The organism is Enterococcus sp. DIV2449a (assembly GCF_051711225.1).
GTDB classification, from domain to species: Bacteria; Bacillota; Bacilli; order Lactobacillales; family Enterococcaceae; genus Enterococcus_D; species Enterococcus_D casseliflavus.
In genome coordinates this window covers 287,623-518,308 of record NZ_JBIOME010000001.1, presented here as the reverse complement: position 1 = coordinate 518,308, position 230,686 = coordinate 287,623, and the positions used below count along the sequence as shown (strand labels likewise).

220 protein-coding genes, 1 riboswitch and 2 other annotated features (2 of these 223 running past the window's edge) are annotated in these 230,686 nt (G+C 42.8%); of the genes, 47 read left to right on the top strand and 173 right to left on the bottom strand.

Translation table 11 applies throughout. From position 1 onward, the window contains the following. The 7 genes from IGI76_RS02510 to IGI76_RS02480 form a co-directional block, all read left to right on the top strand. Positions 1–40 carry the final stretch of a hypothetical protein gene (locus tag IGI76_RS02510; protein WP_333718939.1) on the top strand. Its footprint begins 152 nt before the window's first position, so only the last 40 of its 192 coding nucleotides appear in the window; its start codon lies off the left edge, out of view; it ends in the stop codon at positions 38–40. Between the two features lie 266 nt (positions 41–306). Continuing rightward, positions 307–615: a hypothetical protein gene (locus IGI76_RS02505; RefSeq protein WP_128432470.1), complete on the top strand. Its 309-nt coding sequence runs from the start codon at positions 307–309 to the stop codon at positions 613–615. A gap of 702 nt (positions 616–1,317) precedes the next feature. Then, entirely contained in the window at positions 1,318–1,896 is a 579-nt protein-coding gene (locus IGI76_RS02500) for a hypothetical protein (protein ID WP_333718715.1), read from the top strand. A gap of 809 nt (positions 1,897–2,705) precedes the next feature. Continuing rightward, positions 2,706–2,951, top strand: coding sequence for a hypothetical protein (locus IGI76_RS02495; protein WP_016609659.1), 246 nt, complete (start codon positions 2,706–2,708; stop codon positions 2,949–2,951). A 123-nt stretch (positions 2,952–3,074) separates the two neighbouring features. After that, the gene (locus IGI76_RS02490) at positions 3,075–3,323 is read left to right on the top strand and encodes a hypothetical protein (protein WP_333718716.1); all 249 of its coding nucleotides are present in this window, start codon (positions 3,075–3,077) and stop codon (positions 3,321–3,323) included. Continuing rightward, the gene (locus tag IGI76_RS02485) at positions 3,320–3,475 is read left to right on the top strand and encodes a hypothetical protein (RefSeq protein ID WP_333718717.1); all 156 of its coding nucleotides are present in this window, start codon (positions 3,320–3,322) and stop codon (positions 3,473–3,475) included. Before IGI76_RS02490 ends, IGI76_RS02485 begins: the two co-directional genes overlap by 4 nt. Positions 3,476–3,769: 294 nt before the next feature. Further along, positions 3,770–4,066 (top strand): YciI family protein, encoded by a 297-nt coding sequence (locus tag IGI76_RS02480; RefSeq protein WP_081117388.1) that lies wholly within the window; start codon positions 3,770–3,772, stop codon positions 4,064–4,066. 1,651 nt (positions 4,067–5,717) lie between these two features. Here IGI76_RS02480 and IGI76_RS02475 read toward each other — a convergent pair. The 22 genes from IGI76_RS02475 to IGI76_RS02370 all read right to left on the bottom strand — a co-directional run bounded on the left by IGI76_RS02475 (position 5,718) and on the right by IGI76_RS02370 (position 18,052). Then, complete coding sequence (locus tag IGI76_RS02475) at positions 5,718–6,152, bottom strand: protein-export chaperone SecB (protein WP_005470252.1); 435 nt, start codon at positions 6,150–6,152, stop codon at positions 5,718–5,720. Then, positions 6,152–6,451 carry a hypothetical protein gene (locus IGI76_RS02470; RefSeq protein WP_005470250.1) on the bottom strand — a complete coding sequence of 100 codons (300 nt, stop codon included), beginning with the start codon at positions 6,449–6,451 and terminating at the stop codon, positions 6,152–6,154. Before IGI76_RS02470 ends, IGI76_RS02475 begins: the two co-directional genes overlap by 1 nt. 16 nt (positions 6,452–6,467) lie before the next feature. Next, a complete protein-coding gene (locus IGI76_RS02465) occupies positions 6,468–7,040 on the bottom strand; it encodes a hypothetical protein (protein WP_438780989.1) in 573 nt (190 codons plus the stop codon). A 184-nt stretch (positions 7,041–7,224) separates the two neighbouring features. Beyond that, complete coding sequence (locus IGI76_RS02460; protein ID WP_005470246.1) at positions 7,225–7,473, bottom strand: hypothetical protein; 249 nt, start codon at positions 7,471–7,473, stop codon at positions 7,225–7,227. Positions 7,474–7,548: 75 nt separating this feature from the next. Beyond that, positions 7,549–9,852 carry a phage tail tape measure protein gene (locus IGI76_RS02455; protein ID WP_333718936.1) on the bottom strand — a complete coding sequence of 768 codons (2,304 nt, stop codon included), beginning with the start codon at positions 9,850–9,852 and terminating at the stop codon, positions 7,549–7,551. A gap of 9 nt (positions 9,853–9,861) precedes the next feature. Then, entirely contained in the window at positions 9,862–10,221 is a 360-nt protein-coding gene (locus IGI76_RS02450) for a hypothetical protein (protein WP_010749670.1), read from the bottom strand. Between the two features lie 13 nt (positions 10,222–10,234). Beyond that, a complete protein-coding gene (locus IGI76_RS02445) occupies positions 10,235–10,600 on the bottom strand; it encodes a hypothetical protein (RefSeq protein WP_010749671.1) in 366 nt (121 codons plus the stop codon). A gap of 126 nt (positions 10,601–10,726) precedes the next feature. Then, entirely contained in the window at positions 10,727–11,356 is a 630-nt protein-coding gene (locus IGI76_RS02440) for a hypothetical protein (RefSeq protein WP_333718935.1), read from the bottom strand. Next, on the bottom strand, positions 11,353–11,637 hold the full coding sequence (locus tag IGI76_RS02435) for a hypothetical protein (protein WP_333718934.1): 285 nt from the start codon (positions 11,635–11,637) through the stop codon (positions 11,353–11,355). The genes IGI76_RS02440 and IGI76_RS02435 overlap by 4 nt, the downstream gene beginning before the upstream one ends. Continuing rightward, the gene (locus tag IGI76_RS02430) at positions 11,621–11,893 is read right to left on the bottom strand and encodes a hypothetical protein (RefSeq protein ID WP_333718933.1); all 273 of its coding nucleotides are present in this window, start codon (positions 11,891–11,893) and stop codon (positions 11,621–11,623) included. The genes IGI76_RS02435 and IGI76_RS02430 overlap by 17 nt, the downstream gene beginning before the upstream one ends. Positions 11,894–11,915: 22 nt before the next feature. Next, on the bottom strand, positions 11,916–12,515 hold the full coding sequence (locus tag IGI76_RS02425; RefSeq protein ID WP_333718932.1) for a hypothetical protein: 600 nt from the start codon (positions 12,513–12,515) through the stop codon (positions 11,916–11,918). After that, entirely contained in the window at positions 12,515–12,973 is a 459-nt protein-coding gene (locus IGI76_RS02420) for a hypothetical protein (RefSeq protein WP_333718931.1), read from the bottom strand. The genes IGI76_RS02425 and IGI76_RS02420 overlap by 1 nt, the downstream gene beginning before the upstream one ends. Positions 12,974–13,263: 290 nt before the next feature. Continuing rightward, entirely contained in the window at positions 13,264–13,404 is a 141-nt protein-coding gene (locus tag IGI76_RS02415; protein ID WP_169818172.1) for a hypothetical protein, read from the bottom strand. A 12-nt stretch (positions 13,405–13,416) separates the two neighbouring features. Continuing rightward, positions 13,417–13,746 (bottom strand): hypothetical protein, encoded by a 330-nt coding sequence (locus IGI76_RS02410; RefSeq protein WP_071856505.1) that lies wholly within the window; start codon positions 13,744–13,746, stop codon positions 13,417–13,419. A 21-nt stretch (positions 13,747–13,767) separates the two neighbouring features. After that, positions 13,768–14,112, bottom strand: a complete 345-nt coding sequence (locus IGI76_RS02405; RefSeq protein ID WP_249686454.1) for a hypothetical protein — start codon at positions 14,110–14,112, stop codon at positions 13,768–13,770. Between the two features lie 233 nt (positions 14,113–14,345). Then, positions 14,346–15,743 carry a DNA primase family protein gene (locus IGI76_RS02400; protein WP_438780985.1) on the bottom strand — a complete coding sequence of 466 codons (1,398 nt, stop codon included), beginning with the start codon at positions 15,741–15,743 and terminating at the stop codon, positions 14,346–14,348. Then, positions 15,740–16,645 carry a primase alpha helix C-terminal domain-containing protein gene (locus IGI76_RS02395; protein WP_270287047.1) on the bottom strand — a complete coding sequence of 302 codons (906 nt, stop codon included), beginning with the start codon at positions 16,643–16,645 and terminating at the stop codon, positions 15,740–15,742. The genes IGI76_RS02400 and IGI76_RS02395 overlap by 4 nt, the downstream gene beginning before the upstream one ends. A gap of 15 nt (positions 16,646–16,660) precedes the next feature. Beyond that, the gene (locus tag IGI76_RS02390) at positions 16,661–16,849 is read right to left on the bottom strand and encodes a hypothetical protein (protein WP_029487057.1); all 189 of its coding nucleotides are present in this window, start codon (positions 16,847–16,849) and stop codon (positions 16,661–16,663) included. An 11-nt stretch (positions 16,850–16,860) separates the two neighbouring features. Then, positions 16,861–17,088 carry a hypothetical protein gene (locus tag IGI76_RS02385; RefSeq protein WP_029487058.1) on the bottom strand — a complete coding sequence of 76 codons (228 nt, stop codon included), beginning with the start codon at positions 17,086–17,088 and terminating at the stop codon, positions 16,861–16,863. Continuing rightward, positions 17,081–17,320 carry a hypothetical protein gene (locus tag IGI76_RS02380; protein ID WP_142971715.1) on the bottom strand — a complete coding sequence of 80 codons (240 nt, stop codon included), beginning with the start codon at positions 17,318–17,320 and terminating at the stop codon, positions 17,081–17,083. Before IGI76_RS02380 ends, IGI76_RS02385 begins: the two co-directional genes overlap by 8 nt. Before the next feature lie 138 nt (positions 17,321–17,458). Next, positions 17,459–17,704: a hypothetical protein gene (locus IGI76_RS02375; RefSeq protein WP_333718927.1), complete on the bottom strand. Its 246-nt coding sequence runs from the start codon at positions 17,702–17,704 to the stop codon at positions 17,459–17,461. Positions 17,705–17,779: 75 nt separating this feature from the next. After that, positions 17,780–18,052 carry a helix-turn-helix domain-containing protein gene (locus IGI76_RS02370; protein WP_148366202.1) on the bottom strand — a complete coding sequence of 91 codons (273 nt, stop codon included), beginning with the start codon at positions 18,050–18,052 and terminating at the stop codon, positions 17,780–17,782. Between the two features lie 179 nt (positions 18,053–18,231). On the opposite strand from IGI76_RS02370, the gene IGI76_RS02365 reads away from it, so the two are divergent. Both IGI76_RS02365 and IGI76_RS02360 read left to right on the top strand, forming a co-directional pair. Then, entirely contained in the window at positions 18,232–18,954 is a 723-nt protein-coding gene (locus IGI76_RS02365) for a helix-turn-helix domain-containing protein (RefSeq protein ID WP_148366200.1), read from the top strand. Positions 18,955–18,999: 45 nt separating this feature from the next. Further along, the gene (locus IGI76_RS02360; protein ID WP_071856513.1) at positions 19,000–20,151 is read left to right on the top strand and encodes a tyrosine-type recombinase/integrase; all 1,152 of its coding nucleotides are present in this window, start codon (positions 19,000–19,002) and stop codon (positions 20,149–20,151) included. 305 nt (positions 20,152–20,456) lie between these two features. Here the strand turns inward: IGI76_RS02360 and IGI76_RS02355 are convergent, their stop codons facing one another. The 5 genes from IGI76_RS02355 to IGI76_RS02335 all read right to left on the bottom strand — a co-directional run bounded on the left by IGI76_RS02355 (position 20,457) and on the right by IGI76_RS02335 (position 24,441). Beyond that, complete coding sequence (locus tag IGI76_RS02355) at positions 20,457–21,629, bottom strand: hypothetical protein (RefSeq protein WP_421758072.1); 1,173 nt, start codon at positions 21,627–21,629, stop codon at positions 20,457–20,459. 761 nt (positions 21,630–22,390) lie between these two features. Next, the gene (locus IGI76_RS02350; RefSeq protein WP_438780981.1) at positions 22,391–23,338 is read right to left on the bottom strand and encodes a DUF4767 domain-containing protein; all 948 of its coding nucleotides are present in this window, start codon (positions 23,336–23,338) and stop codon (positions 22,391–22,393) included. Between the two features lie 4 nt (positions 23,339–23,342). Then, entirely contained in the window at positions 23,343–23,843 is a 501-nt protein-coding gene (locus IGI76_RS02345) for a hypothetical protein (protein WP_421758070.1), read from the bottom strand. A 12-nt stretch (positions 23,844–23,855) separates the two neighbouring features. Further along, the gene (locus IGI76_RS02340; protein WP_087664859.1) at positions 23,856–24,218 is read right to left on the bottom strand and encodes a zinc-ribbon domain-containing protein; all 363 of its coding nucleotides are present in this window, start codon (positions 24,216–24,218) and stop codon (positions 23,856–23,858) included. Further along, a complete protein-coding gene (locus tag IGI76_RS02335; protein ID WP_438780980.1) occupies positions 24,208–24,441 on the bottom strand; it encodes a helix-turn-helix transcriptional regulator in 234 nt (77 codons plus the stop codon). Before IGI76_RS02335 ends, IGI76_RS02340 begins: the two co-directional genes overlap by 11 nt. A 134-nt stretch (positions 24,442–24,575) precedes the next feature. Between IGI76_RS02335 and IGI76_RS02330 the strand changes: the two genes are divergently transcribed. Further along, positions 24,576–24,899 carry a helix-turn-helix domain-containing protein gene (locus IGI76_RS02330; RefSeq protein WP_270267032.1) on the top strand — a complete coding sequence of 108 codons (324 nt, stop codon included), beginning with the start codon at positions 24,576–24,578 and terminating at the stop codon, positions 24,897–24,899. A gap of 14 nt (positions 24,900–24,913) precedes the next feature. Here the strand turns inward: IGI76_RS02330 and IGI76_RS02325 are convergent, their stop codons facing one another. Beyond that, complete coding sequence (locus tag IGI76_RS02325) at positions 24,914–26,386, bottom strand: TOTE conflict system archaeo-eukaryotic primase domain-containing protein (RefSeq protein ID WP_075492170.1); 1,473 nt, start codon at positions 26,384–26,386, stop codon at positions 24,914–24,916. Between the two features lie 79 nt (positions 26,387–26,465). Continuing rightward, the gene (locus IGI76_RS02320; RefSeq protein ID WP_438792251.1) at positions 26,466–26,717 is read right to left on the bottom strand and encodes a helix-turn-helix domain-containing protein; all 252 of its coding nucleotides are present in this window, start codon (positions 26,715–26,717) and stop codon (positions 26,466–26,468) included. Positions 26,718–26,942: 225 nt separating this feature from the next. On the opposite strand from IGI76_RS02320, the gene IGI76_RS02315 reads away from it, so the two are divergent. Together IGI76_RS02315 and IGI76_RS02310 are read left to right on the top strand one after the other, a co-directional pair. Continuing rightward, positions 26,943–27,542, top strand: a complete 600-nt coding sequence (locus IGI76_RS02315) for a helix-turn-helix domain-containing protein (protein WP_438780977.1) — start codon at positions 26,943–26,945, stop codon at positions 27,540–27,542. A gap of 116 nt (positions 27,543–27,658) precedes the next feature. After that, positions 27,659–28,801 (top strand): site-specific integrase, encoded by a 1,143-nt coding sequence (locus IGI76_RS02310; protein ID WP_087664857.1) that lies wholly within the window; start codon positions 27,659–27,661, stop codon positions 28,799–28,801. Between the two features lie 94 nt (positions 28,802–28,895). Here IGI76_RS02310 and sufB read toward each other — a convergent pair whose 3' ends face one another. From sufB to IGI76_RS02260, 10 genes are all read right to left on the bottom strand, one after another. Then, on the bottom strand, positions 28,896–30,287 hold the full coding sequence (gene sufB, locus IGI76_RS02305) for a Fe-S cluster assembly protein SufB (RefSeq protein WP_005232103.1): 1,392 nt from the start codon (positions 30,285–30,287) through the stop codon (positions 28,896–28,898). A 29-nt stretch (positions 30,288–30,316) separates the two neighbouring features. Further along, the gene (sufU, locus tag IGI76_RS02300; protein ID WP_005232105.1) at positions 30,317–30,811 is read right to left on the bottom strand and encodes a Fe-S cluster assembly sulfur transfer protein SufU; all 495 of its coding nucleotides are present in this window, start codon (positions 30,809–30,811) and stop codon (positions 30,317–30,319) included. Next, complete coding sequence (locus IGI76_RS02295; RefSeq protein ID WP_333718926.1) at positions 30,789–32,033, bottom strand: cysteine desulfurase; 1,245 nt, start codon at positions 32,031–32,033, stop codon at positions 30,789–30,791. Before IGI76_RS02295 ends, sufU begins: the two co-directional genes overlap by 23 nt. Continuing rightward, positions 32,030–33,370, bottom strand: coding sequence for a Fe-S cluster assembly protein SufD (gene sufD, locus IGI76_RS02290; RefSeq protein ID WP_015508910.1), 1,341 nt, complete (start codon positions 33,368–33,370; stop codon positions 32,030–32,032). Before sufD ends, IGI76_RS02295 begins: the two co-directional genes overlap by 4 nt. Positions 33,371–33,383: 13 nt before the next feature. Further along, positions 33,384–34,157, bottom strand: coding sequence for a Fe-S cluster assembly ATPase SufC (sufC, locus tag IGI76_RS02285; protein WP_005232112.1), 774 nt, complete (start codon positions 34,155–34,157; stop codon positions 33,384–33,386). Between the two features lie 305 nt (positions 34,158–34,462). After that, positions 34,463–34,813, bottom strand: a complete 351-nt coding sequence (locus IGI76_RS02280; RefSeq protein ID WP_333718924.1) for a type II toxin-antitoxin system PemK/MazF family toxin — start codon at positions 34,811–34,813, stop codon at positions 34,463–34,465. Continuing rightward, positions 34,806–35,030, bottom strand: a complete 225-nt coding sequence (gene mazE, locus IGI76_RS02275; RefSeq protein ID WP_371860490.1) for a type II toxin-antitoxin system PemI/MazE family antitoxin — start codon at positions 35,028–35,030, stop codon at positions 34,806–34,808. The genes IGI76_RS02280 and mazE overlap by 8 nt, the downstream gene beginning before the upstream one ends. A gap of 186 nt (positions 35,031–35,216) precedes the next feature. Beyond that, positions 35,217–35,759: a GNAT family N-acetyltransferase gene (locus IGI76_RS02270; RefSeq protein ID WP_325843424.1), complete on the bottom strand. Its 543-nt coding sequence runs from the start codon at positions 35,757–35,759 to the stop codon at positions 35,217–35,219. A gap of 109 nt (positions 35,760–35,868) precedes the next feature. Continuing rightward, positions 35,869–36,354, bottom strand: a complete 486-nt coding sequence (locus IGI76_RS02265; RefSeq protein WP_156237076.1) for a hypothetical protein — start codon at positions 36,352–36,354, stop codon at positions 35,869–35,871. Positions 36,355–36,445: 91 nt separating this feature from the next. Beyond that, a complete protein-coding gene (locus IGI76_RS02260; protein WP_086293929.1) occupies positions 36,446–37,213 on the bottom strand; it encodes a helix-turn-helix domain-containing protein in 768 nt (255 codons plus the stop codon). A gap of 101 nt (positions 37,214–37,314) precedes the next feature. Here IGI76_RS02260 and arfA point away from each other — a divergent pair, with 101 nt between their 5' ends. After that, entirely contained in the window at positions 37,315–38,847 is a 1,533-nt protein-coding gene (gene arfA, locus IGI76_RS02255) for an arabinosylfuranosidase ArfA (protein ID WP_333718923.1), read from the top strand. Between the two features lie 245 nt (positions 38,848–39,092). On the opposite strand, the gene adhE is transcribed toward arfA, so the two are convergent. From adhE to IGI76_RS02215, 8 genes are all read right to left on the bottom strand, one after another. Continuing rightward, complete coding sequence (gene adhE, locus IGI76_RS02250; protein WP_010748754.1) at positions 39,093–41,684, bottom strand: bifunctional acetaldehyde-CoA/alcohol dehydrogenase; 2,592 nt, start codon at positions 41,682–41,684, stop codon at positions 39,093–39,095. A 340-nt stretch (positions 41,685–42,024) separates the two neighbouring features. Further along, complete coding sequence (locus IGI76_RS02245; RefSeq protein WP_005232156.1) at positions 42,025–42,543, bottom strand: GrdB-related putative oxidoreductase; 519 nt, start codon at positions 42,541–42,543, stop codon at positions 42,025–42,027. Between the two features lie 17 nt (positions 42,544–42,560). Continuing rightward, the gene (gene celB / locus IGI76_RS02240; RefSeq protein ID WP_086339082.1) at positions 42,561–43,916 is read right to left on the bottom strand and encodes a PTS cellobiose transporter subunit IIC; all 1,356 of its coding nucleotides are present in this window, start codon (positions 43,914–43,916) and stop codon (positions 42,561–42,563) included. A 68-nt stretch (positions 43,917–43,984) separates the two neighbouring features. Further along, complete coding sequence (locus tag IGI76_RS02235; RefSeq protein ID WP_005227348.1) at positions 43,985–44,317, bottom strand: PTS sugar transporter subunit IIB; 333 nt, start codon at positions 44,315–44,317, stop codon at positions 43,985–43,987. Between the two features lie 39 nt (positions 44,318–44,356). Continuing rightward, positions 44,357–45,304, bottom strand: a complete 948-nt coding sequence (locus IGI76_RS02230) for a N(4)-(beta-N-acetylglucosaminyl)-L-asparaginase (RefSeq protein WP_333718922.1) — start codon at positions 45,302–45,304, stop codon at positions 44,357–44,359. Positions 45,305–45,427: 123 nt separating this feature from the next. Next, positions 45,428–46,729 carry a Sapep family Mn(2+)-dependent dipeptidase gene (locus IGI76_RS02225; RefSeq protein WP_333718921.1) on the bottom strand — a complete coding sequence of 434 codons (1,302 nt, stop codon included), beginning with the start codon at positions 46,727–46,729 and terminating at the stop codon, positions 45,428–45,430. Positions 46,730–46,754: 25 nt separating this feature from the next. Then, complete coding sequence (locus IGI76_RS02220) at positions 46,755–47,483, bottom strand: GntR family transcriptional regulator, LSA1692 subfamily (RefSeq protein ID WP_016609636.1); 729 nt, start codon at positions 47,481–47,483, stop codon at positions 46,755–46,757. Positions 47,484–47,509: 26 nt separating this feature from the next. Beyond that, complete coding sequence (locus IGI76_RS02215) at positions 47,510–48,295, bottom strand: YitT family protein (RefSeq protein WP_333718938.1); 786 nt, start codon at positions 48,293–48,295, stop codon at positions 47,510–47,512. A gap of 304 nt (positions 48,296–48,599) precedes the next feature. Between IGI76_RS02215 and IGI76_RS02210 the strand changes: the two genes are divergently transcribed. Further along, positions 48,600–49,031 (top strand): Hsp20/alpha crystallin family protein, encoded by a 432-nt coding sequence (locus IGI76_RS02210; protein WP_060792622.1) that lies wholly within the window; start codon positions 48,600–48,602, stop codon positions 49,029–49,031. 131 nt (positions 49,032–49,162) lie between these two features. On the opposite strand, the gene yajC is transcribed toward IGI76_RS02210, so the two are convergent. Further along, positions 49,163–49,504, bottom strand: coding sequence for a preprotein translocase subunit YajC (gene yajC, locus IGI76_RS02205; RefSeq protein ID WP_005232170.1), 342 nt, complete (start codon positions 49,502–49,504; stop codon positions 49,163–49,165). 83 nt (positions 49,505–49,587) lie between these two features. After that, a complete protein-coding gene (gene tgt / locus IGI76_RS02200; protein ID WP_005227333.1) occupies positions 49,588–50,733 on the bottom strand; it encodes a tRNA guanosine(34) transglycosylase Tgt in 1,146 nt (381 codons plus the stop codon). A gap of 198 nt (positions 50,734–50,931) precedes the next feature. On the opposite strand from tgt, the gene IGI76_RS02195 reads away from it, so the two are divergent. Beyond that, entirely contained in the window at positions 50,932–51,642 is a 711-nt protein-coding gene (locus IGI76_RS02195; protein WP_034857863.1) for a DUF975 family protein, read from the top strand. 449 nt (positions 51,643–52,091) lie between these two features. On the opposite strand, the gene queA is transcribed toward IGI76_RS02195, so the two are convergent. Then, on the bottom strand, positions 52,092–53,123 hold the full coding sequence (queA, locus tag IGI76_RS02190; RefSeq protein WP_010748742.1) for a tRNA preQ1(34) S-adenosylmethionine ribosyltransferase-isomerase QueA: 1,032 nt from the start codon (positions 53,121–53,123) through the stop codon (positions 52,092–52,094). Positions 53,124–53,475: 352 nt separating this feature from the next. On the opposite strand from queA, the gene IGI76_RS02185 reads away from it, so the two are divergent. The 4 genes from IGI76_RS02185 to IGI76_RS02170 are packed head-to-tail and all read left to right on the top strand — an operon-like array spanning position 53,476 to position 56,877. After that, positions 53,476–54,651 carry a betaine/proline/choline family ABC transporter ATP-binding protein gene (locus IGI76_RS02185; protein ID WP_005227327.1) on the top strand — a complete coding sequence of 392 codons (1,176 nt, stop codon included), beginning with the start codon at positions 53,476–53,478 and terminating at the stop codon, positions 54,649–54,651. Between the two features lie 3 nt (positions 54,652–54,654). After that, positions 54,655–55,290: an ABC transporter permease gene (locus tag IGI76_RS02180; protein ID WP_016609633.1), complete on the top strand. Its 636-nt coding sequence runs from the start codon at positions 54,655–54,657 to the stop codon at positions 55,288–55,290. After that, entirely contained in the window at positions 55,290–56,210 is a 921-nt protein-coding gene (locus IGI76_RS02175; RefSeq protein WP_005227318.1) for an osmoprotectant ABC transporter substrate-binding protein, read from the top strand. Before IGI76_RS02180 ends, IGI76_RS02175 begins: the two co-directional genes overlap by 1 nt. Before the next feature lie 4 nt (positions 56,211–56,214). Further along, positions 56,215–56,877, top strand: coding sequence for an ABC transporter permease (locus tag IGI76_RS02170; RefSeq protein ID WP_005227316.1), 663 nt, complete (start codon positions 56,215–56,217; stop codon positions 56,875–56,877). A gap of 131 nt (positions 56,878–57,008) precedes the next feature. Here the strand turns inward: IGI76_RS02170 and IGI76_RS02165 are convergent, their stop codons facing one another. From IGI76_RS02165 to IGI76_RS02140, 6 genes are all read right to left on the bottom strand, one after another. Beyond that, entirely contained in the window at positions 57,009–59,840 is a 2,832-nt protein-coding gene (locus IGI76_RS02165; RefSeq protein ID WP_333718920.1) for an endo-beta-N-acetylglucosaminidase, read from the bottom strand. Between the two features lie 275 nt (positions 59,841–60,115). Then, a complete protein-coding gene (locus tag IGI76_RS02160) occupies positions 60,116–61,894 on the bottom strand; it encodes a DUF2357 domain-containing protein (protein WP_333718919.1) in 1,779 nt (592 codons plus the stop codon). Further along, positions 61,878–63,956: an McrB family protein gene (locus tag IGI76_RS02155; protein ID WP_333718918.1), complete on the bottom strand. Its 2,079-nt coding sequence runs from the start codon at positions 63,954–63,956 to the stop codon at positions 61,878–61,880. The genes IGI76_RS02160 and IGI76_RS02155 overlap by 17 nt, the downstream gene beginning before the upstream one ends. 5 nt (positions 63,957–63,961) lie before the next feature. Further along, complete coding sequence (locus IGI76_RS02150; RefSeq protein WP_438792250.1) at positions 63,962–65,086, bottom strand: coiled-coil domain-containing protein; 1,125 nt, start codon at positions 65,084–65,086, stop codon at positions 63,962–63,964. A 461-nt stretch (positions 65,087–65,547) separates the two neighbouring features. Further along, positions 65,548–67,479 carry a glycoside hydrolase family 127 protein gene (locus IGI76_RS02145; protein ID WP_438780969.1) on the bottom strand — a complete coding sequence of 644 codons (1,932 nt, stop codon included), beginning with the start codon at positions 67,477–67,479 and terminating at the stop codon, positions 65,548–65,550. A 50-nt stretch (positions 67,480–67,529) separates the two neighbouring features. Further along, complete coding sequence (locus tag IGI76_RS02140; RefSeq protein WP_333718915.1) at positions 67,530–68,429, bottom strand: helix-turn-helix domain-containing protein; 900 nt, start codon at positions 68,427–68,429, stop codon at positions 67,530–67,532. Between the two features lie 120 nt (positions 68,430–68,549). Between IGI76_RS02140 and IGI76_RS02135 the strand changes: the two genes are divergently transcribed. Then, positions 68,550–69,812: a glycoside hydrolase family 27 protein gene (locus IGI76_RS02135; protein WP_333718914.1), complete on the top strand. Its 1,263-nt coding sequence runs from the start codon at positions 68,550–68,552 to the stop codon at positions 69,810–69,812. A gap of 66 nt (positions 69,813–69,878) precedes the next feature. Here IGI76_RS02135 and IGI76_RS02130 read toward each other — a convergent pair whose 3' ends face one another. The 9 genes from IGI76_RS02130 to IGI76_RS02090 are packed head-to-tail and all read right to left on the bottom strand — an operon-like array spanning position 69,879 to position 79,018. Next, entirely contained in the window at positions 69,879–71,069 is a 1,191-nt protein-coding gene (locus IGI76_RS02130; RefSeq protein ID WP_164890356.1) for an arabinan endo-1,5-alpha-L-arabinosidase, read from the bottom strand. A 51-nt stretch (positions 71,070–71,120) separates the two neighbouring features. Beyond that, on the bottom strand, positions 71,121–71,387 hold the full coding sequence (locus IGI76_RS02125; RefSeq protein ID WP_218212363.1) for a DUF6171 family protein: 267 nt from the start codon (positions 71,385–71,387) through the stop codon (positions 71,121–71,123). Between the two features lie 4 nt (positions 71,388–71,391). After that, a complete protein-coding gene (locus IGI76_RS02120) occupies positions 71,392–72,837 on the bottom strand; it encodes an alpha-N-arabinofuranosidase (protein WP_010748730.1) in 1,446 nt (481 codons plus the stop codon). Next, entirely contained in the window at positions 72,838–73,821 is a 984-nt protein-coding gene (locus IGI76_RS02115) for a glycoside hydrolase family 43 protein (RefSeq protein ID WP_015508891.1), read from the bottom strand. Between the two features lie 3 nt (positions 73,822–73,824). Next, the gene (locus IGI76_RS02110; protein ID WP_015508890.1) at positions 73,825–75,252 is read right to left on the bottom strand and encodes a glycoside hydrolase family 43 protein; all 1,428 of its coding nucleotides are present in this window, start codon (positions 75,250–75,252) and stop codon (positions 73,825–73,827) included. Further along, positions 75,249–75,857: a DUF624 domain-containing protein gene (locus IGI76_RS02105; RefSeq protein ID WP_142973988.1), complete on the bottom strand. Its 609-nt coding sequence runs from the start codon at positions 75,855–75,857 to the stop codon at positions 75,249–75,251. The genes IGI76_RS02110 and IGI76_RS02105 overlap by 4 nt, the downstream gene beginning before the upstream one ends. Before the next feature lie 4 nt (positions 75,858–75,861). Further along, positions 75,862–76,695, bottom strand: a complete 834-nt coding sequence (locus tag IGI76_RS02100; protein WP_005232200.1) for a carbohydrate ABC transporter permease — start codon at positions 76,693–76,695, stop codon at positions 75,862–75,864. 11 nt (positions 76,696–76,706) lie between these two features. Then, entirely contained in the window at positions 76,707–77,621 is a 915-nt protein-coding gene (locus IGI76_RS02095; protein WP_015508888.1) for a carbohydrate ABC transporter permease, read from the bottom strand. A gap of 56 nt (positions 77,622–77,677) precedes the next feature. After that, a complete protein-coding gene (locus IGI76_RS02090; RefSeq protein ID WP_015508887.1) occupies positions 77,678–79,018 on the bottom strand; it encodes an ABC transporter substrate-binding protein in 1,341 nt (446 codons plus the stop codon). Between the two features lie 375 nt (positions 79,019–79,393). Between IGI76_RS02090 and IGI76_RS02085 the strand changes: the two genes are divergently transcribed. Continuing rightward, a complete protein-coding gene (locus tag IGI76_RS02085) occupies positions 79,394–80,284 on the top strand; it encodes an ArsR/SmtB family transcription factor (RefSeq protein ID WP_005227282.1) in 891 nt (296 codons plus the stop codon). A gap of 73 nt (positions 80,285–80,357) precedes the next feature. Here IGI76_RS02085 and IGI76_RS02080 read toward each other — a convergent pair whose 3' ends face one another. The 12 genes from IGI76_RS02080 to IGI76_RS02025 all read right to left on the bottom strand — a co-directional run bounded on the left by IGI76_RS02080 (position 80,358) and on the right by IGI76_RS02025 (position 95,155). Then, positions 80,358–82,181: an APC family permease gene (locus tag IGI76_RS02080; RefSeq protein WP_005227281.1), complete on the bottom strand. Its 1,824-nt coding sequence runs from the start codon at positions 82,179–82,181 to the stop codon at positions 80,358–80,360. A gap of 217 nt (positions 82,182–82,398) precedes the next feature. After that, positions 82,399–85,104 carry a YhgE/Pip domain-containing protein gene (locus IGI76_RS02075; RefSeq protein ID WP_074934422.1) on the bottom strand — a complete coding sequence of 902 codons (2,706 nt, stop codon included), beginning with the start codon at positions 85,102–85,104 and terminating at the stop codon, positions 82,399–82,401. Between the two features lie 288 nt (positions 85,105–85,392). After that, a complete protein-coding gene (locus IGI76_RS02070) occupies positions 85,393–86,067 on the bottom strand; it encodes an HAD family hydrolase (protein ID WP_074934395.1) in 675 nt (224 codons plus the stop codon). Between the two features lie 46 nt (positions 86,068–86,113). Beyond that, on the bottom strand, positions 86,114–86,914 hold the full coding sequence (gene proC / locus IGI76_RS02065; protein WP_086294492.1) for a pyrroline-5-carboxylate reductase: 801 nt from the start codon (positions 86,912–86,914) through the stop codon (positions 86,114–86,116). A 61-nt stretch (positions 86,915–86,975) separates the two neighbouring features. Then, the gene (locus IGI76_RS02060; RefSeq protein ID WP_005232219.1) at positions 86,976–87,677 is read right to left on the bottom strand and encodes a GntR family transcriptional regulator; all 702 of its coding nucleotides are present in this window, start codon (positions 87,675–87,677) and stop codon (positions 86,976–86,978) included. Between the two features lie 41 nt (positions 87,678–87,718). Beyond that, a complete protein-coding gene (locus IGI76_RS02055) occupies positions 87,719–90,157 on the bottom strand; it encodes an FtsK/SpoIIIE family DNA translocase (RefSeq protein WP_333718912.1) in 2,439 nt (812 codons plus the stop codon). A 130-nt stretch (positions 90,158–90,287) separates the two neighbouring features. Beyond that, entirely contained in the window at positions 90,288–90,725 is a 438-nt protein-coding gene (locus tag IGI76_RS02050) for a type II toxin-antitoxin system VapC family toxin (RefSeq protein WP_333718911.1), read from the bottom strand. A 7-nt stretch (positions 90,726–90,732) separates the two neighbouring features. Next, the gene (locus tag IGI76_RS02045) at positions 90,733–91,050 is read right to left on the bottom strand and encodes an AbrB/MazE/SpoVT family DNA-binding domain-containing protein (RefSeq protein ID WP_015508880.1); all 318 of its coding nucleotides are present in this window, start codon (positions 91,048–91,050) and stop codon (positions 90,733–90,735) included. A gap of 175 nt (positions 91,051–91,225) precedes the next feature. Further along, positions 91,226–92,029 (bottom strand): amino acid ABC transporter substrate-binding protein, encoded by an 804-nt coding sequence (locus IGI76_RS02040; protein ID WP_010748719.1) that lies wholly within the window; start codon positions 92,027–92,029, stop codon positions 91,226–91,228. Positions 92,030–92,042: 13 nt separating this feature from the next. Beyond that, positions 92,043–92,675, bottom strand: coding sequence for an amino acid ABC transporter ATP-binding protein (locus IGI76_RS02035; RefSeq protein ID WP_333718910.1), 633 nt, complete (start codon positions 92,673–92,675; stop codon positions 92,043–92,045). Between the two features lie 12 nt (positions 92,676–92,687). Then, complete coding sequence (locus IGI76_RS02030) at positions 92,688–93,332, bottom strand: amino acid ABC transporter permease (protein ID WP_010748717.1); 645 nt, start codon at positions 93,330–93,332, stop codon at positions 92,688–92,690. Positions 93,333–93,639: 307 nt separating this feature from the next. Next, positions 93,640–93,874 (bottom strand) — a binding site (T-box leader). A 126-nt stretch (positions 93,875–94,000) separates the two neighbouring features. Next, positions 94,001–95,155, bottom strand: coding sequence for a cobalamin-independent methionine synthase II family protein (locus IGI76_RS02025; protein ID WP_005227269.1), 1,155 nt, complete (start codon positions 95,153–95,155; stop codon positions 94,001–94,003). Positions 95,156–95,281: 126 nt separating this feature from the next. Here IGI76_RS02025 and IGI76_RS02020 point away from each other — a divergent pair, with 126 nt between their 5' ends. After that, positions 95,282–96,202, top strand: coding sequence for a LysR family transcriptional regulator (locus tag IGI76_RS02020; protein ID WP_438780961.1), 921 nt, complete (start codon positions 95,282–95,284; stop codon positions 96,200–96,202). A 120-nt stretch (positions 96,203–96,322) separates the two neighbouring features. Here IGI76_RS02020 and IGI76_RS02015 read toward each other — a convergent pair whose 3' ends face one another. From IGI76_RS02015 to IGI76_RS01995, 5 genes are all read right to left on the bottom strand, one after another. After that, positions 96,323–98,689, bottom strand: a complete 2,367-nt coding sequence (locus IGI76_RS02015) for a phosphoketolase family protein (protein ID WP_333718909.1) — start codon at positions 98,687–98,689, stop codon at positions 96,323–96,325. Between the two features lie 197 nt (positions 98,690–98,886). Further along, positions 98,887–100,311, bottom strand: a complete 1,425-nt coding sequence (gene araA / locus IGI76_RS02010) for an L-arabinose isomerase (protein ID WP_142424148.1) — start codon at positions 100,309–100,311, stop codon at positions 98,887–98,889. A gap of 19 nt (positions 100,312–100,330) precedes the next feature. Beyond that, the gene (locus IGI76_RS02005; RefSeq protein WP_008376133.1) at positions 100,331–101,026 is read right to left on the bottom strand and encodes an L-ribulose-5-phosphate 4-epimerase; all 696 of its coding nucleotides are present in this window, start codon (positions 101,024–101,026) and stop codon (positions 100,331–100,333) included. 19 nt (positions 101,027–101,045) lie between these two features. Then, complete coding sequence (locus IGI76_RS02000; protein WP_333718908.1) at positions 101,046–102,641, bottom strand: xylulokinase; 1,596 nt, start codon at positions 102,639–102,641, stop codon at positions 101,046–101,048. Between the two features lie 4 nt (positions 102,642–102,645). Beyond that, positions 102,646–103,752 (bottom strand): GntR family transcriptional regulator, encoded by a 1,107-nt coding sequence (locus IGI76_RS01995; RefSeq protein ID WP_016609602.1) that lies wholly within the window; start codon positions 103,750–103,752, stop codon positions 102,646–102,648. A 149-nt stretch (positions 103,753–103,901) separates the two neighbouring features. On the opposite strand from IGI76_RS01995, the gene IGI76_RS01990 reads away from it, so the two are divergent. The 3 genes from IGI76_RS01990 to IGI76_RS01980 all read left to right on the top strand — a co-directional run bounded on the left by IGI76_RS01990 (position 103,902) and on the right by IGI76_RS01980 (position 107,021). After that, positions 103,902–104,768: an SHOCT domain-containing protein gene (locus tag IGI76_RS01990; protein ID WP_016609601.1), complete on the top strand. Its 867-nt coding sequence runs from the start codon at positions 103,902–103,904 to the stop codon at positions 104,766–104,768. Positions 104,769–104,973: 205 nt separating this feature from the next. Beyond that, positions 104,974–105,804 carry a helix-turn-helix domain-containing protein gene (locus tag IGI76_RS01985; RefSeq protein ID WP_010748709.1) on the top strand — a complete coding sequence of 277 codons (831 nt, stop codon included), beginning with the start codon at positions 104,974–104,976 and terminating at the stop codon, positions 105,802–105,804. A 107-nt stretch (positions 105,805–105,911) separates the two neighbouring features. Then, entirely contained in the window at positions 105,912–107,021 is a 1,110-nt protein-coding gene (locus IGI76_RS01980; RefSeq protein ID WP_005227260.1) for an ABC transporter ATP-binding protein, read from the top strand. 209 nt (positions 107,022–107,230) lie between these two features. On the opposite strand, the gene IGI76_RS01975 is transcribed toward IGI76_RS01980, so the two are convergent. The 5 genes from IGI76_RS01975 to chvE all read right to left on the bottom strand — a co-directional run bounded on the left by IGI76_RS01975 (position 107,231) and on the right by chvE (position 113,365). Further along, the gene (locus IGI76_RS01975; protein ID WP_201705159.1) at positions 107,231–108,532 is read right to left on the bottom strand and encodes an ISL3 family transposase; all 1,302 of its coding nucleotides are present in this window, start codon (positions 108,530–108,532) and stop codon (positions 107,231–107,233) included. Positions 108,533–109,041: 509 nt separating this feature from the next. Further along, complete coding sequence (locus IGI76_RS01970) at positions 109,042–109,377, bottom strand: PTS sugar transporter subunit IIB (RefSeq protein WP_142968010.1); 336 nt, start codon at positions 109,375–109,377, stop codon at positions 109,042–109,044. A 12-nt stretch (positions 109,378–109,389) separates the two neighbouring features. Further along, positions 109,390–110,586: a multiple monosaccharide ABC transporter permease gene (mmsB, locus tag IGI76_RS01965; protein WP_005227258.1), complete on the bottom strand. Its 1,197-nt coding sequence runs from the start codon at positions 110,584–110,586 to the stop codon at positions 109,390–109,392. A 1-nt stretch (position 110,587) separates the two neighbouring features. Continuing rightward, positions 110,588–112,117, bottom strand: coding sequence for a multiple monosaccharide ABC transporter ATP-binding protein (gene mmsA / locus IGI76_RS01960; protein ID WP_005231476.1), 1,530 nt, complete (start codon positions 112,115–112,117; stop codon positions 110,588–110,590). A 147-nt stretch (positions 112,118–112,264) separates the two neighbouring features. Further along, positions 112,265–113,365: a multiple monosaccharide ABC transporter substrate-binding protein gene (gene chvE / locus IGI76_RS01955; RefSeq protein ID WP_005231478.1), complete on the bottom strand. Its 1,101-nt coding sequence runs from the start codon at positions 113,363–113,365 to the stop codon at positions 112,265–112,267. A 232-nt stretch (positions 113,366–113,597) separates the two neighbouring features. Here chvE and IGI76_RS01950 point away from each other — a divergent pair, with 232 nt between their 5' ends. Genes IGI76_RS01950 through IGI76_RS01940 form a run of 3 tightly spaced genes read left to right on the top strand, consistent with a single transcriptional unit; the run spans position 113,598 to position 117,592 of the window. Continuing rightward, positions 113,598–114,602 (top strand): ABC transporter substrate-binding protein, encoded by a 1,005-nt coding sequence (locus IGI76_RS01950; protein WP_008376147.1) that lies wholly within the window; start codon positions 113,598–113,600, stop codon positions 114,600–114,602. A 10-nt stretch (positions 114,603–114,612) separates the two neighbouring features. Next, positions 114,613–116,061 (top strand): sensor histidine kinase, encoded by a 1,449-nt coding sequence (locus tag IGI76_RS01945; protein WP_208788472.1) that lies wholly within the window; start codon positions 114,613–114,615, stop codon positions 116,059–116,061. Then, positions 116,039–117,592, top strand: coding sequence for a response regulator (locus IGI76_RS01940; RefSeq protein ID WP_015508871.1), 1,554 nt, complete (start codon positions 116,039–116,041; stop codon positions 117,590–117,592). Before IGI76_RS01945 ends, IGI76_RS01940 begins: the two co-directional genes overlap by 23 nt. Before the next feature lie 77 nt (positions 117,593–117,669). Here IGI76_RS01940 and IGI76_RS01935 read toward each other — a convergent pair whose 3' ends face one another. Further along, positions 117,670–119,742: a DNA topoisomerase III gene (locus IGI76_RS01935; protein WP_333718907.1), complete on the bottom strand. Its 2,073-nt coding sequence runs from the start codon at positions 119,740–119,742 to the stop codon at positions 117,670–117,672. Then, positions 119,675–120,052 (bottom strand): DUF1033 family protein, encoded by a 378-nt coding sequence (locus IGI76_RS01930; RefSeq protein ID WP_005227251.1) that lies wholly within the window; start codon positions 120,050–120,052, stop codon positions 119,675–119,677. The genes IGI76_RS01935 and IGI76_RS01930 overlap by 68 nt, the downstream gene beginning before the upstream one ends. Before the next feature lie 312 nt (positions 120,053–120,364). Between IGI76_RS01930 and IGI76_RS01925 the strand changes: the two genes are divergently transcribed. Further along, positions 120,365–121,225 carry an AAA family ATPase gene (locus IGI76_RS01925; protein ID WP_333718906.1) on the top strand — a complete coding sequence of 287 codons (861 nt, stop codon included), beginning with the start codon at positions 120,365–120,367 and terminating at the stop codon, positions 121,223–121,225. A gap of 57 nt (positions 121,226–121,282) precedes the next feature. On the opposite strand, the gene IGI76_RS01920 is transcribed toward IGI76_RS01925, so the two are convergent. The 3 genes from IGI76_RS01920 to IGI76_RS01910 all read right to left on the bottom strand — a co-directional run bounded on the left by IGI76_RS01920 (position 121,283) and on the right by IGI76_RS01910 (position 123,278). After that, positions 121,283–121,573 carry a hypothetical protein gene (locus IGI76_RS01920; protein ID WP_225582108.1) on the bottom strand — a complete coding sequence of 97 codons (291 nt, stop codon included), beginning with the start codon at positions 121,571–121,573 and terminating at the stop codon, positions 121,283–121,285. A gap of 197 nt (positions 121,574–121,770) precedes the next feature. Continuing rightward, positions 121,771–122,889 (bottom strand): tRNA 2-thiouridine(34) synthase MnmA, encoded by a 1,119-nt coding sequence (mnmA, locus tag IGI76_RS01915; protein WP_026008140.1) that lies wholly within the window; start codon positions 122,887–122,889, stop codon positions 121,771–121,773. Between the two features lie 182 nt (positions 122,890–123,071). Then, complete coding sequence (locus IGI76_RS01910; RefSeq protein ID WP_270287904.1) at positions 123,072–123,278, bottom strand: hypothetical protein; 207 nt, start codon at positions 123,276–123,278, stop codon at positions 123,072–123,074. Between the two features lie 114 nt (positions 123,279–123,392). Here IGI76_RS01910 and IGI76_RS01905 point away from each other — a divergent pair, with 114 nt between their 5' ends. Beyond that, on the top strand, positions 123,393–124,106 hold the full coding sequence (locus tag IGI76_RS01905; protein ID WP_333718905.1) for a C39 family peptidase: 714 nt from the start codon (positions 123,393–123,395) through the stop codon (positions 124,104–124,106). A 64-nt stretch (positions 124,107–124,170) separates the two neighbouring features. Here the strand turns inward: IGI76_RS01905 and IGI76_RS01900 are convergent, their stop codons facing one another. The 25 genes from IGI76_RS01900 to IGI76_RS01780 form a co-directional block, all read right to left on the bottom strand. Beyond that, on the bottom strand, positions 124,171–124,689 hold the full coding sequence (locus IGI76_RS01900; protein ID WP_005232258.1) for an Asp23/Gls24 family envelope stress response protein: 519 nt from the start codon (positions 124,687–124,689) through the stop codon (positions 124,171–124,173). Between the two features lie 56 nt (positions 124,690–124,745). Then, on the bottom strand, positions 124,746–124,940 hold the full coding sequence (locus IGI76_RS01895) for a DUF2273 domain-containing protein (RefSeq protein ID WP_005232259.1): 195 nt from the start codon (positions 124,938–124,940) through the stop codon (positions 124,746–124,748). Between the two features lie 11 nt (positions 124,941–124,951). Then, positions 124,952–125,515: an alkaline shock response membrane anchor protein AmaP gene (gene amaP, locus IGI76_RS01890; protein WP_005232260.1), complete on the bottom strand. Its 564-nt coding sequence runs from the start codon at positions 125,513–125,515 to the stop codon at positions 124,952–124,954. A 205-nt stretch (positions 125,516–125,720) separates the two neighbouring features. Beyond that, complete coding sequence (locus IGI76_RS01885; RefSeq protein WP_005232261.1) at positions 125,721–126,326, bottom strand: metallophosphoesterase; 606 nt, start codon at positions 126,324–126,326, stop codon at positions 125,721–125,723. 42 nt (positions 126,327–126,368) lie between these two features. Further along, positions 126,369–127,214 carry an aldo/keto reductase gene (locus tag IGI76_RS01880; RefSeq protein ID WP_333718904.1) on the bottom strand — a complete coding sequence of 282 codons (846 nt, stop codon included), beginning with the start codon at positions 127,212–127,214 and terminating at the stop codon, positions 126,369–126,371. A gap of 177 nt (positions 127,215–127,391) precedes the next feature. Then, positions 127,392–127,733 (bottom strand): DUF1831 domain-containing protein, encoded by a 342-nt coding sequence (locus IGI76_RS01875; protein WP_005232263.1) that lies wholly within the window; start codon positions 127,731–127,733, stop codon positions 127,392–127,394. A gap of 68 nt (positions 127,734–127,801) precedes the next feature. Next, entirely contained in the window at positions 127,802–128,941 is a 1,140-nt protein-coding gene (locus tag IGI76_RS01870) for a cysteine desulfurase family protein (RefSeq protein WP_128432280.1), read from the bottom strand. Between the two features lie 199 nt (positions 128,942–129,140). Beyond that, entirely contained in the window at positions 129,141–130,094 is a 954-nt protein-coding gene (gene manA / locus IGI76_RS01865; RefSeq protein WP_176257035.1) for a mannose-6-phosphate isomerase, class I, read from the bottom strand. A 45-nt stretch (positions 130,095–130,139) separates the two neighbouring features. Then, on the bottom strand, positions 130,140–131,156 hold the full coding sequence (locus tag IGI76_RS01860) for a serine hydrolase domain-containing protein (protein WP_333718903.1): 1,017 nt from the start codon (positions 131,154–131,156) through the stop codon (positions 130,140–130,142). A gap of 119 nt (positions 131,157–131,275) precedes the next feature. Beyond that, positions 131,276–131,977, bottom strand: coding sequence for a DUF624 domain-containing protein (locus IGI76_RS01855; RefSeq protein WP_438780951.1), 702 nt, complete (start codon positions 131,975–131,977; stop codon positions 131,276–131,278). Between the two features lie 37 nt (positions 131,978–132,014). After that, positions 132,015–133,646, bottom strand: coding sequence for an extracellular solute-binding protein (locus tag IGI76_RS01850; protein WP_333718901.1), 1,632 nt, complete (start codon positions 133,644–133,646; stop codon positions 132,015–132,017). A 65-nt stretch (positions 133,647–133,711) separates the two neighbouring features. Continuing rightward, entirely contained in the window at positions 133,712–134,605 is an 894-nt protein-coding gene (locus IGI76_RS01845; RefSeq protein ID WP_005227226.1) for a carbohydrate ABC transporter permease, read from the bottom strand. 22 nt (positions 134,606–134,627) lie between these two features. After that, complete coding sequence (locus tag IGI76_RS01840; RefSeq protein ID WP_050759610.1) at positions 134,628–135,542, bottom strand: ABC transporter permease; 915 nt, start codon at positions 135,540–135,542, stop codon at positions 134,628–134,630. A 416-nt stretch (positions 135,543–135,958) separates the two neighbouring features. Then, entirely contained in the window at positions 135,959–136,780 is an 822-nt protein-coding gene (locus IGI76_RS01835; RefSeq protein WP_015508862.1) for a VOC family protein, read from the bottom strand. A 175-nt stretch (positions 136,781–136,955) separates the two neighbouring features. After that, on the bottom strand, positions 136,956–137,717 hold the full coding sequence (argB, locus tag IGI76_RS01830) for an acetylglutamate kinase (protein WP_086294469.1): 762 nt from the start codon (positions 137,715–137,717) through the stop codon (positions 136,956–136,958). Positions 137,718–137,752: 35 nt separating this feature from the next. Continuing rightward, the gene (argJ, locus tag IGI76_RS01825; RefSeq protein ID WP_086294468.1) at positions 137,753–138,943 is read right to left on the bottom strand and encodes a bifunctional glutamate N-acetyltransferase/amino-acid acetyltransferase ArgJ; all 1,191 of its coding nucleotides are present in this window, start codon (positions 138,941–138,943) and stop codon (positions 137,753–137,755) included. A 78-nt stretch (positions 138,944–139,021) separates the two neighbouring features. Further along, positions 139,022–140,044, bottom strand: a complete 1,023-nt coding sequence (gene argC / locus IGI76_RS01820; RefSeq protein WP_015508859.1) for an N-acetyl-gamma-glutamyl-phosphate reductase — start codon at positions 140,042–140,044, stop codon at positions 139,022–139,024. Positions 140,045–140,189: 145 nt separating this feature from the next. Further along, entirely contained in the window at positions 140,190–141,335 is a 1,146-nt protein-coding gene (locus tag IGI76_RS01815; RefSeq protein ID WP_201691167.1) for an acetylornithine transaminase, read from the bottom strand. Between the two features lie 204 nt (positions 141,336–141,539). After that, on the bottom strand, positions 141,540–143,420 hold the full coding sequence (locus IGI76_RS01810; protein WP_005227219.1) for an ABC transporter ATP-binding protein: 1,881 nt from the start codon (positions 143,418–143,420) through the stop codon (positions 141,540–141,542). Beyond that, positions 143,417–145,144 (bottom strand): ABC transporter ATP-binding protein, encoded by a 1,728-nt coding sequence (locus IGI76_RS01805; protein ID WP_333718900.1) that lies wholly within the window; start codon positions 145,142–145,144, stop codon positions 143,417–143,419. The genes IGI76_RS01810 and IGI76_RS01805 overlap by 4 nt, the downstream gene beginning before the upstream one ends. Then, complete coding sequence (locus tag IGI76_RS01800; protein WP_333718899.1) at positions 145,137–145,805, bottom strand: TetR/AcrR family transcriptional regulator; 669 nt, start codon at positions 145,803–145,805, stop codon at positions 145,137–145,139. The genes IGI76_RS01805 and IGI76_RS01800 overlap by 8 nt, the downstream gene beginning before the upstream one ends. Before the next feature lie 266 nt (positions 145,806–146,071). Continuing rightward, complete coding sequence (locus IGI76_RS01795; RefSeq protein WP_333718898.1) at positions 146,072–147,103, bottom strand: LPXTG cell wall anchor domain-containing protein; 1,032 nt, start codon at positions 147,101–147,103, stop codon at positions 146,072–146,074. Positions 147,104–147,231: 128 nt separating this feature from the next. After that, positions 147,232–149,244, bottom strand: coding sequence for a glucose PTS transporter subunit IIA (locus IGI76_RS01790; RefSeq protein ID WP_333718897.1), 2,013 nt, complete (start codon positions 149,242–149,244; stop codon positions 147,232–147,234). Continuing rightward, complete coding sequence (gene murQ, locus IGI76_RS01785) at positions 149,244–150,152, bottom strand: N-acetylmuramic acid 6-phosphate etherase (RefSeq protein WP_010748684.1); 909 nt, start codon at positions 150,150–150,152, stop codon at positions 149,244–149,246. Before murQ ends, IGI76_RS01790 begins: the two co-directional genes overlap by 1 nt. After that, on the bottom strand, positions 150,145–151,209 hold the full coding sequence (locus tag IGI76_RS01780) for a DUF871 domain-containing protein (protein ID WP_153882984.1): 1,065 nt from the start codon (positions 151,207–151,209) through the stop codon (positions 150,145–150,147). The genes murQ and IGI76_RS01780 overlap by 8 nt, the downstream gene beginning before the upstream one ends. Positions 151,210–151,455: 246 nt before the next feature. Here IGI76_RS01780 and def point away from each other — a divergent pair, with 246 nt between their 5' ends. After that, the gene (gene def / locus IGI76_RS01775) at positions 151,456–152,019 is read left to right on the top strand and encodes a peptide deformylase (protein WP_438780943.1); all 564 of its coding nucleotides are present in this window, start codon (positions 151,456–151,458) and stop codon (positions 152,017–152,019) included. A gap of 78 nt (positions 152,020–152,097) precedes the next feature. On the opposite strand, the gene IGI76_RS01770 is transcribed toward def, so the two are convergent. From IGI76_RS01770 to IGI76_RS01740, 7 genes are all read right to left on the bottom strand, one after another. After that, entirely contained in the window at positions 152,098–153,306 is a 1,209-nt protein-coding gene (locus IGI76_RS01770) for a M20 family metallopeptidase (RefSeq protein WP_015508853.1), read from the bottom strand. Between the two features lie 59 nt (positions 153,307–153,365). Then, positions 153,366–154,205, bottom strand: a complete 840-nt coding sequence (locus tag IGI76_RS01765; protein ID WP_333718896.1) for a MetQ/NlpA family ABC transporter substrate-binding protein — start codon at positions 154,203–154,205, stop codon at positions 153,366–153,368. Positions 154,206–154,257: 52 nt separating this feature from the next. Next, entirely contained in the window at positions 154,258–154,938 is a 681-nt protein-coding gene (locus tag IGI76_RS01760; RefSeq protein ID WP_010748680.1) for a methionine ABC transporter permease, read from the bottom strand. Beyond that, positions 154,939–156,015, bottom strand: coding sequence for a methionine ABC transporter ATP-binding protein (locus tag IGI76_RS01755; protein ID WP_010748679.1), 1,077 nt, complete (start codon positions 156,013–156,015; stop codon positions 154,939–154,941). Between the two features lie 359 nt (positions 156,016–156,374). Further along, positions 156,375–156,613: a binding site (T-box leader), on the bottom strand. A 121-nt stretch (positions 156,614–156,734) separates the two neighbouring features. Beyond that, complete coding sequence (locus tag IGI76_RS01750; protein WP_005227206.1) at positions 156,735–157,259, bottom strand: transcription repressor NadR; 525 nt, start codon at positions 157,257–157,259, stop codon at positions 156,735–156,737. Next, positions 157,256–158,104, bottom strand: coding sequence for a chorismate mutase (locus tag IGI76_RS01745; RefSeq protein ID WP_005227205.1), 849 nt, complete (start codon positions 158,102–158,104; stop codon positions 157,256–157,258). Before IGI76_RS01745 ends, IGI76_RS01750 begins: the two co-directional genes overlap by 4 nt. 13 nt (positions 158,105–158,117) lie before the next feature. Then, positions 158,118–158,810 carry an NAD-dependent protein deacylase gene (locus tag IGI76_RS01740; protein ID WP_015508851.1) on the bottom strand — a complete coding sequence of 231 codons (693 nt, stop codon included), beginning with the start codon at positions 158,808–158,810 and terminating at the stop codon, positions 158,118–158,120. Between the two features lie 157 nt (positions 158,811–158,967). Between IGI76_RS01740 and IGI76_RS01735 the strand changes: the two genes are divergently transcribed. Next, positions 158,968–159,636 (top strand): response regulator transcription factor, encoded by a 669-nt coding sequence (locus IGI76_RS01735; protein WP_015508850.1) that lies wholly within the window; start codon positions 158,968–158,970, stop codon positions 159,634–159,636. Positions 159,637–159,650: 14 nt separating this feature from the next. Beyond that, complete coding sequence (locus IGI76_RS01730; protein ID WP_438780940.1) at positions 159,651–160,556, top strand: sensor histidine kinase; 906 nt, start codon at positions 159,651–159,653, stop codon at positions 160,554–160,556. A gap of 75 nt (positions 160,557–160,631) precedes the next feature. On the opposite strand, the gene IGI76_RS01725 is transcribed toward IGI76_RS01730, so the two are convergent. Both IGI76_RS01725 and IGI76_RS01720 read right to left on the bottom strand, forming a co-directional pair. Beyond that, positions 160,632–161,393: an ABC transporter permease gene (locus tag IGI76_RS01725; RefSeq protein WP_010748673.1), complete on the bottom strand. Its 762-nt coding sequence runs from the start codon at positions 161,391–161,393 to the stop codon at positions 160,632–160,634. Position 161,394: 1 nt separating this feature from the next. Continuing rightward, on the bottom strand, positions 161,395–162,312 hold the full coding sequence (locus tag IGI76_RS01720) for an ABC transporter ATP-binding protein (protein ID WP_010748672.1): 918 nt from the start codon (positions 162,310–162,312) through the stop codon (positions 161,395–161,397). 316 nt (positions 162,313–162,628) lie between these two features. On the opposite strand from IGI76_RS01720, the gene IGI76_RS01715 reads away from it, so the two are divergent. From IGI76_RS01715 to IGI76_RS01690, 6 genes are all read left to right on the top strand, one after another. Next, complete coding sequence (locus IGI76_RS01715; protein WP_005227198.1) at positions 162,629–162,931, top strand: hypothetical protein; 303 nt, start codon at positions 162,629–162,631, stop codon at positions 162,929–162,931. A gap of 147 nt (positions 162,932–163,078) precedes the next feature. After that, positions 163,079–163,252: riboswitch (Lysine riboswitch) on the top strand. A 115-nt stretch (positions 163,253–163,367) separates the two neighbouring features. Continuing rightward, positions 163,368–164,957 carry an ABC transporter permease subunit gene (locus IGI76_RS01710; RefSeq protein WP_016609561.1) on the top strand — a complete coding sequence of 530 codons (1,590 nt, stop codon included), beginning with the start codon at positions 163,368–163,370 and terminating at the stop codon, positions 164,955–164,957. A gap of 11 nt (positions 164,958–164,968) precedes the next feature. Further along, positions 164,969–165,703, top strand: coding sequence for an amino acid ABC transporter ATP-binding protein (locus tag IGI76_RS01705; RefSeq protein ID WP_005227196.1), 735 nt, complete (start codon positions 164,969–164,971; stop codon positions 165,701–165,703). Between the two features lie 203 nt (positions 165,704–165,906). Next, the gene (gene brnQ / locus IGI76_RS01700) at positions 165,907–167,259 is read left to right on the top strand and encodes a branched-chain amino acid transport system II carrier protein (protein ID WP_333718895.1); all 1,353 of its coding nucleotides are present in this window, start codon (positions 165,907–165,909) and stop codon (positions 167,257–167,259) included. A 118-nt stretch (positions 167,260–167,377) separates the two neighbouring features. Then, positions 167,378–168,883: a helix-turn-helix domain-containing protein gene (locus IGI76_RS01695; protein WP_005227194.1), complete on the top strand. Its 1,506-nt coding sequence runs from the start codon at positions 167,378–167,380 to the stop codon at positions 168,881–168,883. A 360-nt stretch (positions 168,884–169,243) separates the two neighbouring features. Next, the gene (locus tag IGI76_RS01690; protein WP_333718894.1) at positions 169,244–169,603 is read left to right on the top strand and encodes an iron chaperone; all 360 of its coding nucleotides are present in this window, start codon (positions 169,244–169,246) and stop codon (positions 169,601–169,603) included. A gap of 63 nt (positions 169,604–169,666) precedes the next feature. Here the strand turns inward: IGI76_RS01690 and IGI76_RS01685 are convergent, their stop codons facing one another. The 34 genes from IGI76_RS01685 to IGI76_RS01520 form a co-directional block, all read right to left on the bottom strand. Continuing rightward, complete coding sequence (locus IGI76_RS01685; RefSeq protein ID WP_005227192.1) at positions 169,667–170,020, bottom strand: hypothetical protein; 354 nt, start codon at positions 170,018–170,020, stop codon at positions 169,667–169,669. A 108-nt stretch (positions 170,021–170,128) separates the two neighbouring features. After that, positions 170,129–170,587: a low molecular weight protein-tyrosine-phosphatase gene (locus IGI76_RS01680; RefSeq protein ID WP_010748668.1), complete on the bottom strand. Its 459-nt coding sequence runs from the start codon at positions 170,585–170,587 to the stop codon at positions 170,129–170,131. Between the two features lie 3 nt (positions 170,588–170,590). Next, positions 170,591–171,160 (bottom strand): TetR/AcrR family transcriptional regulator, encoded by a 570-nt coding sequence (locus tag IGI76_RS01675; RefSeq protein WP_005227190.1) that lies wholly within the window; start codon positions 171,158–171,160, stop codon positions 170,591–170,593. Positions 171,161–171,368: 208 nt separating this feature from the next. Then, entirely contained in the window at positions 171,369–172,829 is a 1,461-nt protein-coding gene (locus IGI76_RS01670; protein ID WP_333718893.1) for a helix-turn-helix domain-containing protein, read from the bottom strand. Continuing rightward, entirely contained in the window at positions 172,807–173,298 is a 492-nt protein-coding gene (locus IGI76_RS01665; protein WP_015508844.1) for a hypothetical protein, read from the bottom strand. The genes IGI76_RS01670 and IGI76_RS01665 overlap by 23 nt, the downstream gene beginning before the upstream one ends. Before the next feature lie 44 nt (positions 173,299–173,342). Then, positions 173,343–174,140, bottom strand: coding sequence for a class A sortase (locus IGI76_RS01660; protein ID WP_034695660.1), 798 nt, complete (start codon positions 174,138–174,140; stop codon positions 173,343–173,345). Beyond that, on the bottom strand, positions 174,130–175,212 hold the full coding sequence (locus IGI76_RS01655) for a DUF916 and DUF3324 domain-containing protein (RefSeq protein WP_015508842.1): 1,083 nt from the start codon (positions 175,210–175,212) through the stop codon (positions 174,130–174,132). The genes IGI76_RS01660 and IGI76_RS01655 overlap by 11 nt, the downstream gene beginning before the upstream one ends. Before the next feature lie 67 nt (positions 175,213–175,279). Continuing rightward, positions 175,280–176,020: a WxL domain-containing protein gene (locus IGI76_RS01650; protein ID WP_010748661.1), complete on the bottom strand. Its 741-nt coding sequence runs from the start codon at positions 176,018–176,020 to the stop codon at positions 175,280–175,282. 11 nt (positions 176,021–176,031) lie between these two features. Further along, positions 176,032–176,832: a WxL domain-containing protein gene (locus IGI76_RS01645; RefSeq protein ID WP_333718892.1), complete on the bottom strand. Its 801-nt coding sequence runs from the start codon at positions 176,830–176,832 to the stop codon at positions 176,032–176,034. 45 nt (positions 176,833–176,877) lie between these two features. Then, complete coding sequence (locus IGI76_RS01640) at positions 176,878–177,591, bottom strand: WxL domain-containing protein (RefSeq protein ID WP_016609549.1); 714 nt, start codon at positions 177,589–177,591, stop codon at positions 176,878–176,880. Continuing rightward, the gene (locus IGI76_RS01635; RefSeq protein ID WP_010748658.1) at positions 177,524–177,892 is read right to left on the bottom strand and encodes an LPXTG cell wall anchor domain-containing protein; all 369 of its coding nucleotides are present in this window, start codon (positions 177,890–177,892) and stop codon (positions 177,524–177,526) included. The genes IGI76_RS01640 and IGI76_RS01635 overlap by 68 nt, the downstream gene beginning before the upstream one ends. Before the next feature lie 14 nt (positions 177,893–177,906). Continuing rightward, entirely contained in the window at positions 177,907–182,775 is a 4,869-nt protein-coding gene (locus tag IGI76_RS01630) for a hypothetical protein (RefSeq protein ID WP_249850442.1), read from the bottom strand. A gap of 633 nt (positions 182,776–183,408) precedes the next feature. After that, entirely contained in the window at positions 183,409–184,368 is a 960-nt protein-coding gene (locus IGI76_RS01625) for a LacI family DNA-binding transcriptional regulator (RefSeq protein WP_010748656.1), read from the bottom strand. A 13-nt stretch (positions 184,369–184,381) separates the two neighbouring features. Further along, positions 184,382–187,672, bottom strand: a complete 3,291-nt coding sequence (locus IGI76_RS01620) for a GH36-type glycosyl hydrolase domain-containing protein (protein WP_010748655.1) — start codon at positions 187,670–187,672, stop codon at positions 184,382–184,384. A 15-nt stretch (positions 187,673–187,687) separates the two neighbouring features. After that, positions 187,688–189,838: a glycoside hydrolase family 3 N-terminal domain-containing protein gene (locus tag IGI76_RS01615; protein WP_010748654.1), complete on the bottom strand. Its 2,151-nt coding sequence runs from the start codon at positions 189,836–189,838 to the stop codon at positions 187,688–187,690. 6 nt (positions 189,839–189,844) lie between these two features. Then, positions 189,845–190,624: an endonuclease/exonuclease/phosphatase family protein gene (locus tag IGI76_RS01610; RefSeq protein WP_194185198.1), complete on the bottom strand. Its 780-nt coding sequence runs from the start codon at positions 190,622–190,624 to the stop codon at positions 189,845–189,847. Continuing rightward, entirely contained in the window at positions 190,615–191,535 is a 921-nt protein-coding gene (locus IGI76_RS01605) for an acetylxylan esterase (RefSeq protein ID WP_010748652.1), read from the bottom strand. Before IGI76_RS01605 ends, IGI76_RS01610 begins: the two co-directional genes overlap by 10 nt. Further along, positions 191,528–192,130, bottom strand: coding sequence for a DUF624 domain-containing protein (locus IGI76_RS01600; protein WP_010748651.1), 603 nt, complete (start codon positions 192,128–192,130; stop codon positions 191,528–191,530). Before IGI76_RS01600 ends, IGI76_RS01605 begins: the two co-directional genes overlap by 8 nt. Positions 192,131–192,513: 383 nt before the next feature. Continuing rightward, a complete protein-coding gene (locus IGI76_RS01595; RefSeq protein WP_010748650.1) occupies positions 192,514–194,115 on the bottom strand; it encodes a sugar ABC transporter substrate-binding protein in 1,602 nt (533 codons plus the stop codon). A gap of 14 nt (positions 194,116–194,129) precedes the next feature. Continuing rightward, entirely contained in the window at positions 194,130–195,011 is an 882-nt protein-coding gene (locus tag IGI76_RS01590; protein ID WP_005227173.1) for a carbohydrate ABC transporter permease, read from the bottom strand. 11 nt (positions 195,012–195,022) lie between these two features. Continuing rightward, entirely contained in the window at positions 195,023–195,934 is a 912-nt protein-coding gene (locus tag IGI76_RS01585) for an ABC transporter permease (RefSeq protein ID WP_005232388.1), read from the bottom strand. Between the two features lie 351 nt (positions 195,935–196,285). Beyond that, positions 196,286–197,287 (bottom strand): Holliday junction branch migration DNA helicase RuvB, encoded by a 1,002-nt coding sequence (gene ruvB / locus IGI76_RS01580; RefSeq protein WP_010748648.1) that lies wholly within the window; start codon positions 197,285–197,287, stop codon positions 196,286–196,288. A gap of 14 nt (positions 197,288–197,301) precedes the next feature. Further along, entirely contained in the window at positions 197,302–197,892 is a 591-nt protein-coding gene (gene ruvA, locus IGI76_RS01575; protein ID WP_005232405.1) for a Holliday junction branch migration protein RuvA, read from the bottom strand. A 181-nt stretch (positions 197,893–198,073) separates the two neighbouring features. Next, positions 198,074–198,505, bottom strand: a complete 432-nt coding sequence (gene msrB / locus IGI76_RS01570; protein WP_008376288.1) for a peptide-methionine (R)-S-oxide reductase MsrB — start codon at positions 198,503–198,505, stop codon at positions 198,074–198,076. Positions 198,506–198,593: 88 nt separating this feature from the next. After that, entirely contained in the window at positions 198,594–198,992 is a 399-nt protein-coding gene (locus IGI76_RS01565) for a GFA family protein (RefSeq protein ID WP_010748647.1), read from the bottom strand. A 2-nt stretch (positions 198,993–198,994) separates the two neighbouring features. Further along, the gene (locus IGI76_RS01560) at positions 198,995–199,555 is read right to left on the bottom strand and encodes a Maf family protein (RefSeq protein WP_081116165.1); all 561 of its coding nucleotides are present in this window, start codon (positions 199,553–199,555) and stop codon (positions 198,995–198,997) included. Then, on the bottom strand, positions 199,552–201,660 hold the full coding sequence (gene mutL / locus IGI76_RS01555) for a DNA mismatch repair endonuclease MutL (protein ID WP_438780933.1): 2,109 nt from the start codon (positions 201,658–201,660) through the stop codon (positions 199,552–199,554). The genes IGI76_RS01560 and mutL overlap by 4 nt, the downstream gene beginning before the upstream one ends. Positions 201,661–201,675: 15 nt before the next feature. Then, positions 201,676–204,228: a DNA mismatch repair protein MutS gene (gene mutS, locus IGI76_RS01550; protein WP_010748644.1), complete on the bottom strand. Its 2,553-nt coding sequence runs from the start codon at positions 204,226–204,228 to the stop codon at positions 201,676–201,678. Further along, positions 204,212–204,601: a YlbF family regulator gene (locus IGI76_RS01545; protein WP_010748643.1), complete on the bottom strand. Its 390-nt coding sequence runs from the start codon at positions 204,599–204,601 to the stop codon at positions 204,212–204,214. Before IGI76_RS01545 ends, mutS begins: the two co-directional genes overlap by 17 nt. Positions 204,602–204,608: 7 nt before the next feature. After that, positions 204,609–205,406, bottom strand: a complete 798-nt coding sequence (locus IGI76_RS01540) for a TIGR00282 family metallophosphoesterase (protein WP_010748642.1) — start codon at positions 205,404–205,406, stop codon at positions 204,609–204,611. Positions 205,407–205,556: 150 nt separating this feature from the next. Next, entirely contained in the window at positions 205,557–206,792 is a 1,236-nt protein-coding gene (gene pepT / locus IGI76_RS01535) for a peptidase T (protein WP_005227162.1), read from the bottom strand. A gap of 37 nt (positions 206,793–206,829) precedes the next feature. Continuing rightward, the gene (locus IGI76_RS01530) at positions 206,830–207,252 is read right to left on the bottom strand and encodes a methylglyoxal synthase (RefSeq protein ID WP_008376307.1); all 423 of its coding nucleotides are present in this window, start codon (positions 207,250–207,252) and stop codon (positions 206,830–206,832) included. 118 nt (positions 207,253–207,370) lie between these two features. Then, a complete protein-coding gene (locus IGI76_RS01525; protein ID WP_005227160.1) occupies positions 207,371–208,147 on the bottom strand; it encodes a Cof-type HAD-IIB family hydrolase in 777 nt (258 codons plus the stop codon). Between the two features lie 217 nt (positions 208,148–208,364). Then, positions 208,365–209,162, bottom strand: a complete 798-nt coding sequence (locus IGI76_RS01520) for a formate/nitrite transporter family protein (protein WP_438780931.1) — start codon at positions 209,160–209,162, stop codon at positions 208,365–208,367. Positions 209,163–209,529: 367 nt separating this feature from the next. Here IGI76_RS01520 and rpsD point away from each other — a divergent pair, with 367 nt between their 5' ends. Further along, positions 209,530–210,141, top strand: coding sequence for a 30S ribosomal protein S4 (gene rpsD / locus IGI76_RS01515; RefSeq protein WP_005227158.1), 612 nt, complete (start codon positions 209,530–209,532; stop codon positions 210,139–210,141). A gap of 147 nt (positions 210,142–210,288) precedes the next feature. Here the strand turns inward: rpsD and spx are convergent, their stop codons facing one another. The 4 genes from spx to IGI76_RS01495 form a co-directional block, all read right to left on the bottom strand. Then, complete coding sequence (gene spx / locus IGI76_RS01510) at positions 210,289–210,738, bottom strand: transcriptional regulator Spx (RefSeq protein WP_010748641.1); 450 nt, start codon at positions 210,736–210,738, stop codon at positions 210,289–210,291. 50 nt (positions 210,739–210,788) lie between these two features. Beyond that, entirely contained in the window at positions 210,789–211,190 is a 402-nt protein-coding gene (locus IGI76_RS01505; protein WP_005227156.1) for an Asp23/Gls24 family envelope stress response protein, read from the bottom strand. A 286-nt stretch (positions 211,191–211,476) separates the two neighbouring features. Further along, on the bottom strand, positions 211,477–212,910 hold the full coding sequence (locus IGI76_RS01500; protein ID WP_311955371.1) for a peptidoglycan DD-metalloendopeptidase family protein: 1,434 nt from the start codon (positions 212,908–212,910) through the stop codon (positions 211,477–211,479). 234 nt (positions 212,911–213,144) lie between these two features. Further along, on the bottom strand, positions 213,145–214,506 hold the full coding sequence (locus IGI76_RS01495) for a citrate/2-methylcitrate synthase (protein ID WP_010748638.1): 1,362 nt from the start codon (positions 214,504–214,506) through the stop codon (positions 213,145–213,147). A 235-nt stretch (positions 214,507–214,741) separates the two neighbouring features. Here IGI76_RS01495 and acnA point away from each other — a divergent pair, with 235 nt between their 5' ends. The 4 genes from acnA to IGI76_RS01475 all read left to right on the top strand — a co-directional run bounded on the left by acnA (position 214,742) and on the right by IGI76_RS01475 (position 220,285). Continuing rightward, positions 214,742–217,438, top strand: coding sequence for an aconitate hydratase AcnA (acnA, locus tag IGI76_RS01490; protein WP_333718890.1), 2,697 nt, complete (start codon positions 214,742–214,744; stop codon positions 217,436–217,438). Then, on the top strand, positions 217,431–218,681 hold the full coding sequence (gene icd, locus IGI76_RS01485; RefSeq protein WP_010748636.1) for an NADP-dependent isocitrate dehydrogenase: 1,251 nt from the start codon (positions 217,431–217,433) through the stop codon (positions 218,679–218,681). Before acnA ends, icd begins: the two co-directional genes overlap by 8 nt. A gap of 104 nt (positions 218,682–218,785) precedes the next feature. Beyond that, positions 218,786–219,640, top strand: a complete 855-nt coding sequence (locus tag IGI76_RS01480; RefSeq protein ID WP_010748635.1) for a helix-turn-helix domain-containing protein — start codon at positions 218,786–218,788, stop codon at positions 219,638–219,640. Positions 219,641–219,745: 105 nt separating this feature from the next. Further along, positions 219,746–220,285 (top strand): biotin transporter BioY, encoded by a 540-nt coding sequence (locus IGI76_RS01475; protein WP_005227150.1) that lies wholly within the window; start codon positions 219,746–219,748, stop codon positions 220,283–220,285. Positions 220,286–220,376: 91 nt separating this feature from the next. On the opposite strand, the gene IGI76_RS01470 is transcribed toward IGI76_RS01475, so the two are convergent. The 6 genes from IGI76_RS01470 to IGI76_RS01445 all read right to left on the bottom strand — a co-directional run bounded on the left by IGI76_RS01470 (position 220,377) and on the right by IGI76_RS01445 (position 223,884). Continuing rightward, entirely contained in the window at positions 220,377–220,943 is a 567-nt protein-coding gene (locus IGI76_RS01470; protein ID WP_010748634.1) for a nucleotidyltransferase family protein, read from the bottom strand. A gap of 30 nt (positions 220,944–220,973) precedes the next feature. After that, positions 220,974–221,723, bottom strand: a complete 750-nt coding sequence (locus tag IGI76_RS01465) for a 3-oxoacyl-ACP reductase (protein WP_010748633.1) — start codon at positions 221,721–221,723, stop codon at positions 220,974–220,976. Further along, on the bottom strand, positions 221,720–221,941 hold the full coding sequence (locus IGI76_RS01460; protein ID WP_005227147.1) for a DUF2829 domain-containing protein: 222 nt from the start codon (positions 221,939–221,941) through the stop codon (positions 221,720–221,722). The genes IGI76_RS01465 and IGI76_RS01460 overlap by 4 nt, the downstream gene beginning before the upstream one ends. 85 nt (positions 221,942–222,026) lie before the next feature. Next, complete coding sequence (locus IGI76_RS01455; protein WP_010748632.1) at positions 222,027–222,920, bottom strand: metallophosphoesterase; 894 nt, start codon at positions 222,918–222,920, stop codon at positions 222,027–222,029. Between the two features lies 1 nt (position 222,921). After that, positions 222,922–223,299 carry an iron-sulfur cluster biosynthesis family protein gene (locus IGI76_RS01450; RefSeq protein WP_005227145.1) on the bottom strand — a complete coding sequence of 126 codons (378 nt, stop codon included), beginning with the start codon at positions 223,297–223,299 and terminating at the stop codon, positions 222,922–222,924. Between the two features lie 15 nt (positions 223,300–223,314). Further along, a complete protein-coding gene (locus IGI76_RS01445; RefSeq protein WP_010748631.1) occupies positions 223,315–223,884 on the bottom strand; it encodes a GNAT family N-acetyltransferase in 570 nt (189 codons plus the stop codon). A gap of 107 nt (positions 223,885–223,991) precedes the next feature. On the opposite strand from IGI76_RS01445, the gene IGI76_RS01440 reads away from it, so the two are divergent. Further along, positions 223,992–224,444 carry a YueI family protein gene (locus IGI76_RS01440; protein ID WP_010748630.1) on the top strand — a complete coding sequence of 151 codons (453 nt, stop codon included), beginning with the start codon at positions 223,992–223,994 and terminating at the stop codon, positions 224,442–224,444. A gap of 14 nt (positions 224,445–224,458) precedes the next feature. Then, a complete protein-coding gene (locus IGI76_RS01435) occupies positions 224,459–224,878 on the top strand; it encodes a hypothetical protein (RefSeq protein WP_010748629.1) in 420 nt (139 codons plus the stop codon). A gap of 203 nt (positions 224,879–225,081) precedes the next feature. Here the strand turns inward: IGI76_RS01435 and IGI76_RS01430 are convergent, their stop codons facing one another. Both IGI76_RS01430 and gshAB read right to left on the bottom strand, forming a co-directional pair. Then, positions 225,082–226,458 (bottom strand): LysM peptidoglycan-binding domain-containing protein, encoded by a 1,377-nt coding sequence (locus IGI76_RS01430; RefSeq protein WP_438780927.1) that lies wholly within the window; start codon positions 226,456–226,458, stop codon positions 225,082–225,084. A 903-nt stretch (positions 226,459–227,361) separates the two neighbouring features. Continuing rightward, the gene (gene gshAB, locus IGI76_RS01425) at positions 227,362–229,626 is read right to left on the bottom strand and encodes a bifunctional glutamate--cysteine ligase GshA/glutathione synthetase GshB (protein WP_159161096.1); all 2,265 of its coding nucleotides are present in this window, start codon (positions 229,624–229,626) and stop codon (positions 227,362–227,364) included. Between the two features lie 246 nt (positions 229,627–229,872). Between gshAB and IGI76_RS01420 the strand changes: the two genes are divergently transcribed. Then, complete coding sequence (locus IGI76_RS01420) at positions 229,873–230,241, top strand: BlaI/MecI/CopY family transcriptional regulator (protein WP_005227140.1); 369 nt, start codon at positions 229,873–229,875, stop codon at positions 230,239–230,241. A 281-nt stretch (positions 230,242–230,522) separates the two neighbouring features. Here the strand turns inward: IGI76_RS01420 and ftsY are convergent, their stop codons facing one another. Next, positions 230,523–230,686 carry the 3' portion of a signal recognition particle-docking protein FtsY gene (gene ftsY / locus IGI76_RS01415; protein WP_194185205.1) on the bottom strand. Its footprint extends 1,129 nt past the window's final position, so only the last 164 of its 1,293 coding nucleotides appear in the window; its start codon lies off the right edge, out of view — the gene reads right to left on this strand; the stop codon is at positions 230,523–230,525.

Here is a 230,686-nt window from a genome sequence, read left to right as displayed (position 1 = left end):
CTACGCAAACCAGTCATTTTGGTTCCCTTATAAAAAGTAAACAATATTTTTAAAAAGCAACAATTTGTTTCTGGAAAGAGCTCTAGAAATCTTAACCACAATTGTTCTTGGTATTTTCCTATCTCTTGTTTTTTAAAGAAACAACTTGTGATTGTTGGTTCCCTTCTACCCAACAACTGAATTATTTTTCTATTGCTCACTACTTTTTTATCCATGTGTCTATTAAAATGGATTTACCAAATGAATAACGAATCCTTGACTGTTGAGATGACGCTAGTATTTAATCGAAAGGAAAGGTGATTTTTTATGAAAAGAATTTGTTTTGTCTTAGTTTTGAGCAATGGATTATCTTACACACCATTAACTCCAGGTGTTCTTTATCAAAGAGACACAAGCCTCAAAGACTATTTTTCACCGTTTTACGATGTTTCAATCAATTATCTGAGAGATAAAGATACTGTTGATTACTTGGTCCTTCCTGAGCCATTCGCTCCTTTTGATAATGAAAATAACCTCCCTATCATAAAAGTTCCTTCAAAATTTTTTCTGACTAAGGACTTTGAAAAAATTAAGGATTACATTGATGACTACTTTAAAGAAAATGCGGAGAAGTAATACTGATTCAAGAATATTAAATTGATACTAATGAAATTCATCCTAAAAAAAGCCGTAGTATTTGAACCATTCCCTGTCCACTTGATGGTGATGGCTAATCAAATACTGCGGCTTTGTCCTTTCTCTTAGTTATATTAACTTTTTTTCCACAAAAATATTTATACTAATCGGGACTCAATAGAAGATCATTAATCCAAGTTAGATAGAGAAAAGTATCTACCCAATTTCAAAATGAGTATTTTTTCATACCTTCCATCATTATGCACGATATCTAACGTTTAACTATATAAGTTGAAGCATTCCGTGGATTATCTATTAAAAATAAGAGAGGAAATCGACCCTTTACCAGTAAATTTCGCTTATATGAAAATTTTAGATTATGAATAAATTTATAAAAAATACAATAAAATCAGGTTCATATATAAACAAAATATAACGGCAGACTTCCTGATATGAAGCGTATCTTCATCAAGCAATTAAATAAAAACACCCGCCATACAGCTTATTTTCCTACTGTCAGTTGGTTACACTTTCGACTTGTAAAAGTTTTAGATGTAATCAATATTTTTGTGTCCTCTTCATCGTTAAAGCAATCAGATAATTTAATACCATTAATATAAATTATTATTGTTATATTTTAATTTATGTATTACTATTTTTTTGTTGTTTAACTAACAAAAAAAACAAGAAAGAAGGTTCAATATGTCGTTTCTGAAAAAATCAAAGATCGCTTGTTTTATCGCTTCACTTTTCATAGTAATTTCGCCCTTTTTTGGAACATTACAAATTGTAGCTGCAAACGAGATCAATACTTCTGTGGAAACAGAAGCAATCGAACAAGAACTTATTAATCAATACGCAGAGGATTTAGAATTTATATATGAACACGCTGCTGTGACGGAGCGTGAAGGAAATATTGTTCAGATCAACTTGACTGTTATGAGAGAAAAATATGGTAATAATGAATTCTATGATATGTTAGAAAGAGATTTTGGTCAGCAACAACCTCAATTAAGAAAAGCAAACTTTGTTGATTGTATGAAAAAAGAATTTGAAAAAATTGTAGGTTTAGATATTGCAAAACAAATTTTCACGCCTCAGGTAAAAAATTTAATAGCTAGTAAAGCATGGAAGAAAGCGTCTGAAGTAATCATTAAGACCTTAGGAAAAAAATTAGGAACAGCTGCTTTGAAAAAAATATTAGGAAAATTAGTCCCTGGTGGAATTCCAGCTCAAATTATTTTCAGTGCTGGAAAATGTGGGATAAAAGCGGTAATATAGATTTATGAAAAAAATAATTGGTTTTATACTTATATGTGTTGTTATAGCGGCAATTCTTCCAATCGGATATTTTTTAATCTCAACTATATTCTTGAGAACACCACTAAACGAAGCGTTCAGGGACTTCTTGCTTACCTTCGGACTTATGTTCATAGTGACTGTAGTAGGAATGTTTTTCAAAAAAGACTGAGTCTTTAGAATTGCTATCCAAAAAATTCAAAGCCTTAACATTTTGATTTTCTAGGTATTCCTTGATAGATGAAAAAGGCGAAATATAAATATTTCGATCATGCACAGCAAAAAAAGTAGCCCTTTTTCACCATAGGCTTATAAATTGTGCAAAAACAAATCTGAGATAGAATGAACTTTATTCTATCTCAGATTTTTTGTTGTTCTCCCTCATTCAATGATTGATGAAAAGATTAATTCTAACTATAGTACTTATTTCACTGTTTTATTTTCACATCTTTGTTTTCTATAATCTAGATCACTTCATATTATATTTTTATTTGAGGTGATTAACTTGTAGTTATTTACCTCTATCGATGAAAAATTTACTTTAGCCAGCGATGCTATGACAACAGTAAAAACTAATTTGTACATATTCTGCTACCATTTATCAGACAAATTCAGAAAATACTCATTTGACTAGACAAAATCAAGTTAATCATCATATTTACATACTTATCTAATGATTAAACAGTTTATTTGAACTTAAATTAAGAATTATTGACATTGATGTCACCTAACGCACACTCCTGCATGTTATAATTGTCACTATAAAAATTATAGTAGGAGCGTGATTAGCTATGGGTAAAATTGAAAAAAAGGAAGTCGTGGGAAATATTGTCGCATTCACTACTGTTCTTCCCGACCTGATGGATTTTCGCAATTCAAAACTTGCAACTTTTAGCTACTTCATTGATGGAAAATATTATATCTCAGAAAATAGTATTCCTGTTCCAATGAGATATGGTGTGGGCAATACAATGACCATCAAATATAACGTAGAAAAACCTACTGAGATTTTTCCAAGACATTATTTTGTCATTTAATTGCAGCGACGTATTCTGCTCCTTTTTTGGATAACCAATTCAAAATTTTCCGATTCCTACGAAAAAACTGAAAGAAGCGAGTAACTTCTTTGTGATACTATCAGTAAAAAGGAGAATTTTTGTATGCTTATCCCAGCTATAAGTTTTCAAGGAAATTGTGAAAATGCAATAAAATTTTATCAAGAGGCGTTAGATGCTCAAATTAAGTCAATCGTTTATGCGAGTGAAGCACCTGTAGATTCAGGATTAGATCCTGAGATGTCTGATGATTTCATTATGGACTCAGAAATCATCATCGACGGTCAGAGGATCATGATGACAGACGGCAGACTAAAAGACCAGCAAATGATTTTTTCTCCTTTTGTCTTGTGAAAGAATCTGCTGATGAAGTTACTACTATTTTCAATAGCCTCTCGATAGACGGAAAAGTGATTGACCCTCTTGCACCAGTGTTCTGGGCCTCGCTCTATGGTATGGTCGAAGATAAATATGGTATCACATGGATGATCATGACCTCGCATTAGTAAACTGCCTTTTACTTACTACTCGTTTAGCTATTTTTTGTTGCAACAAATTGGGTGAATAGCTGATCGAACCCTTCTGTACATTATTCAAAATATCGATAACTGGTTTAAAATTCTTTTGGTATAATCTTCTTGTTAGGCCCGATATGTAAAAAAACATGTCATTTGTTGATCGTATACTTAAAGAGCAGGGTAATTAACTCAACATCTTTGAATATAAGTGATAGCATTCAGTAAAAACTATTGTCTGAAAAGCAAAACAGGCATAAGGTAAAATATGGAGGATTCCCCAACATGAAGAATTTATTTATTTTAGAATTGACCTATCAAAAAGATTTAAGCCAAGTAGAAAAATTTCTTCCCCCACATAATCAATATCTACAAAAAAACTATGATTCAGGTCATTTTATCTGCTCTGGACGTAAAAATCCTAGAACAGGAGGAATCATATTAGCACGTTTGTCCTCCAAAGATGAGGCACAATCTATTATCAAAGAAGATCCATTTTTAATTCATGGTATTGCTACTTACTCTATTATCGAATTTGTTCCTACTAAATTCAGAAGTGATTTTACATTTAATAGTTTGTAATGAGGGTGACTGATCCATATTGGTCACTTTTTATTTCAATCAATTCCACTATTTCTTCTATTAACAAAATGATTAACCCAATTCATTCATCTGAATTACCAGCAAGTGATGAGGAATGTTTTTCCGTTTATACACATAAATTAGACAACCGTATTTTGACTCGTTTGTGTTTTAAATTAATCACGAAGCTTTTTTGTAAGAAAATTGATAGTAGAATAACGAATAAACAAGTTGAATGAAATGACCGTATATGCTGAAGAATTAGTATAAGTGTCGAAGTCGTAGTAACCAAAAAATATTGTAATCTTCCTGTGAGCTGCGAAAGATAGTCATGGTGCGGTTTTTCTATGCAGATTTCCCCTATGCTCACACTTTTTTACCAATAAAAAACGACAAAAAGGAGCACTCCTAAGAGTACTCCTTTTTGTCATATTATTTTGTGGAAAACAGTAACATACTAATCAAGTCAATGAAGCTTTGAATGTAATGGTGTATCCCTATTACCCCACAGACCCTTCCATTTAACGATTTTCTATCTTAATACGCACAAATGCTGTTATATCAACAAAAAATCTCTAAAAGTTATCTTCTAAAATCCATATATTCACAACTATTTTTACAAATAGATAGTTTTTAGATAGCTTTTTTAGCTGGGGGCAATCAATTGTTCTATAATTTTTTTCTTCTTATCTTCATCAAATTTCCTTGGTAAACAAATGACTTGCTAAGGCGAGCTTGTACATAAATATAATCATATTACTTGCAGTAATTTAGTTTATGCTATAAATTAGTAATTGCGTGCAATACTTTAAGAAGAGTAGTTAGGCGGTGAAAACTTGGGGAAGTGCGCCTAACTACTCTTCTTGTTTATTTTATCACTATTTCAACGTAATAGAAATTATTAATTAGAAATCTCTTATATATGTTCTTAACTTTAAAATTTTACCCATTTATATTATTTATAGGATTAAAATCTGCATTTTATTAATTAAACATATTGATAGAAAGTTAAGAATGATGTAAATTTGTATTAGAGGTGATTCTATGAAAGTTGATAAACTACATTATAGAAAAGTCATTAACAGCGCAAGACACCTAGAATACTATTCGATACGATACTTTCAATCTTCGTCTGATCAAAGCAACCTCGAGAAAATTAATGAAGAATTAGACTATTTAATTGAAAATGATGTTTATCACAAGATAGCACGTACATCTCGAAAATCGTTTTTGGGAGATCAGATAATCATTAGAAAAAATTTGGAACAGGATTTTAAACTTTTAGAGAAGTATATAACTTTTTTTGACCAGCATGAAATTTGAAAAACTTTTTTATCTAATTGTGCCACTCCTCCCCGGGAGTGGTTCTTTTTACTTTTTACCTTCCATATAAAATAATGATTTTTAGTAGTCGTGATTAAGTACAATTAACAGCGGTTTAACAGGTTTTATAAGATATGAGATATCAGTAGCATAGTATAAATGTAAGTACATACACTTACATTAGCACTTACAATTTTATTCATCAACGCCAATTAGATTAAATATGAAGAAGGACAAATTATTATTACCCAGTATCGAAAATAGCTACCTTTGAAGATTATCTTTAACAATTAATAAAAACCCCTTCGTAAAAAGAGGTTTTATCTTATTATTCATAAGTTATCGGAACATCATTATCTTTAACAAGTTTCGCAACATTGATAACAGGTAAGATATAGTTTGGAAATTTGTTCCCTCTTAAAATTAAATCAGAAACAAAAGGACGAATGAAAGACCATAAAATAGAAATTGTACTTTCTTTAATGAAAGTTTCAAAGCCAATATCATAACTTTCAATTTCTTCAGAATCATAAGAAAATATACCGAAAATATTTACCGTTAACATAAACCCGGCATCTTCTTCAGTAAGACTTCCTAGAGTCACATTTAACTTCGTAGCAATTTTAGAGTTTTCTTTGGATATATTAATTCCAAAATCTAAATCAGGCGTAACATCAATTTCTTTTAAATCATTATTATAGTTGGGATTTACTTTGTAACTAAGTTCGCTCAGCACATAACTATCAAAACTAATACTCGCCATTATGCAGCCAATCCTTTAACAGATGTATAGGTGCCTACAGATTTAAAATCCGTTTTATATTTTGTATTTTTAGGATTAATTGCAAAATTCTCCATAAGATTATTTTTTCCTTTTAAAAATAAATTCTTAGTTTTTATTTTTTTATCTAAAGTTAATTCGAGCGAATCGGTAACCAAAGGAACATTATTCCAATCAGTTATTGAATTCCCAACAACTAATCCTGGCGTGTCCGAATCGAATTCAACGTCATACCCCATTTTATCCAAGACATCTTTTAATCGTTCTCTGTCTAAAACCATAATTATCGCTCCTTCCTTATATACATTGTACTATTAAATCATCAAAATTAATAATAGATTGATCAACTATATTTAATTGGGTTCCTGTATTTTGAATCCTATCATAATCTGTTAAGTTTGCGTTTAAATCTTTGTATTTAACTTTATCATCTGTAAAAGTATACTTCACAGCTTGAATTTTCTTATAACCTATATACAAATCAATAATAAAACATCTCAATTCAGCGTTATCTTTATAATTAACATTGTCTTCAGCCTTATCTCTTTTTTTGGCTCTTACTCTTTCTTTTGATAGTTGCTTTTTAAATTCATTCAAACTCGCTCTATCACTCTCGGTATCTAAATTTAGAAGACAACTTTTCTCAATTTGAATACTTGCTGTAATAACACATTTCTTTTTCCCAATTAATTCTTTACTTGAACTCGCTCTTACAAACCAGCTTGCTTTATCGAAATCTTCAACGAAAAAATATGTTCCTTGGCCTAGCCAGTGATTACTTCTATATTTATTTTGAAATTTCCTCGATGAGATAATACTTAAATAGTTTTCGTAAGAAGTCCCGTGATGACACTCATTATAAACAAGCAACTAAAACTCCCCTTAAGCTTCTTTTCTTTATTATATACATTAAGGATTCAATAATACAATAGCAACTTTAAGTTAATAAGCTCTTGTTTATAATAATTTAAAAAAATTAACATCAAATAATGGTACTTTATAGGTTGTAGAATCATACGTTATATTGTTGATACAGAAGGTTGAGTATAACTTCTCACTTATTAATCTTATATTTATTTTTTTCTCGCCAAATCAGAAACTTATCAAATAATTGAATATTGATAATTGGCAGATTAGAAGTGACTAATCTGTATCCATCTTTGTAATCTTTGTGTTCTTTAAACTCTTTTAGTAGTTTCTGAAACAACGGCTTATGAAGACGGTAACCGAAATAAACTATTGCTTCGTCTTTAGCCATCCAAGCTTGCGGCAATTCAATTGTTCTTGCTAATATGACTTTCATTTTCACCCTCCTAGTATAAGATATTCCAAGCATAACACAAAAAGACACCCAGCCGATAAGCTAGGTGCCTTATATTTATCCTCCTACGCCTTCAAGTGCTTGTTTGCTTGCACGGTAAAATTTACGGTTCATTTTATTTAATTCGCTTGGGTTATTCGCATCGACATTGCCAATGTGGATATGTTGTTCCACTTTAGAAGGCTGTACTTTACCACCAATGCCTTTGCGTTTTTCTTCGTCTGATAACGGAGTAACAGTTGTCTTACCGTTCTTATTAGTAAGCAATTCTGGTCCAGCTTCACCAACGATCGCTTGCCCATTCAGTACATGACCGCCATCTGCCAAATAAGGCAAAGTGGAAATGCTAAAGCTTTTGCCGCCTACGCCAGGAACCCATTTCGGAATTTTAATGCTATTAAGACCACCCAGAAAAGCATTGATTAATCCAATCATTCCATTAAAAGGTGCTTTTGCCATGGCTGCAATTCCATCAAAGATACCACCGAAAATGTTTACAACACCGTTCCAAGCGCGTTCCCAATCACCTGTAAATATTCCAGTTATAAAATCTATAAATCCGGTGAAAATTCTCTTACCTGCATCGAAAAAGTTTTGGAAATTTTGTATGATTCCTCCAAAAATATTGCTAATGTATCCGCCCATAAAATTAAATACTTCTACCGCTATATCAGAAACACCTTGGAAAAATGCATTCACACCGTTCCTAAACCATTCAACATTGTTATAAGCCCAAACTAGCCCAGCGACTAATGCGGCTATTGCTATTACAGCTACGGCAAACCATCCACCAGATAATCCGAATAATTTGCCTAGCCCACTCCACACAGTGGCCAGATCTTTTACCCCAGTGGTAATCTTAGTAACGGAACTCATAAGCGTTCCTATGACAACCAAAGCTGGTCCGATTACTGCAGCTATACCAGCGAGTGTAATAATCCAGTTCTTAGTACCTTGATCCAGAGAATCCCACCAGCCTTTGAAACTCTTCAAAGCATCAATCGCCATTTCAAAGAAAGGCAATAAGCTTATTTGGACGGATTCGCCGACATCTGCTAAAGCAAACTTCGCATTATTCATCGCACGATTAGCAGCGTCAATAGGATCTTCCGTTTCTGCAAATGTATCAGCCACTGCACCGCCACTTTCTTTTGCTACTTTTGCTAAATCATCCAAGGTGAACGTTCCTCGTTTGATTGCATCAACCATTTTATCTGAACCTTTCCCAAATACTTCATTAGCAATTCTCAAAGCTTCTGTTTCGTCTTTTGCATTCAGTATTGAATCGATTGTTCCCTTTAATCCGTCTTGTAACGATAGATTGTCTTTGGCGTAAACAACTGAAGCTTTAGACATCTTGCTTAACATTGTGCTTGAGTCAACCCCAGCTTGCTCAAATTTACCAATTAAGGTCACCCCTTCATCGAAACTCAATCCTAATTGTTTGATTTGAGGTGCACCATCAATCGCCTTCTTCATAAGGTCATCAACTGATTGCCCTGTGTTCTGGGAAGTTTTGGTAGTAACATCCAATACATCGTTTAAATCATCGTAGGATAGTTCATAAGCTTCGATTGATTGTCTAGCATAAATTGCTGCTTGCGAGACATCAGTATTATTGATATCGGCATATTTCAATAGGTAGTCTGTTGAATCTTCAAGTTTTTTGTCCATGAATCCAAATTGAGTATTGACTTCACCAATTGCTTCTCCGACTGTTTGTAGTTCTAAGTGAGTATTTGAGCCAACGTTTTCAAACGAGGTAGACAAACGATCAGCAACATCGCCTGTTGCGCCTGTCTTTTGTATAATAGTGTCCATAGCTTCATCAACTTCTGAGAATGCAGCTAAACCAGCAGCCCCAGCAGCCATAATCGGCGCTGTTACCCCTACTGACATCTTCTTGCCGACATTTGAAACCTTTTCGCCAGCTTCTTCGATTTTTTGTAACTTTTTGGCTGTATCAATAGATACATCGCCTTGTTTTTTTAGTGCTTCATTCGTTTCATCCAAAGCGGCCTTTAATTTATTTTGTCCCGTTTCGGATTCAAGCATCTTCTTATAAAGTTTTTCAGATTCTGCTGAGTACTTACCAGTTTCTTCTACTGATTTTTCATATTGTTCTCGCAAAAGTTGAGTTCGCTTTTCAGCAAGCGTCAACTGGGTTTCTAATTTCTTTTTGGTAACTGTCAACTTCTCAGTTGCAGTCGCATTTTTATCCATAGCAGACATCTGATTGTTGAATTCAGTTACTGCTAAGTTCATTTCACGATTGATCCCCTTGATTGTTTTAGAATAATTGACTTCTCCATTCGTCTTGAAATTCAAGACAACATCGGTTTCTCTTACACTTCCTGCCATATTCTACTCTCATCTCCTTTGCATTTTCTGTCTTCTGATCGCAAGAAATTCGTCTTGCCTATTCTTCATTTCTTGTATTAATTTATCGTATTTCACACCATCTACTTCATCTCTATCTTGAAATTCATTTATTAGGAACGCACAAATTTCCATTCTTTTAGAAAGCAAAGAAAAATAGCTTTTAATATACTCTCGATTAGAACTGTTCTTCTTCTGGATCAGCCTTAAATCTCGCTCGATCGCTTTTAACTTTCGAAGTAATTCTTTGTAATTTAAAATTGAATCAAGAGAGTTTCCCAAGTCTGTTTTTAATGTGTGTTGATACCAAATGTTATCTGCCTTATCCCTCAAATATTCTAATCTATCCATTTTCATCCCCCGATCATTCTCTGGTTGTTAGAAAGTTCATAAATTCGTCTACTTCTGGACTTCCTATTTTTGTTTTATCATTCTCGACTACCAATCTAAGCAATTCTTTAACAGCGGCAGTATATCTATTGATCATCGTGTTATATGTCTTGACTGAAGCTGATTCTTTATAAAATTCTTGGCTGCCATTCTTGAAAAGTTCAATTGATCCATTTTTATTGATGTCTTCTTCGAGTTCTGACAAAGTAACATTCATAAATGAAACTCGCTCAATCAAACCTTTGACTACTTCAGCGCTACTACTGGGTACTCCGTCCATCAATGTTGTTAGTCTTTCTTTCTCAGCCGCTATTCGTGCTTCTTTTGCTTTCTTTTTCAATGTTTGCCCCCCCTCCCGTGTATGGTCCTGTGTGTTTTTCGGAGTTCCATCCCCGATTCCTAACCGATTTATTTTTTATAAAAATAACGGGGGGATAAATCAATCCCACACCGTTACTCATTTAATTTATTTTTTAATTTCAAATTTATTATCTGGCATGCCATTCAGTCTAATGATTTCATCTAAGTAGTTACTCACTGATCGTTTAACATCATGGAAATAAGAACCCAACACTGAGGCGTAGCCCCATCCTCCTTTGTAGTATTCTCGTTTAACATTATCCAATATGTTTTTGTTCTTAATGCCCAATACATCTACAAGTTGTTTCATTGAGCTGTTATGCGATTTGATTAACTGATCATTTAATTGTAACAGTCTAGTAGTTTCTGTTCCCAATAAAGCAGTTACTTCAGCGAATCCTTTGTTGTCAAATAGTTCTTTTGCTTCAGACAATAGCGCTGCTTCTTTCCGGTTGGTTTCATTTTTCAACTGATTGATATAATTAAGATAGATACTATTGGTGATCTCTGCACGTTCTTGGTACGCCTCGGCAATCACCTTCTCAAGATCTTCAATATCCTTATTTGCTTCTTTGTTAGCCTTGAATGTCTCTAAGCTATACTTTCCTTTTGCTGAAGCTTTCTTGTCTCTCTTTTCAACCAGACTATCTAACTCTTTCTCCAACTCATTGATATTGATATCGATCTCTTTTAATTCTTTTACCTCTGGTGTGGTTACTGTGTACTCTACTGTCATTCTTGATTCGCTCCCTTGATTTTTTCTTTGAGTTTACTTACTACTGTTTTCTTAGGTTCTTTGATCTGTGTTACTCGTTCTTTCTTATATTGAGCCAACAAATCTCTGCGGCGCTCGATGGCAATTTCATTTGTACTGTCTTCCTCGATCAGCTTATTTAATTCAGCCAGCGATAGCTTTTTAATAGCATCTGGATTTCCTTCCAGCTCTTGCTTCATTTGTTGTTCTTCAAGGTATTTCTCCCATTCTCTATAGCTAAAGAAATCATCTTCTGTTTTCATTTGCCAACTCCTCTACTTTCTTACGAGTATCAGGATCTAACCCATTTGTGTTCTTTGCTACCAAGGTGAGCGTTGCTTTGCGTTTAAACTCAGCGGTACAAATGCCTTTAAGCAAAACCAACTTCTTCTTATCAGATAACAGTCCATCCCGATCCTCATTTAGAGCATTCTCCACTTGTTCAGGACTTAGACCTGTGACTTCGCACAAATGTTTCTGTTTGATTTTGCGTGTCTTCATAATCTCTACAATAGTCATTTACACTTTCCTTTCTGCTTAATCAGTCAAACCATATATCAATAAACTTTATATACTCGTCTCGAGGTTCCATTTTCTTTAATCGAAGGTACATCTTTAGCTGGTTCCCCTGTGTAGAGTCCTGTTTGAATCTTTTCGCTTTGGATCTATCTTGCGTAAAGATATAAGAATCTGGATCCGCACGATTGCCGCTAATGATTTTGTAATCCTTTAAATAAATAGTCCCAACGCCTAGAATGTATTCCTCTAGTTCGTCAGCATCAATTTCGATAAACTCTTTTCTCAGCCGATTGATAATAGCCTGTAATTTCGCCTCTGACTTGCTCCTGATTTTTCGATATTCAAGAACAGATATTCCTCTTCGGTCAGCCAATACTTTATCTGTTATAGGTATATAAGTTCGATAACCGTTATGCATATAACTAAAGTTGGCACCTTGTTCAGTTTCGTAATACTTCTCAGAAAGAATTAAAACATCTTCTTTTGGCAGCTCTTTTAAAGCAGTAAATAGCAAACGAGCATATCCTGCTGTATTCCCCTCTTTTAAATGATTTCTATTTACCACAAAGGCCTTCCATTGAGTGAGTATCCATTTTGGGCGAATGTCATAATCATAAACCACTATCCAAACACCTCCGCCATTAGTGCAATATTCGAAAATAAATCGTCCGTTAGTTCAACCCTTTCTTGCGGCACTTCCCATTCATATCTGAACGCCATAGCTGTTTCTATCTCGTATATTTCATCGAGTGCTTTCTGTTTCAAAGATGGGCTTTCAACCCCTTTTAAAAGGCTCTCACGTTCAGTTATAGGCAATTCATTTAAGAAGTACATAAAATGCTTATGCCTAAACTTCCAACGCTCTATCCGCTTGTCAATGAGCATACACGCTTCGACGTTATCTGCTACTAAATAATCAATCTTGGGAGCTTTTGCATGGATAGCAATTTCATCATAGGCAATTCCTGTGCATAGGCTTTGGCAATAAAGCTCTTGCCTGATTAATCGTTTTTCTTGTTCCAGCTTTCTGATATAAGCCTCTATGTTCAAGTAGCGGTTTAAATTGTATTCACTATCCATGCTTCCCTCCTAAAAAACAGTATTCTATTATGTTGCGGCTTTGATCGTTGGTCTAGCTTGGGATTGTCATCATCTAGGACGGCTTTTTCAGCAACCGCAGTATACAGTTTTCAAAGGACAACTAATAATAAAAAACGGACACGAGACGTCTGCCATATTACTGGCTTTTTTCGTCTCATATCCGTTGGTTCTTCCTAATCAGATATTATTATTAAGTTGTCTTTATTATACCATATTTGAGCGATAAAATCTTTATAAAACGTTGATATATCAGCTTTTAAAACACTTTTTCACTCTAATTTATTTGTTGTTTTCGTCTCATATCTGACTACTTGACCATCTTTTACAATCAGGATAATTTCCCCATATTCTGGTAGTGTAAGTTCTACCGTTTTCGTTGGTTTGTCAATGTATACTTTATCTGTGTTCATCGTTCCATCTCCTTAGTTAGCAATTTTTATTGTTTCTTGCCAGTTTTTTAGATCTGCTTGTTCAATATTCGTGATTGTTTGCTCCATGCTCTTAAATTGGTTTCTAAACGCTTGAAGGCCAATAGTCCGTTCGTCTTCATTAGTAGCAATGAACATGCCACCTTCGTATCCTCTGACAGAAACAATAGGCACTCCTTTGGCTCGCAGCATTTGAATAACTGCTTTTACGTCTCGTTCGTCCAGATCAATAATAGAGCATATATCTGGTACTTTGATTTTCCTTTCAAACCCTCTTGGGATTAATTCAAGTACCGATTGTTCAATAATCGTAAGTTCTTCCATTACATGCCTCCGCTCATTTTTTTAATTTTCTTCAAACATTGGATAGTCATTTGGATAGAGATTATGACTTTTGAAATCCAAATCGTTTCTTGTGGCCAGCTTGATAATATAACCAGTTTTTTTAAACGGTGAGTGTGGGTTAATGCAATGCGCCACCCTCATTCCATCTTTCTTTCCGTGAAAATGCCATTTCGAACAATACGGACACCAAACTGCATATTGTGATCCTGTATCATAAGCGATTAAAATTGGGTATTTTCTTTCATTTTTATTGGTTTTCAGTGTTTTCACTCCTGCCTTCTTCAGTTGCACTCTCGATTGCAACAACAGTGTACCCTCAATAGAAATTAAAAATACTTGTGACATCTGGGGCACCTACTAAAAGCGTTGATATATCAATGTTTCATACTTTAGTTTGGTATTCTAAAAAACTTTTTATCTGGGACATAGGTCGGGACATTGAATTTGCCCCAAGCATTGCCCCAACTATATTTAAGGAAAATATTTCTTTAAGTCATTACCAACCCTTGTAATAACAATGTTTATAGTAGGTGTCCCCACTGTCCCGTAATAATTCAACTTCTTGCAAGGGTACACTCTTATTCTTCACATACACTTTTTAAAAACAAATGAATGTACCTTCTTGCTTTGATACTTTTAACTCGTGTCTGCTTCTTATAAATCCCCATCTTCTCAAGTTGCTTGCTAAACTTAGGTTGTGACAATTCATGTAAACTTTCTTGATAACAGAATTTTTGATATTCTTCGTAAATTGTTTTAGAAGAATCACCTTCGCTGGATTCCATATCAATGCTGCATTTTTCTTCAATGAACCTCATAATATGGTTGGATTCTTTCAACCATTTATCTTTTGCTTGATTCATCTTGTCTGATACAGTCAGTTCTTTGCGGTCTAGCGCTTCTTTAAACATACTTATGCAATAGGTGGCGAATAGTGGAATCTCTTTCTCGATGGCATTTAAGTCGTGCTTAGTTTTAAAGCTTTCGTCTATCACGCAATCAAAAGGAACTACATATAAGCGCCTCTCAAAACCGTGTGTGAAGTCATTGAACGCTGGCAACTCATTCGCTGAAAATATCAACTTCGCAAAATTCACAAACATAAAGTGATCTTTTCCTTTAAACTCAGCAGATAAACGATCCCCACCAGTTAGGGCTTTGAGTAATCCTGTTGACTTGAGAAACTCGGAATCAACATCCGCAAACAGATTGGCTTCTTTCTGAAATAGGTTGGCACCAGCAAAACGATTCTGTTTGTTCCCTAATTCTTGCAGCGTCATATTGCTGGTATTGTCCTTTCCGATGACTTTTGTTAGAAAATCTAAGAAAGTGGATTTACCATTCTCGCCGCTCCCTTGCAAAATCGTTATCGTTTGAAAAGGTGCATAACTCCGATAGAAACAGTATCCTATGATTTCCATTAAATGCTGTGCGCTTTTTTCATCACCAGTCAAATCTCGCAGCCATTCGATTGCCTTCTCTGGCTTCAAATTTGATTTCGGATCTACAACATAATCATGACTTTGGAGAATATAGTCTTTAGTATCGTGCGGTTTCAGTTCACCAGTTTTAATGTTGTAAGTTCCATTTTTAAAATTGGCCAGATACGGCTTGCTATTGTTAAAGGGATTTTCTTTCATAGTCGGGTCAAAAATCTTAATCATGATAAACTTTTTTGTTTCGCCTAGTTTTTGCTGACTCCACTTATTGAAAGATTCCAATTTGTCAGTGATATAACCGTCTAAAAAATCGCTTAAACTATCAATTCGCCATGATCCTGTTTTTTTATCAAACCTCGCACCGTAGAGCAAACCATTTGTTCGGATCATTGGAATCTCGTTCATAATTTCATAACCTAACTTAGAAGCATTTACTTTAGTGTTTCCTTTTTCATCTGTGTAAATCCAAGAAGGCAGTTTCTTTTCTTCGCCAATGCTCTTTTTTTGTAATTCTTGTAACTCAATAATTTCACTCAATTGGCTCCCAACTCCTTCTTTGCTATCGAATAAAATGTTTCCTCCACTTCTTTTTCAGATAGCGGTTCTGAAAAGTATCGATTGGCGACTTTAACTAATTCGAATACCGCCTTTACGTCTACCGCTCTTGCTAGCAAACCTCCTGTGATTTGAGCAATGCGATTGTTGCGGTTTCCTTCTTCACATCCGCATACAATGCTTTCGAAAAGTTCAGTAGTTGTATTCCTATATCTTGACCCGCCTTTTTTGAATTGGCTTGTGTTTTTGTACAATTTTCTTGAAGTTACGCCTCCTGTGTCTTGTTTGTAGTCTTTCAGCCAACGTTTTGCGGCATCTAAGCCATCAGATATGGGAAATAATTTTTCTCCGCCATGGACAATAATTTGTTCTTGCTTAGTATATTGTGTCAACACTGGTAGTAACTGTATTTGCGACCAAGTGAGGTTTGATTGATCCGCAGTGTGAATAATGCCATCCAGTATCTTATTTGAAAAGAAGTAAATCAGTAGCTTGTATTCTTGTTCATTCACTGGTTTATCCAGTGGAATAACTAACCGATAGCGTACGCCTTTTAACCCATGACTAACACTTGGATAAAGAACATAAGCAAACTTGGCTAGTTTTTGTTTGATGGCAGCTATCAAATCAATTTCAGATACGGTCACATCATCTAAATCTAAAATTAGGCAATCTCGATTGATTAAATTTTCATTTTTTCGTATCAAGGCCTTCATTTCACCAGCTATGAACCCATCAATTACAATCGTTTTTAATTTCTTCTGTTCTTCAGGATCATCAGAAACATTGACTTTAATCGGTGTATATTCTGAAAAGAATTGAATAATGCTTTTATCAATTGGTGGTTCCATAATGGATGGCCGCACTTTTCCTATATAAATCATTCGAAGCACCTCCGCTTACTGATTTTTTGGTTCTACTTCAGCAAGCCATTTGTGAAGTGCAGAATCGTCATCAAGCTTTCCACCAATTTGGACGAAAACTTTCTTTATATGAGGAAGAACGAATCCCATTTCTAAGTCAAACTCTCCAGGCGTGTATCTAACTACATTCATGTTCCCAATATATTTATTAGTTATTTCCATCATTTATACCCCTCCTATACTGGATAAATTTCATCGGAGACAGCTTGTATTTGCCCTCGGATATTTTCTAAAGCTTCACCTATTTCATCGAGCACTCCCGTTCCCAATTGTTTGTTTAAAGAAAATGTATCTTCAGTTACTCGTGAATATTCGATATTCTCTATAAGACGTTCGATGATTTTTAAGTCATTTACTCGTGCTGCAAGGTTCTTGGAACTGGATAGCAATTTCTTTTCATTCATGGTTAGATCCTCCTTGTTCCAATTTGATTGCGTACGCCTCGGTATCAGATGCATGTCTTCCTGATAACTCCAAAATAGATACTAGCAATGCATTTGCCATGTTTAAATCTTCTGTAGTAATAGTTCCTTGCATCGACATTTGATTGTCAAAAAAAGCTTTAAACCCCTTCAAAGCAAAGTCAACATTAAATGCATCAGTAACTAAATTTTCAATTCCTAAAATATTTTCCATATTTAGTGCGCTCCATTCTCTAATTGTGATATACTAGAGAAAAGAATATAGGTATATTACCTACTTGTTTGCCTTTTGCTGATTCCGTCAAGAATCTTTACAGCAAAGGCTTTTTTCTTTTCTCCATCCATAGTTTTTTTACTCCACTTCTTTTAAACTTGGAAACTGACTTTCTAGCCATGGGATCATGACCGCTAAATTTTTTCTTGCTTGTTCTTCGGTTAAATTAGCTATTTGATTTTGAAGAACAATTAGATCAGCGTAAAGTTGTGCATTCTCTTTTTCGGCTTCTTTACACTCTTTCAAAATACTTTCTGCTTCTTCTACAATTTCACGTACAGAAAAATTCTTGTACTTCTTAGGTATCCAAACTAATTTCAGCATTTCTATCCTCCTCTAAAAATCCTATTGAGACTACCATTTGACTAACTTACTTTCCAATTTGCCCCCAGCGATTAATTAAATTTCAAATTGCGCCATCCACTCATCAACCTTTTTCCGATTACAACGTTTTGTTTGATTGATAACGGATACTGGAAAATCTAGCTCTTTAATGAATTTAGATAGATTGGATCGTGATACTTGTAAATAATCACAAGTCGTTTCTAAGTCCATCCATTCTGGGAAAATCCGTTTCTCCGCTTCACGCTGCTTTATTTCCTTCTCTACGCGATTAGCAACTTCTTCAAAACGCTCTTCGAATACGGGAGTCAAATCTACTTCTAACTTCATCTTTCGGCCTCCTTTCATACGTATATTTGCGTATTACTAAAATAAAAAATTAAACGTATATTCACGTCTATGTTTGTATATTAAACTATTACCCAAAAAAATCAAGTATATTCACGTATATTTTTTTCGCTGGATATGATATACTGCAAACAAAGGAGGGGGAAAAACTGAAAAAAAGAGTGTTTAATCCAGAAGAAAAAGAAAAAATAGGTACTAGAATTAGAAACATCAGGATAACTCTAAATAAGACTATGGTTGAGTTTGGTGAAATGCTTTCTCCAGATGAACCTGTCGCTCAAAGTATAATTTCTAGATGGGAAAGAGGAATAAGCGTTCCAAACAATGACAGACTAAAAAAAATAGCTGAAATAGGCAACGTTTCTACTTATTACCTTCTAACAGGAGAAAAGATTGATTACCTTTATGGCGGAAAGAAAGAAGTAATTGATTTTAGCAGATTTAAAAGCCCATCAAAACTATTAAAATATATTATCTCTGTGAACAGCATATCAAGCGACACAATTCCAGAAGTTTTCAAAAATGGGAAAGTTCTCGAAGATTTTGAGATCTACAATTTAGTTAATAATTACACAGACAGGGAAATTAAATCGTTATCTTACAGACTTTCGGGCGACGTACTAGAGCAGCTTTTGATACATTATCGTTTGTGCGAATTATTCTCGATTAAAAGTGATATTTCCAAACTATCAAGTGACGATAAATACTTTTACTTATCTTCTTTACGCCAAGAATATTATTACAACAAAGTCACCGAAAAAACTATTCATATTGATACCCGAGAAGAACTTTTTGACGGCGAAACAATCGTGATTAATGGAAAGACATTAGACGAAGAAGATAAAGCTTTGTTTCTAAACACTATAAATAGATTAGCCGACTAACTAACCTCCACCACTTGCCCCCAGCAGTACCAGGAGGGAATAATATTGGCAAAATTTGAACAATATAAAGATAAAAACAATAAAAGAAAATGGTTATTCAGTGGATATGTTGCTACTGATCCTATTACAGAAAAAAAGATTGTCACCACTCGTAAGGGTTTTGACACCAAGGCAGAAGCAAGTCTTGAGTTTGATAAATTGAAAGCAAGCATTCTAAAAGGTTCTAAAAAGAAGCGTACAATCACATTCCAAGAGCTGTATGACGATTGGTTGGAACAACACCGCAAAAGTGTTAAATCTTCTACAGTAGCCACCAATAGACGGTTTATTGAAGGTCATGTATTGCCAAAATTCGGCAAGTTAAAACTAGACCAAATAACCGTTTCTTTTTGTCAAAAATGTGTGAACGAATGGCACGACAAATACAAGCAATACCACTATATAAGACGTGCTACTGCTCAGGTCATGAATTATGGCGTATCTATGGAATTAATGGAAAGTAACCCTATGAAAAAGACGATTCTACCACGCAAAAAGGAAGAGGAAAAGAAACCTAACTTTTATAGTAAAGATGAATTACACGAGTTTATGACATTCGTTAAAACACTTGACAACTATAAATACTATGCCTTCTTCCGTTTACTTGCTATTACTGGCATGCGTAAATCAGAAGCGTTGGGGCTTTATATTAAAGACTTGAACATATTCAACAAGACACTAACAATAGGTAAAACGATAGCCATTGATGAATACGATCAAGTTGTTTTACAGACACCAAAAACAAAAAATTCATACCGCACCATCAGCTTAGATGATGAAACGATACGAATTTTACAAAAATGGTTCAGTATTCAAAAAGAAGATTATTTCAAACTTGGGTTTAATACTTCAAAGGCAAAGCAGCTCATGTTTAGTAATATGAGTAATGATTTATATTATCCGCAAGTAGTAAACGATTGGCTTGATTGGATTTATGACAAAGCAGAAAAAGAAGGCTTAACTCTAAAAAGAATAAGTCCTCATGGTTTTCGACATACTGCTTGTTCGCTTATGTTTGAAGCTGGCGCAACGATTAATGAGGTTCAGAAGCGCTTAGGTCATAAAGACGTAAAAACAACCATGAACATTTATAGCCACGTTACACCACAACAAGCAGAAAACACCAGTCAGAAGTTAGCAAACTATTTAGGTTTCTGACAAATAGATAGTTTTTCGGATAGTATTTATGAGATTGAAGGCAAATAAAAAGCCAAGAACGCTATAATATCAACGTTCTTAGCCTATAGTTAGGTTTTAACCTACACTGCCTTCCATATTGGAATCGACTTCTTAACCAGTGTCATTGAGTGTCAAACTAAACAATTAAGTTGATTCACAGTAGTTCAATGAGTCAATAATTATCATTGATTGTCAAATTAGGAGGGTCAAAATCTGGTCAATTTAGATATGTTATTGGGAGCATTAAAAAACGAGTTAATTCACTTGATTAACTCGTTTTCTTATTAAAACCCCTTATGCAGAAATTCACCTAATTTTTTTTGAATGAAAATTCTATCATCTATTGTAGTTTCTAACTGTTCTAATTTTCCAAATAGTTCTATTATAGTTAAAGTGTTATTTACAATTTCATCTCTTTGTAAATTTGACAGTTTTGTTTTAGCTCCAGCACTTAAGGTTTTTGACTTAGAAAATTTTTCAAAAATCACATACAACTCATCTTCATTTAACTTTTTAGCTAATTTGGTTGCATTTATTCCTTCTAAAACATTTTCTGAATGTTTATCCAGCTCATTAAGATGGGCTAACCGTTCCTTAACTGTTTTTGAAACATTATTATGTTGAATTTTAACAACACTATCACCTATCGCTGTAGAACTATTACCATTCTTATCAAATATAGTATAAATAAACTCAAAGAGAACTGCCCCTTCTTTTATCTCACTATTTGATACATTCACTCCAATTTCCACTGAATAATCTTTACCAATTGGTATTCGATTTTCCACCTTCATAGTCATATCTAAGCTAGAATCAGTTATTATCGCATTCTCAATATAAACCTTATTTGCTGTTTTTTTTGAATATCTGTGCATTGCATTTAAAGCTAAATATAATACCTCATTGTTGTCATAATTTTTGTAAGATTTAGAAGTTACTGCTCTTAAAAAAAGCTTATCTTTATGAACTCCACTGCCATCTATAAATCTATATTGTTTTATTTTATTTGATGTATTTTCTAAAAGGTACTCAATTGTTTCCCTTATTAAATCCTTTTCGTTATTTTTAAAACAATAGCTTGCAAATTTATCCAAACTAAACAGTTGGTCTAAAAAATCATTAGTGAATGAATAAATTCCTGTTGCTGTAAAAACAATCTCTTCACTTTCCTTATCTTTAAAAGATAGAATTAAATTCTTGTCATCAAAGCCTTGTAAAACAATGTCTTCAACAGGAATTAACATATCACTTTTTTTATTTTTTATCTCGGTAAAAATGTCAATAACCTTCTTTGAACCCTTTACATTACATTCATCCTCAGTTATGTAAGCCATTGTGTCTTTTATAGATAATGAAATTTCTTCAGCATCCAACAATCTCATTACTTCTGACTTTGTTGCGAGGGTCATTTCATCTTGAAATGAATTAAACTTTCTCGTTGTTAAATAGTTGATCATATAGTCATCTCCATATTTTTGTAAGAAAAAGAGGAGGCTTAGTTACTAAATCATTAATCACTCCAATTATTTTAGTATCATTCAAAAATAATTATTTACATATTTTTTCTTTTTTGATACAATTTCATAAGTTAAATTTTTAATTGTTTGGAAATAAAAAATAATTTTTATCATTACCCATCCTCAAACCAGTAGATGCCCGTCTGCTGGCTTTTTCTTTTCCTTCATTTTAAATGATACCACCATGAGAAACCGCTGTCAATATCACGCGTATTTAAAACCCTCTAATCACACCTTTTAAGCCTTTTAATTGACTTAACACCAAATAACACCTCATCCACAATGAAAGCTCTTAAATGTCAAATATAGCACTTGAAAATGCATTCTGAGTTAGTAATACACCCGACAGAAAATAAGAACATTAGTTCTTAACTATATACAGCATGTACTTTCATTTCATCGTCTATATATAGTATTCGGTGCTTCTGTAATACTTGTAGGTCTGTTTCATCTGCAATAACTTCCACAACTATGTAATACTTTTTAAGGATTTTCAGCCAAAAACTATTTTTCGTTTCATTTACATATGAAACATAGAAACCCTTGTATATCAATGTTTATAAAGCTTTATTTCATTTCGTTTCATGTATCAAAATTTATTAACCTTTTACAAAAGTCAAAAAAAGAGTACTCCAAGTGAGCACTGTAGCTCATTTAAAGGGTACCCTTAGTATGGTCAAATAACAACGGGGGTAGCTATCCTATTCAATTCCTTGTATGATTCTACCGAAGATATGATTAGCTTGAGTTGGTTGTCCATCAATTAGAGTAAGGGTGTACTCCGTTTCCAGTGGCTCTTTTAAGCTTACTGTTACTCCCTCTCCCACCTTCTGTTGAACAGATAGACTAATTGCTTTCAGATGTTCAATTGCTTCTGATATAGCTTGCTTATCATTTGGAATAGACTCATCAACATAATAAGTAATCCTTGTACCGTTGCCATCATTTTCGGTCGTTAGATAACCTTTATAAGGCAATTGACCATAGTTACTGATAAAGTAGCTGAGTTGCTCATCTTTGTTAAAATTTGATTTAACATCATCAAAAGTTACACTACTATCCACAATATTACTAAAACCATCTCTAAGCTCTTTATTCTCTGTTTCTTTAAAGTATAAGTAATTATTCGGATTCCCTTGATTCTGACTAGTTATTAACACTTTGGGTACTCCTGAATTAATGGTAAAGAAATAAACATGCTTCGATAAATAATCTTGTGCCTCTGCATCCGAATAAACAGCTACTAAAGAGTAACCTGATTCTTCCTCACCACTTTCTGACCAGTTTAAAACTATTGGCGTGTTCCCAATAACCGCCTGCCACTTATTGTTATTAAGAACCGAGTCAGGGAGTTGTAAGCCGTATAAATCAACATTATTATTAGGACTGTATTGTTTATACGTCTGATTCATTGTTTGTCCCCAAGTATCCATAAAGTCATTAAGCTTTTTATCTTTGTCATCATTCCATAACATTTCGTTAACTATCTTATCTTCTGTTGAAGAATTACTGACAGAGCTCTCTTTTACAGAACTAAGTCTGTCAGTAGTTTCACTATAGGTAGATGAGGTAGGCTGTTCTTCTTTATTTTGACAGGACGCCATCAAAATAGTGGGTAGTAGTGCTAATAACACCAATGCTTTTTTCATTTTGTTACTCCCTATCAAACTTATCTGGATTTTTTTCTATATAATCATTGTAAAGCACAGTTGACATAGAAACAATCGTTTGCCCTGCTTGAATTTTTTCGATATCTTGCTCCAATATCCCTGTTCTTATTTTATCTATGCCCTCATAAAGAGTTTCATGAGAATCCTTAATCTCTTTAGGTAAAGTACTTGTAGGTCTGATGTTTTTCAATTTTTTCATTTGTTTACCTAAATAGTCTGCTGTATCCTGCATATCTTCATCAGAATAGACATCTGTCTGCTTGATTTTCACGTCACTATCAACTACTATATTCACAACTTCTTGTACGTATTCTTTTTCTGATAGCCCCTCCGAACTAAATAACATTGAAAAACAACCTAATAATAGCAAGCCCCCCACTATCAGTATTTTTCTTCTATCCTTTGGGTGATGGTGCGTTTTGAGAAGCTTTCTTATTGCAATTGCGAAAAAAATAAGACCTATCCCACCTAATATTTTTGTCATCTTTAAACCTCCTCAATATCCAGATGATAAGCCCAGAAGCGTTCCTAGAATACCACCTGCTACACCTGCAATCATTAAAATAGTTCCATGCTTTTCATCATGCTCTCTATACAAATACCCCATAATAACTCCAATAGCACCAAATAATACAGGAATAAATAGGAGTGAGATGGCAACTGAAATCCACCCAGCAATCTTATACAGATTTCCACTTTGCTTTCCCTTACTAATCTGGATTTTAACTTCACTGAGCGATTTTTCTATCTTAGGGCTTATTTGTTCTGTGTATAACTCCTTATTTTCCTGAGATGCGCCACAAGATGGGCAAAACTTTGCTGATTCCTCCATTTGACTTCCACAATTTCTACAATACATTTGTTTTTTCCTCCCTATTTATATTAAAAATATCATAAAAGAGCTCATCCATATCAACTTCTAACACTTGCGATAATAGTTTCATTTGGTAAGGTTTAGGTACTGTCCTACCAGTTTCCCATGAGCTAATTGACTGCTGAGTGACACACATTTTCTCAGCTATTTCAATTTGAGAATACCCTTTTGCTTCTCTGTACAAACTAAGTCTTCTTTTCTCTCTCATAATCTTCTTCCTCCTCACAAACATTATATACATCATTTTGTAGTATTTCAACAATTATATGTGATTAAACATCATTTTCAACAGGAATAAACAACAGTTCGTTGTATAGTATAAGTATCGGAGGGATAGACTAAATGAAGCAATATGCTAAAACTATACGAGAAAACAGAAAAAAATTAGGTTGGACTCAAAAACAACTTGCTCAGAAAATCCATGCCTCTCAGCAGGCTATTGCTCGTTGGGAAAACGAAGTTACTGAACCTAGAACTGAAAATTTACAAGCACTCTCAGAGGCTCTGGGAGTCCCTCTAAGCCATTTTATTGACAGGCAAACAGAGATAGCAGATGACGATTTCAACGCTTTGTATCGCTCCTTATCATCCGAAGATAAGGTTAAAACCTTAGAATATATGAGGTTATTAAAGAGGCAAGAAATGGAACGCAATGAGTTCAAATAGAAACACCCATCCGATTAGGAAGGGTGTTTTTTGTTCTCTATATTAAACTGGTAAATAAACCTATCACCAGTAGTTTCAATTTTAGTTAACTCTTCTTTACTATATAGGTCATTCATTACCTTCACTAGATTAAGAGGCTCATCAGAATTGTACGTAATCCCCTTACCCTCAACAATACCCAGTTCTCCTAAAGTTATCTTATAGTAGTTAGGAAGCCAATTTCCTCCCTTAAATACTCTGGAAGATATCACTTTAACAAAGCCCATTTTCTCTAGTGATCTGATGTTCTTAGCACTTCTTCCAGTATTGCTATCATTGCCCATGTCAGCTAAAGTTGCGTGAGTACAATAAAATACTCCATCACTGCCACTATATTTTTTTGAATGACACAGTAAACTAAAAAGAAGATATCTTAGATTTTTTCTTTGGATAGATAAGATAACATCTAACTCTTGTCTGTAAAAAGTAACATTACTAGACTTCATGGTAAACGAATAATCCCCATCATAAACTGTCTCAATTACACGCTGTGTTTCATCTTTCAATTCTCGCAAGTTCCATCTTTGATCTAAGAATTTTCTTGTCTCAGAGTTTTCAAACGTATTTTGGATTACATTGAAGACCACTTGGTACGTAGCCTCTTTGTCATTTCCCTGATGCTTTAGGATGCGAGATGCGTGGAACGTAAAATAGTTCCTACTACTTGGTTCTGACAAGTATCCATCTTCAAGAATTTTTTTTACGTAAGTATAAACACTTTGGTTATTATGCTTCTTCATACTGATATTTTTACGATGTACGTTCTTTTTCTTGTTAGTTGTTAATCGATTTCTAGTCATAGTTGAACAATCGCTCAGGACATTTTCTTTGAACTCATTCAAAGACTGGGGTTCTATAGACAAAAAATAATCTATAGGCAATGGTTCCAGCGTCCGATTGTCAACATAGTAACAAAATTCTTCTGTTTTCAAATGAATACCCAAAGGTAATTTGACGCCAAGTCCTGTAGTAGGTCTTCTTTCAATGCGATGAATTGTTTCTCCCATCTGGGAAAGGACTTCATAATAGAAGTTTTCAAGCTCCTGTTCTCGAATAAATCCATCAAAATAAAGATCAACATGATACCCCTTTAATCCTGAATACCAAACATGAATGTCTCTCATAGGAATACCATAATAAGAATGAAGCATTTCTATCAATTCTATAGTTGTCCATCTTCTGTCATCCTCATCTATAATATCGACATCAAAACACAAGAATTTAGTCAAGCCACCAGAACCTAATTTTATTCCTAATGTGTATTCTCCATTTAAATGCTTTCTAACTTTCCACTCGTTTAACTGAACCTTGTTGTCAATAGTTGTCAGAAATTCAACATTTTCTCCTTTTCTCACTTGGAAAAGATATTCCTTTCTATAACTAATTAAAAGTCTATCCATTTGCTTTACTACTTTATCTTCTACCTGCTTTGTATATTTAGTTTTCATACTTATCCCCCTATAATTTTTAATAGTTTTGTTTTAATTTCTCTTACTAGTAATAAATAAAGATATTTGTAAGACATAATCAACACTGTTTACTAAGCATAAATTCATCTAGATCTGATTTTTTTATTCTTTTGGTACCTTCTATTATGCTGACACTCAAACCATATTCACTTATCCATTTTTCAAGTGTCCCTCTAGAAACAGCAACATATTCGCATGCCTGTTTTAGGCTTAACCATCCTGTTTGATTATTCTCAATACTTAATTTCCATATTTGTTGTTCAAACTCTTTAGCAATCACGTTTGCTATGGTTTCTTCAAATCCTTCCACAGAAAAAAACACAGACTCCCCCCTCTCATCAAAATAAAGTAAAAAACCTTTAATTAGACAAGAAGCATTGAAAGTCTGTGCTGTAAGCTTCTTTAAATTGTTTCTAAATATAGTATACCACAAATTCGCATTTTTGTAAACACAAAGTATACATAAAAAAATATTTGTTGACTCAAAGTAGAATTTATGATATTATATGATTATAGAGAAGAAGGGGCTGATAACATGGAATTTGGATTTGCAATAAAATACCTAAGAAAGGGTAAAATAAAGTATACCCAAGCAGACCTAGCAGAAGCAATCGGAGTCGACCGCTCATATATAGGTAGTTTAGAAACCAATAAACGTACTCCTTCATTAAGCACTCTCATAAAGATTGCAAATAGTTTAGGCGTAACATTAAGAACACTAATTAATTTATCTGTTTTAAATGAATTACTAGATAAATATACTATACCAACAGGTAATAATTCCCAAGAAATAATATCAAATGAACAAATAGAAGCCATTGGCATTCCCGAAGCTTATGCTTTCAGAGATGTATATATTACTTTTGATAAAACTAATTTTCATAATCATCTTGGAGAATTTTTAGATGCAATAGAGTTGCGTACAAAGCAATACCAAGATAATAAGACACCCTCTAATACTAAAATAGAGCCAGTAACTTCTATCAATAATATCAGTCTTTCAAAAATAATTAATAAAGGTGTCAAAAAGGAAAACAAAGTACTTTTTAAAAATACGTTACTAACTGATGGACAGCTATTAGGTCTTAATCAATATTTAGAAGCAATTACAAATCAGAATAATGGAGGTGTATAAGATGGAGCGATACTAAGCGTAACATCTTAAAATAAACAGAAACTAAAATTTAGATTTACTCCTACTATTGCTCCCAATAGACTATATCTATTGACCGATATCTAGGAGGAAAGAAAATGGCAAAAATATCAAAGTACAAAAAGAATAACGGTCAAGTAGCATGGATGTTCAAAGGACATGTAGCCACTGATCCACGAACTGGAGAAAAAGTAAATACCACACGTAGAGGCTTTAAAACTAGGCAAGATGCAAAAAAATCACTTGATGAACTAGCATACGAGATAAAGTACGGGGTCAAGAAGAAAGCTTCTGATATGACTTTCGAGGACTTGTATGAAGAATGGATAACCCATCAACGATCAAGTGTTAAACCTTCGACAGTAGCTATATCTGTTAGGTTTGCTAAAAATCAAATACTACCTGAGTTTGGTAAGTTGAAGTTAACGGATATTTCTGTCCCATACTGCCAGAAAGTCTTAAGCAAATGGCATGCAAAATATAAGATGTGGGATTCTATTCGAAAACAGACTGGACAAATTTTAGCCTATGGCGTTTCTATGGAATATATTGATAGTAACCCTATGAGAAAAACAATGCGTCCTAAGCATAAAGAGTATGAGGAAAAACGAAAGTTCTATACTAAGGATGAATTGAATACCTTGCTAAATGCATTCAAGGACTTTGGAAACACTAAGCAATATGCTTTCTTCAGATTACTAGCATATACTGGGATGAGAAAAAGCGAAGTTCTTGCATTACAGTGGAAAGATATTGATATGTTTAATAAGGAACTGCATGTTAACAAAACAGTTGCGATTGATGAACATAAGAATATCATAATCCAAACGCCTAAAACCAAAGCCTCAAGAAGAACGATTTCTCTTGATAAAGGGACTTTAGCAATCTTAAATGACTGGAAGATGCAACAAAGAACTGAATATCTTAAACTAGGCTATAATACGAGCTCAGAAGAGCAATATGTTTTTACAACACTTAAAAACACGCTATACATTCCAAACACTGTGAATGATTGGTTAAGATATATTTTGAAAAAGTATAACTTACCTCGTATTACGCCTCATGGGTTCAGACATACCCATGCTAGTTTGCTATTAGAAGCTGGAGAATCTGTTAAGGTAGTTCAACAACGATTAGGGCATGAAAATAGTAAAGTGACGTTAGACATCTATGCACACATTACAAACAACGCACCTAAGAAAACTGGTCAAGAGTTTGCTGATATGATGGCACATCAGTAAAAAAGCTGGTCAAAAGCTGGTCGTTTCTGTTATCAAGGTAAACTAAAAAAGCTAGAATCCTTATATATCAAGGGTTCTAGCTCCTATAACAGGTTTAACCTACACTGCCTTCCATCTCATAACTAATCAACCGGTTCAATTCGACTGCGTATTCCATCGGTAATTCTTTGGTGAATGGTTCGACGAATCCCATGACGATCATTTCGGTTGCTTCGCTTTCGGAGAGGCCGCGGCTCATTAGGTAGTACAGTTGTTCTTCTGAGATTTTGGAGACTTTGGCTTCGTGTTCTAGGGACACCTGGCTGTTGTGGATCTCATTGAATGGGATGGTATCGGATTTCGATAGGTCATCCATGATGATAGTGTCACACTCGATATGGGAGATAGAGCCTGCGCTCTTCTTGCCGAAGGTGACTTGTCCACGGTAGTTTACTGCACCGCCGTCTTTAGAAATTGATTTTGAGACGATGGAGCTGGAGGTGTTTGGTGCGTTATGGATCATTTTTGCACCAGTATCTTGGATTTGGTTGGCACCTGCAAAGGCAATGGAAAGCATCGTGCCCCGTGCGCCTTTGCCATCAAGATACACACTTGGGTATTTCATGGTTGTTTTTGCACCTAAGTTGCCATCGATCCATTCAACGGTAGCACCTTCTAAGGCTTTTGCCCGTTTGGTTACTAGGTTGTAGACGTTGTCTGACCAGTTTTGAATGGTGGTGTAGCGGCAGTAAGCGTCTTTTAGGGTAAAAATTTCAACGATGGCTGCGTGCAAACTATTGCTTGAATAGGTTGGGGCGGTACAACCTTCGACGTAATGGACGCTGGCGCCTTCGTCAACGATGATCAATGTGCGTTCGAACTGACCGGTATTTTCGGCATTGATTCGGAAATAGGTTTGTAATGGCACATCGACACGAACGCCTTTTGGTACATAGATAAAGGTACCACCTGACCAAACGGCTGAGTTTAAAGCAGCAAGCTTGTTATCGGTTGGTGGGACTAATTTTGAAAAGTATTGTTTGAACAGCTCAGGGTATTCCTTCAAGGCTGAATCGGTATCGGTAAAGACGATGCCAAGTTTTTCAAACTCTTCTTTCATGTTGTGGTAAACGACTTCTGATTCGTATTGGGCAGAAGCGCCGGCCAGGTATGCCCGCTCGGCTTCTGGAATACCAATGCGCTCAAAGGTCTCTTTGATTTTTTCTGGTACGTCATCCCAATCACGGGCAGGACGATCACTTGGTTTTTGGTAATATTTGATGGCATCAAAATCGATGTCAGACAGGTCTGGGCCCCAGTTTTGCATGGGCATCTTGTTGAAGGCTTCAAGAGACTTCAAGCGGAACTCAAGCATCCATTCTGGCTCTTGCTTGACCCGTGAGATTTCACGGACGATGTCTTCGGTCAATCCTTCGCCGGTACTAAAAACAGGCTGCACGTCATCGTGGAAGCCAAATTTATATTCTTCTAATTCGGGTACACCCATGGTTCTCACTCCTTTTGTAGTGCGGTTGTCTATTCGCTCGTTTCTTCAGTGTCAGATTCATTGGCGTGGCTGTGACTGACAGATGCTTGTGTACTGTCGGCAGCAATGGCTTTTTCTAATGCTTTCCAAGCTAAAGTCGCACACTTGATGCGTGCAGGAAACTTCGCCACCCCCCCAAGCATGGAAGCATCGCCTAAGCGATCGCTTTGAGGAATGTCATTTCCTTGGACGAGTTCAGAAAACAAGCCTGATAGCTCACCAGCTTCTGCTAGTGTCTTACCGATAATCGCATCCCCCATCATGGATGCACTGGCGGTACTGATGGAACAGCCTTCGCCAGTAAACGCGATGTCTTTGATGGTGTCTCCTTCGACAGCGAGCTCCAAGTGGATCACGTCGCCACAGGTAGGGTTATTCAATTCGACTTTGTACGTTGAATCATCCAAGGTGCCCCGATGATGTGGGTGGCTGGAATGATCCAGAATGACTTGTCGATACAAATTATCTAATTTCGTTAGTGCCATGTTGGAAAAACTCCTTCGTCAGCTTGATGGCGTCAACCAGTCGATCGGCGTCCTCTCTTGTATTATACAGGTAAAAGCTGGCCCGTGCAGTCGCTGGGACTTGCAAATAGCTCAAGAGGGGTTGGGCACAATGATGACCTGCCCGTACCGCGATGCCCTCCATGTCTAAAGCGGTGGCAACATCATGAGGATGGATGCCAGCTAGATTAAAGGCGATCACTCCCGTGCGTTTTGCTGCTTCTTGGGGGCCATAGATGGTCAAGCCTTCAATGGCTTGCAGTTTTGGCAAAACGTAAGCAGCTAAGTCTGCTTCATGGGCGTGGATGTTTTCTAAGCCGATTTCTGTTAAGTAATCCACCGCTGCACCTAAACCGATCGCACCGGCAATATTTGGTGTACCAGCTTCAAATTTCCACGGCAGTTCTTTCCACGTGCTTTCTTGCAGATGGACAAAATCGATCATTTCCCCACCAAATTCGACGGGCTCCATCTGATCCAGCCATTGCCGCTTGCCGTACAAGACACCGATGCCAGTTGGTCCGCACATTTTATGGCCAGAAAAGGCATAGAAATCACAATCCAGTGCTTGGACATCAACTGTCATATGTGGAACAGCCTGAGCACCATCCACCACCATGACGGCTTGGTGCTGATGCGCCAATTTGGTTAGCTCCGCAATCGGATTGATCACGCCTAAAACATTGGAAACATGAGCGATCGAAACGATAGCGGTTTTTTCAGTGATCTGTTTCTTGGCATCTTCCATGTCCAAGGTGCCTTCTGGCGTCAGCTGGATATATTTCAAGGTAGCTTTTTTTCGGGCTGCTAATTGTTGCCAAGGGATGATATTGGAATGATGTTCCATATAGGAAATCACGATTTCATCGCCTTCATTGACAAAACGGTCGCCGTAGCTGCGGGAGACCCAATTTAAACCAGTGGTCGTCCCTCGAGTAAACAGCACTTCCGCCGTTTCATTCGCATGGATAAAGCTGCGCACTTTTTCCCGTGCGCCTTCATAGGAATGGGTCGCCCGTTCTGCGAGGGTATGGACCCCACGATGAACGTTGGCATTGTCTTGATGGTAATAATCGGTGATCGCCTGCAGCACCGCCTCTGGCTTTTGCGTAGTGGCAGCATTGTCGAGGTAGACCAATGGTTCGTCATTTACGAGCTGATCCAAGATGGGAAACGCTTGTTTCACTTTTTGGGCATCGATCATGCGAGTAACTTCCCTTCGATAACGGCAACCAATTCTTGTTGCACTTCTTTGACTGGGATCGCGGTCAAGACGGAGCCCAAGAAGCCACGAATCACCAAACGTTCCGCTTCTGCTTTGCGCAGCCCACGACTCATCAAGTAGTACATTTCTTCTGGATCGACCCGTCCCACACTGGCTGCGTGTCCGGCGGTTACTTCGTGCTCATCGATCAAAAGGATTGGGTTGGCATCGCCACGGGCTTGGTCAGAAAGCATCAAGACACGACTTTCTTGTTGCGCGTCCGCCCCTTTTGCTCCTTTTAAAATGTGTCCGATACCGTTAAAGGTTAAGACGCCGCGTTCTCTAATGACGCCGTGTTGCAGGATATGGCCAATGGAATGCGGTGCTTTGTTGGTGACGCGAGTGTCGATTCCTTGTGTTTGACGCCCAGCACTGATGGCGACCGCTTTGACTTCCGAATGCGCGCCTTCGCCTACAAGATCAGAATCAAAGTCCGCCACGACGTCGCCGTCATTCATGACTCCAATTGCCCAATCTACCATCGCATCTCGTAATACGTAGCCGCGACGATTCATGTACGTAGTGATGTTGACACCTAACTGATCAATCGCAGAGAATTTGACCTTCGCACCTGCTTTGGCGATCACTTCCACTACGATATTGCCAGACAGTTTTTTCGCTTGGTCGCCTTTGGTTTGGAAACGTTCCAAGTAGCTGAACTCACTGTGCTCATCAGCAACGATCAAAATGTGTTTGAAGAAATGCGCTTGACTATTGCCATTGTGATAGAAAATCGCTTCAAGGGGTTCTTCGATCACCACGTTTTTTGGTACATACAAGAACATGCCGCTATTCATAAACGCCGCATGTGCTGCGGTCATTTTGTCTTCATCCATTGGCACTGCTTTGGTCATGTAGTATTGATTGACCAACTCTGGTACTTCTTTCATTGCTGTAAACAAGTCGGTGAAGATCACGCCTTTGTCAATCAGCTCTTGCGGTAATTGCTCAAAGATGGTGGTGTCATCGAACTGAACGAGGGTCGGATGGTTATCCATCGCGTCAAAGGCGGGAACCAAGCCAGCACCTGTCTCCTTAGATTCACTTGCAGGTAAGGTTGGATCGATGAAGCCTGCAAATTCTTTTTCACCAGCAAGTGCTTGTTCGTCGATATTGAACAATGGCCAACGCTCGTAACGCACCCGCTCGATTTTTGGAAACGCAAGTTCATCCACTTTCGCAAGGGCTGCTTGGCGTAATTCCAACATCCATTCAGGTTCTTCTTTTAACGCTGAAAAAACGTTGACTTGTTCAAGATAATCCTGTAATTTTGCCATTTACCTTGCCTCCTTACGCTTCTTCTTCTTTGTAGTCGATCCCTAACTCTTTACTGATCCCAGCATAGCCTTCTGCTTCTAGGCGTTTGGCTAAATCTGCCGAACCGGTCATCACGACACGGCCTTCCATCATGATATGAACCACGTCTGGTGTGATGTAGTTTAACAGACGTTGGTAATGGGTGATGATCAAAGCGCCAAAGCCTTCGCCGCGCATTTCATTGACGCCTTTTGCTACGACTTTCAAGGCATCAATATCTAGACCAGAGTCGATCTCATCCAAAATCGCAAAGGTTGGATCTAGCATCAACAATTGTAAGATTTCATTTCGTTTCTTTTCTCCACCAGAGAAGCCTTCATTCAGATAGCGTTCCGCCATTTCTTCTGGCATATTCAATAAATCCATTTTTTCATCTAATTTTTTCAAGAAATCCATGACAGAGATTTTGTCGTCTTCGTCACGTTTGGCATTGATCGCTGCGCGCATGAATTCTGCATTGGTGATGCCTGGAATTTCGCTTGGGTATTGCATCGCCAAGAACAGACCTAAACGAGCTCGCTCATCCACTTCCATTTCCAAGACATTTTCGCCGTCGAACAAAATTTCCCCTTCTGTCACTTCATAATTCGGGTTACCCATGATGGCAGCGGACAAGGTTGATTTCCCTGTACCGTTTGGTCCCATGATGGCATGGATCTCTCCAGTTTTTAACACTAAGTCAACGCCTTTTAAGATCTTTTTATCTTCGATTTGGACGTGTAGATTTTTAATTTCTAAAACTGACATTTCTTTCCCTCCAGTATCTTTTCTTTCTCACTATTTTAGACTAATTGAGAATGAACTTCAAACGCTATTCCCGACTTTTTTAAAATATTTCTAATCTGTACATTGGAATTATTATAAAGTATTACATAGAGATAGTACATGGTTATTGTTCAGAAAGTCGACTATTTTTGAAATTTTACTTTTATCTTTCAACTATCTTCTTTTCTCTATTGTTGAAACCTTGTATTCTTAGGAAATCAAAGTGAAGGACCCTCACTCGTTTTTTGTGAGGGTCCTTCACTTTTTCCATCCTGCTGTTTTTTTAACTATAATGGAAAATTAAAGTTCATCATAAAATGCTGTGCAACGTTAATCATTTCTTTTTTTGATAGTTTCCCTAAAATTTCAATCTTTCTACCGCCACGCTCGGAATAATCTAGCGTATAAACTTGCTTTGTATTTACTTTACTCCCAGGTTTCAATTTATCGTGTTGAATATCGACAAAGTAAGGACGCTTCCTATCTGTACTCGTTATTGGACAAACAATGATCAAATTTGAAGTGTAACTGTACTCATCCCTGCTGATGACTAAAGCAGGCCTGCGCTTTTTGATTTCACTCCCTTTCGAGGGATCAAAATCAATAAATACAAGAGTCCCTTGTTCGAGTCTATTCATCAAGCTGCCTGCCTTCAACAATAAAATCAGCAGCTAGCATATCTTCTTCATCAACAAATTCTTTCTCTTTCGCAGCTAAAAAATAATCATCGATCTTAGGAATCAAGGAAATCGTACCATCGTTTTCTTTGCTGATAAAGTAGGTCTTACCAGCAGGAATCTCAAACTTACTTGCTAGCGTGACCATTACCGCATTTCCTTGCTTTCTTGTTTTCACTGTATCCAAAACAATCACCTTTCCTTCATAACATTTATAGTCTATTTTACCACGTAATTACTGTAATTACAAAATACAGCTAGGAGATCAGCCCCTTTTTTACTAGGTACTTTACTATACGCAAAATGCATCTGATAAATCATCAACAACAAAAGAGGACACGAAAAAATCTCGCATCCCCTACCTTCACTTCTGCTGTGCCCATTCTTCTCGCAAGATGCCATACTTGATGGAATCATAATAGGTGCCTTCCCAGAAACGGACTTTGCGGATCTGGGCTTCTTTGGTCATCCCTAGCTTTTCTCCTAGTTTCATCATGCGGTGATTGCCCGACCACGTGGTATAACCAACACGCTGGATATGAGGCTGTGATTCAAACAACTCATTGATCCACTGGCGAATTGCTTGGCTGCCAATCCCTTGATTCCAAAGGGAAGCATCATAGATGGCTATCCCGAATTCCAACCACTGCTGCAAGGTATTGTCTTCCCAATAAGCGGTCGCGATCCCTACGATTCTTCCTTGATAGCTGATCACTTTACGTAACGGGTTGTCGATGCAGCTAGCACCAAACCCCGTTCGAAATTCTTCCCACGTCAACACGGGGTCTTGGAAATACGGTCCGTCCCATTTTTTCCATTCTAAATCTGCCTTAGGCCCATAGCTGATCGACCAAAGTTCAGCAATCATTTCTTCCGTAATCGGTTGAAGTGTGACTGTTTCTGCCATCTTCAAGCCCCCCTTTCTCCTAGAAAAGTCGTCTCCTTAAACGGTTCTTCACGCGTTGTGGAGAACCGTTTGAGATACAAGTACACGTATTGTGATCGACGATCAGTGCTTATTTCCCAAAAAGCTTTTGGAGAAACCCTTTTTTCTCAGGGACTTCCTTTGTTTCAGTCACGTGAAGCGGTCCAGTTTCCTTCACGACTTGCTGAAAGCCACGATTGTCTTGCAGCAACAGACCGTTTAGTTCCAGGATCCCAGACAGACTGCCAATCATCCGCCGCACTTCTCCCGCACTTTTGCCGAAAAAGCGCTGGTCGTCATTTGCTTCGGCTTCTTCCAAAATAACCAGCAGCTGCTGGATGCTTTGATTTTGTTCACCTAAGACGTACGACAACTGGTCAACTTCCGCTGCTGTAGTTGCCGCTGACGGTACTAAATCCGTTACGAGCTTTAAGCTATCTAAATAATCCTTTAAGTCAAAAATAAACGTTTGTGCCGCTTCATTATTCATTAATTGACTTTGACTCAATTTTCTTTGTAGCGCTTCCAATTCACTTGAACGTTTAGAAAGTTCGCTTACAATCGTTTCTGTATCCATATGCCACCTCCTAATGACATTGTCCCGTTTTCTCTTTCATCCGTCAAGAATTCGTCGGACTTTTTTCTGCGTTTTTACCGATCAGACCTGCCTATTGCTCCTGTTGGTACTTTGTCGGTGCGCAGCCATAGCGCTTCGCAAAGAGCCGATTAAAATGGTTGATGTTTTGGAACCCAGATTGAAACGCCGCCTCTCGAATCGTTAGTGTTTCGTTACTGCGTAAATAAAAAAACTTTTGAAACCGAGCTTGCAATAAATCTTCTTTGGGCGTGGTATGAAAAAATTGTTGATAGAGCTTATAGAATTGGCTTTTACCGATGGAAAGCTCTCGGCTAAACTGGTAAAAATCCCATTGCTGTTCGCAATTGACTAACATTTTCAACCGCATCGCTTGAAACAGTTGATAGTGTTCGTTTTGTGGTTGCGGGATGCTTTCTTCAAAATTGCGTTCAAGTAAGACCAATAGATTTGTCATATACGCCGCGATCAATTCTTTCGTGTGTCGTTGTGGCAACAAGGATTCATGATTGATCTTTTGGATCAATTTGTTGATTTGTTGAATATTTTTCGGCTGGAACAGTTGGTTACAAGGGATCGCATAGGTTTCTTCGATCACTTGATCCGTTTGAAACTCAACAAAGCTATTAAAAAAATCTTCTTTGCCACGATAATCTTGATAGACGGTTGGAGGAAAAAGAATGCAGCTACCTTTTTCACTAGTTTCTTGATGACCATCTTCAAAAGTGAAAACCATTGGAGACAACGTCAACACGAAAAGATAATGCTTTAAGCCAGAGGGGCGATAAATATGATCGGAAACAGCATTGTGCATTTGAAATCCTGAATAGGTTACGTTCAACTTCTCACTCCTTCCTACTTGCCTTTAGTATAAAGAAAACGGACAAAACGTCAATAGAATAAGACAGAATGTAGTGTTTATTTTCATAGACTATCGCTACAATGAAAGAAAAGAAAGGGGTTGCAAAATTGAAGAAAACTACGATGTATTTAGACAAACACTTTATTTTGGCACCAGTCGACGAACGGATCTACGGCTCTTTTGTGGAGCACTTAGGGCGCTGTGTGTACGAAGGGATCTATCAACCAGAAAGTCCTTTTGCCGATGAGCAAGGCTTTCGTCAAGATGTCGCTGCCTTGATCAAGCAGTTGAATGTGCCGATCGTCCGTTACCCAGGAGGCAATTTCGTCTCTGGGTATAAATGGGAAGATAGCGTCGGCCCTAAAGAGCAACGGCCAGCAAAAATCGATTTGGCCTGGCGGGTAATCGAAAGCAATCAGTTCGGCTTAAACGAATTTATGGATTGGACCAAACAAGTCAATACGGCACCGATGATGGCGATCAATCTTGGGACACGAGGAATCGAAGCAGCGAAAAACTTGATCGAATACACCAATTTAAAAGGCGGCAGCTATTATAGTGACCTCCGTCGTGCCCATGGGGTGGCCGATCCTCATGACATCAAACTTTGGTGTCTAGGAAATGAAATGGACGGTCCTTGGCAAGAAGGACATAAGACAGCCGATGAATATGGCCGTCTCGCAGAAGAAGCTGGCAAAGCGATGCGTTTGATGGACCCAACGATCGAAACCGTCGCTTGCGGTAGTTCTTCTCTCACGATGCCGACCTTTGGCATGTGGGAAGATACAGTATTAAGTCATTGTTACGATCAAGTCGACTACATTTCCATGCACCAATATTATGGTAACCGTAACGGCGATAGCCAAGATTATCTAGCAAGCAATGTCGCAATGGATCAGTTCATCAGTCAAGTCGCAGCAATCTGTGATGCAGTGAAAGCCAAACGCCGAAGTAAGAAGACGATCAATATTTCCTTCGACGAATGGAACATCTGGTATCACTCAAATGAACAGGATCAAAAAATTGAACCTTGGAGTCAACACCCACCACAATTAGAAGACGTCTATCACTTTGAAGATGCGTTACTCGTCGCAAGCATGATGATCACGATGCTTCAACACGCAGATCGCGTTAAAATCGCCTGCATGGCACAGCTGGTCAACGTGATCGCACCGATCATGACTTCCGATACTGCCGCTTGGAAACAAACGATTTTTTATCCCTATGAAATGATCAGCAACTATGGTCGCGGTCACGTGTTGCATAGCATCCTTCGAGGAGCTGATTTCGATAGCAGCCACGGAAAAGCTTCTTATGTGGATGCCATTGCGATCGAAAACGAAGATGACTATTTGACCTTTTTCTTAGTAAATAAGGATTTGCAGGATGCCAACGAATTCACTTGCGACTTGCGTCAATATGATTCATTGCAAATCGCTACCCATCAAGTCTTGCACCACCCAGACTTGCATGCCGCCAATACCGAAGCAACCCCGAACAACGTTGTGCCCGTCAATGGAAAAACAGCGGAATTGAATGACGGCATTTTGCGTGTCGTCTTGGAAAAACAAAGCTTCCAGATGCTACGCTTGAAGAAAAACGTCAGCAAGTAACGAGCGTATCTGTTTTAGCAAAAAAAGCAGCAGCCTTGGTGACATCCTGAAAAAACGAGACTTTTACGGAGTGGAGAAATCCACTCCTTTTTTATGATCCACCCCCCTGTTCAATTGCTAATTTTCGCATTCTTAACTGATCTGGGCAAGGAAGCGGCAACTGCCAGCTTGTTTTTCAAAAAAAGAGACGACAAAAGAACACCCTGCGGCAGCTAAGATACCGCTGGGTGTTCTTGATTCATTGTTTAGCCGTTATAGGCATCAACGATGATTTGTTTCAATTCAGAGATTAGTGGTTCTTTTGGATTTGCTGTTGTACATTGGTCTTCGTAAGCCAATTCAGCCATGCGATCAACTGTTGTATCTAGTGTTTGTTGAGTGACGCCTTGCGCTTTCAAGCTCATGTCGATACCCACAGATTGTCCTAATTCGTAAACAGCTGTTGCCAATGCTTCAACCAATTCAGCCGTTGTTTTGCCTTTAAGGCCTAAGAATTTCGCAATGTCTGCGTAATCTGTATCGGCACGGAAGAAGTCATATTTAGGGAACATTGCATGTTTTTGTGGGTCTTTGGCATTGTAACGGATAATGTGCGGTAAAAGAATCGCATTTGTACGTCCGTGAGGAATACCATATTCACCACCGATTTTGTGAGCTACAGAGTGGCAAATACCTAGGAATGCATTGGCGAAGGCCATACCTGCCATTGTTGAGGCATTATGCATTTTTTCGCGAGATTCCATATCAGGTGTTTTCACTGATTTTTCTAAGTAGTCAAAGACTAACTTGATTGCTTGTAAGCTCAATCCACGAGTGTAATCAGATGCCATTACTGACACATAAGATTCGATCGCATGAGTCAAAACGTCCATTCCAGTGTCTGCTGTAACAGAAGCAGGTACTGACATTACGAATTGAGGGTCAACGATTGCAACATCTGGTGTCAATGCGTAATCAGCTAATGGGTACTTCACGTGTGTTTCACTGTCAGTGATAACCGCAAATGGTGTTACTTCAGAACCAGTACCAGACGTTGTTGGGATACAAACGAATTGCGTTTTTTCTGGTTTGTCGATCTTGTATGTCCGTTTACGGATATCTAAGAATTTTTGTTTCGCGCCGAAGAATGAAGTATCTGGGTGCTCATAGAACATCCACATGCCTTTGGCAGCATCCATTGCTGATCCACCACCAAGGGCGATCACTGTATCTGGTTTGAAATCAACCATCATTTTTGTTCCAGCGTAAACGGTGTTTGTTGATGGGTTTGGTTCTACGTCAGAGAAGACTTCGATTTTCACGTCATTTTTACGACGAGCAAGTACTTCACGAACCGTATCGCAATAGCCGAATTGAACCATACCAGGGTCACAAACGATCATGACACGTTCAACGTTTTCCATTTTCTCCAAGTACATTAGAGAGTTCTTTTCAAAGAAGATTTTTGGTGGCAATTTAAACCATTGCATATTATTTCTCCGTTTCGCTACAGTTTTCACGTTGATCAAGTTCACAGCAGAAACATTTCGTGATACAGAATTTTTCCCGTATGAACCACAACCAAGTGTCAATGATGGAATCATTTCGTTGTAGATATTTCCGATACCACCTTCTGCAGATGGTGTGTTAACTAAGATACGGCAAGCTTTCATGCGTAGGCCGAATGCTAATTGCAAGTCTTCGTTTTCAGTGTGGATCACCGCTGTATGGCCTAATCCGCCTAAATCAAGCATTGCTTCACATTTTTCGAACGCGTCTTCTGTGTTGTTTGCTTTGATCATTGCTAAAACTGGAGAAAGTTTTTCTCTTGATAGTGGGTAATCAGCACCGACACCGTCAAGTTCAGCGATCAATAATTTTGTTCCTTCTGGTACGTTGATGCCTGCTAATTTCGCGATTTCCATTGCTGAATGTCCAACGATTGCTGGATTTACGGCATATTTCCCTTCGTTCATCACGGCATCTTCAAGTTTTTGTAATTCTTTTGCTTTTACAACATAGACTTGATGTGCTTCAAATTCTGCTTTCACAGAGGCATAGACTTCTTTATCAACGATCACTGCTTGTTCAGAGGCACAGATCATTCCGTTATCAAAAGTTTTTGATACGATCAAGTCATTGACTGCTCGTTTCACTTTCGCTGTTTTTTCGATATAAGCAGGTACGTTCCCTGGTCCAACACCTAATGCAGGTTTACCAGTTGAGTATGCTGCTTTGACCATGCCAGCGCCACCAGTTGCTAATACGATCGCAATTCCTGGGTGGTTCATCAATAAGCCAGTCGCTTCGATTGATGGATGTTCGATCCATTGCACACAGTTTTCAGGTGCCCCAGCAGCGATGGCTGCATCACGAACGATACGTGCAGCTTCTGCTGAACATTTTTGTGCAGATGGGTGGAAAGCAAAAACGATCGGGTTACGTGTTTTCAAAGCGATCATCGCTTTAAAGATCGTTGTAGATGTTGGGTTGGTTGTTGGTGTTACCCCACAAACGACACCAACTGGTTCAGCGATTTCAATCAAGCCTTTTTGTTTGTCTTCATTGATCACGCCGACTGTTTTGTCATGTTTGATACTGTTCCAAATATATTCTGAAGCGTACATGTTTTTGATCGCTTTATCTTCATAGATACCACGTCCAGTTTCTTCTACTGCCATTTTAGCTAAAGGCATATGTTTGTCTAATGCTGCCATTGCCATTTCATGAACAATGTGGTCCACTTTTTCTTGATCAAAGCTTTCCATTTCTTTTAACGCCACATTTGCCTTCGTTGCTAAATCGTCGATCATTGCTTGTACGTCGATTGTCACTTCTTTTTCCAATGTCTTAGCCATTGTATGTCCTCCTAGTTTTTAAACATGTTTTGTTTGTTAACTACTTCACATACAGATCATACAACATCTTTTTTCGTTTGTAAATAGTTTTTGTGATTTTTTTCACAGTTTATTTTATTCACTGATATTTAACCGTTTACAAAACCTTTTGAAGAAAAGAAGTGGACAAAAGTTTCGGTTTTCATTAAGAAAAATGCCATGTGTTTGATTGAACAATCTATAAATTACACTGGATTACTGCTCACATTTAAAAACAATTTCTTCCCTCTAGTATTTTACATTGCTCAAAGTGACCTTTGAGGACAAAAAAACGACCAGCCATCGCTGATCGTCTTTCTCTTTAAAACAAATCCTCTTGGTCTGCTTCTGTTAGAGGCTTCCCGTGGGCAAGCTGGGAAACAACGTGCGCCATCTTTTTGTAGGAATCATTCAATCCGATTCCGCCTTTTTTCGGCATCTTCAAGATATAGATGTCTTTGGCATAGATTGCCACTGCTGGGTTTTCCTCTGACATCGCTGCAGCCCCTGGAATTCCTTGTGCATTGAATACTTTCGTCAATCCTGCTGCCATTTCGCCAAAATTAGGATAATGCATCGCAGGTCCGCAAAGAACGGCATCGGCGTCAAATTTTTTAGCAAACCCCACAAATTTTTTATTCACTTCTTCTTGATGCTCGTGATAATATTGGTCACCACAATAAAGCGTTGCAACGATTTGTGCGTCTTGCTCTTGAAAAAGTGGATTCAAGGTTCGACCTGGACCAAGGGCAGCTTTTTTGCCGCTTGGCGGCAACTGAGCATTTTCATCACTTCCCATCCCTGCAGTGACATGATTGAGAATCAAAATTATTTTTTTCATGAGCGGTGCCTCTTTTCTTATAGATCATCAAAATCGAAATCATCAAAATTGATTTCCTCTTCTTCTTGTTCAACGGTATCCGCTTCTTCTTTTAGATATTGATTATCTAAGACTTTGATAAACGGATAATAAATAGCCATTCCTAAGAGGATCAACAAGACTTGTAACACGGACGCTTGCCAACCACTGACTAAGAAACCAGAAATAATCGGTGGCGTGGTCCATGGCAGTTGAATTCCATTGGTATAGTTGACTAACCCAAGATCCATACAGAAGTAAGAGATAATAATATTGATCGTTGGCACTAAAGCAAAAGGAATCAGCAGAACTGGATTCAAGACGATCGGTAACCCAAAGATGATGGGTTCATTGATCCCGAAAATACCTGGGATTAACGATAACTGTGATAGTTTTTTGACCCGTTGGCTTTTACAGACTAAGATCATGACTAAAATCAAAGATAATGTCGAACCGCCCCCACCAAAGGTCGCGAACATGTCTTGAAATTGACCGGTGATGATGTTAGGAATTTCTGCGCCATTCTTGAAAGCATCTAAATTTTCAATAGATAATGCTCGTAAGATAGGGTTGAAGACAGCGCCGACCACACTGGAACCATTGATCCCAAAGAACCAGAAAAAATGCAAAAATAGGTAGGCTATGATCATGGCACCTAAAGTATTTCCTAAACTTAACAACGGTGTCTGTAAGAACTTAAAGAGGATCTCTTGGAGATTGCCATAAGACGTCAAGTTGGCTAACCAGTTGGCGATCATAAAGACCGTCACGATCACAAAGCTGGGAATCAACGCCTCAAAGGATTTCACCACAGTTGGGGGAACACCGTCAGGCATTTTGATCGTCCACCCTTTGCGTAATAACGCAACGAACATTCTGGTGGAAATCAAGGCAACAACCATCCCTAAGAACAAACCGCTAGAACCCATCCATCGTAATGGCAGGCTGCCAACTTCATATACTTCCGTAGAGCCTTCTGGTGTGAAAACGGTCGTAAATGGTGTCACGATAAAAAAAGAAACGAGTGAAATAATGGCTGCTTGCATGGCATCAACTTTAAACTGTTTTGCCAAACTATACCCGATCCCACCAACGGCTAAAATCGTCATAATGTCAAAGCTGGCTGTTGCTGGCATATTCAACATCGTTGCCCAGTTGTCTCCCAGCAAACTGCTCATCATCTCGTTCCAATTTGGAATCGGAAAATTGGTCAAGACTAAAAAGAGTGAACCCACGATCAACAACGGTGTGGATAATAAGAAACCATCACGAATCGCAATCAAGTATTTGTTTTCACCGATCGTCTTTGCCATCGGTGTTAACACTTTTTCTAACCAGTTTAAAAATTTCTGCATTTTTCTTCCTCCCATCTGCGTGCTATCTGGCAGATAACACGTAGTCCCCTGTTACTCCAACACTTTTATTACTTTGCTTTGGCTTTTTTGATCAAGCTTAAGGCATCTTTCAACGCTCGTTCGCCATCCATCATGCCGTATGCTTCTGTCGCGATCGTGCCGACTGGAATCCCCATTGGCTCGAAAGTTGCTTTCATTTTGCTATCTAAGTGTCGTACTTGTGGACCTAACAAAATAGCGACTGGTTTTTCTTGTTCGACTTTTTCTTCTGCATGGATCGCAGGGAATGCTTCGATCGTCAAAGGCATGTTGTGCTTTTTGACGACTTCCATCATTTTATTGACCATGATACTCGTTGACATTCCAGCTTCACAAAACAAATAGATTTTTTTCGTTGCCATATCCATTCCTCCAATGTTTGTTTTTCTCAATCGCGGTTGTTAGACCGGCGCTTTGATTCGTTCTTCATACGCTTCCAACCATTCTTTCGTAATAGGCTCGATCATGGTTGTCTGCTCAGGTCCTGGCGTTGCCATAAAAATAGCTGGCGCTTGATTGGTGGTTGCGACACTAAAGGTAAATTCTACATTGGTTGCCACGCCCCAGCGCCCCTGTTTATCTAAGGCAATCAGCGAGAAGGCGCCGGCTTTGCCATAGCGCTTCTTCAATCGCGCTTCAAAGTCGTAAACGGCTTGATCACATGCTTCTTGCGGTGCTAGCCCTTCTCCCATCAAACGGACGATTTCGTAGGAAAGGCAGCCTTTCATCAAGTCTTCCCCTAACCCTGTGGCAGCGGCACCGCCGATTTCACTATCCACATAAAAACCAGATCCAGACAAAGGTGAATCGCCAACACGACCGCTTTTTTTCATAAATAAACCAGAACTAGAGGTTCCTGCTGCCATGCTTTGGTGTTCATCCAGCGCAACTACTCCCACTGTATCGTGGCCGTCATAGGGATCGAGGTTGTTGGCAGCGATCTCTGCTTTGCGCTTTTCCCAAATGGTTTTGGCTCGCGGTGTCAGCATCTCTTTGGGCTGGAATCCTTCGGCAAGCGCATAAGCGACCGCTCCTTGGCCGATCCGAAAACTATTGAATTTCTCCTCACTTAGGCTGCGTGCCACGGAAATAGGATTTTCCACATCGACGATCCCAGCGACGGCACCAATTTTGAAGGTATCACCATCCATGAAGGCAGCGTCCATTTCCAACACGCCTTCTTCGTTGGGCAGTCCGCCATACCCCACCGATTTATAAAATGGATAATCTTCCACTGCTTTAATGGCTGTTTCTACTGCATCTTGGCAGGAGCCTTGTTGCTCTAATATTGCTTTAGCAGCGAGCACGCCATCGTGTGCCATCCGCCATGTAGCAATCATTCCCCACATAAATATCCCTCCATTTTTCATAGCGCTTTCAAGTATATTCTATACGGTATATACTACTATGTCTATACTAAAAAAAGAGTTTCTCAAAAAAATTGGAAAACTCTTCTTCGTTCGTGTCTTCGCTTATTTTGTCAGTGCTTGTAAGCTGCGCAAATAAATTTCAAGATTCGTCCGTAGATCGGCAACCGCCATGTACTCATCTTGGTTATGAGCGATCCCTTTTTGCCCTGGAAAAGACGGACCAAAAGCAAGGATGTTTGGCATCTTGCGGGCGTAGGTTGCTCCTGTAGTCGTCACGGGGGTTGGATCATTGCCCGTTACTTGGTGATAGATTGTCGATAGCTTTTGGATTTCGGGGGCATCTTTTGATCGGCAGAACCCTGGAATGCTGCGAAGGATCGTAAGGCTTGCCCCTTTTGGCAATGCCTTTTGCACCCCAGCGAGCACTTGTTCCTCCGTTACCGATACAGGATAGCGGAAGGCCACTTCTAACGCTAGTCCACTGGCGGATTTTTGGAGAACCACAGGGGTCAAGATCAATTTTCCTGAATCAGCATCTTCTAGTACCAAATCAATGCCTTCGCCATAGTGCTGCTGGTGAAAACTTTGGGTGATCCACTGCAAAGCTGCTTGCAATGACGGTGTCGCCGCCAGTTGCGGTGCCGCTTGCTGCGCAAGTTTTGTAATGGCATTGTCCCCTAGCTCAGGGGCATTGCTAGGGGAGCGTTTGCCTAGTGCTTCAAAGGACTGGCTGCCTACGGTTACCGACAGGTGGTCTGGCACATGATCGCGGAATTGATCGCCAGAAAACGCAGCTAACAGCTGCTGTTCTTGGACGGGCAATGGAAAATCAAGTTGCACATTGACGACACCCCGTTCGCCGTAAACCACTGGATACTTGCAGTCTGGCGTAAAACCAAAACGCGGTGGCTGCTCAACCGCTAGATAATGCGGGATATCCGACATGCCGCTTTCTTCATCTGTACCGAAAATGATCCGCAACGGTAATTGCGGTTGATGACCAAGGTCTTTCAATACTTTCATGGCAAACAAACAGCTGATGATCGGGCCTTTGTTATCTAAGACCCCTCGGCCATAAAAGTTGCCGTCTTTTTCAGTTAGTGCAAACGGTGGGTAGCTCCAGCCAGAACCTGCCGAGACGACATCCAAGTGTCCTAACACACCGATATAGTCGGTATCCGTTGGTCCCCAATGGGCATAGCCGATCGCATCATCGATGACCGTTGTTTGAAACCCGTATGCTGCGCTTTTTTCCATGACGTATGCTAACACTTCTCGTGGTCCTGTGCCATAAGGCGCATGAGGCGCCGGCTCACCTTTGACGCTTGCGATCTGCATCACCTCGCTCAAAAGCGTGAGAAATTCTGACCAATTGGCTTCAATACTTGCTGTGAGTGGATCCATTGTCTTCACCTCTAGAGGATTGATTTTATTTTTGACGCACTAATGTATTTTTGAAGGTATATTTGTCTGCTCGGTAATAGGATGTATCGTATAAGATCGGTTTGGCTGATGCGGAATAGGTCATCGAATGGACCAAAAGCATCGGTTCCTCTTGAGGCACCTGTAAAAGTTTCGCAATATCGGCCGGACTTTTCACAGCTTCCACCTCTTGATGGGAATAACCAATCTCGATGTTGGCTTCAATGACTTGATACAAAGACGACTCTAATTGAGCTTTCGTGAGTTCTGCGGTGTCTTCTTGCAGATAGCGTTTCAGTACGTAAAGATTTTCCACCGTCATCGGCTCATCATCAAAGTAACGCAAGCGCACCAAATAAACGATTGGTTCCTTAGCGTAATCGCCAAACAGCTGACCAATCTCTATCGGGAGCTCTTTGACGGTTTCGATATGCAAAACTTCCGTACGGGTCTTTTTCCCTTGGATTTTGGCGGTCTCGGTAAAACTTTGGAGCCCGCCAGAGCCGCTTTGGATCTTGGGCTGTTTCATGACATAGGTTCCTTTGCCTTTTTCTTTCACTAACAAATTCTGGCCAATCAATAGATCGATGGCTTTGCGCACCGTTAAACGGCTGCACTGAAATTCCTCTGCTAAATCATAATCGGAAGGAAGCTTTTGGCTCGTCACGTACGTACCTTCATGAACCCGTTGCGCAATCTGCTGGGCAACTTCTTGAAATACTGCTTGTTTTTTCAACGTCTCTCCTACTTTCTTTCACTTTGCTACCATTCATAAAACGATCGATTGGCACTGACGCCAGAAGAAACACTGACAAACGCTTGTTCATCGATTCCTTGGATCATGCCTTCGACAGTCTTGAGTTCTCTATGGGAAATGACAAGTAATAATAGTTTTTTCTGTTGATGATCAAATCCACCTTCGACATCGTTGATGACCGTGATGCCTCGCTGCAAGGCACATTGCAACGTCGTAATGACGGGTTCTGCTTTTTCTGTAACGACCAGCAGCTGCACACGCCGCTGCTTCAGGTTGACGTAGTCGACCATCCGCCCACTGATGAAGAAGGAAATGGCACTATAAAAAGCATAAGGCCAGCCAAAGATCAGCCCAGCTGCTAGCTGCAAACTGACATTGAAGCCTATAAAGAAACTGCCGATACTTCTACCAGTGGCTTTTTTCACTAAAATCCCTAAAATGTCAAGCCCACCCGTTGAAAAATCGTCGTTCAATGTCAAGCCCACCGACACCCCGTGCAGCAATCCGCCAAACACGGCACAGATCACCGGATCGGTCGTTAAAGCAATGACCGGTACCACCTTCATCATAACAGAAGACAGGACGACGGTACAAACCGTCATGATGGTAAATTCTCGATCGATTTTGACCCAAGCAACCGCTAACAATGGCGCATTAAAAAAAAGCACCAAAAGCGGGATCGAAAGCTGCAGATTCAACTGCTCATCTAAAAGCTGCGACAACAATTGCGACAAACCAGTGATCCCACTCGCATAAATATTTCCCGGCAGCCAAAAGAGATTTAGGGCAATCTACGACAGCAATGCATAGATCAAAGCAACAAGCATTCGTTTTCTATAACGTGCCATGTTTTTCCTCCTCCACTTCGCTTTTAGTATATATCATTAAGTATATACTGTCACGCAGAAAAAGCAGGCGAAATGAGGGGGAAAACAGGAACGAAGCAAGGTAAAAACACGCCAAAATCAAGGAGAAAAACGTTGGTATCAAAGGTTTTTTAAGATTTTTTTAAAGCGAGTAAATCACTTGAAATTCGCTAAAAAATGAATAAAATAAAAAGTGTAAAAACAAAAGAATAAAGAAAGGATGATTCTTATGACACATGAGATTGTGCCACGCCGCTCAGATTCATACAGTATGACACCTTTTGATTTCTTTGAAGATTTTGGCCGCAGTTTTTTTGATGGGTTTAAATCGAACCTGATCAAAACCGATATTCACGAGAATGACAAGGAATTTCTCGTTGAAGCAGAACTGCCTGGCATCCCTAAAGAAAATATTCAAGTAACCTATGAAAATGGGGTTTTAACGATTACGGGACAACACCAGACGGATCATGCGACCGAAGATGAAAAAGGACGTCTGGTTCGCAGCGAGCGCAGCTTGACAAGCGTTCGGCGGCAATACCTGTTAGAAAACGTCAAAGAGGATGAAATCAAAGCCTCTTACGCTGAAGGAATTTTGAAATTGACGTTGCCAAAAGACCAAGGCAAACAAGCGTCAAAGAAACTGATTCCGATCGAGTAACGAAGGCAATCAAAGCACCGCAGCAAAACGAGCGATCTCTGTTTTGCTGCGGTGCTTGTTTTACTTTAGAAACTGTCCGACTACTAAAAAAATGCACCATCGCTTCTGAGAAAGCGACGGTGCGTTTGTGCTTATTCTTTGGTTTCGTCTTGGATGCTCGTTGCGTCTTCGACATCAGCTGGTTCGATTTGTGTCTCAACGGATGCAACAGTTCCGGGTTTCACTGTGCGGATCGCTGAACGATCAAACTCTAAGAAAATTCCTTCACAGTCGATGATCACGGTACTTTTTTCTGTGTTGACTTCAGAAAGAACGCCGTGGAGTCCGCCGATGGTTACGACTTCATCGCCAGCTTTCATATTTTCTAAAAGATTTTTACGCTCTTGCTGTTGTTTCTTTTGTGAACGACTCATAAAGAACCACATTGCCACTAAAGCAACCAGCATAAAGAGCATTGGTAAAGATTGTGCCATTTTTTTCACCTCGATTTATTTTCTTTCCTATAAGATACTTTATCAGAATTCCTCTATTATTCCCACCATTTTAGTAGAGAATGTTAGAAATTCCTCGCATTTTCCTTGTTGAACCCATACTCTTCAATAAAATGCTCACGGAACTCCAACAAGTTGTCATCCATGATGGCTTGACGGACATTTTTCATCAGATTCAATAAGAAGTAGACATTGTGGTAAGACGTCAAACGCATACCAAAGGTTTCATCACATTTGATCAAGTGGCGGATGTACGCACGAGAATAGTTTTTACATGTATAGCAATCACACTTCTCGTCAATTGGTCGAAAGTCACGGGCATATTGTGCATTTTTCACGACTAAACGACCTTTTGAAGTCATACAGGTACCGTTTCTTGCGATCCGTGTTGGTAAAACGCAGTCGAACATATCGACACCGCGAATCACGCCATCGATCAAGGAGTCAGCTGCCCCAACGCCCATCAGGTAACGTGGTTTGTTTTCTGGAATCCAAGGAGTTGTAAATTCCAACACGCGATTCATTTCCGCTTTTGGTTCGCCAACTGACAGGCCGCCGATGGAATACCCTGGGAAGTCCATACTGATCAAGTCTTGGGCACTTTGCTTGCGCAAGTCTTCAAATCCTGCACCTTGAATGATCCCAAACAAGCCTTGCCGATCTGGATTGGCATGGGCTTTCAAGCCACGCTCCGCCCAGCGAGACGTCCGTTCCACCGATTTTTTGACGTAGTCATAGCTTTCATCAAATGGCGGACACTCATCAAAACTCATCATGATATCTGACCCTAATTTGTTTTGGATATCAATCGCTTTTTCAGGAGATAAAAACATTTTCGACCCATTCAAATGGTTTTTGAAATGGACACCTTCTTCGACGATGTTGCGCATTTCGGCTAATGAAAAGACTTGGAAACCACCTGAATCTGTTAAGATCGGTTGATCCCAATTCATAAATTTATGTAAGCCGCCTGCTTCTGCAACAATGTCTTCTCCTGGACGTAACCACAAGTGATAGGTATTGCTTAAAATGACGCCTGCACCCATTTCTTTCAATTCTTCAGGGGCAAGGGTTTTGACCGTTGCTAATGTGCCGACTGGCATGAACATTGGCGTTGGAAAGGTTCCGTGAGGCGTGATCAGTTCGCCTAAACGGGCACCGGTATGCTTTTCTTTCTTTATCAGACGATAACGAATGGCTGGTTCCGTCATTCATTTCCCTACTTTCTCTCTATACTCGATTAACTGTGCAACGCTATCTATGATAAGGGTTGCCCTTACATTTTGCAAGGAAGTTTAAAGAAACTAAGAGTATTTTCTCCTAGTCATGCGAAACATCTATTACTTTTTTTTGAAGATTTAGCGAAAGTTTGCTATCATGTTATTTATATTGAAGGGAGGTTTTTTGAAATGAAATCAAATAGAGAACTAAAAGCAGAAGCAAAAGCAATCCTGAGAGGCCGCTGGAAAGACAGTGTTTTGATGTGTATTGTACCGACTTTGATCTCGATCGCTATCGCATTCGTCATTATCGTCCTTACTGTTATTCCATTGTATCAAAGCGGTATGTTCAATGATCTTGGTTCTACCGATGCAGTCAATTCCGCTGGCGGCAGTGGTGGCAGTGGCGGCGGCGGTTTGATCAGCGGTCTATTTTCTGCCTTATTCGGTGCTGGGATCTCTTGGACTTTCCTTGATCTTTTACGCGGTAAAAAACAGTCGATCCAACCCTTTTCTGATGTCTTTCGTGGCTTCAGTGGTGCTTTCGTGTTAGGGATCATCGTCATTTATATTTTGTCGACTATCTTCACGACGTTGTGGACATTCCTGTTTATCATTCCTGGGATCATCAAAGCTTATTCTTATTCTCAAGCATATTTTGTCTTTTATGATACTTATGAAGAAACGGGCATGCGACCAGATTTTCTCAGCTGCATCACAGGTAGCCGTCATTTAATGAGAGGCTACAAAGGTCAACTGTTCATCCTTGATCTGAGCTTCATCGGCTGGCACATTTTGGCCATCATGACTGCAGGAATCGGCTACTTATGGCTGACACCTTACATCAGTGCAACCAAAGCAGCGTTTTATGACAATCTGCCTAAACGAGCACTTGCTTAAAAGATCGGTTCGCCGGTCTTTTTTTTTGAGGAAAACGACCTTTTTCTTTTGCAAACGCTTCCGTTTCGTGTTATAGTATACGTGTAAGGAAGGTAGCAACTCTGTTGGTGGTTTTCGTAAATATCGCAAACTCAATCTACTAAAAGTTGTTGAACGTACAAGTTTCACCTAGTACCAAACGTGTAAAGTAACAAGAAGAAAAACGTAACAAGGATCGAACATTTCCATATCGAAAAATGATACGTCTCATTTTGTATCGGAATACACGAAACATGTGTAAGTTTGTAAATGAAAACAAATTTTCGAGAAACATTGCTTTGCATGGACCACAAAAAGCGACCACCACTTATACCTTCCTCTAGTAGTAAGCTGGGCGACAAAAAAGCAGTTCTAAAAGTTGAGAAATTGTTTCAACTTAAAGAGCCGCTTACGTCGCTCAGTTTTTTTGTTTATTTTAAGAACATCGCATCGCCAAAGCTAAAGAAGCGATACCGCTCATCGATGGCATGCTGGTAGGCAGAAAGTGTTAGGTCGCGTCCTGCAAAGGCACTAACTAACATCACTAAGGTTGATTTTGGTAAATGGAAGTTGGTAGAAAAAGCTTCCACGATTTTAAACTGATAGCCTGGCGTGATAAAAATACTCGTCCACCCACTATCGGCTTTGATTTGCCCATCAAACTTAGTCCCAATGGTTTCTAACGTACGGATCGAAGTCGTTCCGACTGCAACGATCTTGCCGCCATTTGCCCGAACCTCGTTCAATTGAGCGGCAGCTTCTTCTGTCAAACGGTAAAATTCGCTGTGCATCTCATGATCAGCGATATTATCGACACTGACTGGACGAAACGTTCCTAAACCAACGTGCAAAGTCAGATAAACCAGCTTGACGCCTTTTGCTGCGATCTGCTCTAGCAATTCTGGGGTAAAATGCAAGCCGGCAGTTGGTGCGGCAGCTGAGCCGTTTTCTTTGGCATAAACCGTTTGATAGCGGTCTGGGTCTTCAAGCCGTTCTTTGATGTAAGGCGGTAACGGCATTTCGCCAAGTGATTCCAGAATCTCTAAAAAGATTCCTTTGTATTGAAAACGAATGATCCGGCCGCCGTGATCGAGCTCTTCTTCCACCACTGCCTCTAATCGTCCGTCACCAAAGGTGATCTTCGTGCCGACTTTGGCTCTTTTGGCTGGCTTGATCAAGGTTTCCCACGTATCCCCTTCAATATTATTCAGTAAAAGGATTTCCAAATGGGCACCTGTTTCTTGTTTTTCGCCATAGATACGAGCTGGTAATACCCGCGTATCATTCATCACCAAAGCATCCCCTGGTGCCAATTCATCAATGATGTTATAGAAGTGCTTGTCCTCAAATTTGCCAGTCTCACGGTCAACCACTAATAAACGGGAACTTGAGCGATCGCTTAATGGCGTTTGGGCGATCAGTTCTTCCGGTAATTCAAAATCAAAATCTTCAGTTGTAAGCATGTTGTTCCTCTCTTTCCCTAAATTCTTCTCTATTCTAGCATGTTTTTATAAAAATTGAAAAAACAGCTTTTTATTCTGCCCTTTCTTAGAAAAAAATAAAGAGACTGCTGCCAAGGCGTTCTGCAGAAAAACCCCCTTTTTCCCAATGAAAAATAACGGGGGATCTTCGCCGTTTCTATTCCCTATGCATCGCTCCTTAATTTGGACTTGCTTCTGGCGCTATTTTCGGTTTTGTCTATACAATTCTGAAAAAAATGGGCAGATTATTTGAATAACAAGGGACTTTTCGGCATACTTAGTACAGATTCTAAGCCATTATTCAGATTGCTTAAATAAAAATAGAGGTGACATCATGATTGAGTTTCAGCAGGTATCCAAAATTTACAAAGGTGGTAAAGTCGCTGTTGAAGATGTGAATCTTTCCTTTGAAAAAGGCGAATTCATTTGCTTCATCGGGACAAGTGGTAGCGGAAAGACGACTTGTATGCGGATGATCAACCGTATGACGGATCCTTCTAAAGGAAAAATCTTGATCAATGGAAAAAGCGTTACAGAGATCAACCCAGTGGAATTACGCCGTCAAATCGGCTATGTGATCCAAAGCATCGGTTTAATGCCTCACATGACGATTCGGGAAAACATTACATTGGTTCAAAAATTGTTAAAAGTCAGCCAAGAAGAACGCAACAAAACTGCCGAGCGCATGATCGATTTGGTGGAATTGCCGCGAGAAATGCTCGACCGCTACCCCAACGAATTATCTGGGGGCCAACAGCAACGGATCGGTGTTGTCCGTGCCTTGGCAGCTGACCAAGATGTCATCTTAATGGATGAGCCTTTTGGCGCACTAGACCCAATCACTCGTGATTCTCTACAAGATTTGGTCAAAGACTTGCAAGAACGGCTTGGAAAAACCGTCGTCTTCGTTACCCACGATATGGATGAAGCATTGAAACTTGCTAGCCGCATCGTGATCATGAGTGAAGGAAAAGTCATTCAATTTGATACACCAGAAAATATTCTGCAACACCCAGCAACACCGTTTGTGGAAGAATTGATCGGTGAAGACCGCTTGTTGCAAGCAAAACCTGACACGACGCCAGTTAAAGACGTGATGTTGAATACCCCGATCGCTATCACACCAGAAAAATCCTTACAAGAAGCGATTCACTTGATGCGAGAAAAACGGGTCGATACCTTGCTGGTTACCGACAATAGCAACGTGCTAAAAGGCTACATCGATGTCGAATCCATCGACCGCAACCGTGGCAAAGTTACTAGTGTCGGCGATATCTTGAACAAAGATGTCTTTTTCGTTCGTGAAACCGCCTTGTTGCGGGATACCTTGCAACGCATTTTAAAACGCGGCTTAAAATATGTGCCGGTAGTAGATGCCGACAAACATTTAGTCGGGATTTTGACCCGTGCTTCCTTAGTTGATATCGTTTATGACGTGATTTGGGGCGATGAGCCATCGATCATGGAAGCCATTGAGTCGGCGAAACCTGAAGAAACTGAGGAGGTCTAGCGCATGCAAAGCTTCTTTAATGAATATGGCGGCCAATTGGTCACCAAAAGTCTCGAACATTTGTATATCTCCTTTGCTGCTTTGCTCTTAGGGATTCTTGTTGCTGTACCGATTGGTGTGATCTTGACCCGTTTCCCCAAAGCAGCAACGGTCGTGATCGGCATCACCAGTGCGTTGCAAACCGTGCCTTCTTTGGCACTATTGGCATTGATGATCCCGATTTTAGGTGTCGGAAAAGTCCCTGCTATCGTCGCTCTTTTCATTTATTCCTTGTTGCCGATTTTGCGAAATACCTACATTGGAATGAAAAAAGTCGATTGGAATTACCGCGATGTTGCCAAAGGGATGGGGATGACCAACTTGCAGTCGATCATCAGTGTGGAATTACCTCTAGCGATCCCAACGATCATGGCAGGGATCCGCTTATCGGCCGTGTATGTTTTAGCTTGGGCTACCTTGGCTTCTTACATTGGTGCCGGCGGACTTGGTGATTTGATCTTTAGCGGACTAAACAACTACCAACCGCCTTTGATTTTTGCTGGGACGATTCCAGTGACGATCTTTGCTTTATTAGCTGACTGGTTACTGGGTTTGTTAGAAAACAAACTGACACCAGCTGCCTTAAGGGGGGATGCGTAATGAAAAAAACTTCAAAATTAGCGCTGTTGTTTTCCTTAAGTGTCGCTTTACTGTCCGGCTGTTCCTTTCCTGGTTTAGCCTCGACTTCTGATGAGAATACCGTGGCGATCACAGGTGGGATCACTTCCGAAGCCCAAATTCTTGGCGCAGTGGTTGCAGGTATGGTCGAACACTATACGGATAAAAACACAACCGTCATTAACAACTTAGCAACAACGACCATCAATCACCAAGCGATGATGAATGGCGATGCGTCGATCTCAGCTGCCCGCTACACAGGAACTGACTTGACCACGACGTTAGGGTTGGAGCCAGAATCTGATCCGCAAGCCGCCTTTGACAAAGTCAAATCAGAATTTGAGCAACGGTACCAACAGACTTGGTTCCCTTCTTACGGCTTTGATAACACATATGTCTTTCTTGTCAGAAAAGATACTGCCGAAGAATACGGATTGGAAAAAGTCAGTGACTTGAAAGATGTCGCAGATCAATTGGTTGCAGGGGTCGATACCGCGTGGATCACACGGGTCGGCGATGGGTACGATGGCTTCCAAAAAGCCTATGGGTTCTCTTTCCAAAATATCCTACCGATGCAGATCGGTCTCGTCTATGATGCTGTTGATAACGGAAAAATGGATATCGTTTTAGGGTACTCAACCGACGGCCGGATCGGCAGTTACGATCTCGTGATGCTAGAAGACGATCTAAACTTCTTCCCACCTTATGATGCCGCACCGATCGTCGATGACAAATTGTTGAAAGAAACACCTGAAATTGGCGATGCCCTGAACAAATTAGCAGGCAAAATCGATACCGAAAAAATGCAAGAATTGAATTACCAAGTGGATAATGACCTTCTAGAACCAACGGTAGTTGCCGAACGTTTCTTAGAAGAAAATAATTACTTCGAAGGAGAGTGACGAAATGGCAGACATGAATTTATTCCAACAATTTCTTTTCTATTTTCAAGAAAATGGCGGCTATGTTTTTGCTCAGTTCATTCGTCACTTCTTGATTTCAATCTACGGGGTACTTTTTGCCTCGATCGTCGGGATTCCAATCGGGATCTTGATTTCTAAAAAAATGCGTTTGGCAGATTGGGTGATTCGTTTCGCCAATATCATCCAGACGATTCCATCTTTAGCGATGATCTCGATTTTAATGATCGGCATGGGCTTAGGTGTGAATGTCGTGATTTTAACGATTTTCCTTTATTCTTTGTTACCGATCATCAAAAATACCTATACCGGCATGCGCCAAGTCGACCGCAATACGTTAGATGTCGGCAAAGGGATGGGGATGACTAGCTGGCAGCGATTGTATATGATCGAATTGCCATTGTCTGTTTCGGTGATCATGGCAGGGATTCGAAACGCCTTAGTCGTGGCGATCGGTATCACCGCTATTGGCGCTTTCGTTGGTGCTGGTGGACTGGGGGACATCATCATCCGTGGAACCAATGCGACGGATGGTGCATCGATTATCTTAGCCGGTGCTTTACCAACTGCCTTGATGGCGATCATTACGGATCTTGGATTGAGCTTTATTGAACGCCGCTTAGATCCAGCCAGCCGTACTTCACGCTAAACTTATTTGGAAAAAGCAAAAACCGTTGTGACCATTTATTGGTCGCAACGGCTTTTTTGGTTCGGTCATTTTTCAGGAAAGTATCGCTTCAGCCGCTTCCCTTCTTAGGGTTAACGCCCTGCTCTTTTTCGCTATTTATCCATTCCATATACTTCGACTTCATAGATTCGGGCTGCTGAGTCTGCTCCTTGTGTTGGTTTATCAATACTGATTTTTACATATTGCACCTTCTTGACGGCAAACGTATTGGTGCTATTGCCCGCTTCATTTTTCAACGTTCGTGAAACTGGCTCATAGTCTTTGCTATCTTCACTGACGAGCACCGTATACGCCCGCGTATTCATGTCTGGGCCTTCTCCACCAGCTTCCGCATGGGCGAGGCGTACTTCACTGACCGTTTGCGGTCGACCGAGATCGATCATCAACTCATGAGGCGCATTGCCTGTCGCACACCACTTCGTACTCAAATCACCATCGAGGGCAAAAGCTGGTGCTTCGGCATCATTGACAAACGATGAAGCAGTTGCTTCGGCATCTTTTGAAAGCAGCAGCAACTCTTTCGGCGCATCAGCAGAAATCGTGATCAATCCCGCCATTTCCAGAGGGGTCTCTCCTGCTTCGTTTTTGGCAACAAGCGTGACTTTGTAGGTACCTGGTTCCGAATAGGTCACTTGGGGATTTTCTTCTGTACTGCTGGTGATATCGCCGCCTTCAAACGTCCATTCAAATGCTTCGGCATTCGCAGATGAGGTATTCGTGAAGGTGATCGTTTCCCCCGGTGCCGCTAAGGTTTTAGAGGCTGTAAAGGCTGCTTTTGGCAGCTGATTGTTTGGCCAAGTGATCTCCACCGTATCGGATAGCTTGCCACGATTACCATAGCGATCCACTGCCACCACCGCGAACTTGGTTTTCGTTCCTTTTGGTCGTTCAACGGCATTCAAATAGTGGTTGGTTGCTGGCGTAGCTGCTAAGAAAGAGCGTGAGCCGTCATCGTTCAATTGGTAGACCTCATAAACCGCAGCTGTCTTGTCCTTGGCAGCTTCCCACGTTAAACGGACACCCGCATAGTTGCCCTCTTCTTCATCAAAGAGCACATCCTCAACCGTCAATGCTTCGGCAGCGAATTTCTCCGCTTTCTGATCTCCGATCGTTAATTGCCCTAAATTCAATTCATAGACATCACTGGTTTCTTTCGTGGTTATGTCATAACCGATCGCTGTCACTTCCCCTTTGATGTCTTTCAATGAGTAAGTGATCGTCGTCCAGTCTGTTGCGACCTCTTTGTCTCCTTTGATCGTTTGTGTCGAACCATCGGCTAAGGTCACGACCAAATCAAGAGCTGTCGGTACCGTTGCTTTGACAGTCGTCGTCAGCTTCGTCTTTTTCGTCACAGGAACTGCTGTCTGATACAATGCCATGTGACTGGTACTACCTTTTGTCATCTGTCCACGTAGTTTCAGTGCATTTCCGCCATTATAGGCATCCGCATAATTGATTGATACAGCTAAATCATTGTCTTTTCCGTGGTCAAAGACCCAACGATAGGTCGGCAAAACAGCTTGCAAGCTTCGGTTGTTCCAATTGCGGCTGGACACTTTTTCTCCGTCGATAAAATAGTTGTAGCCATTCCCCAGACTAAAATTCGTCACAAAAGGCAGCTCTGTGATAGCGGTCTGTTCCAGGGCATACGTGGAGATTCCAGGCCACTCTGTCGCTTCTGGCAGCTGGCTTTCCCGAGGATCGCCCGTGTTATTGACCCAAAAAGCATTCTCTTTGCTTTGGAAATCATCCGGCGTACTAGCAGAAGAATAGGTCCAGCTAGGCACATACAGGCCCAATGAGGTATAAGGAACGCCTTTTTCATCCGTAAACAGATCCCAGCGCACAGGCGTTGAATAGCCATTTTCTTGTACATCGATCCCAGCAAAAAGATCGTAAGGATCGACGCCGATTTCACGGGCTTTTTCATTGGAGGCCTTCAACAGCTCTTTGTCCGCCAGTTTGTCAGTGGTCCACCAGAAATTCAAGAACATACTATCTGCCAATGGGTTCATCTCTGCATCCACCAAATAGGCTTTGTTCTTATCCGTCAAAGCGTTTTGCCAATCCATTTTCCCATCACTCGTCATGGAATCATACCACATGATCTCTAAATGCTCGTCGGCTTGTTCTTTGAATTGGGCGATTAGTTCTTGCATCGCTTTGGCGTGGCTTTCATTTAGTCCTTTACCATCAGCCCCCGATTGTTCGACACCTTCCGCTGCATCATCAAAACTGGTGACCGCTGTATCGGTTTCTTGATTGATGAACCAGCCATCAAAGCCATACGTATTGGCAACTTCGATCATTTTTTCTACGATCGGAAAATTGCCGTCCTCATCCTTAGCTAAAAACGTATCTAGCCATTCCAACTTCCCACCATGGGCAGTTTGCGGAAAGAAGATCGTTCCTAAAACCGGCACGCCATTCCTATGAGCAGCATCTGTCACATCAGGACTTGGTGGTACGATGATCCCTTCGCCAGAAGAGCCGCCCCAATAAACCAATTGATCGATGTATTGCCAATAAGAAAAGACATTGGCATCAAAGGTATTGATCCCTCGTGGTGCATTGCCGCTCGTACTGCTATTCATGATCGAAAGCGCCACGACTTTGGTTTCTGCCGTTTGCGTGTCATTCATCTTCGGCAACGTCTCTTTAGCTGCCCGCTGCGCTAATGGAACAACGCTGGTATTGTATTTCGCATCTGGATCTTTTTCAAAAGACCATGCCAACAAATCCTCTGGGAACCAATAAGACGACTCCGGTTGATTGTCCATCGCTTTTTCCAACGTACTTTTGGCTGTTTCTTGGTAAACGACTTTTCCAGTTGTCTTCGCCTCACTTTGGGTGCAGCCGCCGATGGCCGTTGCCGCTGCCAATACCAACAAAGATGCGCCAACTTTACTGATTATCCTTGTCACACTTCTTCCTCCTTGTTTTACATAAACCCGCCAACATTCCTACACTAAAACGATAACGCTTTCAAAGATAAGAATATAGGAACAAATTAAAGAAATCATGCAACAAATCCAAGAAGGTTAGGTTTAGAAAAAAAAGAGCCTCCTAAAAGAGTCCCTTTTCCATGATATTTTAACGAAAAAAATGAATAAATTTAGCTTGATTCCAGATTCTGTTTAACACTGAATAGCTTTTATGCTTGCTTAATCCACTATTAATAATACTAACGTCTGCACATCTACTTGCTTAATGATTCATGAATAGCAATACGGTCTTCGATTTGTTTTTTTAAACTATTTCTAAAATCCTCGTACCCAAAATTAGGACGAAGCTCACTGAATATTAAATTATCATTATCATAAAATTTAGGAGCACTTGTATTCCCATCTCTTAAAGGGTAAATTGCAAAAACGGCTTGAACTACTCTTAGTTGTCTTAACAAAATATCATTGAAATCAATAATGTTTGATGAAGTATCATTTCTATAAGCCATCAACTGATCTATTTGCGAACGACTACGGCTACTCGATACAATATTATATAAGCGTTTATACTTTGCATCTAATATAATGCTTCCTGTATAGGAACTGGAATCAAAGATATCTATTCTAATATCTGGTTTGTTCCTACTAGAATAGGTTTTAATAGGATTGTCAAGTGTATTATTAAATGATTTATTCCTTAACGTCTCATTAAATAGTACCCTTATTTCAACAGTCCCTCTCTTCATAACTACTTTTGTCCCATCTGTTAAAAACGGTAAAGCTTCATTATAAGAGTAACAATCGAATATCCATCCTGACACAGGTTCAAACTCAAGATCGATAAGTGCGTTAACAGTTTTTATATATGTCCATATTTCATATAAAAGATCAGTTTTTTTCCAATAGTATCGATAATTTCTATCAAAATGAACATTGTCATTATTTCTTATATTATTCAGATACATTTTATAAACTGCGTTATATTTTGGTGATAAGATAAGTGATTTAGGAACAAACTTAGGATGCCTATCTGAAACATTCGAAAAATATTTAGCTTCCAAAAACTCGCTTATATATATATAAAATGAGCGAAGTCTGTTTTTATCTTCGTCAAGAGATTCTTTTTGGCTTAATAACCTATTATAAGTGTAAGCCACAGTCTTAGTGGGCTTACTGTGATTAAATTTTTCCACAGTTTCATTTTCGTCATCTAACAATTGATGAATTCTTTCTATATAATCTATAGCCAATTTAGTAAATCTTATAAAATGATTCAATATAAACTTTATCCATTGATTCTCTGGTATGTCGTATTCTAAAATTCTTTTTGGAGAATATATTTGCCCTTTTTTTTCAGGATGACGTTGCATCATTTGAAGTGTTCTCATGTCAATAAGTGTTTTACTTCCATTAGGCTTCCAAGAATATTCTTTTGCAATAAAAAATTTAGCTTCTTTCTTTAAACTATCCAATGCAACCAAAACTTTAGGAATATCCTCACATAATTTTTCGATTTTTTCAATCATTGATGCAGTTTTCTGACCAGAGTTAAAGGAATCTTTTATAGTACTTTCTTTACGTTTAATAAATTCAGTGGACAGCCCTTTTACTGATTCCTCGATTTCCTCTCGCATTACATGCCATTCACCCAATGTAAGATCTTTGGGAATTATTTGGATAACAGAATAAAAGATTTGATTACAACTTATAATTTCGAAGTAATAGTATCCTGGAATTAAAGGAACATTTTGGTTTGAATCGTAATCAAATATTGAGATTGTTCTGTTTGAAGGCGGAAAATAAAGATTTTTATTTTCATCTTCAAATCTTCCATCAATTTCGAAATCATCTATTTCTTTCAAATACAATCTATCTTCAATGTTAGTACTTGAAAAAATAAATTTTAGCTCTTGAAATTCTTTTATTTTAGGAATAGTTTTAGATTTAAAATCAATTGCCTCATCCATAGAATAGAAGTTGAGTAGTGAATCATAACCTTTGGTTAACAGTTGAACTTTAAATGGTAAACCCATGTAAGCTCAACTCCTTCGCTTTTTGATGAATTGCATGCCGAGAAAATTCAAATGAAGAACTACCAGTATTTTTATCCAATATTTTTTCAAGAGAACCAATTTCATAAGAGTTAGATGCCTTATTCCAAACACCCAACATATCAGCTAGCTGTTCTTCTGACCCGCGGATTTTAGTTAAAATTCTTTGAACCAGCTGATAATCTATTGCCTCATTCCTTGTTAGTTCAGATTCTTCTGGAATGTTTTGAAGATAGTCATCTATTTGTTTCAAAATTCTCCAACCAATTCCTACATTTTTATCATGGCTATTCATTTCGAGATGGATTTCCCATAACATATCCTTTTCAGCTTTTTTCAAAGCATTATTAATATTAGATTTTTTAAATGATTTGTATTTATCATACTTTATTGCTCGTACATTTTTAGGCTTATTTGTATCATCTATTTGATCAAGGTTTAAAACATTATTAAAAGGAACCACTTTTAATGAAATAATATTTGAACGATCCAAAACCTTATCTGAGAACTGATGTGTTGACTCATCTGTATTAATAGTGCCAACAAACAGAACGTTCGGACCTATTATGATTTCTGGTGGATAATAAGCCGAATTATATAGGCGCTTTTCTAGCTCAGAGTTATATAACTTCAATCTTCTATTTTCAGGAGATAGTTCTAGTACAGATAAAAATTGAGAAAAATAATGTTCAACTCTTGCTAAGTTCATTTCATCAAAACAAACCATATACAAATTATCTGGACTTTTTGATGCATCAATTAATATGTCCAAAAGTCCGCTATCTCCAGGACGATATACTGAATTGACTGTATCAGCATACCCTAACAAATCGGAATCATCTTCCCAAAATGGACGTACTGAAATAAATCTCAATTGGCTTTCACCAATGTTCAGTGCTTTTGCATAAGTATGAATTAATTGAGTTTTTCCAGTACCACTTAAACCAGCTAGTATTACTAAGCTATCACCTTTCATAGCAGCATGAAAATTTATTAAATCTTTCTTGTCATAATGCAAATGAAATTGCTTTTCTGCAACAAATTCAAAACGATCAATAAATTGTAATTCCTCTGATTTTTCATTATCCGAACTTCCACTCTTCGGATCATTGTTATCAGTTATTCTATCCGAGATAATGGCTTTATCATTGCTTTCCTGCTTACCAAGAAAACTATTATTGGAAAAAGTAGTCAAACCCTCAAGTTCAGATGTAGCGCTCATTTTTTTCCAGTCACCATTATCTATACGTCTCAGAAATTCTTCTTTAGTCAAACTAATCTCTTCATCCGAAATTTGAATTAACCTTTCTATTTCTCCCATCTTCTTTTCAAGAATATCTGCTGGTATGAAAACAACATTCTCTTGTAAATGCTCAGAATCAAACCAATCATCATCTTCTGGAGATGAAAGTTCAATATAATGTTTACTTTTTTTGTTCACACTATATTGAACACCATATGTTGAATAGTTTTGACCAGTTATTTCTCCAAAAAGAGTATGGTTATCCTCATCCTCTTTCCATAAAACATACTGTGGATAGTCGTCAGCATCCTTAGAGTACTGAAAAAGTCTCCCTACCAATTTCTCGTTATAAAAATGCCATTTAAAAGAGTCCTTTGAATTAATAGAAGATTTAAAAGAATCCTTGTCGAAAACAGGGAGAGATAGAAACTTGACATAACTATCCGTGAATCCCTCATTTTTAGCTACTAATGTCACGTTAGATCCTCGGCAAAAAGTTTGCCCGTTTTCATCGTTTCTTATAATCTCAGGCGTACAGATTAGCAATGAATCAGACAAAAATTCCGCTAAGCGTTCAGCTCTTTCAGCCCTATCCTGGTATAATCCATCATCAGCAAAATCAAATTTTCTGAGCTCAGTTGCATATATTTGAATTTTATCGATATCGTCTGTAATACTATTTGGAAAATCAGAGAGGGGAGTTAGCCAAATATACATGTATTCATTTTTATCAAATTTAATATTATTTAATCCATCCTCTAAGTACCCTATAATTTCATAATCTTGTTTCCCATAACGCATTTGATTTAATCCTCCAATTCAAAATCATCAATTGTATTAATATAAATAATTTTTTTTTCAGGAAAATGTCGCTTTATTTCTCTCGTCATCTTAGTTGAAATCTGATATGAGAGTAAGAAAACTTTTTCATATTGCTTAGATAGTTCTTCTCTAATTCTATTTATATCCAGTTCCTCTTTCGATATTTGAACAAAAAAATAATTAGGATAAGCTTCTGTAATTGATTCGGACAACTTTCCTAGTACTATTACCTTTTTTTTATTCAAATTCAAATTAAGCTTCTTGACTTCGTAACTCAGGCTTTCATTTCTTTTCTCTAAATCATTATTTTTATTTTTCAGTTCTTTATTTTCATTCTCCAAAACAGATATAGTTAACTCGTTCTGTTTCAATTCATCTCTTTGCTTATCAATTTCTCCTTGAAAAGAGTTTTTCATCTGATCAATTTTTATTTTTATATCATTGTCAGATTTTTTTTTTCTGCTATCATATTTATTATTTAATTTTTGAATCTTTTGGTTCAGTTTATTTATCTCATTTTCTAGTTTTGTTTTCTTTCCTTTAATTCTGAGTACTTCTTTTTTTAAATCATCATTTTCTTTACTTAACTTATTTATTTCAGCTTTTTCATCCTGTTGTTGTTTACTATTTTCTTCAGCATCTGATAAAACCACATCATCCTCAATTAATGACTTGATTTTTTCTTCTATAATCTCAATATTAATTTCATCATTTTTAAAAAAATTATCCAACTCTTCTTTATTCTTATTTTTTATTAAATAAAGCAAGAACTCAGGATAATTAATCCCCTTGTTATGGTTCATTTCATTGATTAAATCATCCATACTATCTAAAGATAAATAAGAAAATTTTTTGCTATATTTATCCACAATGTCATTAAAACCCTCACCCGATAAAAACTTATAGATATAATAGTTATTTTTCAAAAGACCTTTTATAGACAAATCTCGCAATCTTTTGGGACTTGTTTCTTTTAAAGAAACCATTCCTTGACTTTTTTTGGGAACTATTTTTATTAATTGGTTTAAATGATTGTCATCTAATGCAGCAACGATTCGAATCAATAATGTATTTTGTATTTTAGACAGCATACTCCTCACTTCTTTCATTTACAAATATTATGAAACTCACAAACTTTATTTTACCATTATATATACAGCTTTTGTTAATAGCTAACTAAAAAACTATTTAATTTTAAGTTGATAGAACCAAAAAACGTACATTAACATAACAATGAATTACATATGTAATAAAAATGTTTTTTTACTTTTTTTGTCGCTCGCTCGTCTTACCTATAATATTACTTTTAAAGCTTCCTTGAAGTTTTAAATTACTTAAGTATGCTGTAAGTTTTCAAAGTCATCCAATAATTCTTATCTCTTTTAATATATATGAAACATAAAAAGTTATTATGATAGACGATCAATTCTAATTTAACAACTGGTTTATTAGGTTTCATTTCTATCCCTTTATCGATTTTGTTGAAAGATACTTAATTACTTAAGAGCAAATGATTTGAAAAAGCCTCTGTGTTCGATAAACAAATACAGAGGCTTTTTCTTGAAGTTTATTACAATGTGGGCAGCCAAACGCGCATTTCGCCTATGCCCCGATTGCCCCATAAATGGTATGGGATCAGTTGCCACGTACGAGGTATGACCGTTTCCGCTCGTTCTTCGTAAAGGGTTGTTCCCGACCATTCTTCGCTTTGGTAGCCTTTGATCGCCAAGCGTAAAGTAGTTGGCAACAACGTATCCTCTTTCGAAAAGGTCGCCTCCAGCGCCTGTGGGTCGATGCGGCAATGCCAGAGTGCTTGACCATTGTCGGCTTCTTCTATGCAATACACGAATGGGCCACGTTGCAATGCGACTTGATTGATGTCTTGAATAACTTGAGGATTCGCACGCAAGATTTGCAATGGTTGTTCAAAACGGATATTGGCCGTCACGTTTTCGACTGCCTCAAAGATGATTGCCTCGTTCGTCTCCTGCCATTCGTGTTCACTATCGATTTGAAACTTACTTAGTCCGTTAGGTTTGTGGATGATGAGCGTCTTTGGAATGCCTTGATAGCGAATCGTGAGGTCCTCTGTAAAAGGAAACCCGCCCGTTTGTTCAAACGTAAATTGATCAGGTTCTTCTAAACGGCTTGCTACAAATAAATTCACGTAAAGCTTCTCTTGATCGCAAGTGTAAACCAAGCGCTGCAGCGAAGCGACCATCCGTGCAAAATTGGGCGGACAACACGCACAACCGAGCCAATCGGGTCGTTGGGCTTTGACGTGACCTTTGCCAGGATTTTCTTGATCTCGTTGGGGATTGACCTCCAAAGGATTCACGTAGAAAAAGTGTTTACCGTCAATTGCCGCACCAGAAAGGACGCTATTATACAACGCTCGTTCCATCGTCGCTAAATATTTTGGTTCATTGGTTAGTTTGAACAGCTCAAAAGAAAATTGGACCAATGCAATGGCTGCACAAGTTTCACAATACATCGTATCATTTGGCAAATCATAGGGACCGACAAAGGCTTCCCCGTGAACGGTTGAGCCGACGCCACCGGTCACATACATTTTCTTACAGGAGATGTCTTCCCAGATCGCTTCGCAAGCGTCGCTTAATGCTTGATTTTGGGTATGCTGGGCGACTTTTGCCATCCCGCTTGCCATATATAGCATTCGTACCGCATGACCTTTGGCTTCATGCTGCTTTTTAGGTTGATCGTAGGCTTGTAAATAGGTGAGGTCTACCCTTGGTGTTTCATCTGATAAGCCATCCGCTTGGTTTTTCAAAATTTCTTTTTCGTAAAAGGCAGGATCTTCCCCACGTACTTCAAGAAAGAAATCAGCTAATGTCAAATAGGTTTGTTTACCAGTGTATTCATACAAACGCACCAGAGCCAATTCGATCTCTTGATGGCCATCAGCACCTTGAATTTTTCCAGGCTCCCGCCCAAAATACGTGCAAATATTGGCGATATTTTTCTCTGCCACGGTCAGTAATTTATCCTTGCCTGTTGCTTGATCATAAGCGATAGCCGCTTCGACTAGATGCCCGGCACAATAAAGTTCATGACTGAAATACAGCTGACGGTATTTTAACTTCGGTCGGGTCAATTGAAAGAAGGTATTTAAGTAGCCGTCCGCTTCTTGCGCAGCAGCAACTAAGTCAACCACTTCATCTACTGTCTTTTCCAATTGCGGATCGCTAGTATTCAACAAGCTATACCCAGCCGACTCGATCCATTTGTAGACATCACTATCTTGGAAAAACCAGCCAAAATGTTCCCCTTCCATTTGCCCTGCAGCGATGCGAAAATTCGCCAATGCATGGCTTTTCCCAGCTGGCAAATTGGGATCTTCCCGTTCTGCTTGAACATCTACATCGATTTCATCATTTAGGACTTGGTATTGGTAAGGAATCGTTTCTTTGCGAACAAGCTCTTGGTATCCTTGCCAAAACTCGTCCGTAAGCTGGATCTTGTTTAATGCGAATTCTTTCATTACGTTCTCCTGTTCTTTTACTTTTTTATGTTTGATCATTCGTTTCATATTTACTTCATTAATAAAAAGGCCGGATCATCTCCTGTGATATGTTGCCCTGCCTCTTCTTTGATCGTTTGCTTATATAAGAGCTGGTAGGCTTTAGGACTCATGCCTTTTTTCTGTTTAAAGGTATTGGTAAAGTGCTGCCTGCTGTTGAATCCTGCTTGAGCGGCAATTTCGACGATTGGCAGCTGACTATTGCTTAGTAAAAATGCTGCCTGCTTCAGACGCTCACTAGTGAGAAAATGGTTGACCGTCACTCCCAGTTGCTCATGAAAGAGTTTATGCAAGTAGGCTTTCGTAATCCCCACAGCCGCTGCGATTTGGGAGACTTGAATATCTTCATCAAAATGCTGTTGAATATAGTTGACCGCAGCGTTCACATAGCAATTGCCCCGTTTGGTTTCTTTCGTACGTAATGAAAAGGCTAATTCCATCAACATCCGCTTAAACAAGAGCTCGATCGTAAATTGCCGTTCAGCAGACGGTTGCTCTTGAGTATCATCGATCATTAGCAGCTGCAGCAATGACTTGATCGCTTGTCCAAATTGGCGGACATCGCGACTTTTCGCGTAAGGCTCATTCAATTGTACATTTCCTTTAATGTATGCAAAAACATCACGAACACAAAGGGCGGACGGTGTCTCACTCAGAAGAAATTCAATATTCAGTAAGGTGCAGGAATCTCCTTCAACGACTAAGGCGTGTTCCACAAACGCATTTATGAAAACGAAATCATTCCTTTCCAGAACAATTACTTGATCTTGCACCTTTAGCTTACACTTCCCTTTGGTCACAAACATGATCTCACACGCTGGGTGTTGATGTGGATCCATGGAAAAACGCTCAAGGGCAACACTATAGTATGCTGTAATCTTCGCATAATTTTTTTCTTGTGGAAACACCATTAACCAACTCCTTTTTCATTCGTTGACGATTTCTTTCTTTTTTATTGCTAGTAGACAAAACTTTCCCTCTCTTTTTTATTGCTTACTATACTATAAGAAAAACGTACTAGAAGGAAATCGATGTCTTTTTTACATTTTGCACAAACACCCCCAATGGGATGGAATTCTTGGGACTGCTATGGCGCTTCTGTAACCGAAGCAGAAGTGATCGCCCATGCTGATTTTATGGCAGAGCATTTGAAAGCTTATGGTTGGGAGTATGTCGTCGTGGATATTCAATGGAGCGAACCAGAAGCAAAGTCTACAAGGTACAATGATTTTTATCCGTTGTGTATGGACGACTATTCTCGCTTGATTCCTGCTGAGAACCGTTTCCCTTCAGCAAAAGATGGCGCTGGTTTCAAAAAACTTGGTGACTATCTGCATCAAAAAGGGCTGAAGTTTGGTATCCATATCATGCGCGGCATTCCACGACAAGCAGTTCATCAAAATACGCCGATCAAAGGAACGGATAAACGGGCACGGGACATTGCTATGAATTCAATCTGCCCTTGGAATTCCGATATGTATGGGGTCGATGTTTCATTGCCTGAAGGACAGCTTTATTATGATTCTTTGCTCGAATTATATGCTTCTTGGGGTGTTGACTTTATAAAGGTGGATGATATCGGCGATTCGAAAATTTACGGTGATGCCCATAAAGCAGAAATCAAAGCGATTCGCCGTGCGATCGATCGATCCGGTCGAGAGATCGTCCTTTCTTTGTCTCCCGGACCAGCTGCCCTCAAAAATGGCAGTTTCTTTCAAAATCATGCCAATATGTGGCGCTTGACGGATGACTTTTGGGATCATTGGGACGCCCTTTACGCCATGTTTGACCGAGCAGCAGAGTGGGCACCTTTCGTCCGTCCAGGTAACTGGCCTGACTGTGATATGCTGCCGTTGGGTCATATCGGCATTCGGGCAGTTGATGGTGGCGGTGGTGATAGCTGGACACGTTTTACGGAAGACGAGCAACACTTATTGATGAGTTTATGGACGATCTTCCAATCTCCATTGATGTTCGGTGGTACTTTACCAGACATCGATCCCTTTACGTTACGTTTATTGACGAATACTGAAGTCTTAGAAATGTATCGAAGAATCCATACGAAAAAAGAGTTCTATCGTGATCAAGAGTGGATCATTTGGGAGGCGTTGAGCGACACAGCCGTCTACTATGCCATTTTCAATGTTTCTGATCAAACGCAAACCATCCCAAAATCGATCGCTGCTTTACTACCAATTAAAAGCGGCACTGAGTTATGGCAACAAAAAGAACAAACAATTGCCGATGCTGAGGTTCCTACTCATGGTGTCAGATTATTAAAAGGCAGTATTTAGTAAAAAGGGCAGCAGCATACGTTTACAAGCAGCACAATGGAACCTACTCATTGTGCTGCTTGTTTTTTATTCTTCGTACACTTTTCGACCAAGAAACGCAACGCCTTGATCATTGATTCCAGATAAAAACAACCTTTCTTTTTGGTCGATGTACTCATAATATGGGACAAATTCGTTTTCTCCCCACAAGTAACTTCGTCCTTCTTTTTTTAATGCTGTTATTTCTTGCAGTTGAGAAGATATAACTTGAGATTCATGATCAAATTGGATGATTTCCCACTTTCCTAACAGAGTTTCCTGCTCTGGCATTCGTGAAACACTTCCTTGATAGATTGAAGCAGAGATTACTGGCCAGCCTGATTCCAGCCAATAGAGTTTACGTATTTGTAAATGGAATTGGTCACTGAATGGTTTTCTCCGTGCATGATGCACAACGAAGCTTTCTTTATTGGATTGCGTAAAGATCGAGTTATGACCAGGAGCGTATACAACTGGTTCTTCTGAGAACTGATAACTGCCTAACAGTTTAGTCCCTACTTCGGTTGGCGTCTTTTCTTGATCCGTCATGGCCGTACCATGCCAGTCCAGATATGGCCCTGTAATTTCTTTTGCTCGGGCGACACGGATATTATACGAATCGTTAAGGGAGTCGAAAGAAACAAACAAATAATAATAATCGGTTTCAGGATGATAATAGATAAATGGGCCTTCAATAGCAGTATCAACTGTTTTCGGACGAAAAGCAATCCGTTGGCCATAGCTCTTTTCTTGAAGTTTTCCAGTTTCTTTGTTCAATGGAGCAATATAGATTCCGCCAAAGAAAGAACCATAGACAAACCACTGCTCACCCGAGCGGTCAAAAGCAATATTGGCATCAATCGCGTTATGCTGTGCAAGAGTTGCATTGGTTTTAACAACCTCTCCTTGATCTTCCCAAGGACCCAAAGGATCTGATGCTGTAGCTAAGCCGATAAAAGAAGTGGTACTGCCGAATGTCGAAGCAGAATAATACATACGGAATTCGTCCTTGTAGCGGATAACTTCCGGTGCCCATAGTCCTTGAGCTTTGCTCCATTTTACTGCTGGTTCAGGCATTTCTGACAATGCCTGTTTCTCAAATTGCCAATGGATCAAATCTTTTGAACGACGAATTGGTACACCAGCCGTTTTGGGCTGTTGTGTGTCCGTTGAATATAAATAAAAGGTGCCTTCATGTTCAATAATCGTAGGATCATGAACCCCATTGATCGCTGTCATGTCTTCCCTCATCTCCTAATTAATTTATGCTATTTTATAAAAACAGGACAGCTACTTGACGAGCTGTCCTGTTTGTTCCCACATTCCAGCAGGACAGTTTTTCTTAGCTAAATTTGCGCGAAACCGATAAAAGCAGCCGCATTTGGTACAGGTATGATTCAATCGCAATGGACAAGTCTCACAAACAGCGATTCTCCTACTGACGATCTCCCGCGAAGCCAAGTCGCTTTCTAAAGAAAGTTGTTCTGCAATCAAGGATTCAATGTCTTCCTGTGCTGCTACTGCAGCATCTTTCACTTCGCATCCTTTACAAGTCATGGGATCAGACTGTCAATGAGATCGTTAGAACACTCATTGCTGGCACCCGCAAGCTGACTTTGTTCTCTTCAACATCGTAAGCGGTGAAGTCTTGGATCACCACATCTTCAGGATGATCAAAATCATTGTGTGCGTTCATTTTGTCCCCCACGATATAACGAGCTTCTTTCACTTCATTGATCGCTGTTTCCAGGGAGAAGGTTAATTCTTCCGTGCCTTGGGTAGCAAAATTACAAACTGATAGATGGATCGTATCCTCTTTTTTCGAAATCGTATACGTAATGGTATCACTGCTAGTTCCATGGCTATCAATGGTTTCAGCATCTTGATGGACTTTGTACAAATCAAAGACATGATAGCTTGGGGTTTTCACCATTTGTTCGCCATCTGTCAAAATCATCGCTTGCAGGACGTTGACGGTTTGTGCGATATTTGCCATATGCACTCGCTTGGCATGTTTATGGAAAATATTCAAGGTGATCGCTGCGACCATGGCATCACGAATCGTATTTTGTTGGTATAAGAAGCCTGGATTCGTCCCAGGTTCTGCTGAGAACCAAGTACCCCATTCATCAACAATGATTCCCACACGCTGTTCTGGGTCATACTGGTCCATGATCGCGCTGTGGCGGGTCAATAATTCATCCATGTAGGCTGCTTTTTCACAGGTCACTTGCCACTCTGCCTCATCAAATTCCAAGGCGCTACCTTTTTCTTCCCAGCCCTGCGGATGAACGTAATAGTGCAAGCTTAGGCCGTCCATCAACCAATGGGCGTTTTTCATCAGCGTTTCTGTCCAATGATAGTCTGCGACATTCGCTCCGCCAGCAACTTTGTAGATTTTTTTGTCACCGTATTGGCGGACATAGGTTTGATAGCGGCGATACAGATCCGCATAGTACTCTGGCCGCATATTGCCGCCGCAGCCCCAGTTTTCGTTTCCTACGCCAAAGAATTTCATTTCCCACGCATCTTCATGGCCATTTTCTCTGCGAAGATCAGCCATCGGAGAAATGCCATCCATCGTGATGTATTCCACCCATTCCGACATTTCTTGCACCGTTCCGCTGCCGACATTGCCGTTGACATACGCGTCACATTCCAGCTGCTTGATCAATTCAAAAAATTCATGGGTCCCGAAATGATTGTTTTCAGTCACGCCGCCCCAGTGAGTGTTGACCATCGTTTTGCGGTTTTCTTTAGGTCCAATTCCGTCTTTCCAATGGTATTCATCGGCAAAGCAGCCGCCTGGCCAACGCAGCACAGGGATTTGAATGTTTTTCAGTGCTTCAACCACATCGATCCGCATCCCATTTTTATTTGGGATCTGCGAATCTTCTCCAACGTATAATCCTTCATAGATACAACGGCCTAGATGCTCTGCAAAATGACCGTAGATATATTTGCTGATCGTTGTTCCTGATTTTGTGTTTTGAATGTTGATCGTCAATCAGTTCACCTTCATCTCTAATTTATTGTTTGCGACCGGCTCGCCAAAAACTGGGAATCCTTTTTCATCCCAAGTGAATGGTTGTGCAACTGCATGTCGATTCGGGTTTGCCAGAGGATCGCCTGCCTGATTTTTTTCTGGTCTTGCATGATAAACTAAAATGTCCTCACCATCTGCCCCTTTTGTAAAAGAGTTATGCCCGGGTCCATATTGAGAATTCCGTTCTGACGTTTGAAAGACTGGCTCTTGGGATTTGTGCCAAGAAAATCCATTCAATAAATCACTATTTTCGTCTGTCCACAATAATCCCATAGCGTAATTTTCATCTGTAGCACTGCCAGAATAAGTGATAAAAATCTTACCATTTCGTTTAAGCACGGCTGGTCCCTCATTCACCATGAAACCAATCTGTTCCCAAGGGTATTCAGGAATCGATAGTAAAAGCTGCTTTCCTTTTAGTGTCCATGGATTTTCCATTTCTGATAGATAAAGATTAGAGTTTCCTGGAATTCTTGGATCTTGTTGCGCCCAAACATAATAAAGTTTCTCCTGATGTTCAAACACCGTTGCATCTAAACTAAAACTTTCAAATTGCGTGATGACCTGTCCTTTTTCTTCCCATTCCCCTTCAAAAGGGTCACTTGCATTATTTTCGATCACGAACATTCGATGATGATGATTTTCATTTCTGATCTCTTCATTATCACTCGCGGCAAAATAGATATACCACTTATCAGCGATAAAATGAATTTCTGGCGCCCAAATCAATTCACTCATTGGTCCCGACTCATGTGCCTGCCAAACCGTCTTTCTTTCCGCATCTTCCAGTTCATTGAGGCTTTTCGCTCGTCTAAGTTCAATCGACTGATACCCAGGAACTGAACCTGTAAAATAATAGTAACCATCGGAATGTAAATATACCCAAGGGTCTGCTCGTTCATACACGATTGGATTTTGTATTGTCTCTGCATTTGCTTTTGCCATACCTTACTCCTCATTCCTAACAATAAATAATGGTACTCCTGCTTCTGAGGTACCTGTAAATGTCATTACTTGCTTTTGCTGATTTTCATCCCAGCCGGAAAGAAACTTCCCTTTATAAACAGTGTCATCGATAACCACACTTGAATCTTCTTGACTATTCTTTTCTGCTAGTTCCCATGTTCCAGTGCGATCACCTTTGATCGTGCCATTTTTTTCAACTGTAATTTCCTGTGGTTCTTTCAAATCATCCGTTAAAAACTTGTCAAAGGAAATCAGCGTATAGGCACCCGTAACTTGATTCTTTGTATAGTCAGCAATCGTTTCTTCACTGTATCTCAATGGAGAAACAACCGGCCAGCCTGCTTCTGTGAAAAACATTTGATGGACTCTCACAGAATGGTATTCTCCGCTATTTGGAAAACGTGTATGGAAAATCAAGTAATATTGATTGGTTTCTTCATCATAATAGGTCGAGTTGTGACCTGGCGAAACATAGCCAACCCCTTCATTGCTCGTATTTTCGGTATATAGGAAGTTCCCCATAATTTTAGTTCCGAAGTCTTGAATACTTGCGTCATCAAAAACCGTTCCAAATTTCCCTTTTACCTCAGCCATTGGATTTCCTTGGCTGTCTTCATAAGGACCATCGGGATTCTTTGACCGCGCGACTCGAAGGTTGTATCCACCGTCTGCATCTAGCCCACCAAATGAAGTGAACAAGTAATAGTAGCCATTTTCTTGATTATACTGAATGTATGGTGCTTCGATGCGACTGTGATTTCCGCCCATCAAATGTGTTCCGTATGAATTTCGATCTTTAGGCAAACCCGTTTCATCATCCATTTCTAGGATAAAAATCCCACCTGAGTATGATCCGTAGACCATCCATAGTTTTCCTTCATTGTCATAAAAAACATGAGGATCGATCGCATTTGGATGAATCGCTGCATTGTACGCTTCACCAAACTGCGGAGAGGTTCCTGAATAAAGAAAAGATTCGACTTTTTCATAAGGACCTTCAATAGAGTCAGATACCGCCACTCCCATTACGGAGAGCGGTGAAGTTCCTTGACACAAACAATAGTACAAATAGTATTTTCCATTCTTAAACTGTTGGATATCACTAGCCCATAACGTATCTGTCTGTGCGTACTCAAACTCTTCTGCCAATTCTTCTCGAATATTCTCAAATAGTGTATCTTCAGATACTGAATTAGATATCTGCTCCCACTTCATCAAATCCTGAGACTTGGCAAATTGCATATGTGATCCAATAATATAAAACGTATCATCCGCTTTGATCACCGATGGGTCATGGACACTAACATCGGCAAACTCAGGAGGGGACAAGACTTCTTCAACTGCAGAAGCAGTACAGCCAGATAAAAGAACCATTAGAGGAACACACGAGAAAAGAAATTTTTTGATCATGATTTTAACAATCCTTTCTTGCTATAGCCTGACAACAAGCACTTGCTGGCACTGTACAAAAAGATTGAAATTGCGACAAAAAAGAACCAATGATACGCCATGCTAACAATTGAAAATGTGAGAACCATCAAAAGACAAAGAAACGATTCTTTTGGTAACAAAAATGGACTCGTCAATGAAAAAACGGCTTTTTTCCGCCACTTATCTTTACTCAATCGAGTGACTAAGGATAAATTGATCAATACTAAAATCACATAACTGAACAAAAACAAAAGTGGCCATTGGAAAAATGCTCTCATTAGATCACTTTGCTGCACAATCAGCAATTCCAAATAGAGAATGCCTAGAACAAGTGGAAATATAAAGACCCGCCATTTGTATAAGCGAATGGCTGACACATAGTTTTTCCAAAATAAAGTCAATACTTCTATATAAGAGTAATAGCCTGTAAATAGATCCTCTTTATTTAGAATCGTTAAGACAGCAACAGTACTGGGAACAAAGCCGACCACAAAAAAACCAGCTAAAATACCTAGAAGCCACAAAATATTTAGTTCTATCAGAAGTACCAATGCATTTAGCCAGTTCATTGCTTTTAGAAACATCTACTCACCCTTTCATTCCAGAAAGTGCAACTGATTCAATAATTTGCTTTTGGAAAATAATAAATACGATCAAAACCGGAAGTAATGAAACAACGGAAGCTGCCATAATCAACGGATAATCCGTTTGAATTGCATAGGCGGCATTTAAGTTTGCGATCACTACTTGCAATGTTTGTTTTTCTGGACTATTCAAGTAGATCAAGGGTGCTAAGTAGTCATTCCAAGCGCCCATAAACCATAAAATAAATTGAGCAGCAACCGCTGGACGAATCAACGGAAAAATCAATTGGATAAAGGTTTGTAAATAGCCCGCACCATCAATTTTCGCCGCCTCAACGATCGAATCAGGAATATTAGATAAATATTGTCGTAAAAAGAAAATCATCGTGATATTTCCAAACATTCCTGGGATGATCAATGGTAATAACGTATCAACCCAGCCAATTTGGGAAAACATCATAAATTGCGGGATCATCACCGCTGGATAAGGAATCATCAAAGCGGCTAAAAGGATTAGAAATAGCGCATCTTTATGCGGCATCCGTAATTTGGCAAATGAGAAGGCGGCTAAACTGGATGTCAGAGTACCTACAACAGTCACAGAAAGTGAAACGATCACTGTATTTTTAATCCCTGAGAACAAAGTGTCCAGCTCAGATAAACGTTTGTACGCATCAAATTGTACTGGGTCTGGAATCCATTGAGGTGGCAGCTGGAAGACGCCAGCTCGGTCTTTTAGCGATGTTGAGATCATCCAAAGTAACGGCCCCACCATAATAACTGCTCCAAGGGAGAGAATTAAAATAATGAGTACGTTGCTTATTTTCAGTTTTTTCATTCTTTTCCCTCCTAATCTAATTTATAGCTTGAACGATTGTTCATATAGAATTGGAATGCTGTTATCACAAAAACCAATACTGCTAGAATCAACGCCATACTGCTTGCATAACCCATTTGCCAATTTCTGAAAGCTTTTTGCCAGATATACCAAACGACCGTAGCACTGCTATATTGTGGTCCGCCAGTTGGTGTCATAATGTTTATTTCCGTAAAGATTTGTGAGCCGCCGATAATATTCGTAACGACTAAAAAGAAAGTGACTGGTCTAACCATCGGCCAAGTGATATTGCGAAACTTTTGAAAAGAAGAAGCACCATCTAATTCTGCTGCTTCATAAAAGGTTTTTGGTACACTTTGAATCGCTGCCAAGTACAAGAGCATAGAATAGCCCAATCCCTTCCAAACAGACATAATAATAATTGCCGGTTTGACTGTTGATGGGTTTTGCAACCAGTTGGGGCCGCTGATACCGAAGATATCCAAGACCTGATTGACTAAACCAAAATCACCATTGTAAGCCCATTGCCACAAAATCGAAATGGCTGCTAATGATGAGATAACTGGAATATAATAGATCGTTCGGAAAATCGTCGTTCCTTTAATTCCTCTGCTCAGTGCTGATGCCAGCATAAATGACAAAATCAAACCGATTGGGATCCCTAACATCAAAAAGACGGTATTAAACATCGTCTTATAGAAGTACTCATCTCTAAAAAGCTTCTGAAAGTTCTCAAAACCGATAAAATTCATTTGCCCTAGACCGTTCCAATCTGTAAAGGCAGCATAAACCGAATAGCCCAAAGGTATCAATGAAAACAAAATAAATCCTAAAACTGGAAGTAGAACGAACAAGAAAGCAACTTTGTGCTCTTTTGCATAAAGACTATTTTTATTTTTTGTTTTTTTTATTTCCACTTGTTCCATTACGCGTCCCTCCATAAAAATCTTTGGGGTCACATAGATATGTGACCCCAGTGAGTCTATCTTGCTGTTTCTTGTTGGCGAATCGCTGAGTCTAGTTTTTCTTGCATCTTAGGTTGAACTTCTTTTAAATAATCCGCTGCCGTTTGATCTCCATCTAACACAGGTTGGATATTGATAAAGAATTCATCGTACCATTCTGCATTGTAGGTTGTTGCTACTGGCAAAGCGCGACCATAATCTTGGACGATGTCAATAAATTCTTGTTTATTATTAGGTACACTGTCCGTATCAGAAGCCCATTCTTCAGCCATATCAATCAGGTTAGGAATTTGAATCTGTGCGTCTACTAATTGTTGTTGTCCTTCTTCAGATGCACTTAAATACTCAACTAATTTCACTGCTTCTTCTGGATGTTTGGTTTTGCTGGCAACACCAATTCCTAAAGAACCGATATACGTTGCTGATTCGCCTGTAGAGCCTGCTGGCCAAGGCATCAAGTCATACTCAAAATCTAATCCTGCATACGTACTCATATCCCAAGGTCCTACAGGGAAGAAAGCAATCTCACCATTCATCCATCTTTGATACGTATCCAATGTTTGGGCATCAGAAATTGAAGGGGTGAGTTCATGCACATTTTGCAGATCCGCAAACCATTGCAATGCTTCCGCAAATTCTGGTGTATCGACTGTAACGGTATCTTTGGCTTCGTTGATCCAATCTGCTCCGTTACTCCAAACAAAAGCTTGTAAACTCCAGTTTACGTTAAATCCTGTTGCCCATTGGTCAAGATTTCCATCTCCATCAGAATCCTTCGTCAACTGTTTAGATACTTCAACGAATTCATCCCATGTATAAGGCGTATCTGTATCTGGCAAATCAATACCAGCTTCTTTAAACATGTCTTTGTTATATCCTAAAGCAAATGGTCCAACATCTTTTGGTAATCCATACAAAGCACCGCTACCAACTTTTTCACCATCATACCGATAACTGTTTACCCCATATTCCCAAATGTTTGAAAGATCAAAATCTGAATTCTCAATTTCATCCGTAATATCTAGCAAAACACCATTATCAACGTAAGCCATTAGATTGCTTTGTTCTACATAGAAAACATCGGGCATATTACCGCCTGAGATTGCCGCTTGCAGCTTTGTTGCATATTGATCAGCATCTGTGGCGATAATCTTAACGCTTACATCATTTTCTTCCTCAAATTGTTTAATTGCTGTTTCATAGGCTTTCTTCTCGTCCTCGCCGCCTCGAAACATAAACGTAATTTCTTTACTTCCGCTATCATCACCTGAACTATTATTACTGTTTCCGCAGGCCCCTAATACCAAACTACTTAAACCTAGAACTGCTCCCGAAAAAATAACCTTTTTGATGTTCATCTTTTCCATCCTCTCAAGTTTTATAGATATTTGCAGGTACGTTATCACATTTGTTCATTGACATCTCTTAAAAAAAATCTTACTAACTGCTCATAATAATTCCTAACACCTAAGATATTTCCTATAAAGAAGCCTATAAACAATTCACAAAAACAAAACATAGAAATTGATGTTTGCAAACACTTTCAATTTACAAATAAATCATAACTTGATTTGTAATCGCTGTCAACAATATTTTGATTAATTTATTTAGGATAATATCTATATTAATTAATAAATATATTAATAACTAACGAAATAAACAACGCTATTTACACAAATTAGCAAATATGTTAACATTCAAGTAAATCAAACAGTTTAAGCGGAGGTGACACGATGCAATTAGAAATCAATCAAGAAGCATTGCCTGTCTATGAGGCACTTGCCAGTAACGTGCGAATCAAAATCATTCAATTGCTGGCTAAAAACAAGATGAATGTCAAAGAGTTGGCACAGGAGTTGGGCTTAAGCAGCGCCATCATTACGATGCACATCAAAAAATTAGAAGAAGCCAAAATCATCAAAACAGAGCGTGTGGGGCAAAAAAAGATTTCCAGTTTGAGAGTGGATCATATCGATATCAACTTTCCTGAGAAAATCTTCAATGCCTTTGATACGAAAGAAACGGCGATACCGATCGGTCATTATACAAATTATTCGGTAGAACCAACGTGCGGGCTTGCTACTTCAGCTGATTTTGTGGGAATGGTGGATGAACCGAAGTTTTTCATGGATCCCCGACGAATGGATGCCCGCATCTTGTGGTTTACGAAAGGATTTGTTGAATACCAATCGCCAAACTTCTTAGCAAGAGAAGAAAAACTTGAAATGATGGAGATTTCAATGGAAGTTTCGTCTGAATTTCCTTTTTCCAATAACAACTGGCCGTCAGACATCACCTTCAGCTTAAATGGTGTGGAGCTTGGTACATGGACTAGCCCAGGGGATTTTGCAGATATTCGCGGCAAGTATACACCGGATTGGTATCCAGACAATCTCAATCAGTACGGGTTATTGAAGACGATCCGCATCATGGATCACGGAACCTACATGGAAGGTGTTCCTCTTTCCGACATTACGATCAAGGATATACCTGCCTACGAAGATACGTGGCACTTAAAAGTGGAAGTCAAAGAAGATGCCGAGCATGTCGGCGGTTGTACCCTCTTTGGCAAGGGGTTTGGGAATTACGATCAGGACATCAAACTGAAAATGTTTTATAGCTAAAAAAAAAACGCTAGTCTTAGCGGCTGACCCAAACATTTCTTTTGGGAATCAGGTCGCTAAACTAGCGTTTTTGTTATTTCTTCAAATGGTAACTGTACGTACTTACAATGATGTTCTCACGCCAAGAGAGTCTGAAACGCAAGCGCAGGCTTGTTTGGTTGTGCAAAATATTTTGCCAGCGACGTCTTGGGACAAACTGTGGAATGATGACGGTCGTTGTGTAATTGTGTTTGGCTGCATTGCGGCTGACTAGATCCACATAACGCAAGATGGGATTTTCAATCGAACGATACGAAGAATGAACGACGGAGAAACGCACGTCTGGGAATTTTTGCTTAAATTCTTGTTCGATCTCTTTTTCTTTCTTCACATCTTCATCCAACGAGACGTGCATCGCCACGACATAATCACCAATCGATTGGGCATAGTTCAATGCGCCGATATTTACTCGGGTAACATTTCCGACGAGAACGATCACGGTATTTCCTTCATAAACATGCAGTGCTTCTTGTTTTTCCAATCGCAGCTGTTCTGCGACTTTTTTATAATGATCATGGATCTTGTAAAAGATATACAAGAGGATCGGCATGATAATGAAGAATGGCCAAATATCGCCTAAGCGATACACGAACAAGATGGCAATGATCGCAAAAGAAATCAAAGCCCCAATGATGTTGGCGATCGATTTAAAGAACCAGCCTTTGCCTTCTTTTTTCCATTTGACGACCATTCCGCTTTGGGATAGTGCAAAAGGAATGAATACCCCGATGGAATACAACGGAATCAAACGCTCGGTCGATCCTTGGAAGATAAACAATAGGACGATGGAACCAGCAGCTAAGGTGATGATCCCGTTTGAGTAGCCGAGACGATCCCCACGGTCTTGATACATGTGTGGCATATATTTGTCTTTGGCTAAGTTATACGCCAACACGGGGAAGGCGGAAAATCCTGTATTTGCGGCAACTGCTAAAATCAGCGCTGTGGCAAATTGCAAAACGTAGTACATAAACCCATGACCAAAAACAGCAGAGCCGATTTGAGATAGGACGGTCACTTCTGCTTCTGGTACGATACCGTACCAATAGTTGATAAAAGTGATACCGACGAAGAAGAACCCTAAGATCGCAGCCATGATCGTCAAGGTCGCAGCTGCATTTTTCGCCCGTGGTTTTTTGAAAAATGGCACCGCGTTACTGATCGCTTCGACCCCCGTCAAAGAAGAGGAACCTGATGAGAAAGCCCGTAAGATCAAGGCTACGGATACCCCAGGTACGACAGCTCCTGGCAGTGCGGTTGCATTCAACGGTTGCGCACCAGTTACGATGTTGTACAAGCCGACCACGATCAAGACTGTGATCACTGCGATAAAGGTGTAGACAGGAATCATTAAGAAGCTAGCTGATTCTCGCAGCCCTCGCAGATTCATCATCATGATCAAGAGCACGATCACGACAGAAATCGCCACTTGATGGCCGAACAACGCTGGCACAGCAGAAGTGATGGCTTCTGCCCCTGCTGAGACGGATACTGCTACTGTCAGCATATAATCGATCAACAGTGAGCCGCCGGCAATCAGGCCCGCATTTTTCCCTAAATTTTCACTACTTACTACATACGCCCCACCACCGTGAGGGTATGCATGAATGATCTGACGGTAAGACAAGGTCAATGAAATCAAAAGAATAATAACAAAAGCAGCGATCGGTAATGAATACCAGATAGCAGCAGCGGAAAGTGCCACTAATACGACAACGATCTGCTCTGTCCCATAAGCAATCGAAGACAAAGCATCAGAAGATAGCAACGCAAGGGCCGCCGTCCGGCTCAGTTTTTGTTCATCATTCTCTGCGGATTTCAATGGACGTCCGACCAACAAACGTTTCAAATACTCCACTTTTTCTACACTCCTTTTCATGAAAAAATCCTTCGTTAAACTTGTAACGATATCCACACAAATATTGAATTATCAAGACTGTATGCTACTCTTGTAACCGCGAAAAGTCAATGAAAATCAGATGAAAAAACGACCCTTTTTCCCTCTTTTGATTATTAGAAATTTCACGTGATGGCACAAAAGCAGAAAGAACAAATGCTCTTTCTGCTTTTCGATGTTAGTGGAAGAAATGACTTTCTTTTGAAATGTCGCTTAATTTCTTCGTAGAGTTGACTAGATAAGGATACGCGTAGGTACCGACGATCCCAAAGACCAGGAACAAAATCGTTAAAATAACCAATTGTGGTACGGCATTTGGCCAATAGATCCCGCCAGCTGATTCTCTTAACAGATTGACTGCATGGGTAAATGGCAGCAGCGGATTAATGAATTGGAAGAACTTCCCAGAAACTTGGATCGGGTAGTTTCCTCCCCCACCTGAGATGGAGAGAACCAAAATGATGATGGCGATCCCTTTCCCGAGGTTGCCGAACAGTCCTGCCAGTACGTAAACGATCATCATAAAGGCGAGTCCGACGAGTAATGCGAAGAAGACACTGTACACTGGATTGTGGACATCAACGCCTAATAAAAACATATTTCCTAGGGTCACGATCAAACTTTGGGCGACTGCCATCGTCAAGAACGTCAGCATTCGTGCCACAAAGGTTTCACGTTGGGTAAAGCGTTTTTTGTCTTTCTTCTCTAAATGATACTCCGTTGTAGCGACACTTGACAACAATAATGCCCCTACCCACAAACACAATGCGGTATAAAACGGTGTGCTAGCTGAACCATTGTTGGCGATTGGATAGATTTCATTGCTTTTTAATTCCACTGGTTGTTTGAAGAAGTCGGCTTCATCGGTGGCATCAAGTTTCAATAATTTGATGACTTCCCCGAGATCGACTTCATTTTCGCCTGCTCGGATCGCATCAGCGGCTTTGTGGATGCCTGCTTTGATACTTGGCCAATCGTTATTGATCAAATCAACGGCCGCATCCAAGGCTTTTTCAACTTCTGGTAGTTTTTCATCCACCATTGCCATCGTAGAGCTGATTTCTGATTTGATAGTTGGCCAATCGTTTTGCAAGAAGTTTACGGCCAGCCCTAATTTTTCTTCGACCACTGGCAATTCGTTGTTGTACAGGTCGGCTCCTTTGTTGATGGCATTGACGATTTCATCCATGTGACCATTCAGCATCGTATTGGCATCGTGCAATTCTTGCTTGATGGCAGGCAATTCTTTTTGGTATTTTTCCAAAATCGTCACGGCATTGCTGACCACTGATTTGGTGGAAGACAGCAACGAGTCAAAATCGATCTCTTGGGCTTTTTTCAAGACATCTTCGGCGGTGGTGATGGTTTCGATTAGTTTGGTTAGAATGTCGTTGATGGTGGTGGTGATTGAATCAACATTGATGCTGTTCATGAGATTGGCAACGTTTTGAGCAGCTGCTGTAACTTGATCGAGATACGCTGTAATTTCATCAACAGACCCATTTTGAACAAGGTTATTCAATTGCGATAAGCGGTCAGATAAAACACCTAACGTTGTTTTGGCATTGCTTAGTTGTGCAATGATACCTTCTAGGTCGGCGTTACTGCCAGAATTCTGAATATTGGTTAAAAAGGCAATCAAGGAATCCAAGGCTGCTTGTTGTTGTTGGATGTTCTTTTGAAAGTCAGTGATCGTTGCACTGATTGCTTGACGCTCTTCATCTGTTAGTTCATTGTCAGCCAGCGCTTGGCGAATCGTACTTGTTAGACCGGCTGTGGTGGTTGCCACTTGACTGATCGACTCAATCGTCACCTTCACACTGCTAGAAATACTTGGCAGGGCATCTTGCAATTGTTGCGCCCCATCTTTGGTCGCGGTGGCGAAGCTGGCGGCTTGGTCGCCTAGTTGTTCGATCTGTGGTAAAGCGGCTTGCACTTGTTCAATGACTTGCAGTCCTTGCTTGGCGGTGTCGATGCCATCCGTCATAGTGCTGGCAATGTCATCGAAATCATCGTCGATCATCTTCAATTGTTTGCCAGCATTTTGGATCTCTGGGATCTTTTCTTGCAAGGTCAAAATGATGCTGGCTTCTTTCTTCAATGCAGGCAGCTTATCGTTTAAGCCGATCAGTTTTTCCCCCATGGCATCCACTTGTGGGATATAATCGGTGAATTCTTCGGCTTTTGCGATCTTTTCTTTGATTTCTGGAAACTTATCGTGCAAGGTGACGATCTCTTTCGTATAGCCATCGATCGTAGCCAAATTGTCATCGGTGTCTAAGATCATCGATTTGACTTTGTTGATGCTGACTAAGTTGGAATCAATGTCATAGCCGATTTCATTGAAGACTTTTATCAACGTGGAGCTGGCGGTTTCAATAAAGTTTTGTGAGATCTCTTCTTGAAGGCTGCTGGCTCCTTTATCGGTGATTTTTGGTGCGATGGCATTGATTTTTTGGTTGCTATAATACTCGATGGTCGGTTTTTCGATTTTTCCACTGGTAAAGCTGATCAGATCATCTGAAAAATCCGCTGGTAGGTAAATACCCGCGTAATATTTTCCTGACTTGACCCCTTCTACTAAGTCCTCTTTTGAATCCAAGAAGCGCCAGCCCAACTGCTTGTTTTTATGGAGGGTGTCGATGACTTCATCACCGATATCGATGTGCTTGTCTTGAAATTCTGCCCCTTTATCCGCACTGTAAACGGCGATCGGCAATTCACTGGTGTTGCCGTATGGGTCCCAGAGGGCTTTGATATTGAACCACGCATAAAGCGAGGGTAAAATCATTAAGGCAATGATCAAAAATGCAGAGATTGGATTGCTGAAAATTCGTTTCCAGTCCAGTTTATATAAATAGAAAACATTCTTTAGTTTATTCATTTTTTTCTTCCCCCACTAGTTCTTCGTCGAAGGATAATTTACCATGTTTTTCCCCTGCCGCCAACGGCTAGGATCGACCAAGAAAAGTCCTTTTGACAAATGGACGTTTTTGTCAAAATGAAACCCCTTTACTTTTTGTTTTTTTTCGCTTATTGTTAAACTTTCTTTAACTTTACCATGATGGCGAAAAACACACCACTCATATCCTTTGTTCTGTTTTTTTACAGGCCTTTCCTATACAAAAAAAGCTTCCTTTTTCTGCAACGAAAAAGGAAGCTTTTTTAGGCATTATTTCAGTTGATCCTTTGCCAATAACTCATACACATACTTCAATGAAGTAGCTTCGCCATATAACTGAAGATCTGCTTTTTCCTCTGGGGAATAGACTTGATCAAAGCTTTGATCGGGAATCAGCACGACATCGATGCCCGCACGTGTCGCGGCTGTTGCTCCCACAAGAGAATCTTCCATGACTAAAGCTTTTTCTGCTGCGACTTGCGCTTTTTCTAAAGTCAGCAAGTACGGTGCTGGATCAGGCTTATGGGCGGAGACATCATCGCCGAAGGTCTGATAGTCAAAGGCCTGCAACAAATCGAAATGCGTCAACAATTCAGAGGCTCTTTTTTTCATCGTCGAGGTGGCTAATGCCGTTTGGAAGCCTTTCTCACGAGCCAAGGCGATGGTTTCTTTCGCATAGGGTTTGGTTTTGAAGGTGCCATCGGTTATTTGCTGGGCAATATAGACTTCCCGTTCTGCTCGTAATTCCTGCACCCGCTGCTGACCGCCTACGAGGTCGGCTAATTTAGTGGCAGTCTGTTGCCAGCTTTGACCACGCCAACCAAAAATATCAGCGGCTGTAATCGGAAGCTCATACTTTTTAAATAGCGCCAACCACCCATCAAAATAGACTCTTTCAGTATCGACTAACAATCCATCAAAATCAAAAATCAAAAGTTCTTTCATAAACGCTCCTTCGTTTTGCTAAGATTTTTTCCTCACTCACTGGGGATCAAGACATCTTCCGACTTTTGTCAGCAGCTGCTTGCACTGCTTTGATGACAGCCGCACGAAAGCCATTTTCTTCTAAGGTTTTAACTGCTTGGATCGTTGTGCCCCCTGGCGAGCTGACACGATCCTTTAAGACGCCTGGGTGTTCCTTCGTCTCTAATACCATCTTCGCTGCGCCTAATACCGCTTGAGCAGCAAATTCATACGCCATCGGACGCGGCATTCCTTCTGCCACTGCTCCATCTGCCAAAGCTTCGATGAACAAATACGTGTAGGCTGGTGAAGAACCGCTGACACCAATGACTGCATCGATCATGCTTTCTGGTACTTGCTCGGCTTTGCCCAGGCTTTCAAAAAGCTGTTTGACTTCGTTGGCTTCGGCTTCCGTCACTTGACCGTTGGGACTGATAGAAGACATCCCTTCCCCCACCAGTGCAGGGGTATTTGGCATGACCCGCACGATTTTGTGCGCACCGATGATTTCTTCCATTTGCGCGATCGTCACACCCGCGGCAATAGATACTAGTAAATGCTCCTTGGTCAAGCCGTCTTTTAAATCAGCAAGCAAGCGGGGAAAGACAAAAGGTTTAACTGCTAAGACGAGGATCTCCGCTTTTTCGGTGACATCTGCTAGCTTAGTTGTCCCAGTGATCCCGGTTTCTTTTTCTAATTGTGCCAAAGTCGGCTCGTAGCGATGGTTATAAACCAAGATCTCTGCTGGTTCATACAGGTTTGCTGCAATCAAGCCGTTGATGATGGCTTTGGCCATGTTACCGGCTCCTAAAAAGGCGATTTTTCTCATAGTTTTCACGCTCCACTTCTGATTTTGGTACCACTTTTTGCTAAAAAAGCCTAATCAATGACTAGGCTTCAAACTCGATCATATACGGATGCAAGGCGGTGTTATAGATCCCTTCTGTATATTCTACCACTTCTCCTTGTAGATCATACGAATAACGGGTTCGTTTCAAGGCAGCGACCTCTGGCGTGATCATAAACTTCTGTTGCTCTTCGGTCAAGGTCGTTGCCACGAACGCATCTTGAAAGCGATCGATGATCATTCGATGTTCATCCAATAGGCGATACAATGATTTTTCTTCAAAGACCTCGATGGAGGTACCCTTTAGCTGCTTTGGCAAATGGTACTCATAGTAAATAAAGGGTTGGTGGTCAAAATAATACATGCGACGTAAACGCATGACTTCTTTGCCCATCAAGGAATACGCCGGGTGCTCAGGCGCAAGTTCGACTAATTCATAGCTGAGGTTTTTCTTCGTGTATTCCTTGCCAGTCTTTTCAAGCAATTGGCTAAACGTCGTGCCTTTTGACAGCTTGTTATAAGGGCGATTGCTTAAAACCGTCGTCCCACGTCCGCTGCGTTTTTCCACATACTCATCTGCCGCTAACAATTCGATGGCTTTGCGGACAGTGATCTTGCTGACATTGAAGGTGGCTTCCAATTCTGTTTCCGTCGGTAAAAATGAACCAATCGGGTAGCGACCCGACATGATGTCTTCTTTGAGCTTATCGGCAACATCACGGTAAAGAATGTGTTTGCGTTTCATTGCTATCTCGCCTTTCTCTCATTGGATTGGTCTTGTTCTCCTTATTCATCAAAGGTAGGAATGTCTTCTGGTTGCGGCTCGATCAAGACTTTCCGCGGCTTGCTGCCTTCAGAAGGGCCAACGACGCCTTGATCTTCTAATTCATCCACTAACCGAGCCGCTCGGTTATAGCCGATGCGAAAACGTCGCTGCAAGAGAGAAACGCTGGCGGTCTGCATTTCCACCACAAGGGCTTTGGCATCTTCGAATAGCTCATCTTGCGGTTGTCCGCTGCTGCCAGTACTCGTTTCTTCCTCAGTGACCATCATCTTTTCTTCATAATTGGCTTCTTGCTGATCGGTCACGAATTCAACCACTCGTTCGACTTCTTTGTCGGAGATAAAGGCCCCTTGAACCCGAATCGGTTTGTTCTCACCCATCGGCAGATACAGCATGTCGCCGCGTCCCAGCAGTTTTTCGGCTCCGTTCCCATCAATGATGGTCCGCGAATCGACACCGCTGGAAACCGCAAAGGCCATCCGTGATGGAACATTGGCTTTGATGATCCCTGTAATGACATCCACACTTGGTCGTTGCGTTGCTAGGATCATATGGATACCTGCTGCCCGTGCCATTTGCGCCAAACGAATGATGGCATCTTCGACTTCGTTGCTGGCAACCATCATCAAGTCGGCTAACTCATCGACGATCACTACAATGAATGGCAAGATCGGACGATTTTCGCCGTCTTCTAAATTCTTATTGATCACTAAATCGTTGTAGCCAGTAATGTTTCGGACCCCAGTTGCCGCAAATTTTTCGTAGCGCTCTTCCATTTCCTTGACCACTTTTTGCAACGCTTGCGCCGCTTTGCGGGGATTGGTCACGACAGGTGTCAAGAGATGGGGAATCCCATTGTAAACATTTAATTCAACCATTTTCGGGTCGATCATCATCAGTTTGACTTCATGGGGTTTTGCCCGCATCAAAATACTGGTGATGATGCCGTTGATGGCTACGGACTTCCCGCTCCCGGTCGATCCAGCAATCAAGAGATGGGGCATTTTCGTTAAGTCTGCCGTTTGGACACGGCCAGAAATATCGCGTCCTAAAGGTACTTCTAATAATTTATCTGGATGATCCGGTTGGGCTTCGATCACTTCTCGGAATGAAACCATGCTGACTGCACTGTTTGGAACTTCGATCCCAATCAATGATTTCCCTGGGATCGGCGCTTCCATCCGCACATCTTTTGCAGCTAAGGCCAAGGCGATATCGTCGGTCAACCCGACGATTTTGCTGACTTTGACCCCTACTGCTGGTTGAACTTCGAATTTGGTTACTGCTGGACCTAAGCTGGCTTTGACGACTTTTGCGTCAACACCGAAGCTTTGGAAGGTGGTTTCTAACACACCGATATTTTGTTCGATCTTTTTGTACTCGCTGCTTTGATCCGTTGAAGGGATCGAATCGAGTAATTGCGCTGAAGGCAATTCATAATCACGATTTTCAGCTTCTTCGGAAATCTCAAATTCCAACACTTCACCATCATCATCAAGGATCTCTCCGTCTTCATTGACCTTTTTGCTTGGTCCCGGTTTGTTTCCTGCTGGATGTGGTGCTTGAGCGGCCTCTGGTCCCGCCGCTTGCGGCAATTCCTGGAAGTGGTCGATGGGTACAAAGCTCAGCTGCTCTGGTTCAAAATCAGCTGGCGCTTGCATCTGTTGTTCTTTTGCTGATTTTTCGTCTTCTGTCATTGGTCGGACTTGATTCTTTTCTTTGATCTCCGCCATGACTGCTGCTCGTTCGGCTTCTTTTTTGGCTTCTTTCGCAGCTTGTTTCTCTGCTGCTCGTTCCGCTTTGCGGGCTTCTCGTTCGGCTTGCTTTTCTGGAGAGCCTTCTAACAACCGCTGCAGCTTGTCACCAGCTGCTTGCAGGTGCTCGACTAACTCGTGGCTGCTCATTTGGCTGAACAAGAACACCCCAATCAGCATGAGTAAAACAGCGATGATGTAGCTGCCGATCTGGGAAACAAGAAAATAGGTCGCCCCATAGAGCATGGCGCCAATCATTCCGCCCCCGACATTTTGGGTCACTTGGCTGCGCCGAATATCGCCTAACAGCGTCATCCACGTCGTTTGGAAGATATTGGCTTGTTCTCCCACCACATTACTAAAGATTTGCGCATGGAGGATGATCAGTAAACCAAAATACACCAATACACAGCCAATCACTCGCCGAATACTCTTAAAGCGAGCATCGGTCGTTTTGATCGCTAACCAGACACCATAAGCGGCTAGGGCAACACTCAAAAATTGGTACGTGTTTCCGCCAACGATCCGAAACCCGTTGGCAATCAAGGTTCCTAAAAAACCTAAATGGAAAAAGCCAAATATCGAAAACAAGACAAAGAGCAGGCCGACGCCGACCAGCATTAATTTCTCTTGCTGTTTTTGTTGTTTTTTTGTTTTGCGTTTCTTTGCGCTTTTTTTTTGCGCCATTTCTATCCCTCTTTTCATCTTTCCCTATTATAACGAAAAAAGAAGGCGAACAAAAGTTTTCCTGTGAGAAATTTTGGTTAGCTGTTGGAATTTAAGGAAAAAAGAGGATGTCTGCCAGATATAGCAGTGATCATCCTCTTTTTAGCTGCTGCACAAATTCAGCGACTGTATAGACAATCAGTCCCGATGATTCAAAATCAGCTGTATTGGTCGTTACTAGACTGTCGATTTGATTTCGCTTCGCACAAGCTGCTAAAACAGCATCCCCAAAATCTGTCATTGTTGAATCAAGCGCCTGAAGGCAATCTGCTTCCGTAACTGTTAAGACGGTATGCACTTGGATCAGTTTTTTGACTTCCCTCCGAGCATCGACTCCTGCTGCTCCATCGAGAATATAGAAAAGATCCGTTAAGGTACTTGCCGTAATCACGCCCTCGCAAAGTCCATAAATGGAACTGTTGTATATCTGTTTGATGGCTTCTTGATGGCTTTTAGACCCTCTTCCTAATAAATAGTCAAGGATCACATTGGTGTCAATCACGACTCGTTTGGCTTTGTATTTGGTCATGCTTATTTTATTCTCCCAGATATTTTTTCCTACGCCGTTCGTTTCTTACTTTTTTGATGTCCACAACGTCAGGTGTTTCAAATGAATCTGCTAAAATGCCTTGCAAAGAATCGACTAAACGAAGTTTCTCCTCTGGGGACAACGCTCCTACTGACTGCTTTTCTGTAATAACTAACTGTTTTTTGCCATTGACTTCTTCTGCCAGTTCCATTTCTAGTTCAGAACCTACCTGGAGATCCAATTTCCGAATCATTTTCTTAGACAAGCGAACCCCCTGTCCGTTGCCCCACTTAATCAAATGAGCTGTCTCTTTATAATGTTCCACTCGGCTCCCCCCTCTTTATCGGATTTTCCTTACTATCGATCATTATAACATGAGCACGCCTATGTATACACAAGTATATACTTCAATCGTTCCTTCTTTCCTTAAATACGCAAAAGAAATGAATGTATAAAAAAACACCAGCTGCTAAGCAGCCAGTGTATCTTGTTGACTTGTTTTAGTTTGGTGTAACGTCTTCGCCAAACCACTTTTCAGAGATTTCAGCAAAGGTGCCATTGTCTTGCAATTCTTTCAAGCCATCATTGATTTTATCTGCCATGGCTTGATCGTCTTTACGCACACCTACAGCAAAATCTTCTGCTTCAAAGGGGCTTTCGATTTCGTTGAAGTCATCGGTTTTGCCTGTTTGAGTCAAATAATATTCTGCGTAGACGCGGTCGATCAAAAGACCGTCGATCCGACCGTTTTCTAGATCGATAAAGGCTTCATTAAAGCTGGCATACAAGGTTGCGTCATTGCCGTCTACGAGATCCTTCAGAACTTCCGGTTGGTTGTTGAAGGTCTCATAACCAGAAGATCCTTCTTGGGCGCCTAAGACTTTGCCCTCCATATCATCAAAGCTAGTAATGCCGCTGGTTTTTGCTGTGACCAAGACTTGTTTGTTTTCCATATAAGTATCTGTAAACAATACTTTTTCTTCACGAGCTGCGGTTTTGGTATACCCGTTCCAGATCATATCGATGGTGCCATTGCTTAATTCGGTTTCTTTCATGGACCAATCGATTGGTTGAAATTTGACTTTGGTTCCTGTTAGATCCAAAATCGCTGTGGCTAAATCCACATCAAACCCAACGATGTTGCCTTGGTCGTCTTTAAAGCCCATCGGTACAAAGGTATCGTCTAGGCCGACGATCACTTCTTCTTTGTCAGCGGCACTGGTTGTGGTGTCATTGCTGCTGCCACACGCCCCTAATAAAAATACACTTGCTGCTGCGATTCCCGTCAATAGTAATTTTTTCATTTTGTTCTCCCCCTTATTCTCCTGCTACTTTTAATAATTGATCGCCGATATTTTCGGCAAAAACCAAATCATGGGTCACCACGATCTGGGTCACTCCTTCTTTTTTCAGATCCAAGATCAGCTGTTCGACTTGCTGTCTCAAGCCTGGATCTAAGGCGCTGGTAGGCTCGTCATAGGCCAACACTTTGGGATTCATCGCCATCGCTCGTGCGATAGCCACCCGTTGCCGCTGCCCCCCGGACAATTGGAAGGGATATTGGACTAGTAGGTCACTTAACCCTAGTTTTTCTGCCAACTGTTCGGCTTTTGCTGTATACGCGGCCTTGTCTTGTTTTAGCACCATTTTTGGCGCCAAAGTGATGTTTTCAAAAACTGACAAGTGCGGAAACAATTGGAAGTCTTGGAAGACGACACCGACGACTTGTTCTTGTTCTTTTGTGTCGGTGGGATCAAAGGCTTTGCCATCCAGTAAAAAGCTTCCAGAATCGATCGTTTCTAAACCAGCCAGTGTCCGAAGCAAGGTGGTTTTCCCACCACCGGAAGGACCGACCACCGCTAAGATACTGCCGTCATCGATCGTCAAGTCTAGCTGATCGATGACTTTTTTTGCGCCAAATGACTTTGATACTTGTTTTAGTTCTAACATATGTGGTTCCTCCTAACGGTAATAGTCCAGTTTGGTCTCGATTTGTTTTAACAATAACGTAAAGACGCCCGTCATCACCAAGTAGATCAAGCCGACCCCAACTAACGGAAGCAAGGTACTGTCTCGCTCCATGGCGATTTTCCCGATTCGCATCACGTCTGACAATCCTAAGATGTAGACGAGGGATGTGTCTTTGACAAGATTGATGACTTCATTGCCGACAGATGGCAGGGTGATCTTGACGACTTGTGGGATGATGATTTTTTGGATCGTTTGGATCGGGGACAAACGCAAGACTTTCGCGGCTTCGTATTGTCCTGCTGGAATCGATTGGATCCCTCCACGAAAAATCTCGGCAAAATAAGCAGCGTAATTGATAATAAAGGCGATCAAGGCTGCTTCAAAGCGGTCAAAGACGATCCCTAAGATCGGCAGACCGTAGAATACGAAGATCAGCTGTAGCAATAAAGGCGTTCCTCGCATCAACCAAACGTAGACTTGCACGATCAATTTCAAAATACGCAGGCGACTGGCTAAAACAAAGGCCAACAAGATCCCTAAGGGAATGGACCCGATTAAGGTCAGTGCGAACAATTTAACGGTGATTCCAGTTCCTGAAATCAGTTGGGGCATAACATTGACTAAATACTCAAACATGGTGACTTCCTCCTTGATAGGTTTCAATTTCGATTAGCAGCGATACAGCTTAGCGACAGTTTGCTCCGACGCTTATGTGACGCTGGGCGTTGGCTGGTGAGGGGCAACTGGCAAGTTTCATTTTTCTAAAAAAGAAAAACAAAAAAAGCGCACACTGGCATTTGCCAGAGGACGCTTGATACGTGGTTCCACCTCAATTTGCCTTTCCTTCACAGGAAAAGGCCTCGTGCAGTCCTTGTGATCCTTCCACTTTCGGTTTTCGGTGAGATGCAAAAAAGAGAAAAAAAACGTCCCCTAGCCATTACAGCTAAAGGACGTTATCAACGCGGTTCCACCTTTGTTTATCAGTGCTTCACAGCAACTGAACTCAGAAAGTCATCAATCAATGACTGCTGCTGTAACGGGCAAACCCGGTCTCTCCTACTTTTCTTTCGGAAAAACGACTCCAAGATGTGTTTCACAACCATGCGTTATCTCTTTGCACCAACCAGAGACTCTCTTCAAACAGCAAGCCTTGCTACTCTTCTTTTCGATGTCTGTTTCATTAAGTTGTGTCTTACTTTACTCGCTCTTAAAGAAAATGTCAAACATTTTTTCTGAAATTTTCGAAACTTTGTCAAATGTACCGGTTTCGAGGGGAAGATTCAGGGAAAAGAAGACGCAACTGCTTAACCGAAGTACGCTTCAGCTAAGGCTTGTCCTTGCTTGATTTTTGCCCATTGCTGTTCAGTCGAAAGCTCATTGCCGCAGTCACAAGAGGCAAAGCCGCATTGATGAGAAAGATAAAGCCGCTCCTTAGGAATGATTTGGCTGGCTTTGTCTAATAAAGCGATCACTCGCTCTTCATCGTCTAATGTGGCGGTTTTGCTGGATAATAAGCCTAAGACAACTTCCACTTCTGGACGATCTTTCAGCGCTTCTAAAGCCGAGATATCACCGGCACGGTCATCGTCCCACTCTAGGAAAAAGCGGTCATAATGCTGATCACGCAAGAATTTTTCGGCGATCGCTTTGTAAGTACCGCTGGCTGCCGCGCGGCTTTGGTAATTGCCGCGACAATTGTGGGTCCAGACTTTTAATCCTAATTCGTGGGCGTAGTCAGCGACTTCGTTGTTGATCGCCACGAATTCATCGGCTAACGCTTCTAAGCCGTCATTGCCTTGGGTGAAGAAGCTCTTGTCATTGTCTTCGGCAAATAATTCCCATAAACAATCATCGAACTGAACGATTTCACCACCGGCTTCTCGGTATTCCTGCAAGAATTCTTTGTAGGCGTTAAGCAGCCCTTCCCGCAAGGCTTCTTTCGTTGGATACACCTGACCTTCACCAACGAGGTCGTTAAAGACAGTCAGCTCGGTAAAGGCGTGGGCAGCCCCCCAGACGGTGATTTTGACTGGCAGGTCGCCAGCTTGGCGTTTGGTTTCTTTAAACAACGTCAAGTAATGATGGTTTTTGCCAGATAATGGTTCTGTGATTCGGATGCCGATGTCTTTACGTGTCTCAAAATGTCCACCGTCCAAATCTTCAAAGGCATACCCATGATCGGAGATATAGCGCTCAACGCCTTTTAATCCCCAGAGAAAATCCAGGTGCCACATTGAGCGGCCGTGTTCGCCGTCTGTGATGACTGTGATGCCGTGTTCTTTTTGCGCTGCAATGATGTCAGCGATCGCTTTTGCTTCCGTTTCTTGGTAGCCAGGAAACGCATCATAAAACGGGTAGCGGATATCCTCCCGATGCTCGATTTGATTTTTGTAGTCCAATAAATCTTGTGGTCGTAACAATGACCCCACAAGCTGAAATTTGTCTGTTGCCATATCCATTCCTCCTATACAAAGTTTTCAAAATTGTTAGATTTATTCTAGCAAACATCTTATACTATAGATAATACTTATAAACTTATATATTCCATAGGCAATACCTACAACATAAAAAGGAGGTTGTATCCCATGCGTATCCAGCAGCTTGAATATTTGGAAAAAATCGTAGAAACTGGCTCTTTCAATGAAGCCGCCAAACAGCTTTTCATCAGTCAGCCCTCCCTCTCTCAAGCCATGAAAGAGTTGGAAAAAGAGTATGATCTGCAGCTGTTTTACCGCAGTAAATTAGGGGTGACCTTGACCGATGATGGCCGTTCCTTTCTCAACTATGCTCGAAATGTTTTAGACCAAGTCAATCTCTTGGACGAACGCTTTCGCAAAGACAGCCATCGCAAGCATGTTTTCAGTGTTTCCGCACAACACTATGCCTTCGTCGTCCACGCCTTCGTGGAGCTGGTCAAACAGTTAGGGGAAGATGAATTTCAATTCACCTTGCGAGAGACCCAGACACAAAATGTGCTGGATGATATCCAGACGTTTAAGAGCGAATTGGGGGTCATTTATCTGAATGATTTCAACACGACAGTCTTGACCCGTTTGATCCACGAAAAAGACCTGCAATTCATTCCTTTATTTGAAGCCAAACCCCACGTCTTCATCGGCCGAGAAAATCCCCTGACTCAGAAAAAAAGCATCACATTAGCTGATTTGGAACCATATACCTATCTGTCGTACGAACAAGGGGAAACCAATTCCTTCTACTTTTCTGAAGAGATCTTAAGCACTTTACAGCGCAAAAAACACATCCGCATCAGCGATCGTGCCACGATCTTCAATTTGATGGTGGGTCTCAACGGCTATACCATCAGCTCTGGGATCATCAGCAGTGAGCTGAATGATGAAAAAATCGTTGCGATCCCTTTGGAAGTCGATGATGCGATGACCCTAGGTTACCTCAAACACAAGAAAATGGAACTGAGCGAGATGGCCTTGGACTATCTCGCCTTGTTGAAGCAGCATATCAAAAGTTACGGTTTCGACGTCTTTTAAAAAAAACGATCCGCAGACAGTCGGTCGGGCTTCCTTAGTAAGGTGTCCCGACCCTGTTGCGGATCGTTTTGTACTTATTTTGTTCTTAAATTATCTTTCGCTGATGTTGTGAAGAATAAATCAACGCAATGGTTTCCATTCCCACTCTTCGACTTCGGCGATATCATAGCCGTTTTCTCGAATAAAGTCATGGTGATACGCAACGGTGTCTGCCATTTTTTGGGCAAAGTCCGTTGCTTTTTCTCCATAGACCCATTCGGCGGCGTCTTTGGCTAAGTGGAAGCGATCCAATTCAGAAAGGATCCGCATATCAAACGGTGTCGTGATGTCGCCATTTTCTCGGTACCCATGAATATGAAGCTGTTGGTTGCGACGGCCAAAGAAGATATCGCGAATCAGTCCTTCATATCCGTGGAAAGCAAACACGATCGGTTTGTCTTTCGTAAAGTAGGCTTCGAATGCTTCATCGCTCAACCCACGAGGATCGACTTCTGGACGACGCAATTTCAATAGATCGACCACATTGATGAAGCGGACTTTCAACTCTGGGAAGGCTTCAATCAGCAACGAAACAGCAGCTAAAGCTTCCAAATTCGGTTCCGTCCCAGCAGCTGCGATCACAATATCGGGTTCTTGTCCTTCATCTGTCGATGCCCAGTCGATGACTTTCAAGCCATCTTTGACAAGCACTTTCGCTTCATCCGCCGAATAAAACTGCGGACGTGGGTGTTTTGAAGAGACCACTAGATTGATCTTTTCTTCAGAAGCGAGCGTTTCTGCCATGACAGCCATCAAGCTATTGGCATCGGCTGGTAAGTAGACCCGCACAAAGTCGGCTTTTTTCTCTGCAATATGGGTCATGATCCCTGGATCTTGGTGGGTGTACCCATTATGGTCTTGTTGGAAGACCGTTGATGAAGCGATCAAATTCAATGAGGGGTACGGGTTGCGCCAGTCAAGATCATGGGCTTTTCGTAACCATTTGAAGTGTTGCGTGATCATAGAATCAACGACTCTTAAGAATGACTCGTAGCTGGCAAAGAAGCCATGACGTCCCGTCAGCACATAGCCTTCCAAGAAGCCTTCTGCTTGATGCTCTGATAATTGTGAATCAATCACACGGCCCACTGAAGACAGCCATTCATCATAATCAGGATGTTTTGGCTCCAACCATTGGCGGTCCGTGACTTCAAACACATGGTTCAACCGATTGGATTTGGCTTCATCTGGGCCAAAAATGCGGAAGTTGTCAGGATTTTCTTTGATGATGTCACGAGCAAATTTCCCAAAGACCATCATGTCTTGGGCAGTCGTTTCCCCTGGTGTCTCGATCGCAATGGCATGTGCTTGCCAATCTGGCAAGCGTAGCGGTTGCGGATCGATCCCCCCATTGGTGATTGGGTTGACCGCCATCCGCTGCTCTCCTTTTGGTGCCAATTCTTGAATCTCAGCTTTGATGCGGCCGTTTTCGTCAAAAAGCTCTTCTGGACGATAAGACTGCAGCCAATCCGTCAAAGCATCCACGTGTTCCATATGTTTCGCATTGACAGGGATTGGCACTTGGTGGGCACGGAAGCCCCCTTCAATCGGCTCGCCATCCCAGACTTTCGGTCCAGTCCAGCCTTTTGGTGTGCGAACGATCAAAACAGGCCAATGAGGCATAGCGGCTTCTTCCGCAGAACCTTTGCGGGCTTCTGCTTGGATCGCGTGGATCTGTTCGATGGCTTGATCCATTTTCTGTGCCAATTGCGGATGAACGGCTTCTGGATCGTCCCCTTCTACGAAATAAGGGGTCCAACCCATGCCTTCAAAATATTTCGTGAGATCTTGGTCGCTTTTACGAGCCAAAATCGTTGGGTTGGCAATTTTGGCGCCATTCAAATGCAAGATAGGCAAAATTGCGCCATCATTGACTGGATTGATAAAGGTGTTTGAAAACCAGCTGCCCGCTAATGGTCCGGTTTCGGCTTCGCCATCACCGACCACTACTGCTGCAATGACATCGGGATTGTCTAAAATAGCTCCGGTAGCGTGGGCGATGGAATAGCCTAGCTCGCCGCCTTCATGGATCGAACCTGGCGTTTCAGGTGCCGCATGAGAAGCGATCCCACCTGGGAAAGAGAAGGTTTTGAATAGATGTTTCATCCCTACTTCGTCTTGGGTGGCTTTTGGATAGATCTCGCTGTAGCTGCCGTCTAAATAAGCATTCGCAACCATGACTTGTCCGCCATGGCCTGGTCCTTCGATATAAAACATGTTTAAGTCGTACTTATTGATGACGCGATTGAGATGGGTGTAAATAAAATTTTGTCCTGCGATCGTTCCCCAGTGACCAATTGGATTCACTTTTAAATCTTTTTCTTCGATGGGGCGGCGCAATAAGGGATTGTCTTTCAAATAGATCTGACCAACGGAAAGGTAGTTGGCTGCTCGCCACCAAGCGTTCATTTTCTGATAGTACTCTGGTGTATCATAGGTTGTCTTCATTGTGCTCCTCCTTTTAGTCCATTGTTCCACTCTTACATAAAAGTCTATGCCCCCTATATTTAAAAGTCAATTTTGCTGATTGCTGGTGCTTTCAGGGGTCTGCTTATCCGCACTTTGCAGCCAGAAGGCAAGAAAGCTTAAGAAAAACGCAAAGAAACCGCCGACTATCGCCAACGGTTTCTTTTGTGATCGGGTACTTATTTGATCGTTACGTATTCTAATCCTACAAGCTTCGCCCATGTTTCGATCTGGTCAGAATTTAAGACAAGTGAGACAACGGTGTGATGGCCACCGCCTGTTTCGATCCATTGTTTGACGCCATCGTGGAAGTTTGGTTTTGGTGTCCACATTACTCGTGCAACCGGTAGTTTTGGTGCTTCTTCAGTTGGCTCAAAGGCATCGACTTCATTGATCAATAATTTGTAGTGGGTGCCAAAGTCGGCCATCGAAACCACGACACCTTCGCCGCCTTGGCCGTCAAAGACGAGTCGGGCTGGGTCTTCACGATCCCCCATCGACAATGGCGAAACCACGATTTTTGGTTTGTTGGCTGCTAATACTGGATCGACTTCCATCATGTGGGATTGCAAGATGGCTTCTTTTCCTGGTGTCAGCTCATAGGTATAGTCTTCCATAAAGCCAGTCGCTTTATTGTGGGCCATGATTTTCATCAAGCGGTCAATAGCGGCGGTTTTCCAGTCCCCTTCACCAGCAAACCCATAGCCTTCTGCCATCAAACGTTGTACAGCTAAACCAGGCAACTGCTGCATACCATACAGGTCTTCAAAGTTCGTGGTAAATGCCGTATAGCCGCCTGCTTCAAGGAAGCGGCGCAGACCGATTTCTTGTTTGGCTTGGGCTTTGACATGACGTGCCCACTCTTCTTTGTCGTAATCGCCATAATCGAAATCATACAGCTGGCTGTATTCTTCAAAGAGTGCATCGATTTCTTCGTCAGTCACCGCATCGACAACTTGTACCAAATCACCGATCCCAAAATAATCAACGGTCCAGCCAAATTGGATCTGTGCTTCGACTTTGTCGCCTTCCGTCACCCCAACGTTACGCATGTTGTCGCCAAAACGAGCGACTTTGATTTGGAAGCTTTCATTGTAACCGACTGCCACGTCCATCCAAGCAGCAATTTCTTTTTGGATGGCTTCATTTTTCCAATAACCGACAACGATTTTGTTTTGCTTTTTCAAACGGGCATTGATAAATCCGTATTCTCGGTCACCATGAGCCGCTTGGTTCAAGTTCATAAAGTCCATATCGATGGTTTCCCATGGAATTTGTTCATTGTACTGCGTGGCAAGGTGCAGCAATGGTTTTTGTAATAATTTCGTGCCGCGAATCCACATTTTTGCTGGTGAGAAGGTGTGCATCCAGGTGATCACCCCAGCGACTTCATCCCGATAGTTGACTTCTTTCATGATTTTCGTAATCGTATCGGCAGTAACAGCGAGTTCTTGTAAAACGACTGGATAAGGCAGCTTTGAGCTGTCATTTAAGCTTTTGACCATTTCTTCTGCATGGTCCCGTACTTCTTGTAATGCTTCTTCTCCATATAAGTGCTGTGATCCTACGACGAACCAAAATTCTTTTTTCCCGATTTCTAACATTCTGCTTGCTCCTTTTTCGTTATTTTTGCCCGTAATAGGCATTTTCTCCATGTTTGCGTAAATAATGTTTGTCTAAGACCCGCTGCGGCAATTCGGGTGCGTAACTGTTCAGCTGGCGCGTGATAAAATTCATCTTAGCGACTTCTTCTAAGACCACTGCGTTCATCACCGCCGCATCCGCCGTTTTGCCCCAGGTAAACGGTCCATGACCGTGAAGCAAGACACCAGGAATTTCTTCTGGCGTGATGCCGCGTTCCTTAAAGGTTTCGACGATCACCTGTCCTGTTTGTGCTTCATAGCCTTCATCGATCTCGGCTTGCGTCAAAAAGCGGGCACAGGGGACTGCCCCATAAAACGTATCGGCATGGGTCGTGCCCATCGCTGGCAGATCGAGTCCTGCCTGAGCCCAGCTCGTCGCCCAAGTAGAATGGGTATGGACGATCCCACCAATTTCTGGAAATGCTTTGTATAAAACGGCATGCGTTGGCGTATCGGAGGAAGGATTTTTCGCTCCTTCCACTACGTTGCCCTCAAAATCACAAACCACCATATCACTGGCTTGCATGGTTTCATAGTCAACACCGCTAGGTTTGATGACAAACAACTGCTGTTGGCGATCCACTGCTGACACATTGCCCCAGGTGTATTTGATCAATCCTTGCTTCGGCAATGCCAAATTGGCCTGAAAGACTTCTTCTTTTAATCCTTCTAACACAAAATTCCCTTCTTTCTTTTTAAATCAACGCATCGATTGCCGCTTGCTCGATCGGCAACCCTGCTTGGTAACGTTGAGTAAAGACGGTGAACCCCTGAATGTCGGCTTCTGTCGGGGCTAACGTCACGCCGTGGTCATTTTTAAATACTTGATCTGCTAAGAATGCTGCCAAGGATTGTTCTGGCGTGTGACGGCGAAGGTATGCTGCTAAAAGGGCGATCCCCCAGGCGCCGCCTTCACCAGCCGTTTCCATGACCGTGACTGGGGCTTCCATGACAGCTGCCAAGACACGTTGGGCAACTTCTGGCGTTTTGAAGATCCCCCCGTGACCAACGATTCGATCAATGGCGACGTCTTCGGCTTCCAGAATCTTCATCCCGATCTTCATCGCACCAAAGGCACTAAACAGATGTAAGCGCATGAAATTTGCTAAAGTAAAAGAACTCTCTGGCGATCGGACGAAAAGCGGCCGTCCTTCAGGGATCTTAGTGATATTTTCACCAGAATAATAGCCATAAGAAAGCATCCCGCCACATTCTGAATCCCCTTTCAATGCTTCGTTGAATAAGGTCGCAAACAATTCTTCCGTGGAAAGTTTCATTCCAGCTGCGTCGGCAAATTCGCGGAAAATTTTGACCCAGGCATTGATCTCCGAGGTACAGTTATTCGTATGGACCATCCCCACCAAATCACCAGAAGGCGTCGTGACCAAATCGATCTCTGGATACACTTTAGTTAAGGGTTCTTCTAAGACGATCATGGCAAAAGCCGACGTCCCGGCTGAAACATTCCCGCTTCGCTGTGCCACACTATTCGTGGCAACCATGCCAGTGCCCGCATCGCCTTCTGGCGGACATAACGGGATGCCAGCTTGCAAAGTACCAGTTGGGTCGAGTTTTTTTGCGCCTTCTGCCGTCAATGTGCCGGCTGGTTCGCCTGCTGTCAACACTTGCGGCAAAAGGTCTTTGATCTGCCAAGGATACCCTAGACTGCTGATTTGTGCATCAAATTGCTGCAGCATATTCGCATCATAGTTTTTTGTCGTACTGTCGATTGGGAACATCCCTGATGCATCGCCGATTCCGATAACTTTTTCCCCTGTCAGCTGCCAATGGACGTAGCCGGCTAAGGTAGTGAAAAAAGCAACCTCTGGGACGTGGGCTTCTTGATTCAAAATCGCTTGATACAAATGCGCGATACTCCAACGCTGCGGGATGTTGTATTGGAACAATGCCGTCAAGGCTTTTTCTGCTTCTTCCGTGATCGCATTGCGCCATGTCCGAAAAGGTACCAACAGCGTGCCTTGCTGATCAAAAGCCATATAGCCGTGCATCATTGCAGAAAAACCGATACTGCCGATCGTCGTCAAAGGTACCTCAAATTGCTGTTGGATGTTGTGCGCCAACTCTTGGTAGCTGGCTTGCAGTCCTTGCCAAATCGCCTCTAGTGAGTAGGTCCAAATCCCTTGCTCCAATTGATTTTCCCATTCAAAGCTACCTGAAGCGATCGTCTGAAACTGCTCATCGATCAAGACAGCTTTGATCCGTGTCGAGCCTAGCTCGATCCCAAGAGACGTGCGCCCGTCAATAATTGCTTGCCTTACTTGTTGCGTCATCTTCTTATTCTCCTTTTTGGTTATTGACTGAACCGCGAACGATCAGCTCCGGTTCAAAATAAAAGCGTTGCGCTTCTGTTGCCTTACCTGTAGTGATCCATTGTGCCGCCAATTCCCCCATCGCTTCTTTCGGGTGAGTCAGTGTGGTGATCGTCGGTGTGGACAAGGTGCTAAGAGGCGAGTCATCGTTACCCACGATCGAAAAATCAGTAGGAACGTTCTTCCCAGCAGCCGTCAATGCTTGAATCAAGCGATGCGCGATCTCATCGTTGTAACAAACGATGCCTGTGACTTGATTATCGGCAGCCGTCAAGCGCTGGATCGCTTGTTCAATAACGGCTTCTTTCGTCTCGGTCGTATACGTCAAGACGTCTTCTGCTGCAAACGTCCGCTTGGCTTGGGTCAATGCTTTGACAAACCCTTTCATCCGATATTTCCCTTGTAAGTCATCGATTTTCGTGATCATCATCAACTGCTGATGCTGTTGTTCTAATAAATAATTGGTTGCTAAAAACCCAGAACGTGTATCGTTGACACAAATATGCGGCAAGTCTAGTTCTTCGTAATAGGCATTGATCATGACGAGAGGAATCCCGGCTTCTTGGAGGGCGACATAATAGGCAAGATTCGGGTTGTACTGGCTGCTCTTCGTTGGCTCAACGATCAACCCGTCTACCCCTTGATCCATCATTTGCTGCAAGCACGCTCTTTCTTGCTCATGGTCATTGTTGGTTGATCCTAGAAGCAGTGAATAGCCTTGCTCCCGCAATGTCTGCTCCACGCCGCGCATGATCGAAGGGAAAATATAATCAGACAAATAGGTCATGATGATCCCAATCGTTTTGCGGTTTTTATGATTGACAGTCTCAGGTTTTGAAACGTAGGTGCCTGAGCCCCGTTCTTTTCTTAAATAGCCTTCATTGACCAAAACAGCGATCGCTTGGCGTACCGTGTGACGGCTATAATGAAATTCTTCCTGTAAGGTTGCTTCTGAAGGGATCGCATCGCCTTCTTGATAGGTGCCTAAGCGGATCTTTTCTCTTAAGATATCCGCAAGTTGTTCGTACTTATTCGCCATTTTAATCCCATCTTTCAAAAGTTGTCCGTACATCTAAGATACCAAGAAACCGCTTCCGTGTCAATTGCTGCTATGGCTTTTTTTCTAAAAAAACCTAACGAAAAGAAGGTAAATGATAAATCCCCATTATTTTCATCAGAATAAAACGAATCAAAACACTATTTGTTGTATAATTGAATAAAATGTTGCTTATTACGTTTAAGGAGGTAAGTATTTTGACGAGAACACCTAATGAAACCTACGAGGAACCCATTATTTTGTATTCAAAAAAATATCGAGAAAATCGCAGACATGATGCCAGCTGTCGTTGGCTCATTACGAAAAAAGGCGTCTGGATAAACAACACCCATCCAAAAATCCCAGATGAAAAAATCCCCATGGCAAAAATTGCCGATGTGGAATTACATATAGGCAAAGGTCTCTTAGTGGACTACCTCCGACTGCAGGTACCAGGTAATTCTCAATTGCTCTATTTCACCAATCGAATCGATGCCCAAAAAGCCTATGAATTTTTAACGGATCATTTGACAGCACTTGGTGGGCAATCAGCCAAAAGTTACGTAGATGAAGAGGCTGGAAAAATCAAATTACTTTCCTATCATTATCGTGATGCTTGGGTCATTTCAGAAGATACCCTCACAATCATCGATTACAAGAAGAAAGCGAAACAGGTTCTGCAGATTCCCCAAATTACCAGTGTCAATTTGAAAGAAGTTGCTGAATCAGGTCTTTGGAAAGGCAATGGCTTTTTAGAATTGTATATTGGCGGCGGAGCGATCAGAGAAACCCATTCCTTCAGACGAATGGAACCGAATCACTCTCTTTGCTTTGCCGAAAAAGACCTGGTGATTGCTCGGATCATACAGCGCTACCTCACCAACTTCCCTCGGGAGCGGTCGGTCCCGTTAACGAACCCATCGCCACCACCAGCTGCGAAGCCGACGGAAGCGCTCATTGCTGAACTACGCGAACTAAAAGTGTTGGTCGACGAAGGAATTTTGACTGAAGAAGAATTTGCATTCAAGAAAAAACAACTGTTAGGATTATAGAAGCAATCGCTTCGGAGAAAAATGCCGCCCTCCTGCCATGAGAAGGCAGAGCTTTCGGTGAAGGGCTGTGCTTTTTTCCTGGGAAAATTTTGAACGGTTTTTTTAGAACATGCTATACTAAATGAAGAATACGTAGAGTATCTCAAAGGAGGTCTTTCTCATTTTTTCTTTTAATGACATCAAAGCACGTTTCCCCCAGGCAACGTTGCATGACAAAGTTGCCACAACGAAGGATATCGAATCCATCGCCTTCGGCAAAAAATATATTTGGCTGCCAACTGACCAATTAAGTGACAGTGAAAAATTGCTGATCCAACTGGGAAACGGCTCTTTGCAACCAGAAATCGATAACCGAAACCATCCATGGTATCCGATTTTATTTGAACATCAGCCCGTTCAAGAGCCAGAGTGGATTCGCCTGCTGCAAGTTCATTTCACCCGAACCATCGACTCTTTGCAATCCGAATGGCTCGCAGAGATTCAGCAAATGCTCCCTAGCGTGGTGGATCTTTTTTTCCTCACCGAAGACCATGCAGTGATCGTAGAAAAACAAGATGGTGCCAATTTGCCCATCGAAGATCTCGACGGCTTATTCGTCGCTTTGGATATGGATTTCGACTGCTATTCTCAGCTGTTCGTCGGTCCCTTCCATCATCCGCGCCACGATTTCACTACCTTATGGGCAAGTGAGTCTACCCTGTTCAAAAATGAGTTAAAAACGAAAACCACCAGTAAAAGTATGGATCTGCCCAAAGTGGTCTTCTCTCTTTTTCGCAACGGCTTTTCCGAGTATATTTCCTTGTTTCGTACCTTGTATCTAGATTGGTTTGAAGAAGAGACCGAAACGATCATTCAATCCCTGTGGCGCAATCAAGGCAATGCAAGCTCCACAGCCAAAGAACTGTTCATGCATCGGAATTCTCTCCTATATAAGATCGATAAGTTTCAAACACTGACGCGCTTAAATTTAAAAAATATGGATGATCTGCTGCTTTGCTATTTATTGATCGATCAGTTCACCCATCAGAGCAATTAAACAACATGCACAAGAAAACGTTTTTTTCTTGTGCATGTTTCCGTTGCACCTTCGAAGCGTTTTCATTTATGATGTTCATGTAAACTAAATGGAAAGAGGTAATCCCAATGGTAGAAATGGCCTTAAAAAATATCCACAAAAAATATGATAATAATGATGCATATTCGGTAACTGATTTTAATTTAGATATCGCAGATCGCGAATTCATCGTTTTCGTTGGACCTTCTGGTTGCGGAAAATCAACAACGCTTCGAATGATCGCTGGTTTAGAAGATATTTCTGAAGGCGAATTGAGCATCGGTGGAAAAGTAATGAACGATGTGGCCCCAAAAGACCGCGACATCGCGATGGTTTTCCAGAACTACGCATTGTATCCCCATATGACTGTTTTCAACAACATGGCATTTGGTTTGAAATTGCGTAAATACGACAAAGAAGAAATTAAAAAACGGGTAGAAAATGCCGCTGAGATCTTAGGATTGACAGAATACTTAGATCGTAAACCAGCTGCCCTTTCAGGTGGTCAGCGTCAACGGGTTGCCCTAGGCCGTGCCATCGTCCGTGATGCCAAAGTCTTCTTGATGGATGAGCCGTTGTCAAACTTAGATGCGAAATTGCGGGTTGCCATGCGTGCGGAAATCGCAAAATTACACCAACGTTTAGAAACAACGACGATCTATGTAACCCATGACCAAACAGAAGCGATGACCATGGCTGACCGGATCGTTATCATGAAAGATGGCTTCATTCAACAAATCGGTTCACCAAAAGAAGTCTACAATACACCGAAAAATATTTTCGTTGCCGGCTTTATCGGTTCACCAGCAATGAACTTCTTCAATGTTACGTTGAAAAACGGTATGATCTCTGATGGACAAAGCTTGAACTTACGTATTCCTGAAGGCAAGAACAAGATTCTTGTGGAAAAAGGGTATGAAGGCAAACAATTAGTTTTTGGTATTCGTCCAGAAGATATTCACAGTGAACAAATCGCATTGGAAGCTTCTCCTGAAGCAACTGTACGTGCCGAAGTAGTCGTATCTGAATTATTAGGTGCAGAAACGATGCTTTATACACGCGTAGGTGCGACTGAATTTATCTCGAAAGTTGATGCTCGTGACTTCCACCGTCCAGGTGAAACAGTTGATTTGGCTTTCAACATCAACAAAGCACACTTCTTCGACAAAGATTCAGAAAATGTCATCACACTTCCTTAATTTGTAGTTACCATGCACTGTTCTCGGATTTGCCCCCTAGGCAGTCGCATTTAACTAATATCCACTTTTATTCCTTATTTGTATCCCCTAAAAACAGACAGTCAGCAGACTGTCTGTTTTTGGGTTTCGTTGTGTTTCCTACGAAACGCGGCTCTTCGACATTTAGTGTTGGTAGAGAAAGATACAACTGAAAATTTAGTCATAACCAGTTAGGCAGAGTGCTTAACTGGTTTTTGTTTTACTTGGAAGATCAAGCCTTGAATGAGATAAATTCTTGCTCGAAAGTTATGGAAATTTCGATAGCCGTAGGCTACTCGTTTTATCACTTTTATCTTGTTGTTTGTTCCTTCTAATGCACCATTACTATACCTGGTTTTTAAAGCATATTGAATCCCTAATTTGTATTTATTTAAAAACGTCAGCTTCTTACAAAACCATTGTGGGAGGCGTTGATCTAAGCTGTTGATCGTATCGAAAAAGCTTTGGCTGTCCTTGTGTTTAAAGTGATAGAGGAGGAGCTGACAGGTCTCGTAAGCCCTTGTTAATTGCTCGTCATAACTCAAAAGCTCATCGACGATCGCTTTTTGCGTCATTGGTCTACGAAAGGATCGATCATATTGATAATTGGAACTATCCAGATCATAGGCATGTTTAAGGAGTAATTTCCAGAATCGCTTCAATCGTCGATACTTTGTCGGTTCCGTTTTTTGAAAGCTATTCATTGTTTTAATTCGCAACTGATTTAACGCACGAGTGATTTGTTGGACAATGTGAAAGCGATCGGTCACGATTTTGGCGTTTGGGAAGACCGCCTTTACAAGTTCAAAATAAGGGGCATTCATATCCATCACGACGTATTTCACGTTCGCTCGTGCTTTTCGAGTGAATTTAAGGAAATATGGTTTTAAGAAAGCCAGGCGACGATTCTCCAATACACCGATTAATTGCTGGGTCTGCCCATTCATAAAGACAAAACTCATTTTTCCACTGCAGGACTTCATCGATTTGAACTCGTCAAAACAAAGGACCGAAGGTAATGTATCAAAACGAGGATGATACGTTTTTAAACAGGTGTGCAGGACACGCAGAACGGTTACGTCAGAGACAAAATAGCGATCGGCAATTTCTTTTCTTGTTGTATTCTTCGCCAGTTCCAAGGCAATTTGAACCTTTAATTCCTTTGAAAGATAGCAGTTTTCATCCACCAAATTGGTCTGAGCGTTGAATGTCGACTGACATTCTTTACAGTAAAAGCGCGTACGTACCAAGCGTAATTCTGTTTTGATGTCTCGATAAGGCAAAAGTTGGACTTTTGTTTTATGTGAGCCATTCTTGATGATTCGTCCTTCATTTTTGATACCACATTTACGGCAATGGCTTGGTATATAGCTAAGTTTGGCATGGATAAGATTGGTGCGAAACCCCTCTTCTTCTATAGTCTCTAACCATTCTTCTTCGAAGAATAAATTTTCATCTGTTAAACCTAACAAGTTTCTAGTACAATGATCCATGGAGATATCCTTTCTTGGTGTGGTTTTGTTTTAGTCGACTAAATTCTACCAGTTAGGCTATCTCTTTTTCTATCTTTTTTTACAAAAAAAGTGTCAGTAGAAAATCCGTAGATTTTCCACCAACACTAAATATTGTAGAACCCGAAACGCTTAGTTACGAACGAGAAACCAGAGGCGGTGTAATCAGCTCATTTCCCCCCTCCTACCGCCCACAGCCACGATGCTTTGAGGGCGACACTCGCCCATCACTTGCCTTTAGACAGCATACGCGTGGTGTCAGCTTCGTCCTCTTCCCCCTCAACTTCTCTTTTGTTTGTCTATGATGCGATGTCCTAAACACGAGAAAACGAACCAACGGGCTTGCCACGCATTGCTGCTTAAGAGGGGCTTTCTTGGCTAGTGTAGGTAGAAAAGCACCGCAAAAAGAGTAGTGCTTGTGGGGGATGACAAGCACTACTCTGGGGAGCCTATTCAACTGCTGACCACCTAGCTTTTTGCCAAGCTGCTGGTTAGCGATCGTTTTGCAAGAGGGTCAGGCTGTCTGCAAGGATAGCTTCGCCATCTAACAACTCGTAATCTGTTTCTTTGATCAATTTATAAGGCACCGCTTTGACCATGAGAAAGTCTTTCAATCGATTGACTTCGTACTTCGACTGCGGACCGATCAGCAAGGCATCGACAGTCTGCTGCTGCAGGATCTGTTCAGCAATGATGGCTGGTGCCGAATAGATATGCACGGCTAATCCTTTTTCATCTGCAGCTCGCTGCATATTTTTCACTAAGAGACCCGTAGTGATACCTGCGGTACAAATCAATAAAATCGTCTTTTGTGCTTGTTCCTCCATAAACAGGCCCTCCTACGATATTTTCTTTTTCTTATTGTAGATATCCAACACGACGGCCAGCAGCAAAATCAACCCTTTGATGGCTTGCTGCCAATCGACACCGACTCCTAAGATCGACATCCCATTGTTTAAGACACCCATCACGAGCCCACCAACGATCGCGCCCATCACAGTACCAATACCGCCTGAGGTGGAAGCACCGCCGAAATACACTGCGGCCATTGCATCTAATTCCATTGACGTTCCTGCTTGCGGGGTGGCTGCGTTCAACCGAGCGGCTAAAACCAAGCCCGCCAAAGCTGCCATCATCCCCATGTTCACGAAGACCCAGAAGGTGATTTTCTTCGTCTTGATCCCAGAAAGTTCGGCTGCTTTTTTGTTGCCGCCGGTTGCATAGATTTGACGACCAGCAACGGTTTTGTTAGTCAAAAAGCCATAAGCAGCCACGATCACCCCTAAGACGATCAAAATGATCGGATACCCTTGATAAGAGGCAAAGATATAGGTAGCGCCGAGAAATACGACCGCAGTAAAGACGGCTTTAAAGGCAAATGCTGCCATTGATTCCACTTCAAAAAGATTTTTTTTGCGACGCTCACGGGTCCGCCATTGGCCTAAAATCAGGATGCCCGTGATCACTACACCTAAAATCATGGAAAGTAAATGGATCTGACCGCCTGCAATATCTGGCAAATACCCAGTAGAAATTTGTTGGAATGCCTTGGGAAACGGCGCCAATGATTGACCACCTAAGACGACTTGGGTCAGTCCTCGAAACATCAGTAAACCAGACAAGGTCACGATAAATGCTGGGATACCGACATACGCGACCCAGAAGCCTTGCCAAGCACCGATCACTGCGCCCATCAGTAAGCAAAGAGGCACTGCCAGCCAAGGACTGATGCCGTTATTGACCATTAAGACGCCTGCAATCGCACCGACAAACGCCATCACGGACCCTACGGATAAATCAACATGTCCTAACAAGACGACCAAGAGCATACCAGCTGCCAAAACGAGAATATGACTGTTTTGCAACACGAGATTGGTGATATTCAGCGGCCGCCAGAAAATCCCGTCGGTCATGAGCTGAAAGGCCACCAGCAGCACTGCTAAAATAATGATCATACTGTATTTGCTAAAGATTTCCAGTGCCTTTTCTTTCAGCGAATGGCTGCGTTCTTTTTTTAATTTATTGGTTGTTTCCATCTCAAACCCCACTCTCTTCTAATGTCATTAGATTCATCAATCGTTCTTGGTCCGCCTCTTCCCGCAGGACCTCGCCAGTGAAGCGGCCTTCGTTCATCGTATAGATTCGGTCACACATGCCTAATAGTTCTGGCAGCTCCGAGGAGATGATGCAAATGGCTTTGCCAGCTGCTGCCATCTCTTCGATGATCGTATAGATTTCGTATTTCGCCCCGACATCGATCCCACGGGTCGGTTCATCTAAAAATAAGATGTCTGGTGTGGTCATCAGCCATTTTGCCAAAACGACCTTTTGCTGATTCCCGCCGCTCAAGCTGCCGACGTTTTGATAGATCGAATTGGTTTTCGTCCGCATTTTTTTGCGGAATTCTTCAGCCATCGTGACTTCTTTTTCTTTATCGATGACCCCTTGGCGGCTGATTTTGGCAAGACTAGCAATGGTGGTATTCTCGCGAATATCCATCAGCAGATTCAAGCCCAGCGCTTTTCGATCTTCCGACACATAGGCTAACCCATTTTTGATGGCGGTTGGCACGTCTTTGACAGAAATCGGTTGGCCGTCTTTATAGACTTCCCCCGAAATCGAACTGCCGTAGGAATGACCGAAGACACTCATGGCAAACTCAGTCCGTCCCGCACCCATCAAACCAGCGATGCCGATGATCTCTCCTTTGCGGATCATCAAGTTCAAATTCTCATTCACCACACGGGTATGGTCGATTGGATGATGGACCGTCCAATTTTTGACTTCAAAAAACGGTTCACCAATAGTGGGGTTCCGCTCGGGGTAGCGATTGGTCAAATCTCGCCCAACCATGCCGCGAATGATGCGCTCTTCAGAGATTTCGGCACCACTCAGCGTCTCGATCGTTTGCCCGTCACGTAAAATCGTGATGCGATCCGCCACATTGACGATTTCATTCAACTTGTGAGAGATGATGATCGAGGTGATCCCTTGGTTGCGGAACTCTTTGATCAGCTCTAACAGATTGGCGCTTTCTTCTTCATTCAACGCCGCGGTTGGCTCATCTAAAATCAACAATCGAACGGATTTTGAAAATGCTTTGGCAATTTCCACCAGCTGTTGATGCCCGACACCGATTTGTGAAACCAGCGTATTCGGGTCTAATTTCAAGCCAACGATCTTTAAGAGGTTGTCTGTTTTCTTTTCGGTCAGATCCCAATCAATGATGCCGTGTTTGGCTTGTTCGTTTCCTAGAAAGATATTTTCTTTGATCGACAGGTAAGGACTTAATGCTAACTCTTGATGAATAATAACGATTCCTTTGTCCTCACTGTCCCGCAAATCTTTGAACTTGCATAACTCCCCTTCATAATAGATCTCTCCGTCATAGCTGCCGTAAGGATAGAGTCCGCTTAAGACATTCATCAGCGTGGACTTGCCAGCGCCATTTTCTCCACACAGTGCGTGGATCTCTCCTCGCTCGATCGAGAGGTTGACGTTATCAAGGGCGCGAACCCCTGAAAACTCTTTGACGATGCCTTTCATCATCAAAATATTATCTGCCATGTTCTTTCACCCTTTTCCTTTTTATGTAAAAGTGGTGCGCTGCCTTTGTAAGAAAAGCGGAAAGAACGAATATTGGGGATGATTCGTTCTTCCCTACTGCTTTCGGGGAAACCATGTATCTTTTCTCGCTGGATCAGCGCTTCTTGCTTAAATGCCTAGCTCTTCTTCTGTATAGTAATCGGTATCGATCAGTTCTTCTTTGTAGTTGTCGCTATCCACAGAAACGGGATTTGACAAGTAGGTTGGTACGACTTTGACGCCATTGTCATAGGTTTCCGTATCGTTGACTGGCACTTCCTCGCCATTGGTGATGGCTTCGATCATTTCGATCGTGTTTTTCGCCAACACCCGTGTATCTTTGAAAATCGTTTGGGTCTGTTCGCCCGCGATGATCGATTTCACCCCTGCCACCGTCGCATCTTGACCGGTAATCACAGGTAGTGGTTTATCGGAAGAACCATAGCCAACGCCTTTAAGCGATGAAATGATTCCTAGGCTGATTGGATCATAAGGTGAAAGAACGGCATCCAATGTTTGATCCGTATAGTTGGCACTCAACAAGTTGTCCATCCGAGCTTGCGCAGTTGAACCATCCCAACGCAAAGTAGCGATTTGGTTAAAGTTGGTTTGACCAGAAGGAACGACTAGCTGTCCGCTGTCAAAGTATTGTTGGAAGACCGAAAGGACCCCATTATAATTGATCAGTGCATTGTTATCATCTGGAGAGCCGCCGAATAATTCAATGTTAAATGGTCCTTCACCGTCTTTGAGACCCAATTTGTCTTCAATATAAGACGCTTGCAGCACGCCGACTCCAAAATTATCAAAGGTGGCATAATAATCGACGTATTCCGAGTTCATCAGTAAACGGTCATAGGCGATGACTGTGATATCTTCGTTATGGGCTTTTTCCAACACGTCTGTCAGTGCCGAACCATCGATCGAGGCGATCACTAAAGTATCAACGCCTTTGGTGATCATATTCTCAATTTGTGCCACTTGGTTTTCTACTTTGTCTTCTCCATATTGCAGGTCAGTTTTATAGCCGAGCTTCTCTAATTCTTCTACCATGTTGTCGCCATCTGCGATCCACCGTTCTGCCGATTTGGTCGGCATCGCGATCCCAACAAATCCTTTGTCTCCGTCACCGTTTGCCCCGCTGTCTGATCCATTTCCACAAGCTGCTAACAATCCGCCAACCAATAAGGTGGATGCTAGGACGACCAATTTACCAAAAGTACCTTTCATTGTGATCCCTCCATGTCTTTTTCTTACATTCTCAGTATAGCCAGTTAAGGAATCGCTTACATTTAGATTTTTTCGAGGTTTCTTGGATTTCTTGAGAAAAAAAGACTCAGTTGCCCCCTTTTCTTTTTGTAATCTTGGATTTTTTAAGATTTCCTTGGTTTTTATTTGATTTGATATTTTGTATAAAGCGCTTCCGTATTTTTTAGTAGAATAGACCATAGAGGTGAAAAAAATGAGGAATATAAAAATTGGGTTACTCCTTTGGTTGTGTTTGTCTTTCTTGGCTGGTTGCCAAGCAGTCAAAGAAACGACCGCTGAAACATCGGAAGAAAGTATCGTGATCGGTTTTTCTCAATCGGGAACAGAAAGCAGCTGGCGCAAGCGCCACACCGAATCGATTCGCACTGAATTAGAGAAGGAAGGCTATGAAGTGCTCTATCGTAACGGCTATATGAATCAAGAACGTCAGATTCAAGATATCCGCAGTTTTATCGTGTATCAAGTCGATGCCATCGTCTTTACCCCGATTCAGGAAAACAATTGGGAACCGATTTTGGAAGAAGCTGCGCAAGCGGGGATTCCCGTTTTCGTGGTGGACCGTCATGTCAACGTCAGCGATCCCTCCTTGTTTCTGACTCATATCGGGCCAAGCTTCAAAGCCGAGGGCAATCGTGCAGGTCTCTACGTCAGCAATTATTATAAAGAACATCAAAATGAAACGATCAATGTTTTAGAATTGACGGGACTGGATGCTACTTCTCCGACGTATTTGCGCTCAGAAGGGTTCCGAGAAACCATCAAGCGTGATTATGCCCACAACAATGTAACGATCCAAGTCAAAGATGAGCTAAATGGTGACTTCATTCGCCGCAAAGGCAAAGAAGTCATTGAACAATACATCGCAGAAGGCAAAATGGAGCAGATCGATGTCTTGTTCAGTCACAATGACGAGATGACTCTTGGCGCTCTTGAAGCCCTCGAAAAAACCGATATTGAGCCAGGAAAAGATTTGGTGATCGTATCGATCGATGCCCAAAAAGAAATGATCGACAAATTGAAGCAAGGGATCGTCAATTGTGTCGTTGAATGCAACCCAGATGCTGGTGTGTTCGTCAAAAATGCCATCTCGCGCTACTTGGCTCGCGGCGCCGATGCCATTCCTCGTGAAATCTATGTCCATGAAACAGTTTTTTCCAGTGATATGGACTTTGATCAGATTCCACCGAGAAATTATTGAGGAGATGAAGATGAAAACAAAAAGTATCAAGGGCATCTTCCAGCAGACCAACAAACTGATGATCCTGGTCGCCTTTATCCCCCTCGTAGTAAGCAGTGTCTTTTACTCGCGGCAGATTTTTATTTACCAAAACACCATCAACAATATTGAAGAAGCCAATCAATTATCGGAAAAAGTCGATGCCATTGTCTTGGAAGAAATGTGGGATTTAGTCTTTGGTCAAAAAACCGTCGCACAAGTCCAAGAAACCAATGTGATCGATGAACTAAGGAGCGATCTGCAGCACATTCAAGAAAATACCAGCACTGCCAAAGAGCTCAATATTTTAGCAGTCGCCTTTCGGACGCTCGATTCTTTAGAAACCTATCAGCAACAGTTGATCGATAATATTCTCAACGATGAACCGGTGGAACAAAACCAATACGTCATGATCCAAGTGGATTCGGTGATCGATTTGCTATCCGATATTTTGCAGCAGTTTGTCGGGGTAGAGATCAGCTTAGCCAGCCAAACCAATCACGAACTGGTCCAATCCGTGTTGCTGCTGATCCTTTTTCAGGTCGTGTTGCTTTTGATCATCTTTGCGATCATCAATAAAAACCGCCGCTTTGTTCGTGACAATCTGCAATACCCGCTGGATCGGTTGTTAGACCTTTCCAATGAACTATCCCAAGGACATTTGAGCTACCGAGCAGAACTGCCCGAAACCCCAGAGCTGCGGACTCTGACGAGTAGCTTGAATCGAATGGCAGATGACTTGACTCGGCTCTTGGAAGAAAATGCCTTGAAGCAGTATCACTTAGCCCAAAGTGAGGTGCGGGTCTTACAAGCCCAGATCACTCCACATTTCATCTATAATAGTTTAGATGCGATCGTTTCATTGATTGAAGCTGCCCGTTACGAGCAAGCAACCGAAATGACCTATGCGCTGTCAGATTTTTTCCGCATTTCCTTAAGCAAAGGGCAAGACTGGATTCCGCTGGAAAAAGAATTGCGGCATGTGGACGATTACTTGAAGATTTTGCAGATCCGCTATGGCAGGATGCTGTCTTACACCATTGAAGATCAAACCGTCAGTCCAGAACTACAGGTTTTGAAAATGGTCCTGCAGCCCCTTGTTGAAAACGCCGTATATCATGGCACCAAGTTTGTCCGTCGTGTCGGCATGATTCGAATCACAGTGTCAGAATTGCCTCAGCAGATTCAAATGACCATCAGTGACAACGGTGTTGGGATCGACCCTGAGCGTTTGCAGGAGATTCGTCGTAACCTTAAAGAAACCACTGATCCCGCCTCTGAGAGCGGCTATGGCCTATATAACGTCTATCGCCGTCTCCAGCTGAACTACGGCAGCGAAGCGCAACTGACGATCCACAGTCAATACCAAGAAGGCACCACGATTAACGTCACAGTACCAAAAAGGGAGGAACCCAACCATGTACAAAGTGTTCATAGTTGAAGATGAACATCTGATTCGCGATAGTTTGCGCCACCAAATCATGACTCTCGCCAAACAATACCCGATCGTTTATAGCGATGAAGCAGCAGATGGCGAATTGGCGCTGGCTTCGATCCTTGATCTGCGTCCTGATATTATTATCAGTGATATCAAAATGCCGTTTATGGACGGCTTGGTCTTTGCGAAAGAAGCCAAGAAATTATTGCCGCAAGTTCGCATTATTTTCGTTAGCGGCTTTGATGATTTTGACTATGCAAAAACGGCACTGCAGCTGCAAGCAGACGATTACTTGCTCAAGCCCATCAAAAACGAAGAATTAGAACAAGCCATCAAAACCGTCGTTCAACACTTAGATGAACAACAAGCCACTCATCAGCAATTATCCAAAGAAGACGATTTATTCGAAATGGAAATCAAAAAGAATCACTTTCTGAATCACCTCTTTAAACAAAAGATCACGATCTCAGAAGCCTTTTTGCAAGCAGAAGAACTGGGCCGGCGCTTTTCAGGTAAACAGTTTTGTGTGCTCTTAGCAAAAACCCCCTTCAATCAAAGCTTTTCTGACTACACTCGCTTTAGCCAGCAGCTGACCAAAGCCTATGAACAAGACGATGCCGTCTTGTTCTCCAGTGTTTCTAGCCGCTTCATCAAGTTTTTGCTTTTTGACCATGACCGAGAACAAGTTTTAGAAAAAGCCTATCAGATCGCTCAAAGCCTCGTTCATGGTTCTGGGGAAGAAGTAGCAGTGGCGATCGGACCGGTAGCAGATCGCTTCTCGGGTATCTCTCTTTCTTATCAGAAAGCTCGTGATATGCTAAAAACCTATGGCAGCATCCGCAAGGAAAAAATCATCAGCTATGAAGACGACATTCGCGAAGGGGAACTGTCCCCCACCAATCCTTTCAAAACCGACCTTGCTTCACGGCTGGCAAATGCTGGGAAACAGACGATCCCTGAGCTGATCGCTGAATTGATGGCGCCTCAAGGAACCGTTGAGCGAACGCAAATGTACCGTTTGTTCGTCTTAGTCGAACTGCTGGCATTGTTGAAGAAAAAAGACAGTCATTCGCTGCCCCAGATCGTTCAGCACGCCCATGACTTAGACTATCTAGCGGCATTGACCCATGAGCCAGAGAACTATCAAACGACTCTGGCAGAACTGTTGCCGCTATTGACCAAACAACCCATCAATCCTGCAATGGCGAAATATCAAAGTGTCATCAATCAAGCCAAAGCCTTTATTAGTGAGCACTTTTCTGATCCCAATATTTCCTTAAATGTAGTTGCTGAAAAAGTTCATTTGAGTCCAGCACATTTCAGCACCATCTTCTCGCAAGCCACTGATTCTACGTTTATCGAATACTTGACCGAGCAACGGTTGACCTTAGCTAAGGAACTGCTGTTAACGACCAATCTACGGCTATCTGAGATCGCCTTTGATGTTGGCTACAATGACCCAAATTATTTTTCCTTTTTGTTCAAGAAGAAAGAAAAAATCTCACCGAAAGAATATCGTCAAAAAAATGCCTAAATGAGTGAAGGGATGCAAAAAAAGAGTGAGGGACAGCAAAATCGTCCTCACTCTTTTTCATTTTCTACCTCATGCAGTTATTTCTTCTCCATCGCAGCTTTTAAAGCAGCTGCTAATGGGCTTTCTTGCGGTTCTTCTTGATTGATTTTGTTCATCAAGCGGCGTTCTTCGTGTTTCGACAGCTTTTTGCTGCGTTCCTTTTTATCCGCCATTTTTTCGGTGGTCCCATCGAATTTACAGCGGAAATAGGCGCCGTTTTTGCCTTCAATGATCTCCATCTTTCGGTGGCATTGCGGGCAGCGTCGGTTTGAAACTTTCGGGTCTTTCCGACGACGGTACTTGCAGGTCCCACTGGAGCAAACATAGATCTTGCCATCACGGGTATTTTTCTCCCGCAAGGGTTCGCCGCATTCGGGACACCGTTTTTGGGTCAATGAGAAATCTTGGTACTTGCTTTCGCTTTGCTTGATTTCTTTGACCAGTTGTTTTGTGTCTGCTTCGATTTGTGCGAGGAAGGTTTGGGCAGAATAGGTGCCTTTCGCAATGGCTTCCAGCTCCTTCTCCCATTTTTCCGTCAATTCTGGTGTCACCAAGGATGGATTGACTAAGACTAACAGCTGCTTGCCTTTTGGCGATACTTGCAAGCCGCTTGGGGTCCGCTCCATCAGCTCAGATTTGATCAGCTTTTCAATGATCTCCGCACGGGTTGCCGGCGTACCAAGACTGTGTTTTTCCATTTTGCCTAAAAGAGTTCCTTCATTCAACGGTTTCGGTGGTGTAGTCAACTCTTTCTGGATGGTAAACTCAGGCTTGACTGTACTGCCTTTTTGCCAAGCCACATCACTGGTTTCTTCTTCAGAAGTCGTTTTCCATCCCGCTTCTAACACGGTATTGCGGTTGAATACAAAGGTTTCTGAACCAAAGGTCACGGTCACTTTCTGCTGCTGCTTTTTATGGGGTTTCGCAAAGAGCATTAAGAAACGACTAACGATCATTTGATAGATCCGTTGTTCATCGGTAGTTAATTTTTCATACCGTGCCCGCTGTTCCGTTGGCAATAGGGCATGGTGATCGGTAACTTTTTTATCATTGAAGACAGCTTGTTGCACCACTTGTCCGCCATTTTTCAAGTATCCTTTGACTTCTGGGGCAAAATCCGCAACTGCCTGCAGGCGTTCCTTCATGGTTGCCTTCATATCATTGGTCAAATACTTGGAATCCGTCCTTGGGTAAGTGACGATTTTATGGGTTTCATACAAGCTTTGAACAAGCGACAAGGTCTTCTTGGCTGAAAACCCATAACGCTGATTGGCTTCTCGTTGGATCTCGGTCAAATCATAAGGCAATGGTGCACTTTCTGTTTTGACCTTTTCTTCGATCGCTGTCACGCGACCATTTTGTTGACTCATTTGCTTGACCAATGCTTCGGCGTCGCTGCGTTCTTTTAGTTGATAGGGATTTTTTTGCTGCAGGCGAGCCTTGGCATCGCCTACGTTTAGGGTAATCACATGATAGGTTTGCGGACGGAAACTCTCGATCTGCATTTCCTGACTGCGCACCAAAGCTAAGGTAGGGGTTTGGACCCGACCCGCACTAAGATTGTCTTGATATTTGACCGTCAACGCCCGGGTGACATTCAACCCTACCAGCCAGTCGGCTTTTGCCCGCGCAAGGGCGGAGTAGTAAAGATTGTCGTAGTGCTTGGCTGACTGCAATTTTGCAAAGCCTTCTTTGATGGCTTTAGAGGTTTGCGAAGAAATCCACAAACGTTTGACTGGTTTGTCAAAACGAACCCACTCCAAAATCCAGCGAGCGACTAGCTCCCCTTCTCTTCCCGCATCGGTAGCGATCACGACTTCCCCGACATCTTTTCTTTGAGCCAACTGTTTGATGGCTTTTAGTTGATGACCGGTTTTTGGCAACGGCTTGATCCCGATGGACTTAGGGATCATCGGTAACGTTTCCATCTGCCATGATGCCCACTCTTTGTTTAAATCTTCAGGCATTTTCAAGCCCAATAAATGACCAAGGGCCCAAGTAACGATCGCCTTGGGTCCTTCGTAATAATTTTTATGTTTTTGCTCACAGCCCAAAACTTTGCTGAGGTCTTTGGCAACGCTTGGCTTTTCCGCTAGAATTAGTTGTTTCATAAAAATCTTTCCTGCTTTCATCGACGACTTGCTGATATTCTTTAAGCAATGCCAGTCCAATATATTGTTGGAGGTAATCGTCGCATTCTTCGCACCAGCGTTCGTCTTCTTCATTCCAAAAAGCCGTCATAAAGTTTGATTTTGCATTTATGTACGAATACTCTTCTCTGATTTCTTGCCATTTTTGTTCATAAAATGACTGCGCCTCGCTGAAAGTTGCAAATGTGAACGCCTCTTGAATATCTGACTGCCATCCCTCAAAAAACCACCACGGTTCATTGTCCCCATACATGACTACTACTTGATACATTCCATTGCTCCTTTCACGATTCCTTCCTCATATTAGTCACTTTTACTTAAACTTGCAAGGAATAAGTTTCAGCATTTAAACATTGCTTTAAAAATTCATTAAACCCTCGTTTTTTTGTACGATTTATCGGTTGTTTAAGATTACATCATTTCTATGCCCCTATAGTCTAGCACAGATGTTTCCTGTTGTGAATATAACATCAAAAGATTAAAAAAATATCAAACAAGATTTATTTTAACCTCGTAAAAAAAAATTTGTCTGCGATGGATATGCTACAATAATGACAACCACGAAATTGCCAGGAGGTGCCCCATGTATCTCGAACAAATCACTTTTCCCGATCAAGAGACCGAGTTTGATTTTTTCCTTTCCATCAAACGAACCGTTTATGATTCTTACTACCCTTTTCAGATTCTCAGTGCCCGCCTTTTTCAGCAGATCGATTTTGAACCGGTCACGATCTTATATGGCGGCAATGGTTCTGGCAAAACCACCGCATTGAACGTGATTGCCGAAAAGATCCACGCGCAGCGCTTTGCTGCGTATAATCGCTCGAATTTTTTCGAGGACTACTTAGCCTACTGTACTACTGACAGCATCGACGAACCGCAAGAAAAAGTACTTTTGACCAGCGATGATGTCTTTGATTACATGCTGGCTATTCGAAACTTGAATCAAGGGATCGATCATCGCCGAGAAGAAGTATTCCAAGAATACTACCAAGCAAAGTATGCAGACTTTCGTTTCACGGGTTTTGACGATTACCATGAATTGAAGAAAATCAATCTTGCACGATCCAACACACAGTCCAAATTCACCCGCAAGCACTTGATCGACAATGTCCGAGAATATTCCAATGGTGAAAGTGCCTTTCGCTTCTTTCAAGAAAAGATTCGTCCCAACAGCCTTTACTTATTAGATGAACCAGAAAATTCTCTTTCTGCTGAGCGTCAGCTGGAACTGGTGCAGTTACTGGAAGATTTTGTTCGCTATGAACAGTGTCAGTTCATTATTGCTACCCATAGTCCTTTCGTTTTGTCTTTAAAGGAAGCCAAAATCTATGATTTGGATCAAACGCCCGTCGATGTTCGGAAGTGGACCCAGTTAGCTAGTGTCCAGCAGTATTACCGCTTTTTTCAAGCACACCAAGCCGAATTTGATGATCGATCATGACCAAAGTAAACCATTTTCCGCCAAATATTTCTTTTGGCGGCTTTTTTTCCGCCTCACTCACACAAAGACCAAAATCAAATTGATCAGCGCAATACAGAAGGCGACCACTCCCGCAATTTTGCCCCACTTGACTTCTGCTTGATTATACTGATCGGAATGCCCCGCAATTTGAGAGGACAAAAAGTAGAACTTTTTAAAAACAAGCAAATACCCGGCTAAACCCAATAGTACGGCTAAGGCAAGATGGTTGATTTGGCTTGAAATGACCTGAGTCTGATGAAGCATCACCACCCCTACGACACTAACGACAAACCCCCATTTCATGAGATTGGCTTTGGTACGATTCATGCTCCTCCTCCTTTCTTTTAAAAATGCCAATACATCAAAAACATTCATTTTCTATCTAAATTATAGCATAATTTGACTATTTTTTTAAAATGGAAAGCGCTCGCTCTAATCGGTTTTTCGAATTGATTTATAAAAAGCCCTAGCTAAGTGCAACTGATTGGTTCAGTGTTCTTAACTAGGGCTGATTGTGTTAGTGGTTAAACATATTGTAATTCTTTGGCTTCTTTGTAGGCTGCATCGATCAAACCGCCGCCCAAGCATTCCATCCCGTCATAAAAAACGACTGCTTGTCCAGGAGTGATGGCGCGTACTGGTTCGTCAAAAATCACTTCTGCTCGATCTCCATCTAATAGACGCACCGTTACCGGTACATCTTGTTGACGGTAGCGGAATTTTGCTGTGCATGAAAATTCCGTGCCGCGGTCTTGTTCTGTAGTAAAGTGGATTTGGCTTGCTTCCAAGCGATCTGCATACAATGCGGGGTGATGGAATCCTTGCCCCACATACAAAGTGTTGGTCGCCAAGTCTTTGCCTACTACAAACCATGGTTCTTGAGTGGCACCGCCGCCGCCAATGCCTAAGCCTTGACGTTGTCCGATGGTGTAGTACATCAAGCCATCGTGTTGTCCTTTGACTTCGCCATCTAATGTAACCATATTGCCTTTTTTCGCTGGCAAGTAATTACTCAAAAATTGTTTGAAATTCTTTTCTCCGATAAAGCAGACACCCGTGGAATCTTTTTTCTTGGCTGTTGCTAGACCTGCCCGTTCAGCGATCGCTCGTACTTCTGATTTTTCCATGCCGCCTAGTGGGAACATGGTTTTGCTCAATTGTTCTTGTGACAATTGGCTTAAGAAATACGTTTGATCTTTGTTGTTATCCACGCCTCGCAACATATGAGTTACGCCGTTTTCATCAACAGTCACTTGCGCATAATGGCCAGTTGCTACATAGTCGGCACCAAGATCCATCGCATAATCCAAAAAGGCTTTGAACTTGATTTCCTTGTTACACATGACATCTGGATTTGGCGTCCGTCCGGCACGGTATTCTGCAAGAAAATATTCAAATACACGGTCCCAATATTCTTTTTCGAAATTCACTGAATAATAAGGAATCCCGATTTGCGCAGCCACTTTGGCTACGTCTTTGTAGTCTTCTGTTGCGGTACAAACACCGTTTTCATCGGTATCATCCCAATTTTTCATAAAGATCCCGACAACATCATACCCTTGTTCTTTCAGCAAAAGTGCTGTTACTGACGAGTCTACCCCGCCACTCATTCCAACCACCACACGGGTGTTTTCGTTAGACATGATCGTTTCACCATCATTTCAATTATAGATTCTGAAATCATCTACGATTTGAAGGTCGCAACTTTTCAGTAATTTGCATTATACAACAAAACACAAAAAAGTTCACTGTTTGCTGTCTTTTCTTATAAATTCCTTGTTACTAGATAAGTTCTTCTTTCATTCGATCCACAGCCGTCCTTTTATTACTGCTGTTCTTGGCGTAATAAATCACTAGGGGCAAAATCATTTTTAGAAAAGTCATCTGGAGGAAACCCGCTGTCCGTTATTCCCCCATTCAGCCCAATAGAAGAAGCGCTGCTTTTTGTGTATCTTATCGACAGCCGTCCAAACGACTCCCATTGTTCAAAGACAACTAGATAAGCGAATGCTAAGAAGCCGCATTTTACCATTTAAACGGTCGTTTGTCATAAAATCGTATGGAATTCTTCAGGAAATGTAGAAATGCCGCTATCAGAAAAAGACTATACTTCTTTTAGATACTACTTTACGAGGAGGGGCATTTCATGAGATCACACACAGGGATATCGAAAACTAGGAGAAACGACGGAAAGAAAAGAAAGAGCCTTGCACTGCTGCTTTTTCTCATCGGTGGTGTTTTTGTCATTCATTACGTGATTGATCAGGTCAGGGATGCTGCGTTTGATCAGACAGCGCTTGTCTCGAAAGAGTTCACTCACCAAGCCAATCAAGCGATTCAACAAGCGATGGCAGACACGCAGCAAGTGCCGTTGATTGTACAAACCGATCAACGCTGGGGCAATGACACATATGGATATGGAGAAACGCAAAATACGTTTGCAGCAAACGGGTGCGCTATTGCTTCTTTAGCGATGATCGATTCTTTTTGGACGGATCATCCGTCGAATCCTGACAAACTATTAAAGTGGGCTGACGATCAATTTTATCTTCCCAAACAAGGAACGAGTTGGCAAATCTTTCCTCAGTTTGCCGAAGCTTTTGGTTACCAATTCGCCGATTTAGGAAGTTCCTTTGCGGCTGCCTATGAGAAAATGACACAAGGCATCCCCGTTGTGGTCTCGGTTCAAGCAGGAACCTTTACGACCTCAGGACATATCATGGTATTGGCTTTGAACAAAGAAGGAAATGTTCAAGTATTCGATCCTAATGATTCCCCCGAAAAAGCCCATTATGAGAAAAGCTATCCTAACGATGTCTTTCAAGCAGAAGGAATCCATTATTGGAGATTTTGGCTTTGATGTTCTGATCGGCTGAAGCGACAAAAAAAGACTAGCCGAAGCTAGTCTTTTGCTTATCTTACTATTATTGAACGCGTGGTTCGTTGTTTTCTTGAATACGCGTCGTTGTCCGGTTGAAGGCACCTTTGGCTTTACGTGTTTGTTTTGACGCAAAGTCGCCAGTTGTTTCTGCCGCACTGCTTACTTTGTCTTGAACTGTTTCAGAGTCTTTTTCGAATTGTTCACGTGTTTTGACATCTGCTACATTCACGTTTACTTCGATGACTTCTAAATTCGTCATTTTGTTGACTTGTGTTGAAACAACCTCTTTGATTTGGTCGTAGATCGTGGTCATGTCGCTGCCATATTCTGCAACGATATCAAGATCGACTGCCACTTGTTTTTTCCCAACTTCAACGTTGATCCCTGAAGTCACATCATCGGTGTTGACTAATTTACCTGCAATATTTGAGAAGAAACCGCCATCGACTGTTAAGAGTCCGTCTACAGATTCTAATGCAATGCCTACGATTTTTTGAATCACTTTATCTTCGTAAGTTAATTCTCCTTTAACACCTGTTGTTGGTTTTGTTTGGTTTTCCATCGTACATTCCTCCTACTATAATCTTGATATAAATTAAACTAATAATGTTACCAAAGTTAACGGCGCGGTCTTTGAAATTGTTCAAAGAATCCGACTTCTTTGAGATAAAATCCCAGATACGTACCTAGTGCCGTAAATAGCACCAGCAGTATGGTTTTCAAAAAGCCGATCGTTAGAAACAGGATCGCTAGGATCAAACCGAAACCTGCAAAGATAAGCGGGATCTTATAGTGGTAGAACCATTCACTCATACCTGTTCCTCCTAAACTACACGCGGTTGGTCATGGGCTGCTGGCGTTTCTTGCGTATCTTTTAAAACAACTTCCGTTTGGATATTGCTTTCGATACCGAAAAGCTGCTGCAGACTGCTGCTGATCTCACCAACCAAAGCTTCTTGTTTTTGCGGGATGGCTGCTGTTTGTTTCATTTCTCCATCGATTTTTACCGCTACTTTATTCTTGACGATTTTGATTTTTACCGATGGCTGATGGATGAAATCTGCTTGTTTCACCCGCTCGAGCACAAAATGCTCTAACGCCTTCTTCTGAATCACTAAATCGCCTGTCTTATGGGGAATGATCAAGCGGTCTGAGCGTTTTGGATAAAACAAAACGACAAAGAGTGCGATCACTGTAAAAATAGCAAAGCCAACAGATAACCAAAAGAGCAGCATACTCATGGAAGATCCGACCCAAGGATATTCATCCAAAGGAATCAAGTAAACAGGCAATGAAGCCGCTTGCTGATTGGCGATGATCCCAAAATAAAAGACAAGTAAGAGTAAAAGTAATCCGATGATAAAAATCACTTTAGAAATCTTACGCATTGGCAACCTCCTTTACTGCTTTCTACTTAAAGAATACACATTTCTTAAATATCCATCAAATAATAACTCTTGGAATCGATTATTTTTTACATATAAAGTTTATTTTTATCAAAAAAATTTCCTTAATCAAAGCTTGCTGTCAAAGTCATCACAAAAAAAGCAAGCCACCCGAATCTGTTTGGATGCTTGCTTTTCTTGTTATCTGTTAACGAGCTAGCTTGGCAAGTTCTTGTTGCTTTGCATGATGTAGCACCGCCAGTTCATTTTCGGAAACTGGTCGACCGAAGGGACGCGGCTGCGGCAGAAACGCCAATTCCGGTGCATCGACTCCTACGTTGAGATTCTCAGCGATTGGTACACTATGATGATGGATATGCCCATGCAGATTGCGGCTGTTTTTGGTGATCCCCAGCAGCATAGGATAATGGGTTAGTAAAAATTGCTGATGAGCAAACTTCAGCAAGACACCAACATCTTCAAACGCATACTTTTGGGCTCCCAAACAACCAGGATCATGCTTGCGCAAGTACGCAAAGAAAGCCCGGGTATCATGATTGCCTTTGATAAAAACGATTTTGCCCTGCAGCTGTGCTAACAGCGCCGCAATTTCTGGAAAACCTGCTTCATAAGCAGGGTGCATCGCGACATCCCCTAAATGATAAACGACATCTTTATCCGCAACCACCTCATTCCAGCTAGCGATCATCGTTTCATGCATTTGCGTCACTGTCTCAAAGGGGCGTGGGGCAAAGTCATTGTCCCCGAGCAAGGCTGCATGAAAATAATGGGTATCAGACGTAAAAAATTTCATAGTCGCTCCTTACTTTACTGCTTTTTTCTGTGATTAGGGTCTTCAAATCATCGCTAGCGGCTGCTTTTTCGTTGGCTCCGGAAAACGTGCATCGATTGTCGCCAATTCGCTTTTGGAAAAAACGATTTTGGCAGCTTCAATGTTCTGCAGCATATGCAGCGAGTCACTGGTTTGGGGGATCGCTAAGACGTGGGGTTGTCGAAGGGTCCATGCCAAAAGCAGCTGAAAAATCGTGCAGCCTTTGGCTTCTGCCAGCTCTTTCAACACTTCATCATTTTTGAAGTGGTGCCCTAGCCGATCGCCTTGAGCAATTGGTGAGTAGGCAATCACCGGAATCTCAGCCTCTGCCTGCCAAGGCAAAAGATCGTATTCGATCCCCCGGGCACCTAAATTATAGAGTACTTGGTTGGCGGCACATTGATCGCCGTTTTCTAACCGCAACAGCTCCTCCATATCTGCCACGTCAAAATTAGAGACGCCCCATGCACGAATCTTTCCAGAGGCTTTGGCAGCTTCTAGTGCGTCAACTGTTTCTGCTAACGGCACATCTCCTCGCCAGTGGAGCAGATACAGATCAAGATAGTCGGTGCCTAAACGCGCTAAGCTACGGTCTAAAGCTTTCGGCAATTCATCTGCGGAGGCATTCCAGGGATAAGCTTTTGAAATCAAATAAAGATCCCCTCGTGTAAAGGGCTGGATCGCCTTGCCAACTAGCGTTTCTGCGTTTCCCTCGCCGTACATTTCTGCGGTATCGATGACAGCCGCTCCGGCTTTGATGCCCGCTTGCAGCGCATCGATCTCGGCTTTTTCCTTAGCAGGGTCATCCCCCATATGCCAAGTCCCCATTCCAACGGCTAACACGGATTGCTTGTTTAAGGTTCGTTTCATCTGGATTCCTTCTTTCTCGTCTCAACGTATCCACTTTCTGAGAACGGCTTAGGTTTGTTTTCTTTAGTATAAAAAGAAACCGGCAAAGATACAAAAGAAGTGTATCAATCCCTTGCCTGTTTGGCGGAGTGACACACTTCTTGCCCTTTGAACGGTATAGCTGCTTTTGACAAAAGCTTACGCTTTGACAAACAACCCGCGGCTGATAAAACCATCCATTAAAAAGTAAAATTTTTCTTGCAGCATTTTGTGCTGTTCATCTTTGAAAATATTGACTGCTTTTAATCCATTGGCTGTCGTGATCGACATCTTGAAGGTTTGCAGATCTTTTGCAACAGTGATTTTTAATTTAAAGCCTTCTTTGCTTTGGGGTGTTGCTTCAAGGCCACGAATCAATTGGAAGTTGCCGCCGTTCGTTTCTGTAAAGCCATTGTCCCGCAACGTATATTTTTTTGCTTCAGGAGCAATGCGGTATTGGGTTGCTGCGCCTAAAACGGTTGCTGTTGTTTCAAATGCCATGTTCTTCACCTCTTTAACATCATTTCTTTCATTATAAATAGTTTTCAGCGAGATTGCTAGCTGTTCTCCTACTTTTTCGTTGCTAAGACAGTTTCTGCTAATAGCTGAGCAAATGCTTCGATTTCCGCCAATGTGTTGCCATAGCCAAAGCTGACTCTGACCGATTCCCGGATAGCTGGATGCTCTTTGCCCACCATCGCTTCTAGCACATGGGAGGGTTCCACATTGCCCGCCGTACAAGCGCTGCCTGTCGAGATGGCGGCCCCTTTTAAGTCCAATTTCATCAGTAACAAGTCACTGCTGACCCCTGGGAAACGCAGATTCAAAATATGCGGCAATTTGTGTGCTGGGTCACCATTCAACTGAACATCGATGCCTTGTGCTGCTAAGGTCTCCATCAGTACATCGGCAAACGTTTGATATTGTTCCGCCGCTGCTTGCTGCGCTTCGGGGGTATGCAAAGAAGCTGCTTTGGCCATTCCCATGATGGCTGCTAAGTTTTCCGTCCCTGCTCGCCGTTTTTCTTCTTGTTCGCCACCATGGAGTAGCGCAGGTAGCGACAAGCCATCTCGTTTATACAAAAAGCCGATCCCTTTTGGTCCGTTGATTTTGTGAGCCGAAATGCTTAGGAGATCAATGCTATTTTCATTGATTTCAAGCGGGATCTTGCCATAAGCTTGCACAGCATCGGTATGAAAAACGGCGGGATGCTCCCGTAAAAGTGCGCCAATTTCTGCAATCGGCAACAAATTGCCCGTTTCATTGTTTGCCGTCATTATGGATACTAAAATCGTATCGGGACGTAAGGCAGCCTCAACTTCACTGACGGCCAATTGCCCCTTTTGATCTACTGGCAAATAGGTCACCTCAAAGCCTAAGCCTTCTAAATAGCGCATACTCTCAATGACCGCCGGATGTTCGATCTGGGTCGTAATGATATGTTTGCCTTGTGCTTGTTTGCTAAGGGCTGTACCGATGATCGCTGTATTATCGCTTTCGGTACCTCCACTGTTAAAAATGATCTCATGTTCCTTGACCCCTAGCTGCTGAGCGATCGCTTGACGAGCCAATTCTAATTGGGTGTGGGCATCTCGACCATAATGATGAATGCTTGATGGATTGCCAAAAAATGTCTGCATCGTCTCACTCATCACTTTGATCACTTCTGGGTGCAGCGGTGTCGTTGCTGCATGATCTAAGTAAACCATTCTTTTCACCTATCCTTCATTACTGCCATTATAACAAATCTTCCTCAGACGTCTATCGTGAGTGTCCATACGAAAAAACCTGTCAGTCAAAAGCGGAAAAATCGCCAATGATGACAGGCAGCTGAACGCGTTCAGCCTTACGAAAAATCAGGAACGTGTGCTGTTTTGCTTGTGCGAATCACGTCACTTACTGATCGTTTTATTTTTTTCCAGGTTCAGAGGCAATGACAGTCAATTCACCAACCAATTCCCATTTCTTGATCGGGTTTGGCAAAATGCAGCTCGTGCCCATTTTTAGTTCATAGGAATGACCGTCGATCATCAACTGCCCATACCCATCGATCACGGTCATCAAGGTATAATCGGCCTTTTGTGCCAAAGATAATTTCCCACGTACTTCCCATTCATACACATTGAAAAATGGCGTTTCAAGATAGGTAACGACTGCTGATTGTCCTTGTTTGACTTCACGGATCGATAATTCTGGCGTCCGTGCAGGAATCGTCGTCACATCGATTGATTGTTGGATATGCAGCTCCCGTGTTTGTCCTTGATCATCAGTACGATCATAGTCGTACACCCGATAAGTCGTATCCGAGCTTTGTTGGGTTTCTAAGATCATGATCCCTTTCCCAATGGCATGGATCGTTCCACTTGGCACGTAGAAGAAATCGCCTTTTTTCACAGGGACTTTTGTTAACAAATCATCCCAACGACCCGCTTCGATCATTTCCGCAAGTTCTTCTTTGGTTTGTGCGTGGTGGCCATAAATGATTTCCGCACCTGGTTCGGCATCAATAATGTACCAGCATTCCGTTTTCCCTAATTCCCCTTCATGGGCTAGCCCATACGTGTCATCAGGATGGACCTGAACGGATAGATCATCTTCCGCATCTAGAATTTTAATTAATAATGGAAAGACTGGTTCGTCTGAATGTCCAAACAGTTCTTGATGGTCTTGCCAAAGATCCGCCAATGTTTTGCCTTTAAACGGACCATTTTCAATGACGCTCACCCCATGAGGATGCGCACTGATCGCCCAATCTTCACCGATCTTGTCACTCGGTAAATCAAAACCAAAAACAGAATGCAGGCGACTGCCGCCCCAGATTTTTTCTTGAAAAACAGGTTTCATAAACAATGGTTCCATAATTGTTCCCCTCTCTAGTTGTTCGTGCATATTATAGCATGAATCCGCTTATTCGGCAGATTCTTTTAAGTAACATTGCAGGATTTCGTCACGATGACCCAAGTAGCTTTCTCGATGATCCACTGGATGGACCCGATTCGATAAGAAAATAAACGCTTTTTTGTTAGGGATATCTACTGCGAGAAACGTGCCTGTATAGCCTGTATGAAATAATTGGTACGGCGCACCCAATAAGTCCCAGCCATAGGTGCGGGGCTTTGTGCTTTCAGGCGTCTGCCTCTGAGCCAGCGCCTGCATCACTTTTTCTGAGAAAAACGGCGCACCTTGCTGCTGACCATTTGCCAATAACAGTTGAACGAACAGCGTCAAATCATCCACGGTAGAAAACAACCCGGCGTTGCCGGCATGGTTTCCCAGCACTCGTGCTTTTGGGTCATGGGTGATTCCTCTAAGGATACTGCCGTCTGGCTGCTGCTGGGTAGGCACGATCAATGGCAGCTGTGAAGGAGGAAAAGGCGGAAAGCCGCTGTTCTTCATGCCTAAAGGCGTCAAGACTTCTTCTTGAAAAATCTCGGTCACTGGTTTTTGATACAGCTCCTCCAATAAAAAGCCCAGCAAAATCGTCCCAGTATCCGTATAGTTGACCGTTTGACCGATCGTATCACTGCTTTCAAGCTGCAAATACGCCTTGCGCAAGGCAGCAGCATCCAACTGGTCTCGATGAGGAATCCACGTGTTGATGGCTGCCGTATGCGTCAGCAAGTGCTTGATCGTTACCCGATCGTCTTTAAACGCTGGCAACCAACGAGCAAGCGGCGCCTCCATCTCGATTTTTCCTTGATCCCACAATTTTAACAGAACACTCGTTGTACAAACGACTTTCGTCAATGAGGCTAAATCAAACAAATGATCTTTCGTCATAGGTTCGGTTTTCGGAAGAAGCGCTGCCTGTCCGAATATATGGGTCTCTTGGGTTTCACCAGCGATAAAACGCAGCACCGCTCCTGGGAAAACGGTCGGCATTTTTTCTTGAATGAGCTGTACTGTTTTTGGGTACATTGTCATCGTTCCATACTCGCTCCTTTCAGGCTTGTCTTGCTTCTAACTTTAGCACTTTTCGCCAATGAAAAAAACTACCCATTAAGGATAGTTTTCAGATTTTTTTCTAATCAGTATTACATAGATTACTCGTCGACTGGTGCAGCTTTTGCTTGCGCCTTTTGGATGATTCTCAAGTAACTGTAACACGCACATTGGCTACCTAGTCCCCCTACGATCAATCCCGCGAGTAAGGGATTGATCAAGACGAGCAGTAAAGCGAGGCCACTCAACAGCCCTAGCAACATCAGTGTCTGCAACGGTACCCAAAAGATGATGAAAAAGCTTTTGATCAAGGCGAGCCGCATGGGTGCCGCCAAATGCACACTGTCGCAGATAAAATACAGCAACCACACGAGTAAAATGATACTTAAAAACAAATAGCCGACAGCCAATAAGGGCAACTGAAAGGAATCGATTTGGCGATAAGAGCCTAACAGCAGCAAAGCGAGACTACCGAAAAAGAGGCCTGCGGCAAAACTGCGCCGATAATTTTCCCGATAGAGCCGCCAAAAGGTCCCTCCGATGGCCTGACGTGGTTCTTGATAGTACAACCAACGCCGCATGACCCCAAATAAAGCAAAGGTCGCTGGCAAAAGAATGCTAGGAAAACTAATGATCAAACCAACCAAAGAGAAAAGAAACTGACGAGGAGAGCTGGGGAAAATCAGCCCCAAAGCTAGCAATAGAACGGGCAGATTGAACAGTAACCAGTAGCCATTCAAAAGCAACATACTAGCTATCGCTTGACTGGCACCATACCAACGATACCATCGTTCATTTCCCATCAGTCCGCCTCCTTTCTCTAATCAGCTGATTTACCCTCTAGCGGGCTAAGTTTTGTAGATTTTGCTGCCATTTCTCTGTTTGATAATCCAGCAACTCTTGATAGCCCGCTGCTTGTGCTTGGGCTTCCGCCTCAGCAAAGATGGCACGCACTTCTTCATCGCTGTCAGCAAAGATCGCTGAAGCATTGGCTTCTTCAAAAATATCGTTGATCCGTTGCTGAATAATTCCTTCTGGTGAGTCTGGCATCGGGTTGATCGCCGCAAATTCCGTGTCGTCTTTTTGCGTATCCCAAGTGATGGCATGCTGCCATTTCGTTGCCCAGTTCATTTGATCTTCTGGAAGATTTAACTCAAATTTTGTTTTGGTATTGTCTAAAAAGGCGGAGTTGCCGTTCCATTGGAAACTTGATGTTGCTTGCTCAATCTCTGAAACGCCTGCACTGTCTTCTGCATAGGCATCCGTAAATTGCGTATAGCCTTCTTCGTCAAAGCCATCCCAATACTGGCCTTCTGGACCAAACATCAAGATCGATTGGCCCAACGGTCCAGTCAACCAGTCTAAGAAGGCAAAGACTTTTTCTGGGTCTTCTGCATTTCTAGTAATGACACTGACATTCCACCCTAGCATTTCATAGGAACCTGGGAAAATATTGTCAGGGTCTAGTCCTGGTTTTGCAATCGGCTCGATATAGAAATACCCCGCATCTGGATTTTGTTCTTGCAAGATGTAATGGGCATCGCGAGCATAGTTGGACGGGCTGGCAGCCGCATAGACAGCTACACGACCACTGGTTACTTTTTCTGCCACCATATCTGCATCTTGGGTCAAGGTATCTTGGGTCATCAAGCGCTCACGGTACAGTCTTGACGCATATTCAATCGATTCTACGTAGTTTTCATTGGCAAAGATCGAGGTCAATACGTCGCCTTCAGGAACAGCGCGAATGCGGATATCTGCTGGTGAACGCCCTTCTGCAAATGCGGAGTACAAGACATTGATCCCTTGTCCACTGACATCTGTTTCAAATGGAATGACATCAGGAAACTCTGTTTGAACTTCTTTCAAATACTCATAAAGATCCTCTGTTGTTTTCAATTCTGGCACTCCTAAAGCATCATGGATCTCTTTATTGACGACATAACCGGCATTCCCGAAAGGCTCCGAGCTATACCAGTTGGGAAACTGATAAAGTTTGCCGTCTTCTGAACGAAGCATGTTCAGGATGTCTTCTCCCGCCCATTCTTTCAAGTTTGGATACTTATCCAAGTAATCATCAAATGGCACTAAGGCACCCGCTTCTCGCAGCCGTTCCACATCCGACCCTCGATCAAGCCAAATAAAATCAGGTAGATCATCGCCAGCGATCATTGTGCTTAGCCGCTGTGCTGCATTCCCGCCACCATCGATTGCACGAATATCTACCTTGGTCAGTTCTTTGATAGCAGCAGTTGCTGGATCATCTCCCCAACGATCCATCGTGTACCAATCATAATTACCAAACATCGTGATCTCCAACGGTTCACTACCTAATTCAAAGACCTCCGAACTGTCACGGTCATTCGCTGCCGCCCCATCACTTTCTTTTGTCCCTGACTCACTGCCGCAAGCAGCCAGTAAGAGACTCATCGCAGTCACTGACAGCACGCTTTTTAATACCTTTGCTTTCATTCTTTTATCCCCTTTCAACGTTTCGTTCCTTCTCCCCTCTAATCAAGAGAGTTCCTCCTGCTCTGCTAATCTTTCAACGAGCCAATCAATACACCTTTTACAAAATACTTTTGGACAAACGGATAAACCATTACGATCGGCAAAGTCGCCACCATCATAATTGCCATTGATAAGGACTTGCCAGTGACACCAGTCATTTCCGCCAAACGTGCTGCTGAGCCAGAATCGATTTGACTCATTTGCGAACTCACCGTATTCGAATTCAAGACTCGTTGCAAAAAGGTCTGCAAGGGAATGAGATGATCTGAAGTAATGTAGATGCTTGGCATAAACCAATCATTCCAATGCCCAACGGCGGTAAATAGCGACAAAGTGGCAATGACTGGACCTGATAACGGCAAAATGATTCGGAAAAACGTGCCCCAATACCCACAACCATCAATTTTCGCTGAATCCTCCAATCCTTTCGGCAGTTGCTGAAAGAACGTACGGAAGATGATCATATTCCAAACACTGATCAGACCAGGAATGATCATTACCCAAAAAGAATCCATCAGTCCAAGTGAACGTACCACTAAAAAGGTTGGAATCAAGCCGCCGCTGAAGAACATCGTGAGGATGAAAAAAATCGTAATAAATTTTCGCCCCATCAGTTCTCTTTTTGACATTCCATATGCTGCCATCGCTGTCAGCATGATCGATGAAAACGTCCCGATCACTGTCCGTAAGACACTGATGAAAAAGGCATTCATCAAGCGCTGATCTTGAAAGACGATCTGATAGTTTTCCAACGTGAATTCTCTTGGCCAAAACGTGATCCCACCAGTCACCGTGTCACGTCCAGAATTAAAGGAAATCACCAGCGAATTCCAGAAGGGATAAAACGTCAAGAATGCAAGCGTTATCAAGAAGAGGTAAATAAAAATCATCATCGCTTGGTCGCCCCAATTTTTCTTCATTGTTCATTTCCTCCTCTGCTGATTACCATAAGCTGTGACCCACTTTGCGTGCGAAAAAGTTTGCTCCGCTCAAAAGAGTGACACTAATGACTGCTTTGAACAAACCAACAGCTGTTGCGTATGAATATTGAGAGTTGCTGATCCCTACCCGATACACATAGGTATCAATGACATCCGCCACATTTCTAAGAGCTGGATTGCTCCCCAGTAAAAGCAAATCTTCAAAGCCCGCATTCAATAAGTTGCCGATCTCCAAAATGAGAAAAATCGTAATGATTGGAACGATCGAAGGCAGAGTGATCAAAAAGACTTGCTGAAATTTCGTTGCGCCATCTAGTGATGCTGCTTCGTACAGTTGCGGATCGATCCCAGCAATGGCTGCCATATAGACGATCGAGCCAAAGCCAATCGATTTCCAAAGATTTGTCGTAACGATGATCGTCCAGAAATAGCGAGGGATCGATAAAAAGTTGATTGGTTCATCGATCAGGTTTAAACTCTCCAAAGCAATATTTAAGCTACCGTTATCCATCGATAAAATCGACATCGTAAATCCCGCCACGATCACCCATGATAAAAAGTGTGGGAGATAAGTAATCGTCTGCACCACACGCTTGAAGGCAACGTTCTTGACCTCGTTAAGCATCAATGCCAACAAAATCGGTGCTGGAAAACAAATAGCAATCTTTAGCACACTGATCATAATGGTATTCCGTAAAATTTCCCAAAAACGTGGTTCACTAAAAAAGCGCCGAAAATTATCAAAGCCGATCCATGGACTGCCTGTCATACCTTCAAAAATATTGTACTGTTGAAACGCCATCAAAATCCCGTACATTGGGATATAACTAAAAATGCCTACCAGTAAGATCGCAGGCAGTACCATCATCTGCAGATCCCACTGAGCAAAATATCGCTGTATCCACTTTTTTTCCATCACATCTACTCCTTGTCTTCCCAATTCCACCTTGTCGCACCCACAATAGAAACCGCATACAAAATAAACAACGAACAATCTCTGCGTCCAGAGCCATCGAATCTCGATTCTTTTTTATTATAAATTAAGAATAACCACAATTCAATATAATGTTTAGGTTTTTTGAATCATAATGGCTATTATATTAAGTTTTAAAACAAGTACCCAAACTATTAAATAACAAAACAAGAAAAATCAAATAGATTGGACCTGCTCTGCTAATACAGATAAACTACCGTTTTTTCAATGATTGGTCTTCAAATCGATGTAACAGGTTTTTGCACTCTTTCGTGCGAAATAAAAACAAAAGTTTCTTTTTTTGACAAAAAAAAGAAAAAGCAGAGAATCGTCCTCTCTGCTTTTTCTTTCATAACCTATTATTTTTTAACGATAAACCACCATTCGATACCGATCGCATCGTAGGTCGTCAACAACTTCCGTTTTTTGTCGATGAAGAACTCTTGGTTCTTCTCAGACAAGTGCTTTTCCAATGTATCGATATCTTCTTGACTGATGGAGATTTTCAAGAAGTCTAAGCCAAGCACCTCATGGGTCGGCAAATCGATCGTACCACCTTGTGCTTCAGTCAAGCCGACTTGGAAGTCACCATCATTGAGGATAAATTCCTTCGTTTCGGCTTCTTTTGTTTTCAAGCCTAAGCTTTCTTCTAAGAAAAGCTGCTCTTTGGCTAGATCACTGACGTTTAAATACAGCTTGCCAAAATGAGCTTCTTTTGATAAGCCAGCCGCTTTTGCAGGTGCCGCTTTGATCAATTCTGCTTCGTCTTTTGGTACCGCAGTTCCTGCGGGTGCTGTAAATAAGACTTCAATTTTGTTCCCTTCTGGATCAGCTATAATAAAGCCTAATTGATTCGCTTCATAACGAGCTTCTTCGAAAGCAATCGCTTTTTGTTGGGCATTGCTCGCGATAGTTGCCGCTTCTTCTAATGAGGATACGGCTAAGACGATGCGCTGCATTTTTTTGATCTCGCCGAAGTGATCGTTGGCACGCGGGCTTTCTTCCAACCATAAAACTTCTCTATCTAATCCTTTTAGACCAAAGATGGCCAATTCATTTTCTTCTCTTTTCAACTCAAAACCAAGTACATCCCGATAAAAGGCAATCGCTTGATCGCGGTCTTTTACCCGGATTGCAACAGTCAGCAACTTCGTACTGCTCCCCAATAAGAAATCTGTCATTGTTTCTCCCCCTACTTACATATGTACTCATTGTACTGATAAAACGAAATTCTAGCAAATGAAATCCCTACCTATTTTATTCTTTTTTTAGAGAAAATAAGAAGAAAAGCACAGAAAAGTCAGAATTTTGCATTTTTATGAGTAGAGAAGAGGCATTTGGGTGTTGCTAATGGCTTCAGCTACAGACAGCTGCGGCTGGACTTGCCGCGAGGATCTGGGTTCCTAAACGATCGATTCGATCGGTGATACAAACGGCAGCTACCCCTGCTTTCAAGGCTTTCTGCGCACTTTTTAGTTTTGGCAGCATGCCGCCTGTGACTACTTCTTCGGTGATCAAACGGGGGATCTCTTCAAAAGAAACAGCCGATAACCACTGGCTTTCTTGCTTGATCCCAGGGACATCCGTCAACAAATATAGTTTTTCGGCTTGTAAACTGGCAGCAACCTGACACGCTACTTCATCGGCATTGATGTTCAGCCATTGCCCCTCTGGGGTAATTCCTAGCGGTGCTAGGATCGGGACATGTTTTTTCTCTGTCAAGAGCTGCAGGAAAGCAGCGTTGATTTGTTGAACCTTCCCCACCTGTCCTAATTTTTCTTCATTAATGACTTCTCCTTGAATCAGTTGATCACAGCCAGCATTCAGTCCTACGGCATGGAACCCAGCTTGCTGGAAAGCGGTCGTGATCAGCGGTTGAACTTGTCCCAAAAGGACCATTCTAGTTACTTCAAGCGTCTGGGGGTCGGTCACCCGCAGGCCGTCTTTGATCGTGACTGTCAACGCCATTTTCTCCATCATTTCTGAGATGTAGTGACCGCCGCCATGGACGATGACTACTTTTTTGCCCGCAGCTTGCCAGTCTGCTATCGTCTCAAAGAATGACGGGGTTAAATTGTCTGAGGCGACACCGCCGATTTTTACTACGATCGTTTCCATCTACTCGCTCCTTTTTGTCTAGTACCTGATTTCTTTCAGGTATGATATAGTGCGTTGATTTTCACATAGTCATACGTCAGATCACAGCCCCAAGCGGTGCCAACGCCTGTCCCTTCTTTCAGCTCGACAGCGACTTTGACTTCATTTTCCGCCAACTGTTCTTGCATGATGGTTTCGTCAAAAGCTACCGGTGTCCCTTGGACAAAGACGGGAATGTCGGCTAATGCAATCGATACCGTTGCTGGGTCGATCGGCTGCCCACTATAGCCCACTGCACATAAGATACGCCCCCAGTTCGGGTCTTTGCCAAAGAGGGCTGTTTTGACCAGTGGCGAACCAACGATGGTTTTGCTGATCATTCGGGCTGCTTCATCGGTCACAGCTCCACTCGTGTGAGCTTCGATCAATTTGCTGGCGCCTTCTCCGTCCTTTGCAACTGCTTTGGCTAGTGCGGTCAGAACTGCTTTGAGCATCCCTTTAAACTCATGATAAGCTGGCGTGTCAGCTTCAATCGTTGGATTTTTGGCTAACCCGTTGGCTAAAACTAACACCATATCATTGGTGGATGTATCGCCATCGACCGTGATTTGATTGAAGGTAACGTCGGTTAATTCTTTCAGCAGTGCTTGCAAGAGTGCTGGAGCGATCGCCGCATCCGTCGTAACAAAGGCCAGCATCGTAGCCATATTGGGATGGATCATACCAGACCCTTTGGCACAGCCCGCAACAGTCACCGTTTTGTCAGCGATCGTTGATTGGATGACACTGCTTTTTTCAGTCAGATCCGTCGTCAAAATCGCTCTTTGAAATCGGTGGGCATCCCCTTGCCTGTTTAGTTGCTGAATCCCTGCAGTGATTTTTTCCATCGGTAAGCTCTTACCAATGATCCCGGTGGAGGCTACCGCAAAGGCTTCGGGACTCGTATGCAGCTGGGCTGCTGCCAATTCTGCCATCTCTTGTGCATCTTTTAAACCTTGCTCCCCGGTACAAGCATTGGCATTGCCCGCATTGACGATCACGCCTTGCAAGGTGCCTGCTTGCATTTTTTCCTTTGTAACGAGAATGGGTGCCGCTTGTACTTGATTGGTGGTAAAGACTGCCGCAGCACTGGCTGGCACTTCAGAGACGATCCAACCAAGATCGACTTTCTCTTTCTTCAGACCGCAATGCAGACCATCGGCAAAAAAACCTTTGGGGGTTGCGATCGTTCCTTCGATTTCTTTCATTTTCTTTCCTCCTACTGCCACCTTTTTGCGGATTTCCCACTGGCTGACACGAGTATCCTCACGCGTCTGTTGGCTATTTTATGGATATAACGGTGCTTGCATAAGACCAGTCGTTTCTGGTATCTTTGCCCATCGATTGAAGTTTTGGATCGCTTGGCCAGCAGCCCCTTTGCCTAAATTATCGATCACTGCGACAACGGTCAACACTTGGGTCAGCGGATTGAAACATATGCCAATGTCACAAAAATTCGTTCCCGTCACTTGCCGCAGCTCGGGCAGCTTTCCTAACGGTTGCACTCGGACAAACGGATGGTCTTGATACGTTTTTACGTACTGCTCATAGATGTCCTCTTGCGAAATCGCGTCTTTGATAGGCGCATAAAGCGTCATAAAGATCCCTCTTTTGACAGGCAGTAAGCTGGTAGAAAATTGGATCGGCGGCATTGCCTGATCCCATTGCTGAAACTGCTGCATGATCTCAGGAATATGCTGATGCTGATTTGGCTTATACATCGTCATGTTATCCGCAGCGGTTGCAAAGTGACTGCTGTCCGTCAATTTCTTACCAGCACCCGACAAACCCGACTTGCCATCAAAAATCAACGTACCGCTGAATAGTTTTTGCTGAACCAACGGCGCAGCAGCTAAAATGGCAGCAGTCGCATAACAGCCTGGATTGGCGATCAAATTGCCAGGAGTCGTTGCAAACTCAGGCAGCGAATAGGTCGCTTGTGCCAACAACTCGGCAGGTGCAGCTTCTTGGTGATACCATTTTTGATAGCTATCCCGATCCTTCAATCGCAGATCACCAGAAAGGTCAATCACTGGAAAGTCATTTGCGACAAAAGTCGCTGCGAGTTCTTTGCTGATTCCAGCAGGAGTCGCAAAAAACACGAGTTGATTTTCCTTTTGGATTTTTTCTGCATCAAAAGGTTCGATCAGCCGCTCTGTCAGTCCAATTAAATGAGGATACAAAACAGATGAATTTTCATGCATAGAATGACTATGCAAGGTGCCCACCTCCAATTGGGGATGTTGCTGGATCAAACGAATCAATTCAATTCCGGTATACCCTGTTACACCAACGATTGCTGCCTTCAAACACGTCACTCCTCAAAAGAATTTACTTAAGATTATAAGAAACTCCCATCGCTCTGTCAATGATTATTTATAAAAATATTCAAAATAAATTCGCTATTATTCGGTTTTTATAAGAAAAAAAGCCCAAAAATCTATTTTTATGCAATTATGCTAAGACAGCTTGCAAAATCGCCAAGGCTGCTGTCGTTTCCTCTTGCGAGATCGTTAAGGGCGGCAGCAAGCGCAAAACCTTGGTTCCCGCTTTTAATGCGAGGAGGCCTTGGTTCCGCAGTTGGGTCAACACGGATTGCAAGCTTTCCGAATCGGCTAATTCGATACCGATCATCAATCCTTTCCCACGAATCGCCTGCACCTTAGATAGTCCTTGCAATCCGTCGAGAAACTGCTGCTGGCGCAATTGAACATTGACTTGAATGTCCTCTTCTTGCAACACACTGCAAACGGCACTAGCAGCAGCCATCGCTAATTTATTGCCACCAAAGGTCGAACCGTGACTACCGGGTCCAAAAGCCGTTTGCAAATGGCTTTTGCCTAGCATCGCTCCGACAGGGATCCCGTTACCAAGCCCTTTTGCTACGGTAAAAAGATCAGGTTCAATGCCATATCCTTCAAAAGCAAACAGTGTTCCTGTCCGTCCCATCCCGGTTTGGATCTCATCCACCACCAGTAGTACCCCCAACTCCTGACAAAGGGCTGCCACCGCTTGGACCCACGCCACCTCAGCAGGGATCACACCGCCTTCGCCTTGGATCAATTCTAAAAACACGGCTGCCGTCTGCTCATCTAAAACGGCTTGCAATGCCTCAAGGTCATTAAAGGGTACATACACCATCTCTGGTACTAACGGTCCAAACCCATCATGGATACTACTTTGCCCAGTCAAAGACATCGCCCCAAAGGTCCGACCATGGAAAGATTGTTCAAAACTAATGACTTTGCTGCGGCCAGTCGCTTTGCGAGCCAACTTTAAAGCAGCTTCGTTCGCCTCAGCGCCACTATTGCAAAAATAAGCCAGATACGGCTCGTCTGAAGCGCTCTTTTGATTTTGGGTCAGCTTTTGGGCAACTTCTTCTTGCAACTGGCTGTCATACAAATTCGGCACATGCCAAATCTGCTCTGCTTGTGTCATCAATGCGGCTTGCACTTTGGGATGCCCATAACCGAGATTAACGACCCCGATGCCGCTTGTTAAATCTAAATATTGGTTGCCTTGCGAATCTACCACATAGCTGCCGTTGCCTTGCTGGATATCGATGGGTAAACGGCTGTAATTAGGAAAAAGATGACTCATTGGTTTCACTCCTTGTCTTGGATTATTCGAAATTATGTATTAATATACATTTTAATCCAGTTAATTGCAATAAATATTTAAATTAAAGCGATAAAAATTCATAAAAAAAAGAAAGCAGTGACAATCACTGCTTTCTTTCAGTCAACCTTTGGCGGTCTGTTTATCATCATTTGGGGAAGAATTTCTTTCATTACAAACAGTGGATCACGCCACTTCTTCTGAAAATTGACTGTTATACAGGTCTGCATAGAAACCGTTTTGTGCCATCAATTCCTCATGATTTCCAGTCTCAACAATGGACCCGTGATTCATCACGATGATATTGTCAGCATCACGAATCGTAGAGAGACGGTGAGCAACCACAAAGCTGGTCCGATTTTCTAACAAACGACCCATTGCTTTTTGGATCAAGATTTCCGTCCGCGTATCGACACTAGAAGTTGCTTCATCCAAAATCAAAACGTCGGGATCCGCTAAGAAGGCGCGGGCGATCGTGATCAGCTGACGTTGACCTTGGGAGATGTTGCTGGCTTCTTCATTCAAGACCGTATCATAGCCTTCTGGCAATTTGCGAACAAAATCATCCACATGGGCAGCTTTCGCCGCAGCGATCACTTGCTCTTTGGTTGCTTTTTCATTTCCATAATGAATGTTGTCATAGATGGAACCAGTAAACAACCACGTATCTTGCAGCACCATCGAGATATTACTACGCAACTCATCACGAGTCAAGTCTCGGGTATCTTTGCCATCGTAACGAATGCTACCGCCAGAAACATCATAAAAACGTTCCAAGAGATTGATCAGCGTGGTTTTCCCAGCGCCGGTAGGTCCTACGATAGCCACCATCTCACCAGCTTTAACATCCAGATTAAAATCGGTCATCAATAATTTGTCTGGCGCATATCCAAATTGAACATGATCGAAACGAACTTTGTATTCACTGTCTTCCACTGGCAATCCAGAAGGCTCATCAGTCATTTCTTCTTCATCCAAGACTTCAAAGACCCGTTCGGCAGATGCAACGGTTGATTGGATGGTGTTTAGTAAGCTAGCGATTTGAGTGATTGGTTGAGAGAATTGATTGGTGTATTGCAAGAATGCTTGCACATCCCCTAACGTCATGTTCCCATTCGCCACTTTGATCCCACCAAGGACAGCCACGAAGACATAGCCTAAGTTTTTAATGAAGTTCATCAAGGGCATAATGATCGCTGAAATAAATTGGGCTTTCCAACCAGCGGAATACAGACGGTCATTTTCTTCTTCAAAAACGACTTGATCGGCGGCTTCATGGTTGAAGGTTTTGACAACGGTATGACCGCCGTAAGTTTCTTCGACTTGGTCATTGAGCAATCCTAAACTTTTTTGTTGTGCCGCAAAGAATTTTTGCGATTTTGGTGCGACGATCATCACGACGATCAAGCTTAAAGGAACCGTTGCTAAAGCAACCAAAGTCAGTTGCCAACTGATCGTCAACATCATCCACAAAACCCCGATAAAGGTCACGACACTCGTAATAAATTGGGTCAAGTTTTGTTGCAGGGTACTTGCGATATTATCCATATCATTGATCGCCCGTGACATGATATCCCCATTTGAGTGAGTATCATAGTAAGAGATCGGCAAGCGGTTCATTTTTTCATCTAAGTCACGACGCAGCTCATAAACCGTCCGTTGCGAGACACGGGTCATAATAAACTGTTGTAGAAAGTTGAAGACGGCTGAAATCACATACATGCCGATCGCGATCAAAATGATTTGACCAACTTTCTCAAAATCGATAGGAAATTCTGTTACCTGTTGGCCGGCTTGCATCTGCTGCGCACCGATCATGACACCTTTAAAAATTTCAGTGGTCGCTTCCCCTAAAATTTTCGGTGTTTGGATTTGGAAGATCACGGCTGCGATCGCTAAAACGAAGACGGCGATGATAGCGATGGAGCGTTTCGACATGTACCCGAAAAGCCGTTTGACCGTCCCCCAAAAGTTTTTTGGTTTTGGTCCTTTGGCACCGATGTTACGGCCTGGACCGCCGCCCATTGGTCCGCCACGGTGTTGTGTTGTTGTTTTCTTTTCACTCATGCAAGATCCTCCTCTCTCAATTGTGAAGAAACGATTTCTTGGTAGGTTTCATTGTCTGCCATTAATGATTCATGGGTCCCTTTTCCTACGAGTTTTCCTTCATCCAATACTAAGATCGTATCGGCATCCATGACGGTGCTGACCCGTTGGGCAACCACGACCATAATGCTGTCTTGCATGTCGCGTTTCAGCGCTGCTCGTAAGTTAGCATCGGTTTTGAAGTCCAGTGCGGAGAAGGAATCATCAAAGACATAGACATCTGCTTGTTTCACTAACGCACGAGCGATCGCTAAACGTTGACGTTGTCCACCAGAGAAGTTGCCGCCGCCTTGTTCTACACGGCTATCTAAGCCATCTGCCAGTTCGGAGACAAAATCTTTGGCTTGGGCGATCTCTATTGCTTGCCAGATTTCTTCATCTGATGCATCGGGTTTTCCGTATTTCATATTTTCACGAATGGTACCAGAAAACAGTACCGCTTTTTGCGGAACAAAGCCCACGACTTCTCGTAGATTGTGCTGGGTGACTTCTGCAATATTGACCCCATTGATTTTGATTGCACCAGACTCCACATCGTACAAACGAGGCAAGAGATTGACTAAGGTCGTTTTCCCTGAGCCCGTCCCACCGATGATGGCAACAAAATCACCAGATTTTGCTTGAAAATCGATATCTTCCAACGCCAATTTCTCAGCGCCTTGGTAGCGATACGCCACATGGTCAAAGGCCAAGGTTGCTTGGTCCCCTTGTAAGCTCAATGTCGCTGGTGTTTTTGGATCGAGAATTTCATCTTCTTCATTTAAGACTTCGTTGATCCGGTCAGCTGATGCTTGGGCTCTTGGCACCATCACGAAGATCATGGACAGCATCATAAAGCTGATCAAAATTTGCATTGCATAGGTCATAAACGCAATCAAGTTTCCGACTTCTAAGGTCATTTCGGCAATATAATGTCCCCCAAACCATGTGATGGCAATGTTCGTCCCACTCATGATCAACGTCATCAATGGCATCATCAATGCCACGATGGTGTTTACTTTAATCGCGGTGTGGGTGTAATCTTTGTTGGCTTCATCAAAGCGATTCGCTTCATAATCCGTCTTGTCAAATGCCCGAATAACGCGGACCCCCGTCAAGCCTTCACGAAAGACTAAGTTCAAACGGTCGGTTTTCTTTTGCATACTTTTGAATAAAGGAACGGCAAAATACATAATACCGCCGACCAATACTAGCATGATAGGAATAACGACTAAAAAGATTCGTGTTAATTGGGCATCTTTTTGATAGGCCAAGAAACTCGCCCCAATCAGTGTGATCGGTGCATTGATCATCATACGTAAAAACATTTGCGTCACCATTTGAATTTGGTTGACGTCGTTGGTGGTTCTTGTAATCAATGATGCGGTCCCAAATTTATCAAAAGATCGAGAAGAAAAATTCTCAACTTTTTGGTAAATGTCCGAACGTAGTTTTTGTCCTAATTTTTGTGATTCTCTTGTTGCGAAATACGTATTTCCTAAAGCGGCGATGATACTGATCAATGAAAAGCCGATCATGTAAAAGCCGGTTTTCCAAATGTAATCAATGTCGCCTGTCGCCACCCCATTGTTGATAATATTGGAAGTCAATGTCGGTAGATACAAATCAGAAACGACTTGGATCACCATAAACACCACTGCCATGATTATGGAAATGACGGATACGCGTTTTATCAGCTTAATCATAGGTTTCCCCTCTTTCTTTTTTTGCGCCCTCTCTTAACCAGCGGACTTTACTGTTGAAATCAGCGATCGCTTCGGCAGGATCATAGTCTGGATCAAACGCTGATTGGCGATAGGCTTCGGCAATCGTCGAAAAGACGGTATGCATCAGCAGCTGGATCAGCATTTTCAACTCATGGTCGTCTTTGACTTTCAATAAATCTTTGTCGACCTCTGACAAAAAGATGGCTTGCTGCTTCTGCCGATCGGCTTTGTTTTCTTGATGCATCTTGTGCTGCATCTCTGGCACGACTTTATGGAAGGAACGATAATCCATACTCATAAATAAATTGCGGTAAAAGTTTGCGTTTTTGCCTTTGAAAACCTCGGCGATCATCCGTGAAAAGTACCATTCGAACCCCGCAAACAGATCCCCGTTTTCATGTTGGATCGATTTCAGCAGATCTCGCTGACTATTTTTTTTCAACGTATGGAAATAATAGTAATAAAGATCTTCTTTGTTTTCGAAGTATTGGTAAAAACTCCCGCGAGGAATCTCGGCATCTTTGATGATGTTGGCGATCGAGGCGTCTTTCAGCGGCAGGCTTGAGAATTCTTTTTTCGCCGCATTTAAGATGCGCTTTTGTTTTTCTGGCGGCAAGTGAAAAAATGTATCGGTCGGCATCACAAGCAACTCCTTTCTAATTTAAAATAAATCACAGCTCTCGATATGACACGTTGTCATATGACACTGTGTCATTATACACCCCTCACCAGAGAATGCAAGAATTTAAATTTGACTTTTTTATGAAGGAATCGATTCTGGTCTTTTTATAAAGGGCGTTATTTGAAAAGAAATAACCAATGAAATTTCTGAAAACAAAAAACCTTCGTTTCCCTGATGGAAAACGAAGGTTGCTATTTTTTCATTCTGACGATTATAAATAACAATCATTTTTTCTTGCGGCGCCATAGAATCAAGAAAACGATCAGCAGCAGGATAACACCTGCGATCAGTAAGGTATAGCTTGGCGCTTCATTGGTTTTAGGTAATGTTTTTTCACCATCGGCAGTAGCGTTGGCCTCTTTCGAAGAAGTCGTTGTCGCTGTTTCTTGAGCACTCGTCGATGTTGCGGTCGCTTCTTCAGTCGTACTCGTTTGCGTGCCTGTAGGCAGATACATGGAATCATTTGCCGCTTGAATGATATACGAGATCCGTCCTGGGACAAAGGCACCTGGATCGACTTGCATCTCTTGTTCCATCTGATTTAAATTGGTCAAAATTGAGATCATCCATTCGTTGGAAACGGCTTGATTCAAATGTAAAAAGACTCCGTCTGCTGGATAGACGACCCGTAAATATTCCTGCAGCTGATCCACAACAGGAATCAAGTCAGCAAAACTGGCGTAGCTATTTGCATCAAAAGCCAATTGCGGCTCAATGGCTTCCCAGGATAACGTCTGATCGACAAACAAGGCACCGATGATTTTTGCTAAGTAAGCAATATCAAAGCCCATCGCATCACTGGAATAACGTAGCGCCAGACGATTGCCATTGGTCAATTCTTCATCTGTCAACTGGTCCAACTGTTCTTGGGTAAATGCGGTCACACTTCCTTCAGTGATCCCTTGGGTTAAGGCGCTACGCAGCGAACTAGGTTCATCGGCTAACGTGTTGATCTCATTGACGTTTTGCGTCCCTGTCTCTGCTTGGATCGAGGCAATAACGGCTTCGGAATCGACTGGCTCTTGATTCTCGTCAGCTGTAGTTTCTGAAGTAGCGGATTGATCCGTTTCTTGATTTTCATCTGTACTTTCTTGGGCAGAATTTTGAATCTGCTCACTGTCTGTTTGCCCTTCTGATGAAAGCGTCTCGCTAACGGCAACCGGATTGTCACTTCCACTCGTAGCCGTTTCATCTGCATGAACCATCATTGGTGAAAATGCCAGCGACATCAGTCCGAACCAAATTATTTTTTTCATCGTCATTGCCTCCTCGAATGGGATTTCTCCCTTTGTAACGAAACTGTAACATAAAGGCCTCGTTTCCGCAATCAATTTAGTAACTTCTTAAAAAAAACCTCCATCTTTATCAGATAGAGGTTTTACCATTATTTTATCGTTGCCACATGCATGACTGCTTGACCTGCGTTTGTTTCCGCGATCGGTAACAGTTCAGCGTTGGCTGCTTGGTCCATATTGGTGATAATGACAAGCATCTCAGAAGCTTTGCCTTTAGCCGTCAACTGTGCCAAATCGACTTGGGCAACTTGGGTAGCTGGTGTCACGGCTTGGCCTTCCTCCACCAGGATCTCAAAAGGTGCTCCTTGCAATTCGACGGTGTCAACACCCATGTGCAGCAGAATCTCTAGCCCGCTGGCAGTCTTGATCCCCAATGCATGTTTCGTGGGAAAAATCGTCGTGACGGTTCCTGCTGCTGGTGCATAGATCGCACCATTGTCTGGCAAGACGAAATACCCGTCGCCCATCATTTTTTGCGAAAATACCGGATCACTTGATGCACTGATCGCTTTTGTCGTGCCTGTGGCTACTGCGTATAAAGGGGTATCGATCGTTTCTTTTGATGGAGTTGCTGTCGTTTCCTTTGCAGGCGTTTCACTCGTTTGTTTTGGTTGCGGTTGCACAGTAACGGTTGCAGCTGGTTTTGCTTCTTCTGCCTCGCTTTCTTTGACTGCTTCTAAGCGATCTTTCGGAATCCCAAAGAAGTAGGTGGCAACGAAGCCGCCAGCATAGCCTGCTAACAAGCCGAAAATATAGCCCATCCAACGGCCGTTGGCAATCAAGGGGATCAAAGCTAGCCCTGATGGTCCAATCGCCGTTGCGCCGATATTTGTCAAAGCGCCAATGACCGCACCACCGATCCCACCACCAATACAAGCAGTGATAAATGGTCGACCTAATGGCAACGTCACTCCGTAGATCAATGGTTCGCCGATGCCTAAGATCCCAACTGGCAATGCACCTTTGATCATTTCAGAAAGCTCTTTGTCTTTACGTAGTCGTACCCATAAGGCTAAAGCTGCACCGACTTGACCAGCACCAGCCATGGCTAAGATCGGTAATAATTGCGTGCTGCCTGTTGCTTCGATCATTTGAATGTGGATCGGGGTCAAAATTTGATGCAAACCAAACATGACCATTGGTAGGAAGGCCGCCCCTAAGACAAACCCAGAGAAAGCACCGCCCACGTTCAAGACCCAAGTGATCGAACCGACTAAGCTGTCAGAGATCAGACCTGCCAATGGCATGATCAAGAAAATCTCCGTCAAACCGATGATCAGCAAACACAACGTCGGGGTCACGATAATATCGATCGCTTCAGGAATCACTCGATGCAGCACTGCCTCTAATTTCGCCAAAAGCCATACAGCGAAGATCACACCGATGATCCCTCCTTGGTTGGCAGCTAAAGCTTCGCCAGTGAACAAGTTTTGGATCGGGGCTTCTGGGTTCATACCTGTCAGCAAGATGATCGAACCGATCACGCCACCAAGGGTTGGATTGGCTTTAAAGACCTGCGCTGCATTGACCCCAGTAAAGATCGCTAAATAGGTGAACATCCCATTTCTGAGGACGTTTAAAATCATGACATAATAATTCCAAGTATCTCCATCTAATCGGCCAGCCGTGATCATATTGGTCAGGACAGAAGCGATCCCTGCGACGAGTCCTGCACCAACGAAGGCTGGAATCATTGGAACAAAGATATTAGAAATATCTTTCAACAGCGACTTTAATGGTGATGATTTTTGTTTGGCTTTTTGGGCTGCTTTCATCTCTGCCGTTTTTTCTGATAACGCCTCTTTGCCTGATTTTTGCGGTGGGATCTCTTGCCCTAAATCAACACCAGCTTTTGCCACCATTGCATTGGCTACTTTGTTGACTTTCCCTGGTCCGATAATGACTTGCAGCTGCTCGTCATTGACGACACCCATCACACCGGGAATCTCTTTTAACCCTTGTTGATCGACCTTATCGTGGTCGCGGACGGTCATTCGTACGCGAGTCATACAGTGATTGACTGTTTCTACGTTGTCCATTCCGCCGGCTTCTTGAAAAATCTTCTCCGCTAACTCTTCTACCGTCAGTGTTTCTTTTGCCATTACTTTTCTCCTCCTAACGCCGTTTTGACAAACCCTTGTGCCGTGGCAAGTTTTGCTTGTGCTTCGTCTTTCGTGCTATCAGTCAACAGCATCACGATCGCCAATTTGACATTCTGATCTGCTTCTTCAAATGCCGCGGCGGCTGTTTCATAATCAGCTTCAGTCGCCTGCATGATGATCCGTTTTGAGCGTTCCACCAATTTTTCGTTGGTCGCTTTCACGTCGACCATCAAATTATTGTAGACTTTGCCGATCCCTACCATCGATAACGTCGAGATCATATTCAAAATCAGTTTTTGGGCAGTCCCAGATTTCAAACGAGTCGAACCTGTCAGAAATTCTGGTCCACAATCGACCTCGATTGGAAAGCTGGCATGCTGAGAGATCTCCGCGTCTTTATTACAAGCGATCGTAGCCGTTGTGGCACCGAGCTCATTGGCATAGTCAAGCGCCCCGATCACGTAAGGGGTTCTGCCACTGGCAGCGATCCCGATCACCATATCATTTTGGTTCAACTTCAAATCGACAAGGTCTTGTTTGCCTAGCGTTAAGGAGTCTTCTGCTCCTTCGACAGCGACCGTCATCGCTTCTTCGCCACCGGCGATCAGACCGACCACCATCTCAGGTGATACCCCAAAGGTTGGGACACATTCGGCCGCATCCAAGACGCCTAATCGACCACTCGTCCCAGCGCCAAGATAAATCAAGCGTCCGCCCTTTTTAAAAGCGACGATGGTTTGTTCAATCACTTTTTCAATACTAGGAATTTCTTTTTCCACCGCATAGGCAACTTTTTGATCTTCTTGGTTCATTTTTTGACACGCTTCTAAAATCGTCATTTCATCTAAATTGCTCGTTTCACTATTGCGTCGTTCGGTCGTTAATTTGTCTAAATTGATTTTATTCATCGGAATCATCTCTTTCTAATTTAAATCGCATCCCTGCTTTGATTTGTTGGATCAACGGCAGATCGGCTGGTATCACCTGAGCGGCGAGGTTGACTTTGGGGTCTGCCGGCAAAGGTCGTTTGCACACCTGAATCTCTCCCATATAGCGCAAGTACTCTTGGTTATCGATCGTCACAGCACCCACTGGCCGCTCTTGACTAAGTTCAGGTTTGACTTCTGGAATCGCATTGAAACGGGCATCGGCGCTGCGCAAGACATCTCGAGCTTCATCGTAACGATTTTGGTGATTCCCTAAGACGTGTTCAAAGTAAGTGGAACCAAGATCTTTGACCCGCAAAACGATCCGCGCTTCTTGCAGATACGTCGCAAACTGCTGGGCACTTTTTTCAGAAACCATGCCATCGCCAATGTAAACAGCATCGACTGAGCCAGTTGCCAATAAGTCGATCGCTGCGGCAAAAGGCGACCAGTTGCGGTGTCTTTCCAGTGTGGGTAATCCTTGAAATAACGGTCCGCGTTTCTTGGCATCCCCTGGAACAAAGGCTTGGACGAAAAAGCCTTGTGCTTTCAACCAGCGGTTCTTCTCCTGAAACCAGCCAACATCCAGTCCCGTTTCTGGTCGGGGGTAATAATTGTGCCAAGCTTCCAAACGAGTAAAATCGGCTCCATACGCCTGCAGCTCTCGAATGTCTTTTTCCGTCAATGTACTGGCATTCAAACTGATGGTCATTTCTTTTGAAAATGCTGCGATTTGCTGATTGTCGATCGCATAATCCATTCGTAAACCAGTGACACCGATCTCCCTTAGTTCCGCCAGATTGTCGATGGAAAAGCCCGCTTCTGCTAATGCGTTTCCAGAAATATCTACCATTAAAGACAGCTGATGGTCTTTTGCGAAACCTCCCAAGTCCGTCAAACGCTGCCGATAAGTACTGCGATCATCTTCTGGTATGTGCATGGAGGTGAAAATCCCTTTAAAGCCTGATGCCATCGCAGTCATCTGCTCAAGTTCTGCTGCCGTCAAGTCTTCGTTCATAAATACAGAAAAGCCGAACATCTCTTTGCCTCCTTGGTGGGTCACTTTCGTGATACCGTTTTCTATAAAAGCATTATAACTGATTCTTTTCCCATTCGCAACTATATTTCATAAATAAATAATTAATATAGAAATATCGTTTCATTTAATAAGAAAGCTTTACCGTTTAAACTTTCTTATGCCCTTCTTTCTACACTTATGGTACACTTTATTAGGAACGAAACTTGCTTTCGTCATTTTTACATAGTAGGAGGAATCACATCATCAATGATTATAATGGATGATATTATTCGCGAAGGCAATCCAACCTTGCGTGAAGTAGCAAAAGAAGTACCTTTTCCTTTGAGCGAAGAAGATATCGCACTAGGAAAAGAAATGATGACCTTTTTAGAAAACAGCCAAGACCCAGTCAAGGCAGAAGAACTTGAATTAAGAGGCGGCGTTGGTCTAGCAGCTCCTCAATTAGATATTTCAAAACGAATCACAGCGGTCCTCGTCCCTAGCAGCGACCCAGAAAAAACTGAACCTGATTTTAAAGATGTTCTATACAATCCCAAAATTCTAAGTCATTCCGTGCAAGAAGCTTGTTTGGGTGAAGGCGAAGGCTGTCTGTCCGTGGACCGTGAAGTCCCTGGCTACGTGGTACGCCATGCCCGGATTACGATCAGCTATTACGACATCAACGGCAAAAAGAAAAAAGTTCGTTTGAAGAACTATCCTGCGATCGTCGTTCAGCATGAGATCGATCATTTGAACGGGGTCATGTTCTACGATCATATCAATCAACAAAATCCTTTTTCATTGAAAGAAGGCATTTTAGTCATCGACTAACTAAAAAGTCTCTACCGACATTTTGCGGCAGAGACTTTTTTTCTATACTATTGACTATCTTCCTTCACGGTTTTGGCATTAATTGCCTTTCGCTAGGCTTTCTTGATGATCGGCTTTGATTTTTTCTAATAACGCTGGCTGCTCAAAAAGGTCTAATGCCGTCAGCGCTAAAAGTTCCGCCGCGATGGCGATCGATTGCAAGCCTTTTTCACTCTTGGCAGCGGCTTTGAATTCTTCCGAATGACCCGCAATGTAGTCATCTGAAATCGAAACGGTGGGTTGGATCGTCGGGATCACTTGACTGACATTGCCGACATCAGACGAACCAAGGCTTGTTTTGGCTTCCGTATCGATCTCATCGGCAGGTACGCCCGCTTCTTGGGCATGGGCGAAGAAGATCTCATCAAAACTTGGTGTCACGATCACATCGTCGACGGAGTTTTGGAACAAACCAAATTCATAGGTCGCTCCCGTAGCTAAAGCGGCTCCTTTTACGATGTTTTCGACTTTCTCGTAGACATCATTCAAGGTTGCTCGATTGGCAGCTCGTAAATAAAAACGACCGGCTGCATATTCTGGCACGACATTGGCTGCCACGCCGCCATCGGTGATCACACCATGAATATTGACGTCTTTTGGTAAGTGCAGGCGCAACCCATTGATCCCGTTAAAGACTTGCAGCAATGCTTCTAACGCGTTGATGCCTTTTTCTGGTGCAGCTGCCGCATGGGAAGCCCGACCATAGAACTTGATATCCACTGGATCATTGGCTAATGAAGCCGTCGTTTTGCCATAGCGATGGGCTGGATGGACACAAAGAGCGGCATCGACATCATCGAAGAACCCTTCACGGACAAAACTGCCTTTAGCGGAACCATTTTCTCCACCTTCTTCTCCTGGCGTCCCATAGACTCGAATCTCCCCGCCTAGCTCATCGATGAAAGGTTGCAGAGCACTGGCAGCTAAGACGGAATAAGTCCCGAAGAGATTGTGTCCGCAGGCATGACCGATGCCAGGTAACGCATCATACTCGGCTAAAAAGGCAATCGTCGGACCCGGTTTCCCACTGACATAGCGGGCATCAAAGCCGGTGCGATGGCCTGCCACATCCTTTTTGACAGCAAAGCCTTCTTTTTCTAATTGGGCGATCAGGGCATCGGCTGAATAAAACTCATAGTTGCTGACTTCTGGGTGATTGTGGATATCTAATGCCAAGGCTTGATAAGCGGCTAAACGCTCTTGGATAAATGGTTTGATGGCTGCTTTCGTAATAGTTGCTGTTGTCATAATCAAATCTCTCCTTTTTATACATGCTTTTTCAGTTTTTTTATCAAATTACATGGTGCTTATTTTGCCCCAAAGGTTTCCCAAGCAGGAACGCTTGATCCTTTTGACGTTTCCTCGATGACTTTTTTCGTATCCTCTGTTTGGTAAGCAGCGACCACTTTTTGGTAAACTTTATTGTCTTCCTCTTCTTTACGGGCGGCAATGATGTTGACGTAAGGACGGGCCGTTTCATCAACAGGCTCTAAAAAGATCGCATCTTCGGTTGGTACAAATCCTGCATCCACCGCCATGCCGCTATTGATGACCGAAACATCGACATCCGAAAGTGCCCGGGCGGTTTGCGCTGCATCAAGTTCTGAAATTTCTAAGTTCAAACGGTTTTCTGTAATATCCGCGACCGTTGGTGTTTGTCCGGCTGCTTCATCCACTTTGATCAATCCAGCTGATTGTAATAAAAGCAATGCCCGACCACCATTGGTCACATCATTAGGGATCGCAACTTTAGCTCCTTCCGCCAAATCGTTGACATCCGTCACTTTGTCGGAATAAATGCCTAATGGCGCATTGACTGTATTGCCGATCGATACGAGATCAGTACCAAATTCTTCATTATAGTTGTCCAAGAAAAATTGGTGTTGGAATGAATTAAGGTCGATGGAACCATCAGCTAAAGCTGCATTGGGTTGATTGTAATCAGAGAATTGGACATATTCTAAATTGATGCCTTCGTCTTTCAAACGATCCTTGACATCATCCCAAACGTCGGTGTCCGCCCCGATCACCCCTAATTTCACCGTCACTTCTTCTTGGTCATTGGCTGCGGCACTGCCATTGTTTCCGCATCCTGTAATAAATAATAATGCTGCCCCTAAGACGATTGATTGTACGATTTTTTTCATTTTTGCTTCCTCCATAAACTTGCTTGATTTTTTATTTGTACGTAAGTGGTGGTCAGTGTGATACTCGTTTAATGAGTAGGTTGCTGACAAATTGACTGATAAAAACGAATACCAAGATGATCAAGGTCGCCATGATCGTGACATCGGTCTGGAATCGGTTGTACCCGCGGGTGATGGCTAAGTTGCCTAAACCACCAGCGCCAACAGCTCCTGCCATGGCGGTCAATCCGATCACATTGATCACGGTCAATGCAGAGACCCGAATGATTCCCGCCACGCCTTCTGGTAAATAGACCCGAAAAATGATACCGAAAGGACTGGTGCCCATCGCTTCAGCTGCTTCTACGACACCGGGGTCAACTTCTAGCAAGGCGATCTCGATCTGCCGAGCAAAGAAGGGGATGATCCCAGCAATCAGAGGAACCAATGCTGCTGTTTCGCCGATGGTCGTTCCAACAAGGAATCGGGTAAAGGTTCCTAGTAACGTCAATAAGATAATAAAGGGGATCGAGCGGACCACATTGATGACTTTATCGAGAAATTCAAAGAGCGGTCGATTTTCTAAAATCCCATTCGGTCGAGTTACTACCAAGACGATCCCTAACAAGATACCTAAGATGCCCGCAATCAAAGAGGTCCAAAAAACCATATACAAGGTTTGGATCGTTGCTGTCACAAATTCATCTTGGATCGCAACAACATTGGGAAAATATCTTTCTAATAAGGCAGCCATTTAAAATCCTCCTTTAATCACATTGTTTAATGGTTCTGCATGATTTTCTTTTAAAATATTGGTGTAAACTCCTTGAGCCTTCAAGTATTCTAAGGCATGTTTACGCTGATGGTATTCGCCAGATAAGCTAACGACTAAGCTGCCGATCGGCACTTCTTGCAAGATCTCCACGTTGCCGTAAAGAATATTGGTGGTCACTTTGTAGCGGCTGTACAATTGGGCGATCAGTGGTTCATTGGTTTGATCGCCAACGTAGGACAGCTCCACCAGCCATTCATTTGGTGCCAAGGAAGAAAACTTCGAACTGCCAAGGATCGTTTCTAAGGCCTGGTCGATGTGCGTCGCCGTTCGGATGAAATCTTTGGTCAATGGTTTTTCTGGTTGACTGAAAATCTGAACGCTTGAACCTTGCTCGATGACTTCGCCGTCTTCCATCACTGCCACTTTGTTGCAGATTTCTTTGACGACTTGCATCTCATGAGTAATGATCACGATGGTCAAGCCGAGGGTTCGATTTAATTTTTTCAACAAAGCCAATATCTGTAAGGTCGTTTTCGGATCAAGGGCGCTGGTTGCTTCATCACAAAGCAAGATCTCTGGATCATTCGCTAACGCTCTGGCAATCGCGACCCGCTGTTTTTGTCCTCCAGATAGTTGGCTAGGAAACGCTTGGGCTTTTTCTTCCAATCCCACCAATGCTAACAGCTCGGTTACTTTTTGATGACGTTCCTGTTTGGACCGTCCCCCATATTTTAAGGAGAAATCCACGTTATCAAAAACATTGCGGCTGTCCATCAAGTTGAAGTGCTGAAAGATCATTCCGATCGTTTTCCGTTTTTCTCGCAGGGCTTTAGCAGAAAGCGTGGTCAGCTCGGTACCATTGACGACGACGCTGCCGCTACTTGGGCGCTGCAATAAGTTGATCACACGGACGAGTGTACTTTTCCCGGCGCCTGAGTAGCCCACGATGCCGTAAACGTCCCCTTTGTCGATCTCGATCGATACGTTTTTGACCGCTTGGATCGCGGGTTTCTTTGGTTGATTGAATGTTACTGATATGTCTTTTAATGAAATCATCGTCTTCCCCCTAGTTCTTGTCTTTTTCAATAAAAAAAGGCATCCTCAAACAAGTCACCTGTGACTTGTTTGAGGACGCCTTTTTGCGTGTTACCACCTCAGTTTAAGCTGCACTCGCATACAGCTCCTTTTCGAGTACGATCATACTCTAGCCAGATAACGGTCGCTACCGTCGTCGCCTTGCAAACTACTGCTCGGAACGAATCACTCCTTGGCCATTTTCTAAAAGTCGTTTGATGCTTCTTTTCAGCTACCGAAGCTCTCTGTTGAAAAAACGTGCTTTTGTACTTACCAATTCTTCGTGTGTGGTGCTATTTGATTTTGGGTATAAAAAAAGTCCTTTTACCAGCGTTTGCTAGTAAAAGGACGAATACTCGTGTTACCACCTTTTGTTTAGAAGGTTTCCCTTCCCTCAACCCAACGTCTAGTCGTGCTAGAGATTGGTGCACTTTGTAACGGTAGTGCGCATCCGTGATTGCCTACTTATCGACAATCAATCCTCCAAGGCCATTTTTCATCGCTTCTGACTTGACTCTTTCCACCAACCAGAGTCTCTCTTTGAAGTATCCGCGGTTACTTTCCTTCTCAACAGATTCATTATTCTTGTTGAAGAGTACTTTACTGGAAAATGAACGCCTTGTCAACAAAAAATCACAATTTTTTCATCTGAGGATTTGCCAAGACTTCCGCAAAGCGTCCTTGCCAGAATGGTTTACGCCTCAATTTTGATAGAGCATGCCTTTTTCTGCTAACTGTTGTTTGGCTTTTTCCAGAGCCGCAGGATCGGTGTAGCGCAACGTATGCAAGTGTACCCCATTGGTTAAATCTGAGAGCAAGCGGGCTTCTGCATGTTTGGTTTTGTTGATGAAATCAGTCACGTCTTGGTCTGTTTGAATCTGCAAATTGCCAGTGATCTCTCCATAGATCTCATGCTCAACGATGACATCGACCACTTCCACACCACAAGCGACAAAGATGCGCAATTCTTCTTCCGTTTGTTCAGGTCGATGCTGCACTGCTAGCTTACTTACATGTCCTGCCTCATCCAACAGCGCTTGCAGACGATAGCCGCGAGCCGTAGCCACAATCGCTTCACCAGCTGCTCGCAATAAGGCAATATCCCCAACGATGATTTGACGGCTGACTCCGAGGGATTCTGCCAGTTTGCTGGCACTGATCGCTTTGTCCGCTTGCTTCAATGCCGCTAAAATGTTTTCTCGACGTGTTCCTCCATCCATACTCATTCCTCCAATTGATTCTCTTGATAGGTTTTTGAGTGGTTCATAATTGATTGAAACATAGCCAAAATCGTTTCTTCATAGGCTTGATTAGAAATCGCCTGCCGAATGTTTTCCAGCACTTTCTCTTCACGATTTTCATCTAATACTGGCAATTGACTGCTTTTCTTCAATTGTACGATTTCGTTGACCGTGCTCATACGTTTTTCCAAAAGATGCGTGAGTTGCCAATCAATGTCATCGATCGCTGCCCGCTGAACAGCCAAGGGATCTTGCTGGTTGTTTTCTTCTTCTAAGTCGATCGTCTTGATGACCCGTGCTGGATTTCCCGCCAGCACGACATTGTCGGGGAATGATTTGGTAACGACACTGCCAGCGCCTACCACGACATTGTTGCCTAAGCGGACCCCTGGCAAAATCGTGGCCGCGCCACCGATCCACGCGTTATCGCCAATCACGATCGGTGCCCCTAATTCTAAGCCGCTGTTTCGTTTGACCGGATGTAATGGATGAGTCGCCGTAAACAACCGAACATTGGGCGCCAGCATACAATTGTCACCAAAGGTAATCGGGCAAACATCTAGTAACACACAGTCGTAGTTAGCATAGAAGTTTTTGCCGACAGAAATATTGTAGCCATAATCAAAACGGACATTCGGTTCGATATAGATTCGACCAGTCACAGAGCCGAAAGTTTCTTTTAGTAACTGCTCTTTGATTTTTGTATCAGTTTCTTGGTTGATCAGGTTCATTTGTTCACGGGCATATTTTCGATCTGCCACCAATTCTGGATCTGGGGAAAAGTACAATTCGCCAGCAATCATTTTCTCTTTTTCGGTACGTTGTGTCATATCATAAACTCCTTCATTCAATTTTCTGGAAAAACGTTTCGGCTGCTGCGGTCAACATGCCATATTCATTCGGGATCGCCAATGGTTCCTTATTGATGACCAACACCTGCTGGCTGTAATCGACTAGCCCTGCAAAAGGATAGACTTGCAGCGAAGTCCCCACGACCACCGTCAGGTCGGCTTGAGCAACGGCTTGAATGGCTCCTTCAATGGTTTCATCAGTAAATCCTTCCCCGTAAAGCACGATCGCTGGCCGAATCTGACCACCGCACCCTGCATGGTGCCAATCTTGCAAATACGCTTGCCAAGGTACCTGATTGCCGCATTTTCGGCAATAACAGTTGTACAAAGAGCCGTGAAAATCGATTCTTTGGTGACTGCCTGCTTTTTCATGCAAGCCATCGATGTTTTGCGAAACGACCCAGACGGTTTTCTTCGCTTGCAGCTCAGCCATTTTTTGATGAATGATATTAGGCTGTGCTTGAGGATGGTAGAGGTGCTTGACGAATTGATAAAATGTTTCCGGTTCGTTTTCTAAACAGTCATGACTTAACAAATACTCTGGCTGTGCCACTCCTTGATAGACCCCTTTTAAGGAACGGTAATCAGGAATGCCCGATGGGGTCGAAACACCGGCACCCGTCAAAAAGGTCACGGATGATGCGGCGGTGACCGCTGCGATTGCTTGCTCAATAGATACCTTCATCGTTCTAACTTCCTTTATGGCTTTTCTCTTATTCTAACCGAAAAAGAACCGTTTTTGCGAAAAATCAGCCATTTTCTTTTTTAAAAGCAACTAATGCTTTTTCGTGCGGAATTGCTTATAATAGATGCAACAAATGCAAGGAGAATGGGAAAACCAAATGAAAATTTTGATTATCGAAGACAACAATGAGATCAGCGAAATGTTGGCTACTATTTTAGCAGCTGACTATACTGTCCAGCAAGCCTATTCCGGCACGGAAGGTCTGCTACTTTTTCAGCAAGATGCTTTCGACTTGATTTTGCTAGATCGAATGCTCCCTGGTAAAGATGGGACACAAGTCTTGCAAGAGATTCGCCAAACCTCCACGGTCCCCGTCATTATCTTGACTGCCTTAGATGAACCAGCCGATGTTTCCACCCTTTTGCTGGCGGGTGCCAATGATTACTTGACCAAACCCTTCAATGTCGAAGAATTAAAAGCCCGTATCATTGTTCAGTTGCGCACAAATAAACAAGCCCCTCCTGTTGCCAGCAGCCTCTCGTATAAAAACATTCAACTGTTGCCTGACTCGTTTCAGCTGCAACGAGGAGAAGCAACGGTTCAGTTAAAGAAAAAGGAGTTTGAGATTTTTTCCCTGCTCTTAGCCAACCCCAAAAAAGTTTATACGAAAGAAATGCTCTATGAAGCTGTTTGGCAAGAACCCTATTACGGTGAAGAAAACACGATCAATGTCCATATCAGCCATTTACGCAGCAAAATCAAAACACTCGATCCAGAGGAAGCGTATATCGATACTGTCTGGGGCATCGGCATCAAGTTAGCTTAAAAAGGAGGAACCCCATGCATATACTTCAGTTTTTCGCTGCCTTGATCGTTGCTTTATTGATCGGTTACTGGCTATTTTTACTGTATGATCTGAAAAAGTACCACCAACAATTAGCAAGAATCAGCGAAATCGAAACAAATCAAGAGATCCATTTGCAGACCCGAGTGCCCGCTTTAAAAGCGATCGCCTTGTTAAACAATCAGATACTTAGAAAAAATAAGCAGCAACACTATCAAATGCTGCAAGAAAACCAGCAATTGGAACAAGCCATTCAAAATATCTCTCACGACTTGCGCACCCCTTTAACGGTCGCCAGCGGCTACACACAACTGCTGCAAGCCGATACGACCCTCAACAACCAACAGCTGCAGCTATTGGAAAAAGTCAGCAGTAACCTAGAAAAAGTCGAAAATCATCTGGAACAGTTATTGACCTATCATCGCCTCAAAGACAATCAACTGGCTTTGACCTTAGAAGAATTCGATCTTTCTCGTTTGCTGGAGGAGGAACTGCTCCAGCTCTATCCTTCTTTTGAGGAAAACCATTTATCACTGACGGTTGCGATCCAACCCAATATCATGATCATTTCAGATAAAAAAAGTTGGCAGCGTATTTTTCAAAATGTCCTTGGTAATCTGCTGGAACATGGCAATGAAACGGGAACGATCCGCTTGAAACAACAAGGAGATCGCATCGTTTTCCAACAGGAAAATCAGCTGAGGACACCGATCCAGCATCCAGAAAAATTGACTCACCGCTTTTATACGGAAGACCTTTCACGGCACAAACAGCAAGCTGGACTTGGTCTGTATATCATCGCGGCATTGACTCATGCATTAGCTGGCGAGATTCAACTGGATACAACCGAAGAGACGTTTCGTTTGACTTTGTCTTGGCAGCAGTCTGCTAAGTCCCATTAAACACTGGCTACACGGACAAAAACGCCCAACAGTCTGACCTTTTGCGGTCGGTCCTGTTGGACGTTTTTCTTTTCTTTATAATTCTTGTCTCTTAAACACCAGATGTGCAGCCAAAAGACAAAGCAACAAACTAATCAGACTCCCAACAAAAATTGGTTGAACCATTTCCCACGTTTTGAAAGTGGTCATAGTCACCATCTCTAATCCGCCTTGGAAATCCAAGTATTCTAAGAATTTCCAGGTTGGCAAAGAAAAACGTGCAATCGCAAAGCCCATCGGAATAAAGATCGTCGCCAACACGCTGACTGCTGTATTTTTGGTCAAATACAACACCAACAAGGCAAAAGATGAGGTAGCCAGTAAGATCAATACAAAGCCAGCGAAATAATACACTAAGTTTTCTAGCTGAGAGATGTCTTCAAAGCCGGTACCGCCAATGATCGTTCCCGCAACAAAGCTCACTAAGCAAATAGCCAAAATTTGCAAGACAAGTACCAACGCATACACCAAGAATTTTCCAAAGAGATAGGCGGGTTTAGAAACACCGACGGTAATGATATTCTTCATCGTCCCTTTCGTGTACTCACTCCCTAAAACTTGCATCACTAACGGCAGTGAATAATACAATAGCATGGAAGACAGGCTGGTCTGGATCGCAAGAAAGCCCGTCATTTCGGCAAGGCTGCCTGTGGTTTGCGTACTATCTCCCAGGGTGACTCCCACGTCACCATTTGAAACAACCGCTAAAATCACCAACAATAAAATAATTCCTTCTGTGATCCAAAAACTTTTACTTTTAGATAAACGATACAAATCTGCTCGAATAAAATTCAACATCTTAATTTCCCCCTTCACTTGTCACTAACTCTTTGAAATACGACTCTAGGTTTTCCCCTTCAAAAGAAATCTGGTCGATAGCGATCCCTTCATAAACCAATTGACGGATTAGATCACGAATCAATACATTTTCTTGGTAGATGTGGATCTTGTGGTCACTGACAACTTTATATTCAGAAATCAGTTGACTGTCCAGTAAGCGGCTAGCTGTGGCTACATCATCGACTTCTAATTGAATAAACCGTTTCGCCATCAGATCGAATTCGTGTTTGGTCATCTCTTTGATCAGACGCCCCTCACTAATGACTCCAAAGCGTGTAGCCACTAAGTACAGCTCTTCTAAAATATGGCTGGAGATCAAAATCGTCATGCCGCGTTCTTGATTCAATCGTAAAAGCAGCTCTCGAAATTCAACGATCGCGACAGGATCCAAGCCATTGATCGGTTCATCTAAAATTAGAAAATCTGGCTGATTCAATAAAGCAATCGCTAAGCCCAATTTTTGTTTCATCCCTAAAGAAAAATCACGGTATTTCTTGTTGCCGACATTGGTCAAACCAACAAACGCCAGTGCTTTACTAACGGCATCAGGTTCCACCACTCCGCTAATTTTGCAATAATAGTTCAAATTTTGTTCTGCGGTCAATTGGTCGTATGCGACTGGGGTCTCAATCACATTACCGACCCGTTTCAGCATCTGGATGTACGCTTTGCCGCCTTCAACACCAAACAACTGCAGACTGCCACTGGTGGGTTGGATCAACTGCACGATCGCTTTTAGTAAGGTCGTCTTCCCAGCACCATTTCTCCCTACCAATCCATAAATATCTCCTTTGGCGATCGTTAGATCGACATCATGCAGCGCCAGCTGTTTGCCGTAACGCTTGTTTAATCCTTTGATTTTAAGAACATTTTCCATTTCTACTTCCTCCTTGCTTGCTTCTGTGATCATTCTAGCAAGCAGATCTAAATCAGCTATTAACTAATTATTAATTGATTCTTAACTCGTATTCTTTTGCAAAAAACAACTTATTTCTATTATACACAGCTGAAAATAGCCCCAGTGAGAAAAATCATCCCTTTTTCAGCAAACCCACCAATAGCAAATGTAGCAGACGATCTTTTCATTACTGCTTTTGCGCTTTGTTTTTTGCCTCACAAAGAAAGAGATTCCTTCATGACAAGGAACAAAAAACGTGGTAAACTAGTCACGAATCAAAGTGAGGTGAAATACATTGGTAGCAGCTATTATTTATTGGGCAATGATCATTATCAGTTTCGGTTGGTTGGCAGTCAGCTTATATTTCTCTATCTTCTATTTAGCACGTAAAGAAAATGGCAATTTATGGGCATTCGGCTTTTTAAATGTCATCACAGCAATCATTCAAGCCATCGTCCTTGTGGTTTACCGTACCTTAGGACAAGATTGGGGCGTTACACAATACTCAAGCCTCATCTATCTAGCACTTGGCTTATTGCTTGGCTTGACAGTCATCCAAGCTGTTTTAGGCCGTGAACCAAAAGCGAAAGTCGCTTAAGGGTTCCAATAGACACTCGTAAAAACGATCCGCTTTCTCTTTGATAAAAATAGGGAAATGGTCGTTTTTTTGTTAAAAAGAATTGACATTTGGGTGCTTTTCTTCTAAACTCTGAGAAGAATCAAATTAAATACGAGTACCCTTTAACATTTAGGTAGAGGTCGCGAGGTTCATTAATCCTGCTGAGTGAAGCAACACGTTTACAGCAGAGCTAGGGAACATCGCCGAAACAAGATCGGTTTTGCTTGCATCGATTTTGTTGGGCCGCAAATGAACAATTTGCGGACTGTCTTAGCTTGTCTAAGTTGCGCTATGTTTTGTGAAAGGTTTGTCGACGATGACCTGTCAACAGCCGTTTTCCAATCATGGAGTACGGCTGTTTTTTTGCTTTTTCATCCTTACCTGCTTGTCCAACTCGTGAAAGGAAAGAGATAAAATGAAAAAAAATAATTGGATCTGGGCGGTCTTCGCCCTCTGTCTAACCCTCATTCAGCTGCCCCTAACCGTGCAAGCGGATGACCAAACGCCTGCGGAACAATTCCGTGTCGGTATGGAGGCAGGCTATGCCCCCTTCAACTGGACGCAAACGACGGACGCCAATGGTGCCGTGCCGATTTCTGGGGAAGAAGGCTCGGCGTTTGCCGGCGGTTACGATGTCCAGATCGCCAAACGAATCGCTGAAGGTTTAGGCAAGGAATTAGTGATCGTTAAAACCCAATGGGACGGTCTGCCGCCAGCTTTACAGGCGGGGACTATCGATGCCGTCATCGCTGGTATGTCACCAACGGCCGAACGCCGCGAGCAAATTGATTTTACCGATCCTTACTATGAATCCGACTTGGTGGTCGTAGTACGTAAAGATGGAGCATTCGCCGATGCCAAAAGCCTCGCCGATCTTTCGGGGGCAAAAATCACTGCTCAGCTGAATACCTTCCATTATACGGTCATTGATCAAATCCCTGAGGTCCAAAAAGAACAAGCCATGCGGGACTTCTCCTCCATGCGCGTTGCTTTAGCTTCGGGCATCATTGACGGCTACGTCAGCGAACGACCAGAAGGCGTCACTGCCGTCGGAGCAAATCCTGATTTGAAGATGGTCGAGTTCGATGAAGGAGCAGGTTTTGAAACCAATCCAGAAGACGTCCAAGTAGCAGTCGGAATGCGCAAAGGCGATCCCGATGTTGAAAAAGTCAATGAGATCCTTGCAGGAATCTCTGAAGAAGAACGGGTTTCCCTGATGGATCAAGCAGTCTTAGATCAGCCTGCAGATGCCAGCGGAGAAACGGCGGATCAAGGTCTGATCGCTGATTTCAAAAAAATCATTGATGATTACGGCATGCTCTTTTTACGAGGCGCTGGCTTGACCTTATTCATCGCGATCCTTTCAACGATCATCGGATTAATCATCGGTCTTTTAGTCGGTATCTTCCGGACACTGCCGCTTTCAGAAAATCCAGTAGGACGTTTCTTCCAACGAATCGTCAACGGCCTGCTGACCATCTATATCGAAGTTTTCCGCGGTACCCCAATGATGGTTCAGGCAATGGTTATTTTCTACGGAACGGCTCTAGCCTTTGGTGTCTCCATGAATCGCACGCTGGCAGCTGTGCTGATCGTTTCTATCAATACGGGTGCCTACATGTCTGAAATCGTTCGTGGAGGGATTTTTGCTGTAGATGACGGTCAATTTGAAGCAGCTCAAGCCATCGGAATGACCCATTGGCAAACCATGATCAAAGTCGTGTTGCCGCAAGTAATGCGCAATATTTTACCAGCTACCGGAAATGAGATCATTATCAATATCAAAGATACTGCTGTCTTAAGTGTCATCAGTGTTGCGGACCTCTTCTTCCAAGGTACATCAGCCGCTGGAACGAACTTCCAATACTTCCAAACATTTGCGATCATCGGTGTGATCTACTTAGTCTTGACCATCAGTGCCACCCAGATCTTGCGCTTTGTTGAACGCAAAATGGATGGTCCCAGTGCGTATGTCAAATTAGAAGACATCAACCCGAACGAATAAGGAGGAAGAACATGTCAGCAATCATTGAAATTGACCATTTAAAAAAGAGTTTTGGCGACAACGAAGTCTTAAAAGATATCAGTTTGTCTGTTAATAAAGGAGAAGTTGTCACGATCATCGGTTCTTCTGGTTCAGGAAAATCCACACTTCTTCGCTGCATCAACTTGTTAGAAAAACCAACCAGTGGGCAAATCATCTACTTAGGTGAAAATGTGCTGGAAAAAGGCTATGACTTGCCGAAATACCGTACACATCTAGGAATGGTTTTCCAATCCTTTAACCTATTCAACAATATGAATGTATTAGAAAACTGCGTGACGGGACAAGTCACTGTTTTGAAACGTGATCGCAAAGAAGCAGAAGCGACTGCTAAAGAAAATCTGGAGCAAGTCGGTATGGCTCAATATGCCAACGCCAAGCCTTCCCAGCTTTCAGGCGGACAAAAACAACGGGTAGCCATTGCCCGCGCCTTATCGATGAATCCAGATGTCATGTTGTTTGATGAACCGACTTCTGCGCTGGATCCAGAAATGGTCGGTGAAGTGTTGAAGACCATGAATACGTTAGCTCATACTGGTTTGACGATGGTGATCGTTACCCACGAAATGGGCTTTGCCAAAGAAGTATCTGATCGTGTCATCTTTATGGATCAAGGTGTCATTGCCGAACAAGGGACACCTGAAGATATCTTTATTCATCCAAAAGAACAGCGCACCAAAGAATTCCTTTCCCGTGTGTTGAATTAATTTTCTGTCTTGAAACACTTAGCGGTCTTCTTCCGAGCTTTTTCGTCCTTTTTCAGTACGCTTGGAAGAATTTAATGCTAAGTGTTTTTTATTCTCTAAACGACAATTGTCAGAATTTATCAAAAAATCACAAAAAACCATTGCTATTTGTTAGAAACTTTGTTATTTTTTTTAAAACTAAGGAATTATAGGAGCTTTCATTTATGGAAAAAAAGTTACAGTTTAAGGATTATATGTATGTTGGATCAATGCTTTTTGGTCTTTTCTTTGGTGCGGGAAATCTGATTTTCCCAGTCCACATGGGACAAGAAGCCGGTGCGAATGTCGGCTTGGCCAATCTTGGCTTTTTAGTAACAGGGATCGGCTTACCGTTTTTAGGGGTGATCGCCATTGGGATTTCCCAGAGCAGCGGTGTTTTTGAATTAGCTTCTCGAATCAATCGACGCTACGCACTTATTTTTACGATTTTGCTTTATTTAGTGATCGGGCCGTTCTTTGCTTTGCCCCGTTTGGCTACCACTTCTTATGAGATCGGGATCGCTCCCCATGTTTCATCTGACATGCAAACTTGGTTATTGGCGTTGTTTTCTGCCCTCTTCTTTGGCGCTGCCTGGTGGTTTTCTCGTAAACCAAGCAAAATCTTAGATTATGTAGGGAAATTTTTGAATCCATTATTTCTGGTCTTACTAGGCGTTTTGCTGTTTTTTGCTTTTTGGCAACCTCTAGGAACCATCAGCGATGCGCCGATCTATCCTAGCTATCAAAGCGATGCTTTCTTTACTGGTTTCACCAACGGTTACAATACCCTTGATGCGCTGGCATCTTTAGCCTTCGGGATCATCATCGTCTCGACGATTCGCAATATGGGGGTTGAAAAACCTACGACGGTCGCAAAAGACACGATCCTTTCTGGTTCTGTCAGTATCGTGTTGATGGGGATCATCTATACCTTACTTTCTTATATGGGAACCAAAAGTCTAGGGCAATTTCCTATCAGCGAAAACGGGGGGATCGCTTTAGCACAAATCGCCAACCATTACCTTGGCACTGTCGGCAGTCTGCTGTTGGCTTTGATCGTTATCTCCGCTTGTTTAAAAACTGCCATTGGTTTGATCACGGCTTTTTCCGAAACCTTTGCTGGATTGTTTCCCAAGCAAAGCTACGGGTTCTTTATCGCTTTGACAAGTATCTTGCCAGCGATCTTCGCCAATGTCGGCTTGACCAATATCATCGAGTTTTCTATTCCAGTCTTGATGTTTATCTATCCACTGGCGATCACGTTGATTTTGTTGGCGATCATCAGTCCCTTGTTTCATCATCGTGCCAGTGTCTACCGAATGACGACATACTTCACATTGATCGCTGCAATCATCGACGGTTTAAATGCAAGTCCTGCACTGATTACCAACAACGCTTTCGTGCAAGGAATCTTGTCTTTTGCGTCAGAATATCTGCCCTTCTTCCAAATCGGGATGGGGTGGGTCGTACCGGCTGCGATCGGATTTTTGATCGGTTTGCTATGGTCGTGGTTCAAAAAAGACCCTGTTTCAGCCTAAATTAGTTAAAAAGATGAAAATAACCTACCTTTTTTTAAAGGGTAGGCTATTTTTTTGATTAAAAAGACTGACAGTTTCGTAAAAAAAAGATACAATAGATCCACAAAGGAGGATACCTATGTTTTATGAAGAACTTATGATGGACCCGCAAACATTAATTAAATTTAAAATATTCCGGCGTATGCTGACTCTGCAAAACCCTAGCCACCCAATCGCACAATTGGCAAAGGAAATGGAGTTAAGCTACCAACAAGCTTTTATAGAGTTGACTGAGATCGACCAAGATCTAACTGAGTTAACTCCGGATCATATGTCGATACTCGGTCGTGGCGGTAAATTACAGCCTCAGAATATCGCGGTAACGATCGATGAATACCGCTTCTATTTATTGAATAAAAGCGTTCCGTTCTTATATGTTCTTTACATGCTGAATGAAGACCATCCTACGATCACGGATTTTTGTGCAAAATACGATGTCAGTCGTTCAACGGTGTCTCGCAAATTTGAACATCTAAAAAAACATTTGAAGCAATTTCAGCTTCGCTTTACGTACACTGAATCAAACTTGGTGGGCGATGAGCGTCTTGTGCGGCTCTCCCTATTCAATATCATTTGGTTAGGTACTCGTGGAATAGAATGGCCATTTGCGATCGCTGAGAGTGAGACAGAAAAAATGGTGGATCGATTCACGGAGTACTTCCCAATGACTCATTCTTATCTTGGCCGATTAGAGTTGAAGTATTTCGCCGCCTTGATTCTTTTACGAATCAAAAAAGGAAATTTTGCCAAATACGACAAGCGGTACAATTTCCTAATGAAAAATAATCCATATTTCGATTTTGAGCGTTTGACACAAGTCGTTGATCCTGAAGTTTCAATGACAGACAAACAATTAAAAGGCGAATCAGGGTTTATTTACTTGATGGCGCAAATCTTCCCATTCTATTTGAGTCCTGAAGAAGAAGCGTTGCAACAAACCTTGCAATTCTTTTCAAGCAAACAAAACCCAGTTTATCCATTAGTCGCAGACTTGTTAGCAGAGATGAAAGCAACCTTCTTTGCTTCACAACCTGGCCTGTTAGATGAGCCATTGGTCGTGGGTAATTTAATCAATGTGACTTTCGGCAACTACGTTTTCCGTCAGCCGTTTCCAAATATCTATCGCTTGCTGACGCCATCGATCAATCGCGGGTCTGCTGAAGAGCAGCTGCAGCAAAAAATCGATGAATTCTTAACGAGTTATCGTGAAGAATCCGCGGTGGACTATATCAACGATGAAAACCAAGAGCAGATGGCAACGATGTATACCCACGCCCTGCTACCGTTTTATGATCAAATCCGTTATTCGAATCGTTTACGGGTAGGGGTTGCGTTAGAAGACAATTTCTTAGTCGTTCAAGGATTGAATCAATTCTTACATGACTTGACCTTCGTAGCAGCAGAACCTTATGATCTAAACCAGCAAGAAAACTATGATGTCATCGTTAGTTCCAATCAGTTGATGAAAAAACTCAAACCAGAAAAAATGAGTTATATTTGGGATTATGCGGCAGATGATCGGCAATACATTGATTTGTATCGTACCTTGAAAAACCGTTTTGATGAAAAGAACCTTTCTCTGTAATCAAACCGTTACGGTTTCTTAAGAACTTCCGAAAAGATTTGTCACAAAATATTCATATTTATCTCGTATACTCTATGTATACCAACAAACAACCCTAACTAACACTTTTTCATTTTTAACTCCTTCCCGTCGGCCACCCACCGACGGGTCTTTTTTTGCTTCTTTTCGCAGCCAGCAAACTTAAACACTTTCCAATCTTTTCTCCACAAAAAATTCATATTTGAACAGTATAGTATACATAACCCAACAAACAACCCTAACTAACACTTTTCATTTTTACTCCTTGCCTGTCAGCTACCCACTGACAGGCTCCTTTTTTTCTTACGGGGTTTGCCGTATACTAAAGGCAGGAGGTGTCCTATGACAAAAGCCATTACGACAGTTGACCAATACATTGCAACAGCTCCAGCAGAACGACAAGCGATTTTAAGAAAGGTCCGTCAAACCATCAAAGCCGTTTTACCTGAAGCGGTTGAAAAAATCAGTTATCAAATGCCTACCTATCATCAGGGAGAAAATATCGTGCATTTTGCCTGCGCCAAACAGCATCTTGGCTTTTATCCCACGCCTTCTGCGATCACGGCCTTCACAGAAGACCTACAACCCTACAAAACCAGTAAAGGGGCGGTTCAGTTTCATTTTGCACAGCCGATCCCTTACGAACTGATCGCTGTGATGACCGCTTGGCGACTCGCAGAAGTCAAAAACAAGCACGCTTAACCAGCAATAAAAAAACCGCTGTGTCTAATGACGCAGCGGTTTTTTTGCTATGCACAGGCTTGTCTACAAGCCAGGTTTTGTATTCAAGGTGCTAACTTTCAGCACATGATGCAGGGGAATAATCCGCAGCTGCTGACGGTCGCTTTGTAATTTCAAGACAACTTGTTCTTTTGCTACCGTTTTGCCGACGATCCAGCCGGTAACGGTTTCAAAACCACCCAATTTCTCTGTTTTTACTTGCAGCACGACCAGGTGCTTGGCAGCGGCTGCCTCTTGCAGCGTTCGCTGGATTTCTTTGACTTTTTCAGACTGATTCTTCTTGTCAGCATCATCACTGAAAAAGGTATCCAGCAACGTTGTGGATGTCATCACAATGAGTTTGCCCAATTGTTTGATGGGCGATGGTTTCTTTTCCATTGGACATTCCTTTCTGCGCGTTGCAGCAGTTTATAAAAACCACACATACGTTCGCATTTCCATGGTTCTATTTTAGCAAATTTTTGGTAAAATACAAGCGAACACGCCTTATTTTTCAGAAGAAATAACCTCTAGCCAAAAAGGAATTCCTTCTTGTAGCAGTTGATAGGTCTCTTCGAAATCTCCTGTATAATAAGGATCTGGTACTTCCGCGGTTTCTTTGCCAGGAACAACACTCAAATACGAACGAATCTTTGCGGTGGTATCGGCAGGTGCCAGCGCTTGAAGTGTTTCAACATTACTTTGATCCATACCGATGATCCAGTCAAATTTGGCAAAGTCTGCTTCTGTGATCTGCCGTGAAATGAGTCCCTCGCTGGATAAGCCTGCTTGACGCAATCTTTTTTTGGTTCCGGGATGAGCAGAATGTCCGACTTCCCATGAGCTGGTCGCTGCCGAATCGATCTGCCAATCCAATTTGCGTTTTGTTATTTCTGCTTTATAAATAGCTTCTGCCATGGGGGAACGGCAAATATTACCTAAACAAACAAATAAAACTTTCGTCATCGCTCACTGCTCCTCTTTTTCATAGATTTGGTGGCCAAAAAATTCCACATCCTTCGCCAAACGAAACAATTGCGTTGCAATCTCTAAGGGGGTCTCTGGAAAGTCGTTGTGAATCCAATTTTCCAAAATGCCTCCGCAGCCGTAGGAAAAGAACCGGCTATAAAATAGAATGTCTTGTTTCGTCAATTGCTGCTCTTGATCGACCTCCAAGAACAAGCGCTGAAAAAGCGGTTCTGTGATCTGTAGAAATCCGTTCATTAAGATTTCGCGGTCATAAGCCAGTGATTTGCGGTAAAAGGCCGGCGCTTGTTTCATTGCTTTCAGCATGCGCAAGGCGGCTTCTTCCCAGTTATCAAGGGAGACATCTTCTGTCGTCAAAAAAATCAGGGCATCTTGCCGATAGATCCATTGGATCAAAGCTTTTTTATCAGGAAAATGGTAGTAAAACGTCTGCCGATTGACTTGCGCCTTTTCGGCGATCTCCTGTACGCTGATTTTATTCACTTCTTTGGTCTCACAAAGGGTGATCAATGTCTGGCCAATCACAGCCTTCGTTTGTTTCCCATCCATCATAGGGCACCTCTTTTTCTTCTCTTTCTATCATACCAAATTTTCCTGCAAAAAAAAATCCTATCAAATGGTCCTTTTTCACAGACCTTCCCCGAAACCTTCATCAGAGCAATAGATTCCTGGGCGCTTTTTAAATAGGACAGGTTTCTACAAAAAACGCCTGCCTCCATTTGAGGCAGACGTTGCTTTCGATAGTTAAACGGCGGGTTGCTCATTGTGCCATTTTGGTTTGAAACTGTTCTCTTCGAATCACACTGACTTTTTCAGTGAAATTGGCCCAGTCGATGGGTCTAGGTGGTGCCAGCCATAAGATATGGTCGATCCCCAATGTACCATAAAAGGGTAAGTTTGAAAGAATCAGATGCGTATGATCATCTGGGTAACTTTGGAATTGGACATTTAAATCGAGGATTTTTTCGATATTCTTTTGGATCATCTGATTGTAGGAATCGCCAAATGAAAAGTCCACGCAGACATACAAGGGAACCAAAATCTCTTTTAGCGGAATCGTGGAAATCAACAGAATCCGGTACCTGAAAAACAAAAACTCTTTATTGTTCCATAAGATCGGCCGGTTGCGGCTTTCTTCCAGATAGTTACGGCAAAAGGCAGCATATTCTGGATAGGTTTCAAGAAAATACGTCACATCCATATATTGGTATTCATAGCGAGAACTAAAGGAAAACGACAAGAGCTGATAATGGATCGTTGTCGTTTCAGCATGAAGAAGTGCCAACGTGTCCGCGGTTAAGGAAAACTGCTGTTGGACGGCTTGAATAAAATGCTCGTTTAATTGTTGGATATAGGTTTGTTCTTGATCGATGTAGCTATTGTTGTCGATCAGCCAGCCCTCAACGATCAAAAAGCACAAAATATCTCGAGCTTCACGCTCTAGCACTTCTTGATCGGTGATCGTCAAAATCTCCTGCAGCCAGCGTTTCAATTCCTCAATGATCACGAGATGTTTGGGCAAGACTAAATCATTTTCCACGCTGTTTTGCAGGTAATGACCATTCGTCATCCGTGCCAAAACGATTCCTAGATAATGTTTCTTGCGAATCCGCATGCGAGCAGACTGTTCTGGTTTAAGCCAGGTGCTTTCATTAAAACGATCAAAGGTCTTTTCTTTTTCTAGGATTTCTTTTGGAAAAGGCGAATGATTCAGATAGTATTCCTTCATAAAAAAGAGAAAAATAAATTCCCTGATCTCACTTTCCTCCCCAACCAGCTGAAATTCTTTCGTCACTTCAATATCATATTCTTTCAAGATCAGTTTGAACTGTTTAAATTCTTTATAGACGGGATTATGGCTTAAATAGTGATTGGTGGCAAATTCGTATAAAGAAGACAATTGCTCAAAAAAACATTCTTTCAACATGGAAAATTTCAACGCTTGATCCAAATAATAGGTCAGCAGTGTATCGGAAGTTGCCAGCCCCGAGGCATTCAGTTTAATGACCGTCCCATCGGTCACGATCTCAAATTCCTCGTTCAATCCGAGTTCATAAAAATCAAGATTCAATTCTTGAACGGTTTTGTTGATCAAAAATTCTGACATGGTCAATTGATCCATCAATGTTTCCTTCGTTTCCGAAAGAGCGACTGCGTTTTCCAAATATTGCAGCATCACCAATTTTCGTTTGTCCGCCTTATTCAAAAATGTCACAAACATGCGTTTTCAAGCCTCCATTGTTTTTTTGGCCATAAAGGACGTTTCCTGAAAATAAGTAGCACAAGCTGGCAAGATAAGAAGGCTTATCATCGCCATCACCATCTGTATTATTTCCTGGCAGTGCTAGATCGACGTTCAAACGATCCGGCGCAAAGACATCCTCCAGCATGACTCGTTGGGCAAAATGTTTTTGCTTTTCCAAAAAACTGCTTTCTGACAGTGAGGATCGCTCCGGCTCTTTTTTCGGAACGGTTTCTGGTTCAGGCGCGGGTTGTTCTTTGGATTCTTCCATTTCAGTTGGCGGTTCCTCCACTTTTTCTGGTATTTCTTCTGGTGGGTCCGTGGGGACGATTTCTTCTGAGGGGTCCAGCGGATTATAAATGGTCGCAAAAACGACTTGTTCTGTAACAAGATCGATCATTCCGATAATCATGCACGCACCAATGACAAAGCCAAATCTGCGTTTCATTTTATTCACCCTCCTTATCATCAGCGCATCTTCTGATGATGTTTCTACGACGCTGAACGGTCCAACAACTTATGGGCGCCCAGCAGACATCCACTAATTATAAATAAAATAACAAATAAAAGAAACCAATTTTTCATTGATTGTTGTTTCCATACCGTTTCTTGTTTTTCAACCATCACTTTTGCTGCTTTCGGCGTGCTGATTGTCGCCGCTGGTTTTTGTGGATGATCGGCAGTTGCCTGCTCAACAGGAATTGCTGTCAGCACGTACCGTTCTTCTGTTCGAGTAGGCGTAGGACAAGTGATCAAGGTCAATTTTGGTGTCTGTTCTTCCTCTAGCACCGACAAGTCCGACTCGTCTACGATTTTTTTATCCGTGATGATATACTGTTGACTCTCCTCGAGATAGGTCACTGATACTTCCATCCCCACCTGTGCTTCTAGCAATTGACCAAATAACAAACTTTGTCTCCCAAGATGATGCCCTAAAACGACAAAATTGCTATTTTTCAACGAACGTTCGGGAAACATCACGACGCCGCCTCTCAGCAGCTGTTGATTCGTTAGTCCCACCAACAGCGGCTGCTGGAAATCGATCGCCTCGATTGCGACAAAGCCGTACCCAGTGATCGTTGTCGGCTGAGGCGCCATTACATCTGACAGAGCTGGCATTTGGATCGTTTCTTCTGGGATCGTTGCCGGCAGCTGGGTGGCTATCGTCAATTGCGTGGTGCGTAATTGCCAACTGACGATGCTTTCTTTTAGAAAAGGCAGTGCCAGCAAAAGAATACCTACGATGATCAACCCATCGATCAAGCATTTCTCAAGGTGCTCACGCTTCATCCGTTTCATTTTTTTTCTTTCGTCGGTACCATAAAAGCAGCAGCAAGGCGAGTAGTAGCAACAGTCCGCCGATCAAGAAGTAAAGCCATGTGTAATCTGTTTCGATCGTCACATCCTTCTTATTAAGATCACGTGCGACCTCTCCCGTCACTGTAAATTCTTTTTCGAAGGTCCATTTATAGAGATAGCTTTCTTCTTCGCCTTCTTCATTTTCAATTTTGTATTGCCCTTCATCGCTTTTTCCACCATAGGCAACGGAAGTCAACACGTAGGTCCCTGCTTCTAAACGTTGTCCTTCTAAAGAGATTGGGTACGAGAAGTTGGAATTAGGTGCCATTTGCATTCGTGAGGTATCCGAAGAATACAAGACGTCGCTATCACCTTTTTTCTTCACTTCATTGATCAGGCGTAATGAATTCAAGTAAGCTGCTTCAGGATTTTGAAGAGTGACATTGATAGTATTTCGGGCGTTGACTTGACCTGGTCCAACATCCAGCAGTTTTAGATCCGGTGAAACTTCTGTTGTGTTTTGACGCAGTAAAATCGCAACGACATAGGCATACTCATTCTTGATAGCTAACCCTTGCTCTTCTTCACTGTCAGCAGTATCGGTTTCCTCTGTCGTCTCTTTTAAGGTCAATCCGCCTGCGATAACCCCTTCAAAGGATTCTGAAGGCATGGTGATCTTTAAGGGCAAGGTGATTTGGGATTGTTTGGGGATCGTGATCTCTTCATCCACTTCAATCAAATCAGCCATATCATAAGGCAAGGTTTCGTCCGCTTCGATGTCGTTTTCGCCATATTCCACGACTCCGTTTAAGTTTGTGGTAGCTGAAGCGATCACTGGTGCGATGACGACCTCTTGATCGGTGTCATTACGCAATTGAACTTCAACGGTTTGTACCGTACCCGGCGCCATTTTCAAGTCAAAGTACGTTTTTTCTTTATCGATTTGATTTTCTGGAATTACGGGATTGACGGCAAAGTTAAATTCAGAAGCGGTTCCTATCGTTGGTACAAAAAAGAAAATACTTGCGAATAGGAGCGCCAAAAGCTGGTTGATTTTTTTCATGATGGATGTCCCTTCTTTCTATGTATTCTCCTTAAACCACGAAAGGGTTCAAGGAGAAAGCTGGTACTTATGGGTTTGTTGGTGTGTCTGTCAGTAACCAAGTAAACGTGGTGTTGTATTGGCTGGCATATTTTGTCGTTGAGCCTGGAACTTCCAACTCAATGCTATCCATAGCTGCAGCTAAACTATCGCCCCAGCTCATTAGATAGGTCCCTGCCCCTTCGCCATCTTGGGCACTCATCACTAAGGATTGAGCACCATTTGGATTCAATGTGATCGTTGAACTTACATTTGATGGTTTTGGTGACAAGGAAGGTGTTACTACAGTTCCCTTCGTCAAACGAATTTGCGCGGCGGTCAATTCTTGATCTTCTGCTGTTTTGAACTGACCATTTTGGCGAACATTCAATGTCCAACCGCTCTCTGTTCCCCGATTGTCTGTCACTTGGACAAAATTTGGTCCTTCTTGATTCACATTTGCTGAATCTACGTATTTTTGGGTTTCCGCATGGTAGATCTCTGTTTTTGAGGTGATTTTTTGCGTACCAAAGTAAAGGCTTGAAGCAAAATCAATCGATAACGGTCCGTTGGTTCCTGGATTTGGTCCATCTGGGTCCGTTGGGTCAACTGGTTTGATCGGATTTTCTGGATCTGGGTCTGTTGGACTGATTGGATTGGTTGGGTCTGTATTTGGTTCAAAAGTGATCTGTCCGTTTGAATTGTATTCTGCGCTGTCCGCTGCTTGTGCCAGCGCAGGAGCAGCGAAGCTTAGCCCTAATACTGAGAGAAATGCTAGTGTTTTTTTCATGTCTATACTCCTTATCCTTCCGTTCCTGGTGTATCTGATAATACCCAAGTTAGTGTAGTCGTGTAGCTAACGGCATCTTTTGGTGTGCTGCCGGGTACAGAAAGTGCGACCGCTTTGGTAACATCTGCTTGTACTTCTTGGCCATCCTTATCTATTTCAGTGACCGTCTCAACGCTTCCCCAAGCGTTGACCCATGTTCCAGCACCCGTTTGATTTGCTGCGGTCATCACCACTGATTCAGCACCTGCTGCATCCAATATGATCGTCGCTTCTGCCACTGGAGCAGTAACGCCGATCGCATTTGATTTAACGGCAGGACTTGTTAGGGTAATGACAGAACCAGTCAATTCTTGATTCAACGTCGATTCGTTTTTGAATTGACCATTTTGCTTCACAGACAACCGCCAACCAGCATTACTACCGCGATTATCCGTTACTTGAACATAATTGGCAGTTTTTAATGTATAAACTGTGTCATCGTCATTCAAATACCCTTGTGCTCGTGCATAATAGACTTCGTTTTTATTGGAGATTTTATTGACACCAAAATCTAAGCTAGAGGCATAATCGATCGATAATGGTCCATTCGTTCCAGGGTTTGGTCCATCTGGATCGGTTGGATCCACAGGATTGACTGGGTTTTCTGGATCTGGATTTTCTGGATTGACTGGGTTCGTCGGATCGGTATTTGGAATAAAATCAACCGCCCCATTTGAGGTGTAAGAAGCCGCTTCAGCTGCTGAAACCTCAGTTGCCGCACTCGCTGCTGCCAATACGGCAAGACTTAAAAAGACCCATGCTGTTTTTTTCATTTCTATTTGACACTCCTTTATCTGTTTTACTGAAAATCAGTGATTTTAATTGCTTTCAGGGACATTCTTTAAATTCCAAGTCAATGTCGTCCGATACTCTTTGGCTAATTTTACGGAACTGCCTGGTACATTTAATTTTACTGCCGTTGACCCTTCCGTTGCATCGTTCCCAAACTTGTAGATCCAAGTGCCCATTCCTTTTCCGACAGGTGCGTTGACCAATGTGATTTCACTATCGGGTACAAAGGTATGACTTGCCGTAACCGTTGGTGCATACTGCATATCGGTGACCGAAGTTGCTGCACCTGAGGCGATCGATAATGAAGCCCCGACTAGTTCTTCGTCATCAGCCGTTTTGAATTGTCCGTTTTGCACAACGCTCAATGACCAGCCTTCTTGCGTTCCTCGTTTATCTGTTACTTGCACATAGTTTGGTCCAGCAGCGCCAGCTGTGAACTCTTGCAGCTGTGCGTAATAATCTTTTGTTTCGGAAGTGATCAGTTGGTTGCCAAATTGAAAACTTGAAGCAAAATCGATCGATAATGGTCCAGCTGTTCCAGGGTTTGGTCCATCTGGATCGGTTGGATCGACGGGATCCACTGGTTTTTCTGGATCGGTCGGATCAACTGGATTGGTTGGATTCGGGTCCGCTTCAAAAGTGATTGCTCCATTTGAGGTGTATTCAGCGGCATTAACGGTTGTTGGTAACAGAGCAGTGCTCATCAATAGAATGCCTGCCGTCAAGAAAAGTTTTTTCATTTTTTGTTCTCCTTTTGATTAAAATGATTCCTGCTGCCAACAAAACGACAAGACCACTGCTTTGATAGCTATTAAAGTGATCCGACCCTGTTGCCGGCAGAATGTTGTTGCCTTTTTGATTTACTTGTTTATTCCCTGGCTGTTCTTTTACGGGCTCTTCTGGCTCCTCAACTGGTTCTTCATAGACACCGAAAAAGGAAGTAATGCCATTGCTGTCATAGGCACCTGCTTCGGCTGCTGAAACGAGCTGAGGAAACATTAATAGACAGCCAGCAATAATACCGATCATGATTTTTTTCATTTATTTTCCTGCCTTTATGGGTTGCCAGGTGCCGAAACTAGCTGCCAGCTCAAGGTTCCTTGATAGTCCCCGACTTTTTGCTGTTCGACTGGAACGGTAAGCTTGATTCCTTCATTCTGACTTTCGCCCCAGTGCTGGTTCACGACGTATGTGCCATTTTCTGTCAATTCCGTTTCCTCGATGATCATTTCCCCACTGGTTATCATCTGTTCTTGACCGTTTGTCACAAAGCGGAAGACATCGGTTAATTGATCTGTCCCATCCGTTAATGGCTGTTGCTCTTTGACCGTCAAGCGCCATGGACTCCGTTCGGACCCTCTCGTATCTTTCACTGCTAGCTCGCCTGTGATCGTTGGCCAATAATCTTGTGTTTCTGTGGCAACTTTCTGCTGCCCAAAATCAAAGTCTGTTGGCACACTGCTTAAAATAAGCTCGCCGGCAACTGCGACATTGACGACTTTTTCTGCCCGTTGACTGCCTGCTTCATAATGGTAAGCCGTTGACACATTTTTCAACAGCTCAGCTTCCGTTGCTTGCTGGATCACGGCAAAAGCTTGCGGATCGACAGTCGGTGGTACATTTGCCCGATTATCTGCAAAAATCGTGGTTGCTTGGGTATAGTCTGCCAAAGCGGCTTCATCTGTCAGTGCCGTTGCTTCTGGTAAGGTCAAACGGACATCTTTTGCATAGACGGCAAATTGCCGATCAGCAGAAATGACACTTTCATTTTTGACCACCACCAGATTCACGGTAGTTTCTGCCTGATTCTGATCGTTTTCCCCTACGGAAAAAGTGATCGCTTGTTTGCGATAGACCGCTGTTTCTAACGGTTCTTGAATCGCAGCTAAGACCTCATCTGTCAGTGTATCCTTAAAGAAAGGACGCCCACTAGCTTCGAGATAAGTCACAGCTTGTTCTTTGGTCAGCGATTGTGCCTCTTGCTCTGTAAGGATCACATTGCGTGCTTGGACTTCCGCCTTATTTGAGTAGCGGACGCTGATATCGTAACTATATTCCCCATCAGGACTCGTCCAATCAACTGGTTCTGAATCTGGTTGTTCCGTCAACTGCTGATCCGTGCTATCCAGCTTGCTGGATTTGATTTGACCCCCATAGACCCATGAACCGGACGTTTGGGTTTCTGGTGTGAACGTCAATGTTGGCAATTCCGTTACCGTGTAGGGAATCAATAAACGCCCTTTTTGCACCTGCGTCCCCGCCTGCTCAGTTCCCCATGCTTGCAAGGTCAGCGGCGTATTGTTCTCTTTGACTGCCGTTACATCGTGACTAATGGCACCGATCCCATTCGCGACTCCCGGTGTTTCGACTTCGTAGTTAATGATCGAACCTGGTATCGCAATACCGTACCCATTGGCTGCATTGGTGACATCGTTGTCCCCAATGAAGGTTTTCCCAGTCGCTTTTTCGATCCCACTGAAATTGATTGGCGTGATCGCTGCAGCATTAGCAGCAGTTGGATTTATGGTCAGTACTTGATAGGCACTAACCGCCCCAAACCACGTTCCTTGACTGTTGACTCGAGAACCTGCATCATTGGTCGTCGTTTTCAGCCACATTAAGTGATCTTTGTCCGTATCTGGTGTGGCGAAATCTGACAGATTGATTCGTCCCGTTCCCGGCGGCGACTCGATCGTCCCTTTGTCTTCTACCGTTAACTTCGCCCCTGAAATCAAATTCGTTGCGGAAGTAATCCCGATACCAGCATCTTTGGAAAGATGGATGTCACCGAACTGATGATAGGTCGTTGCGTGATTGGCAGCAGTCGCTGAACGGCCATTTTTGATGTCTCCCCCATTGGCCATCAGCTTGATACCGTTTGTCACATTCAATTCGGTAAAGTTGACGATCCCCAGACCCGTCACAGCGATTGGATCAGTTTGATAAGAAGCTGTCCCATCGACATTTTCACCAAAGTTCATCTTCACTTGATTACTGCTGTTGGCTACGATCGTGTTCGTAAAATTATCTGACGCGTTTCCGCCTGAGATCCCATTGATACTTTTGGCTCCTTGAAGTCGCATCTCGACATCTCTTAAAATTTGACTGGAAGAAATATTGGAATAATACGTGGTGTATAAATTCCCGATACTTGATCCTTCCGCCTGGATATTCATATAAATTTTGCCGCTTCTCGTATTGCTAGCAGTCCGTCCGCCATCACCATAGATCGTCGCCCCATTCAGTGCATCTGACCCCGGCTTTGTGTATATGTTCAATGTAATCGTATTGGAGCTGTCGGTCCCAACGATATTCGTACTGTTAAACGGATTTCCGCCTGAGATGTTCGTTCCAGAAGGAAGGGCAAACTCACCATCGTAATTTCTCAAATCCAATGTCAAACTGGCATTTCCTAATAACCGTCCATTGTTCGTAACACCGCCTGAAAAACCATTAGACCCTGTACGCGGAGTACCTGAGAAGTTTCCGCCAAACACTCGATTATCTGAGTTTCCGTTAATGGTGTGGGAAGAAGCGACACCATAAGAGGCACCGAGTGAGGCATTGATCACCCCATCATAAACCGTTACTGCGACATTGCCGGTCACTAATAAGTCATCCCAGCCGCCACCAGATAAAAACCAGTCTACTTGCCCATTATTTACGGTCGTTCGTCCATCTCCGTAAACACGGCGTCCAGTATAGCCTGTTCCTTCTAGCGTATCGACGATCCCAGAGTTCAAAGTATTGGAAGAATTTCCCTCAATGACACCTGAGAAGGAACCACCGTAGGTCCAGCGAGCAACCGTGTTATTCAAGATCGTTTTGGTATTCCCTTTAATATAGATATCCCAAGCTGTTCCTGGATAACCGCCGCCACCAACGATATCCCATCCAGATGAATAGCCTCTCGTTTTATTGCTCGTTGAGTAATCTAGATTTGTCGGTCTGGATCCTGTGTAAGCAATCCCATCTCCCCCAGGACTACCATCCGAAGTGATCGTACCAACTTCAATCGTCGTATTTCCCTCAACATAGCCGCCTCGACCAGCTGCCGTCGAATAAATCGCACCGTTTGAAAAGGAACCGCTGACTAGATGAGAAGTGATATCGCCATAAACTTTAAAACTTGCCGCTGCTTCTGCCAGTGCTGCTCGTTGTTCCGGAGTATAATTGTCATACGTCGTCGTATTCGAAGCCCCCATTGAACTTTGAGTCAAGGTACTAACGTTGTTTCCCCCACCGCCGTTAAAATCACCAATTCCGCCGACGCTGGCACTCGGTCCGGCTTTCACGGTGTTGACGATGTTTCCTGTGATGGTACCAGTATTCCGATTGCCACCTTCAAATTCACTCCGTCCAGTGGAATAGCTGCTGGCATCAAGGTTGGTCACGATGGCATCCTTAGAACGGTCAGAGCCGATGTTGCCATAAAATGAACCGCCTACAAACCGATTGGATATCCCTGACCAACCGCCTGCACCCGAGATCGTACTGCGGATCGTTCCATTGATGTTGCCATATTGAACGCCACCAGCAAAAGTACTTAAACGGAAGCTTGCATTGGTGGTTTGAATCGTCGTTTCAACATTGCCTGTCACATTGGCTGTATTGGAAGCGTTTGTTCCAAGACCACCGCCATAATAACTGCCTAATGTGCCATTTAAACGATTGATCGTGACACTGGTATTCCCATCAATCGTACCAATATTGGCACCTCCAGCGATCGTACTGATATTACCTACTGTATTATTTACGACAATTGCTGTATTCCCGGTCAATGTACCACCGTTTTGATTCCCCCCATAAATATTCCAAGTTCCTGAACCTGTCGCATTCAATGTGATTGTTGGGTTTCCCGAAAGGTCGCCATTGTTGCTTCCCCCATAAATCGCAAGACCATTCCCGGTGGACCCACCGTTCAATGAAAGGCTATACCCATTCATGTACATCCTCGTACCACTATAGTTGAGGTTTCGAATCACTACATGAGAACCGAAGTAAATGTCCGTGCCAAGTGCAACCGTGCGACTCCCAGTGGTCAACGTTGTTGCATCTGTGATGGGATCATCACTATGCCCTGTGATGATCAAGCGGCTGACTTTTCCTTGCAGCGCATAAAAAGTCATGTTCGTATTATCGACTGTGGCTGGAATCGTCTTTGAAGTCAGATTCGTTGGCAGTGATAACGATCCACCCGAGCCAACATACAAAGCAAATTCTTGGCCATTGCCGTTTTGATACATATCAAACAACGCTTGACGAATGCCTTCAGCACTATTGGTGTATTCCGCATATGCTGATCCATCTCCAGCTGGGCTTGGTACAGCGATCACTTTCGTTTTATCGGCTTCTGCAATGATCTCTTTGATCGATTGCTCTGCCAACGAGATGTCCGCCGCTCTTGCCTTAACCGTCGGTTTAAAAACAGCAGTTAAGGTTTGGTTCTCCGTGAGAATCAATTCGGTCAACGCTTGACTTGTATAGACCGTGCCATCTAACGACCAGCCTTCAAAAGCAGTATCATCTTCGAAAACTGGCAACTCACTTTCTTTTAGTGCTTCCCCTTTGTTTTTGCTGATCTGAGTGCGGGTTTCCCCGGTAGCAAATAGATGCTCCGTGTCTGTCAGAAAGGTCACCTGTACTTCTTCTGCAGCTTCCGATGAAGCTTCTGTTTCAGATGAAGCTGTGTCAGTGGCTCCTGTAGACGAATCTGTCGAAGCAGGTTCACTAGATGCTTGCACTTCAGTTTCGTTCGTCTCTTCCAGACTGTCGATCGATGAAACGACAGGGTCAGAAGAAGACATACTTTGTTCTTCACTTGTTTTTGTAACACTTTCGGCTTGTGCCACTACCATTGCATATGAAAAACACGGACCTGATGTTAGTAGAAAAACAAGTAAAGTTGTTAAAAACCGTTTCACTTTATCCCTCCTATCTTAAAAAAATAAACGTATCGCGCAGTGCACGCCCTGTGTTACAACTCTTAGTTTAGCGAGTTGGCGAAAGAGAATTATAATTCTTTTTTTCTTCCATTCAAAATTATGATTATAATTGATTTTTCATAATTCCGATTTTTGTAACTTCCACATCTTAGAGCTATCTGTTACTCATCGATTGAAAAAAAGCGCAAATTATCAGGATGAATCATCGATTCTTTTCAAAAAACTGCTTTTCTCTTTCATAAATCATACAAAAAACGAGGGATAAATCAACACTCATAATTAAATTAAGATGAGAAAAATAAATAAAAAGTTAGAATATTTGACAAAATTCAGCGGCACAAAACTCTTTTCTAACGACCTAAAATAATAAGTTAAAAGAACGCTTCCTATCTTCTGACTGTAGATAATGATAATGTTATAATCAAAAATGAATAAAAAACGTTATTTAAAAATTCCATTGCATATAAAATAACAAAATAAAAATTATTATTTTTTTATAAATCACTGATTTTGATAAAATAAGTAAAGTTATTTTTGAAATAACGCAAAAAAAGCCTCAAACAGTGTTCTCTGTTTGAGGCTTTTTCAACTCTTTTTCCTTTAATGGATCAATTAAATAAATGATCCGCCATCCACAAAAGTGGTATAAATATGCTCGTCCGCCACTGGATCCCCTTGGATCGATTGTACGATTTTCTCAGCTGCCACCATGCCCCATCGATGTTTCGAATAGGAGATCGTCGCTAAGCGCGGCTGCACAAAAGCGCCTAATTCCGTGTTATCAAACCCGATGATGCGGATCTCTTTTCCGATGCGATAGTCGGTCTCGCGGACATATTTGTAGACCCCGATCGCCATCTCATCATTGAAGGCAAAGATATCAATGGGAAACTGGGGATCATTTGCTAAGAGCTGTTTTGCCGCTCGATAACCAGAAGGTTCCGTGAAGTCACCAGGAATGACTTCATAAGGAATACCAAAGCGCGTCAATTCTTTCGTACTGGCTTCCAAGCGCTCCCGACTGTCGTAGCCTTTTTCTGGCCCTGCTAAGAGGAAGACTTTTTGGCTTTGTCCAGCGATCAAGCGATCGATCGCCAGCACAGCCCCTCCTTTATTGTCTAACAAGACTTGATGGATGTTTTCATGAGACAAGACACGGTCTAACACGACGATTTGATGCCCTCGTTGGGCGTATTGCTCGATTTCCTTTGCTGGAAACGTCCAATCCAAAATGATGGCACCGTCCACCATCCGCTCAGGAATAAACAAGTGTGACTTCTTGCCGCTGCAGACGATCATTTCATAGCCGAAAAGTTCCAGCCCTTTCTTGATACCATCTAGCAATTCCCCATAAAAACTTCCGGCATAATCGGCGAGATAAACACCGATGATGTTGGTTTGTCTGCGTTTCAGTGTGCGAGCAGCCATGTTCGGAACATAGTTCAATTCGTTTGCGATCGCTTGAATCCGCGCGCGGGTTTCCTCGGTCACTTTTGGACTGCCATTCAATGCATACGAAACGGTGGATATGGAGACACCCGCTTTTTGGGCAATATCTTTGATTCCTACCATGGCTTCTCCTTTCTTAACGATAAATATCGATCGTATTGGTTTGGTTTTCGTTTAATTTGGCGCAAAGTGCTGCTTTCTTCAGGACAAGCGCACCTTGACGGTAGCGATTTTCCGCAAACTCAGTGGACATTTCTTCCCCGTTGATCAATACTTTCGGCGTACTTGCCGAATGATAGACGATTTCGACCGGCCGATCAAAGAGTCGATACGTCAGTGTCAACCCTGCTAGCTCCGCTGGCAAGACGGGATCAAGTTCAACGTGATCAACAAAGGTACGAATGCCTAACACATTGCTGATCAACTGATTCATATAGATCCCCGGTCCACTAGAATAGATGCGCCAGCCGCCTTTGACGCCGACTGCTGCCTCCTTAAGTTTACCAAAATTTTCTTGGGCTTCAACCCTTGTTTTGAAATCGCCATCAGAACTGCTGAAATACGCATTTGCTTGACGAATCTCCGCGTTTTCGACCCGTTGAGCGATCTGGATCGGATTGATGACCCCAAGCGCTTGCCAAGTCTCTTCTTCTCGACCTAATTTCGCCATCGCTTCGGTAAAGCGGATGTGGGCGTGAACGTACTGCAAACCGATTTCTCGTCCAAAGTTGGCTGCTTGTTCTGCACGCTTGAAATTGGTGCTGACACCACCCGCATAAGTCGCTGGACGATTCATCAAGCGCACCCCATCTGGAAATTGCAAATGCTCCTTGATGATCGCCACATGATGATCGGCTTGTTCGGGAGATAACAGCTCACCGATCATGCTTTGTTGCATCGGCAGCAAGCGGTATTGGATACCAGTTTTCTTGTCAGTCGGATGGACCATCAGTTCCACGTGCTCGCTATCTTCCATATAGACAAATCCTGGCAACGTGCCATCAGCTAACATGTATTTTTCAAAGTCGTGTTTGATGCCCTTAGACAGTTCTGTTAAATGTTTGGCATACTCTGGGTCAAATGCCTGCAACTGGCTGGCTAATTTTTTCAATACTTCATAGGTCAAGGCAACGGTCCAGCTGCTGGCCATTTGTTTCTTCAACTTACTGTTATTTGGCTGCAAGGTGTCATCCCAATCGCCATCGCCATAACAAGACAGGTACGTTCCTTCCAAGAAGTTCGCTTCGATATACGCCACTTCTTTTTTCAAATGATCAAACAATGAAGCTTTGGTCTTGGTTTTCAGGAAGGTCGCGCGATCCGTATAAGGCAGTTCTTTTTCCAAAATCGCGAAATCTTTGGTTTTTTCGAGATAGTCACTAACGACTTTCATCGGCCAGACGATCACATCTCCGTGGCTCTCATCGGCTTTTTGTTTCTCATAGCGATCAAACATAAACCATTGTGGCCAGTTGCCGTCATCTGCAAATTGATTTTCAAACAAATGCTCGATGATGGACGCCACCATTTCAGGACGATTAAGTGCTAAGAAATACTCAGTCGGTCCTTGGGAAACGTCTCGAGTCCCCCAAGCAGCACCACCGTACTGTTCAAGACCATGAGGAGACAGGTAATGAACAAGCATATTGTGGGTGTACCAACGTGCCAAGTGATTGAAGGATGTAACGTCCGCCTGCGAATGTTTCAATTCAAACTGATTCAACAAATCATCGACAAAGGCCGTATAGGCAGTGTCTTCTTGCTGGCGATCTAACGTTTCGGAAACAAAGGGTTCACCAGTCAGTGTGCCTTGGATCACGAAGGAAACCGTCGCCTGTTCTGCAAAGGTCAATACGGTCGTGCTATCAGCAGCGGCCACATTGAAGATTGCTTCATCGGTCAGTTCAAAAGGTTGAGCTGCATGGAGATAATACGTCAATTCTGGATAAGTTTCCGCAATCGGTGAATCCGCTGTTCCTTTGATGGTGAGCAATTGCTGGTCTTGCGTAACAGTAGCAGTCGGTGCGGCTTCATCGATCCCCATCACAAATTGATTGGTGATGGCCCAGGTGTAGGCACGTCCTGCTTCACTGGTGATGGTGGTTGCGATCGTGCGTCCGTTTGCTTTCGTGAAGGTCGTTACTTGGATGACATCATCCGCTGTTTTGTAGTACCACGTCGCCGAATTCAAGCCCATTTCAAAAGCAGATGGCATCGTTAAAATCCGCCATTGATCGCCGTCTTTCAGATAGATCCGCTGACCAGAACGTTTGAACAGATTCAATGAGTTGCGGCTATTACTCAACAATTTATTCATGTTCGTATTGCCTAATACGATTTGGGAGTTAAACATCCCCGTCATGTAAACAGTCGTGCTCAAAATGGGGTGATCGACGATCAACTCTTGTCCGCTCATCAAAATATGCCCATGGGAGCGTTCCATCTGTGCTTCTTTTTCCTTCAACACGACATGGTGATAGTCAGGGGTAAAAAAGGAATAAAGCTGCTTATCAACGATTTCCACTGCTTCTTGCTGCGGGAACCGCTCGTTGATTTCTTCTGTGGAAAATGTCAGCCCTGTGAGCGGTCGACCGAAGTTTTTTCGTGGCTGCGCCGTTGCTTGCAACGAGTCAAAGGACAAGGCTTGATAAGTTTCTTTCAGCGTTTCAAGCGCAAACTGCGGTTCATTGACTGCCGTCGCTTGATTGGCTTTGACCGCTGCGTAAAAAACGATTTCCGTAGGCGTCTCACTTACCGTCAACCATTGCGTTTGCAGTGCCGTATAGGCAAATTCGTATTGATACACTTCATTGGCTAACGTTTCTTGGCTAAGTGCAGCTGGTTGATTCTTTTCTTTGTAGCTGCGACCGAAAAATTGATAGCCATCCGTCGAGAAGCCTTTTAAGGCTTGGAAGCTGCCCTGTTCCACCAATGGAAATTGACCATTTTGTGGTTGATTTTGGCGCGAGGAAAGCACGATGCGATCCTTATCATGGCTAACATGATGGTCGATATATTGCGAAACATAGGCTTCATTGGATTGAACAGCACCTTTGGCGGCATTGCCAAGGTCTTGCCCGTAAACCAGTTCCGCTTCCCCAGAACCACTCAATTGAACCCGCCAGAACCAGCAATCTTGTGCCAATTGGAAATCAACTTGGTAATCGATGGACTGGTACGTCCCAGTCCAAGTCAGCTGTTTTTCTGAGTAGGCAAAGGCACTGTTAGCATTTGAACCGATCAAGGGAATAAAGGACAACTCCCCCGCCTCACGCAGACGTAGATAGATTTGATTCAAACTACCATCTAGCGCATTTCCGATCAACTGATTGATCATCACACCGTGACTTTGGATCTCATATAAATCACCGTTTGGTAAAAACGTCACGGTCGTATTTGCGTTATTCATCACTATTTTTTTCGTCATAGAAACCTTCCTATCTTACCTAACTAATTGCAGGGTTGTTTGTTGGGTGTCTCGGCTGTTCCCACCAATCATGATGTGGAATTTCCCTGGATCACTGCTTACTTGTTGGTTGCTGTGGACATAGCGCAGCAGTTCTTCCGTGATCTCAAATTGAACGGTTGCTGATTCGCCAGCCTCTAGCCAAATTTTCTTAAAGCCTTTCAGTTCTTTCACTGGGCGAACCACTTCACCAACTAAATCGCGAATGTAGCATTGGACCGTTTCCCAGACCGCTGCTGTTCCTTGGTTCGTAACAGTGATGGAAGCCGTGACCGTTTGATCTTTGGTCATAGTCGGCTGATCCAACGTCACCGCAGAATACGCAACTGGGCTATAACTCAAGCCAAACCCAAATGGATATTTGGCATAAATGGAGACATCCAAATATTTCGAGACATATTTTTCATCCGGTGCACTTTCATAAGGACGACCGGTATTGTCAACGTTGTAATACACAGGAACTTGTCCAACGGTTTCTGGGAATGACATGCTCAAGCGACCGCTTGGATTGTATTCTCCCCACAGGATCTGAGCAAGTGCGTTTCCGCCTTCGGTTCCAGGGAACCAAGCCTCGACGATCGCTTTGGCTGCATCCACACCTTGCAAATCAAGAGGACGACCGTTATAAAGTGTTACGATCAATTGCTCGTTGTATTCTTTTAAGGTTTCAACCAAGGATAATTGGGCTTGCGGCAAACGAATGTCGCTGCGGCTGGCAGCTTCACCGCTCATCCATTCCTGCTCTCCTAGTGCTAGGACCACTTTATCGGCTGCCTTCACTAATTCGATCGCTTCTTGGATCGCCGCTTCAGACGGTGCAAAATAATCAAAGGGCTCTTGACCGATCAACAGATCCGCACCCAAGGCTTGGGCACCCTCCACTAAAGTCACTACTTCTTCTTGTTTCCCTTGCCAAGACCAAGCCCCTAATAGATCACGGGAGTGAGCACCTGGGCCTACGATTGCGACTTTTTCGGTTTTCTGCAACGGCAGGACACCTTCATTTTTCAACAACACCATTGATTTCTTTGCGATATCGCTGGCGATCTCTCGGTGTTCTTGAGACAAAACAGTGGCTGCTTCAGCGGCTTCATCAGCGCCGCGGTATGGATTTTCAAATAGCCCCAGCTCATTTTTTAAGGTCAAGATTCTTAGCACCGCTTCATCGACTAAGGCTTCCTCAACGGTGCCTTCTGCGATCAACTCTTTCAAGTTATCGGTGTAGCAAGTCGTCATCATCTCGATATCGACCCCAGCTTTGATGGCTAGTTCAGCGGCATGTTTTTCATCCTCCGCTGCGCCATGAGCGATCACTTCTTTGATTGCTGCCCAGTCAGAGATCACAACGCCTTCAAACCCGAATTCTTCTCGCAAAACATCGCGGAAAAGCCAGCGATTGGCCGTTGCTGGAATGCCGTCTACCGTATTAAAGGAGGTCATCACCAGCTTGGCACCAGCATCAAGGGCTGCTTTATAGCCTGGCAAATAACTTTCTCGCAGTTGGCGTTCTGACATATTGACCGTGTTGTAATCGCGACCACCGATAGCCGCACCGTAAGCCGCAAAATGTTTGACGCAAGCAGCCACGCGGTTGAAATCCGTTCGCAGATCATCCCCTTGATAGCCTTTGACGAAGGCTTCAGCGAAGCGACTGTTCAAGTAAGGATCTTCCCCCGTCGATTCCATGACACGGCCCCAGCGTGGGTCTCTTACTAAGTCCACCATCGGTGAAAAGGTCACATGCAAGCCAGAAACAGCTGCTTCTTTGGCAGATACTTCCGCCATTTTCTCCGCTGCTGCCAAATCCCATGAACTACCTAATCCTAATGGAATCGGGAAAATCGTCCGAAAGCCGTGAATGATGTCCGCCATCAATATCGTCGGGATATTCAAGCGGTTATTGGCGATATACTCTTTTTGGACGCGGATCGCTTCTTTTGCACCAGAAACACCTAGCGTTGTTCCCGCATTGTTGATGTTTTCTTGTGTCAGTCCTAAGTCGCCCATCGGACCTGTTTTCTCTTCTGCTTTATCTGAATAAAAAGCCGCTGCCAGTTGCAGCAACTGATCGATTTTTTCATCTAAGGTCATTTCTGAAAGTAGTTCGGTTAATTTCTGCTGTTCCATTTTTATTCATCCTTTGCTTTCTTCAAATTGGACTTCTGCTTCTAAAGGAAAATGATCGGAGGGAAAACGACGATCACAAGAATCCGTTAGACAGGCGGTTTTGACCACCGTGAAGCCTTTCGTATAGATATAATCAATTTCTTCTAGTTCTTGCCATGGTAACGTATAAATAAAATTTTGATAGGAGCCTTTTGGCCCATGATGCGGCTTTTGTCCATGTTCTTTGGCATTTTGAAAATGCTGCTCTAAGTACCGATGCACCCGCTCCGTTCGCTCCGCATTCAAGTCGCCCATCAGCAATACAGGATAGCGTTCGATCTGATCTGCCAGCTGCTCAAGGATCACTTTCATCCCTTCAAAACGAGCCATTTCTGAAATATTATCTAAATGAGTCGTGATAGCAAGAAACGGCGGATTCTTTTTTTCCTGCAAGACTGCCCAAACACATAAGCGTGAATACGCAGCTTCTGGATGAATACTTGGTTCAGTCGGTGTCAATGACAACCAAAACGAACCTGAATCTAATAACTCGAAAGCCTCTTTTTGATAATACAGTCCGATGCCTTCGCCTAAGCCATCACCGTCACGTTCAGCCGTGACGGAAGCATACTGCGCTAACTTTGCTAAATCCGCAAATTGGCTGGGACGAGCTTCTTGGATCGCCAGAACATCCCAGTCGTAGTAATCGATCAAGGAGCAGACCGCCTCCGATCGATAGTGCCATTGCCATTCTTGGTCATAGTCGGTATCGACTCGTAGATTGTAGGTTGCTGCTTTCATCTGCATTCATTTCCTTTGAGTAATTTTGTGATTTGCTGCATTTCACGACGGATTTGTTTCGCTTCGCCGCCACCATGCCCTTTATTTAAGTAAATACGCAATTCTTTCGGTCCAGGAATCTTTTTATAGGAAACGAAGAAATCTTCCATGGGACAGATGGGATCAGCACTGCCGACCGATGTATAAACAGGACCAGTTATCTGATGAGCAAAATACTTCAAATCAAAATAACTCATGACTTGATAGATCGTTTCCCGCGTTTCTGGAAATTGTTCAATATACTCTTGAATCACCTGGTAACTTCCTGTTTTTTGTTCGATCCGATGGACAAGATTGGAGTGGCTTGGGACATCGGCAAACGTCGCAAAAATCGGGACGTTCGTTAATGCGTTGACCAATAAGGCGATGCCGCCTCCTTGTGAGCCGCCTCTTAAAATAATGCGCTGCGGATCGATTTCCGGTATCTGTTGAAGGACTTCTAGTGTGCGCAAACTATCTGCGACCAATCGCTTCATATAAAAATCTTCTTTTTTCAAGATGCCGCGTCCAAAAGGTGCTTCATGCTGCGTGGTCTCATAGGGAACCTGATCTTGCGTGCGTCCCCCTTGTCCGCGATTGTCGATGACAAGACAGCCGCAGCCGATCAATAACCAATGAGCAAATTGGAACGGTTCTTGCACATGATTCATATAGCCTAAAAAATCAATCACGATTGGACAATCTGCCGCTTGTTCTGGCAGCAGCAGATGCCCATAGATCGTTTCATTACCAAGACTTTGAAAAGAAATCGTAAAACAATCGATCCCTTTCAGCAAAGGCGCTTGTTTGGTTCTTTCAAAGGCTAGCGGAAGGGTGTCAAGTTCTTGTTGGACCGAAGCCCAAAAACAGGATCGATCCGTCGCTGTGGATTCAGTCATTTGTCTCTTCCCCCTTCGCTAATACTTTATTGAAAAACAACACTTGGACAAAGGCTGAGCCTGAGATCCCTAAACAAACAAATAAGAATAGGTTCACTTTGCTGCACAATACAAAGACAATGATTGGGACCACCAATAAAATGATCGCATTCGCCGTACTGCTAAGAACCGCATAGGCCGTTTCTTTTGCTGTTTCTTGCAATGATTGGGCAAACAAGCTGTACAAGAGAACGAACACGACGAGATACAGCGCAGCCAAGCTAACGAGGATCACGGCTAAAACGCCAAAGTAAGGTGTAATCATCATCAAGGAATAGATCAACCCAGCAAAGACTGCGACATACGCAATAATAAGACCTTCTAAGAAGAGCCCACGTTTGAGATTGCTTAAGAATGCTTGCTTGTATCGCTGCCAAATCGGGACATCCCGTTCCTTGTACAATTGATCGATCGTCTGATACAGCGCGATCAATGCTGGTCCTGCGAGAATCAGCGTCATTGCTGGAATCATAAAGAGAAAACTAACAATGATCATATCTGCTAAAAAAGCAAAGACCCGATAGTACCATCCTTCATAAGAAAATAGTCGATTCATTATGATCCTCCAATCAAAACTTGCTGATTTGTGCTGCGGGTGCTACGTAAACTTGTTTCTTGCCTTCTTGTGAATTTGGGTCGTTTCTCAACGTACAGTTTTCTGGGTTGCAGGTTGCAGCTTGCATGTCTCACTACGTGAGCCAATTGCAGTGATTCTTTGTACGGTCACTACGCTCCCTGCAGTCGCCTAGTACTTTGAAACATCAGATTTTGCGCAAAGTACGCGCAAAACCTGTGTTTCTTTGGTTGGTCACTACGCTCCCTGCAGTCGCCTAGTACTTTGAAACATCAGATTTTGCGCAAAGTACGCGCAAAACCTGTGTTTCAAAGCAAAGGAGAGGAAAGGTCTTTTTTTTGGCTTCCTTTCCTCTCCTATGGGGGTTATTTTAGTCGTTCGCGGTTTTCGGCCATTTTTTCAGTTTTAATGTCTTTGATTGCATCCCAGTTGTTTGAATCTAAGAAGCTTTCAAAGTCGGTTAGTGTGCTGTCAAATGTTCCTTCATCTTTTGAACGGATCAATGAGATGATCGTGCTGTTGATTTTGGTTTTGATGGCTGTGTTTGAACGTGCTTCAGCAGTTCCAGCATCTGGATCCGTATTTTCGATCACAAAGTGTGGATACAATTTGCCTTCGCCCCACTCTTGCATTTGAGTCAACGCATTTTCGGTTTTGACTTTCATTGCATTGACACGGTCATTATTAAAGTAGTTGAAACGGCTGATACCATATTTTTTGTTGTAGCCTTCGTTGTCGGTTTGTTCCATTTCTTTGATTTCTGGCAAGTAATCGATTTTGCCTTCATCGTTGTATTCATACGTCACGCCTTCAACACCGAATTTTGTCAAAATTTGTCCTGGTTCATCGATCAAGTACGTGAAGAGTTGGGTTACTTTTGCTGGATCCGCCGCATCTTTTGTGATGTAGTTGATCAACCAGCCAGAGATTCCTGTTTGGTTCAAGGTTGCTTCACGACCAGACGTGCTGGCAGGGCCATCGATTGCGATGTAGCGTGTGTCAGAGTTTTTCATGAATTCAGTGAAGTTCCCACCTTGTCCGCTCGTTCCTGCGACTAAGATCGTTGCATAGTCCCCTTGTTTTACTTTTTCATCATAGGTTGGACCGTCATCGGTAAAGCTGTCATCACTGATGTTGCCGTCACGATACACTTGATTGAAGGTTTTCAACCATGAGATATATTCTTCATCTAAATTACGGTCGTAGAACGCACCATCTTCATCTTCTAATGGAACACCTAAGAAATCTTGCAATTTATCTAAGAATGGTCCTGCTGTTTCGCCGATCGTTGTGAAGCCCATTGGTGTCAAATCAGGGAATTTCTCGCTGATTTCTTTCATGACTTTCACATAGTTTTCTGGAGTTGAAACATCTGGTTTGCCTAATGCTTCATAGACATCTTCACGGATCACAAAGTTGTCGTTGACGGGAATATTGCCGCTTTCGTAGTCTGCTGCTGTGTTGGAATAGTTTGGATAGCCATAAGTTTTGCCATCATCTAAAGCAAACCATTTGAAGGTATCTTCGGTCACGACATTCATCAAATACGGATCGTATTGTTCCGCTAAATCGTTCAATGAGTATGCCCAGCTATCAGCTTTTGTGGCTGCTTGACTGGTTTTATCCATCAACGTCACGATATCAGGCATATCACCACTTGAAATCAAAGCGTTTAATTTCGAATCATCCCCTGAAATAAATTCAATATCAATGTTCAAATCTTTTTTGATTTGGGCTGTCGTCACATCTTCACCAAATGGCAAAGCTGTCCAGTCTGAATTGATGTACCATGTGATCTTGGTTGGTTCTTCTTTGGTATCGAGTTTCCATGCTGGTGTCTTTTCATCTAACTCATACCGATCTTTGATAGAAAAATCCGAACTGCTGGCATTGTCTGAGCTGCCGCCACATGCTGCTAAGCTGAGTAATGCTGATGCTGCCAATAAACCGCCTACTACTTTTTTCATGTCTATCCCTCTTTCTATTCTTTTACTGCACCGGCCATCATACCGCCGATAAAGTGTTTTTGAAGCAATGGATATATAATTAAAATTGGCACTGTCGTGATGACGATCGTAGCCAACTGAACCCCACGGGTCGTTGCTTGGACGATAAAGTCGGTACTACCGCTTTCAGTCATCGTACTCAAGTTGGATTGGACGATGATTTCATAAATCTTCATTTGCAGCGGATAGAGATACTCTTTTGTGATATACAGTTTTGTCGTCATAAAATCGTTCCATTGGCCAACCCCGTTGAACAAGATGATGGTTGCCAAGGCCGGTTTCGTTAATGGTAAGAAGATTTTATAGAAGATTTGGAATTCACTTGCACCGTCGATCTTCGCAGATTCTTCGAGTGAAGGCGGAATCTCACGGAAAAAGTTCATTAAAATTACGACATCATAGTAGCTGAACAAGGCTGGAATAATGTAGACCCAGAAAGAATCCAGTAATCCTAGCGAGCGAATCAGCAAGTATGTTGGAATCATCCCACCACTGAAGTACATGGTGATGACCCCCATCGTTGTATAGATGTTGCGGCCGACCAAGCGTGATTTACTCAATCCGTAAGCCACGATCGCACAAAACAAGGTATGGGTCGCAGCCCCAAGAACCGTTTTTAACACTGAGATCAAGAAGGCACGGGGGATACTTGCGTCGGAAAAAACTTTCCGATAGTTTTCCCAGGTAAAGCCTTTGGGCCATAACACGAGGCCGTTGCCCGCTAATCCAGAACTAGAAGACACGGAGGAAACCAAGATATTCCAAATCGGTACGATGATCATCAATGAGAATAAAATCAAGATCACGGTATTGAAGAAGTAAAACCACGTGTTTTCTTTTGCTTTTCTTTTGATCATGTTTTTTCCTCCTATAAGATAACTGAATTGCCGTTGTTCAACTTGCGGGTCACTCGATCCGTGATCACCAATAAGATGACGGAAATGACCGCGATCCCCAAGCCGACAGCAGTTGCATAAGAGAAATCACCTTGCGTCAACCCCATTTTATAAACGAAGGAGTTGATGACTTCTGAACGGTTTTGGTTCTGTGAATTCATTAAAACTAATGTTTGATCTAGGTTTGACCCTAAGATACCGCTCACATTCAGAATCAAGTTTAAGGAGATGATCGGTGTCAGTAATGGCAATGTGATCGAACGAATCTGTCTTAGCTTGCTGGCACCATCGATTCGTGCGGCTTCATAAAACGTTGGATCGATCCGCGACATACCTGCCAAGTAAAGGATCGTTCCCCAGCCGACTTCTTTCCATAGATCAGAAAGGACCGCGATCCACCAATATTTGCTTGGATCCAACAGATGATTGACCCCTTTGTCCATCAATCCTACGGACATCAGCACTTGGTTGATAAAGCCGTTCGTTGACAGCCAAGAAATCATCATCCCACCTAGCACGATCCATGAGAAAAAATGGGGAATGTATGAAACCGTTTGAATAAATTTCTTCAAGCGGCCATCTTGCATTTCAAAAATCATAATGGCTAACACAATCGGGATCGCAAAACCTAAACCTAATTTCAATAAGCTGATGGCTAACGTATTTCTAACCGCTTCCCAGAAAAAACTGTCATTCATAATGATACGGAAATTCTCTAACCCGACCCATGGTGCTGATGAAATCGTGTCAATCACCGTATAGTTTTTGAAAGCGATTATAATTCCGTAGATCGGAATATAATTAAATACGATCATAAATGCCACGCCGGGAAAAACCATCCAGTGAAGCTGCCGTTGACTATAAAACTTTTGCAGTTTACTCATACACAAAATCTCCTTCTTTCTATCCTCGCAACACTACCTATATCTCCACATTTTGGTGAAACGTTTCTACAAAAAGATTATATCCGCTGCCAATCGAAAATGCAAGCCTTTCCAATTATTTTTTCAGCTTTTCTTTTTTCACAAATTTTGTTGGGTTCCTCACAAATAAAAAAGCTTTCATATCAGCTTTTTCAGAAGAAATCCTTTTTCAAAATATTTCCTTCTAATCAAATTTCACAAACGCTGTATTTTTTCAACATCGATTGATTCTCAGAAATCATTAAAAAATAAAAAGAAACGTTTCACCAAAAGCACAAAAAAGCAGCAATTATCGTTGATTGCTGCTTCGTTCTATTCACTTCTTTGCGGATAGCCAAAATGGTCATAGGCTAACGGCGTTGCGATCCGCCCACGCGAGGTGCGTTTCAAAAATCCTTTTTGGATCAAAAACGGTTCGTACATATCTTCCACTGTTTCGGTTTCTTCCCCGATATTGACAGCGATCGTACTTAATCCCACCGGGCCGCCTTGATACAATTCGATCATCGTGCGGATCAATTTCTGATCGATATAATCCAAGCCAGCATGATCGACTGCCAAAAGCGCCAATGCCTGATCAGCAACGGCGCGATCGATCAAGCCATCCGCTTGCACTTGCGCATAATCGCGAACTCGTTTAAGCAACCGGTTGGCGATCCGTGGAGTGCCTCGGGATCGGCGGGCGATTTCGATCGCCCCTTCTTCCACGATATCCGTTTCAAAAATCGACGCAGTCCGCTGCACGATCTCTTTTAAATCATGGTCTTCATAATATTGCATATGAGAAATGATCCCGAAGCGATCCCGTAGCGGCGCCGAGAGCATCCCCGCCCGCGTCGTTGCGCCGACTAAGGTAAATGGCGGGAGTGGAAAATGAACCGGGTGAGCCGTTGTCCCTTGCCCCACCATGATATCTACATAAAAATCTTCCATTGCCGAATAAAGCATTTCTTCGGCGACACGAGGCAAGCGATGGATCTCATCGATAAACAGAACATCCCCTGGCTGTAGCTCATTCAAGATCGCAATCAAATCCCCTGGTTTTTCGATCGCAGGACCGCTGGTCGTCTTGATTTGGACCTGCATCTCGTTGGCGATCACCATTGCCATCGTTGTTTTCCCTAAGCCTGGCGGACCATATAAGAGGACATGATCCAACGCTTCTTCTCGATTTTTCGCCGCTTGGATATAAATCGAAAGCTCCTGCTTGACTTTGTCTTGTCCGATATATTGGGCAAGGGTTTGCGGACGCAAGGATTTTTCGATGATCTCTTCTTGTTCAGTGCTTTCTGGCGAAACAATTCGTTCATCCATCGTCTACTTGCTCCTTACTTTTTCATCATCAATCGGAGAGCTTCCCGCAAGTACTCATCCGTCGATTTTGTGGTATTCGCCGCTAATTGTTTTTCGGCTTTCTTGACTTCTTTTTCGCTATAACCCAATGCTTTCAAGGCTTCCATTGCTTCATCTAAAGCAGTCGTTGCTACGCTTAGAGGAACGATCGCTTCTTCTCCAACCAGTTCAGCCACTTTGCCTTTCAAGTCTAGGATCATTTGCTGCGCCGTCTTTTTACCGACACCTGGGAACTTAGTCAAATAATTGACGTCCCCATTTTCGACTGCCGTGATCAACCCTGTATGGTCTTCATTGGCCATGATTGCTAACGCACTCTTTGGTCCAATACCTGAGACACTGATCAATTTTAAAAACAACTGCTTGCCTTCGATCGTGGCAAAGCCGTAGAGACTATGAGCATCTTCACGAATCACTTGGTGCAGATAGATTTTTACTTCTTGGTTCAACTTGCCGCTAAATGAATACGGATTGCCAAAAGCGATCTGATAGCCGATGCCATGGGTCTCAACGACGATATACGCCGGAAAGATATCCGTTACTTTTCCTATGATATATTCGTACATGTGCTTTCCTTTCTGTACATATGTTCCCTTTATTGTAGCACAGACGAGAGGGCAAAAAAAGGACTGTGAACGAAGGAAAAGGCTTAGCAGGAAACAAACGGAGGAAAAACCGTTGTTTCAGTCGCATTTTTTCAAACGAGACATGCTGCTGCGTCTTTTTTTCGCACACAGTTCCTAATACTTACTCAACGAGTGATTTGAATTCGCCATAGCCTTTTTCATCCATTTCTGCTAAAGGGATGAACTTCAATGCTGCCGAGTTGATACAATAGCGCAAACCGCCTTTGTCCTGAGGACCGTCTGAAAAAACATGTCCTAAATGAGAGTCAGCTTCTTTACTGCGGACTTCTACCCGATGCATGCCGTGAGAAAAATCGGCTTTTTCTTGAATATCTTGGCGACTGATCGGTTTCGAAAAGGACGGCCAGCCACAACCTGCGTCATATTTATCAGTAGAAGCAAACAATGGTTCTCCGTTGACGATATCAACATAGATCCCTTTTTCATAAAAATCATCATACTCGCCAGTAAAGGGGCGTTCGGTTGCATTTTCTTGGGTCACCGCATATTCGATTGGCGACAATTTTTCTTTTAATTCTTTTTTATCTGTCATTTTTTCACCTGCTTTTCCTCTAGACTCATCCTGTATGCTCTATCATGCCTTTTTTCTTAGCGAATGTAAAATGACTTGCTCAAATTGTTTAAGGGTTTTGTAGCTTTTGCCAACGAGTCGTTGGTTCCGCAAAATGGTAGAAATGCGGTTGATCTTTTGTATAGATTTCTTCGCTTAAGACAGCTTCTGGCATGTTGCCAAACAACCCAGCCGCAAAAAAATAGGTGTGTGCTTCTTTGAGGTAAAAGAACAGGCTCGAGCCGCATTGACTGCAAAATCCTCGCTGTGCCCACTCAGAAGAATCGTAACGTCGCAGCCACTTCGCTCCTTGAAGAGTCATCTGGTCCTCAGCGCATGGCGCAAGAGCAAACATCGGTCCGCCGTGAAATTTTTGACAGAGACTACAATGACAAACCGTGATTTCTTTCGCAACTCCCGTCAAGTTGATCGTGACTTTGCCGCAAAGACAACTACCAGAAACATCCATCCTTATTCCTCCTCCGTAAACTCTTGCAACAACTGATAGACCGTAGCGACAGGAAATCCTACGATCGTATAAAAATCGCCGTTTATCGATGAGACAAATATTTTGGCTGCCCCTTGGATCCCATAGGCGCCCGCTTTGTCTTGGTACTCATCTAAGGCAAGATACTTGTCGATCTCTTGATCCGTCAAAGGACGAAACACAACTTCCGTCGAAACCACTGCTTGGCGTTGCTGTTTGCCTTTTTGCAAAACGACGGCGGTATGCACCCAATGGGTACGTCCGCTCATTTTTCGCAACATCGACAGAGCATCTTTACGGTCGACTGGCTTTCCTAAGATTTCTTCACCCACCACGACCGTCGTGTCGCTCGCGATCACCAGATCTTCAGGATAGGTTTGCGCAATAGCCGCCGCTTTTTCTGCTGCCATCCGTTGGACATAAGGGATCGCAGCTTCGTTTGGTCGGACCGACTCGTCGATATCTGCTGGTATGACCGCAAATTCCGAGACTAACTCTGCTAGTAATTCTTTGCGCCGCGGCGACTGTGAAGCCAAAATAATCATTCCATGCCACTCCTTGCTCGATGAGGATCTTGAATCCGTTTGAACATCCGCTCCATGTCGCTGTTGGTGAAATGGATCAGCACCGGACGACCATGGGGACAGTTGAAGGGATTCTCGCATTTCGCTAAATCTTGCAACAAGATCCTAGCTTGTGCTTCATTCAAATAGTGATTGGCTTTGATGGATCGTTTGCAGCTCATCATGATCGCGGTTGCTTCACGAAACTTTTTGACACTGACACTTCCTGTCGTCAATAACATATCGATCATTTCGCGGATGATGGCTTCTTCTTCACCGCTAGGGTACCAAGTCGGGTGCGCTCGGACGATGAAACTATTGGTCCCAAAAGATTCCAGATGGATCCCGACTTCTGCCAGCTTGTCGCTTTGTTCTTGTAATTGCAGTGCATCGCTGTTGGGATAATCCAAAACGATCGGCACCAACAATTCTTGCAGGTCATTGGTCACTTCGCCGATTTTTTCGCGGTAATACTCGTATTTGATTCGTTCTTGCGCCGCATGCTGGTCGACGATATATAGCCCCGCCTCGCTTTGGGCAAACAAATAGGTCCCATGCATCTGCCCAAAATAATCCAATTGGGGAAAACGCTCCTTCGCTGGTTCTTCTTCCAGCAACCGTTCGACCGTTTTTAGGTAGTTGCGGTCATCCCCATGCATTTCAGGATGCAGAGTCGCTTGACTTTGCAGATCCTGCGCCGTAAGCTCTGGCGTCTCATCTGGGAGAAAGACTGGCGCTTCTGGCAGCGACGCTTTTGTTTCCGTCTGGCCTTCCACAAATGGTTTTCGGACAGGCTTATTTGGCAGCGTCTCTTCCAAACTGCGAAAGGTTTCCACGGTTTCTTCCAACAGGTTGTCGCTAGATTCCTGTGGCATTTCTGGAAGTTTTCCACCTTCCTCCACAGGTTTTTCCACAGAGTTATCCACAGTCTGTTGATAAGTGTTGCCCTGCACCTCAAATTTCCCTGTTTCGCGATTATAAGACAACCCAGAAGTCGAATTTCCTGCTGACTTCAGTTCCAAGCCAAGCTGCTGGGCTTTTGGCTGATCGGCCACTTTTTTCTTGAAACGCAGATTGTCAGCGGCGTTAGGAATCAAATTGATTTCCCGCAGCGCCTCATTGATGGCTTTACTGATTAGCTTGGTCAGTTCTTCTTCTTTTGACAAACGAACTTCTTGCTTAGTCGGATGAACGTTGACATCGACTAATAAGGGGTCCATTTTGATTTCAAGGACAGCTAATGGAAAACGACCGACCATCAATTTTGATCCGTAACCAGCAACGATCGCTTTATTCAAAGCAAAATTGCGAATATAACGACCATTGATGATCGTGGATAAATAGTTGCGGCTGGCTCGGGTGACTTCTGGCAGTGACACAAAGCCAGTGACTTTAAAGTCGAGGTCCTCAGTATCGATCGCGATCATTTTTTTGGCGGTTTCCACCCCGTAGATCCCTGCGATGGTTTGTTTTAACTGCCCACTTCCAGTGGTGCTCAACATCTTATTGCCTTCATGAACGAGACGAAAAGCCACTTCTGGGTGGCTCAGGGCGATCCGATTGACGATATCGCCGATGTTCGCTAGTTCCGTTTGCAGCGTCTTGACATATTTCAAACGTGCCGGTGTATTGTAAAAGAGGTTTTCCACAGTGATCTTGGTTCCTTGCCGCAAGTTGGCAGGCAGATGCTCTTCAACAGCGCCGCCTTTTAAGCGCACAAAGGAGCCTTGTTGGGCGCCTTTGACTGCCGTTTCAATCGAGAGGATCGAAACCGAAGCGATACTAGGCAAAGCCTCCCCGCGAAACCCGAGGGTACGTATTCGAAACAAGTCATCCCGATTGTGGATTTTGCTGGTGGCGTGGCGTTTAAAGGCAGTCAAGACATCCTCTTCTGCAATTCCTTCGCCATTATCGATGACTTGGATTTTACGCAAGCCCGCTTCTTCAATAAAAATATCGATTTGGGTACTGCCGGCATCCACGGCGTTTTCAACTAATTCTTTGACGACAGAAGCCGGTCGCTCAACGACTTCTCCTGCCGCGATTTGGTTCGCCAGACGTTCGGATAACTCTTGGATCTTTCCCATCTGCTGACCTTCTTTCTAAATTCGTTTTTGCAGCTCGTACAATGTATTCAGAGCGTCCATCGGGGTCATTTCCAACAGATTCAATTTCTTCAACTGATCGATGACGCCGATTTCTTCCGTAGATACTTCACTAAACAACGACAACTGCTGACTTTCTTCGACGACGGGTTTTGGCTGTACCGTCGGTTCATGTTCTTCCAGCGCTTTTAAGATCGTGGCTGCGCGCTGTAAGAGTGCACTTGGCAGTCCAGCGATTTTGGCTACATGGATCCCATAGCTTTTATCTGCGGGCCCTTCCATCATCTTATGCAAGAAGACGACTTCGCCTTCTTTTTCAACGGCACCAACATGGACATTGCGCAAGTGCGCCAATTCCTCATCTAACACCGTCAGCTCATGATAATGGGTGGAGAAAAGTGTTTTGGCATGAACTTCTTTGTGGATATATTCAATGATAGCTTGTGCCAATGCCATGCCATCATAGGTCGCAGTCCCACGCCCTAACTCATCAAACAAAATCAAGCTGTTAGGCGTTGCATGACGCAGCGCTTGGTTGGCTTCCATCATCTCCACCATAAACGTGCTTTGACCGGCGATCAGGTCATCGCTGGCACCGATGCGAGTAAAGATCCGATCAAAAATCGGCATCTCTGCAGATTGTGCGGGTACGAAACAGCCGATCTGCGCCATAATGACTAGCAAGGCAAACTGCCGCATGTACGTACTTTTCCCAGACATATTTGGTCCTGTGATCAACAAGATCTCTGTTTCTTCATCCATCACGATACTATTCGGAATGTACTCTTGGTGACCAAGGACTTTTTCCACTACAGGATGACGGCCGTCGATGATCGATACCGCTCGTTTTTTCGCTACTGTCGGCCGCACGTATTGGTAGCGTTCCGAAACTGTGGCGAAACTTTGTAAGACATCGACCGCACTGACGGCTTTGGCTAACTTTTGCAGACGGGTGATACTCTTTTTCACTTCTTCACGGACGTCAAGAAACAGGCGGTATTCCAAATCCACCGATTTCTCTTCGGCTTCTAAAATCAAAGTCTCCAGTTTTTTCAACTCGGGGGAAATAAACCGTTCCGCATTGGCTAACGTTTGCTTGCGCTCGTAGCGAGAGGTATCTAAATTCACTAGATTGGCTTTCGTGATCTCAATGTAATAGCCAAAGACGCGGTTGAACCCAACTTTCAGGTTTTTGACTCCCGTCGCTTGGCGTTCGTTGGCTTCTAATTCCGCCAGCCATTGCTTGCCGTTACGCATCGCTGTACGGTATTCATCTAATTGTTGATGGAACCCGTCTTTGATGATGTTGCCTTCCGTGATCTGTAACGGGGCATCTTCATCGATCGCAGCTTCGATCAGTGCAACCAAATCATCTAAGGGCGTTAATTCCAGCAGCAAGTCATTCCACTCGCCACGGTTGATGCCTTGCAGCAATTGCGCGATCAGAGGCACTTGCTCCAAAGAAGATTTCAACTGCAGCAAATCGCGGCCATTGACATTTCCGAAGGCGACCCGTCCGACTAAGCGTTCCATGTCATAGACTTTCGTCAACGCTTCTTGCAGATCTGCTCGCTCAAAGAAACTGTCCAGTAACGATTGGACCATTTCTTGGCGGGCAGTGATTTTCTTTGGCTGGATCAAGGGACGGTCTAACCATTGCTTTAACAAACGGCCACCCATTGCGGTTTTTGTCTCGTCCAACAACCACAAAAGAGTCCCTTGTTTTTTGCCAGTTCGAATCGACTGCGTCAATTCTAAGTTGAATTTGGAATAATGATCCATTTTCAAGGCATGATCGGGCTGATATTCCACGGCTTGTTGAATATGCGCTAAACTGCGTTTTTGGGTGATCGCCAAATAACTTAGCAACTTCCCTGTGACTACTTTTTCTAACTCTTGGGAGAGAGGTTCTGTTAAAAATTGAAATTCGGCATTTTCTTCCAACGTTTCTTGCTTAGAAAACACGACATTCAAGCGATTGGTCAGTGTTGTTTGCAATGACTCAGGGATCTCGCTGCACAAAACGACTTCTTTCGTTTGCAGAGCGGCGGCCTCATTGACGACAGCTTCTTCATCTTCCAATTGCGCTGCTTTTAATTCACCGGTACTTAGATCGACATAGGCAAAGCCAAAACGCTCCCCTTGCTGCAAAACAGCTGTCAAAAAGTTGTTTTCTTTGGCGGATAGGCCTTTGCTGTCCATCACCGTTCCCGGCGTGATCAGTTGAACGACTTCGCGTTTGACCATTCCTTTGGTGGTTTTTGGATCTTCCACTTGCTCACAAATCGCTACTTTGTAGCCTTGCTCGATCAAGGTGTCGATGTAATTGCTGGCAGCGTGGTAAGGCACCCCACACATAGGGATCGGTTCCTCCGCATTTTTGTTGCGGCTGGTTAACGTCAGTTCTAAAATTTGTGCTGCCTTGACAGCATCCTCATTAAATAATTCATAGAAATCCCCTAAACGATAGAATAAAAAAGCATCTTGGTACTGAGCCTTGATGCTTAAATACTGTTCCATCATCGGGGTATTTTTAGTTTTTTGAGGCATTGGTTTCATCCTCCTCGATGGCTTTATTCATTTTCTTTTGGATCTCCGTCGTGACATATTGCAGCAATTCATCTGCTTGCAGTAACGCTTGGCGATAAGCAACCACTAAAGGATGCTGCTCGTATTCGTTTGTCAATGACGCATAACGCTGCTCGGCAGCTTTTTTTGCTTCGGGTTTCTCATAATGCTCAAATTGAACGATTTCTTTTTGCGCTTGCTTCAACGCTTCTTCCAGCTCCAATAGCCCTTGGTTTTGCAAGGCTCGTGCTTGAATTTCTTGAAATTCTTGAACGATCGGATGATCAGACAAGAGCCTTTGCAAAGCAGCCAGCTCTTGGGCAACGTGTGGTTCCTTGGCTAATTGCTCTTCCATGCTTCTCCTATTCTGTAAACGGGCGATCTTCACTGATTTGGATCGGACGGATCGATTTTGCTTTACCAGTGGCTTCATCAATCTCAAGCAAGCAAGCCGACAAAATACTGCGGCCTTTTTCAATCACTTCAAACCGTTGCGGCAACGCCGTCAAAAATTTTTCAATGACTGGTTCGCGTTTCATCCCCAAGATCCCATCATAAGGACCAGTCATGCCGACATCTGACAAATAAGCCGTTCCTTGGGGCAAAATCCGCGCATCATTGGTCTGGACGTGGGTATGCGTGCCGACGACTGCCGAAACACGGCCATCCAAATACCAGCCCATCGCTTGTTTTTCGCTGGTGGTCTCCCCATGAAAATCCACAAAGATAAACGGTGTGCGTTTGCGGGCAATCGCAACCAGTTCATCCATTTTGCGAAACGGATCATCAAGGTCTACCATGAACGAGCGAGCTTGCATGTTGATTACCGCTAATTCAATGGTGTTGACTTTCACAAATACCATGCCGACGCCCGGTGTTCCCTCTGGAAAATTGGCTGGACGAATCATTTTCTTCGCATCGCCAATAAATTCAAAAATGTCACGGTTGTCCCATGTATGATTGCCTAGTGTCACGACATCGACACCATCTTGCAAAAATTTCTTATAGATTTTACCAGTGATCCCACGACCCGCCGCCGCATTCTCGCCGTTTGCGATCGTCACCTGTGGCCGATACGCCTTTTTTAATTTTGGAAGGTACTCCGTGATCGTTTCTCTTCCTAATGAACCAACTACATCTCCAATGAATAATACCCGCACACATTTTTCCTCTTCTCTTTTAGCTTCTTTTCTATTATAAGGGTTTTGGTCCAGAAAAAAAAGGTTCTTTCACTTGCGGTTCTTCCCTGCAGCAGAACAAAAAAACACGCTAGACTCTTTCGCATCAGTCTAGCGTGTCGCTTAATTCTCTTAGGAAACAGTGGTGTCCTCTTGTCCTACATGTTCTACGATCGCCACGATCAAATCACGGGCTTTTTCCATCGCTTCCACGGTAATAAATTCATACTGGCCATGGAAGTTTTCACCGCCGACAAATAAGTTCGGTGTTGGGATCCCTTTATAGGTGATTTTCGAGCCATCGGTCCCGCCACGAAACGGTGCTTCGATCGGCGTCACGCCAATCGCTTGCATCCCTGCTCGGGCAGCTTCGATACTGCGGGGATCTTTCTTGATCAAATCCCCCATATTGTAATATTGATCATACAGCGTATAGGTGATACGTTCTTGCCCATAGGCTGTGTTCAGTTCATCAATGATCCCCACGATGTTGGCTTTTCGCTGTTCGAAAAGCGTATGATCGTGATCACGAATGATATAAGAAACTTCTGCTCGACCAATATGTCCCGTCAAATTGTGCAGCAGGTAGAAGCCTTCATACCCGCGGGTGCGTTCAGGAACTTCCTCTGCTGGTAAGGCATCATCGATTTGATGCGCGATTTTCAAGGCGTTGACCAAACGACCATAGGCAGTCCCAGGATGCACACTCGTACCGTCGATCGTTATATCGATACGAGCCGCATTAAAAGTTTCATACTCCATATGGCCCACGCGACCACTGTCCATCGTGTAAGCAAATGCTACTGGAAAATCCGCCGCATCAAAGCGATCAGCGCCAGTCCCGATCTCTTCGTCCGGACCAAAAGCGACCCAGACATCGCCACGCTTATGCGCATCCATCGTTTGTAAGATCCGCAGCGCATCAATGATCTCTGCGATACCAGCTTTATCATCTGCACCCAGCAGGGTCGTTCCATCCGTTGTGATCAACGTTTCGCCGACATAGTCTTTGAGATTAGGAAATTCAGCAGTTGTCATATAAATGGCTTTTTCTTTATTTAAACAAACATCCTTGCCATCGTAATTTTCATGGATCTGCGGTTGAATATTTTCAGCTTCGAAATCTGCCGTATCTACATGGGCAATAAAGCCGATCGCCGTTTTTTCAGGATTACCAGGTAGACGTCCGATCACAAAACTATTCTTTTCATAGTAAGCAACATCCGCTAATCCCATCTCGATCAACTGATCTTTCAATAAAAGAGCCAACTCAACTTGTCCCTGCGTCGTTGGGATGGTCTGACTCGTGGCATCCGAGCGAGTATTCATTTTTGCATAGGTCAAAAAATCCTTTAAGATTGCTTTCAATTCTGCACGTCCTTTTTCTTCAATTCTTCTACTATCTTTATAACGACAGGGGACGATTGTCCGTTTCGTGGATCACTTGTCGAAAATCAGCAAAGCCAGCTGCTAAGCCGCGCAGCAAGATCTCTGCCGTTCCCATATTGGTGGCTAAAGGAATCTCGTACACGTCTGACAAGCGAATCAATGCCGTTACATCTGGTTCATGGGGTTGTGCGGCTAAAGGATCGCGCAAAAAGATCACCATGTCCAAGTCATCTTGCGAAATCATGGCGCCAATTTGCTGGTCTCCTCCCAGCGGCCCTGATTTGTAGCGGTGGACAGGCAACTGGGTTGCTTCTTCGATCCTCTTCCCCGTAGTTCCTGTTGCGAAAAGTTCATGCTGCGCTAAAATTTCTCGATAGGCAGTCACTAATTTTACCATTACATCCTTTTTTCGATCATGAGCAATCAATGCGATTTTCATTTGCTGCATTCCCCCTTTTTTCTATTGTACCAATTTATTTTCTTTGCGACCGAGAAAAAACAAAAAAACATAGCACAGATGCCGCAAATCGACTGTGCTATGTCTAAAGGATTCCTTTTTAAATCAGTTGTAATTCTTTCAAGGCTAACCAGATGCCATCTTCATCATTGCTAGCGGTCACCATATCTGCGACTTGTTGGATCTCAGGGACCGCATTGCCCATTGCCACACCGACACCTGCGGCAGTCAGCATTTCACGATCGTTTTGGCCATCACCAAAACAGATCACATCTTCTTGTGCTATCCCTAATTGTTCTGCGACACACAAGATCGTTGCTGCTTTGGAGCCTTCTTTTGGAACGACATCCACACTGTTTTCATGCCAACGTACAAAACGCAGTTTGCTGTATTTCTCGTCAAAAAAATGCTCATACTCTTTTCCGTAAAAAGCCAATGCTTGATAGACTTCTTTTTCTTCAGGAAAGTCCATGTCCAGCTCAGGAAGTTGGGCACCAAAGGAATGCATCGCTGCTTCCATTTTAGCAATATCCAACGAAGACGCTCGTTTCGCTGTATCCATCCCGACAAAGGCCGTATCGATCCCAAGCTCTTGGGCTTCTGCCACGAAAGCAGCCAATTGCGTTTCATCGAGCAAATTTTTATACACCTGCTGATGCGAAAGAAAGGCGGCTGCCCCATTACATAAAATGTAATTATCAAAGGACAATGAACGAATAATGTCTTGGGCGTGAAAACGACTGCGCCCAGTGGCAACGGTCACGAAATGGCCAGCATCTCGCAGAAGGTCAAGGGCTTTTAGCGTACTGTCTAGTGGCTGTTTGTTCGAGTCAAGCAAGGTTCCATCAATATCAAAGGCAAAGAATTTCCGATTCATAAAAGGTTAAGGCTCGCTTTCTATTAAGAAGTAACTAAGATTTTGGTCTTGGTTGCGGTCATTTTTACAAAAAACAGCAAGAAAAACCGTACATACTTATTCTTAACACAAATGACCGCTGATTTCAACGCTCCGTTAAGGGATGATAGCTTCTTCCTAGAGAAATGTTAGAGAAAAGAAAAAAAGAAGCATCGCTGCTTCTTTTTGTAGGTTCTGATTAGTCGACATAGGTCGATTTTGAGTTGTTCAACCATGCATAGCCAAGTCCCATGACCAAGCCACCGCCGATATAGTTACCAATAAAGGCAAAAACTAAATTATGGATCACACTGCCGACAGTCATGCCTGCCAAGTGTCCCCCTGAAGCCCAGAAAGCTAAGGTAAACGCTGGGAAGTTAGCGATGACGTGTTCGAAGCCTAAGAAAGCAAAGATGAAGATGATGAAAATGATTGCTGCGACTTTTCCAGCATCGTCTTTCATCCGCATGCTTACCAACACGGCTGTGTTTACCACGATATTAGCGAACATCGCTTCCACTAAAATTTGGATAGTGGATTTTTCTAATTTTGCAGTGATCGAGGTCAGCATAAAGTTGTCTGCGGTCAGCCCTTGAAAAGGTCCGGTTAGCGCAACGATCGAGCCGAAGATCACCCCGCCGATCAAGTTGAATAAGACACACGTAAGCAAAATTTTCAATGCCAAAGGAATACTTAGACGTTTACGGTAAACCCCAACAGTCATATACAACATATTCGATGTTCCTAATTCTGCGTTCATATAAAGAATCATGACTAAAGACCAGCTAAACATAAATGCATACAAAATTTTTCCTAACCCGTGAACCATTGATTCACCTTTCATAGCGATCGCAAAAGCAATAGCTGTTCCGAGGGTCAAGAATAAACAAGCCATCATCGCACGTACAGCGTAACGCAAATAATTACTCTTGATCAAATCGATTTTCTTTTCTATGGATGAATCGATCTTCTCAAATAATGGGGATACTGGATTCATTTTTCTACTCCTTTTATGAAAAATTTTACTTCGTTATAATTTGCACAATACTTCCATATTCTAATGACGAAATGCTGATTTGTAAAGAGATATTTGAAAATATAAGTAATTAATGAAAAATTTCAAGCTTTGTTTTCATCAAATCCAAAGCCAGCTCCATCTTGACTTTTGCCCCTAGTTTGTCGTATACTATTCCTTGTGTAAAATAATGCAGCAGGAAAATAACAGCTCGTCACCAGTTCGTTGCCCCTCGGGTGCAATTGCGTAACCGCGGCTGCAAAGGTGAAGATTGAAGAACGAACTGCACGAATGTGAATTTTTCAACGGATTATTTTACTCCAAACTATTTTATTGGAGGAACTAAATTATGTCTCGTTATACAGGACCATCATGGAAAATTTCTCGTCGTTTAGGAATTTCTTTATCAGAAACTGGAAAAGAATTGGCACGTCGCCCTTACGCTCCAGGTCAACACGGACCAAACAGCCGTGGCAAAAAATCAGAATACGGCATGCAATTAACTGAAAAACAAAAATTGCGTCATATGTATGGCATGAACGAACGTCAATTCCGTACATTGTTTATCAAAGCAAGCAAAATCAAAGAAGGTAAACACGGTGTTAACTTCATGATCTTGCTAGAACAACGCTTAGATAACGTTGTTTACCGTCTAGGTTTAGCAACTACTCGTCGTCAAGCACGTCAATTAGTAAACCACGGTCACGTTTTAGTTGATGGCAAACGCGTTGATATCCCTTCATACCACGTTGAAGTTGGACAAGTCATCAGCGTTCGTGAAAAATCACAAAACATCTCAACAATCAAAGAAGCAGTTGAAGCAACAGCTGGCCGCGCGTCATTTGTAAGCTTTGATAGCGAAAAATTAGAAGGTTCATTAACTCGTTTACCTGAGCGTGATGAATTGTCTGCAGAAGTTGACGAAGCACTAGTCGTTGAATTCTACAACCAAAAACTTTAAGATTTCAACCGACACGATTCCTTTTGGGAATCGTGTTTTTTTGTGGACTCAACGGATTTACGGATCCCTTTAAGAAGACCCTTAAAAAATACCAAAAAAACCGACAATGATACATCGCTGTATTCATTTGCCGGTTTTGTTCCTATTTTAGATAAAGTTCGCAACAGATTCGCCTTCTTCTTGCTTTTGGCGATAATTAAACATGAGCAGCTCTGTTTGACGTCGTTTGAAAATGATCTTTCGTAAGTTTCGTGGCACGAATTTACGAATGTCTTCTTCATTGTATCCCACTTGGAGCTTGTTCTCATCTAAGATAATTGGTCGTTTCAATAAGTTCGGGTATTTTTCGATCAATGAAAGCAGCTCCTCTAGCTTCAACTCTTCTAAATCAATGTCTAGCTTTTGGTACACTTTCGAACGAGTAGATATAATGTCTTCCGTTCCATTTTTCGTTAAAGAAAGAATCTCCATTAGTTCATCACTATTTAATGGATCGCTAAAAATGTTTCTCTCTTTAAATGGTAGTTCATTTTCGGTCAACCATGCACGGGCTTTACGACATGACGTACAGCTGGGTGTTGTATATAGTGATATCATTTGTTCATTCTTCCTTTCTCTTTGATGTACTTCGATTTTTTGTTTGGTGCTCAACCTTCGATTTGATCGATCGTTTCCTGTTTGACGATATCGGCGATTCGAATATTGATCTCTTTGACTTTCAAAGAAGTCAAGCGGCTAATTTCTTCTAAGACCACTTCTTGGACTTGCGCAAAGAGTTTGGGGATATCTTTGCCGTAAGCCACGATTACTTCCAAGTCAACTGCAACCTCTTCTTTGCCAACTTCCACATCAATGCCAGAAGCGACTTGCGGCTGTTCTTCAAGGTTTTCGGTCATATCTGAAAGAAATCTGCCATTTACACTAATCAAGCCATCAATTGACTGCAAAGCGACACCAACAATTGTTTCAATGACTTTCTCTTCAAAGGACAGTGGACTTGCTTGCGCTGCTTCATTAGACACATTCGTTGTTTGCTGATCGTCAGTCATTTTTCACACTCCTTGGTTAAATAAGAAAGGATACTAGAGACATCGCAAAGTCGCATACACGACCTTGTCTAAAGTGGACATTCCTCTTGGGAATTTTTTTCCCTACCTTTTTAGCATAAATTCTTTTTGTTTTTTTTACAAAGAAAAACACTTGTTTTCGGAATAAATTTATCGTGCAAGATAAAATGAATGCGCTAAAAAAATCTCAAAGCATAATTTTCCTGAAATGATTCGTTTTTCTTGACAAAAAAAAAGAAAGCATCTACAACGCTCTCTTTTTTTCGTGTTATTTTGACAAAACTTCCAACGGATCAATCAGTTGGTGTCGCGCTAAACTTGGTGAAAGACTGACTTCAAAATGCAAGTGCGGGCCTGTACTGTTCCCCGTACTTCCCATAGAAGCAATCACCTCGCCTTGTTCGACCGTTTGACCGACTTCCACTAAATTGCGATGATTGTGGGCATACAATGTCGTCAGCCCATCTTTGTGCTCAATGGCAACATAATTTCCCCATGAAGAATGATATTCTGAGCGGATCACCGTTCCTGAAAGACTAGCCATGATTGGCGTTCCTTGTGGTGCGGCGAAGTCCACTCCACTATGAAACCCATTGCCTCGCGGACCAAAGACAGAGGAGACAACTGGATTGCTGACAGGATAGATCATCTTTTCGCTTCCTGTCGGTAATTCTGGTTTCTCTTTGTCATAACTCGTCAGTGCATACGCTTCGATCAGCGCATTCAGCTTCTCATTGTATTGTGTATCTGATGCATAACGTCCGGTCAGATATTCCGTGGCGTCTTCATAAGATTCCGTTTCTGATTTCCAAACACCTTTATAAAAATTCGGATTGTGGTCCAATCCTTCTTTCAACAATTTCGCATAATCTTTCAAAGAAGATTCGATGCTGTCATATTGGCGAAAAGTGGCATGAACTGTGTATAAATTACCAGAACCATCGTCTTCTTGCGTTTGGAAGGAAATCCCATTCCCTTCATAAAGTCCCTTAATACCAAATAAGTTATAAAAAGGCTCCTGGCTCAGACGGCTTCTTCCGCTGCCAGACTCTAAAATCGCTTGGGCAATCATGACCGATGCGTAAAGATCTTCTTCTTGTCCAACTTTACGAGCATCTTCTCCAATCTCCATAATAAAGTCCCACGTTTCTTTGACTGGCGTGACTTCAAATTTTGCTGGCTCATCTTCTTGCGGCGGCGTTACCGTCAACTCTGGTACATTCGGTACTTCTTTGATGTCAGGCGAAGGCTGGCTTGGTGTTGATTCTGGCTCAGGATTTGGTGTTGTCTCTGGTTCTGGTTCTGGATTTGGTGCTGGTTCTTCTGGTTCTGGCGCCGGCTCAGGTGTTGGTTCTGGTTCTGGATTCGGCTCAGGATCAGGATTTGGTGTCGGCTCTTCTGGTTCCGGTGTTGGTTCTGGTGTCGGGGTTGGTTCTGGTTCTGGCAAAGGTTCTGGTGTTGGCTGTTCAGGAGCAGGTGTTGACTCTCCTGGAACTACTTCGCCGTTTTCTCCTGGTACCGTTGCGGCATCTTCAGGAACCAAGCCCATGGTTGGCCCGTTCACTCCCGGAACCTTTGACTCAGCTGTATTTTGACCTGCAGTAGACTCGTTCGTCAAAACAGATGCCGCAGCCGATACTGGCAGCATTGTTGAAAATTGACTGGTAATAATGGCAATCGCCATCCATTTTTTTATTTTCATTCGTGAACTTTCCTCCTTTATTCCTCCCTCTATCATACAAAAAATGCAAGAAACTTTGTAATCAATTTTTGCATTCCTATATGAAAAACGAGAAAAACTTGAATTTTCTAATGAACGAATGATCCAAGCCATTCATTTTCTCTCTAGTAAAAATACGCAAAAAAAGGCTCAATCCTTCTCTTTTCGAGTGTCCAAAACAAAAACAGCAGCGAGCTTCCTCCCTGCTGTTTTGATCTATCTTGACTCTATATCGATATATTCCCGATCGTTTGACACTTCTTTGTAGGCGGGACGCATGATTTTTTGTGCGTTGACCAGCTCTTCGATCCGATGGGCGGACCAGCCGACGATCCGCGCGATAGCAAACATTGGTGTATACAGTTCTTCTGGCAGATCCAACATGTTATAAACAAACCCGCTGAAAAAGTCGATATTGGCACTGACTCCTTTGTAGATTTTGCGCTTTTCATTGATGACTTGAGGAGCAATACGTTCGACCATCGTATACAATTGATATTCTTGCCAAGCTTCTGATCCTTTTTCTTGGGCCAGTTTTGCCACATAATTTTTAAAAATCGCCGCACGGGGATCGTTGTCGCTGTATACCGCGTGGCCCATGCCATAAATCAATCCTTTACGGTCAAACGCTTCTTTATCTAAAACTGCTTCCAAATAGCTGCGGATCGCCTGTTCATCGGTAAGGTCAGCAACGTTACGCTTCAAATCTCCCATCATTTCTGTCACTTTGATATTAGCACCACCGTGTTTAGGCCCTTTCAAAGAACCTAGCGCTGCAGCAATCGTTGAATAGGTATCCGTCCCACTGGAGGTAACGACTCGTGTCGTAAAGGTCGAATTATTCCCGCCGCCATGTTCCATATGCAAAACCAGTGCCATATCCAATGTTTGGGCTTCTTGGAAGCTATATTCTTTCGTTGGACGTAGCATAGTCAAAATCGTTTCAGCTGTACTCAACTCTTCGGTCGGTCGGTGGATATACATACTCTCCCCTTGATTGTAATGATTGTAGGCATGATAGCCGTAGATTGCCAAGAGCGGAAAGACACTGATCAGCATCAGACTTTGTTCCAATACATTTTCAATGCTGATGTCATCTGCTTGTGGATCGTAACTTGCCAGTGTCAAGATACTGCGAGATAAGCTATTCATGATATCAGAAGAAGGTGCTTTCATAATGACGTCACGAACAAAATTGGTCGGCAATGTACGTTTTTCTGCTAATAGGCAATGAAAGGCCGCAAGTTCTGTTTTGTTTGGCAGTTCGCCGAAAAGTAATAAATATGCAACCTCTTCAAAGCCAAAGCGTTTTTCATTGACGAACCCTGCAACTAACTCGTTGATGTCAATTCCGCGATAACGCAGCTCGCCACAAGCTTCAATTGGCTTACCAGCAATGATTTTTTCTGGATAAATGGTGGAGATCGTCGTAAGCCCTGCTAAGACCCCCGTGCCATTTAAATCCCTCAGTCCACGTTTCACATCATATTCTGAATAAAGATTCACATCTATCAAATTGTATTTCTGACATTGCGATGCAAGATAGGACATCTTCTCTTTCTTTTCTAATCTTTCCACGGTGATGTTACCTCCAATCTTTCTACAAACTATCGATTACAATGTTATTTAACCGTATACAAACATCGTTAAAATAGTCATCCTATAAAATCGTTGCTTTTTAACAAACTTTCACACATTATAGCACGATGTTTATAAAATGAAATATTTTTCATAAATTTAATTGATTTTTTAAATTATCAACGTATAATTATTCCTAATAAGTACGTTTATCTTCGTAAAAAGGAGGATTCTTATGAAGTGGCAATCTCAACTCACCGTCAAGGATACGCAATACACGTATATTGACTTAGCGAAAATCACCCAAGACTTAGGGGCTGATTTATCTCGCTTGCCCTACTCCATTCGAGTTTTATTGGAAAGTGTTGCTCGTCATCAAGACGAGGAAATTACAGAGGATTATTTACCATTTTTAGCGAACTGGCAGGCAGAAACCCCTACTGGTGTCGTGCCATTCAAACCAGAGCGGGTCGTTTTGCAAGACTTTACTGGGGTACCCGCAGTCGTTGATTTGGCTGCCATGCGGGATGCGATGGTCGCTTTAGGCGGTGCCGCAGAAGACATCAATCCTGAGATCCCCGTCACACTCGTCGTCGACCACTCTGTGCAAGTCGATCAAGCCGGTACTCCTGGGGCGATCGCTTTTAATACGGAGCGGGAATTTGAACGCAATGCAGAACGCTATCAATTCTTGAAATGGGCGCAAGGTTCTTTCGACAATTTCGAAGTCGTTCCACCTGAAACAGGGATCATTCATCAAGTCAACATCGAATCGTTGTCTGATGTGATCTTGCAAAAAACACACGAAGATCAACGACTGCTGTTTCCTGATACATTGCAAGGAACCGATTCTCACACCACGATGATCAACGGCTTGGGGGTTCTCGGTTGGGGGGTTGGCGGTATTGAAGCGGAAGCTGCGATTCTTGGCGAACCTTCTTTCTTCCCTACGCCTGAAGTCATCGGGGTGAAATTTATCAACGAGATGCCTGCAGGTACCACCGCCACCGATTTAGCACTAAAAGTAACTGAAGTGCTGCGGATCGAAAAAGTGGTCGGAAAATTTGTCGAATACTTCGGTCCTGGCTATCGTCATTTAAGTTTAGCTGATCGAGCAACGTTAGCAAACATGGCTCCCGAATATGGTGCGACTTGCGGTTTTTGTCCGATTGATCAAGAGACCTTGAACTACTTAGCAACGACCGGTCGCTCCAGCGAGCTGATCGAACTCGTTGCCGCTTACGCCAAAGCCAACCATTTCTTTTATGATGAAGCGATCGTGCCAACCTATACTAAGACGATCACCATCGATCTAGCAGAAGTTCAGCCAGCATTAGCAGGGCCCAAGCGCCCGCAAGATCGGATTTTGCTTCCAGCAGTCCGTCAGGATTTTGAACAATCGGTCACGGCTGCCGTCGGTCCCAAGGGCTTTGGTCTTTCAGAGGACGAATGGCAAAAAGAAGCCAGCGTTACCTGGTCAGATGCTGCACCTGACAAATTAGTGACCGGCGATATCGTCTTGGCGGCGATCACTAGCTGTACGAATACGAGCAATCCCTTCGTCATGCTCTCGGCAGGCTTATTGGCTAAAAAAGCCATTGAAAAAGGTCTGACCGTCTCTCGTACGGTCAAAACCTCCCTTGCACCTGGCTCCCAGATCGTGACCACCTATTTGCAAAACAGTGGTTTGCTGCCGTATTTAGAGCAACTCGGCTTTTATTTGGTGGGCTACGGTTGTACCACCTGTATCGGAAATTCAGGTCCTTTAGAAGCGCAGGTCGCTGAAGCAATTGAGGCAGACAATCTACTGGCGGCATCGGTTCTGTCAGGCAATCGAAATTTTGAAGGAAGAATCCATCCACAGATCAAAGCCAATTATTTGGCTTCACCGCCATTAGTTGTTGCCTATGCCATCGCTGGCAGCATTCGCAAAGATCTCACAAAAGAACCGTTAGCTATCGTCAATGACGAGCCGGTGTATTTGTCTGATATTTGGCCTAGCAATGAAGAAGTCAATGCTTACGTTCAAGAGTACGTCGGACCAGAAGCATTTCGCGCTGCCTATGAGCATCTTTTTGATGCCAATGAACGCTGGAATGCGATCGAAACCACCACGAGCGCATGTTATGAATGGGAGGAGCAATCCACTTACATCGCTCATCCGCCCTACTTTGAAACATTGACCAAAGAGTTGCCTAAACCAGATGTCTTAGCTGATCTGAAAGTCTTGGCAAAATTGGGTAATTCCGTCACCACTGACCATATTTCTCCTGCTGGCAGCATCAGTATGGATTCTGCAGCTGGAAAATTTTTACAAGAAAAAGAAGTTCCGTATCGTGAATTCAACTCCTTTGGTTCGCGACGCGGCAATCATCAGATTATGATGCGGGGGACTTTCGGCAACATCCGTCTGCAAAACCAGCTAGTGCCTGGCAGTACTGGCAGTGTCACGCATTATTTTCCAACAGGGGAAACCCTGTCGATATTTGACGCAGCTATGAATTACCAAAAAGCTGGTCAAAGCTGTATCATTTTAGCTGGTAAAGATTATGGCATGGGTTCTTCTCGCGACTGGGCCGCCAAAGGAACACAATTGTTAGGCGTTAAAGTCGTCTTAGCAGAAAGCTTCGAACGAATCCATCGCAGCAACTTGGTCATGATGGGGATCATTCCGCTTGAATATCTTGCTGGTGAAAGTGCTGCATCATTTGATTTGGACGGCAGCGAAACATTCTCGATCGCTTTGCCAGAAGAGCCAGTGGTCAAGCAGCTGATCGAAGTCACTGCGCAACGGATCGACGGAGGGACTGTCTCCTTTATGACCCGCCTGCGCTTTGATGCCCCTGCAGATATTCGCTATTGGAAGCATCAAGGAATTTTACCGATGGTCATTCGAAAAAAAGCTGAATTAGGAGGAACTGCCCATGCCTAACCAAACAACCCATGAAGTAACGACGATCACCATTCCTTACATTGCAGGAGACGGCATCGGTGCCGAGATTTGGCAGGCTGCGCAACCTGTGATTGATGCCGCTGTAAATAAAGCCTATGACAATCAACGCCGTATCGAATGGCTGGAAGTTTTAGCTGGAGAAGCCGCCTTTGAACAGACGGGGGAATGGCTGCCGCAAGCAACCATCGATACGATCAAGGCTCAACAATACGCCTTAAAAGGACCGTTGACTACCCCAATTGGCGAGGGCTTTCGCTCCTTGAATGTCACCTTGCGGCAAACGCTGGATCTTTATGCCTGTGTCAGACCTGTTCGCTATTTTACAGGGGTCCCTTCGCCTTTAAAGCAGCCAGAAAAAACCGATATGGTGATCTTTCGAGAAAATACTGAAGATGTTTATGCTGGCATCGAATTTGCCAAAGACGACGACGCAACGCAGCGTCTGATCCAGACATTGCAAGCAGACTTTGCTGTCAAGGCGATTCGTTTTCCTAAAACTGCCGCTATCGGCATCAAGCCGATCTCTTTAGAAGGCAGTCAGCGCTTGATCGCTGCTGCCATTGAGTATGCGATCGCTCAAAAGCGGCCCACGGTGACACTGGTGCATAAAGGCAATATCATGAAATTTACAGAAGGCGGCTTTAAAAACTGGGGCTATCAGCTTGCAGAGACCACATACACCGACCAGTGTTTTACAATGAATCAATACAACAAAATCAAAGCAGAAAGCGGCTCAAAGGCAGCCGAAGCCGCTCTTGCCTCGGCAAAAGCGGCTGGGAAAATCGTTGTTAACGACGTGATCGCAGACAACTTTTTACAACAGATCCTTTTGTATCCAGAAAAATTCGACGTCATTGCCACTTGTAATTTGAACGGCGACTACATTTCTGATGCACTTGCTGCACAAGTCGGCGGCATCGGGATCGCCCCCGGTGCCAATATCAACTACGCTACTGGGGCAGCCATCTTTGAAGCTACCCACGGAACAGCACCGGATATCGCAGGACTTGGCAAAGCCAATCCCTGTTCGCTGCTGCTGTCAGCGTGCATGCTATTAGAACATTTGAACTGGCCAGAAGCAGCCCAAATCCTAACACAAGCCATTGAACAAGCCTTGCAAAGTCAACACGTCACTGCCGACTTCGCGCAGTTGATGCCAGAAGCGGTCTGTTTAACGACACAAGCGTTTGGTGAACACCTCCTTCAGTTGATCCATTCGTAAACTCAAGCTGTGATTGAGTCGGCATTTGCCTGCTCAATCACAGCTTGATTGCGTTTTCACCTTTTGAGAAACTATACTTAGAGCATGAAAGGGGGAATTCATTTATGAGTGAATTCAACATGAGAAAAATCGGTCAGCAGATCGCTGCCAAACGCAAAGAAAAAAATCTGACCCAAAGCAACTTGGCCGACCAGTTACTTGTCAGCTATCAGGCGGTCAGTAATTGGGAGCGGGGCAACTCACTGCCGGACATTGAAAAATTGCCGCAGCTAGCAGCGATTTTAGACCTATCCATCGATGAGCTGTTAGGGAAGCCAGCAGCTGCGGTGCAACATTATCAAGCAGGAACCGCACAGCCAGAAGAAATCGCCGAACTAGCTCCGCTGATCAAACCGCAAGAATTGTCAGCGTTGATTCAAGAAGAACCGTTTCAAGAAACTTCTTTAGATTTAGACTTATTGCCTAGGCTAGCACCTCATTTGACCAGCGCAGACTTGCAGCACCTGCTAAATGGTGCCGAGAATATCCCAGAAGAGGTACTGGAAGAACTCCTGCCTTTTTTGAAAAAGCCCCAAGTAGAAGAGCTCCTGAAAGGTAAGCACTATTCCATGGCTTTTTGGGAAGAGGCGGCGCCCTTTTTACCCCCCAACTTTTTGGCGGGAGAAATCAAAGGCTGGCTTGAAAATCCTGACTTCCGCTTTTCTGAGATTGAAGAACTGCTGCCCTTTTTACCTGCGCCTTATCTGGATGAACTCCTGCTGACTGCCCTGGAACAGCCAAACGTTGCCGCATCAGAACGCTTGGCTTATGATGAAATCGAAGAACTGCTGCCGTTTCTAACAGAAGCAACGATCTGCCGGCTCGTTCAAGCACTGCCCTTCTCAACAGATGAGCTGGAAGAGATCGCCCCTTTCCTCTCCTCAAAGAACTTGATTGTCCTTTTAAAAAAAGAACACTAAAAAAACAAGATTCTTCTTTACTTTTGGTAAACCACCGTTTATAATTTCGTTAACCAAATAATTTATTTTTAGGTTAACGAAATTATTATTAGAGAGAAGGATTCGATGAAATTATCATTACGTGAACAAATCCATGCCGCTTTATTTGCGATCATTATTGCTGGTCTTTCCCAACTGACGATTCCATTAGGTTTGATCCCATTGACAGGACAAACCTTTGCGATCGGGCTGGCGGTGACTTTCCTCGGCACGCGAACTGGAACGATGGCGATCATCATCTACTTGCTGTTAGGATTGATTGGTTTGCCCGTTTTCGCTGGTTTTTCCAGCGGTGTCGGTGTTTTGTTAGGACCAACTGGTGGCTATTTAGTCGGCTTCCTCTTTAATGGATTGCTTACTGGATTGATCGTAGAAAAAACAGCGTTTCGCTACACAGGAGCAGTGATCGGCAATATTGTCGGTGCGCTGGCAACTTTGTTGTTTGGTACATTGTGGCTGAAATGGAGCACGGGCATGGCATGGCCGGCTGCCTTTAACGGTGGCTTTGTTCTGTTTATTATCCCTGGGATCATCAAAGCCGTTGCCGCAGCTTATCTAGGTATCTTTTTAAGAAACCGCTTGGCGCAACCATTGGCTTTACGTTAATAAAAAACACTCGCGTCATATGCAGCGATTCCCATCAGTTAGCTTTCTCGTCTAACTTTTGAAAATCGCCGCATCACGCGAGTGTTCTTTTTTATTTCTTCCCCTCTTCAATCGAGAGCTGCGGCCAAATTTTCTGCCACTGCTTCATCGCTTGGCGTTGTCGATAAACCGCAAGATACTGTTCATTTTGGGCAAAATGCGGTGTTGGACGCACCCGAAAACTGCAAATATCCTGCCAGCCAAAAGGCGCCATCAATTCAAGCTTGCCTTGATTCATTCGTGCCGCTACCGCTGTACAACGCTCTGGAAACTTCGTTAAAGCATCGAAGGTACTTGTATAAGGCGGCTCCTCGGCAAAATTATGTTGGTGCATCAACGCTTGGTTTCGAACCTCCCAAGGAAATTCGGGAAACGAGCGGCGCAGTTGCGCTTCGATCGCTGCTGTTTCTTCTATGCTTACAGTCGGATCATAAAACACGACATCAATATCGGTCAGCGGCACCTCCGCTATTTTCCCACTGAGAAACCCCCATAAATAATTCCGCAGGTACCCAGCACACAGCCAGCAATCCGACAGCTGCAACGCTTCAATGATCGTAAGCAGTTGTCGACATTCACGATTTTTTGCAAACAAGTTCTGGATCGCTTGTTCCTTCATTGGCGTCCTCCTCTAATGGGTTCAGGCTAGTTATTTCAAGGTCCAACCACCGTCGATGGGCACGATCGCCCCCTGCAAGTAACTAGCTTGCGGACTGGCAAGAAAAAGGGTCAGCGCTGCAACTTCTTCTGGTTGCGCCCAACGCTTGACTGGCGTCTCTTCTGCCACCCATTGCGCCATTTTCCCGTCACCCGCAAAATCAGCCGCATTCATCGGCGTTTGAATCGCACCGGGCGCGATGCCCTTCACCGAGATCCCTTGATCTGCAACATCCAATGCCAACTGTTTGGTAAACCCGACGATCGCGTGTTTTGCGGTTGTATAGGCGATCCCGCCCCCACCTGCGACCATTCCAGCGATGGACGCCATATTGATGATCGTTCCGCCGCCATTGGCTTGCATCAGCGGCAAAATTTCTTTCGTTAAATAAAACATGCTGGAGACATTGGTTTGAAATATCTCCTCCCACTCCATTGACGTCGTCTCAGCGATCGTATGATAGCCGTCAAGCTTTCCTGCTGTATTTAACAAGACCGTGATACCGCCAAAGTGCGTCACACAAGCTTGGACCGCTGCAAGACAATTTTCTTTCACCGCTAAGTCACAACATGTGCCGAAAAAGCGGGGCTGGGCTAAAAGCGTATCAGGAAACGATTGGCAGTCAACACCAAATACTTGAGCGCCTTCTGCAAGAAACACCTCTGCTTGCGCTTTACCGATACCTGAAGCAGCCCCTGTGACAAACACAATCGTTTTGTCATCGATCCACGCTGCCGTCATTCCACGATTTTCCAATCTTCCGCAAGAATGTCGCAAACAGTCGGTGCGAAACTCGAGAATCCCTCGTCTGCTGTTTTGATCAAAAAGTAAGGGGTGACTGGGGCATTGTCGTACACTTCGCCTTCAACGAATGTCACATAAAGTTCAAAGCCGCCCCAACCTTCACGAATGATTTTTTTGCCAGCTTTTAATTCTGGTAAGATTTCTTCAAATGTCATGATTTTTCTCCTTTGTGTGTTTCTTCTAATGGTTTAAATTGCTTGGAAATTCAATCACGAAAACAAGCAGGACTCGTTTGCTGCGCTAATACGGCAGCAGCGTGATCGCTTGCGCCAATTCCTCTACAAGATGCGCCGTTTTATAGTCCTCAAATGCCTCATGATGGTTTCGCAGCAGCGTCCGAACTTTCGTTGGAGAATATGCTTCTGCTAAGTGATTTTCCAAAACGAAGCGTCGGGTCAACTGCCATTCATAATAGTAGCCGAAGGGACGGCAATAGTAGCTGGTTCCCGCAAGCTCCTTTTTCTCAAAGCGTCGATGGGTATGCCCAAAGACGACTGCCCGCACATTGGCGTACTGGTCGATCACTGCGCCAAAATCGGGCGACCCCAAAAACGCATTTAGGTGGTTCCAGCGGGCGTACTTGCCGGTCTGCCGCACAATAAACGCTTCTTGGGGCACAAAATGCGTAGAAAGAAAAATTTCTTGGTCTTGCGGCAAATGGGCCAATGTTTCCGCTAAACGCTCATTGATGGCTTGGCTGATCTCCTTATCCGATCCCTTTCGTTGAATCATGCGGTCATACCAAAACAAATTTTTCAGCCGCAAGATCTCAGCTTCACTGGTCAGATCAGAATATTGGTAGTCATACCAGCCATTGATTCCCAACAGCTGTGTTTTTTCTGATAAGCGATACGTCTGAAAATTAAGAAAGGCGGGATCATCGAAAGCCTCGATCTCTTGTTCCGTCAAGTCCACCATTTCATGATTGCCCCAGTGAAAGGTCGTTGGCACCTGTCGACTTTGAAAAAATGCGACCACGTCTAATAGCCGTTGTTTTTTATTCGCCACATCTCCTGCCAGATGCAGATGGGTCACCTGATTTTGCTGCAAATAATCAGCGATCAGCTGCAGATGGGGATCAAATAATTGGTTGATATCGACGTGCAAGTCGCTAATAACCGCCAACGTGCCCATCTCAGCGGCCCGCCGTCTGCTTTTCGATCCGTAACAATTGGACATCGTTAGCTAAGATCCCGCTATTTCCCACCAATTGCAACCGTTGATAGGTCGGTTCCACCTGCATCCGAGTCTGTTCTTCTAAATACACCTGAGCCCCTTGCTTCAACCAAATCGTGCCTAAGGGTGTCGTTAAAGGGGTGTCGTAGATCGCCAATCCTTCTTCTGGATAGCTTTGCGGCACGATGATCAGGCGAAAATGGATGTCCAAACGGCAGGTGATCTCCGTTGCAGGAAACGGACCAACGCCGTCTTCAAAATCCAAGTAGAGACGATCATCTGGCTGCACATAAGGGGTTATTTTTTCAATTGCTGCTGGCTCAATGTTCAGTTCCATGACGAGAGCCCTCCTTTACATGATAGGTTTTTTCCATTCCTCAAGGGTGATGCCACGCGTGACTTCATCGATGATTTCTTCACCCGATTTGCGGGCAGCTGGGATCGTTGCTTCCAATTTCATCCCAATTTTCTCCATGACCCGTCCAGACTTGGGATTTCGGGCATCATGTCGAGCAAAAATTCGAATCAATTCGAGTGTTTCAAAACCGAAATGCAGCAGTGCCATTGCCGCTTCTGGCATGATCCCTTGCCCCCAATAATCGCGACTCAATGTATAACCGAGCTCAGCGATCTCTTTTTCTGATTCTACCCGCAAATCGATGGTCCCGATCATTTTTCCTGAGTCTTTTTCTTCGATCGCAAATTTTCCTAAGGGTGCAGCAACAAAATACTCGGCGATGCGTAGTTTTGTTTCTTCAACCGACCCATGTCTAGCAAAGACGAAGGTCGTCGTTTCTTCATCATTTGCATAGGCAAACATGTCCGCTGCATCCGCCAAGGAAACAGGACGCAAGAGCAGCCTCGGTGTCTCCAACCGTTGATTTTCTGCTAACAATAGCAAATGTCGTTCTTTTGTTGTCATAGGATCCCTACTTTCTGTCAATACTCTCTCACGATCGCACCCCTCTTTTGCTATTTGCTGGATATGCTATAATAAGCATAAGTAAACGCTTTGAGGAGGATACTTCAATGTCAGACGAATTAGAAAAACGCCTTGATACAGGAATGTATGGGACGCCTCGCGTCAACCCAGATGAACAGCGCAAGTATTTAGGCACGTTTCGTGAACGGTGTTATCTTAGTATGACAGTAACAGAAATGAAGAAGAAGGACAACCAGAAAACGCTCTTGAACGCCTTACCAGATTATCAAGGAGCGCTCGTGCTGCTTAATGGAAAATTGCCAGAATCGATCCAGACCGATTACATCACTTTACTGACCAAGCAACAGATGGAATTTCGGATCGTCTCCGATGCCCAAGATGCCGGTCCAGACAGTATCGGCTTGCTGATTGCTGGGAAAGAAGCCGTCAATGAAGACGTCATCGATATCGAAAAAAAATTCCCTGCAGCTGCCGCTCCATCGGATAAAGAGCAGGAACAACCAGAGAAAACGTCATTTTGGAAACGTCTTTTCCATTAAAAGGAGGAACTATCATGGAACAATCAACACCGCCCTACCTTTCATTAAAGAAAGAACTGCTTGATGCTTTGGATCTGCATATCGATTTGTTAAAAACGGCACCCACGATCGAATCCAGCCATCTAGATGGCGTATTGTTCATGATGCGCAGCTTGGGTTTTATGCTGGATCGCGCTCCGAAAGTACTCCTGCTGGAGGATAAGAATGAAATGAACTTTATGATGTTTCAATATTATAGCCTCCTGTCGGAACTGAAGTACAATCTGGTTTTAAACTTTCCCTACGCCTCGATTCAAGGCGTACCGTTATTAACCTTGATCCAACGTTTTCCTACCACGTATGAAAAAGAAATGAAACAATGGTGGGAAGCCCGAACGGGTCTCAAGGTGGAAGAAACAAAACAAACGATTGAGATCGCTGCTTTTGAAGGATAAGAAGATAAAGAAAGGCTCACGATACTTCCTGCAGATAGAAAGTACTGGATATAATAGATTGCTAATGAAGCGAACCATAAAGCAGGACGATAACGTATCTCTCATGATTTCTTCAAATAAAAACCAGTCAGAGGCAGTTTCTGACTGGTTTTTATTAGTTTTAAGTTGTAATTGTCACTATCGGAAGTTGTTGTTAAAAATCATTAGTAGAAATTTACTGTGTAGCCAATTTGATCGCCAGCGGCATTTAAGGCAGGAAAGATAAGAAAACGCGTATACTCTAGAAATTGACCTTGTATCCATAATGCATATGCTTGTGCATTTGCTTCCTCTCTGGTAGTTGCAAAAATACCACTGTTTCCTAAATTGACTGGAGTATTCACATCTGTATCTCCGCCACCAGAGCCGTCTTCGCCACCGTCTACATCTGTATCTCCGCCACCAGAGCCGTCTTCGCCGCCATCGGTATCTGTGTCACCGCCACCAGAACCGTTTTCACCGCCATCTACATCTGTATCTCCGCCACCGGAACCGTTATCTCCGCCGTCTACATCTTTGTCGTCTTCGTCTTTATTAAATACAACAAATTCAATATAGATATAATCACCTACAAAATGAACTTCATGCCCCTTAACTACTTCTGGATAATTTTCATGCTTCCAAGCAGTAGCTTCCTCGTTACTTAGGAATGGTCCGACACGTAGACGAGTATAATATGAATTCTCATAGACAACTTCAACTACAATTTCACGGTCAGTCGCGCCTCCATTATCAGGTGTCGGAATATTGAACTCAATATAGATATAGTTTCCTTCTAGATAGATTTGTAGGTCTGAAACTAAGCCAACATAGTTTTCAAGCAACCATGCCGCCACTTCATCGGTAGTTAAGAATGGTCCGACACGGAGGCGTGTAATTTCTTCATTTTCTGCAACGACTGTCACTTCAAACTCTCGATCAACTGGTGGATTAGTGGAACCATTATCTCCACCTGAACCATTATCCGTTGCTGGTGGTGTTGGCTTTGTGGAGCCATCTCCTGATCCATTATCTGTTGCAGGCGGCGTTGGTTTTGTTGATCCGTCTCCTGATCCGTTATCTGTTGCTGGAGGTGTCGGTTTTGTAGAGACATTTGATCCATTATTACTGTTTCCAGGATTTGTATTGCTTCCTCCCCCAATTGGTTTGGTCGGATCAATTTTGTCAGTATCTTGAATCACTGCTTGACTAATCGTATTCCCCTCTGCATCCTTTAGAGAAACCACATTTCCATCAAACACTAATTTGTTGCCAGCATAAATCAAGTCAATATTGTAAATATTATTCCATTGTGCTAGACGTTCGATCGTAATATTTGTCGCTTTACTGATGGCGCTAAGTGTATCACCCCAAACAATCGTATATTCATTCCCAGTAATATCAGCTTTGATTTGTTCGGGTGTTCTGGCAACCCATACGCTTGCGGAAATAGGGGATGCTGTTTCTTCTGATGCCGAAACTTGATTTGATAACGCACCAGCCGTAAAAATTGTTGCTAGTAATGCCAACGTTTTAACAATCTTACCATTAAATTTTTTCATTCCGTACTCTCCTTTTTTGTAATGCTATTATATTCAACTTATTACACACCATAACCTGATTAAAATTTCAGGATGGATCTGTATAATAAATTTAGTATACTTATCTACGCAGAAGGGCTCTTGTGAATCATAGCCCGTTGAAAGACAGAAAAGAGCGGCTAAAGAAAAAGTGATTCCTCGGCTAGAAGCACTAAAACCATTGATTTAAGCCTACGAAAAAAGCCTGCACACTGAATGAAGAACCGACAAAGCACTGTCAAACATTCGCAGGGATCGGAAAAAATCATCCATATCCTTTGTGTACCTATAAGATGCTGCCAAAGGACCGTTCCACAAATTCTTAAAGCAATGCGCCTATGTTTAGGAGTCACCCATCGAACCACAATCAGTTTCGGCTATAATACCTGCCTTACTTCCAAATAACTTGAACATTGAGTATCGATTCAACTCCGTTTCCTATGATGAACTTTCATTTTTGATTCAATTGAAAACAATCTTTGCACTTCTTTTGTCAATAACAAAGATAAGAGAACCCGTCTGCCTTTGCCGCTTTTTTGATGCCAACCATTTTGTTATATGTAAAAGCATAGTTGAAAGACAATATCTATGTTCATATCTTTTTTATACATGCTGACCTAATTTAGCGGCTCTTCAAAAAACGATAGTTATTTAATCGCGTATAAAAAAACTAGAACTCCCTCTCTTTAGATTACCAAAAATACAATTATTTTTCCAGTATTCATATTAAAATAAATATTTTTTGATAAATAAAGACAAAAAACAAGGGAATTAACTATTGTGCTAACTGTCAGATCAGGAATCAAACAACGATATAAAAAAACTGCACACTTTGAAAGGAACTCTCCTTCCAAAGTGTGCAGTTTTTTGCTTTTTGTACTTCCATCAGCTCTCGAAAACTTCAGGGAACAACAGGCGTAAAACAGACATAGTTAAGCGTCGGCCTTTCCCGCTGTATGGATAAACGTGCATATGCATCGCTGGGTTGAAATTGGCTTCAATGATTCCATAAGCCCCCGGTTCATTGGCTGGCTTGGTTTTATCTGGAATAATCAGATCGATTCCGCTGATAGATGCTTGTAATGCGGCTACCGCATCGACTGCTACTTGTTTGTAATCATCGTTGAAGTCATCCGTCACATCGATAGAATCACCGCCAGTACTGATATTCGAGTTTTCTCGCAAATAAACGATCTGCCCCTCTTCGGGTACTGAATCCACTTGATACCCTTGCTCTTTTAACATCAGTTGTTCCAGTTCCCCTAATTGGATCAGCTCTAATGGGGTCCGATGATGGGTGCCGCGCAATGGATCAAGATTTTTCTCTGCGACGAGTTCCGTGATCGTGCGCTTGCCGTCACCCACGACATTGGCAGGGATACGTAGTAAAATCGCATCGACTCGCCCATCGATCACGAAGAACCGATATTCCGTCCCTGACAAAAAAGTCTCAACGAGGATCGAATCATCTTCCGCAAAGGCAATGGCGACCGCCGCTTGATAATCCGCTAAAGAGGCACCTTCTTTGAAAATCGAGATACCGATCCCATAGTTGGTGGTTTTCGGTTTTACCACAAACCCGCTGTGGGCAATCTGAGGATAAAACGCGATCGCTTCTTCTGCCGAAGCGAACTCAGCGCCACTTGGTACATGAAAGCCATTTTCGGCTAAGATTTTTTTAGTGACCGTTTTATTCGCCATGATCAATGGGACGATGTACTGATCCTTACTGGTCATATTGGCATTTTTAACATATTCGATGTGGTCTTTCACGGCTAATTTCAAGAATTGATCCGTTTCATCCAGTACCGTCACTTCGATTCCTTTTTGGATCGCATCGAACAAGAGAATCTGGGTCGACAATTCCATTGCTCGAAAGCCAGCTAATTGATACGGTTTTTCCCAAGCAGCTTGATGATACTTTTGTCCCAGCACTGTTGCTGTCTGCGCTTGACTGGTTGCTTGACTTGCTGAGAAAAGACGTCCCGCGAAGGTTCTTTCTGGTTCAGCCAGCATTTCTGAGAGCTGATCCAAAAATGGTGGATGCGGCAGCTCAAGGGCTTGGGCAAAGTCCATCATTTCAGTAATCAGCGCTTGCGCTTCTTGCTGATAAGTCAAAGGTGCAAGCGGATGTTCTAATGCGACCTGATCATTTTTCTGATTGCCCTCTTCGATCCACGCATCCGCATCGCTGCCTTCTTCTTTTGTACTTAAAAACAATAAGAAGAAATGCAAGAATGCGACTTGCTCTTTGGAAATCCCATAGCGGGCAAAGGGATCGATGTCAATATTTCTTAACTCAATATAACGGATACCCGCTGAGGCTAAATCTGCGACCCGTTTTCCCCCACGTAGACGCACTGGCGCATAAAATTCTTTTTCTTCTGAAAGCTTTCCCGTCTCCACTAATTTGGCAATATCTGCAAGATAGGTCTCTAACGAAGCGTAAGATACCTTGACGTCTTCGTGATTCGTGTACCCATAGCGGCTATTGCGAATACTGCGGACTGGTTCTTGCGGTCCGTTTTCTGTCGTAAAATAATTGGCTTCTGAAGCAGGAGTCGCCCCAAAGAAATACGTCAAAAACCAGCGATAGTGCAAATAATTGCGAGTTACTTTCAAATAAAGTGCCGTTTTAAACGTCTGGAAGCTTTCCTTCGTTTCAGACAAAGCATACAGCTGCTGCAAAAAGTCTTCCGCAAATTCGAAATTGAAATGAATCCCACTGACCATTTGCTTGCGGCGACCATATGTTTTGGCTAAATAGCGGCGGTAGAGCACATCTTCAAATTGGTCTAATTTAGCAATGACGATGTCTTCTTCTTTTTCTGGTAAAGCCGGTGGCATACTCAATGGCCAGAGCATTTCTTCTGCTGACATCGAACGATACGCCACATCATGAATAGCCCCTAAAAAACGGAACAATTCATCCACGGAATCAGCGACGGGCGTAATCAGTTCCAGTTGGTTTTCGGAAAAATCCGTTTGGATATACGGATGGAAGCGCCGATTGCCTAACGTTTTAGGATGATCGGTACCTGCAAACGTCCCATCGAGCCGCACCCGCTGCGCTTCACGCTCAATCCCGTAGCGTCCTTTCAATAAATAGGGAAAAAGCTCTTTATGTGATAACAATGTTTTTATTTTCATTCGACTGCCCTCTATGTTCTTCTACTAAATTTTTTCTCAAATGCTATTTCTTTCCATCTATTATAGTGAAAACTGGTGAAAAATGCAGAAATTTGCTCCTCACTTGTAATATCTCTTACTAAAATTACCAAGAATTTATAAAATACTTGAATAAATTTGATATTTACCTTCAAAATAAAGTATACTGCTTATAGAACAGTAAATTATTATGTCCATATTACTCTTTTTTGAAAGGAAGAATAGTGAATGAAGCCACTTAATCTTACCAAACGCGAACGTCAAATCATGAATATCTTTTGGAATTCAGACAAACCTCTTTCTGCAAATGACATTGCTGTCCAACAGCAAGATCTAAGCAAGAATACCATTCAAGCAGTCGTACGTAAACTAAAAAACCACGACTTATTGAAAGTAGCGGATATCGGCTACAGCGGTACTGTTTTGACTCGGTTGTATTCTCCGAATGTGACCCAAGAAGACTTCTTAGCAGCAGAATTGTCTGATCAATCTTTATTGAATTTGATTACGAACTTTATCGAAACCAATAAAGATATCGATACATTGAACAACTTGGAAAAAATGATCACTGAGCGCCAAGGGGAACTTAAGAAATAATCTTTCCCTACCGTTGAACTCGTTGTATTCTGCCTGATACTTCCCAAAGTTTTTAGACAGTGCAGAAGAAAACGAAGTCTTCAAACTGCTTTTCCTGATTTTTGGCAAAGTCGTGCATCGCTGTACCCACATTTGCCACGCCAAGTGTTCTCAGCTTTACGTCACAAGTCAAGCTCGTGGAAAGAGACGACGACCCGTTTTCTCTTCCCTTTGATCTCACAAAAGCAACAATAAAGGAGAGCCATGTGTAGGTGTATCACCTAACACAGGGCTCTGTTTTTTTATTCTTTGATCAAGCCTTTGAATAAGCCAACGACAAATTCATTTGGATCAAATGGTTCTAAATCATTGATGCCTTCTCCGAGTCCCACTAATTTGACGGGCAGCCGCAGCTCGTTACGGATCGCCAAGACGATCCCCCCTTTAGCTGTTCCATCAAGTTTGG

What these genes read in the sequence shown, in the direction of transcription:
- argB (WP_086294469.1), bottom strand. Translation starts at nt 137,717, where the DNA reads ATGGAAACGATCGTAGTAAAAATCGGCGGTGTCGCCTCAGACAATTTA.
- IGI76_RS02345 (WP_421758070.1), bottom strand. Translation starts at nt 23,843, where the DNA reads ATGACAAAAATATTAGGTGGGATAGGTCTTATTTTTTTCGCAATTGCA.
- IGI76_RS02430 (WP_333718933.1), bottom strand. Translation starts at nt 11,893, where the DNA reads ATGACTATTGTAGAGATTATGAAGACACGCAAAATCAAACAGAAACAT.
- IGI76_RS02335 (WP_438780980.1), bottom strand. Translation starts at nt 24,441, where the DNA reads ATGAGAGAGAAAAGAAGACTTAGTTTGTACAGAGAAGCAAAAGGGTAT.
- IGI76_RS01850 (WP_333718901.1), bottom strand. Translation starts at nt 133,646, where the DNA reads ATGAAAGCAAAGGTATTAAAAAGCGTGCTGTCAGTGACTGCGATGAGT.
- IGI76_RS02440 (WP_333718935.1), bottom strand. Translation starts at nt 11,356, where the DNA reads ATGACAGTAGAGTACACAGTAACCACACCAGAGGTAAAAGAATTAAAA.
- IGI76_RS01805 (WP_333718900.1), bottom strand. Translation starts at nt 145,144, where the DNA reads ATGATTAAGCTGATAAAACGCGTATCCGTCATTTCCATAATCATGGCA.
- IGI76_RS01885 (WP_005232261.1), bottom strand. Translation starts at nt 126,326, where the DNA reads ATGAAATTTTTTACGTCTGATACCCATTATTTTCATGCAGCCTTGCTC.
- IGI76_RS02280 (WP_333718924.1), bottom strand. Translation starts at nt 34,813, where the DNA reads ATGAATAGACTCGAACAAGGGACTCTTGTATTTATTGATTTTGATCCC.
- IGI76_RS02070 (WP_074934395.1), bottom strand. Translation starts at nt 86,067, where the DNA reads ATGAAAGAACTTTTGATTTTTGATTTTGATGGATTGTTAGTCGATACT.
- sufD (WP_015508910.1), bottom strand. Translation starts at nt 33,370, where the DNA reads ATGGCAAAATTACAGGATTATCTTGAACAAGTCAACGTTTTTTCAGCG.
- IGI76_RS01435 (WP_010748629.1), top strand. Translation starts at nt 224,459, where the DNA reads ATGGAACAATCAACACCGCCCTACCTTTCATTAAAGAAAGAACTGCTT.
- proC (WP_086294492.1), bottom strand. Translation starts at nt 86,914, where the DNA reads ATGAGAAAAATCGCCTTTTTAGGAGCCGGTAACATGGCCAAAGCCATC.
- IGI76_RS01650 (WP_010748661.1), bottom strand. Translation starts at nt 176,020, where the DNA reads ATGAAAAAAACACTAGCATTTCTCTCAGTATTAGGGCTAAGCTTCGCT.
- IGI76_RS02195 (WP_034857863.1), top strand. Translation starts at nt 50,932, where the DNA reads ATGAAATCAAATAGAGAACTAAAAGCAGAAGCAAAAGCAATCCTGAGA.
- murQ (WP_010748684.1), bottom strand. Translation starts at nt 150,152, where the DNA reads ATGAATAAAATCAATTTAGACAAATTAACGACCGAACGACGCAATAGT.
- IGI76_RS01505 (WP_005227156.1), bottom strand. Translation starts at nt 211,190, where the DNA reads ATGACTGACGATCAGCAAACAACGAATGTGTCTAATGAAGCAGCGCAA.
- chvE (WP_005231478.1), bottom strand. Translation starts at nt 113,365, where the DNA reads ATGAAAGGTACTTTTGGTAAATTGGTCGTCCTAGCATCCACCTTATTG.
- IGI76_RS02000 (WP_333718908.1), bottom strand. Translation starts at nt 102,641, where the DNA reads ATGACGCAACAAGTAAGGCAAGCAATTATTGACGGGCGCACGTCTCTT.
- rpsD (WP_005227158.1), top strand. Translation starts at nt 209,530, where the DNA reads ATGTCTCGTTATACAGGACCATCATGGAAAATTTCTCGTCGTTTAGGA.
- icd (WP_010748636.1), top strand. Translation starts at nt 217,431, where the DNA reads ATGCCTAACCAAACAACCCATGAAGTAACGACGATCACCATTCCTTAC.
- IGI76_RS02265 (WP_156237076.1), bottom strand. Translation starts at nt 36,354, where the DNA reads ATGGATACAGAAACGATTGTAAGCGAACTTTCTAAACGTTCAAGTGAA.
- IGI76_RS02090 (WP_015508887.1), bottom strand. Translation starts at nt 79,018, where the DNA reads ATGAACATCAAAAAGGTTATTTTTTCGGGAGCAGTTCTAGGTTTAAGT.
- IGI76_RS01900 (WP_005232258.1), bottom strand. Translation starts at nt 124,689, where the DNA reads ATGGAAAACCAAACAAAACCAACAACAGGTGTTAAAGGAGAATTAACT.
- arfA (WP_333718923.1), top strand. Translation starts at nt 37,315, where the DNA reads ATGAAAGAAAAGAAAGGGGTTGCAAAATTGAAGAAAACTACGATGTAT.
- IGI76_RS01810 (WP_005227219.1), bottom strand. Translation starts at nt 143,420, where the DNA reads ATGAGTGAAAAGAAAACAACAACACAACACCGTGGCGGACCAATGGGC.
- IGI76_RS01895 (WP_005232259.1), bottom strand. Translation starts at nt 124,940, where the DNA reads ATGAGTGAATGGTTCTACCACTATAAGATCCCGCTTATCTTTGCAGGT.
- IGI76_RS02055 (WP_333718912.1), bottom strand. Translation starts at nt 90,157, where the DNA reads ATGGCGCAAAAAAAAAGCGCAAAGAAACGCAAAACAAAAAAACAACAA.
- IGI76_RS01695 (WP_005227194.1), top strand. Translation starts at nt 167,378, where the DNA reads ATGTTTTATGAAGAACTTATGATGGACCCGCAAACATTAATTAAATTT.
- queA (WP_010748742.1), bottom strand. Translation starts at nt 53,123, where the DNA reads ATGCTTACAACTGAAGATTTTGATTTTGAATTACCGGAAGAACTGATC.
- IGI76_RS02230 (WP_333718922.1), bottom strand. Translation starts at nt 45,304, where the DNA reads ATGTGGGGAATGATTGCTACATGGCGGATGGCACACGATGGCGTGCTC.
- sufC (WP_005232112.1), bottom strand. Translation starts at nt 34,157, where the DNA reads ATGTCAGTTTTAGAAATTAAAAATCTACACGTCCAAATCGAAGATAAA.
- IGI76_RS01755 (WP_010748679.1), bottom strand. Translation starts at nt 156,015, where the DNA reads ATGATTTCATTAAAAGACATATCAGTAACATTCAATCAACCAAAGAAA.
- IGI76_RS02150 (WP_438792250.1), bottom strand. Translation starts at nt 65,086, where the DNA reads ATGAAAGAAGTGAGGAGTATGCTGTCTAAAATACAAAATACATTATTG.
- IGI76_RS01640 (WP_016609549.1), bottom strand. Translation starts at nt 177,591, where the DNA reads ATGAAAAAACTTTTCTTGACGGCAGGCATTCTATTGATGAGCACTGCT.
- IGI76_RS02245 (WP_005232156.1), bottom strand. Translation starts at nt 42,543, where the DNA reads ATGAAAAAAATAATTTTGATTCTCAATCATGTCACTGCAGGGATGGGA.
- IGI76_RS01945 (WP_208788472.1), top strand. Translation starts at nt 114,613, where the DNA reads ATGAAAACAAAAAGTATCAAGGGCATCTTCCAGCAGACCAACAAACTG.
- IGI76_RS02210 (WP_060792622.1), top strand. Translation starts at nt 48,600, where the DNA reads ATGACACATGAGATTGTGCCACGCCGCTCAGATTCATACAGTATGACA.
- sufU (WP_005232105.1), bottom strand. Translation starts at nt 30,811, where the DNA reads ATGGCACTAACGAAATTAGATAATTTGTATCGACAAGTCATTCTGGAT.
- IGI76_RS01935 (WP_333718907.1), bottom strand. Translation starts at nt 119,742, where the DNA reads ATGAAACAACTAATTCTAGCGGAAAAGCCAAGCGTTGCCAAAGACCTC.
- IGI76_RS02160 (WP_333718919.1), bottom strand. Translation starts at nt 61,894, where the DNA reads ATGGGTTTACCATTTAAAGTTCAACTGTTAACCAAAGGTTATGATTCA.
- IGI76_RS01660 (WP_034695660.1), bottom strand. Translation starts at nt 174,140, where the DNA reads ATGAAGCGTGAGCACCTTGAGAAATGCTTGATCGATGGGTTGATCATC.
- IGI76_RS02130 (WP_164890356.1), bottom strand. Translation starts at nt 71,069, where the DNA reads ATGACAGCGATCAATGGGGTTCATGATCCTACGATTATTGAACATGAA.
- IGI76_RS01465 (WP_010748633.1), bottom strand. Translation starts at nt 221,723, where the DNA reads ATGACGGCAGCGTGGATCGATGACAAAACGATTGTGTTTGTCACAGGG.
- IGI76_RS01710 (WP_016609561.1), top strand. Translation starts at nt 163,368, where the DNA reads ATGAAAAAAAATAATTGGATCTGGGCGGTCTTCGCCCTCTGTCTAACC.
- mutS (WP_010748644.1), bottom strand. Translation starts at nt 204,228, where the DNA reads ATGCCTCAAAAAACTAAAAATACCCCGATGATGGAACAGTATTTAAGC.
- IGI76_RS02390 (WP_029487057.1), bottom strand. Translation starts at nt 16,849, where the DNA reads ATGATGGAAATAACTAATAAATATATTGGGAACATGAATGTAGTTAGA.
- spx (WP_010748641.1), bottom strand. Translation starts at nt 210,738, where the DNA reads ATGATATCACTATATACAACACCCAGCTGTACGTCATGTCGTAAAGCC.
- IGI76_RS02035 (WP_333718910.1), bottom strand. Translation starts at nt 92,675, where the DNA reads ATGTTAGAACTAAAACAAGTATCAAAGTCATTTGGCGCAAAAAAAGTC.
- IGI76_RS01635 (WP_010748658.1), bottom strand. Translation starts at nt 177,892, where the DNA reads ATGAAAAAAATCATGATCGGTATTATTGCTGGCTGTCTATTAATGTTT.
- argJ (WP_086294468.1), bottom strand. Translation starts at nt 138,943, where the DNA reads ATGAAAGAAATCGAAGGAACGATCGCAACCCCCAAAGGTTTTTTTGCC.
- IGI76_RS02170 (WP_005227316.1), top strand. Translation starts at nt 56,215, where the DNA reads ATGGCAGACATGAATTTATTCCAACAATTTCTTTTCTATTTTCAAGAA.
- IGI76_RS01835 (WP_015508862.1), bottom strand. Translation starts at nt 136,780, where the DNA reads ATGACAGATTTCTTATTGGGGAGCAGTACGAAGTTGCTGACTGTTGCA.
- IGI76_RS02115 (WP_015508891.1), bottom strand. Translation starts at nt 73,821, where the DNA reads ATGGCAAAAGCAAATGCAGAGACAATACAAAATCCAATCGTGTATGAA.
- IGI76_RS01875 (WP_005232263.1), bottom strand. Translation starts at nt 127,733, where the DNA reads ATGGCATTTGAAACAACAGCAACCGTTTTAGGCGCAGCAACCCAATAC.
- IGI76_RS01450 (WP_005227145.1), bottom strand. Translation starts at nt 223,299, where the DNA reads ATGGAACTGAACATTGAGCCAGCAGCAATTGAAAAAATAACCCCTTAT.
- IGI76_RS01795 (WP_333718898.1), bottom strand. Translation starts at nt 147,103, where the DNA reads ATGAAAAAAATAATTTGGTTCGGACTGATGTCGCTGGCATTTTCACCA.
- IGI76_RS01545 (WP_010748643.1), bottom strand. Translation starts at nt 204,601, where the DNA reads ATGGAAGAGCAATTAGCCAAGGAACCACACGTTGCCCAAGAGCTGGCT.
- IGI76_RS01760 (WP_010748680.1), bottom strand. Translation starts at nt 154,938, where the DNA reads ATGGCTGCCTTATTAGAAAGATATTTTCCCAATGTTGTTGCGATCCAA.
- IGI76_RS02450 (WP_010749670.1), bottom strand. Translation starts at nt 10,221, where the DNA reads ATGGATAGATTAGAATATTTGAGGGATAAGGCAGATAACATTTGGTAT.
- IGI76_RS01845 (WP_005227226.1), bottom strand. Translation starts at nt 134,605, where the DNA reads ATGAAGAAAAATTGGGGCGACCAAGCGATGATGATTTTTATTTACCTC.
- IGI76_RS02030 (WP_010748717.1), bottom strand. Translation starts at nt 93,332, where the DNA reads ATGTTTGAGTATTTAGTCAATGTTATGCCCCAACTGATTTCAGGAACT.
- acnA (WP_333718890.1), top strand. Translation starts at nt 214,742, where the DNA reads ATGAAGTGGCAATCTCAACTCACCGTCAAGGATACGCAATACACGTAT.
- IGI76_RS01625 (WP_010748656.1), bottom strand. Translation starts at nt 184,368, where the DNA reads ATGGTAGGAATCAAAGATATTGCCCAAAAAGCGGGTGTCTCCATATCC.
- araA (WP_142424148.1), bottom strand. Translation starts at nt 100,311, where the DNA reads ATGTTAGAAATCGGGAAAAAAGAATTTTGGTTCGTCGTAGGATCACAG.
- IGI76_RS02340 (WP_087664859.1), bottom strand. Translation starts at nt 24,218, where the DNA reads ATGTATTGTAGAAATTGTGGAAGTCAAATGGAGGAATCAGCAAAGTTT.
- IGI76_RS01720 (WP_010748672.1), bottom strand. Translation starts at nt 162,312, where the DNA reads ATGGAAAATGTTCTTAAAATCAAAGGATTAAACAAGCGTTACGGCAAA.
- IGI76_RS01430 (WP_438780927.1), bottom strand. Translation starts at nt 226,458, where the DNA reads ATGAAAAAATTTAATGGTAAGATTGTTAAAACGTTGGCATTACTAGCA.
- tgt (WP_005227333.1), bottom strand. Translation starts at nt 50,733, where the DNA reads ATGACGGAACCAGCCATTCGTTATCGTCTGATAAAGAAAGAAAAGCAT.
- IGI76_RS02405 (WP_249686454.1), bottom strand. Translation starts at nt 14,112, where the DNA reads ATGTCACAAGTATTTTTAATTTCTATTGAGGGTACACTGTTGTTGCAA.
- IGI76_RS01480 (WP_010748635.1), top strand. Translation starts at nt 218,786, where the DNA reads ATGAGTGAATTCAACATGAGAAAAATCGGTCAGCAGATCGCTGCCAAA.
- IGI76_RS02145 (WP_438780969.1), bottom strand. Translation starts at nt 67,479, where the DNA reads ATGAAAGAATTCGCATTAAACAAGATCCAGCTTACGGACGAGTTTTGG.
- IGI76_RS01595 (WP_010748650.1), bottom strand. Translation starts at nt 194,115, where the DNA reads ATGAAAAAAGTAGTAGGCGGTTTATTGGCAGCATCAGCATTACTCAGC.
- IGI76_RS01790 (WP_333718897.1), bottom strand. Translation starts at nt 149,244, where the DNA reads ATGGCAAAAGAAACACTGACGGTAGAAGAGTTAGCGGAGAAGATTTTT.
- IGI76_RS02025 (WP_005227269.1), bottom strand. Translation starts at nt 95,155, where the DNA reads ATGGATATGGCAACAGACAAATTTCAGCTTGTGGGGTCATTGTTACGA.
- IGI76_RS02375 (WP_333718927.1), bottom strand. Translation starts at nt 17,704, where the DNA reads ATGCTGAAATTAGTTTGGATACCTAAGAAGTACAAGAATTTTTCTGTA.
- celB (WP_086339082.1), bottom strand. Translation starts at nt 43,916, where the DNA reads ATGCAGAAATTTTTAAACTGGTTAGAAAAAGTGTTAACACCGATGGCA.
- IGI76_RS01560 (WP_081116165.1), bottom strand. Translation starts at nt 199,555, where the DNA reads ATGATTATTTTGGCTTCACAGTCGCCGCGGCGCAAAGAATTACTAGCA.
- IGI76_RS01995 (WP_016609602.1), bottom strand. Translation starts at nt 103,752, where the DNA reads ATGTACGGACAACTTTTGAAAGATGGGATTAAAATGGCGAATAAGTAC.
- adhE (WP_010748754.1), bottom strand. Translation starts at nt 41,684, where the DNA reads ATGGCTAAGACATTGGAAAAAGAAGTGACAATCGACGTACAAGCAATG.
- IGI76_RS01800 (WP_333718899.1), bottom strand. Translation starts at nt 145,805, where the DNA reads ATGCCGACCGATACATTTTTTCACTTGCCGCCAGAAAAACAAAAGCGC.
- IGI76_RS02020 (WP_438780961.1), top strand. Translation starts at nt 95,282, where the DNA reads ATGCGTATCCAGCAGCTTGAATATTTGGAAAAAATCGTAGAAACTGGC.
- IGI76_RS01680 (WP_010748668.1), bottom strand. Translation starts at nt 170,587, where the DNA reads ATGACGAAAGTTTTATTTGTTTGTTTAGGTAATATTTGCCGTTCCCCC.
- IGI76_RS02455 (WP_333718936.1), bottom strand. Translation starts at nt 9,852, where the DNA reads ATGGCAGGAAGTGTAAGAGAAACCGATGTTGTCTTGAATTTCAAGACG.
- IGI76_RS02415 (WP_169818172.1), bottom strand. Translation starts at nt 13,404, where the DNA reads ATGAACACAGATAAAGTATACATTGACAAACCAACGAAAACGGTAGAA.
- IGI76_RS02050 (WP_333718911.1), bottom strand. Translation starts at nt 90,725, where the DNA reads ATGACCAAATACAAAGCCAAACGAGTCGTGATTGACACCAATGTGATC.
- IGI76_RS02435 (WP_333718934.1), bottom strand. Translation starts at nt 11,637, where the DNA reads ATGAAAACAGAAGATGATTTCTTTAGCTATAGAGAATGGGAGAAATAC.
- IGI76_RS02315 (WP_438780977.1), top strand. Translation starts at nt 26,943, where the DNA reads ATGGAATTTGGATTTGCAATAAAATACCTAAGAAAGGGTAAAATAAAG.
- IGI76_RS01815 (WP_201691167.1), bottom strand. Translation starts at nt 141,335, where the DNA reads ATGAGTCATCTTTTTCCTAATTACAGCCGTTTACCCATCGATATCCAG.
- IGI76_RS01735 (WP_015508850.1), top strand. Translation starts at nt 158,968, where the DNA reads ATGAAAATTTTGATTATCGAAGACAACAATGAGATCAGCGAAATGTTG.
- ruvB (WP_010748648.1), bottom strand. Translation starts at nt 197,287, where the DNA reads ATGGATGAACGAATTGTTTCGCCAGAAAGCACTGAACAAGAAGAGATC.
- brnQ (WP_333718895.1), top strand. Translation starts at nt 165,907, where the DNA reads ATGGAAAAAAAGTTACAGTTTAAGGATTATATGTATGTTGGATCAATG.
- IGI76_RS02135 (WP_333718914.1), top strand. Translation starts at nt 68,550, where the DNA reads ATGTCTTTTTTACATTTTGCACAAACACCCCCAATGGGATGGAATTCT.
- IGI76_RS02100 (WP_005232200.1), bottom strand. Translation starts at nt 76,695, where the DNA reads ATGAAAAAACTGAAAATAAGCAACGTACTCATTATTTTAATTCTCTCC.
- IGI76_RS02395 (WP_270287047.1), bottom strand. Translation starts at nt 16,645, where the DNA reads ATGATTTATATAGGAAAAGTGCGGCCATCCATTATGGAACCACCAATT.
- IGI76_RS02105 (WP_142973988.1), bottom strand. Translation starts at nt 75,857, where the DNA reads ATGTTTCTAAAAGCAATGAACTGGCTAAATGCATTGGTACTTCTGATA.
- IGI76_RS01770 (WP_015508853.1), bottom strand. Translation starts at nt 153,306, where the DNA reads ATGACAACAGCAACTATTACGAAAGCAGCCATCAAACCATTTATCCAA.
- IGI76_RS02125 (WP_218212363.1), bottom strand. Translation starts at nt 71,387, where the DNA reads ATGACTTGTAAAGGATGCGAAGTGAAAGATGCTGCAGTAGCAGCACAG.
- IGI76_RS01940 (WP_015508871.1), top strand. Translation starts at nt 116,039, where the DNA reads ATGTACAAAGTGTTCATAGTTGAAGATGAACATCTGATTCGCGATAGT.
- IGI76_RS02140 (WP_333718915.1), bottom strand. Translation starts at nt 68,429, where the DNA reads ATGGTGTTTCCACAAGAAAAAAATTATGCGAAGATTACAGCATACTAT.
- IGI76_RS02355 (WP_421758072.1), bottom strand. Translation starts at nt 21,629, where the DNA reads ATGATCAACTATTTAACAACGAGAAAGTTTAATTCATTTCAAGATGAA.
- IGI76_RS02225 (WP_333718921.1), bottom strand. Translation starts at nt 46,729, where the DNA reads ATGGATCCACTCACAGCAAGTATTGAAGCCAATTGGTCAGAATTTCTC.
- IGI76_RS01525 (WP_005227160.1), bottom strand. Translation starts at nt 208,147, where the DNA reads ATGAATCGGAAATTCTTTGCCTTTGATATTGATGGAACCTTGCTTGAC.
- IGI76_RS01585 (WP_005232388.1), bottom strand. Translation starts at nt 195,934, where the DNA reads ATGAGTAAACTGCAAAAGTTTTATAGTCAACGGCAGCTTCACTGGATG.
- IGI76_RS02155 (WP_333718918.1), bottom strand. Translation starts at nt 63,956, where the DNA reads ATGCGTTATGGGAAACAAGATTATGAAATTATAGGGTACTTAGAGGAT.
- IGI76_RS02385 (WP_029487058.1), bottom strand. Translation starts at nt 17,088, where the DNA reads ATGAATGAAAAGAAATTGCTATCCAGTTCCAAGAACCTTGCAGCACGA.
- IGI76_RS02325 (WP_075492170.1), bottom strand. Translation starts at nt 26,386, where the DNA reads ATGAAAACTAAATATACAAAGCAGGTAGAAGATAAAGTAGTAAAGCAA.
- IGI76_RS01745 (WP_005227205.1), bottom strand. Translation starts at nt 158,104, where the DNA reads ATGACACAACGTACCGAAAAAGAGAAAATGATTGCTGGCGAATTGTAC.
- IGI76_RS02175 (WP_005227318.1), top strand. Translation starts at nt 55,290, where the DNA reads ATGAAAAAAACTTCAAAATTAGCGCTGTTGTTTTCCTTAAGTGTCGCT.
- mmsA (WP_005231476.1), bottom strand. Translation starts at nt 112,117, where the DNA reads ATGGCAGATAATATTTTGATGATGAAAGGCATCGTCAAAGAGTTTTCA.
- IGI76_RS02270 (WP_325843424.1), bottom strand. Translation starts at nt 35,759, where the DNA reads ATGGCAGAAACAGTCACACTTCAACCGATTACGGAAGAAATGATTGCT.
- IGI76_RS02235 (WP_005227348.1), bottom strand. Translation starts at nt 44,317, where the DNA reads ATGGCAACGAAAAAAATCTATTTGTTTTGTGAAGCTGGAATGTCAACG.
- amaP (WP_005232260.1), bottom strand. Translation starts at nt 125,515, where the DNA reads ATGCGTAAGATTTCTAAAGTGATTTTTATCATCGGATTACTTTTACTC.
- IGI76_RS01470 (WP_010748634.1), bottom strand. Translation starts at nt 220,943, where the DNA reads ATGAAGGAACAAGCGATCCAGAACTTGTTTGCAAAAAATCGTGAATGT.
- IGI76_RS02085 (WP_005227282.1), top strand. Translation starts at nt 79,394, where the DNA reads ATGCAATTAGAAATCAATCAAGAAGCATTGCCTGTCTATGAGGCACTT.
- IGI76_RS01840 (WP_050759610.1), bottom strand. Translation starts at nt 135,542, where the DNA reads ATGGAAAAAAAGTGGATACAGCGATATTTTGCTCAGTGGGATCTGCAG.
- IGI76_RS01520 (WP_438780931.1), bottom strand. Translation starts at nt 209,162, where the DNA reads ATGAATCCAGTATCCCCATTATTTGAGAAGATCGATTCATCCATAGAA.
- IGI76_RS01620 (WP_010748655.1), bottom strand. Translation starts at nt 187,672, where the DNA reads ATGACGAAAAAAATAGTGATGAATAACGCAAATACGACCGTGACGTTT.
- IGI76_RS01905 (WP_333718905.1), top strand. Translation starts at nt 123,393, where the DNA reads ATGAGATCACACACAGGGATATCGAAAACTAGGAGAAACGACGGAAAG.
- IGI76_RS01950 (WP_008376147.1), top strand. Translation starts at nt 113,598, where the DNA reads ATGAGGAATATAAAAATTGGGTTACTCCTTTGGTTGTGTTTGTCTTTC.
- IGI76_RS02505 (WP_128432470.1), top strand. Translation starts at nt 307, where the DNA reads ATGAAAAGAATTTGTTTTGTCTTAGTTTTGAGCAATGGATTATCTTAC.
- IGI76_RS01675 (WP_005227190.1), bottom strand. Translation starts at nt 171,160, where the DNA reads ATGATGGATGGGAAACAAACGAAGGCTGTGATTGGCCAGACATTGATC.
- IGI76_RS01765 (WP_333718896.1), bottom strand. Translation starts at nt 154,205, where the DNA reads ATGAAAAAAATCGTACAATCAATCGTCTTAGGGGCAGCATTATTATTT.
- IGI76_RS02470 (WP_005470250.1), bottom strand. Translation starts at nt 6,451, where the DNA reads ATGGTTTTAGACAGAGAACGATTAAAAGATGTCTTGGATAAAATGGGG.
- IGI76_RS01690 (WP_333718894.1), top strand. Translation starts at nt 169,244, where the DNA reads ATGACAAAAGCCATTACGACAGTTGACCAATACATTGCAACAGCTCCA.
- IGI76_RS01780 (WP_153882984.1), bottom strand. Translation starts at nt 151,209, where the DNA reads ATGTTCGGCTTTTCTGTATTTATGAACGAAGACTTGACGGCAGCAGAA.
- IGI76_RS01440 (WP_010748630.1), top strand. Translation starts at nt 223,992, where the DNA reads ATGTCAGACGAATTAGAAAAACGCCTTGATACAGGAATGTATGGGACG.
- IGI76_RS01980 (WP_005227260.1), top strand. Translation starts at nt 105,912, where the DNA reads ATGGTAGAAATGGCCTTAAAAAATATCCACAAAAAATATGATAATAAT.
- IGI76_RS01600 (WP_010748651.1), bottom strand. Translation starts at nt 192,130, where the DNA reads ATGAATCGACTATTTTCTTATGAAGGATGGTACTATCGGGTCTTTGCT.
- IGI76_RS01420 (WP_005227140.1), top strand. Translation starts at nt 229,873, where the DNA reads ATGAAGCCACTTAATCTTACCAAACGCGAACGTCAAATCATGAATATC.
- IGI76_RS02410 (WP_071856505.1), bottom strand. Translation starts at nt 13,746, where the DNA reads ATGGAAGAACTTACGATTATTGAACAATCGGTACTTGAATTAATCCCA.
- IGI76_RS01590 (WP_005227173.1), bottom strand. Translation starts at nt 195,011, where the DNA reads ATGATCAAAAGAAAAGCAAAAGAAAACACGTGGTTTTACTTCTTCAAT.
- IGI76_RS02185 (WP_005227327.1), top strand. Translation starts at nt 53,476, where the DNA reads ATGATTGAGTTTCAGCAGGTATCCAAAATTTACAAAGGTGGTAAAGTC.
- IGI76_RS01920 (WP_225582108.1), bottom strand. Translation starts at nt 121,573, where the DNA reads ATGAATCGTACCAAAGCCAATCTCATGAAATGGGGGTTTGTCGTTAGT.
- IGI76_RS01975 (WP_201705159.1), bottom strand. Translation starts at nt 108,532, where the DNA reads ATGGATCATTGTACTAGAAACTTGTTAGGTTTAACAGATGAAAATTTA.
- IGI76_RS02350 (WP_438780981.1), bottom strand. Translation starts at nt 23,338, where the DNA reads ATGAAAAAAGCATTGGTGTTATTAGCACTACTACCCACTATTTTGATG.
- ruvA (WP_005232405.1), bottom strand. Translation starts at nt 197,892, where the DNA reads ATGTACGAATATATCATAGGAAAAGTAACGGATATCTTTCCGGCGTAT.
- IGI76_RS01645 (WP_333718892.1), bottom strand. Translation starts at nt 176,832, where the DNA reads ATGAAAAAAACAGCATGGGTCTTTTTAAGTCTTGCCGTATTGGCAGCA.
- IGI76_RS01855 (WP_438780951.1), bottom strand. Translation starts at nt 131,977, where the DNA reads ATGGGAAATGAACGATGGTATCGTTGGTATGGTGCCAGTCAAGCGATA.
- IGI76_RS02040 (WP_010748719.1), bottom strand. Translation starts at nt 92,029, where the DNA reads ATGAAAAAATTACTATTGACGGGAATCGCAGCAGCAAGTGTATTTTTA.
- IGI76_RS01685 (WP_005227192.1), bottom strand. Translation starts at nt 170,020, where the DNA reads ATGGAAAAGAAACCATCGCCCATCAAACAATTGGGCAAACTCATTGTG.
- IGI76_RS02370 (WP_148366202.1), bottom strand. Translation starts at nt 18,052, where the DNA reads ATGAAGTTAGAAGTAGATTTGACTCCCGTATTCGAAGAGCGTTTTGAA.
- IGI76_RS01910 (WP_270287904.1), bottom strand. Translation starts at nt 123,278, where the DNA reads ATGGTAAAATGCGGCTTCTTAGCATTCGCTTATCTAGTTGTCTTTGAA.
- IGI76_RS01860 (WP_333718903.1), bottom strand. Translation starts at nt 131,156, where the DNA reads ATGACAATGTACCCAAAAACAGTACAGCTCATTCAAGAAAAAATGCCG.
- IGI76_RS02310 (WP_087664857.1), top strand. Translation starts at nt 27,659, where the DNA reads ATGGCAAAAATATCAAAGTACAAAAAGAATAACGGTCAAGTAGCATGG.
- mnmA (WP_026008140.1), bottom strand. Translation starts at nt 122,889, where the DNA reads ATGTCTAACGAAAACACCCGTGTGGTGGTTGGAATGAGTGGCGGGGTA.
- IGI76_RS02180 (WP_016609633.1), top strand. Translation starts at nt 54,655, where the DNA reads ATGCAAAGCTTCTTTAATGAATATGGCGGCCAATTGGTCACCAAAAGT.
- IGI76_RS01870 (WP_128432280.1), bottom strand. Translation starts at nt 128,941, where the DNA reads ATGGTTTACTTAGATCATGCAGCAACGACACCGCTGCACCCAGAAGTG.
- IGI76_RS01725 (WP_010748673.1), bottom strand. Translation starts at nt 161,393, where the DNA reads ATGTTGAATTTTATTCGAGCAGATTTGTATCGTTTATCTAAAAGTAAA.
- IGI76_RS02295 (WP_333718926.1), bottom strand. Translation starts at nt 32,033, where the DNA reads ATGATCGATGCCCAAAAAGTGAAACAAGCGTTTCCCATCTTGGATCAG.
- IGI76_RS01475 (WP_005227150.1), top strand. Translation starts at nt 219,746, where the DNA reads ATGAAATTATCATTACGTGAACAAATCCATGCCGCTTTATTTGCGATC.
- IGI76_RS02490 (WP_333718716.1), top strand. Translation starts at nt 3,075, where the DNA reads ATGCTTATCCCAGCTATAAGTTTTCAAGGAAATTGTGAAAATGCAATA.
- IGI76_RS01605 (WP_010748652.1), bottom strand. Translation starts at nt 191,535, where the DNA reads ATGACTGAATCCACAGCGACGGATCGATCCTGTTTTTGGGCTTCGGTC.
- IGI76_RS02460 (WP_005470246.1), bottom strand. Translation starts at nt 7,473, where the DNA reads ATGAAAGTCATATTAGCAAGAACAATTGAATTGCCGCAAGCTTGGATG.
- IGI76_RS02500 (WP_333718715.1), top strand. Translation starts at nt 1,318, where the DNA reads ATGTCGTTTCTGAAAAAATCAAAGATCGCTTGTTTTATCGCTTCACTT.
- IGI76_RS01925 (WP_333718906.1), top strand. Translation starts at nt 120,365, where the DNA reads ATGTATCTCGAACAAATCACTTTTCCCGATCAAGAGACCGAGTTTGAT.
- msrB (WP_008376288.1), bottom strand. Translation starts at nt 198,505, where the DNA reads ATGACAGATAAAAAAGAATTAAAAGAAAAATTGTCGCCAATCGAATAT.
- def (WP_438780943.1), top strand. Translation starts at nt 151,456, where the DNA reads ATGATTATAATGGATGATATTATTCGCGAAGGCAATCCAACCTTGCGT.
- IGI76_RS01615 (WP_010748654.1), bottom strand. Translation starts at nt 189,838, where the DNA reads ATGGAACAGCAGAAATTAACCGAACTACTTTCAGAAATGACCTTAGAT.
- IGI76_RS01990 (WP_016609601.1), top strand. Translation starts at nt 103,902, where the DNA reads ATGTTGCTTATTACGTTTAAGGAGGTAAGTATTTTGACGAGAACACCT.
- IGI76_RS01655 (WP_015508842.1), bottom strand. Translation starts at nt 175,212, where the DNA reads ATGAAAAAAATCAACCAGCTTTTGGCGCTCCTATTCGCAAGTATTTTC.
- sufB (WP_005232103.1), bottom strand. Translation starts at nt 30,287, where the DNA reads ATGGGTGTACCCGAATTAGAAGAATATAAATTTGGCTTCCACGATGAC.
- IGI76_RS01610 (WP_194185198.1), bottom strand. Translation starts at nt 190,624, where the DNA reads ATGCAGATGAAAGCAGCAACCTACAATCTACGAGTCGATACCGACTAT.
- IGI76_RS02075 (WP_074934422.1), bottom strand. Translation starts at nt 85,104, where the DNA reads ATGAATAAACTAAAGAATGTTTTCTATTTATATAAACTGGACTGGAAA.
- IGI76_RS01670 (WP_333718893.1), bottom strand. Translation starts at nt 172,829, where the DNA reads ATGTTTGTGACATTTTTGAATAAGGCGGACAAACGAAAATTGGTGATG.
- IGI76_RS01460 (WP_005227147.1), bottom strand. Translation starts at nt 221,941, where the DNA reads ATGACATTTGAAGAAATCTTACCAGAATTAAAAGCTGGCAAAAAAATC.
- IGI76_RS01880 (WP_333718904.1), bottom strand. Translation starts at nt 127,214, where the DNA reads ATGAAACGAACCTTAAACAAGCAATCCGTGTTAGCCGTTGGAATGGGG.
- IGI76_RS02015 (WP_333718909.1), bottom strand. Translation starts at nt 98,689, where the DNA reads ATGAAGACAACCTATGATACACCAGAGTACTATCAGAAAATGAACGCT.
- IGI76_RS02495 (WP_016609659.1), top strand. Translation starts at nt 2,706, where the DNA reads ATGGGTAAAATTGAAAAAAAGGAAGTCGTGGGAAATATTGTCGCATTC.
- IGI76_RS01455 (WP_010748632.1), bottom strand. Translation starts at nt 222,920, where the DNA reads ATGGGCACGTTGGCGGTTATTAGCGACTTGCACGTCGATATCAACCAA.
- IGI76_RS01740 (WP_015508851.1), bottom strand. Translation starts at nt 158,810, where the DNA reads ATGAAGGTATCTATTGAGCAAGCAATCGCAGCGGTCACCGCCGCATCA.
- IGI76_RS01705 (WP_005227196.1), top strand. Translation starts at nt 164,969, where the DNA reads ATGTCAGCAATCATTGAAATTGACCATTTAAAAAAGAGTTTTGGCGAC.
- mutL (WP_438780933.1), bottom strand. Translation starts at nt 201,660, where the DNA reads ATGGGAAAGATCCAAGAGTTATCCGAACGTCTGGCGAACCAAATCGCG.
- IGI76_RS01665 (WP_015508844.1), bottom strand. Translation starts at nt 173,298, where the DNA reads ATGAAACGCAGATTTGGCTTTGTCATTGGTGCGTGCATGATTATCGGA.
- IGI76_RS02380 (WP_142971715.1), bottom strand. Translation starts at nt 17,320, where the DNA reads ATGGAAAATATTTTAGGAATTGAAAATTTAGTTACTGATGCATTTAAT.
- IGI76_RS02480 (WP_081117388.1), top strand. Translation starts at nt 3,770, where the DNA reads ATGAAGAATTTATTTATTTTAGAATTGACCTATCAAAAAGATTTAAGC.
- yajC (WP_005232170.1), bottom strand. Translation starts at nt 49,504, where the DNA reads ATGGCACAATCTTTACCAATGCTCTTTATGCTGGTTGCTTTAGTGGCA.
- IGI76_RS01565 (WP_010748647.1), bottom strand. Translation starts at nt 198,992, where the DNA reads ATGGATGTTTCTGGTAGTTGTCTTTGCGGCAAAGTCACGATCAACTTG.
- IGI76_RS02330 (WP_270267032.1), top strand. Translation starts at nt 24,576, where the DNA reads ATGAAGCAATATGCTAAAACTATACGAGAAAACAGAAAAAAATTAGGT.
- IGI76_RS02475 (WP_005470252.1), bottom strand. Translation starts at nt 6,152, where the DNA reads ATGGCGAGTATTAGTTTTGATAGTTATGTGCTGAGCGAACTTAGTTAC.
- IGI76_RS01730 (WP_438780940.1), top strand. Translation starts at nt 159,651, where the DNA reads ATGCATATACTTCAGTTTTTCGCTGCCTTGATCGTTGCTTTATTGATC.
- IGI76_RS02060 (WP_005232219.1), bottom strand. Translation starts at nt 87,677, where the DNA reads ATGAAACGCAAACACATTCTTTACCGTGATGTTGCCGATAAGCTCAAA.
- IGI76_RS01530 (WP_008376307.1), bottom strand. Translation starts at nt 207,252, where the DNA reads ATGAAAATCGCATTGATTGCTCATGATCGAAAAAAGGATGTAATGGTA.
- IGI76_RS01500 (WP_311955371.1), bottom strand. Translation starts at nt 212,910, where the DNA reads ATGAAAATAAAAAAATGGATGGCGATTGCCATTATTACCAGTCAATTT.
- IGI76_RS01750 (WP_005227206.1), bottom strand. Translation starts at nt 157,259, where the DNA reads ATGAGTATGGATGGAGGAACACGTCGAGAAAACATTTTAGCGGCATTG.
- IGI76_RS01930 (WP_005227251.1), bottom strand. Translation starts at nt 120,052, where the DNA reads ATGTATCAAGTAGTAGTCATGTATGGGGACAATGAACCGTGGTGGTTT.
- mmsB (WP_005227258.1), bottom strand. Translation starts at nt 110,586, where the DNA reads ATGGAAACAACCAATAAATTAAAAAAAGAACGCAGCCATTCGCTGAAA.
- IGI76_RS01445 (WP_010748631.1), bottom strand. Translation starts at nt 223,884, where the DNA reads ATGACAACAAAAGAACGACATTTGCTATTGTTAGCAGAAAATCAACGG.
- IGI76_RS02110 (WP_015508890.1), bottom strand. Translation starts at nt 75,252, where the DNA reads ATGATCAAAAAATTTCTTTTCTCGTGTGTTCCTCTAATGGTTCTTTTA.
- IGI76_RS02420 (WP_333718931.1), bottom strand. Translation starts at nt 12,973, where the DNA reads ATGGATAGTGAATACAATTTAAACCGCTACTTGAACATAGAGGCTTAT.
- gshAB (WP_159161096.1), bottom strand. Translation starts at nt 229,626, where the DNA reads ATGAAAATAAAAACATTGTTATCACATAAAGAGCTTTTTCCCTATTTA.
- IGI76_RS02095 (WP_015508888.1), bottom strand. Translation starts at nt 77,621, where the DNA reads ATGGAACAAGTGGAAATAAAAAAAACAAAAAATAAAAATAGTCTTTAT.
- IGI76_RS01970 (WP_142968010.1), bottom strand. Translation starts at nt 109,377, where the DNA reads ATGGAGGAACAAGCACAAAAGACGATTTTATTGATTTGTACCGCAGGT.